General features: G+C 70.7%; 205 protein-coding genes, 4 tRNA genes and 6 pseudogenes (2 of these 215 only partly in view). 140 read left to right on the plus strand and 75 right to left on the minus strand.

Annotation, left to right across the window (positions count from 1 at the left end):
- Positions 1 to 168, plus strand: partial view of a 4-hydroxy-3-methylbut-2-enyl diphosphate reductase gene (locus CK206_RS00505; RefSeq protein ID WP_069390312.1) — the end only. The gene continues 813 nt to the left of window position 1, outside the view; only the last 168 of its 981 coding nucleotides appear in the window; its start codon lies beyond the left edge, outside the window; the stop codon is at positions 166 to 168.
- A 71-nt stretch (positions 169 to 239) separates the two neighbouring features.
- On the opposite strand, the gene CK206_RS00510 is transcribed toward CK206_RS00505, so the two are convergent.
- On the minus strand, positions 240 to 737 hold the full coding sequence (locus tag CK206_RS00510; protein WP_216824109.1) for a DUF6542 domain-containing protein: 498 nt from the start codon (positions 735 to 737) through the stop codon (positions 240 to 242).
- An 11-nt stretch (positions 738 to 748) separates the two neighbouring features.
- Positions 749 to 2,251 carry an AI-2E family transporter gene (locus CK206_RS00515; RefSeq protein WP_096905194.1) on the minus strand — a complete coding sequence of 501 codons (1,503 nt, stop codon included), beginning with the start codon at positions 2,249 to 2,251 and terminating at the stop codon, positions 749 to 751.
- A 99-nt stretch (positions 2,252 to 2,350) separates the two neighbouring features.
- On the opposite strand from CK206_RS00515, the gene ychF reads away from it, so the two are divergent.
- Positions 2,351 to 3,430, plus strand: coding sequence for a redox-regulated ATPase YchF (gene ychF / locus CK206_RS00520; RefSeq protein ID WP_067715705.1), 1,080 nt, complete (start codon positions 2,351 to 2,353; stop codon positions 3,428 to 3,430).
- A gap of 9 nt (positions 3,431 to 3,439) precedes the next feature.
- Here the strand turns inward: ychF and CK206_RS19440 are convergent, their stop codons facing one another.
- Positions 3,440 to 3,589 (minus strand): VOC family protein, encoded by a 150-nt coding sequence (locus CK206_RS19440; RefSeq protein WP_156523563.1) that lies wholly within the window; start codon positions 3,587 to 3,589, stop codon positions 3,440 to 3,442.
- A gap of 245 nt (positions 3,590 to 3,834) precedes the next feature.
- Between CK206_RS19440 and CK206_RS00525 the strand changes: the two genes are divergently transcribed.
- Complete coding sequence (locus tag CK206_RS00525; RefSeq protein ID WP_096905195.1) at positions 3,835 to 4,371, plus strand: dihydrofolate reductase family protein; 537 nt, start codon at positions 3,835 to 3,837, stop codon at positions 4,369 to 4,371.
- A gap of 86 nt (positions 4,372 to 4,457) precedes the next feature.
- Here CK206_RS00525 and CK206_RS00530 read toward each other — a convergent pair whose 3' ends face one another.
- Together CK206_RS00530 and CK206_RS00535 are read right to left on the minus strand one after the other, a co-directional pair.
- On the minus strand, positions 4,458 to 5,510 hold the full coding sequence (locus CK206_RS00530; RefSeq protein WP_067715552.1) for a methionine synthase: 1,053 nt from the start codon (positions 5,508 to 5,510) through the stop codon (positions 4,458 to 4,460).
- Between the two features lie 20 nt (positions 5,511 to 5,530).
- Positions 5,531 to 6,523 (minus strand): putative oxygenase MesX, encoded by a 993-nt coding sequence (locus CK206_RS00535; RefSeq protein WP_096905196.1) that lies wholly within the window; start codon positions 6,521 to 6,523, stop codon positions 5,531 to 5,533.
- 125 nt (positions 6,524 to 6,648) lie between these two features.
- On the opposite strand from CK206_RS00535, the gene CK206_RS00540 reads away from it, so the two are divergent.
- On the plus strand, positions 6,649 to 7,644 hold the full coding sequence (locus tag CK206_RS00540; RefSeq protein WP_096905197.1) for a LysR family transcriptional regulator: 996 nt from the start codon (positions 6,649 to 6,651) through the stop codon (positions 7,642 to 7,644).
- Here CK206_RS00540 and arfB read toward each other — a convergent pair.
- The 4 genes and pseudogenes from arfB to CK206_RS00560 form a co-directional block, all read right to left on the minus strand.
- Positions 7,610 to 8,049 (minus strand): annotated as a pseudogene (gene arfB, locus CK206_RS00545) (alternative ribosome rescue aminoacyl-tRNA hydrolase ArfB). The gene CK206_RS00540 and the pseudogene arfB overlap by 35 nt on opposite strands.
- A gap of 45 nt (positions 8,050 to 8,094) precedes the next feature.
- Positions 8,095 to 8,637: a hypothetical protein gene (locus tag CK206_RS00550; RefSeq protein ID WP_216824110.1), complete on the minus strand. Its 543-nt coding sequence runs from the start codon at positions 8,635 to 8,637 to the stop codon at positions 8,095 to 8,097.
- Between the two features lie 453 nt (positions 8,638 to 9,090).
- Positions 9,091 to 9,711, minus strand: coding sequence for a hypothetical protein (locus CK206_RS00555; protein WP_143337676.1), 621 nt, complete (start codon positions 9,709 to 9,711; stop codon positions 9,091 to 9,093).
- 262 nt (positions 9,712 to 9,973) lie between these two features.
- Positions 9,974 to 10,369, minus strand: a complete 396-nt coding sequence (locus CK206_RS00560) for a helix-turn-helix domain-containing protein (protein WP_096905199.1) — start codon at positions 10,367 to 10,369, stop codon at positions 9,974 to 9,976.
- A 109-nt stretch (positions 10,370 to 10,478) separates the two neighbouring features.
- Here CK206_RS00560 and CK206_RS00565 point away from each other — a divergent pair, with 109 nt between their 5' ends.
- The 4 genes from CK206_RS00565 to CK206_RS00580 all read left to right on the plus strand — a co-directional run bounded on the left by CK206_RS00565 (position 10,479) and on the right by CK206_RS00580 (position 13,276).
- The gene (locus tag CK206_RS00565; RefSeq protein ID WP_067719211.1) at positions 10,479 to 11,330 is read left to right on the plus strand and encodes an SDR family oxidoreductase; all 852 of its coding nucleotides are present in this window, start codon (positions 10,479 to 10,481) and stop codon (positions 11,328 to 11,330) included.
- A gap of 249 nt (positions 11,331 to 11,579) precedes the next feature.
- Positions 11,580 to 11,876, plus strand: a complete 297-nt coding sequence (locus CK206_RS00570) for an SMI1/KNR4 family protein (protein ID WP_067719213.1) — start codon at positions 11,580 to 11,582, stop codon at positions 11,874 to 11,876.
- Between the two features lie 220 nt (positions 11,877 to 12,096).
- Entirely contained in the window at positions 12,097 to 12,537 is a 441-nt protein-coding gene (locus tag CK206_RS00575) for a YtoQ family protein (protein ID WP_096905200.1), read from the plus strand.
- Between the two features lie 94 nt (positions 12,538 to 12,631).
- Positions 12,632 to 13,276, plus strand: coding sequence for a mismatch-specific DNA-glycosylase (locus tag CK206_RS00580; protein ID WP_096905201.1), 645 nt, complete (start codon positions 12,632 to 12,634; stop codon positions 13,274 to 13,276).
- A gap of 286 nt (positions 13,277 to 13,562) precedes the next feature.
- On the opposite strand, the gene CK206_RS00590 is transcribed toward CK206_RS00580, so the two are convergent.
- Positions 13,563 to 14,279, minus strand: a complete 717-nt coding sequence (locus CK206_RS00590; protein ID WP_143337677.1) for a hypothetical protein — start codon at positions 14,277 to 14,279, stop codon at positions 13,563 to 13,565.
- A 453-nt stretch (positions 14,280 to 14,732) separates the two neighbouring features.
- Here CK206_RS00590 and CK206_RS00595 point away from each other — a divergent pair, with 453 nt between their 5' ends.
- Positions 14,733 to 15,104, plus strand: coding sequence for a carboxymuconolactone decarboxylase family protein (locus CK206_RS00595; RefSeq protein ID WP_067718544.1), 372 nt, complete (start codon positions 14,733 to 14,735; stop codon positions 15,102 to 15,104).
- Positions 15,105 to 15,207: 103 nt separating this feature from the next.
- On the opposite strand, the pseudogene CK206_RS00600 reads toward CK206_RS00595, so the two are convergent.
- From CK206_RS00600 to CK206_RS00625, 6 genes and pseudogenes are all read right to left on the minus strand, one after another.
- Positions 15,208 to 17,055: pseudogene (locus tag CK206_RS00600) on the minus strand (NADP-dependent isocitrate dehydrogenase); the annotation flags it as partial.
- 95 nt (positions 17,056 to 17,150) lie between these two features.
- Positions 17,151 to 17,996: pseudogene (locus CK206_RS00605) on the minus strand (NADP-dependent isocitrate dehydrogenase); the annotation flags it as partial.
- A gap of 232 nt (positions 17,997 to 18,228) precedes the next feature.
- Entirely contained in the window at positions 18,229 to 20,052 is a 1,824-nt protein-coding gene (locus CK206_RS00610) for an ABC transporter ATP-binding protein (RefSeq protein WP_096905203.1), read from the minus strand.
- Positions 20,049 to 21,641 carry an ABC transporter ATP-binding protein gene (locus CK206_RS00615; RefSeq protein WP_096905204.1) on the minus strand — a complete coding sequence of 531 codons (1,593 nt, stop codon included), beginning with the start codon at positions 21,639 to 21,641 and terminating at the stop codon, positions 20,049 to 20,051. Before CK206_RS00615 ends, CK206_RS00610 begins: the two co-directional genes overlap by 4 nt.
- Positions 21,642 to 21,728: 87 nt before the next feature.
- Complete coding sequence (locus tag CK206_RS00620; protein WP_096905205.1) at positions 21,729 to 22,157, minus strand: hypothetical protein; 429 nt, start codon at positions 22,155 to 22,157, stop codon at positions 21,729 to 21,731.
- 121 nt (positions 22,158 to 22,278) lie between these two features.
- Positions 22,279 to 22,485, minus strand: coding sequence for a dodecin (locus tag CK206_RS00625; protein ID WP_007629964.1), 207 nt, complete (start codon positions 22,483 to 22,485; stop codon positions 22,279 to 22,281).
- A 118-nt stretch (positions 22,486 to 22,603) separates the two neighbouring features.
- On the opposite strand from CK206_RS00625, the gene CK206_RS00630 reads away from it, so the two are divergent.
- Positions 22,604 to 23,380, plus strand: coding sequence for an isocitrate lyase/phosphoenolpyruvate mutase family protein (locus CK206_RS00630; protein WP_096905206.1), 777 nt, complete (start codon positions 22,604 to 22,606; stop codon positions 23,378 to 23,380).
- Positions 23,381 to 23,438: 58 nt separating this feature from the next.
- Positions 23,439 to 23,966, plus strand: coding sequence for a DinB family protein (locus CK206_RS00635; RefSeq protein WP_096905207.1), 528 nt, complete (start codon positions 23,439 to 23,441; stop codon positions 23,964 to 23,966).
- Positions 23,967 to 24,057: 91 nt separating this feature from the next.
- Here the strand turns inward: CK206_RS00635 and CK206_RS00640 are convergent.
- Positions 24,058 to 24,928, minus strand: a pseudogene (locus CK206_RS00640) (pseudouridine synthase).
- A complete protein-coding gene (locus CK206_RS19835; RefSeq protein ID WP_159981054.1) occupies positions 24,925 to 25,062 on the minus strand; it encodes a hypothetical protein in 138 nt (45 codons plus the stop codon). Before CK206_RS19835 ends, CK206_RS00640 begins: the two are co-directional and overlap by 4 nt.
- Before the next feature lie 244 nt (positions 25,063 to 25,306).
- Here CK206_RS19835 and CK206_RS20695 point away from each other — a divergent pair, with 244 nt between their 5' ends.
- The 4 genes from CK206_RS20695 to ilvD (CK206_RS00660) all read left to right on the plus strand — a co-directional run bounded on the left by CK206_RS20695 (position 25,307) and on the right by ilvD (CK206_RS00660) (position 30,698).
- Positions 25,307 to 26,227, plus strand: coding sequence for an endonuclease/exonuclease/phosphatase family protein (locus CK206_RS20695; RefSeq protein ID WP_371607050.1), 921 nt, complete (start codon positions 25,307 to 25,309; stop codon positions 26,225 to 26,227).
- The gene (locus CK206_RS00650) at positions 26,148 to 26,771 is read left to right on the plus strand and encodes a hypothetical protein (RefSeq protein WP_216824111.1); all 624 of its coding nucleotides are present in this window, start codon (positions 26,148 to 26,150) and stop codon (positions 26,769 to 26,771) included. Before CK206_RS20695 ends, CK206_RS00650 begins: the two co-directional genes overlap by 80 nt.
- Positions 26,772 to 27,487: 716 nt before the next feature.
- Entirely contained in the window at positions 27,488 to 28,849 is a 1,362-nt protein-coding gene (locus CK206_RS00655) for a deoxyribodipyrimidine photo-lyase (RefSeq protein ID WP_216824155.1), read from the plus strand.
- Between the two features lie 109 nt (positions 28,850 to 28,958).
- Positions 28,959 to 30,698: a dihydroxy-acid dehydratase gene (gene ilvD / locus CK206_RS00660; protein WP_096905209.1), complete on the plus strand. Its 1,740-nt coding sequence runs from the start codon at positions 28,959 to 28,961 to the stop codon at positions 30,696 to 30,698.
- Positions 30,699 to 30,786: 88 nt separating this feature from the next.
- Here the strand turns inward: ilvD (CK206_RS00660) and CK206_RS00665 are convergent.
- Together CK206_RS00665 and CK206_RS00670 are read right to left on the minus strand one after the other, a co-directional pair.
- Positions 30,787 to 31,143 (minus strand): annotated as a pseudogene (locus CK206_RS00665) (VOC family protein); the annotation flags it as partial.
- Between the two features lie 63 nt (positions 31,144 to 31,206).
- Entirely contained in the window at positions 31,207 to 31,893 is a 687-nt protein-coding gene (locus CK206_RS00670; RefSeq protein WP_096905210.1) for a PhoU domain-containing protein, read from the minus strand.
- A gap of 124 nt (positions 31,894 to 32,017) precedes the next feature.
- Here CK206_RS00670 and CK206_RS00675 point away from each other — a divergent pair.
- Positions 32,018 to 32,290 (plus strand): annotated as a pseudogene (locus CK206_RS00675) (ABC transporter permease); the annotation flags it as partial.
- 88 nt (positions 32,291 to 32,378) lie between these two features.
- Here the strand turns inward: CK206_RS00675 and CK206_RS00680 are convergent.
- The 5 genes from CK206_RS00680 to CK206_RS00700 all read right to left on the minus strand — a co-directional run bounded on the left by CK206_RS00680 (position 32,379) and on the right by CK206_RS00700 (position 37,144).
- Positions 32,379 to 32,861 (minus strand): FABP family protein, encoded by a 483-nt coding sequence (locus CK206_RS00680; RefSeq protein WP_096905211.1) that lies wholly within the window; start codon positions 32,859 to 32,861, stop codon positions 32,379 to 32,381.
- A gap of 40 nt (positions 32,862 to 32,901) precedes the next feature.
- Positions 32,902 to 33,429 (minus strand): DUF488 family protein, encoded by a 528-nt coding sequence (locus CK206_RS00685; RefSeq protein ID WP_067718508.1) that lies wholly within the window; start codon positions 33,427 to 33,429, stop codon positions 32,902 to 32,904.
- Positions 33,429 to 34,469, minus strand: coding sequence for a DUF808 domain-containing protein (locus CK206_RS00690; RefSeq protein WP_067718505.1), 1,041 nt, complete (start codon positions 34,467 to 34,469; stop codon positions 33,429 to 33,431). The genes CK206_RS00685 and CK206_RS00690 overlap by 1 nt, the downstream gene beginning before the upstream one ends.
- 88 nt (positions 34,470 to 34,557) lie before the next feature.
- Positions 34,558 to 35,388, minus strand: a complete 831-nt coding sequence (locus CK206_RS00695) for an oxygenase MpaB family protein (protein ID WP_096905212.1) — start codon at positions 35,386 to 35,388, stop codon at positions 34,558 to 34,560.
- Positions 35,389 to 35,554: 166 nt separating this feature from the next.
- Positions 35,555 to 37,144 carry an IS1182 family transposase gene (locus tag CK206_RS00700; protein WP_096905213.1) on the minus strand — a complete coding sequence of 530 codons (1,590 nt, stop codon included), beginning with the start codon at positions 37,142 to 37,144 and terminating at the stop codon, positions 35,555 to 35,557.
- Between the two features lie 211 nt (positions 37,145 to 37,355).
- Here CK206_RS00700 and CK206_RS00705 point away from each other — a divergent pair, with 211 nt between their 5' ends.
- Positions 37,356 to 38,093 (plus strand): CPBP family intramembrane glutamic endopeptidase, encoded by a 738-nt coding sequence (locus tag CK206_RS00705; RefSeq protein ID WP_067718502.1) that lies wholly within the window; start codon positions 37,356 to 37,358, stop codon positions 38,091 to 38,093.
- On the opposite strand, the gene CK206_RS00710 is transcribed toward CK206_RS00705, so the two are convergent.
- The 3 genes from CK206_RS00710 to CK206_RS00720 all read right to left on the minus strand — a co-directional run bounded on the left by CK206_RS00710 (position 38,068) and on the right by CK206_RS00720 (position 41,484).
- The gene (locus CK206_RS00710; protein WP_235027729.1) at positions 38,068 to 39,258 is read right to left on the minus strand and encodes a multidrug effflux MFS transporter; all 1,191 of its coding nucleotides are present in this window, start codon (positions 39,256 to 39,258) and stop codon (positions 38,068 to 38,070) included. The two genes, CK206_RS00705 and CK206_RS00710, sit on opposite strands and share 26 nt — an antisense overlap.
- Before the next feature lie 107 nt (positions 39,259 to 39,365).
- On the minus strand, positions 39,366 to 40,949 hold the full coding sequence (locus CK206_RS00715) for a cation:proton antiporter family protein (RefSeq protein ID WP_069389724.1): 1,584 nt from the start codon (positions 40,947 to 40,949) through the stop codon (positions 39,366 to 39,368).
- 28 nt (positions 40,950 to 40,977) lie between these two features.
- Positions 40,978 to 41,484, minus strand: coding sequence for an LGFP repeat-containing protein (locus CK206_RS00720; protein ID WP_096905215.1), 507 nt, complete (start codon positions 41,482 to 41,484; stop codon positions 40,978 to 40,980).
- A gap of 166 nt (positions 41,485 to 41,650) precedes the next feature.
- On the opposite strand from CK206_RS00720, the gene CK206_RS00725 reads away from it, so the two are divergent.
- Positions 41,651 to 42,127: a VOC family protein gene (locus CK206_RS00725; RefSeq protein WP_083249745.1), complete on the plus strand. Its 477-nt coding sequence runs from the start codon at positions 41,651 to 41,653 to the stop codon at positions 42,125 to 42,127.
- A 124-nt stretch (positions 42,128 to 42,251) separates the two neighbouring features.
- Here the strand turns inward: CK206_RS00725 and CK206_RS00730 are convergent, their stop codons facing one another.
- From CK206_RS00730 to CK206_RS00740, 3 genes are all read right to left on the minus strand, one after another.
- Complete coding sequence (locus CK206_RS00730) at positions 42,252 to 43,949, minus strand: fumarate hydratase (RefSeq protein WP_067718491.1); 1,698 nt, start codon at positions 43,947 to 43,949, stop codon at positions 42,252 to 42,254.
- Between the two features lie 62 nt (positions 43,950 to 44,011).
- Positions 44,012 to 44,578, minus strand: a complete 567-nt coding sequence (locus CK206_RS00735; RefSeq protein ID WP_254050432.1) for a protein-L-isoaspartate O-methyltransferase — start codon at positions 44,576 to 44,578, stop codon at positions 44,012 to 44,014.
- 56 nt (positions 44,579 to 44,634) lie between these two features.
- Entirely contained in the window at positions 44,635 to 44,934 is a 300-nt protein-coding gene (locus CK206_RS00740) for a hypothetical protein (protein ID WP_096905216.1), read from the minus strand.
- 196 nt (positions 44,935 to 45,130) lie between these two features.
- On the opposite strand from CK206_RS00740, the gene CK206_RS00745 reads away from it, so the two are divergent.
- From CK206_RS00745 to CK206_RS00780, 8 genes are all read left to right on the plus strand, one after another.
- A complete protein-coding gene (locus CK206_RS00745) occupies positions 45,131 to 46,042 on the plus strand; it encodes a siderophore ABC transporter substrate-binding protein (protein WP_096905217.1) in 912 nt (303 codons plus the stop codon).
- A 19-nt stretch (positions 46,043 to 46,061) separates the two neighbouring features.
- Entirely contained in the window at positions 46,062 to 47,084 is a 1,023-nt protein-coding gene (locus CK206_RS00750) for an ABC transporter permease (RefSeq protein WP_067718483.1), read from the plus strand.
- Positions 47,077 to 48,126 (plus strand): iron chelate uptake ABC transporter family permease subunit, encoded by a 1,050-nt coding sequence (locus tag CK206_RS00755; RefSeq protein ID WP_096905218.1) that lies wholly within the window; start codon positions 47,077 to 47,079, stop codon positions 48,124 to 48,126. The genes CK206_RS00750 and CK206_RS00755 overlap by 8 nt, the downstream gene beginning before the upstream one ends.
- A 14-nt stretch (positions 48,127 to 48,140) precedes the next feature.
- On the plus strand, positions 48,141 to 49,010 hold the full coding sequence (locus CK206_RS00760; RefSeq protein ID WP_096905219.1) for an ABC transporter ATP-binding protein: 870 nt from the start codon (positions 48,141 to 48,143) through the stop codon (positions 49,008 to 49,010).
- 149 nt (positions 49,011 to 49,159) lie between these two features.
- The gene (locus tag CK206_RS00765; RefSeq protein WP_096905220.1) at positions 49,160 to 50,398 is read left to right on the plus strand and encodes a glucose-1-phosphate adenylyltransferase family protein; all 1,239 of its coding nucleotides are present in this window, start codon (positions 49,160 to 49,162) and stop codon (positions 50,396 to 50,398) included.
- A 79-nt stretch (positions 50,399 to 50,477) separates the two neighbouring features.
- The gene (locus CK206_RS00770) at positions 50,478 to 51,464 is read left to right on the plus strand and encodes a TIGR03560 family F420-dependent LLM class oxidoreductase (protein WP_096905221.1); all 987 of its coding nucleotides are present in this window, start codon (positions 50,478 to 50,480) and stop codon (positions 51,462 to 51,464) included.
- A gap of 122 nt (positions 51,465 to 51,586) precedes the next feature.
- The gene (locus CK206_RS00775; RefSeq protein WP_083249746.1) at positions 51,587 to 52,816 is read left to right on the plus strand and encodes an acetyl-CoA hydrolase/transferase family protein; all 1,230 of its coding nucleotides are present in this window, start codon (positions 51,587 to 51,589) and stop codon (positions 52,814 to 52,816) included.
- A gap of 126 nt (positions 52,817 to 52,942) precedes the next feature.
- Entirely contained in the window at positions 52,943 to 53,737 is a 795-nt protein-coding gene (locus tag CK206_RS00780) for a hypothetical protein (RefSeq protein ID WP_069389729.1), read from the plus strand.
- 99 nt (positions 53,738 to 53,836) lie between these two features.
- Here CK206_RS00780 and aqpZ read toward each other — a convergent pair whose 3' ends face one another.
- From aqpZ to CK206_RS00795, 3 genes are all read right to left on the minus strand, one after another.
- Complete coding sequence (gene aqpZ / locus CK206_RS00785) at positions 53,837 to 54,625, minus strand: aquaporin Z (protein ID WP_069389730.1); 789 nt, start codon at positions 54,623 to 54,625, stop codon at positions 53,837 to 53,839.
- Positions 54,626 to 54,775: 150 nt separating this feature from the next.
- Complete coding sequence (locus CK206_RS00790; RefSeq protein WP_069389731.1) at positions 54,776 to 55,549, minus strand: NAD-dependent deacylase; 774 nt, start codon at positions 55,547 to 55,549, stop codon at positions 54,776 to 54,778.
- A complete protein-coding gene (locus tag CK206_RS00795) occupies positions 55,546 to 56,226 on the minus strand; it encodes a hypothetical protein (RefSeq protein ID WP_082924021.1) in 681 nt (226 codons plus the stop codon). Before CK206_RS00795 ends, CK206_RS00790 begins: the two co-directional genes overlap by 4 nt.
- A 358-nt stretch (positions 56,227 to 56,584) precedes the next feature.
- Here CK206_RS00795 and typA point away from each other — a divergent pair, with 358 nt between their 5' ends.
- The 4 genes from typA to CK206_RS00815 all read left to right on the plus strand — a co-directional run bounded on the left by typA (position 56,585) and on the right by CK206_RS00815 (position 61,671).
- Positions 56,585 to 58,507 carry a translational GTPase TypA gene (gene typA, locus CK206_RS00800; RefSeq protein WP_096905222.1) on the plus strand — a complete coding sequence of 641 codons (1,923 nt, stop codon included), beginning with the start codon at positions 56,585 to 56,587 and terminating at the stop codon, positions 58,505 to 58,507.
- Positions 58,508 to 58,518: 11 nt separating this feature from the next.
- Positions 58,519 to 60,291, plus strand: a complete 1,773-nt coding sequence (locus tag CK206_RS00805; protein WP_254050433.1) for an ABC transporter family substrate-binding protein — start codon at positions 58,519 to 58,521, stop codon at positions 60,289 to 60,291.
- Between the two features lie 85 nt (positions 60,292 to 60,376).
- Positions 60,377 to 61,273 carry an N-acetyl-1-D-myo-inositol-2-amino-2-deoxy-alpha-D-glucopyranoside deacetylase gene (gene mshB / locus CK206_RS00810; RefSeq protein ID WP_096905223.1) on the plus strand — a complete coding sequence of 299 codons (897 nt, stop codon included), beginning with the start codon at positions 60,377 to 60,379 and terminating at the stop codon, positions 61,271 to 61,273.
- Complete coding sequence (locus tag CK206_RS00815) at positions 61,270 to 61,671, plus strand: hypothetical protein (RefSeq protein ID WP_096905224.1); 402 nt, start codon at positions 61,270 to 61,272, stop codon at positions 61,669 to 61,671. The genes mshB and CK206_RS00815 overlap by 4 nt, the downstream gene beginning before the upstream one ends.
- Here CK206_RS00815 and CK206_RS00820 read toward each other — a convergent pair.
- Positions 61,642 to 63,345 (minus strand): PH domain-containing protein, encoded by a 1,704-nt coding sequence (locus tag CK206_RS00820; protein WP_096905225.1) that lies wholly within the window; start codon positions 63,343 to 63,345, stop codon positions 61,642 to 61,644. The genes CK206_RS00815 and CK206_RS00820 overlap by 30 nt on opposite strands.
- On the minus strand, positions 63,342 to 63,998 hold the full coding sequence (locus CK206_RS00825) for a PH domain-containing protein (protein WP_096905226.1): 657 nt from the start codon (positions 63,996 to 63,998) through the stop codon (positions 63,342 to 63,344). Before CK206_RS00825 ends, CK206_RS00820 begins: the two co-directional genes overlap by 4 nt.
- Positions 63,999 to 64,097: 99 nt before the next feature.
- Here CK206_RS00825 and CK206_RS00830 point away from each other — a divergent pair, with 99 nt between their 5' ends.
- From CK206_RS00830 to dapC, 3 genes are all read left to right on the plus strand, one after another.
- Positions 64,098 to 66,677 (plus strand): bifunctional FO biosynthesis protein CofGH, encoded by a 2,580-nt coding sequence (locus tag CK206_RS00830; protein ID WP_096907200.1) that lies wholly within the window; start codon positions 64,098 to 64,100, stop codon positions 66,675 to 66,677.
- Between the two features lie 86 nt (positions 66,678 to 66,763).
- Positions 66,764 to 67,087 (plus strand): ferredoxin, encoded by a 324-nt coding sequence (gene fdxA / locus CK206_RS00835; protein ID WP_067718452.1) that lies wholly within the window; start codon positions 66,764 to 66,766, stop codon positions 67,085 to 67,087.
- Positions 67,088 to 67,092: 5 nt separating this feature from the next.
- The gene (gene dapC / locus CK206_RS00840; RefSeq protein ID WP_173674745.1) at positions 67,093 to 68,205 is read left to right on the plus strand and encodes a succinyldiaminopimelate transaminase; all 1,113 of its coding nucleotides are present in this window, start codon (positions 67,093 to 67,095) and stop codon (positions 68,203 to 68,205) included.
- A 153-nt stretch (positions 68,206 to 68,358) separates the two neighbouring features.
- Here dapC and dapD read toward each other — a convergent pair whose 3' ends face one another.
- Entirely contained in the window at positions 68,359 to 69,327 is a 969-nt protein-coding gene (gene dapD, locus CK206_RS00845; protein WP_067718447.1) for a 2,3,4,5-tetrahydropyridine-2,6-dicarboxylate N-succinyltransferase, read from the minus strand.
- Between the two features lie 101 nt (positions 69,328 to 69,428).
- Between dapD and CK206_RS00850 the strand changes: the two genes are divergently transcribed.
- The 9 genes from CK206_RS00850 to CK206_RS00890 all read left to right on the plus strand — a co-directional run bounded on the left by CK206_RS00850 (position 69,429) and on the right by CK206_RS00890 (position 77,313).
- A complete protein-coding gene (locus CK206_RS00850; RefSeq protein WP_081470573.1) occupies positions 69,429 to 70,526 on the plus strand; it encodes an IS630 family transposase in 1,098 nt (365 codons plus the stop codon).
- Entirely contained in the window at positions 70,513 to 71,700 is a 1,188-nt protein-coding gene (gene dapE / locus CK206_RS00855) for a succinyl-diaminopimelate desuccinylase (RefSeq protein WP_096905228.1), read from the plus strand. Before CK206_RS00850 ends, dapE begins: the two co-directional genes overlap by 14 nt.
- Positions 71,701 to 71,785: 85 nt before the next feature.
- Positions 71,786 to 72,586 carry a TIGR00730 family Rossman fold protein gene (locus CK206_RS00860; RefSeq protein ID WP_067718445.1) on the plus strand — a complete coding sequence of 267 codons (801 nt, stop codon included), beginning with the start codon at positions 71,786 to 71,788 and terminating at the stop codon, positions 72,584 to 72,586.
- Complete coding sequence (locus tag CK206_RS00865) at positions 72,583 to 73,140, plus strand: TIGR00730 family Rossman fold protein (protein WP_067718442.1); 558 nt, start codon at positions 72,583 to 72,585, stop codon at positions 73,138 to 73,140. The genes CK206_RS00860 and CK206_RS00865 overlap by 4 nt, the downstream gene beginning before the upstream one ends.
- Positions 73,137 to 74,033, plus strand: coding sequence for a dihydropteroate synthase (gene folP / locus CK206_RS00870; protein WP_096905229.1), 897 nt, complete (start codon positions 73,137 to 73,139; stop codon positions 74,031 to 74,033). The genes CK206_RS00865 and folP overlap by 4 nt, the downstream gene beginning before the upstream one ends.
- 75 nt (positions 74,034 to 74,108) lie before the next feature.
- Entirely contained in the window at positions 74,109 to 74,477 is a 369-nt protein-coding gene (locus tag CK206_RS00875) for a DivIVA domain-containing protein (protein WP_096905230.1), read from the plus strand.
- 92 nt (positions 74,478 to 74,569) lie between these two features.
- On the plus strand, positions 74,570 to 74,737 hold the full coding sequence (locus CK206_RS00880; protein ID WP_067718434.1) for a DUF3117 domain-containing protein: 168 nt from the start codon (positions 74,570 to 74,572) through the stop codon (positions 74,735 to 74,737).
- A gap of 78 nt (positions 74,738 to 74,815) precedes the next feature.
- Complete coding sequence (locus tag CK206_RS00885) at positions 74,816 to 76,291, plus strand: M17 family metallopeptidase (protein ID WP_096905231.1); 1,476 nt, start codon at positions 74,816 to 74,818, stop codon at positions 76,289 to 76,291.
- 53 nt (positions 76,292 to 76,344) lie between these two features.
- Positions 76,345 to 77,313: a putative RNA methyltransferase gene (locus tag CK206_RS00890; RefSeq protein WP_371607052.1), complete on the plus strand. Its 969-nt coding sequence runs from the start codon at positions 76,345 to 76,347 to the stop codon at positions 77,311 to 77,313.
- On the opposite strand, the gene glgA is transcribed toward CK206_RS00890, so the two are convergent.
- A complete protein-coding gene (gene glgA, locus CK206_RS00895) occupies positions 77,302 to 78,468 on the minus strand; it encodes a glycogen synthase (RefSeq protein WP_216824112.1) in 1,167 nt (388 codons plus the stop codon). The genes CK206_RS00890 and glgA overlap by 12 nt on opposite strands.
- Before the next feature lie 143 nt (positions 78,469 to 78,611).
- On the opposite strand from glgA, the gene glgC reads away from it, so the two are divergent.
- Together glgC and CK206_RS00905 are read left to right on the plus strand one after the other, a co-directional pair.
- Complete coding sequence (gene glgC, locus CK206_RS00900) at positions 78,612 to 79,838, plus strand: glucose-1-phosphate adenylyltransferase (protein WP_067718424.1); 1,227 nt, start codon at positions 78,612 to 78,614, stop codon at positions 79,836 to 79,838.
- Between the two features lie 236 nt (positions 79,839 to 80,074).
- On the plus strand, positions 80,075 to 81,166 hold the full coding sequence (locus CK206_RS00905) for an IS110 family transposase (RefSeq protein WP_216824158.1): 1,092 nt from the start codon (positions 80,075 to 80,077) through the stop codon (positions 81,164 to 81,166).
- 57 nt (positions 81,167 to 81,223) lie between these two features.
- Here the strand turns inward: CK206_RS00905 and CK206_RS00910 are convergent, their stop codons facing one another.
- Positions 81,224 to 81,832 carry a hypothetical protein gene (locus tag CK206_RS00910; RefSeq protein ID WP_096905235.1) on the minus strand — a complete coding sequence of 203 codons (609 nt, stop codon included), beginning with the start codon at positions 81,830 to 81,832 and terminating at the stop codon, positions 81,224 to 81,226.
- Between the two features lie 202 nt (positions 81,833 to 82,034).
- Between CK206_RS00910 and sigE the strand changes: the two genes are divergently transcribed.
- From sigE to tatB, 5 genes are all read left to right on the plus strand, one after another.
- The gene (gene sigE / locus CK206_RS00915) at positions 82,035 to 82,655 is read left to right on the plus strand and encodes an RNA polymerase sigma factor SigE (RefSeq protein ID WP_069388940.1); all 621 of its coding nucleotides are present in this window, start codon (positions 82,035 to 82,037) and stop codon (positions 82,653 to 82,655) included.
- Positions 82,656 to 82,794: 139 nt separating this feature from the next.
- The gene (locus CK206_RS00920; protein ID WP_067718415.1) at positions 82,795 to 83,226 is read left to right on the plus strand and encodes an anti-sigma factor; all 432 of its coding nucleotides are present in this window, start codon (positions 82,795 to 82,797) and stop codon (positions 83,224 to 83,226) included.
- Between the two features lie 10 nt (positions 83,227 to 83,236).
- A complete protein-coding gene (locus tag CK206_RS00925) occupies positions 83,237 to 84,754 on the plus strand; it encodes a S1C family serine protease (protein WP_096907202.1) in 1,518 nt (505 codons plus the stop codon).
- A gap of 236 nt (positions 84,755 to 84,990) precedes the next feature.
- Complete coding sequence (locus CK206_RS00930) at positions 84,991 to 86,082, plus strand: IS110 family transposase (protein ID WP_216824158.1); 1,092 nt, start codon at positions 84,991 to 84,993, stop codon at positions 86,080 to 86,082.
- 75 nt (positions 86,083 to 86,157) lie between these two features.
- On the plus strand, positions 86,158 to 86,628 hold the full coding sequence (tatB, locus tag CK206_RS00935) for a Sec-independent protein translocase protein TatB (protein ID WP_096905236.1): 471 nt from the start codon (positions 86,158 to 86,160) through the stop codon (positions 86,626 to 86,628).
- 97 nt (positions 86,629 to 86,725) lie between these two features.
- Here tatB and CK206_RS00940 read toward each other — a convergent pair whose 3' ends face one another.
- From CK206_RS00940 to CK206_RS00955, 4 genes are all read right to left on the minus strand, one after another.
- The gene (locus CK206_RS00940) at positions 86,726 to 87,865 is read right to left on the minus strand and encodes an Mrp/NBP35 family ATP-binding protein (RefSeq protein ID WP_067718407.1); all 1,140 of its coding nucleotides are present in this window, start codon (positions 87,863 to 87,865) and stop codon (positions 86,726 to 86,728) included.
- Between the two features lie 39 nt (positions 87,866 to 87,904).
- The gene (locus tag CK206_RS00945; protein WP_254050434.1) at positions 87,905 to 88,960 is read right to left on the minus strand and encodes a lytic transglycosylase domain-containing protein; all 1,056 of its coding nucleotides are present in this window, start codon (positions 88,958 to 88,960) and stop codon (positions 87,905 to 87,907) included.
- A 168-nt stretch (positions 88,961 to 89,128) separates the two neighbouring features.
- Positions 89,129 to 89,680 carry a DUF1003 domain-containing protein gene (locus tag CK206_RS00950; RefSeq protein WP_067718401.1) on the minus strand — a complete coding sequence of 184 codons (552 nt, stop codon included), beginning with the start codon at positions 89,678 to 89,680 and terminating at the stop codon, positions 89,129 to 89,131.
- Positions 89,677 to 90,990 (minus strand): magnesium transporter MgtE N-terminal domain-containing protein, encoded by a 1,314-nt coding sequence (locus tag CK206_RS00955; protein WP_067718399.1) that lies wholly within the window; start codon positions 90,988 to 90,990, stop codon positions 89,677 to 89,679. The genes CK206_RS00950 and CK206_RS00955 overlap by 4 nt, the downstream gene beginning before the upstream one ends.
- A gap of 69 nt (positions 90,991 to 91,059) precedes the next feature.
- Between CK206_RS00955 and CK206_RS00960 the strand changes: the two genes are divergently transcribed.
- From CK206_RS00960 to CK206_RS00970, 3 genes are read left to right on the plus strand one after another with little or no spacing between them, the layout of a single operon-like run.
- Entirely contained in the window at positions 91,060 to 92,094 is a 1,035-nt protein-coding gene (locus CK206_RS00960; RefSeq protein ID WP_096907203.1) for a CoA ester lyase, read from the plus strand.
- A complete protein-coding gene (locus CK206_RS00965; protein ID WP_173674746.1) occupies positions 92,091 to 92,597 on the plus strand; it encodes a general stress protein in 507 nt (168 codons plus the stop codon). The genes CK206_RS00960 and CK206_RS00965 overlap by 4 nt, the downstream gene beginning before the upstream one ends.
- 32 nt (positions 92,598 to 92,629) lie before the next feature.
- The gene (locus CK206_RS00970; RefSeq protein ID WP_096907204.1) at positions 92,630 to 93,202 is read left to right on the plus strand and encodes a suppressor of fused domain protein; all 573 of its coding nucleotides are present in this window, start codon (positions 92,630 to 92,632) and stop codon (positions 93,200 to 93,202) included.
- On the opposite strand, the gene CK206_RS00975 is transcribed toward CK206_RS00970, so the two are convergent.
- Positions 93,203 to 94,276, minus strand: a complete 1,074-nt coding sequence (locus tag CK206_RS00975) for a magnesium and cobalt transport protein CorA (RefSeq protein ID WP_371606811.1) — start codon at positions 94,274 to 94,276, stop codon at positions 93,203 to 93,205.
- A gap of 69 nt (positions 94,277 to 94,345) precedes the next feature.
- Between CK206_RS00975 and CK206_RS00980 the strand changes: the two genes are divergently transcribed.
- Positions 94,346 to 95,332 carry a glycine betaine ABC transporter substrate-binding protein gene (locus tag CK206_RS00980; RefSeq protein ID WP_235027824.1) on the plus strand — a complete coding sequence of 329 codons (987 nt, stop codon included), beginning with the start codon at positions 94,346 to 94,348 and terminating at the stop codon, positions 95,330 to 95,332.
- Between the two features lie 98 nt (positions 95,333 to 95,430).
- On the opposite strand, the gene CK206_RS00985 is transcribed toward CK206_RS00980, so the two are convergent.
- The 3 genes from CK206_RS00985 to CK206_RS00995 all read right to left on the minus strand — a co-directional run bounded on the left by CK206_RS00985 (position 95,431) and on the right by CK206_RS00995 (position 101,498).
- Positions 95,431 to 99,255: a multifunctional oxoglutarate decarboxylase/oxoglutarate dehydrogenase thiamine pyrophosphate-binding subunit/dihydrolipoyllysine-residue succinyltransferase subunit gene (locus CK206_RS00985; RefSeq protein WP_173674747.1), complete on the minus strand. Its 3,825-nt coding sequence runs from the start codon at positions 99,253 to 99,255 to the stop codon at positions 95,431 to 95,433.
- A gap of 129 nt (positions 99,256 to 99,384) precedes the next feature.
- On the minus strand, positions 99,385 to 100,080 hold the full coding sequence (locus CK206_RS00990) for a hypothetical protein (protein WP_067718393.1): 696 nt from the start codon (positions 100,078 to 100,080) through the stop codon (positions 99,385 to 99,387).
- A gap of 83 nt (positions 100,081 to 100,163) precedes the next feature.
- Positions 100,164 to 101,498, minus strand: coding sequence for a D-arabinono-1,4-lactone oxidase (locus CK206_RS00995; RefSeq protein ID WP_096907208.1), 1,335 nt, complete (start codon positions 101,496 to 101,498; stop codon positions 100,164 to 100,166).
- A 142-nt stretch (positions 101,499 to 101,640) separates the two neighbouring features.
- Here CK206_RS00995 and CK206_RS01000 point away from each other — a divergent pair, with 142 nt between their 5' ends.
- The 5 genes from CK206_RS01000 to CK206_RS01020 are packed head-to-tail and all read left to right on the plus strand — an operon-like array spanning position 101,641 to position 108,129.
- On the plus strand, positions 101,641 to 102,279 hold the full coding sequence (locus CK206_RS01000; RefSeq protein ID WP_096905239.1) for a TetR/AcrR family transcriptional regulator: 639 nt from the start codon (positions 101,641 to 101,643) through the stop codon (positions 102,277 to 102,279).
- The gene (locus CK206_RS01005) at positions 102,272 to 103,468 is read left to right on the plus strand and encodes an alanine racemase (RefSeq protein ID WP_096905240.1); all 1,197 of its coding nucleotides are present in this window, start codon (positions 102,272 to 102,274) and stop codon (positions 103,466 to 103,468) included. The genes CK206_RS01000 and CK206_RS01005 overlap by 8 nt, the downstream gene beginning before the upstream one ends.
- On the plus strand, positions 103,465 to 104,799 hold the full coding sequence (locus tag CK206_RS01010) for a M20/M25/M40 family metallo-hydrolase (RefSeq protein ID WP_096905241.1): 1,335 nt from the start codon (positions 103,465 to 103,467) through the stop codon (positions 104,797 to 104,799). Before CK206_RS01005 ends, CK206_RS01010 begins: the two co-directional genes overlap by 4 nt.
- On the plus strand, positions 104,796 to 106,031 hold the full coding sequence (locus CK206_RS01015; RefSeq protein ID WP_067718383.1) for an MFS transporter: 1,236 nt from the start codon (positions 104,796 to 104,798) through the stop codon (positions 106,029 to 106,031). The genes CK206_RS01010 and CK206_RS01015 overlap by 4 nt, the downstream gene beginning before the upstream one ends.
- Positions 106,032 to 106,086: 55 nt before the next feature.
- The gene (locus tag CK206_RS01020) at positions 106,087 to 108,129 is read left to right on the plus strand and encodes a DEAD/DEAH box helicase (protein ID WP_096905242.1); all 2,043 of its coding nucleotides are present in this window, start codon (positions 106,087 to 106,089) and stop codon (positions 108,127 to 108,129) included.
- Between the two features lie 9 nt (positions 108,130 to 108,138).
- Here the strand turns inward: CK206_RS01020 and CK206_RS01025 are convergent, their stop codons facing one another.
- Positions 108,139 to 108,894, minus strand: a complete 756-nt coding sequence (locus tag CK206_RS01025; protein ID WP_173674748.1) for an HNH endonuclease family protein — start codon at positions 108,892 to 108,894, stop codon at positions 108,139 to 108,141.
- 158 nt (positions 108,895 to 109,052) lie between these two features.
- On the opposite strand from CK206_RS01025, the gene CK206_RS01030 reads away from it, so the two are divergent.
- The 5 genes from CK206_RS01030 to CK206_RS01050 all read left to right on the plus strand — a co-directional run bounded on the left by CK206_RS01030 (position 109,053) and on the right by CK206_RS01050 (position 117,120).
- The gene (locus CK206_RS01030; RefSeq protein WP_254050436.1) at positions 109,053 to 111,941 is read left to right on the plus strand and encodes a DEAD/DEAH box helicase; all 2,889 of its coding nucleotides are present in this window, start codon (positions 109,053 to 109,055) and stop codon (positions 111,939 to 111,941) included.
- Positions 111,938 to 112,693 carry a hypothetical protein gene (locus tag CK206_RS01035; protein ID WP_096905244.1) on the plus strand — a complete coding sequence of 252 codons (756 nt, stop codon included), beginning with the start codon at positions 111,938 to 111,940 and terminating at the stop codon, positions 112,691 to 112,693. Before CK206_RS01030 ends, CK206_RS01035 begins: the two co-directional genes overlap by 4 nt.
- Positions 112,694 to 112,743: 50 nt before the next feature.
- Positions 112,744 to 113,931 carry a metallophosphoesterase gene (locus CK206_RS01040; protein WP_096905245.1) on the plus strand — a complete coding sequence of 396 codons (1,188 nt, stop codon included), beginning with the start codon at positions 112,744 to 112,746 and terminating at the stop codon, positions 113,929 to 113,931.
- A complete protein-coding gene (locus CK206_RS01045; protein WP_096905246.1) occupies positions 113,928 to 116,564 on the plus strand; it encodes an AAA family ATPase in 2,637 nt (878 codons plus the stop codon). The genes CK206_RS01040 and CK206_RS01045 overlap by 4 nt, the downstream gene beginning before the upstream one ends.
- Positions 116,565 to 116,640: 76 nt before the next feature.
- Complete coding sequence (locus CK206_RS01050) at positions 116,641 to 117,120, plus strand: MarR family winged helix-turn-helix transcriptional regulator (RefSeq protein ID WP_254050437.1); 480 nt, start codon at positions 116,641 to 116,643, stop codon at positions 117,118 to 117,120.
- A gap of 61 nt (positions 117,121 to 117,181) precedes the next feature.
- Here CK206_RS01050 and CK206_RS01055 read toward each other — a convergent pair.
- Positions 117,182 to 117,254: transfer RNA gene (locus tag CK206_RS01055), tRNA-Arg, on the minus strand.
- A 193-nt stretch (positions 117,255 to 117,447) separates the two neighbouring features.
- Between CK206_RS01055 and argS the strand changes: the two genes are divergently transcribed.
- From argS to thrB, 5 genes are read left to right on the plus strand one after another with little or no spacing between them, the layout of a single operon-like run.
- Entirely contained in the window at positions 117,448 to 119,100 is a 1,653-nt protein-coding gene (gene argS, locus CK206_RS01060) for an arginine--tRNA ligase (protein WP_096905247.1), read from the plus strand.
- Entirely contained in the window at positions 119,097 to 120,515 is a 1,419-nt protein-coding gene (gene lysA, locus CK206_RS01065) for a diaminopimelate decarboxylase (protein ID WP_096905248.1), read from the plus strand. The genes argS and lysA overlap by 4 nt, the downstream gene beginning before the upstream one ends.
- Positions 120,512 to 121,864 (plus strand): homoserine dehydrogenase, encoded by a 1,353-nt coding sequence (locus CK206_RS01070; protein WP_067718363.1) that lies wholly within the window; start codon positions 120,512 to 120,514, stop codon positions 121,862 to 121,864. Before lysA ends, CK206_RS01070 begins: the two co-directional genes overlap by 4 nt.
- A complete protein-coding gene (gene thrC, locus CK206_RS01075) occupies positions 121,861 to 122,943 on the plus strand; it encodes a threonine synthase (RefSeq protein WP_069389615.1) in 1,083 nt (360 codons plus the stop codon). Before CK206_RS01070 ends, thrC begins: the two co-directional genes overlap by 4 nt.
- Complete coding sequence (thrB, locus tag CK206_RS01080) at positions 122,940 to 123,902, plus strand: homoserine kinase (RefSeq protein ID WP_096905249.1); 963 nt, start codon at positions 122,940 to 122,942, stop codon at positions 123,900 to 123,902. The genes thrC and thrB overlap by 4 nt, the downstream gene beginning before the upstream one ends.
- A gap of 64 nt (positions 123,903 to 123,966) precedes the next feature.
- Here thrB and CK206_RS01085 read toward each other — a convergent pair whose 3' ends face one another.
- Positions 123,967 to 125,628 carry a long-chain-fatty-acid--CoA ligase gene (locus CK206_RS01085; RefSeq protein WP_254050438.1) on the minus strand — a complete coding sequence of 554 codons (1,662 nt, stop codon included), beginning with the start codon at positions 125,626 to 125,628 and terminating at the stop codon, positions 123,967 to 123,969.
- A 433-nt stretch (positions 125,629 to 126,061) separates the two neighbouring features.
- Here CK206_RS01085 and rho point away from each other — a divergent pair, with 433 nt between their 5' ends.
- From rho to CK206_RS20220, 17 genes are all read left to right on the plus strand, one after another.
- Entirely contained in the window at positions 126,062 to 128,014 is a 1,953-nt protein-coding gene (rho, locus tag CK206_RS01090) for a transcription termination factor Rho (RefSeq protein ID WP_096905250.1), read from the plus strand.
- Positions 128,011 to 129,096, plus strand: a complete 1,086-nt coding sequence (prfA, locus tag CK206_RS01095) for a peptide chain release factor 1 (RefSeq protein ID WP_096905251.1) — start codon at positions 128,011 to 128,013, stop codon at positions 129,094 to 129,096. The genes rho and prfA overlap by 4 nt, the downstream gene beginning before the upstream one ends.
- Positions 129,097 to 129,099: 3 nt before the next feature.
- Positions 129,100 to 130,065, plus strand: coding sequence for a peptide chain release factor N(5)-glutamine methyltransferase (gene prmC / locus CK206_RS01100; protein WP_096905252.1), 966 nt, complete (start codon positions 129,100 to 129,102; stop codon positions 130,063 to 130,065).
- Positions 130,062 to 130,715 (plus strand): L-threonylcarbamoyladenylate synthase, encoded by a 654-nt coding sequence (locus tag CK206_RS01105; protein WP_096905253.1) that lies wholly within the window; start codon positions 130,062 to 130,064, stop codon positions 130,713 to 130,715. The genes prmC and CK206_RS01105 overlap by 4 nt, the downstream gene beginning before the upstream one ends.
- A gap of 3 nt (positions 130,716 to 130,718) precedes the next feature.
- Positions 130,719 to 131,885, plus strand: coding sequence for a glycosyltransferase family 4 protein (locus tag CK206_RS01110; protein ID WP_067718345.1), 1,167 nt, complete (start codon positions 130,719 to 130,721; stop codon positions 131,883 to 131,885).
- A 10-nt stretch (positions 131,886 to 131,895) separates the two neighbouring features.
- Complete coding sequence (locus tag CK206_RS01115) at positions 131,896 to 132,339, plus strand: hypothetical protein (RefSeq protein ID WP_096905254.1); 444 nt, start codon at positions 131,896 to 131,898, stop codon at positions 132,337 to 132,339.
- A gap of 267 nt (positions 132,340 to 132,606) precedes the next feature.
- The gene (gene atpB / locus CK206_RS01120) at positions 132,607 to 133,386 is read left to right on the plus strand and encodes a F0F1 ATP synthase subunit A (protein ID WP_096905255.1); all 780 of its coding nucleotides are present in this window, start codon (positions 132,607 to 132,609) and stop codon (positions 133,384 to 133,386) included.
- A 98-nt stretch (positions 133,387 to 133,484) separates the two neighbouring features.
- On the plus strand, positions 133,485 to 133,724 hold the full coding sequence (locus CK206_RS01125) for an ATP synthase F0 subunit C (protein WP_067718337.1): 240 nt from the start codon (positions 133,485 to 133,487) through the stop codon (positions 133,722 to 133,724).
- A 25-nt stretch (positions 133,725 to 133,749) separates the two neighbouring features.
- A complete protein-coding gene (locus tag CK206_RS01130) occupies positions 133,750 to 134,322 on the plus strand; it encodes a F0F1 ATP synthase subunit B (protein ID WP_096905256.1) in 573 nt (190 codons plus the stop codon).
- 14 nt (positions 134,323 to 134,336) lie between these two features.
- Entirely contained in the window at positions 134,337 to 135,155 is an 819-nt protein-coding gene (locus tag CK206_RS01135; protein WP_067718333.1) for a F0F1 ATP synthase subunit delta, read from the plus strand.
- A 90-nt stretch (positions 135,156 to 135,245) separates the two neighbouring features.
- A complete protein-coding gene (gene atpA / locus CK206_RS01140; RefSeq protein ID WP_096905257.1) occupies positions 135,246 to 136,883 on the plus strand; it encodes a F0F1 ATP synthase subunit alpha in 1,638 nt (545 codons plus the stop codon).
- A 54-nt stretch (positions 136,884 to 136,937) separates the two neighbouring features.
- Positions 136,938 to 137,930 (plus strand): F0F1 ATP synthase subunit gamma, encoded by a 993-nt coding sequence (locus CK206_RS01145; RefSeq protein WP_096905258.1) that lies wholly within the window; start codon positions 136,938 to 136,940, stop codon positions 137,928 to 137,930.
- Between the two features lie 3 nt (positions 137,931 to 137,933).
- Positions 137,934 to 139,382 (plus strand): F0F1 ATP synthase subunit beta, encoded by a 1,449-nt coding sequence (gene atpD / locus CK206_RS01150; protein WP_067718325.1) that lies wholly within the window; start codon positions 137,934 to 137,936, stop codon positions 139,380 to 139,382.
- Between the two features lie 9 nt (positions 139,383 to 139,391).
- Positions 139,392 to 139,763: a F0F1 ATP synthase subunit epsilon gene (locus CK206_RS01155; protein WP_067718322.1), complete on the plus strand. Its 372-nt coding sequence runs from the start codon at positions 139,392 to 139,394 to the stop codon at positions 139,761 to 139,763.
- 46 nt (positions 139,764 to 139,809) lie between these two features.
- Positions 139,810 to 140,268 (plus strand): DUF2550 family protein, encoded by a 459-nt coding sequence (locus CK206_RS01160; protein ID WP_254050440.1) that lies wholly within the window; start codon positions 139,810 to 139,812, stop codon positions 140,266 to 140,268.
- Positions 140,269 to 140,318: 50 nt separating this feature from the next.
- Positions 140,319 to 140,999: an endonuclease NucS gene (gene nucS, locus CK206_RS01165; protein WP_096905260.1), complete on the plus strand. Its 681-nt coding sequence runs from the start codon at positions 140,319 to 140,321 to the stop codon at positions 140,997 to 140,999.
- Between the two features lie 15 nt (positions 141,000 to 141,014).
- Positions 141,015 to 141,317: an ATP/GTP-binding protein gene (locus tag CK206_RS20220; RefSeq protein WP_096905261.1), complete on the plus strand. Its 303-nt coding sequence runs from the start codon at positions 141,015 to 141,017 to the stop codon at positions 141,315 to 141,317.
- On the opposite strand, the gene CK206_RS01175 is transcribed toward CK206_RS20220, so the two are convergent.
- Positions 141,298 to 142,176 carry a hypothetical protein gene (locus tag CK206_RS01175; RefSeq protein WP_254050441.1) on the minus strand — a complete coding sequence of 293 codons (879 nt, stop codon included), beginning with the start codon at positions 142,174 to 142,176 and terminating at the stop codon, positions 141,298 to 141,300. The genes CK206_RS20220 and CK206_RS01175 overlap by 20 nt on opposite strands.
- A 34-nt stretch (positions 142,177 to 142,210) precedes the next feature.
- Positions 142,211 to 142,681 (minus strand): methylmalonyl-CoA epimerase, encoded by a 471-nt coding sequence (mce, locus tag CK206_RS01180; protein ID WP_096907211.1) that lies wholly within the window; start codon positions 142,679 to 142,681, stop codon positions 142,211 to 142,213.
- 76 nt (positions 142,682 to 142,757) lie between these two features.
- Between mce and CK206_RS01185 the strand changes: the two genes are divergently transcribed.
- Positions 142,758 to 143,957, plus strand: a complete 1,200-nt coding sequence (locus CK206_RS01185; protein WP_096905263.1) for an acetyl-CoA C-acetyltransferase — start codon at positions 142,758 to 142,760, stop codon at positions 143,955 to 143,957.
- A gap of 35 nt (positions 143,958 to 143,992) precedes the next feature.
- Complete coding sequence (locus CK206_RS01190; RefSeq protein WP_096905264.1) at positions 143,993 to 144,937, plus strand: tetratricopeptide repeat protein; 945 nt, start codon at positions 143,993 to 143,995, stop codon at positions 144,935 to 144,937.
- 18 nt (positions 144,938 to 144,955) lie between these two features.
- Here CK206_RS01190 and glgB read toward each other — a convergent pair whose 3' ends face one another.
- Together glgB and CK206_RS01200 are read right to left on the minus strand one after the other, a co-directional pair.
- Entirely contained in the window at positions 144,956 to 147,337 is a 2,382-nt protein-coding gene (gene glgB / locus CK206_RS01195; protein ID WP_254050442.1) for a 1,4-alpha-glucan branching protein GlgB, read from the minus strand.
- 11 nt (positions 147,338 to 147,348) lie between these two features.
- Positions 147,349 to 149,367, minus strand: coding sequence for a maltotransferase domain-containing protein (locus CK206_RS01200; RefSeq protein ID WP_096905265.1), 2,019 nt, complete (start codon positions 149,365 to 149,367; stop codon positions 147,349 to 147,351).
- Positions 149,368 to 149,518: 151 nt separating this feature from the next.
- Here CK206_RS01200 and CK206_RS01205 point away from each other — a divergent pair, with 151 nt between their 5' ends.
- From CK206_RS01205 to CK206_RS01215, 3 genes are read left to right on the plus strand one after another with little or no spacing between them, the layout of a single operon-like run.
- Positions 149,519 to 150,370, plus strand: coding sequence for an ABC transporter ATP-binding protein (locus tag CK206_RS01205; protein ID WP_096905266.1), 852 nt, complete (start codon positions 149,519 to 149,521; stop codon positions 150,368 to 150,370).
- Positions 150,367 to 151,113: an NUDIX hydrolase gene (locus tag CK206_RS01210; RefSeq protein ID WP_096905267.1), complete on the plus strand. Its 747-nt coding sequence runs from the start codon at positions 150,367 to 150,369 to the stop codon at positions 151,111 to 151,113. The genes CK206_RS01205 and CK206_RS01210 overlap by 4 nt, the downstream gene beginning before the upstream one ends.
- A gap of 10 nt (positions 151,114 to 151,123) precedes the next feature.
- Positions 151,124 to 152,341 carry an SAM-dependent methyltransferase gene (locus tag CK206_RS01215; RefSeq protein ID WP_096905268.1) on the plus strand — a complete coding sequence of 406 codons (1,218 nt, stop codon included), beginning with the start codon at positions 151,124 to 151,126 and terminating at the stop codon, positions 152,339 to 152,341.
- Here CK206_RS01215 and CK206_RS01220 read toward each other — a convergent pair.
- A complete protein-coding gene (locus CK206_RS01220) occupies positions 152,326 to 153,696 on the minus strand; it encodes a PQQ-binding-like beta-propeller repeat protein (protein ID WP_254050443.1) in 1,371 nt (456 codons plus the stop codon). The genes CK206_RS01215 and CK206_RS01220 overlap by 16 nt on opposite strands.
- 198 nt (positions 153,697 to 153,894) lie before the next feature.
- On the opposite strand from CK206_RS01220, the gene CK206_RS01225 reads away from it, so the two are divergent.
- From CK206_RS01225 to CK206_RS01250, 6 genes are all read left to right on the plus strand, one after another.
- A complete protein-coding gene (locus tag CK206_RS01225; protein WP_096905269.1) occupies positions 153,895 to 155,526 on the plus strand; it encodes an AMP-binding protein in 1,632 nt (543 codons plus the stop codon).
- Positions 155,527 to 155,701: 175 nt separating this feature from the next.
- Positions 155,702 to 156,487 carry an electron transfer flavoprotein subunit beta/FixA family protein gene (locus CK206_RS01230; RefSeq protein ID WP_067718293.1) on the plus strand — a complete coding sequence of 262 codons (786 nt, stop codon included), beginning with the start codon at positions 155,702 to 155,704 and terminating at the stop codon, positions 156,485 to 156,487.
- A 52-nt stretch (positions 156,488 to 156,539) separates the two neighbouring features.
- Complete coding sequence (locus CK206_RS01235; RefSeq protein ID WP_096905270.1) at positions 156,540 to 157,490, plus strand: electron transfer flavoprotein subunit alpha/FixB family protein; 951 nt, start codon at positions 156,540 to 156,542, stop codon at positions 157,488 to 157,490.
- A gap of 92 nt (positions 157,491 to 157,582) precedes the next feature.
- Complete coding sequence (locus tag CK206_RS01240) at positions 157,583 to 158,794, plus strand: cysteine desulfurase family protein (protein ID WP_096905271.1); 1,212 nt, start codon at positions 157,583 to 157,585, stop codon at positions 158,792 to 158,794.
- A complete protein-coding gene (gene mnmA, locus CK206_RS01245) occupies positions 158,791 to 159,921 on the plus strand; it encodes a tRNA 2-thiouridine(34) synthase MnmA (protein ID WP_096905272.1) in 1,131 nt (376 codons plus the stop codon). Before CK206_RS01240 ends, mnmA begins: the two co-directional genes overlap by 4 nt.
- A 5-nt stretch (positions 159,922 to 159,926) precedes the next feature.
- A complete protein-coding gene (locus CK206_RS01250) occupies positions 159,927 to 161,000 on the plus strand; it encodes a cobalamin-independent methionine synthase (protein ID WP_240341310.1) in 1,074 nt (357 codons plus the stop codon).
- Between the two features lie 31 nt (positions 161,001 to 161,031).
- On the opposite strand, the gene CK206_RS01255 is transcribed toward CK206_RS01250, so the two are convergent.
- Positions 161,032 to 161,727 carry an exonuclease domain-containing protein gene (locus CK206_RS01255; RefSeq protein WP_096905274.1) on the minus strand — a complete coding sequence of 232 codons (696 nt, stop codon included), beginning with the start codon at positions 161,725 to 161,727 and terminating at the stop codon, positions 161,032 to 161,034.
- Between the two features lie 59 nt (positions 161,728 to 161,786).
- Here CK206_RS01255 and ligA point away from each other — a divergent pair, with 59 nt between their 5' ends.
- Both ligA and CK206_RS01265 read left to right on the plus strand, forming a co-directional pair.
- Positions 161,787 to 163,985 (plus strand): NAD-dependent DNA ligase LigA, encoded by a 2,199-nt coding sequence (gene ligA / locus CK206_RS01260; protein ID WP_096905275.1) that lies wholly within the window; start codon positions 161,787 to 161,789, stop codon positions 163,983 to 163,985.
- Positions 163,982 to 164,356, plus strand: a complete 375-nt coding sequence (locus CK206_RS01265) for a hypothetical protein (protein ID WP_096905276.1) — start codon at positions 163,982 to 163,984, stop codon at positions 164,354 to 164,356. The genes ligA and CK206_RS01265 overlap by 4 nt, the downstream gene beginning before the upstream one ends.
- Before the next feature lie 48 nt (positions 164,357 to 164,404).
- Here the strand turns inward: CK206_RS01265 and CK206_RS01270 are convergent, their stop codons facing one another.
- Positions 164,405 to 165,061: an amino acid-binding protein gene (locus tag CK206_RS01270; protein ID WP_096907214.1), complete on the minus strand. Its 657-nt coding sequence runs from the start codon at positions 165,059 to 165,061 to the stop codon at positions 164,405 to 164,407.
- A 77-nt stretch (positions 165,062 to 165,138) separates the two neighbouring features.
- On the opposite strand from CK206_RS01270, the gene gatC reads away from it, so the two are divergent.
- Genes gatC through gatB form a run of 5 tightly spaced genes read left to right on the plus strand, consistent with a single transcriptional unit; the run spans position 165,139 to position 170,855 of the window.
- Positions 165,139 to 165,438, plus strand: coding sequence for an Asp-tRNA(Asn)/Glu-tRNA(Gln) amidotransferase subunit GatC (gatC, locus tag CK206_RS01275; RefSeq protein WP_067718272.1), 300 nt, complete (start codon positions 165,139 to 165,141; stop codon positions 165,436 to 165,438).
- Positions 165,435 to 166,889 carry an Asp-tRNA(Asn)/Glu-tRNA(Gln) amidotransferase subunit GatA gene (gene gatA, locus CK206_RS01280; protein ID WP_096905277.1) on the plus strand — a complete coding sequence of 485 codons (1,455 nt, stop codon included), beginning with the start codon at positions 165,435 to 165,437 and terminating at the stop codon, positions 166,887 to 166,889. The genes gatC and gatA overlap by 4 nt, the downstream gene beginning before the upstream one ends.
- On the plus strand, positions 166,886 to 168,271 hold the full coding sequence (locus CK206_RS01285) for a DHA2 family efflux MFS transporter permease subunit (RefSeq protein ID WP_096905278.1): 1,386 nt from the start codon (positions 166,886 to 166,888) through the stop codon (positions 168,269 to 168,271). The genes gatA and CK206_RS01285 overlap by 4 nt, the downstream gene beginning before the upstream one ends.
- Before the next feature lie 57 nt (positions 168,272 to 168,328).
- A complete protein-coding gene (locus CK206_RS01290) occupies positions 168,329 to 169,363 on the plus strand; it encodes an ATP-dependent 6-phosphofructokinase (RefSeq protein ID WP_096905279.1) in 1,035 nt (344 codons plus the stop codon).
- Positions 169,364 to 169,373: 10 nt separating this feature from the next.
- Positions 169,374 to 170,855, plus strand: coding sequence for an Asp-tRNA(Asn)/Glu-tRNA(Gln) amidotransferase subunit GatB (gene gatB, locus CK206_RS01295; RefSeq protein WP_096907215.1), 1,482 nt, complete (start codon positions 169,374 to 169,376; stop codon positions 170,853 to 170,855).
- 96 nt (positions 170,856 to 170,951) lie between these two features.
- On the opposite strand, the gene CK206_RS01300 is transcribed toward gatB, so the two are convergent.
- Positions 170,952 to 171,974, minus strand: coding sequence for an oxidoreductase (locus CK206_RS01300; protein ID WP_096905280.1), 1,023 nt, complete (start codon positions 171,972 to 171,974; stop codon positions 170,952 to 170,954).
- A gap of 67 nt (positions 171,975 to 172,041) precedes the next feature.
- Here CK206_RS01300 and CK206_RS01305 point away from each other — a divergent pair, with 67 nt between their 5' ends.
- Entirely contained in the window at positions 172,042 to 172,860 is an 819-nt protein-coding gene (locus tag CK206_RS01305; protein WP_069388420.1) for a DoxX family protein, read from the plus strand.
- A 39-nt stretch (positions 172,861 to 172,899) separates the two neighbouring features.
- Here the strand turns inward: CK206_RS01305 and ilvD (CK206_RS01310) are convergent, their stop codons facing one another.
- Complete coding sequence (ilvD, locus tag CK206_RS01310; protein WP_096905281.1) at positions 172,900 to 174,738, minus strand: dihydroxy-acid dehydratase; 1,839 nt, start codon at positions 174,736 to 174,738, stop codon at positions 172,900 to 172,902.
- A 189-nt stretch (positions 174,739 to 174,927) separates the two neighbouring features.
- Here ilvD (CK206_RS01310) and CK206_RS01315 point away from each other — a divergent pair, with 189 nt between their 5' ends.
- Complete coding sequence (locus CK206_RS01315; RefSeq protein ID WP_227022020.1) at positions 174,928 to 176,403, plus strand: YhgE/Pip domain-containing protein; 1,476 nt, start codon at positions 174,928 to 174,930, stop codon at positions 176,401 to 176,403.
- Here the strand turns inward: CK206_RS01315 and CK206_RS01320 are convergent.
- Positions 176,296 to 176,730 carry a PH domain-containing protein gene (locus CK206_RS01320; protein WP_083249449.1) on the minus strand — a complete coding sequence of 145 codons (435 nt, stop codon included), beginning with the start codon at positions 176,728 to 176,730 and terminating at the stop codon, positions 176,296 to 176,298. The genes CK206_RS01315 and CK206_RS01320 overlap by 108 nt on opposite strands.
- A 287-nt stretch (positions 176,731 to 177,017) precedes the next feature.
- Here CK206_RS01320 and CK206_RS01325 point away from each other — a divergent pair, with 287 nt between their 5' ends.
- From CK206_RS01325 to CK206_RS01340, 4 genes are all read left to right on the plus strand, one after another.
- Positions 177,018 to 178,913, plus strand: coding sequence for an acetolactate synthase large subunit (locus tag CK206_RS01325; protein ID WP_096905282.1), 1,896 nt, complete (start codon positions 177,018 to 177,020; stop codon positions 178,911 to 178,913).
- On the plus strand, positions 178,910 to 179,416 hold the full coding sequence (gene ilvN, locus CK206_RS01330) for an acetolactate synthase small subunit (protein ID WP_067718247.1): 507 nt from the start codon (positions 178,910 to 178,912) through the stop codon (positions 179,414 to 179,416). The genes CK206_RS01325 and ilvN overlap by 4 nt, the downstream gene beginning before the upstream one ends.
- Before the next feature lie 54 nt (positions 179,417 to 179,470).
- Positions 179,471 to 180,484: a ketol-acid reductoisomerase gene (gene ilvC / locus CK206_RS01335; protein WP_096905283.1), complete on the plus strand. Its 1,014-nt coding sequence runs from the start codon at positions 179,471 to 179,473 to the stop codon at positions 180,482 to 180,484.
- A 77-nt stretch (positions 180,485 to 180,561) separates the two neighbouring features.
- Positions 180,562 to 182,178, plus strand: a complete 1,617-nt coding sequence (locus CK206_RS01340) for a hypothetical protein (protein ID WP_096905284.1) — start codon at positions 180,562 to 180,564, stop codon at positions 182,176 to 182,178.
- 8 nt (positions 182,179 to 182,186) lie between these two features.
- Here the strand turns inward: CK206_RS01340 and CK206_RS01345 are convergent, their stop codons facing one another.
- Both CK206_RS01345 and CK206_RS01350 read right to left on the minus strand, forming a co-directional pair.
- Entirely contained in the window at positions 182,187 to 183,686 is a 1,500-nt protein-coding gene (locus CK206_RS01345; protein WP_096905285.1) for an NAD(P)/FAD-dependent oxidoreductase, read from the minus strand.
- The gene (locus CK206_RS01350; RefSeq protein ID WP_096905286.1) at positions 183,683 to 184,348 is read right to left on the minus strand and encodes a hypothetical protein; all 666 of its coding nucleotides are present in this window, start codon (positions 184,346 to 184,348) and stop codon (positions 183,683 to 183,685) included. Before CK206_RS01350 ends, CK206_RS01345 begins: the two co-directional genes overlap by 4 nt.
- Positions 184,349 to 184,497: 149 nt before the next feature.
- Here CK206_RS01350 and serA point away from each other — a divergent pair, with 149 nt between their 5' ends.
- The 5 genes from serA to CK206_RS01375 all read left to right on the plus strand — a co-directional run bounded on the left by serA (position 184,498) and on the right by CK206_RS01375 (position 190,611).
- Complete coding sequence (gene serA / locus CK206_RS01355) at positions 184,498 to 186,090, plus strand: phosphoglycerate dehydrogenase (protein ID WP_067718235.1); 1,593 nt, start codon at positions 184,498 to 184,500, stop codon at positions 186,088 to 186,090.
- A gap of 17 nt (positions 186,091 to 186,107) precedes the next feature.
- Positions 186,108 to 187,127, plus strand: coding sequence for a 3-isopropylmalate dehydrogenase (locus tag CK206_RS01360; RefSeq protein ID WP_096905287.1), 1,020 nt, complete (start codon positions 186,108 to 186,110; stop codon positions 187,125 to 187,127).
- A gap of 97 nt (positions 187,128 to 187,224) precedes the next feature.
- On the plus strand, positions 187,225 to 189,087 hold the full coding sequence (locus CK206_RS01365) for a putative nucleotidyltransferase substrate binding domain-containing protein (protein ID WP_096905288.1): 1,863 nt from the start codon (positions 187,225 to 187,227) through the stop codon (positions 189,085 to 189,087).
- Complete coding sequence (locus CK206_RS01370) at positions 189,087 to 189,806, plus strand: exonuclease domain-containing protein (protein ID WP_096905289.1); 720 nt, start codon at positions 189,087 to 189,089, stop codon at positions 189,804 to 189,806. Before CK206_RS01365 ends, CK206_RS01370 begins: the two co-directional genes overlap by 1 nt.
- Positions 189,807 to 189,816: 10 nt before the next feature.
- Entirely contained in the window at positions 189,817 to 190,611 is a 795-nt protein-coding gene (locus CK206_RS01375; RefSeq protein WP_067718227.1) for a fumarylacetoacetate hydrolase family protein, read from the plus strand.
- A 28-nt stretch (positions 190,612 to 190,639) separates the two neighbouring features.
- Here the strand turns inward: CK206_RS01375 and CK206_RS01380 are convergent, their stop codons facing one another.
- A complete protein-coding gene (locus tag CK206_RS01380; protein WP_096905290.1) occupies positions 190,640 to 191,770 on the minus strand; it encodes an isochorismate synthase MenF in 1,131 nt (376 codons plus the stop codon).
- Positions 191,771 to 191,898: 128 nt separating this feature from the next.
- Between CK206_RS01380 and gltX the strand changes: the two genes are divergently transcribed.
- From gltX to CK206_RS01395, 3 genes are all read left to right on the plus strand, one after another.
- Positions 191,899 to 193,383 (plus strand): glutamate--tRNA ligase, encoded by a 1,485-nt coding sequence (gltX, locus tag CK206_RS01385; protein ID WP_096905291.1) that lies wholly within the window; start codon positions 191,899 to 191,901, stop codon positions 193,381 to 193,383.
- A 106-nt stretch (positions 193,384 to 193,489) separates the two neighbouring features.
- Positions 193,490 to 193,561: transfer RNA gene (locus CK206_RS01390), tRNA-Gln, on the plus strand.
- Positions 193,562 to 193,614: 53 nt separating this feature from the next.
- Positions 193,615 to 193,687: transfer RNA gene (locus CK206_RS01395), tRNA-Glu, on the plus strand.
- A gap of 111 nt (positions 193,688 to 193,798) precedes the next feature.
- On the opposite strand, the gene CK206_RS01400 is transcribed toward CK206_RS01395, so the two are convergent.
- The 3 genes from CK206_RS01400 to CK206_RS01410 form a co-directional block, all read right to left on the minus strand.
- Entirely contained in the window at positions 193,799 to 194,749 is a 951-nt protein-coding gene (locus CK206_RS01400; RefSeq protein WP_069390252.1) for an acyl-CoA thioesterase, read from the minus strand.
- Positions 194,750 to 194,869: 120 nt separating this feature from the next.
- Positions 194,870 to 196,474, minus strand: a complete 1,605-nt coding sequence (locus CK206_RS01405) for an MDR family MFS transporter (RefSeq protein WP_096905292.1) — start codon at positions 196,472 to 196,474, stop codon at positions 194,870 to 194,872.
- Positions 196,471 to 197,208, minus strand: coding sequence for a TetR family transcriptional regulator (locus tag CK206_RS01410; protein WP_096905293.1), 738 nt, complete (start codon positions 197,206 to 197,208; stop codon positions 196,471 to 196,473). Before CK206_RS01410 ends, CK206_RS01405 begins: the two co-directional genes overlap by 4 nt.
- Before the next feature lie 112 nt (positions 197,209 to 197,320).
- Here CK206_RS01410 and CK206_RS01415 point away from each other — a divergent pair.
- Together CK206_RS01415 and CK206_RS01420 are read left to right on the plus strand one after the other, a co-directional pair.
- Positions 197,321 to 197,393 (plus strand) — tRNA-Glu (locus CK206_RS01415).
- Between the two features lie 76 nt (positions 197,394 to 197,469).
- On the plus strand, positions 197,470 to 198,327 hold the full coding sequence (locus CK206_RS01420) for an ABC transporter substrate-binding protein (RefSeq protein ID WP_096905294.1): 858 nt from the start codon (positions 197,470 to 197,472) through the stop codon (positions 198,325 to 198,327).
- A gap of 26 nt (positions 198,328 to 198,353) precedes the next feature.
- Here the strand turns inward: CK206_RS01420 and CK206_RS01425 are convergent, their stop codons facing one another.
- Complete coding sequence (locus tag CK206_RS01425) at positions 198,354 to 199,055, minus strand: IclR family transcriptional regulator (protein WP_067717512.1); 702 nt, start codon at positions 199,053 to 199,055, stop codon at positions 198,354 to 198,356.
- 68 nt (positions 199,056 to 199,123) lie between these two features.
- Here CK206_RS01425 and leuC point away from each other — a divergent pair, with 68 nt between their 5' ends.
- The 3 genes from leuC (at position 199,124) to CK206_RS01440 (ending at position 201,708) form a co-directional block, all read left to right on the plus strand.
- The gene (gene leuC / locus CK206_RS01430; RefSeq protein ID WP_067717515.1) at positions 199,124 to 200,590 is read left to right on the plus strand and encodes a 3-isopropylmalate dehydratase large subunit; all 1,467 of its coding nucleotides are present in this window, start codon (positions 199,124 to 199,126) and stop codon (positions 200,588 to 200,590) included.
- A 6-nt stretch (positions 200,591 to 200,596) separates the two neighbouring features.
- Complete coding sequence (gene leuD, locus CK206_RS01435) at positions 200,597 to 201,193, plus strand: 3-isopropylmalate dehydratase small subunit (RefSeq protein ID WP_096905295.1); 597 nt, start codon at positions 200,597 to 200,599, stop codon at positions 201,191 to 201,193.
- Positions 201,194 to 201,327: 134 nt separating this feature from the next.
- Complete coding sequence (locus CK206_RS01440) at positions 201,328 to 201,708, plus strand: HU family DNA-binding protein (protein ID WP_067717527.1); 381 nt, start codon at positions 201,328 to 201,330, stop codon at positions 201,706 to 201,708.
- A 22-nt stretch (positions 201,709 to 201,730) separates the two neighbouring features.
- Here the strand turns inward: CK206_RS01440 and CK206_RS01445 are convergent, their stop codons facing one another.
- Genes CK206_RS01445 through cofC form a run of 3 tightly spaced genes read right to left on the minus strand, consistent with a single transcriptional unit; the run spans position 201,731 to position 205,445 of the window.
- The gene (locus CK206_RS01445; RefSeq protein ID WP_096905296.1) at positions 201,731 to 202,636 is read right to left on the minus strand and encodes an NUDIX hydrolase; all 906 of its coding nucleotides are present in this window, start codon (positions 202,634 to 202,636) and stop codon (positions 201,731 to 201,733) included.
- Positions 202,633 to 204,729: an RNA degradosome polyphosphate kinase gene (locus tag CK206_RS01450; protein WP_096905297.1), complete on the minus strand. Its 2,097-nt coding sequence runs from the start codon at positions 204,727 to 204,729 to the stop codon at positions 202,633 to 202,635. The genes CK206_RS01445 and CK206_RS01450 overlap by 4 nt, the downstream gene beginning before the upstream one ends.
- Positions 204,726 to 205,445: a 2-phospho-L-lactate guanylyltransferase gene (gene cofC, locus CK206_RS01455; protein ID WP_096905298.1), complete on the minus strand. Its 720-nt coding sequence runs from the start codon at positions 205,443 to 205,445 to the stop codon at positions 204,726 to 204,728. Before cofC ends, CK206_RS01450 begins: the two co-directional genes overlap by 4 nt.
- 111 nt (positions 205,446 to 205,556) lie before the next feature.
- Between cofC and CK206_RS01460 the strand changes: the two genes are divergently transcribed.
- Positions 205,557 to 206,555: an NAD(P)H-dependent glycerol-3-phosphate dehydrogenase gene (locus CK206_RS01460; RefSeq protein WP_096907217.1), complete on the plus strand. Its 999-nt coding sequence runs from the start codon at positions 205,557 to 205,559 to the stop codon at positions 206,553 to 206,555.
- A gap of 10 nt (positions 206,556 to 206,565) precedes the next feature.
- Positions 206,566 to 207,672 carry a D-alanine--D-alanine ligase family protein gene (locus CK206_RS01465; protein ID WP_096905299.1) on the plus strand — a complete coding sequence of 369 codons (1,107 nt, stop codon included), beginning with the start codon at positions 206,566 to 206,568 and terminating at the stop codon, positions 207,670 to 207,672.
- Positions 207,673 to 207,702: 30 nt separating this feature from the next.
- Here the strand turns inward: CK206_RS01465 and CK206_RS01470 are convergent, their stop codons facing one another.
- Positions 207,703 to 208,323, minus strand: a complete 621-nt coding sequence (locus tag CK206_RS01470; RefSeq protein ID WP_096905300.1) for a DUF3515 domain-containing protein — start codon at positions 208,321 to 208,323, stop codon at positions 207,703 to 207,705.
- 124 nt (positions 208,324 to 208,447) lie between these two features.
- On the opposite strand from CK206_RS01470, the gene thiL reads away from it, so the two are divergent.
- The 3 genes from thiL to CK206_RS01485 are packed head-to-tail and all read left to right on the plus strand — an operon-like array spanning position 208,448 to position 210,671.
- Positions 208,448 to 209,425, plus strand: a complete 978-nt coding sequence (gene thiL, locus CK206_RS01475; RefSeq protein ID WP_254050444.1) for a thiamine-phosphate kinase — start codon at positions 208,448 to 208,450, stop codon at positions 209,423 to 209,425.
- A gap of 10 nt (positions 209,426 to 209,435) precedes the next feature.
- A complete protein-coding gene (locus tag CK206_RS01480) occupies positions 209,436 to 209,957 on the plus strand; it encodes a gamma carbonic anhydrase family protein (RefSeq protein ID WP_096907218.1) in 522 nt (173 codons plus the stop codon).
- 3 nt (positions 209,958 to 209,960) lie between these two features.
- Positions 209,961 to 210,671, plus strand: coding sequence for a uracil-DNA glycosylase (locus CK206_RS01485; RefSeq protein ID WP_096905302.1), 711 nt, complete (start codon positions 209,961 to 209,963; stop codon positions 210,669 to 210,671).
- 35 nt (positions 210,672 to 210,706) lie between these two features.
- Here the strand turns inward: CK206_RS01485 and CK206_RS01490 are convergent, their stop codons facing one another.
- Positions 210,707 to 211,501, minus strand: a complete 795-nt coding sequence (locus CK206_RS01490; protein WP_096905303.1) for an enoyl-CoA hydratase/isomerase family protein — start codon at positions 211,499 to 211,501, stop codon at positions 210,707 to 210,709.
- A gap of 127 nt (positions 211,502 to 211,628) precedes the next feature.
- Here CK206_RS01490 and CK206_RS01495 point away from each other — a divergent pair, with 127 nt between their 5' ends.
- The 11 genes from CK206_RS01495 (at position 211,629) to smc (ending at position 224,271) form a co-directional block, all read left to right on the plus strand.
- On the plus strand, positions 211,629 to 213,347 hold the full coding sequence (locus tag CK206_RS01495) for a DAK2 domain-containing protein (RefSeq protein WP_096905304.1): 1,719 nt from the start codon (positions 211,629 to 211,631) through the stop codon (positions 213,345 to 213,347).
- Positions 213,344 to 215,617: an ATP-dependent DNA helicase RecG gene (gene recG / locus CK206_RS01500; protein ID WP_096905305.1), complete on the plus strand. Its 2,274-nt coding sequence runs from the start codon at positions 213,344 to 213,346 to the stop codon at positions 215,615 to 215,617. Before CK206_RS01495 ends, recG begins: the two co-directional genes overlap by 4 nt.
- A gap of 20 nt (positions 215,618 to 215,637) precedes the next feature.
- Entirely contained in the window at positions 215,638 to 216,252 is a 615-nt protein-coding gene (rsmD, locus tag CK206_RS01505) for a 16S rRNA (guanine(966)-N(2))-methyltransferase RsmD (RefSeq protein WP_096905306.1), read from the plus strand.
- Positions 216,249 to 216,722, plus strand: coding sequence for a pantetheine-phosphate adenylyltransferase (gene coaD / locus CK206_RS01510; RefSeq protein ID WP_096905307.1), 474 nt, complete (start codon positions 216,249 to 216,251; stop codon positions 216,720 to 216,722). Before rsmD ends, coaD begins: the two co-directional genes overlap by 4 nt.
- A gap of 129 nt (positions 216,723 to 216,851) precedes the next feature.
- Positions 216,852 to 217,643, plus strand: a complete 792-nt coding sequence (locus tag CK206_RS01515) for a DivIVA domain-containing protein (protein ID WP_096905308.1) — start codon at positions 216,852 to 216,854, stop codon at positions 217,641 to 217,643.
- Positions 217,644 to 217,666: 23 nt separating this feature from the next.
- On the plus strand, positions 217,667 to 218,266 hold the full coding sequence (locus CK206_RS01520) for a DUF177 domain-containing protein (protein ID WP_067717567.1): 600 nt from the start codon (positions 217,667 to 217,669) through the stop codon (positions 218,264 to 218,266).
- Positions 218,263 to 218,961 carry a ribonuclease III gene (gene rnc / locus CK206_RS01525; RefSeq protein ID WP_096905309.1) on the plus strand — a complete coding sequence of 233 codons (699 nt, stop codon included), beginning with the start codon at positions 218,263 to 218,265 and terminating at the stop codon, positions 218,959 to 218,961. Before CK206_RS01520 ends, rnc begins: the two co-directional genes overlap by 4 nt.
- A gap of 1 nt (position 218,962) precedes the next feature.
- Positions 218,963 to 219,880, plus strand: a complete 918-nt coding sequence (mutM, locus tag CK206_RS01530) for a bifunctional DNA-formamidopyrimidine glycosylase/DNA-(apurinic or apyrimidinic site) lyase (RefSeq protein WP_096905310.1) — start codon at positions 218,963 to 218,965, stop codon at positions 219,878 to 219,880.
- Positions 219,881 to 219,912: 32 nt separating this feature from the next.
- The gene (locus tag CK206_RS01535) at positions 219,913 to 220,401 is read left to right on the plus strand and encodes an OsmC family protein (protein ID WP_096905311.1); all 489 of its coding nucleotides are present in this window, start codon (positions 219,913 to 219,915) and stop codon (positions 220,399 to 220,401) included.
- Positions 220,398 to 220,688, plus strand: coding sequence for an acylphosphatase (locus tag CK206_RS01540; protein WP_096905312.1), 291 nt, complete (start codon positions 220,398 to 220,400; stop codon positions 220,686 to 220,688). Before CK206_RS01535 ends, CK206_RS01540 begins: the two co-directional genes overlap by 4 nt.
- 16 nt (positions 220,689 to 220,704) lie before the next feature.
- Positions 220,705 to 224,271: a chromosome segregation protein SMC gene (gene smc / locus CK206_RS01545; protein WP_096905313.1), complete on the plus strand. Its 3,567-nt coding sequence runs from the start codon at positions 220,705 to 220,707 to the stop codon at positions 224,269 to 224,271.
- A gap of 3 nt (positions 224,272 to 224,274) precedes the next feature.
- On the opposite strand, the gene CK206_RS01550 is transcribed toward smc, so the two are convergent.
- The 3 genes from CK206_RS01550 to CK206_RS01560 are packed head-to-tail and all read right to left on the minus strand — an operon-like array spanning position 224,275 to position 227,623.
- Positions 224,275 to 225,018 (minus strand): succinate dehydrogenase/fumarate reductase iron-sulfur subunit, encoded by a 744-nt coding sequence (locus CK206_RS01550; RefSeq protein WP_096905314.1) that lies wholly within the window; start codon positions 225,016 to 225,018, stop codon positions 224,275 to 224,277.
- Positions 225,015 to 226,991 carry a fumarate reductase/succinate dehydrogenase flavoprotein subunit gene (locus CK206_RS01555; protein ID WP_096905315.1) on the minus strand — a complete coding sequence of 659 codons (1,977 nt, stop codon included), beginning with the start codon at positions 226,989 to 226,991 and terminating at the stop codon, positions 225,015 to 225,017. The genes CK206_RS01550 and CK206_RS01555 overlap by 4 nt, the downstream gene beginning before the upstream one ends.
- Entirely contained in the window at positions 226,988 to 227,623 is a 636-nt protein-coding gene (locus tag CK206_RS01560) for a succinate dehydrogenase cytochrome b subunit (RefSeq protein WP_096907219.1), read from the minus strand. Before CK206_RS01560 ends, CK206_RS01555 begins: the two co-directional genes overlap by 4 nt.
- 194 nt (positions 227,624 to 227,817) lie before the next feature.
- Between CK206_RS01560 and ftsY the strand changes: the two genes are divergently transcribed.
- Both ftsY and CK206_RS01570 read left to right on the plus strand, forming a co-directional pair.
- Positions 227,818 to 229,299, plus strand: a complete 1,482-nt coding sequence (ftsY, locus tag CK206_RS01565; RefSeq protein ID WP_096907220.1) for a signal recognition particle-docking protein FtsY — start codon at positions 227,818 to 227,820, stop codon at positions 229,297 to 229,299.
- A 256-nt stretch (positions 229,300 to 229,555) separates the two neighbouring features.
- Positions 229,556 to 230,686, plus strand: the 5' portion of a protein-coding gene (locus CK206_RS01570; RefSeq protein ID WP_067717988.1) for an ammonium transporter. The gene runs 165 nt beyond the window's last position; 1,131 of the gene's 1,296 nt are visible here — the first part of the coding sequence; its start codon is at positions 229,556 to 229,558; the stop codon falls past the right edge of the window.

Below are 230,686 nucleotides of genomic sequence, written 5' to 3' on the forward strand. Positions count from 1 at the left end.
ACCACCGTCGGCGTGACCTCGGGCGCGTCCGTGCCGGAGATCCTCGTCCGCGGGGTGGTGGACCTGCTCGCCGACCACGGCTTCGGCGACGTCTCCACCGTCCGGACGGCGCAGGAGACCATCACGTTCTCGCTGCCCCGCGAACTGCGGGTCCCCAAGAAGGTCTGATACGCGCCCCCGCCCGCCGGTAGGTGGCGGGGGAGGACGCGGTAGCCGTCAGCGCCCCGGCGCACCCCGCCTCAACGGCGGGCGTGTGCCGGGGCGCTGCGCTGGACGGGCGACGCCGAGGGGCGGGCGACCCGCGGCCGCGGCTCCAGCACCAGGGCACGGATCAGGGCGATCGCCACCACCACGACGGTCGTGGTGATCATCAGCGGGAAGCGGGTCGCCAGCGGCAGGATGATCGCCACGAGCTGGGACCGCGAGAAGACGTCCGCGCCCGAACCGACCCCGGAGACGACGTAGACCAGCGGGACCAGCAGGGCCATGATGATCGGTGGCTGCACCCCCGCGACGAACACCGAGCGCCGCGCGACCGCGAGCACGGACACCACGCAGCCGAGGAAGAACGCCACGGTGAAGCCCGCGCCGAGGTCCCCGGAGACCGAGTCGATGGCCACGCCGGTCAGCGAGATCGCCACCGCCAGGAGGACCGCGGTCCAGGCCGGCAGCCCCCGCGTCGAGGACAGCACGGACCGCTCGTCCGCGGGTACCCGCCCACTCCTGCGTCTAGTCACGGGAGAAGACTCTAACCTCCCAGTCGGCGGGCGAGGAAACGGCCGAACCGCCGTAGCGGGTTGGGCTTCTCCGCCTCCTGCTCCTGCGGGGACGGGCGGTAGCCGTCGACCGCCTTCGGATCGACGGGGCCCGCCGCTGGCGGGGGTTCATCCGACAACCCCGGTGCGGCGGTGGTGGAGCCGCCGCCCACCTCGTCGTCGACCTCCACGGTGACCCCTGCACCCGCACGGGTGGGGACCGGGCGCCGGGGCCCGGCGATGTCGGGGCGCTCGTCGATCATCCCGGCCATGATCGCGTTGCTGCTCTTGCGCAGAGGTGCGAAGCGCGAGCTCGACAGCTCGGCGAGCCACGCTGTCAGACGTCCCTCGTCTGTCGCTGACGCCAGATCCGACGCGGTCACATCACCGGTACGCAGATCGATCTGCTCGTTGATGTAGCGCAGCGCGACCGCCAGTACCGCGAGGAGCGGGACGGCCAGGAACGCGCCGATGATGCCGAACAGCGTGCTCCCCGCGGCCACGCCGAGCAGGATGACCCCCGGGTGCAGGTTCATCGCGCGCGACTGGACGATCGGCTGGAGAACGTTGCCCTCGAGTTGCTGCACCAGAATGATCACGACGAGGACGATGATCGCGGTCGTGAAGCCGTTGGCGACCAGGGCGATGAGGACCGCGAGCGCACCCGCGGTGAAGGCGCCGACGATGGGGATGAACCCGGCGATGAACGTGATGACGGCCAACGCCCACGCCAGCGGCACGCCCAGGATCACCAGAGCCAGACCGATGAGCACCGCGTCGACGAACGACACGATCGCCTGGGCGCGGATGTAGCCGCCGAGGGTGTTCCAGGCGCGGGTCAGGACCTCGGTCAGGTGACGGCCGGCGGTGCGCCCGGAGATGCGGCGGACGAACGGGAGGAACCTCGGCCCGTCCTTGATGAAGAAGAACGTCAGGACCAGAACCAGTACGAGGGTGATCACGAAGGACCCCACCGCGCTGACACCGCTGAACACACCCGAGGCGATCTGGTCACCGCGGTCCTGCAGGGTGGAGCTGAGCTGCTCGAGGACCCCGTCGAGCTGCTCGTCCCGGATGTTCAGCGGCGGTCCGCGCAACCAGTCCTGGACCTGGGTGATCGCCTCCGAGGTCTGGTCGGCGAGCTGCACGCTCTGCTCGACGATCGACGGGGCGATGAGGGCGACCACGCCCGAGACGAGGCCGAGTGACGCGATGATGGACAACAGCGAGGCCAGCGTCTTGGGGACCCTGTGCCGCACCATCCACCCCGTCGGCGGCCACAGCACCGTGGAGACGATGAGCGCCAACAGGATCGGGAGGATGCCGACCCACAGGGCGCCACCGATCCTCGATACCAACCAGCCCGCGACGAGAAGGATGGCCAGTCGCAGGGCCCAGTCGGTGACCCAGCGCCCGCCCAGTCCGATGAGGACGGAACGGTCGACGTGCTGCTCCTGGTCCTCGACGGGGGGACGCGGTTTCGGCTCGTCGGTCATGGGTCACATGATGTCAGAGGTCACGGTGGTGTGCTCCCTGACGAGGCGCCCGACGGCCGCGGGGGAGGAGCCGGGGTGCTGTCCGTAGACTGTGCCCTCGTGAGCCTCACCCTCGGAATCGTCGGACTGCCCAACGTCGGTAAGTCGACCCTGTTCAACGCCCTGACGAACAACGACGTCCTCGCGGCGAACTACCCGTTCGCCACCATCGAGCCCAACGTCGGCGTGGTCGATCTGCCGGACCCACGCCTGAACCGACTCGCGGAGATCTTCGGCTCCGAGCGGATCCTGCCCGCCGTCGTGTCGTTCGTCGACATCGCGGGCATCGTCAAGGGCGCCAGCACCGGTGAAGGGATGGGCAACAAGTTCCTCGCCAACATCCGTGAGGCCGACGCGATCTGCCAGGTCGTGCGCGTCTTCGACGACCCGGACGTCATCCACGTCGACGGCAAGGTCGATCCGATGGCCGACATCGAGGTGATCGCCACCGAGCTGATCCTGGCCGACCTGGAGACCATCGAGAAGGCGATCCCGCGGCTCGAGAAGGACTCGCGCAAGGACAAGTCCCTCGTGGCGTTGTTGGACGAGGTCCGCAAGGCGCAGGCCGTGCTCGAGGACGGGCGCACACTGTTCAAGGCCCAGGACGAGATCGACCGCGGCCTCCTGCGCGACCTGCACCTCATGACCGCCAAGCCCTTCCTCTACGTCTTCAACGCCGACGAGTCGGTGCTCACGAGCGACGAGCGCAAGGCTGAGCTGAGCGCCGCCGTGGCGCCGGCCGACGCCGTGTTCCTCGACGCCAAGGTGGAGGCCGAGCTGCAGGAACTCGACGAGGAGGACGCCATGGAGCTGCTCGAGTCGATCGGCCAGACCGAACCGGGCCTCAACGCACTGGCCCGCGCGGGCTTCCACACCCTCGGGCTGCAGACCTACCTCACCGCCGGCCCCAAGGAGTCGCGCGCCTGGACGATCCGCAAGGGCGACACCGCCCCCAAGGCCGCCGGCGTCATCCACACCGACTTCGAGAATGGCTTCATCAAGGCCGAGATCGTCTCCTTTGACGACCTCGACGCCGCCGGCTCGATGGCCGCCGCCAAGGCCGCCGGCAAGGTGCGCATGGAGGGCAAGGACTATGTCATGGCCGACGGCGACGTGGTGGAGTTCCGGTTCAACGTGTGAGTCGGCCGGTCACCGAGCATGCATGCCGACGTTGACCACATTGCCTGATGCGTCGCGGTAGAAGAACCGGACGACGCCCCACTTCTCTGATCTGAGCCGGTGCACGATCTGGAGACCTGCCGCCACGGTGCGGTCGTACGCGGTCTGAACGTCGTCCACGAAGATTGAGACGTCTGGGTTCTCCGGGGCTTGTGTCATCGGCGGTGATCAGACTCAGACCGTCAGATCGGGAACGATGCGTTCGATGTTCATGACAGCACCATCGCCCTCCGCGATTCGCCGCACAAGAGAACGGTGTGTGCCGGGGCTCGGTGGGATGCGGGTTTACCATGCGGAAACCGGGACATCGCACACCTCGGTCCGGATCCGATCACGCGGAACCGCCGCGCCTCAGGAGGGCTTCCATGACCCGCTACCGCTACTTCGCAGCCTCGACCCTCGATGGGTTCCTGGCCGACGATGAGCACTCCCTGGCCTGGCTTTTCAAGCACGATATCGACGAGAACGGGCCGGGCAGCACCGCGGCGTTCCTCGTCGATGTGGGAGCCCAGGTCATGGGCTCGTCCACGTATATGTGGGTGCTCGAGCACGACCGTGAGTGGCTGCCGGAGATCCCCACCTTCGTGTTCACCCACCGCAGTCTGGAGGCGGCGAACGAACATGTCTCCTTCGTCGCCGGGGACCCTGTGGATCATCGCGGAGCTCTTGAATCCGCGGCCGGCGGCCGCGATGTGTGGGTGATGGGGGGTGGTGGCATCGCGGCAGAATTCGCGGGGGCCGGGATGCTCGACGAGGTGGTGGTCTCGATCGCGCCCGTGACCCTCGGTTCAGGAAAGCCGCTGTTCGGCGGTGCCTTCGATCTCCAACTCACGGGGTGCGAGCGGAACCGTGACTTCGTGGTGGCCCGGTACGACGTCCAGGGGCCACTGACAAGCCCTTGAAATTGCGCGCGGTTCAGCCCAGCTGACGTGATGAACGCGCGAGCTGTGCCACGGGGTCGCCCGGGATCCGGATGACTGAACCCTGGCTACCTCACTGCCTCGGTGAGGGACGCGGCAGAAATCTCCTCGCGAACGATGCGAGCGCCCGCGCTGAGCGCGCTCAACTTCGCGAGCGCGATGTCCCGTGGGAAGGGCGCCATCCCGCAGTTCGTACTCGGCAGGAGTTTGTCCGCGTCGACGAACCCGAGTGCCCGCCGGAGAGTGGCGGCGACCTCGTGCGGGGTCTCGACGCGCTCGTCTGCCACGTCGATCGCCCCGAGCATGACCTTCTTGCCCCGGACTAGCTCGACGAGGTCAATCGGGACACGAGAGTTGTGGCACTCCAGCGAGATGATGTCGATGCTGGACTGCTGCAGTAGTGGAAACGACTCCTCGTACTGTCGCCATTCCGACCCGAGGGAGGCCTTCCAGTCGGTGTTGGCCTTGATCCCGTAGCCGTAGCAGATGTGTACCGCGGTCTCCGCGCGGAGTCCCTCGGCTGCTCGTTCCAGTGCCGCCACGCCCCAGTCCTTCATCTCGTCGAAGTAGACGTTGAACGCGGGCTCGTCGAACTGGATGATGTCGACCCCCGCGGCCTCGAGATCTCGGGCCTCCTGGTTGAGGATCGTCGCGAACTCCCACGCCAACTTCTCACGGCTCTTGTAGTGGCCGTCGTAGAGCGTGTCGATCATCGTCATGGGGCCGGGGAGCGCCCACTTGATCGGCTGATCGGTCTGCTGCCGGAGGAACCTCGCGTCGTCGACGAACACGGGCTTTGAGCGGCTCACGTCGCCGATTACTGTGGGCACGCTCGCGTCGTAGCGGTTGCGGATCCGGACGGTCTCGCGCCGATCGAAGTCGACGCCGTCGAGATGCTCGATGAAGGTCGTGACGAAGTGCTGACGGGTCTGCTCGCCGTCGCTGACGATGTCGATGCCGCGGTTGCTCTGTTCGTGGGCTGCGATACGCAGCGCGTCCTGTTTGCCCTCGCTCAGCTCGTCGCCCTGCAACCGCCAGGGCGACCAGAGGACTTCAGGCTGGGCGAGCCACGAGGGCTTGGGCAGGCTGCCGACGGTGGACGTGGGCAGGATCCGGTTCATGGTCGACTTTCCTCCGGTGGTCATCCGACGAGAACGGCGTGGCGGGCGGCCCACTGCTCGAGGAGTTCTCGGTGCGGCTTGATGAAGTGTTCTTCCGTGTACGCGCCCTGCTTCTTCGCGAGCTGACTGCGCTCGTCACGGTCGTAGACAATCGGGGTGCGCGAGTAGTCCTGTTGATCCAAGGACGGCCGGTAGACGTCAGTTGCGGCCGAGTGCGCGTTGTAGATCTCCGGCCGATAGATCTTCTGGAACGTCTCCATGACGCTGATCGTGCCGATGAGCTGCAGGTCCGAGTAGTCGTTGAGCAGTTCGCCGCGGAAATAGAACGCGAGCGGGGCGACCCCGCCGGGTGGCATGAAGTACCTGACCTGGAGCCCCATCTTGTGAAAGTACTCGTCGGTCAACGAGTAGTCGTTCTGCTGGTACTCGGCGCCGAGGACCGGGTGCTGGTAGCCGGTCCGGTGGTAGGTCCTGCTCGTCGACACGCTGATGCAGATCACGGGATCCACCTCGAATCGTTCCCCGTACGCCGCGGAGTCGAGAAAGTGCTGAAACAGCTTTCCGTGCAGGACACCGAAGTCGCTGGGCACGGTGAACTCGGAGCTTCCTTCATTGACCGACGGCAGCCGAACGCTGAAGTCGTAGTCGCGGACGTAGGACGAGAAATTGTTGCCCACGATGCCCGGCAGGCGGTGCCCGGTCTGGTGATCGACGATCTGGATATCCAGTACCTCGATCAGGGGGAACCCGTGATCGGCATCGTCCGTATGGAACTGCAGGTCCGCGGAGACGATCTCGAGTTCGACCGAATAGCGGTCCCCGGTCGGGTTATCCCGGCGTGCGAGGTCGTTGAATCGGTGGTTGATCATCGACAGGGTTCGGCGGAGATTCTGCTGCCGATGCTCGCCGCGAGCCAGGTTCGCGAAGTTCGTGGTGGTCCGAGAGCTCTCCGACGGAGAGTAGTTCTCGTCGAAGCGGGTGGTGGTGATGCTGAACGTGAGTTCGTTCGACATGTACGTCCAATTCAGGGCTTGGTCGGCCGGGCTCGGCGCTGCGGAAATTCTGTATCCCCATCCTGCAGTCCCAGTTCAGGTATCGGGTAACTAACGTTTGCTATGGATCTCTATAGGCTGTAGCTATGCGCCGGGAATCCAGAGGTATCACACTCCAGCAGCTGCACTACTTCATCGAGGTCGCCGCGGAGGGCTCGATCACCGGCGCTGCGGAGTTGCTCTACGTCGCCCAGCCGACCATGTCCGCCGCGATGAAGGACCTCGAATCCAGGGTGGGGCGCACCCTGCTTGCCCGGTCCGCCCGGGGAGTGACGCTGACCGACGAGGGCGCGGAATTCCTCGGCTACGCCCGACAGGTCGTCGAACAGATGTCGCTGCTGGAGCAGCGCTACCTCGGCCAGCCACCCTCACGGCGGTTGCTCGGGGTATCCGCACAGCACTACTCGTTCGTCGTGGAGGCGTTCATCCGGATGGTCAGGTCCGGCGACGCGGAGCAGTACGAGTTCTCGCTCCGGGAGACCCGCACGTGGGACATCATCGAGGACGTCCGGACACTCCGCAGTGAGGTGGGAGTCCTCTACCGGAATGACTTCAACCGCAAGGTCATCGACAAGCTGTTGCGGGACTCCGGGCTGGTGTTCCACCCGCTGTTCACGGCGACCCCGCACGTGTTCATCTCCCGGCAGAACCCCCTGGCCACCAGGGACCACGTCACGCTCGAGGATCTCGCAGACCTTCCGCGGCTGACGTTCGACCAGGGCGCGAACAACTCGTTCTACTTCGCCGAGGAGATCCTCTCCACACTCTCCAGTGCCCGGGAGATCCGGGTGTCCGACCGTGCGACCATCTTCAACCTCATGATCGGGCTGGACGGCTACACGATCTCGACCGGCATCATCAGTGACGACCTGGATCCCGAGATCGTCGCCATCCCCCTCGAAGTGGACCAGAGCATCGAGATCGGATGGATCAGCCACTCCGGAATCCCGCTCACCGAACAGGCGCAGCGCTACCTGGCCGAGATGCGGGCCGTCGTGGCCGACTACGGAATCGACCTGCTCGACGCCCGTGAACGCCCGGGCGGGCCTAGTCGGAGTCGGGACGTCGGCGGTTCTCCTTGATGGCACCGCGCCGGCTCTTGGCTTCCAGTCGGCGGCGCTGCGAACCCCGGGTCGGGCGCGTCGGTCGACGGGGAACCGCCGGGGCAACGGCCTCACGAAGAAGCCCGGCGAGACGGACGCGGGCCGCGGCCCGGTTCCGCCGCTGGGAACGCTCCTCGGAGGCCGCGATCGTCAGTACCGTGCCGTCGAGCTGAGAGGCGAGATTGCGCAGCACCCGGGCCCGCTGCGCCTCTTCGAGTGCAGTGGTGGTGGCGAGATCGAGGCTGAGCTGGACCCGCGAATCTGTGGTGTTGACGCCCTGGCCGCCGGGGCCGGAGGAGCGGGAGAACTGCTCGACGAGCTCGACCGCCGGGATCCGGAGGCCGTGTGGTGCCCCGGGCCCGGCGCGATGAGCAGATCGTCCATGGTGTCATTGTCCCCGCTCGTCCTCAGGCGCCTTTCGCCGCAGAGTCAGTCGACCTCCAGCTCGTACGCGCCAGAGGTGTCAGTGAACAGTGCGGTGTCACCGGGGCGGGCAACGGCAAGGAAATCGGCGCCCCACCGGAACCGGTCGGTGAACGAGCACACGTCCCAGATCTCGTGGTTGGCCGCGTCGTCCATGTACTCCTCGGATTCCAGTCCGGTCACCGATTCGATGCTGTCCCCGACGAACGTCACCCACCGCGGCGGGTGCTGGGCGTGCAGCTTCGACAGGAACACGGGCAATCCGCTCGCTCCGCCGGATGCCACGGTGCTCTCCCGGGTCACGTCGAGGAGGGCATCGACGGATCCGGCGGTGTCGACCAGCGCATCCCAGCCGTTGGTCGCCGCGAACCCGGCTTCGGCATCGGTGAGCAGGCGAAGGGTGCGCATGTGTCCGACGACTGTGCCGCCCTCGGTACGGACCTCGTCAAATGTCGAGCCCCCGCGCGATCCCGTCGCCGTGATCGCGGAGATCCCGGTGCCGTTGAGAAACGGGCCGTCGTTGCGCCACGGCGCCTCGACGGGTGGCACGCGCCGGTGGGCGGCGTTGTCGTCACAGACGATCTACAGGGCGACCTGCGCAGCCCCCTGCTGACGCCGCCCCCTGCTGACCGTCGAGAACCTCGACGGCGAGTTCGACCCGCTCACCCGAGTCGGTCGGGAGTCTAACACGCCGGCGGTCATCACGGTGATCGGTCCGTTCGCAGGACGCTTCTAGATGACCCGGACAGCGCCCCCGATCAGCTCGGGATACATGGAGGGATCCACCCCGACCGCATCGAAGACGTGCATCGGGAAAGCCTCGTCGGCGGTCATGGGCACAGTCTGGCAAGCGTCCTGAAGTCCTGGTGTCGAGACCGGTGCGCCGAGCCGGGACGCGTGAAAAGGGGTCCCGGCAGCTGCAGCCGTTCGGGTCGACGTGGCCGCCGGTGATGTCGTCGTCGTCAAAAACATCGCGGCCACGGATTCCGGGTCCGGCGACAGCTACCCCTGATGCTCGAGACGGGACCTGCGTCGAAGGGACTTGGGGGTCCTGCGGAGCAACACCGCGTCGGACTCATCGGAGGTCTCGGCCGTCCGCGGATCCGCCAGCGCCCATCCCAGGTACAGGTGCGGCATGATCGACGGCTTTCGCCACACCCACACGCCGCGCATCGGCTCACCGAAGATCTCCACGCCACTGATCACATCGCGCTCGGCGAAGCTGTCGCCGAGGCGGATGGCCCTGTCGCGCTGCGAGGCCTCCAGAACCTCGTCGATCCACGCCGTCACCGCGGCGCGCTGGCGGCGCAACACCTCGGTCGGCACGCGCATATCGAAGACGAACACCATGTCGTCCGGCGTGGTGTCACCGGATGCCTTGTCGCCCAGGCGGATCCGATTGACGAACAGTCCCCAGACCGGAACCCGGAGGGTGGTGAGCACCCCGTGGATGCGCTCCGTCACCACGTCACGGGCCCGGAACCAACGGACCTCGGTGGCCACCCACAAGGTGGTCGCCCAGACCAGGAAGCCGAGCGCCAACACCAGCGCCGCGATCGCCGCCGCCCGCCGGACAGGCCCGTCCTCACCGGGGACGAACTCGGTCAAGGCCACGATCGTCATGAACAGCGCCACATACACAAGCACCGGCCGCAGCCACCACGCCGGAAGGGGAGAGTAGTTCCTGCGGACCTCGGCTGCGGTCCCTGACGGAGGGAGATCGGCCAGCGGTGGCACCCACAGATCGGCCAGATCGGGCCGGCGGCCGAGACGGTCGAATATGCCTCGCGGATCGCACGGCCAGGAAGACTTTACAACCGTCGAAACCGCCTCTCCGCAAGGTGAGAAGCATTGTAGGGCCTTCGAATTGGTTCGGCCCGGCGGCTCAGTGGGATTCGTCGTAGAGGGCCCGGGCTTCGAGGACGCTGGGGAGCTCAGACTCGATGATCGCCGTCAGTTGCTGGAGCGGATCGGCGACCCGGAGGCCGAGCGGGGCGAGTGCATAGGTGACGTGCGGCGGGATAGTGCTGTGCACCGTGCGGACGACCATGCCATCCCGTTCGAGGTCGCCCAGAGTCTGGGAGAGCATCCGGTCGCTGATGCCGTCGACGCGGCGCCGGACCTCACTGAAGCGCATGGGCTCGTCGGCCAGCCGTAGCGCCACGATCGTGAGCGCGCCCCACCGGCCGGTGAGGTGCTGCAGGGCTCCCCGAGATGAGCAGCCCCGGGCGAACACGTCGGCCGGGAGGGGCTCGTGGGGCGCGTGGTCAGGGGAGGTCATACCCGCCATCATGGCATACGTAATTGCTAACAAATGAGTTGCGCTAATAGAAAGTTAGTGGCAAAGTTGGTGACGAATCACCAACCAAATATCCTAAGGAGTTCTTCCCATGCGTATCGCAGTCACTGGAGCAACCGGCCATCTCGGCGGTCTGGTCATCGACTCTCTGCTCGCCCGCGGCGTCGAAGCGTCCGACATCGTCGCCGTGGTCCGTGACGAAGCAAAGGCGGAACCCCTCGCCGCGAAGGGCCTGAAGCTCGGCGTCGCGTCCTATGAGGACGAGGCGGCACTTACCGAGGCGCTCGAGGGCGTCGATCGACTCGTCCTGGTATCGGGTAGTGAGGTGGGCCAGCGCCTCGCGCAGCACACCAACATCATCAATGCCGCCAAGGCCGCCGGGGTCTCGCTGATCGCCTACACCAGCCTGCTCAACCTCGACACCTCCGAGCTGGGCCTGGCCCCCGAGCATCGTGGCACCGAGAAGCTGCTCGCCGACAGTGGAATCGACCACGTCCTGCTCCGCAACGGCTGGTACTGGGAGAACTACGCGTCCGCGCTCGACTCGGGACGAGCGGTCGGAAAATTCTTCGGCGCTGCCGGCGATGCGAAGGTCTCAGGCGCGGCCCGTCGCGACTACGCGGAGGCCGCTGCGGTGGTGGTGACCACCGACGGGCACGTCGGCAAGGTGTATGAGCTCGCCGGAGCGCCGGCTGTGACCTACCCGGAGATCGCTGCCGCGGTGGGCACCGTGATCGGAGCCGATGTCCAGTACGTCAACCAGGCGGTCGGGGAGTACGGGGAGACCCTCAAGGGCTTCGGTCTGCCCGCCGAGGTCGCGGAGATGTTCGCCGGGATGGACCCGGTGATCGCCGGTGGCGCCCTCTACTCGGACAGCACCGACCTGCAGGACCTCATCGGGCGCCCGTCGACCTCCGTGGCGGAGGCTCTCTCGCAGGGATGACGTCCTCGACGTAGCGCCGCGATGGGTCGGTGGCCCGCGTGGTTCCCCGCTCCACTGATGCTGACGAACGATGACGGCCCCGCTTCCTCCATGGGAAGCGGGGCTGTTCTGCTGGTAGTTGCCGCAGGCGAGGTGGCGTGCGGGGAAGTCGCGCGGCCCACCGTGCAGCGCAATCGTCCTCTGTAACGTGCTGGGGGAGCAGCAGTCGGTTCGCGGCGACACCGGCGTGACAGAGATCGGCGGAAGCAGATGGCGTCCCAGCATCAGTGGAGTTCAGCGTTCGAATGGAACCCGCCGGCGACCCCCGCTGAGATCGCGCTGGCGGAAGACGAGCACGGAAGGCCACTACCCGCGGCCTACGTCGCACTGGTGACAGTGCACAACGGTGGATTCACCCCGAGCAGCCTGAGCATCCTCGAGGTGGAGGAGATCGTCCAGCGAAACGCGGACTATGAAGTGTCGGAGTACATGCCCGGATACCTCATGATCGGCGACGACGGAGGCGGTACGGCAATCCTGCTCAACGAGGGGGACGGGCGCATCTAAGAAGTCGACATGGGGGTCATGGACGAGAGTGAGGCGACGCTGAGTGCGCACTCGCTCGACGAACTCCTGGAGTTCGGCACGGGTCTTGCCGATCGGGGTCCCCGGGCCAGCTGACCTACCGGGATTCGGCTGGGTGCGGGTCAACGACTAGCGTCCAGGGAAGGTGGCGTCCAGAGCTGGTGACGAGAACCGGCGCCACCGCACACAGGAGGACTGAGTCATGAGTTTTTCCGTCTACCTCGCCGGTGAGATCCACACCGACTGGCGCGAGGAGATCAGGCGCGGTGCCGAAGCCGCTGGTCTGGATGTGGTGTTCACCGCCCCCGTCACCGACCATCCGGCCAGCGACGCCGCCGGGGACCATCTGGGGGAGACCGGGAACCAGTTCTGGCGCGACAACCAGTCGGCCAAGGTGAACTCCATCCGCACACGAACCCTGATCGAGCAGGCGGACATGGTGGTGGTCCGTTTCGGGGACAAGTACAAGCAGTGGAACGCCGCCTTTGACGCGGGCCACTGCGCGGCGCTCGGCAAGCCTTACGTGACTCTCCACGATGCCGACATCATCCACCCGCTCAAGGAGGTCGACGCCGAGGCACAGGCGTGGTGTACGACCACCGATCAGGTGGTGGAGACGCTGCAGTACATCCTCAAGCCCTGACCGGGCGGTGCTCCCCGTGCAGCCCGGCCGCGAAGACGGTGCAGTCGTGACGGGTCCTCCGGCGCCTGCCGGGAGCCCGCGACGTCCTTCCCCTATGGGCGGCGCTCGCCCGCGGCGCGAGGATCTGGCCCGGTTCGCCACCGATGACCCGGACGCGATGGACGATGTGCTGCCCGTCGCGCCGGCGCGTCTCCGACTGCTCATCGTGGGAATCAACCCCGGATTGTGGACCGCTGCGGTCAACGCGCCGTTCGCCCGCCCGGGGAACCGCTTCTGGCCCTCACTCCACCGTGCAGGTCTGACCGATGAGCTCGTGGACGCCTCCGCAGGACTCTCGGCCCCGGACGAACGTCAGCTCACCTCGCGAGGGATCGGGGTGACCAACCTCGTCGGTCGTGCCACCGCCAGGGCCGATGAACTCTCTCGCGATGAGCTCCGCGCCGGAGGGGAACGATTGATCTCGCGGGTCCGCGACCTGAGGCCCGGTCTCGTGGCGATCGTGGGGATCACCGCCTACCGGGCGGCCTTCGTGCAGCCGCGGGCGACCACGGGCCCACAGGATGCGTCTGCGATTCGAGGCTGGCCGGCCGGTGTGGCGCTCTGGGTGGTGCCCCAGCCGAGCGGATTGAACGCGCACGAGACCGTCGATTCGCTGGCCGGGTACTGGCAAGAGGTCTGGCGTGTCGTTGAGGGCACGGGTGGTGATCACGGCGCCGAAGCCCGAGGCATGACGCTGTGAGTCGGGGGTGGCCGGATATCTGTTCACCGGCCGTAAGCACCAGATCCGCGTGCATCTCCAGCACGCCGGGCACCCGATCGCCGGTGACGACCGATACGGGGATCCCCGCTTCAACACTGTCGTGGCCTCTCGCGGCCGCACGCGGCCTCCATCTGCACGCCGCGACGATGCTGATCCCGCTGCCGGACGGGACGGACCTGATCGTGTCTGCTCTGATGCCGGGTACCTGGGATCGGCTGCTCACCCGCGGTCTCTAGCGTTCGGGGTCTCGGGGAGGTCCCGAGGATCAGCAGGGGTCGATGTGTTCCGCCGTGATGGTGAGCAGCCGCGCATTGCCTCCGCGGGCCGCCTTGTCGCGGCACACGGCCACGGTGTCGTGTCCGTGGTCGGTGAAGATGGGATAGACACGGGCGCCGTCCAGGCTGCCGCGCAGCGAGGGGCACCGGCCCGGCATGGCGAACTCGGCACCCGGGTGACGGTCCAGGAGCGCGGCGATGCCCTCCTGGGGACCGGATGACTCCACGTACGAGTCGAGGATGAGGATCCCCCTGCCGTCACACGGCGGAACGGAGGCGGTGACCAGAGCGCCCGAGGCCGTGCGGACCCCGCTGACCATACCGCTGGCACCCATGTAGCCCGATGGATGTCCGCTGGCAGCGGTCGTGGAGGACGACGATGTGGTGCCGGATCCGGAGTCGGGATGATTGGAGTAGTCCCGCTCCGCGAGCACCGTGCCCGCCGTAGTGATGGCCCGGCCCGGGCCGCTGATGGTGAACGAGTTGCCGCCGGAACTGCACTCCAGGGTGGCGGCGTCCGGCTTGGCGCACCGCAGGTCGCCGAACTCCACGGACTGACCGGTCTCGAGCCGGGCGGACACCGGCGGCACTCCCTCGACAAACGTATAGCGCAGTCCTGCCGGGCCGAGTTCCATAGCGCCGGGACGGCCCGGGAAATACTCGGTGAGATCCGGAGCCTCCGCCCCCGGCACACCGGTGCAGGTCACCGCCCCGCCCCCCGGACACGCACAGGCCCTCGTACTGACCGCCGGTGGAGCATTTCCACACATACGTTCCCGCATGGTGCTGCGAGGCGAGAGAGGAGGGATCGATACTGGTCAGCGCGTCGGGGACGGCGGCGGGGGAGGACGCCGTGACCGTGATGGTCTCCGTGGCGGAGGAGGATGACCCCTCGGCCTGTTCCGACGCGTCCTGTCCGACCTGCCCGGACGAACACCCCGCCACTAGCAGGAGCGCGCCCGACACCACCAAGGCTCTCGAATTCCGACACACCTTTCACACAGCTGACCGGGGAGCCGCTCCGCACCTCGGGAGGCAGGACCGAACTGCACTATCGCACAGCCCTGCGACACTCCGGCCCGGCTCCCGACCCTCCCGACGACAAGGGCAGCGACTGTTAGCCTGACCAGGCACTTTCCGAATCGTCGAGGAGGACACCCGTGGAACTGAGCATGGACAAGGGCGACCAGTTCGTCGAGCAGACGCAGTCACCGGAGGGAGCGGCCGCCTGGAAGCAGCAGTTGGACGAGTTCGCGCCGGGTGCCTCCGACTGGGTGGTGGGCGCGGTGTTCGGCGGCACCTACCAGCGGCCGGGGATCGAGTTGCGCGACCGTCAGATGCTCACCATGGCGGCCCTCGCGGCGATGGGCGGCACCGAGCCCCAGTTGACCGGGCACATCCGGACCGCGGTCGAGGTGGCCGGCATGACCAAGGAAGAGGTCGCCGAGTGTTTCGTGCACCTCATGCCGTACATCGGCGTGCCCAAGACCCTGGCTGCGATGCGGTGTCTGAGCTCGGCGTTCGGCGAGTGACATGAGCTGAGTCGTCGTCGTAGTCCTCGTCCCACGACACACCGCGCCCCCGTCGGATCACTCCGGCGGGGGCGCGGTGGGGTGGTGCGGGTTCAGCGGGAGATCAGGCGAAGGCGCTGTCGAGGTGGTCGTTGAGCGTCTTGCTCGGACGCATCGCAACCTTCAGCTTCTCGGTGTCGGGCTGGTAGTAGCCGCCGAGATCGACCGAGTGGCCCTGGACAACCGTCAGCTCCTCGAGGATCCTGTCCTTGTCGGCGTCCAGCTTCTCGGCGAGCGGGGCGAACCGCGCTGCGAGCTCGGCGTCCTCGGTCTGCGCCGCCAGCTCCTGCGCCCAGTACAACGCCAGCCAGAACTGGCTGCCCCGGTTGTCGAGCTCGCCGGTCACGCGCGAGGGCGACTTGCCGTTCTCCAGCAGCTTGCCGGTCGCGGTGTCCAGCGCTTGGGCGAGGATGGTGGCCTTCGGGTTGTCGTACTTGCGACCGAGGTCGTCGAGGCTCGCACCGATCGCGAGGAACTCCCCGAGCGAATCCCAGCGCAAGTGGTTCTCCTCCACCAGCTGCTGGACGTGCTTCGGCGCGGAACCGCCGGCACCCGTCTCGTAGAGCCCACCGCCGGCCATGAGCGGCACGATCGAGAGCATCTTGGCACTGGTGCCCAGCTCGAGGATCGGGAACAGATCCGTGAGGTAGTCGCGCAGGATATTGCCGGTCACCGAGATGGTGTCCAGGCCGCGCCACGCGCGCTCGAGGGTGTAGCGCATGGCGCGCACCTGCGACATGATCTGGATGTCCAGGCCCTCGGTGTCGTGATCCTGGAGGTACTTGTTGACCAGCGTGATCAGGTTGTTCTCGTGCGGCCGGTACGGGTCGAGCCAGAAGACGGCGGGCATGCCGGAGGCGCGGGCACGGTCCACGGCGAGCTTGACCCAGTCACGGATCGGCGCGTCGTTGACAGTGCACATGCGCCAGATGTCGCCGGCCTCGACCTCCTGAGAGACCAGGACCTCACCGGTCGCGGCGTCGACGATGTTGGCCACGCCGCCGGTCTCGACCTCGAAGGTCTTGTCGTGGCTGCCGTACTCCTCGGCCTTCTGCGCCATGAGTCCGACGTTCGGCACGGTGCCCATGGTGGTGGGGTCGAACGCGCCGTTGGTCTTGCAGAAGTTGATGATCTCCTGGTAGATCCGCGCGAAGGTGGATTCCGGGATGACCGCCTTGGTGTCCTTCTTGCGGCCGTCGGCGCCGTACATCTTGCCGCCGATGCGGATCATCGCGGGCATGGAAGCGTCGACGATCACATCCGAGGGGGAGTGGAAGTTGGAGATGCCGCGGGCCGAGTCGACCATCGCGAGCTCCGGCCGCTGCTCGTGGCAGCGGTGCAGCTCCTCGATGATCTCTTCCTTCTTGGCCGAGGGCAGGGTGTCGATCTTTGCGTACAGGTCGCCCATGCCGTTGTTGACGTTGATGCCGAGCTCATCGAACAGCTCGCCGTACTTTTCGAAGGCGTCCTTGTAGAACACGCGGACGGCGTGCCCGAACACGATCGGGTGGCTCACCTTCATCATGGTGGCCTTGACGTGCAGCGAGAACATGACGCCGGTCTCCTTGGCGTCATTGAGTTGTTCCTCGTAGAACTCCAGCAGAGCCTTCTTGCTCATGAACATGGAGTCCACGACGGTGCCCTTCTGCAGCGGCACGGTCTTGAGGACCTCGGTCTTCCCGTCGGGCGTCACGACCTCCATGCGGGCATCGCAGTCACGGTCGAGGATGATCGACTTCTCGCCGGCGTAGAAGTCGCCGTGGGTCATGTGCGCGACGTGGGTCTGCGAGGCCATGGACCACTTGCCCATGGAGTGCGGGTTGGCCTTGGCGTACTCCTTGACGGCCTTCGGGGCACGACGGTCGGAGTTGCCCTGGCGTAGGACCGGGTTGACCGCACTTCCGAGGAGCGGAGTACCGCGGCGGCCCTTCTCCTCGCGGTCTGCGGGTCCCCGGGAGTCGGGTGTCGAACTGCGACTGCAGCCTGTGACGTTGGTGAGCTGCGGGACTTTTCGAAGGCGTCCTTGTAGAACACGCGGACGGCGTGCCCGAACACGATCGGGTGGCTCACCTTCATCATGGTGGCCTTGACGTGCAGCGAGAACATGACGCCGGTCTCCTTGGCGTCATTGAGTTGTTCCTCGTAGAACTCCAGCAGAGCCTTCTTGCTCATGAACATGGAGTCCACGACGGTGCCCTTCTGCAGCGGCACGGTCTTGAGGACCTCGGTCTTCCCGTCGGGCGTCACGACCTCCATGCGGGCATCGCAGTCACGGTCGAGGATGATCGACTTCTCGCCGGCGTAGAAGTCGCCGTGGGTCATGTGCGCGACGTGGGTCTGCGAGGCCATGGACCACTTGCCCATGGAGTGCGGGTTGGCCTTGGCGTACTCCTTGACGGCCTTCGGGGCACGACGGTCGGAGTTGCCCTGGCGTAGGACCGGGTTGACCGCACTTCCGAGGATGCCGGAGTACCGCTTGGCGGTCTCCTTCTCCTCGTCGGTCTGCGGGTCCCACGGGAAGTCGGGAATGTCGTAACCCTGCGACTGCAGCTCTGTGATCGCCTTGGTGAGCTGCGGGACGGAGGCGCTGATGTTGGGCAGCTTGATGATGTTGGTGTCCGGGTCCTGAGTCAGACGACCGAGCTCGGCAAGGTTGTCCTGCACCTTCTGCTCGTCGGTGAGTCGCTCGGGGAACGCTCCGAGGATGCGCGCGGCCACCGAGATGTCACTGGTCTCGACGGCGATACCGGCGGGCTCGGCAAAAGTGCGGAGGACCGGGAGGAACGCCTCGGTCGCGAGTCGCGGGGCCTCATCGGTGAGGGTGTAAATGATCTTCTGGGGACCTTGGGTCATGGATGTCGACTCTTCTCGTTTCGGGCTGATCGTGTTCTTGTGGAACTGCGCCATCTGGCCGCCCACCATCATCCCCCAGGTCGGACCGACGGTGTCGGAGCCCGGGCGGGCCGATGGGCGCCCCGTTCCGCGCGTACGGACCGGGAGTCGGGGACGGCCTCCCCTGCAGTGTGGTCCAACTCGCGCTCGCTCGCCGGGTTTCCCGACGTCGCTCACCCCTGTCGGGCCCGTTCTAGGCCGGGCCCGGAGTGCTGTCCACGGCCGTCGCCCGCCGGCCGGCGGACCATGCGGCCCACAGTCGGTGGTAGATCCCGCCGTGAGCGACCAGGTCGTCGTGGGTGCCGCGCTCGACGATCCGTCCGGAGTCCATCACGAGGATGATGTCCGCGCGAGAGGCCTGATCGAGCCGGTGGGCGATCACGAGGGAGGACCTGTCGCGGATGACCTCGTCGGCTGCGCGCTCCAACGCCTCCGCGCCCGCCGAGCCGGCCTCGGCCGTGGCCTCGTCCATGACGATGACGGCCGGATCGAGCAGGAGGACGCGGGCCAGGGCCAGCTGCTGCGCGGCGACCGGATCCAGCTGGAGCCCGCGCGCCCCGACGATCGTGTCGAGCCCCTCCGGCAGGCGCTCGAACCACGCGGAGGCGTTGACCCGGCGCAGCGCGTCGAGCAGCTCGTCGTCGGTGGCCTTGGGCCGGGCCAGGGTGAGGTCGTGGCGCAGGGTCCCCGAGAACACGTGGACCTCCTGGCTGACGGTGGCCAGACGAGCGATGCGCTCCCGATCGGACAGCGATGACACCGGGTAACCGTCGACGAGCACCTCGCCGGCATCCGGCACCAGGAGGCCCGCCAGCAGAGCGGCGACCGTAGTCTTGCCGGCGCCCGACGCACCGACGATCGCGACGGTCCGACCCGGTTCGATGGAGAAGCTGATGTCGCGCACCGCCCACGAGTCGCCGTAGCTGAAGCTCACATCGCGCAGGTCGACCCGGCCCTGCGGCGGCTCGACACCGCTGTCGGGCACCGGTACGGGCGGGTCCACGACCACGCCGACGATCCGGGACAGCGACGCGTAGCCCGACTGGACCACGTCCAGGATGCGCATGAAGGTCATGAGCGGACCCCGCAGGCGGATGATCATGAGCACCGCCCCGGTCACCGCGCCCACGGTGAGGGAGCCGGTGGCGACGAGGTGGTAGCCCACCGTGAGAGCGATCGCGAGCATGAGGAACTCGCCCACCAGCATCCAGACGTTGAGCACGAGCATCGTCGTGCGCGCTCGGATGCCCTTGCGCACCACGTCCCAGGAGGCGTTGCCGATCCGGGTGTGCATCCGGTCTTCGAGCGAGAAGGCGCGTACGGTCGCCCGGCCACGGATGGCCTCGAGGACCCGTCGCGCCCGCTCGGCCATTGCCGCGCGCTCCGCGGCGTAGCGGTCCGGGGCCTTGGCGAGGTAACGACGCGCGGCGAGGTAGTAGACGGGCGCGACGACGAGGGGGACGACGAGGAACTGCCAGTCCAGGGCGAACAGCGCGATCACTGTCGCCACGACCGTCAGGGCCGAGGTGGACAGCGTCGGGACGGTCTCGGTGACCGCCGAGGACAGTTCGGCCACGTCATCGGTGGACCGGCTGACGAGGTCGCCGGAGCCCGCGTCCTCCACCCGGTGGGTGGGCAGTCCGAGTGCGGTGCCGACCATGTCCTGCCGCAGGTTGGCGATCACCCGCTCGGACAGCCGGGCCACCAGGTAGAAGCCGGATGCGCTGAGCGCCGCGCCGCCGACCGCCGCCGCCAACAGCAGTCCGCCGATCTGCCACAGCGACCCCCCGCGTTCACCGGTGACCAGGTCCACGATCCGACCCATCAGCTGGGGGATGAGCACACCCGCGGTCGCCCCGAGGCTCAGCAGGATCAACGCCAGCGCCAGCCACCGCCCGGCGTGGCGGACCCGGGAGAGCTGCCTGGCCACCTCGCGACGGACCTGGCCCGCGGAGGCGACCGGAAACCTCAGGGCGGTGTCGGTCTTCAGGGGTGGTGTCGAACTCGTCGTCGTCATCCCTCGGCCCCCACGAGCAGACCCTCCGCGGTCTCGCGCAGTCGCCGTGCGGTCAGCCGCGCGTCCGCGACGGCGTTCCACGCCGGGGCCGGGCTGAAGACGATCGTGGTCTTCCCGATCCGCTCACGGGCGATGTTGTCCGCGAGGTTCTGTTCGGTCACCGAGTCCACAGCGGTGGTGGGGTCCTGCAGTACGAGTACCTCCGGGGCGAGCGCGACGGCACGCGCGAGGGCGACGCGCTGCCGCTGACCGCCCGAGAGCATCCGCCCGCTCTCACCGACCCGCTTGTCGGGGCCGTCGGGGATGTCGTCGCAGCAGGCGACCCGCAGGGCGTGTTCCGCCGCCGCGCGATCGGGGTGGACGTTGTCCGCCACGCTGCCGTCGAACAGGTCGGCGGCGTGGGGCACGACCGCCACCCGCGTGCGGGGCAGTGACTCGAGGAGGCGGATCAGCTCGGCGTCGGTGCCGTCGACGACCGTCAGGCCTGACGGAAGGGCGCGGATGAACCGCTCCGTGGTGGCGGCGTCGGCCTCCGAGATACGCTCGAAATCCGCGCCGAGCACCTCGCGTATCCGTCGGCCGGACGCCTCCGCCGACGCCCAGCGGGAGGCGATGTTGCGGCCGAACATGGTCATGGGGACCACGAGGAACTGGGTGAGGCCGACCACCGTGATCAGCTCGCCGATGGTGACGTGCCCGGCGAGCGCCAACGCGCCCGCCGCGATCCCGAGCGTGGACACGAAGACGGCTCCGGTCGCCTCGGTGGCGCCGTTGAGCCGTGCCTCGGCGGCGTCGGCGTGAACGGTCTTGCGGTAGGCGTCGTCCGACACCTCGTCGTAGCGCCTCCGGACGGTGACGATGGCGCCCAGGCCCTTGAGGATCCGCAGCCCCTGCACCACGTCGGTCGCGGTGGCCGCGGCCTGGGCGATCGCCTGCTGACGCGCCACCGACCGGCGCTGCAGCGGCCGCGCCACCCGAAGCGCCACGATGACCAACACCGGGCCGCCGACCAGGGTGGCCAGGCTCAACCACGGGTTGATCGTGAACATCATCGCCGCGCCGTATGTGATGGCCGCCGCCTCGGCGACGGGCATCACGGTCATCATGACGATGTCCCCGACGCGCGTGGTGTCCGACGAGGCGATGGACAGCAGGCCGCCCGCGGTGCGTTCCCGGCCCGCGAACCCGCGCGGGTCCTGGATGCGGTCGGTGACCGCGGTGCGCAGGTCGTGGCTGACGAGTTGCTGACTGCGGACCAACATGAAGCGTGCGGTCCAGTTGGCGACCATCGCCACCAGGAACACGCAGGCGAGCACGCCGATCCATAACCAGAGCCGGTTCAGACGGCCGGTGGCGATCGCGTCGTCGACTGCACGGCCCACGACGACGGGGGTGAGCCCGTTGCAGAGAAATCCCACGGCCATGCCGCCGGAGGCGATGAAGCTCCACGGACGCTGGGACAACGCCACTTTGAGGGTCCACCGCGGTGAGTCGACGGCGGGCAGCTTCGACCGGCGGCCCCCGGGCCCGGGAAGCGCCGAGTAGTCGACGATGCTGCCCGTTCCCGGGGTCTGCGAGTTGTCGGGCACGAGGGTCGATGGTAGCGGCGGGACGCCGGGTTCCTGTCATCCGCGAGCGGTGGTCAGAGGCGGCTCACCGGGCCGCGTGCCGCCCACTCACGCGCGGCTGCCGTTGCGCGCGGCGCGGCCGCCGACGATCTCCACGGTGTCCACGTCCGCCACCCCCAGCGCCAGGAGCGCCTGCCCCGTGGCATCCAGCTCGTCCTCTATCGTTCGCAGCCAGCCCCGCACCACTTCGTCGGGGAGGCGGCGCCTGGCGGACAGTCCGACGACGAATCCGGGCGACGCGATGGCTGGCAGGACGGCCATCGCGTCGCGGCGCTCGTGCGATGTGCACAGCCAGTCCACGTCGCTGATGAGGATGGGGGCGGCAAGGCCGACGTCGTGTTCGTCGCACGGGAGGATGAGCATCGTGTTCCGGCCGCGGTCGTGGTGACCGATGACGAGGTCGATCACGCCGGCGGCGAGCGGGGCGTCGTCGAGCGGGAGCGTGTTCCAGTTGTCGGGGAGGTCCTCGAATCTCATGCCCCGAGTCTCGGCGCTCCCGAGCGCCGGCGACAGCCCCGCGACGCGATCTGTAGAGCCGCCGAAACGCCCTGTGGACAGCGGGATCCGCGGGAACCCGGAGGCGGCCGGAGGCGTCTGGTCAGGACTCGTGCCGGAATCCCACCTTGATGGTCACCTGCCAGTGGGCGACCGCGCCGCCGTCGAGCTTGCCGCGGACGGACTGGACCTCGAACCACTCGAGGTTCCGGAGGGTCTTGGACGCCTCCGCGACCGCGTTGGCGATGGCCTGGTCCGTTCCGTCCGGCGAGGAGCCGACGATCTCGGTGACGCTGTAGACGTGGTTCATGGTGACCTCCGGAGTGCGCGTGGCGACTTGTGATACAGGTCACTCTACGGTGGTCCGCGGACCGGGCCACCGGCGTAGGGTCGGGAGACGAAAGCCCGCGCTCCCGAGGAGGATCGAGATGCCCGACGTACGTGCACGAGCAACCACACTGGCCGAGCTCCACGAATCGGGTGAGCTGGCCGTCCTGCCGACCGTGTGGGACACCTGGAGCGCCCGGGTCGCCGCCGACGCCGGCTTCCAGGGCCTGACGGTGGGTAGCCACCCCGTCGCCGACGCGATCGGCAGCGCGGACGGGGAGAAGATGGACTTCTCCGAGTACCTGCGCGTGGTCAAGCGGATTACGGACGCGGTCTCCGTCCCTGTCAGCGCGGACGTCGAGTCGGGCTACGGTCTCGACCCGGCCGAGTTGATCACCCGCCTGTTCGAGGCCGGAGCCGTCGGCGCGAACATCGAGGACGTCGTGCACCGCGAGGGTAAGCGCGTCCGCGATCGCCAGGAGCACGCCGACTACATCGCCGCCGCCCGCCGCGCGGCCGATGACGCCGGAGTCCCGTTCGTCATCAACGGACGCACCGATGCCGTCAAGCTGGGAACGGACGTCTTCTCGGACCCGCTGGCGGAGGCCGAGACCCGCATCACGCTCATGGAGGACGCCGGAGCGCGATCGGTGTACCCGGTGGGCGTGACGACCGCCGATCAGCTGACGCGTCTCGTGCAGGCGGTGACGATCCCCGTCAACGCGACCGCCCATCCGGTGAAGGGACACGGCGCCGGCGACCTGGCGGCCCTCAAAAAGCTCGGCGTGCGCCGGGTGTCCTTCGGCCCGCTCTGGCAGATGTGGCTCTCCGAGGTCTCCGCCGACCGGTTCGCCGACTGGCTCCCCGCGAACGGCTGACGTCGCCGACCGGGCCCATCCGGCCGCGGGCCCGCCGGGACGGTGAGACGGTGGAGGTATGCACACGCCTCCCGAACCCTCGCTGCCGGATACCAAGGACTGGACGACCGTACTCGAGTCGGGCTGCGACGAGTGCGGCTACCGGCCTCACGACCCGGCCACCACGAGCGACCGTCTGGCCTCCGCCCGCGACCGGTGGCTCGCCGTCCTGCGACGCCCCGGGGTCGAGCATCGGCCGGCCCCGCGGGTGTGGTCGCCGCTGGAGTACGCGGGCCACTGCCGTGACCTCATCGAGGTCCTGGGGGACCGCATAGCGGCGATGCTCGACCGAGCCGAGCCGACCTACGACGATTTCGACGGCGAGGCGGCGGTCGTCGAGCACGGGTACTGGCGCAGCGACCCGGACGATCTCGCCCGCCGACTCGACGCCACCACCGCTCGGACGCTCAAGGTTCTCGACCGCGTCGGCCCCGCGGACCGGGACAGGACCGGTCGACGCAGCGACGGCTACGTCTTCACCATCGCCTCTCTGTGCCAGTACATCGTGCACGACGTCGAACACCATCTGGGTGACGTCGACGGGTGAGAACCCGCGGTTCCTGTTTTCCGCCCCGGGGCCTCGCGGGCGGGCTCGCCGACCGGCCCGTGGTCGGCGCCCACGCCGTCGCCCAGCGGCGTCACGCACCTGACGTTCCAGCGGCGTCGCTGACGGGGGCGTGTGTGAGGGTCCGGCGCGTGGCGAACCGTCGGGGCTCGCCGGTGACGGGGTCGGTGAACTCGAGTTCGCGGGCGAGGAGCTGTAGCGGCAGGTCGGGGTCGTCGGGGGCCTCGGGCAGCAGGTCGGGGTAGCGCCGGTCGCCGAGGATGCCGATCCCGAGCGCGGCGAGGTGGACGCGCAGTTGGTGGAGCCGCCCCGTGCGGGGCCGTAGGAGAGTCTGGACGACGAGCCGCCCTGAGGCGCTGTGTCCGGTCCGGAGCACGTCGACGAGGGTCTCGGAATTGGGCGGTAGCTCGGGGTGGAGGGTGACGCGCAGCTCGCCGCGCCGCGACCGGATGTGCTCGCGGTGGGTCGCGGGTGTCGGCGCGGGCGGAGAACATGACCACCCCGGCGGTCTCGCGGTCGAGGCGGTGGATCGGCGTGATGTCGTCGTTGCCCAGGCGGGTGCGTAGCCGGACCAGTGCGGTCTCGCGCAGGAAGTGGCCGGACGGGGTGGTGGGGAGGAAGTGCGGTTTGTCGACGACGACGAGGTGGTCGTCCCGGTACAGGATCTCCTCCCGGTAGGGCAGGACGGTCTCGTCGGGCAGGTCGCGGTGGTACCAGACGAACTCGTGGGTGCCCAGCGGAGTGTGGTGGTCGATCGCCCGGCCGTCGGCGCCGACGATCTCCCCGGCGGGGATCCGGCGCCGCAGCTCGCCCGGGTCGAGGTGGTCGAACCTCGTCTCGATGTAGTCGGCGATGCCCGCCCACGGGCCGGCGGCGGGGACTCGCAGGCGGGTGGGGCTGACGCCGTCCCGGACCGGTAGAGGCGGCGGTGCGGGCACGGTCACACGTCCTGTCCGGTGACCGCCCGCGCCGGCAGGAAGTCGTTGTCGAGACGGCTCGGGACGTACATGGTGTGCTCGGACCCGACCCCGGCGCGGCGGACGACCGCGGAGAAAACACCCGCGCGGCCGGCAGACACTCCACGCACTGCTGTCCGACCGGCGTGTGTTGATCCACGGGAGGATCGTGTCACGGTTGCGACCGGTCCGCAGCGGGCCGCGCGCCGAATAGGGTGGAGGTCGCCCGGCAGGAGCGATGCAGAGGCGAGAACGGTGTGGGGTGGGGAGATGGCGCAGCGCGAGGCCGGGTCGGACCCCGCCGCCGAGCCGTCGGCGGGGGACCCGCCGCTGGTCGGCCCGGTGCCCGCGCCCGGCCTGCACGTCATGACGTGGAACATCCGGCGGCCGGTGCCCGCTGCGCTCACCCGGCCGGCGGACCCCGGTGGCATCACCGGGCGCCGCGCGTGCGGGCGCTTCTCACATCCGAGCGACCGACCGTTCTGTGCGCGCAGGAGGTGGCCGCCCGACAATTCGCCACCGTGCTCGAGGCCCTCGGCCCGGGCTACGACCACGTCGGTCGTGGCCGCTCGGCGGACGGCGGGGAGAGGCGTGTCCGATCTTCTTCGACGCGACCCGTCTCGAGCTGCTGGGCTGGGAACAGTCCGCCCTGTCGGACACGCCTCACCGTGCCGGGTCCGGGTCGGTGTCCTGGGGCAACCTGATCCCCCGGGTGATGGTCGAGGTGCACCTTCGCGACCGGGTCACCGGTCACGACCTGCTGGTGGTCAACACACACCTCGACCCGCTGTCCGGCCGGTCCCGGCTGCGCGCTCCCGTGCCCTCCTGGAGGTGGTGGCCGCACGGGGCCTGCCGGCCGTCGTGACGGGCGACTTCAACGCGGGCCCGTCGAGCCCGGCCGTGCGCGCACTCCTCTCGGACGGGGTACTGGTGGACAGTTGGCGGGTCGCCCGCGCCGGCACAGCGAGCAGTGGGGCACCTACGCCGACTACCGGCGCCCGCGACGGGACGGCGCCCGGATCGACTGGATCCTCACCACTGCCGATCTCTCGGTCACCGACGCCGCGATCAATCCGCTCCGCCACGAGGGCGGGTGGCCCTCGGACCATCTGCCGGTGCACGCTGTGGTGCACCCGGCCGGCCCGGGCGATGAGGAGCACGATGGGCGGCGAGACGAGACGCGAGGACAGTGAGGAGCCCGACGGACGTGATCGACAACTTCCTGCGCCCCGCCGGGAGCGCATTCCAGACGGTGGCGGACGCCCTGCGCCTGCTCGGCGTCCTTAGCGTGGTCTCGGCCCTGCTGTTCCACGGGGTGACGGACGCCGCCATCGTGGCCTTCGCCCTACCCGGACTCATGCTGCCCCGGTTCCTCGGCATGCGCGCGTGGGCGGACGTCACCGTGTCGGCCACGCTGCTCGTGGCGGCGTGGAGCAACGTCGTGGACCTCTACCGAACCGTCTGGTGGTGGGACATCCCGATCCACTTCTTCCTGGCCGGCGCCCTGTCTGTGGTGGCGTACGTGTTCTGTGCGCACGCGGGGATCGTGCGGGCGCCGGGTGCCCGCGGGTTCACCGTCACCGGCGCGGTCGTGCTCACCACGGCGTTCGGGCTCGCGCTGGGCGCGATGTGGGAGATGGTCGAGTGGTTTCGGCTACGCCTACCTCGCAGACGAGATCTACGTGACCTACGAGGACACCGTCGGGGACTTGGCGGCGGGCGGACTCGGCGCGCTGCTCGCCGGCGTGCTCATGGCCCGTGGCCCAGAGCTGCTGCTCCCCGCGCGGCCACGCCGCCCGCCCGGCCGGCGCCCGCCTACCGGCACAGGTAGATCTCGGCCCGCCCGTCCCCGGAGCGAGCTGCGCCGTTCGCGACGAGAGCCGGCCTCGTCGTCGTCGCCGTACCCGCGCAGGCTCGAGGCGCGGCCCACAACCACCATCGCGATCCGGAAGAGGGAGACGAGTTCGGTCGAGGAGGGCTCCGCGGCCGGGCCGGCAGGCGGTGTCGCCCGGCGTGGCGGCACACGGGTGACCGTGGGCGTTCGGCCCGCCGTGCCGCCCGTGCCAAGGTGGAAGCCATGACCTCCTCGCCGTGCACCGCTCCGACGGTGACCCCCGCGCCCTGCCGGGGTTCCGGCGCACCTACGCGCCCGGCCGACTCACGGTCGGCCTCGGGTTCCCGGGGAGCCGGACGACGCGACGACGTGGGACGACCGGCGGCCCAGGTGCGCCTCGCACGGGCCGCCGAAGCGGCGGTTTCCCGCCTCCGTCCGTGACATCCCGCTGCGCGAGCCGTCCTTCGGCGACGTCGGTCGGTCTCGACTGGTCGACCACCTGGAGGACCTGCGGATCGGTGTCACCGCGGGCTGGGGGCCTGCCGCGACCGGTCCTCGAGGTGATCGCCGAGTTGGCCGAGTACGTCGTGCCCCGTTTCCCCGCGCTCGACTGAACGGGATCCCCGGCCCGGGTCTGCCACACTCGGGAGATCACTGCGCCGCCCGCCGCCCCGGGGGCGGTCGTGCCCGTCGACGAGGGAGGCCCTGTGGGGATCTCGATCCTGTGGTTCCGACGTGATCTGCGGCTGACCGATCACCCCGCCCTCCTCGAGGCCGTCGCCTCCGGGGACGAGGTCCTGCCGGTCTTCGTCCGGGACCCCGCGCTGCTGCGGCGGGCCGGTGTACGGGCGGGGCGGTTGGCGGCCTCCCTCGCCGCGCTCTCGGGGGACACGGGCGGTGCACTGGTCGTGCGGACCGGAGACCCCGCCGAGGTGATCGCGGGGCTCGCCCGCGAGGTCGGCGCCGGCCGCGTCCACATCAGCCGGGAATCCACCCCCTACGGACGATGTCGCGACGACCGCGTACGCGCCGCACTCGACGCCGACGGTCGCGAACTGGTGACCACCGGGTCTCCCTACGCCGTCGGTCCGGGCCGGGTCCTGAGCGGCAGCGGGGAGCCGTACAAGGTCTTCACACCGTTCTCCCGCGCCTGGCACGAGCACGGGTGGCCCCCGCCCGGCGAGCGGCCCGACCACATCCCGTGGACCACCGCGTCCGGGGAGGGCCCACCTGAGGTCCCGGCACGAGCGGGCGGGACCGCCGCAGCGGGGGAGGCCGCGGCTCTCACCCGGTGGCGGGAGTTCCTCCACGACGATCTCCAGGCATACGACGAGCAGCGGGACCGACCGGACCTCGACACCACCAGTCGGTTGTCCGCGTACCTGAAGTACGGGGAGATCCACCCACGCACGATCCTGGCCGAACTCGCCGACCACCCGGCCGCGGGCGGGGAGGGAGCCCGCCGCTTCGTCACCGAACTCGCCTGGCGGGAGTTCTACGCCGACGTCCTGTGGCACCGGCCACGATCCGCGTGGCGCGACCTGCGCGACCCGCTCGCGGGCATGCCCTACGACAGCGGACCCGGGGTGGAGGACCTCGTCGAGGCGTGGCGGCAGGGCCGGACCGGGTACCCGTTCGTCGACGCCGGGATGCGGCAACTACTCGCCGAGGGGTGGATGCACAACCGGGTGCGGATGGTCACGGCCAGTTTCCTCGTCAAGGACCTGCACGTGTGGTGGCCGGTCGGGGCGCGGCACTTCCTCGACCACCTCGTCGACGGCGATCTCGCCTCCAACAATCACGGGTGGCAGTGGGTGGCCGGCACGGGAACGGACGCCTCCCCGTACTTCCGGGTGTTCAACCCGGTGACTCAGGGGCGGAGATTCGACCCCGACGGGGAGTACGTCCGGCGATGGGTGCCCGAACTCGCTCACCTGTCCGGGGCCGCCGCCCACGAGCCGTGGCGCGCCCCGGGCGGCTACGACGGTGGCTACCCGTCGCCGATCGTCGACCACGCCGAGGAACGCCGCGAGGCCCTACGTCGGTACGACCTGGCCAGGGACGCCGATCGCTGACCGGGCCGTGGGGCCGCCGGCCGTCACGCCCGATCCGGGCCCCGCTCGATCGTCGGCCCCCCGGGAGGGTCCGAGGGCGCCGACCGCGGGGAGTGCCTAGGCTGGCCCCATGACCTCCGGCACCGACACCCCCCGCTCCGATAACACGACCACCGGCCGTGAGGCCGACATCAAGCCCCGAAGCCGCGATGTGACCGACGGCCTGGAGAAGACGGCCGCGCGCGGGATGCTGCGCGCCGTGGGAATGGGCGACGACGACTGGGTCAAGCCGCAGATCGGTGTGGCCTCCTCGTGGAACGAGATCACCCCGTGCAACCTCTCGCTCGACCGGCTGGCCAAGGCCGTCAAGGAGGGGACTCACGCCGGAGGCGGTTACCCGCTGGAGTTCGGCACCATCTCGGTGTCCGACGGCATCTCGATGGGCCACGAGGGGATGCACTTCTCGCTGGTCTCGCGTGAGGTGATCGCCGACAGCGTCGAGACCGTCATGAGCGCCGAGCGGCTCGACGGCTCTGTGCTGCTCGCCGGCTGCGACAAGTCCCTGCCCGGCATGCTCATGGCCGCTGCGCGGCTGGATCTGGCGAGCGTGTTTCTCTATGCCGGGTCCACCCTTCCCGGCTTCGCCAAGCTCTCCGACGGAACGGAGAAGCAGGTCACGATCATCGACGCCTTCGAGGCCGTCGGGGCCTGCTCGCGCGGTCTCATGAGCCGGGAGGACGTCGACACGATCGAGCGGTCCATCTGCCCGGGCGAGGGCGCGTGCGGCGGTATGTACACCGCCAACACGATGGCGAGCGCCGCCGAGGCGCTGGGTATGTCCCTGCCGGGCAGCGCGTCGCCGCCGGCCCCGGACCGCCGGCGCGACGACTACGCCAAGGCGAGCGGCGAGGCCGTGGTCGAACTGCTGCGGCAGGGCATCACCGCGCGCGACATCATGACCAAGGAGGCGTTCGAGAACGCGATCGCCGTCGTCATGGCCTTCGGTGGGTCCACCAACGCGGTCCTACACCTGCTCGCGATCGCCAGCGAGGCCGAGGTCGAACTGACCCTCGACGACTTCGCTCGCATCGGCGCCACGGTGCCGCATCTGGCCGACGTCAAGCCGTTCGGTGCCCACGTTATGACCGACGTGGACAAGATCGGTGGCGTCCCGGTGGTCATGCGGGCCCTGCTCGACGCCGGTCTGCTCCACGGCGACTGCCTCACCGTCACCGGCCGCACCGTCGCCGAGAACCTCGCCGACATCGCTCCGCCGGACCCGGACGGCAAGGTGCTCCGAGCGATGTCCGAGCCGATCCACCCGACCGGCGGGATCACGATCCTGCGCGGGTCGCTCGCCCCCGAGGGTGCGGTTGTCAAGTCCGCCGGTTTCGACTCCGACGTCTTCGAGGGCACCGCGCGCGTCTTCGAGCGCGAGCGCGCTGCCATGGATGCTCTCGAGGACGGGACCATCACGGCGGGCGATGTCGTCGTGATCCGCTACGAGGGTCCCAAGGGCGGGCCCGGTATGCGTGAGATGCTCGCCATCACCGGTGCGATCAAGGGCGCGGGCCTGGGCAAGGACGTCCTGCTCATGACCGACGGGCGCTTCTCTGGTGGCACGACCGGGCTGTGCGTCGGCCACATCGCCCCGGAGGCCGTTGACGGGGGACCGATCGCGTTCGTGAGGGACGGCGACCGGATCCGACTGGACGTCTCGCAGGGGGCCCTCGAGCTGCTGGTGGACGAGTCCGAACTGCGGTCCCGGCGCGAGGGGTGGGAGCCCCTGCCGCCGCGATACACCCGCGGCGTCCTCGCCAAGTACTCGAAGTTGGTGCAGTCGGCGTCCACCGGGGCGATCTGCCGCTGACCCCGGATGGCACGACGACACCCGGCCGCGGTTTTCTCGCGACCGGGTGTCTACCGGCCTCCGGGTCAGGCTGGTGTAACCCGAACACATTGCCCTCGGTGTCGAGGAAGTAGCCCTGCCAGGCCATTCCCGGGAGCGCGTGCGTGTCCAGCGCCACGGTGCCCCCGGCCGACAGGATCATCCGGGCGGTGGCATCGAAGTCCTCGCACCCCACGGTGAGCACGGCGCCCCGGACCGGCGCCCCGGCCGCGGGCGGATCGCCGGTCCGCTGCTTGATCGCGCCGTTGATGCCGGGGGCGTCCTCGGGTCCGGTGGTCACCCCGAAGTAGGGGCTCCCGGCGTACTCGCTCCAGTCCTCGAACGTCCAGCCCAGCGCGTCACCGTAGAACGTGCAGGCCCGGGCCGGGTCGGAGGCGTGGATCTCGAAATGGACCGGTCGGGACATGGCGGTCTCCTCATCGGGTCGCGGAAACCCAGGATATCGCCGCGCGGAATCGTCCGGCAGTACTCAGTCCAGAACCGTGCCGTCATCGAGATGGGACAGCGACCCGCCCTCGGGGCGCTCGCCGGTCGCCAGGTACACGACCCGGTTGGCGATGCTCACGGTGTGGTCGCCGAAACGCTCGTAGTAACGGGCGAGTAGGGCCAGGTCCACGGCCGCCACCGAACCGTGCGGCCAGTCCTCGGCGGAGATCTGCTTCATGAGGTCCGCGTGGAGGCGGTCGACGGCGTCGTCCTCGGCGTCCAGGGTGCGGGCCCTGTCCGCATCCTTCTCGACGAGCAGGGCGGTGAGCTCGCGGGCCATCCGACCGTCGTGCTGCGACAGTTCCCGGATGAGCGGGACGAGCGGGGCGGGCACCACGGGGAGCGGGTGGCGTCGGCGGGCGACCCGCGCGATGTGGCCGGCCAGCGCGGCCATGCGGGTGAAGTGCTCGACGATGTAGATCCCCGAGACCACCTGACGTAGGTCGCCGGCCACCGGGGACTCGAGCAGGAGAAGCTCGAACGCGTGCTGCTCACTGGCCTCACGGAGATCCTCCAGTTCCGCGGCGCCGTCGATCACCTCGATGGCGGCGAGTTCGTCGCCGTCGAGCAGTGCCGCGGTGGCTCGGTCGAGCAGGCGGATGTTGGTCTCGCAGAAGCGAACCAGCTGGTCCGAGAATTCATCGAGCTTGGAATGGAAGACAGTGCGCATGACACGACTGTAGTGCCGGTGCGGTAACGGACGGCTTCCGTTCTCCCACTGTTCACCGCGCCGCCCTCCGGAAAGGGGGACCCGGCCCGGGAATGAATAGACAGAACGGTCCCCGACCAGGGTCGCCAGCGGCTGGGAGCGCCTGACCCGGGTCGTCATCCCCGCGGTCCGGCCGGCGATCCTGGGCGGCATCCGCCTCGCGCTCGGGACGGCCTGGATCGTGTTGGTGCCCGCGGAGATGCTCGGCGTGCGGTCCGGCCTGGGTTATCAGATCCTCAACGCCCGCGACCAGTTGGCCTACGACCAGGTCATGGCGGTGATCCTCGTGATCGGCATCCTCGGATTCGCGCTGGATGGGCTGTCACGGCTGGTTCTGCGCGACCGCGCCGCGCGCTGACGCTCGCGGCTGGCCCCGGCGGTCGGTGGTCGCGCAGCGCCCGGATCAGTTCGTCGTTCCTCGTGACCGACCGGCCCTGTGCTGCGGTCTAGGCCCTGCGCAGCTCGGAACGCAGGTGGTGGGTGAGGGGCTGGCCGACCGCTGCCATGGCGAACGTGGTGGTGATCCGGTCGTCGACGGTCTCGTAGCGGCGGTGCGTGGTGTCGACCTGCTTGGCGCTCGCACTGTTGTGCACGCGTGAGTGGAACTCCAGCACCAGGGCGTCCGCCTCGGCGACGAGCGTTCCCTCGCAGAGTTCGGTCTGCCCGGTGGGTTGGGACAGGACGAACTCGGCCGTACCGTCACCCGGGACCCGGAGGTATCCGGTCTCGGTGTGCATGGGGGATCCGGTGGGGCTCCACGTGCGCTGCACGTAGTGCAGGAAGGGCTTGCCCACGTCGGTGAACGTGATCTCCTCGGTGTAGGTGAAGTCGTCGATCGTCGGGTACGAACCGGCCCCCTCGCCTCGCCAGGTGCCCAGCAGGGCGGCGACGGGGGTCAGGTTGGCGGCGGGCGTCGAGGCGGGATACATGGCGCGAGACTAGGCCATCGGTGACGCCGGCCGCGCGGGGTCAGCCATCCCAGACCGGTTCGCCGTGCTCGTCGAGCCGCAGGCCCTCGCTCGGACTGTGCTCGGTGATCTTTCCGGTGTGCATCAGGTGCCCCACGGGCAGACCGTGGACCGTGGCGACGACGTCGGCGACGATCCGACGATGGCAGCGCCACCACACCGACTCCGAGCACATGACCGCGACCTGTCGCGATCGGGCGTCGGCCACGACCCGATCCAGGGCGGCGCGGAATGCAGGGTCCCGGGTCCAGGCGCTGTAGGCGCGGAACGCCTCGACCCGCCACCAGGTGTCGGGGGAGGCCCGGCGCCTGTCGGCGGTGAGGCTGCGGCGGCCGCCGAGGTCCTCTTCCCAGCGGTAGTCGATCCCCGCCTCGCCGACGATCTCGGGCACCGCGCCCTTGGCAGCGGCGGAGTTCGCGCGGCTCCCGGGAAAGCGCCGGATGTCCACGAGGAGTTCGACGCCGGCGCCGGTGAGCAACCGTGCCAGCTCGTCGCGATCCAACCTGCCGTGCCCCACCGTGAACAGCATCAGTGGCCGGTGTCCTCTCCCGTCCTCGTTCGGGTCGCCCCGCCGTGGTCACCGCGCGCGCCCCCGGCGTCGGTGCCGGACCCGGCGTCGGAGTCGGCGTCCGCCCCGGCGTGCGACCCGGAGCTCCGTCGCGGGATCAGGTGCATGATCGCCACGACCACCGCGCCCACCGCGAGGCCGAAGACCAGTGCGCACGCCGTGTCGACGAGCCAGGCGAGTACCGCGCCGACGCCCGCGACGCCCGCCGCGGGCTCGGTCAGGACGTGTACGAGGTGGTACGGCCCCGTCACGCCGAGTTCGTCGAGCCCCACGAGGAGGATGTGGCCACCGACCCACAGCATGGCCAGCATGCCGACGAAGGAGATCACCTCGAGCACCGTCGGCATGGCCTTGACCAGGCCGTGGCCGAACCGCTGCACACCCGGGGACTCCCTCCCCGCCAGGTGGAGGCCGACGTCGTCCATCTTCACGATCACCGCGACGACGCCGTAGACGAGCGCGGTGATGCCCAGCCCCACGACGACCAGGATGATCGCCCGGGACCAGAAGGACTCCGACGCGACCTCGTTGAGGGAGATCACCATGATCTCGGCGCTGAGGATGAAGTCGGTGGTCACGGCGCCGCGGACCATCTTCGCCTCGGCGTCCGGGCCCCGGTCCACGACGGGGGCGGCCTCCTCGTGGTGTCCGGAGACCCGCTCCCAAACCTTCTCCGCCCCCTCGAAGCAGAGGTAGAGCCCGCCCAGCATGAGGATCGGGGTGAGGATCCACGGCACGAACTGGCTGAGCAGGAGTGCGAAGACGATGATGATCGCCTTGTTGCCCAGTGACCCGATGGCGATCTTGCGGATCATGGGCAGTTCGCGGGACGGGTCGACGTCGCGGACGTACTGGGGGGTCACGGCGGTGTCGTCGACCACCACGCCGGCGGCCTTCACGCCGGCGCGGCCTGCGGCGGCGGCGACGTCGTCGGTACTGGCCGCTGCCATGCGCGCGAGCACCGCGACGTCATCGAGCAGGGCGGCGAGTCCACCGGCCATCACAGACCTCACTTCTCAACGGGCGGGGGGAACCCGCGGACGACAGGGCCGACCCCGGAGGGTCGGATCGTCACAGGGTAGCGCCGCGTCACTCGATCGCGTCGAGGACCCAGCGCAGTGAGGAGACACCGGCGCGTCCCAATGCCCGTCCGAGTCCGCTGGATCCGAGCGGCCCGTCGGGGAGTTCGAGCTTCGTCCGGGCCCACCCCGGCAGCGCCGCGACGGCTCCCTCCCGCAGCAGCGCGTAGGCGGGCCTGTCGGTCAGTCCCATCGGTGGTCCGTCGAGCAGGAAGTGGCGCGCGTCGAGCGCGGCGGGCGAGGCCTCGAGCTCCGGCCGGTACTCCTCCAACGCCGCGTCGAGGTCGCGCACGGTGAGGGGCACCTCCCCGGCGCCCATCATGAGCCCGGTTCTCGAGGCCTGTCGTACGTAGTCGTCTCGTTCGGCCGGCGTCAGCGGCTCGCGCCCGTAGAGGCGGTGGCATTCGAGGAAGCTCCAGATCTCGGCGACGTGGACCCAGCGCAGGAGGTGGGGGTCGCGGGCATCGTAGGGGCGCCCCCGGTAGTCGGTGCCCAATACCGCGCGGTGCGCACCGTTGATCTCCCGGATGAGCCGGGAGGCGTCGGTGATCGTGCCGAAGGTCGTGGTGGCGATGAACTGCGAGGTGCGCTGGAGGCGCCCCCACGGGTCGCCGCGGTAATCGCTGTGGTCGGCCACCCCGGCCATGGCCAGCGGGTGCAGGGACTGTAGGAGGAGTGCGGTGAGTCCGCCGGCGAACATGGAGGCGTCTCCGTTGACGCGGCAGATGGCGTCGTCGGGGGAGTTCCAGCGTTCGCCCTCGGAGTGCCAGATCTGCTGGCGTCTCGCGTCGGCGTCGTCACCCGCCACCCGGGAACGGACCACTAGGAGACTGCTGAACAAGCTGCGATCCTGGCACGGCCGGTGTGCGTGAGGGCCGGTTGGCCGTCGCGCGAGGTGCGGTGTTGGAGATTTCTGGGTTCGGCGAGAAGGGCGAGAGGTTCGCGGCGCCCACCGCGGGTTGTTCGAGCCTGTGCTGGGGCGGGAATGCCTGGCCCCGGCCCGCTGATCAGGCCAGGGCCCAGGTTCCGTTCTGGCTCGTTAGTCCCATCGCGACTAGCCGGCGCAGGTTCAGGGCGGCAACGCGGTGGTGGAGCCAGTCGTTGTTCTTCTCGACCCCGCGGTACGGCACGCGGCGGGCACCTCGGGTCAGCCAGGCGATCGAGCGTTCCACCATCGGTCGGTTCTGGCGGTAGACGGTCTTGAAGTCCTCATCGCCGGCCCGCTGGCGGTGCTGGCGTTGCAGCAGGTGATGCTCGCCGAGCACGACTTTGCGCCCCGTGGCTGAGGTGGTGCACCGCTGACGCAGCGGGCAGCCACGACACGCCGCCCCGAAGGTGGCATTGCCCTTGGCAGACAGGCCACGGGTGATGTTGGCGGGGCAGGTCAGGGTGCCCGCCACGGCGTCGAAGGTGAAGTCATCCAGGGTGAACCCGCCCTCGACTGCGGGCCGTAGCGGCCACGGCTTGACCAGGGGCAGCCACTGCTTGCCGGCCAGGGTGTGCAGCATGTCGCCGCTGGCATAGGCGGAATCGCCGAGCACTTCGACCGGCTCGCCGGCGTCGATGGTGGGATCGGCGGTGACCAGCTGCGCGCCGACCGCGGCATCGGAGTTGGTCGGCCCGTTGGGCTTGGTCAGGGAGCACATGGTGGTCAGGCCGGTGTCGGGCTCGACCACGATGTGGGCCTTGAACCCGTCTTGGCGGCGCTGGCGGGTCTTGTGGGCGTGGCGGGCATCGGGGTCCACGGTGGAGATCACCCGATCCGGGGCGGTGCGGCGGGCGATGCGCCACCGCCCGTCGGTACCGTCTGAATCCTCGGCCGGTTCGACATCCTGCCCTGCTACCAGCGCCAACAGGGCGACCGCTTCGGCCGGCTTGCCGCCGGCGGCGGTGATCGCCTGAACATCGAGTGCCGCCAACAGCGCCAGAGCATCGGCCACCAGGGCGGAGACCAACTCATCACGGGCGGCCTGGTCATCCCAGGCGATGCGCGGCTTACCGGCCTCGGTGTAGTCCTGCCCGCACACCGCCGCCAGCCGGGTGCACTCGGTGGCGATCAGCTCCTTCGCCCCGGGCACCTCGCGGCCGACCCGGCGGATCTGGGCGATGAGCTGGGTGATCGTGTCTTGACGGGCCACTGCGTCGTCCAAGACCGTTGAATCCAGCGCCCGGCGGGTCTTGGCCTTGACCGCACCGGTCTCGGCGATGACCTGGCGCACCACCTCGAAGATCCGCTGCGGTCGGTCACTGGCCGCCAGGCGGCGTCGCCAATAGGTCAACGTCGACGAGTTGAAACCCTTCGCATCGACCGGATACCCGCAGGCGGCCTTCCACCGCAGGTCGAACGTCAGCGCGTCGACCGCTTCCCGGTCTGAGTGACCGAACAGTGCCTGGAGCACGATGACCGAGGCGATCACCTCACCGGGAATCGACGGCCGGCCCCGGCCCGAGGGAAACAGGTCGGCGAACAACTCGTCCGGGAACAGCCGGTCCCGGTGCTCGGCGAGCAACGCGAACACGCTGCCCTCCTCGAGCAGATGCCCCGCCACCGACTCCACATCCAGCAACTCGCGCTGCCGATCCGACTCACCCTGCATGACCCACATCATTTCAGGGCCACCCCAACCCCGCAGGCCGGACACGCACTTTGTTCAGCAGTCTCCTAGGCCCACCCTGCGGCGGGCGCCGGTCAGGGCGCGGGACGCGGTCGTCGTCACCGTTGCCATGGTGGACACCCCGTCACGTGACGTGGTCGTCCGTGTCACCATACCCCTGGTACGGACGGGCCGCGCGGTATCGTCGCGACTGATGACCACGACGTCGACGTCCCTGTCCGGCCGCTCCCGTGTGCGCGGGGTGGCGGGCGTCGCCGCGGTCCTGGCCACGCTGGTCGCCATCAATCTCACCGCCAACCTGGCGGGTCTGCCCTTCCGCGAGTGGATCGTGCCGCTGGCCGTTCTCGTGCTGGTCGTGGTCGCCAAGGCGCGGTGGATGCGGTGGTCGGACCTGGGGCTGGCGGCGCGGCACATGCCCCGCGGGCTGGCGTACGGTCTCGCGGCGACGGTGCTGGTGGCGGCCGTGGTCACGGCCGGGTGCCTGATCCCGGCGACGAGCCCGTTCTTCCTGTCCGAGCGCTACTCGGACCTGCGCATGGCGGTGTTCTCGGCGCTCGTGCTGATCCCCCTGATGACGGTCCTGCCCGAGGAGCTCGCGTTCCGCGGGGTCCTGCAGGGGGCGCTCGAGCGGACCTTCGGCACCACGGGCGTGTTCGTGATCGGGTCATCGGCGTTCGGACTGTGGCACGTCACGTCGTCTCTCGGGCTCACGGCCGGCAACGCCGGCCTCGCACAGGTCTTCGGTACCGGTCTGGCGGGTCAGCTCGCGGGGATCGGCCTGGCGGTGACCGCGACCTCGGTGGCCGGGGCCGGGTTCATCTGGATCCGTCGCCGCAGCAGCAGCCTCCTGGCCCCGATCGGGTTGCACTGGGCGTTCAACGCCGTCGGGGCGCTCGCCGCAGCGCTCACGTGGCGCGCACTGGCCGGCTGATCACCGCCCACGTCGCCGCGACGACCAGGACGGCGCACGCCCCCATCACGACGAGCAGCGGGATCACCGAGTGCGGTCCGGCGAGTCCGGTGAGCGGGGAGACCACGGCGGCGAGTCCGAACTGGGCGGCGCCGAGGAGCGCCGATCCGGAGCCCGAGCGGCCCCGGGTGGCCTGCATGGACAGTGCCGCGGCGTTGGGCAGGACCAACCCGACGGACAGGGTGAGCAGGACGAACCCCACGGTGACCGGTGCCAACCCCAGGGTGCCGGCGGGGGAGAGGGCGACGACGACGACGAGGTGGACGATCGCCGTCACCATGCCCACCACGCCGGTGCGCATGATCTTCTCCGGGGCGAACCGGCCGATCAGCCGGGCGCCCGCGAGGTTCGAGACCAGGATCCCCAGCGCGTTGACGGTGAACGCCACCGAGTACGCGGTGGGGGACAGGCCCACCATGTCCTGGTAGATGAACGGGCTGGCGGAGATGTAGGCGAACAGGACGCCGAAGGTGAACACGAACACCGACACGCGCGCGATGAACGGGCCATGGGTGGCGACGCCCCGCATGTCCGACACGGTGGACAGCACGCTCCCGGTACGGCGGGACGCGGCCGGGAGCGACTCCGGCACGGCGACGAGGACCCCGACGACCGTGATGGCGGACAGGCCGGCCAGTAGCCAGAACACGCTCCGCCAGCCGCCGAACGGCACGACCGCGCCGCCGATGAGCGGTGCGATGACCGGGGCGACGGACTGGATCGCCATGAGGGTGGCGAACGCCTTGGCCACGCCCGCACCGCGCCCGACGTCCACCACGACGGCCTTGCTCAGGACGATCCCGGCCGCACCGGCGAAGCCCTGCGCGACGCGTCCGAGCACCAGGATCCAGATGGACGGGGCCAGCGCGCACACCACTGCCGCGAGTGCGGTGCCCACCGAGCCCAGGACGAGCAGCGTCCGCCGCCCCACCCGGTCGGAGAGGGGCCCGATCACGAGCTGCCCCGCCGCCAGCGAGACCATGAACGCCGTGAGGGTGAGCTGGGCGGTGGAGGCCGTGATCCGGAACTCCTCGACGATCAGCGGCAGCGCGGGCAAATAGGTGTCGGTCGCGAACGGCCCGATCGCCCCGGTGAGCGCGAGTGCGAGGAGCATCGTGGCGGGCACCGACGCGGTGGGTGTGGGTGTGGGGATCGGCGGTGCGGTGGGTGGTGCGGTGGGTGGGCGGGTGGGTGGTGTGGGGGGCGCGGCGGAGGGTCGTCGGCCGGCAGACCTCATTCACGCACCCCCGCGGCCTCGGCGGCACTGTCCGCCAGGCCGACCCCGGTGCCCTCGAAGATGTGGAAGGCCACGTCGGCTCCCCGAGCGATGAGTTCGTCCCTCTCGTCGTCGTACTGGGCGACCACCGCGACGGTGCCCTCGAAATCCCGCGTGTCCACCTGCTCGAGGGCGATGAGGTTCGAGCCGTGGAACGGCATGGCCAGCACGATGATGTCCACCTTCTCGTCGTTCACACAGCGGTCCCAGAAGTCGTCGTCGGTCGCGTCGGCCTCGATCACGTGCACATCCTGCTCGCGGAGCCTGGCGACCTTCACGGGGTCGTTCTCCACCCCGACGACCGTCAGACCGTACTCCTCGGTCAGACGGTCCCGCACCGCGCGGCCCACCCGGCCCACCCCCAGGACCAGCACCCGGGCGTGACCGATGTCGAGCGGGGCGTCCTCCGGGTGGGTGCGCTCGTCCCGCAGGGTGGGTACGAGCGAGGACAACCGCGCCACGAGCCGCGTCCCGCGGTGGTTGACCAGTGTCGAGATCACGAAGCTCGCGGCGACCGCGACCGACACCACCACGAGCCAGTCCTGCTCGACGAGACCCGCATCGACCCCGGTCGCGGTGACGATGAGCCCGAACTCCGAGAAGTTGGCCAGCGCGAGGCCCGCCAGGATCGAGGTCCGTTTGCGCAGCCCGAACGCTGCCAGCACGAGGGTGAACACGGCGGCCTCCAGGGGGAGCAACACCACGAGCAGGAGGCCCAGCAACAGGGTCTCCGGGGTGGGCGTGACGTGGAGGCCGATCGAGACGAAGAAGCCCACGAGCAGGAGCTCGCGGAGGCCGAAGAGGGTCCGGGACAGCTCGGCGGCGCGCGGGTGCGAGGCGAGGAGGACCCCCACCACCATCGCCCCGAAGTCGCCCTTGATGCCGACGCTCTCGAACAACCAGTACCCCGGCACCAGCGCCATGGTGATTCCGAACAACGCCTGCAGTTCGCCGTGACCCAGCCTGCTCCAGGCCCGGCGGACGAGCCACACCGCGGGGAGCAACAGTGGCAACGCCAACGCCCACGGGCTCGGCGGGGCGCCCGTCATCGCGGTGAGAAACGCGACCGCCACCACGTCCTGCAGGACGAGGATGCCGATCGCGACCCGGCCGTAGAGGGTGTGGGCGTCGGACCGCACGTCGAGCACCTGGACGACGAAGACGGTGCTGGAGAACGACAGCGCGAAGCCCAGCAGGGCCACCACCTGCCAGTCCGCGCCGGCCAGCAACCGCACCCCGATGATGGACAGCATCCCCAGGAAGCCGGCGGTCAGTCCCGCGACAGCCAGGAGGTTGGCGGCCGTCGTGGCGAGGACCTCACGCCGCAGGAGCATCCGCACGTCGAGTTTGAGCCCGATGGTGAAGAGCAGGATCGTCACGCCGAGGTCGGCGAGCGAGTCCACCACGGGCAGGGCCTCGATGCCGGGCGCGTGGAGGATGAACCCCGAGGCCAGATAACCGATGAGGGTGGGCAGGCGCATCATCCGGGCGACGAACCCGCACCCGAACACCACGACGAGGTAGATCGCGACGGTCTCCACGGGTGCTACTCGCCCGGCGCGGTGGTCGTCACCGCACCTCGACGACCGGCCGACCGTCCAGGAACGCGATCGTGCCGTTCTCGAACGCCGAGATCCACCCGCCGTCGGTCGTCGTCTCGTCCGAGACGGGGAAGCCCAGCTCACCGGCGGGGCCGCCCGCCTCGCGGTAGGCGGCGAGGATCTCGCCTTGGACCACGAACGCGTTCCCGGACGGCGTGAGCACGATCGCCCCCCGCTCGAAGTCGGTGACCGAGCCGCCCTCCACAGCCGTCGGCGGCCCCGTCACCCGGCCGAGATCGCCCTGCTCGCCGCCGAGCTCGTTCCAGCGGTCCGCAACGGCCACCGGGATGTCGACGCCCGAGTCCGCGGGCCCCGGGACGGGGGTCGACCTCGTCGTCGTCGCCGTCTCCGTCGAGGACACCGGGGCGGCGGACTCACCGGCGCCGCCACCGTCGTCGGCGGAGCAGGCGACCAGGCCGGTACCGAGGGCGACGGCGAGAGCGAGGGGGGCGAGGACACGCGTGATCCTGTCCATGCCGGAGATCCTAGCCGCCCGCCCACCGGGCCCACCCCGCCCACCGCCGCCGCCGATGCCGAACCGTGATGCCCGAGTCCTTTCCGGGGGGCGCCGGGCCGTGGAGACTGGGAGCGGGCGACCCGCCCGACCGGGCGAGCCCCGGGAGGAGGCCGCGATTGCCGTGATGACCACGTGTCTGTGGTTCGCCACCCAGGCGGAGGAGGCCGCCGAGTTCTACTGCTCGGTCTTCCCCGACTCGCGCGTGGTCGCCGTGGACACCAGCCCCGTCGACACCCCGGGACCGAAGGCGGGGGACGTGCTCACCGTGGAGTTCGAGCTCGACGGGCGGCCCTTCATCGCGCTCAACGGAGGCTCGGACCCCGAGTACACCGACGCGATCTCCCTGGAGATCCGGTGCGCCGACCAGGCGGAGATCGACCACTACTGGAACGGTCTGCTCGCGGGAGGGGGCCGTGAGGTGCAGTGCGGGTGGCTGATCGACCGCTTCGGAGTGCGGTGGCAGGTCGCGCCGCAGTCCCTCTACGATCTGTGGCGCGGCGAGGACCGGGAGGCGGCGGCGCGCGCGTTCGCGGTGATGATGGACATGGTGAAGCTGGACGTGGCGGCCATCGACGCGGCGGCTGCGGGCGCCGACGCCTGACTCGGACTCCTACCCGTCGGCCCTACGGAATCCGCTATTCGCATTCCGGATCCGCTACTCGATATGGAGTAGCAGATCCGGAAAACGAGTAGCGGATCTGCGGGAACGCGGGAACGAGGGCGGGTCAGAGGCCGGGGCGCTTGCCGATCGTCAGCGTGACCTCGCCGGTGTGGGCGAAGAAGTCCTCGCCCTTGTCGTCCACCACGATGAAGGCGGGGAAGTCCTCGACGTCGATCTTCCACACCGCCTCCATGCCGAGCTCCTCGTACTCGAGGATCTCCACGTGCTTGATGCAGTCCTGCGCCAGACGCGCGGCCGGACCACCGATCGAGCCCAGGTAGAACCCGCCGTGGGCCGCGCACGCGTCGGTGACCTGCTTGGAGCGGTTGCCCTTGGCGAGCATCACCATGGATCCGCCCGCCGCCTGGAACTGCTCGACGTAGGAGTCCATGCGGCCGGCGGTGGTGGGCCCGAACGATCCCGACGGCATGCCCTCCGGCGTCTTGGCCGGGCCGGCGTAGTAGACGGGGTGGTCCTTGAGGTACTGCGGCATCTCCTCGCCGGCGTCGAGCCGCTCCTTGATCTTGGAGTGCGCGATGTCGCGGGCCACGACCAGCGGGCCGGTCAGGGACAGGCGGGTCTTGACCGGATGCCTGCTCAGCTCGGCGAGGATCTCCGGCATCGGTTTGTTGAGGTCGATCCGCACCGCGGCGCCCTTGCCGGTGCCGGAGATGCCGTCGGTTGCGGCGTCGAGCTCCGCGTCCGTGGTGGCGGGCAGGAACCGGCCCGGCTCGAACTCGAGCTGCTCGAGGAACACGCCCTCCGGGGTGATCTTGGCCCTGGCCTGACGGTCCGCCGAGCAGGACACCGCGATCGCGACGGGCAGCGAGGCGCCGTGGCGGGGCAGGCGGACGACGCGGACGTCGTGGCAGAAGTACTTGCCGCCGAACTGCGCGCCGATCCCGATCTGCTGGGTGAGCTCGAAGACCTTCTCCTCCAGCTCCACGTCGCGGAAGCCACGCCCGGTCATCGCGCCCTCGCGGGGGAGCTCGTCCAGGTAGTGCGCCGAGGCGAGCTTGGCGGTCTTCAGCGCGAACTCCGCCGAGGTACCGCCCACGACGATCGCCAGGTGGTACGGCGGGCAGGCGGCCGTCCCGAGCGAGCGGATCTTTTCCTCGATGAACTGCATCATCCGGTCGGGGTTCAGGATCGCCTTGGTCTCCTGGTATAGGAACGACTTGTTGGCCGACCCGCCACCCTTCGCCATGAAGAGGAACTTGTAGGCGTTCTCGCCGCCCGGGGTGGTGTTGGCGCCGATCTCGATCTGCGCGGGCAGGTTGGACCCGGTGTTCTTCTCGTCCCACATGGTGAGGGGGGCGTTCTGCGAGTAGCGCAGGTTGAGCCGGGTGAAGGCGTCGTACACGCCGCGGGCGACGGCCTGCTCGTCCGGACCGGGCGTGAGCACGTGCTGGCCGCGCTCGCCCTTGACGATGGCCGTACCGGTGTCCTGGCACATCGGGAGCACGCCGCCCGCGGCGATGTTGGCGTTCTTGAGCAGGTCCAGGGCGACGAACTTGTCGTTGTCGCTGGCCTCGGGGTCGTCGAGGATCTTGGCGACCTGGGCCAGGTGGTCACTACGGAGGTAGTGGGAGATGTCGTGCATCGCCGTCTCGGTGAGCAGACGGATGGCCTCGGGGTCCACCCGCAGGAACGTCATCCCGTCGGGGCCCTCGACCGTCGACACGCCCTCGGTGGTGAGGAGGCGGTATTCGGTGGTGTCCTCCCCGACGGGAAGAAGGTCCTCGTAGAGGAAGTCGGCCATCAGGGGCTCCTGGTTCTGGAGGTGGACAAACTTCCCCCAGGATAGTGGCCGGGGTCACGGGGTCAGAATCGGGTGTGGAGCAGGGGGACGAACCGGTACCCGCCGTGCTCGGTCACGTCGATGCCGTCATCGGTCCGGCGTACGCGGTGCATCGCCCCGGCCCAGGGCGCCACCATGACGCCGTCCACGGTGAGCTGCTCGACGAGCTCCGAGGGGAGGTCGTCGGCCATCGCGGAGACGAGGATGCGGTCGAACGGGGCGAGGGAGGGAAGTCCCAGTGTCCCGGGCTCGGCGGGGTGGACTCGCACCCACGGTTGACGTATCGCCGCCCGGGAGCGTTCGACCAGCTCGGGGACGAGTTCGACGGCGGACACGGAGGAATCCGGCCCCCCGAGTTCGCCGAGGATCGCCGAGGTCCACCCGCTGCCCGAGCCCACGTCGAGCACCCGCATCCCGGGGAACGGCTCGAGGAGCGAGAGCATCGCCGCGACCGTCGACGGCTGGGAGTTGGTCTGCCCGAACCCGATCGGTAGCGGGGCGTCGAGTTCGTGGTCGGCCACGACCTCCGGCGGGAGGAATCGGCGGCGATCCTGCGCGCGCATCGCCTCCGGGATGCTCGGGGTGCTCACCGCGAGACCTCCTCCCGCCGGGGCATGGCGGCGGGGCTGATCGCCCCGCCCTGGCTCTACGCCTCGCCGAGGACGCGCGTCTCGCCCTCGGGGTCGAGGTCGTCGATCTGGTCGTGGGGCTCCTCGGCGACGCCCTTGTCCTCGCGCTCCGCGGCGTCGACGTCGGGGCGCTCGGCTGACAGCTTCTCGTCGAGGGTGTCGTTCTCCTCGACGGGCTTCCACGACTCCGGCGCGTCGACGGTGAGGTCCTCACCGTCGGTCGAGATGGTGTCGGCGTCGAGACCCTCGCTGCCGTCGAGCGTGTTCTCGTCGTAGTCGCCGTCGGTGTCCTGGTCGTACTCGCGTTCGGTGCTCATACCGTCGATTGTGCGTCGTCCGCCGGCCCGTCGCATCCGGTCGCCCCGCACCCCGGGGGAGTCGGAGGGCCCCGGATTGTCCGGGCCGTGAGGCTGGCAATACTCTCGAAGTGAGGTAAGCCATACTTAAGACTTGCCCAGGAGCCGCGAGGGTGTTTAAGGTGAGCCTAACCTTCCGAACCAACCTTGGAGTGACATGAAGCGATTCCCCAAGATCGTCGCAGCGACGGCCGCCATCGCGCTGACCGGTGGCGCACTGACCGCCTGCGGGAGCTCGAATGCACAGTCCGCCGGAAACGAGGGTGAGGGGCCGACCCGCGTCGTGCTCACCAGCCACGCCGCTGCCGACACGCTGGATGAGCTCGATCTCGAGGATCGCGTCGTCGGCCTGGTCAAGACCGGGGTCTTCCCGGAGGCGCTGGACGCCTACGTGGGCGACGAGTACACGGACATCGGCAGCCTCAAGGAGCCGAAGATGGATGTGATCGCGGAACTGGGGCCCGACCTCATCCTGTTCGGCAACCGCACCCGCGCGATGGAGCCCGAGTTCGCCAAGATCTCCGACCAGGTGATCGCCGGTGATCCGGACACCGCCGAGACGATCGCCTCCAACCGCGCCAAGGTGGAGGAGATCGCCGCGCTGTTCGGGGCCGAGGACAAGGCCGCGGACGAGCTCGCCGAGATCGACGAGATGGTCACCGAGACCCGCGCCAAGGCCGAGGGCGCGGGTACGGCGCTGGTGCTCATGACCTCCGGTGGCAAGGTCACGGGGTACGGACCGGGTTCACGCTTCGACCTCATCTTCAACGAGCTCGGCATGACGCCCGCCGGTGAGCTCGAGTCCGAGGGCAGCCACGGCGCGCCGCTGAGCTGGGAGCAGATCGCCGAGCTGAACCCCGACCACGTTTTCGTCATCGACCGCGACGCCGCGATCGGTGCGGAGGGCGAGGCGGCCACCGCCCTGCTCGACAACCCGCTGTTCAACCGGACCAACGCCGCGACCAACGACAACGTCCACTTCCTGGACGGCCAGAACTGGTACCTCGTCGGGGGCGGCATCGGCGTCCTCGAGTCGATGATCGACGAGATCGACTCCGCCGTCTCCTGACGGTGGGAGTCCACTTCTCATGACGACCACCCTGGTCGAGCGCCGACCGCAGCGTCACTCGCTGTGGCCGGCGCTCGGCGTCGTCGCGCTCGTGCTCTCGCTCGTCGCGAGCGTGTTCGTGGGCGCGGCCGACATCACCGTGTGGGACGCGCTCACCGGAGGGCTCACCGAGGCGCACCGTGTCTACCTCGTGGAGGCCCGTCTGCCCCGCACCGCCGCCGCCGCCCTCGCGGGGGCGTCCCTGGCGATCGCCGGTCTGCTCATGCAGTTGCTCACCCGCAACCGCTTCGTCGAACCGTCGACCGCGGGGACCGTCGAATCGGCGGGGCTGGGACTCGTGGTGGTGGCGATCATCGCGCCGGGCGCCCCGATCGTGGCCAAGATGCTCGTGGCCATGGTGTTCGCGCTCGCCGGGACCGCCCTGTTCCTCGCCTGCATCCGTCGCGTCCCCGTGTCGGACTCGTTCGTGGTGCCCCTCATCGGCATCATGCTCGGCTCCGTGATCGGGGCGGTCGCAGCCTTTCTGGCCCTGTCGCGTGACCTTCTCCAGATGCTCAACTCGTGGATGCTCGCCGACTTCTCGGCGGTCCTGGCCGGGCGGTACGAGCTGCTGTGGCTGGTGGCGGTCCTCGGTGTCCTCGCCTACATCGCCGCCGACCGCTTCACCGTGGCGGGCCTGGGTGAGGACGTCTCGACCGGTCTCGGGCTCGACCACAAGACCGTCGTCGCCGCCGGGATGGCGATCGTGGCGGCGGTCGCCGCCGTCGTCGTCGTCACCGTCGGTGCCCTCCCGCTCCTCGGGCTCGTCGTTCCCAACGTCGTCTCACGCCTGGTGGGAGACGACGCCCGCCGGGGCTTGCCTCTCGTGGCACTGCTCGGGGCGGTCACCGTCCTGATCTGCGACATGGTGGGCCGGTCGCTGCCCGGGCTGTTCGCCGGCGGCGCCCCCGGTGCCGGCGAGATCCCCGTCGGGACGATCGTCGGGATCCTCGGCGGCGCCGTGTTCCTGGCCATGATGCTGAGAGGGGTGCGCAATGCCTGAGACCGCCATCCTCGTCGCACCGCCGGAGAGCCTCACCCGGGGACGGACGAGAGCGGAGGCCGACCACCGGCGACGGTGGATCGTGACCCTCGTGTGTGCTGTCGCGGCCGTTGCGGCACTGGCCGCTCTCGTCCTCTCCGGGCTGCCGGACACCGTCGGTTCCAGGGCGTGGTCCTACTCCCTCGACCGACTGTCGCGTCACGCGGTGGCGATCGTCCTGGTCTCGGTCGCGGTCGGGGTCTCGACGGTGATCTTCCAGACCGTCACCGGCAACCGGATCCTCACGCCGGCGCTGATGGGTTTCGACTCGCTGTACCTGCTCATCCAGACCCTGCTCGTGTTCTTCATGATCCCGCGCGATGCCGCCGTCATCGGGGGCCTGACGAGCGGCGGTCTCTCCGGGTTCCTCGGTCAGACGGCGATCATGGTGGTCGCGTCGACCTCGCTCTACCTGTGGCTGCTCGGGGGTCGGAGAACCGATATCCACCTGCTGCTGCTGGTGGGTGTGGTGTTCGGCGTGTTCTTCCGCTCCGCCTCCTCGTTCTTCCAGCGCCTGCTGGACCCGGCGGCCTACCTGCAGGTCCAGGACGCCATGTTCGCGAGTTTCCGAGGGGTCCAACTCGACGTCCTGGTGGCGTGCGGGGTCATCGTCGTGGGTGGACTCGTCGCCGTGGCGATCCTCGGTCGTCGACTCGACGTGATGCTGCTGGGGCGCGATCCCGCCGTCGCGCTCGGTGTCAACCACCGTCGGGTCACCATCGTGGTCCTGGTGGTGGTCTCCTTCCTGGTGTCCGCCTCCACGGCCCTGATCGGGCCGGTGATGTTCTTCGGCCTCATCGTCGCCAACGCGGCGTACGCCCTGCTCGGCACCACCCTGCACCGGTTCACCCTGCCGGTGGCCTCGCTGCTGGGCGTGATCGCCCTGGCGGGGGGCGAGATGGTCCTCGGCGCCCTCGGTGTCGAGTCCGCCCTGAGCATCGTCATCGAGTTCGCCGGTGGCCTGCTGTTCCTGTTCCTGCTCCTGACCAACCGCGCACGCTGAAAGAGAGGCACATCATGTCCCTTCTCCCGTTCCGACGCCGCGACGACCGATCCGGTGAGAACCGGTGGTCGGCCGGTTGCGGCATCGAGGCGCGGTCGGTGTGTTCGTCCTACGGCGACACCCGGGTCCTGCACGACGTGACGGCGTGCTTCGCGCACGGTGGCGTGACGTCTCTCATCGGGCCCAACGGCGCAGGAAAGTCGACACTGCTGGGGGTCATGAGCCGACTCCAGGCTGCGGATTCCGGAACGGTGCTCGTCGACGGCGTCGACGTGTCGGTCAACGGTGGGCGTGAGCTGGCCCGCCGTCTCGCGGTGCTCCGCCAGGAGAACGCCGTCTCCATCCGGCTCACCGTGCGGGAGCTCGTCGGATTCGGCAGGTTCCCGCACAACGGTGGCCGGCCCGGACCGGACGACGCCGAGCACGTCGACTACGCCCTGGGGGCGATGGAACTCGAGGACCTCGCCGACCGGTATCTCGACGAGTTGTCCGGTGGCCAGCGCCAGCGGGCGCACATCGCGATGGTCTTGGCGCAGGACACGGACTATGTCCTGCTGGACGAGCCTCTGAACAACCTTGACCTCCGGCACGCCACCTCGATCATGCGGTTGCTGCGTCGCACCGCCGCGGAGCGGGGCAAGACCATCGTGCTCGTCATCCACGACATCAACATCGCCGCCGCGTACTCGGACCGGATCATCGCCATGAAGGACGGGCGGATCGTCTCCGACGGCACCCCGGCCGAGATCATGCGCACCGATGTCCTCAAGGATGTCTACGACATGGAGATGCAGGTCGCCGAGGTCGCCGGGCGGTACGTGGCCCTGTACTTCGACGGGGAGGACGAGTTGGAGGAGTGTGGCGCGGCGTTGTCCACCGCCTGAGCCCACCGCCTGATCCACCGCCTGATCCGCCGCGGCCTGATCCGGCCACACGGTGCCGGGCGACCGGTGGGATGACGCCGCAGTCCGGTTAGAGTGTCGTACTCGCATGGGGTGGGTAGTCCCACGCCTGACCGGAGAGGAGACCTCGCATGGCGCCGCTGTCGGTCGTCACCATAGTCCTCGCAGGTGGAGCCGGTTCCCGGCTCCGTGCGCTCACCCGGGACCGGGCCAAGCCGGCCGTTCCCTACGGGGCCGGGTACCAGCTGGTGGACTTCTCCCTGAGCAACGCCGCCAACTCGGGCCTGAGGGATGTCTGGGTGGTGCAGCAGTTCCATCCGGTGTCCCTGGGGTCCCATCTGCGGAGCGGCCGCCCGTGGGATCTCGACCGACTCGACGGCGGTCTGCTGGTGCTGCACCCGTCGCAGGGCACGGGCCGGGACGGTTTCCACTCGGGGACCGCGGACGCACTGTGGAAGCAGATCGAGCCCCTGCGCGAGGCGGCCCCGGACGTCACGGTCGTGGTCAGTGCGGACGCGGTGTACCGCCTCGACTACGACGAACTGGTCCGCGATCACCTGGACTCGTTCGCCGAGCTCACGATGGTCACCACTCGCGTGGCCCCCGAGGACGCCTCCCGCTACGGCGTGGTCCGGGTGGGCGAGGACGGGGCCGTCACCGAGTACCGCTACAAGCCGGACGATCCGGACGGCGACCTGATCTGCGCGGAGATCTTCGTCTTCAACACGACCGCCCTCATTAGCTACCTCGAGCGGGCCCACGAGGACGTCGTCACCGCCGGCGGCGCGGGGGACCTGGGCGACATCGGGGACAACATCCTGCCCGCCATGGTCGGGGCGGGGCACGCCCGGGAGTGGCGGCACGAGGGGTACTGGCGGGACGTGGGGACCGTCGAGTCCTACTGGGCCGGCCACATGGACCTCCTCGGCGAGTCCCCGGTCCACGAGCTGGATGTCCCGGGGTGGTCCCTGCGGACCGCGTCGGCCTTCAGCGGTCCCGCCCGGACCGGGGAGGCGGCGCAGGTCGTCGGGTCACTGCTCGGGCACGGCGCGGTGGTCCACGGGACGGTCGAGCATTCCGTCGTGGGGCCCGGGGCGGTCATCGAGGCGGGTGCGAGGGTCCGGGACAGTGTCATCCTGCCGGGTGCCGTGGTCCGGTCCGGTGCGCACGTGGAGACCGCGGTCGTCGATGCCGACGTGGAGGTCCCTGTCGACGCGAGGATCGGCGAACGGCAGCCCGGTGCGACCGAGTCGACGGTGCGCGTCGCGCTGTTGGGCAGCGCCCCGGACGGACCCCGTCCGGCCGGGTTCGTGCTCGCCGCCGGCACGCTGGACCCACCCGATGACGACGACGAGGACCGCAGCGTCTGATCTGGTAGCGCTGGCCCACCCGTCGGAACCGGTCGTGGGTCGGCCACCCGGGCCGGGTTCCGGGGCTAGGCTCGGCGCCATGCGATTCGGACTGTTCCTGCCCCAGGGTTGGCGCCTCGACCTGGTCGACGTGCCGGCCGCCCGTCACTGGCCGGTCATCTCCGACCTGGCCGCCCGCGCGGACGCCGGGCCGTGGGAGTCGGTGTGGGTGTACGACCACATGCACACCGCGCCCCTCACCTCGACCGAGGCGACGCACGAGGCATGGAGCCTGATGTCGGCGCTCGGTGCGACCACCTCCCGGGTCCGGCTGGGGCAGATGTGCACGTGCCTCGGATACCGCAACCCGGCATTGCTGGCGAAGATCGCCGCGACGGTCGACCACATCTCCGGCGGCCGGGTGGAGATGGGGATCGGCGCGGGCTGGTACGAGCACGAATGGCGAGCGTACGGCTACGGATTCCCTTCCGCGGGTGAGCGGTTGGCCATGCTCGACGAGGGTGTGCGCATCCTGTCCGAGGCGTGGTCCGACGGTGTGGTCTCACTCGACGGCGAGCACTACCGGGTCGACGGGGCGATCGTGCAGCCGACGCCTCTGCAGGAGAGCGGCATACCCCTGTGGATCGCGGGCGGGGGCGAGCGCAAGACCCTCCGCACCGCCGCGAGGTACGCGGATTACACCAATTTCGACGGCACCGCCGAGGGCTTCGACCATAAGTCGAAGGTGCTGTTCGGACACTGTCGGGACATCGGTCGTGACCCGGTGGAGATCACCCGGACCGCGAACTACAACGTGGCGATCGGGGAGACCGAGAAGGACGTCGCGGATCGGCTGGCGTACCTGAAGGACCGGATGGCGACGCACGTCGGTGAGGACGAGGCAGAGCTCCAGCTCGGCGCGTACCGCGGGCTCCCGGCGGTGGGGACGCCGGAGCAGATCGTCGAGAAGCTGACCGAGCTCGAGGCGCTGGGAATGGAGTACGGCATTTTCTACTTCCCCGAGATCGCCACCGACACCTCCGGACTCGAGTTGTTCGAGCGCGAGGTCATCCCGGCCCTGTCCTGAAACCGCCGGGGTGTGTCACCGCACCGCGACGTCCGGAACTACGAGAGCAGGGGTCAGTGACGAGGAACGTCGAGTACGAGGAGCGTCCGGCCGAGGCGGTCCTCGACCACATCACGCCGGGGATGCACGTCATCGTGCCAATCCAGAACGCCGCTCCGCCCGCCCTGCTGCGGGCGCTGGACGCCGGGGCCGCCGGACTGGACGACGTGACGGTCCACCACATGGACCCCTGGGAGTCGCTGCCGTTCATGGAGGGGGCCTACCCGGGCAGGCTCCGGCATGTCGACTACTTCCTGGGTCGCGGGTCGCGGGAGAACTTCCACCGGGGCCACTGCGACCTCATCCCCGTCGATTTCGCGCAGGTGCCGGCCACGCTGCGCGAGTTCTCTCCTCCCGGTCTGGCGATCGCCACGGTGTCGGAGATCGACGAGCACGGTTTCTTCTCGATGGGCACGAACGCCGACTACGTGGCCTCGTTCATCGGCCAGGTGCCGTTCTTCGTCGAGGTCAACTCCCACATGCCCCGCACCTTCGGGCGCAACCACATCCACATCTCCCAGGTGGTGGGCGTAACCCGTAACGACACCCCGATGATCACCATGGAGGCGCCGCCACCGGGGGAGACGGACAACGCGATCGCGGACGTCATCGCCGACCGTGTCCCCGACGGGGCCTGTCTCCAACTCGGGGTCGGCAGGCTACCCAACGCGTTCCTGTCCCGACTGACGGATCACCGTCATCTGGGGATCCACACCGAGGCGTTGTCCGACGGGGTGATGGACCTCGTCGAGGCAGGGGTGATCGACGGGTCGCGCAAGACGGGGCGGCCGTTCAAGCACGTCACCACCTTCGCACTCGGGTCGCAGCGACTCATGGACTGGCTCCACAACAACCCGTCGGTGGCGATGCTCCCCGTGGACATCGTCAACGACCCGAGGGTGATCGGCCAGGAGCACAATCTCTATTCGATCAACGCGACCAGCGAGGTGGACCTGTTCGGGCAGGCGGCCTCGGAGACCATCGGCGGCCGGTACTGGTCGGGTGCCGGGGGACAGGCGGATTTCGCCCGGGGCTGCACCTTCTCCCCGGGAGGCCACGGGTTCATCGTCACCCCGTCGCAGACCTCCGGGGGCGTCAGCAGGATCTCCCTGTCGCTCACGCCCGGCAGTCCGGTCACCACCCACAAGAACATCATCGAGAACGTCGTCACCGAGTTCGGTATCGCGGAGCTGAGGGGCAAATCGGTGGCCGGGCGGGCGGCGGCGCTGATCGCTGTGGCGCACCCGGATCACCGGGAGCGGCTCAGCCGGGAGGCGCGGGAGGCGGGACTGCTCCCGAGGGCTCACCACTAGCGGCCACCGCGCGCCGGGCCGGTGCCGCGTGTGCCGAGCCGGTTCCGCGACGGGGGCGACCGGTGGCACCCGTCTGGGGGCGGGGTTACGTTCCAGACGCAACCCGACCCTGAAAGGGAGGCAGCTGTGGACCCCATCATCTGGATCATCATCGGGGTGATCGCGCTGATCATCGTGATCGCGCTCATCGCGATGGCCGTCAAGAGCAGCAACCGGAAGAAGCTCACCGAGGCCGCGGAACTGCGGCGTAGCGCACGAGAACGCGAGCAGCAGCTCGAGCAGCAGGACGCGGTCGTCCGCGAGCAGGAGCACCGGGCGGGAGCAGCCGAACAGGAGGCCCGTGCGAAGGCCGCCGAGGCCGACAAGCTCCGGGTGGAGGCCGAGCGGCAGCGCGGCACCGTCGACGAGCAAAAGCACGATGTCCGGCGGATGGAACAGACCGCCGAGAAGCTCGATCCCAAGGGCCGTGCTGATGACCTCGACCGCGGTCGCGACCACGGCGGCGACCGGGGTCTCACCCACGATCGCGACCATGGCGGCGACCGAGGTCTCACCCACGATCGCGAGCACGGCGACGACCTGAGCCATGATCGCGACCGCGGTCACGATCACGGAGGGATGGCCACCGGGACCGGTATGGGCTCGTCCGCCACTTCCGGGTCCGGTAACGACTCCGGTGACCGGGGCCGCCACGGAGCGGGTGCCGCGGCCGCGGGAGCATCCGGAGTCGGCGCGGGTGACGCCGGCGGGCGCCACGCCCGGACCGACGATGTCCCCGGTGGTTCTGATCCGCAGGCGAGGTCGGGGCACCGGACCGGGACGCCCGGCGACACCGTCGATCCGGACCGTCATCCTGACGACAAGCCGGGCATCGTGGACAAGATGCTGGGCCGGACCCGCGGGGATGAACCCCGCCACTGACCGGAGGAGGCCTCGCGCCTCGCAGCGGCCGCATCGATGAGGGGCCCGTGGGAGGAAGTTCTCCCTCGGGCCCTTAGTGTTGACCCCGTCGGCGGTGCGTCAGGCCGAGACGGCCACGGATCGACCGTTGAGCCCGCGAGCGCCGAACAACGGGCCGTACAGGATTCCGGCGATCAGGGCACCGACGACCGGTGCCACCCAGAACAGCCACAGCTGGCCCGGTGCGCCGCCCCCGTTGAAGAACGCCACGGCCGTCGACCGTGCCGGGTTCACCGATGTGTTGGTGATCGGGATGGAGATGAGGTGGATGAGCGTCAGTGTGAGGCCGATGGCCGCGGGCGCGAAGCCGGCGGGGGCCCGGTGATCGGTGGCGCCGAGGATGACCCACACGAAGAGTGCCGTGAGGACGATCTCGATGAGTAGCGCCGAGAGCAGGCCGTAGCCGTCGGGCGAGTTGGCCCCGTAGCCGTTGGCGGCTATGCTGCCGGTGGCCTCGAATCCGTCTTTTCCGCTTGCCACGACGAGGATCAGCGCGCCCGCGACCAGACCCCCGACGACCTGACTGAGGATGTAGACGGGAGATTTGGACCAGGGGAGGCGTCCGGCGACCGCGGCGCCGATGGTCACCGCGGGGTTGAAGTGACCGCCCGAGATGTGCCCGAACGCGTAGGCGCCGGTGAGGACCGTGAGCCCGAACGCGATCGCAACCCCGAGGTATCCCACGCCGACGGGGACGTCGCCGGTATCGGCGGTGGCGATCTGGACGGCCGCGAACACGGCGGTGCCGCAACCGCCGAGGACGAGCCAGAAGGTGCCGATCAGCTCGGCGGCGATGACCGCGGTGGTGGCCGGGGCGGTAGACGGGGTTGCCGGGGACGAATCAGACATGAGGTGACCTCCGGTCCTGGCCTCCGTGCGAACGGAGGAGCGGGAACTCCGGGCGTGGGTCCCTGCGCGCTACGCTAGCGCGCTCTATCGGCCCCAGAGAGGTTTCCGCCAGCCGGTGTGTGGCAGGGCCGTAAGGGCGGCCCGAGGGGATCAGGGTGCCAAGAGTTGAGGAAGCGCCTGCCCTGCGGTGGCCCGGACGTGAACCGACACCTCGGAGCCGAGTCCCGAGGGGCCCGGGTTCACCTCGACCACCGGGATCCGGGCGTCGGCGGCGAGTCCGGGTAGTGACGCCGCGGGGTGGACCAGGCCGGAGGTGCCGACGACGAGCACCGCCGCGGCCGAGGTGACCGCGTCGACTGCCGCGTCCCAGGGCCGGCCCGGAAGCATCTCGCCGAACCACACGACGCCCGGTCGGGCGCGCCCGCCACACCGGTCGCAGCTCGGCGGGGTGAGGCGGTCGACGGGCTCGGCAGGAGGAGGGCCGACCTCCATCGGCGCGTCGCAGGTGTCGCAGCGGTGGGCGAACAGACTCCCGTGGACGTGGTGCACCCGGCTCGATCCGGCGCGCTCATGGAGGTCGTCGACGTTCTGCGTGACCACCACGACGTCACGGTGGGCCTGGGCGCGGGCCACCGCGACGTGCCCGGCGTTCGGCTCCGCGCCGGAGACCAGGCGCTCGCGCCAGCGGTACCAGGCCCAGACGGTGTCCCGGTCGCGTGCCCAGGCCTCCGGCGTGGCCAGTGCGGACGGGTCGTACCGCTCCCACAGGCCGGTCTGGGCGTCGCGGAAGGTGGGCACACCACTCTCGGCGCTCATCCCGGCGCCACTGAGAACGACCAGAGGCCCGTCGCCGGCGAGGGCGAGACGGGCCTCGGTCAGGTCCTGGTCGGCGTCGGGGTGGGGCCCGCTACCGTCGCCGGTCACCGGACGAACGCGGTCCCCACGGTGGGGAAGGCGACGCAGTTGGCGGTCCCGCCCTCCTCCAGGTTCGTGGTGACGCCACCCTGCAGGAGCATGAGGACCTGGCCCGGGCCCGTGTCGGCGACACCGTTGACGGTGGCGGGGCCACCCTCGTTGAGGCCGTTGTACCCGAGGACGGTGGTACCGCGACGGCCGTTGTTGACGTTGATCCAGTCGACGGTCATGGGCTGGGCCTGCTGGGCCGCGACACCCTCGGTGCCCAGGGCGGTGAAGATGAAGCCGAGATGGCCGGGGGCGATGCCGGGCAGCGGCAGATCGGCCGGGCCGGGCACGGCGGTCGCGGCACCGACGGCGGTCTGCTCACCGCCGATGCACTGCTGCATGATCGTGGGGTAGGCGAACTGCGCGATGACCGGGCCGTTCTCGGGAATCGGGGTGCCGGGTTCGCCGGTGCCGCGGAAGAACCCGACGGCGCGGGCGATGGTGCCCCGGGTCTCCTCGGGGATCCACTGCTGCTCGGCGAGGTTCTCGATCGCCTGGAGCACGGGCTCGGTCGGGCGTCCCAGTTCGTCGAGCGACTGCGCGCTGGCGGTGGCGGGTGCGGCGAGACCGACCGCGACGGCGGCGACGGCCCCGAGACCGATGGTCCGGAACGAGGTCCTGAGCGAGTGGCGGATCACTGGCGAGTCCATTCTTCGGATGGGGCGGGCGGACCGGCGGACGGGCCGACCGGTCGACCGCTAGATATTCTCATAAGTGTCCCGAGTCACGGGCACCGGGAGTCGGGCAGACGCGCGTTCTGGTGCTGATGTTACAGAAGTTATACGTGATGTAAATAACACACAGGGCGTCCGCACTGTCGGGGTGGTCTCAGGATGGGGGAATCGTCCGGATCAGCGGGTAAAGTGGATCCGCACGCGCGCTCGACCGGACGCGCCTGTGGATCGCGGCTGACTAGCGCCGTCGATTCCCACCACCAGCCCGGCGGCCCACGAGCCGCCCCGGGCGCCCGTAAGCCTCCGAGGGAGAACCCAGCGTATGGCCTTGACCGAGTTCCGCAACGTCGCAATCGTTGCCCACGTCGACCACGGGAAGACGACACTCGTCGACGCGATGCTGCGCCAGTCCGGCGCGTTCGACGAACGCGCGGAGCTCGTGGACCGGGTCATGGACTCGGGCGACCTCGAGCGTGAGAAGGGCATCACGATCCTCGCCAAGAACACCTCCGTGCGACGACACGGCGCGGGTGCGGGTGGCGCCGACCTCGTCTTCAACATCATCGACACCCCGGGCCACGCGGACTTCGGCGGCGAGGTCGAGCGTGGCCTGAACATGGTGGACGGCGTCGTCCTGCTCATCGACTCCTCCGAGGGGCCGCTGCCGCAGACCCGCTTCGTGTTGCGCAAGGCGCTCGCCGCCTCCCTGCCGGTCATCATCGTCGTCAACAAGACCGACCGGCCGGACGCCCGGATCGACGAGGTCGTCGAGGAGGCCCAGGACCTGCTCCTCGATCTCGCGGCCGATCTGGAGGACCCCGCCGCCCAGGCCGCCGCCGAGCACGCGCTCGAGCTGCCCGTGGTCTTCGCCTCCGGCCGCGCCGGCAAGGCGTCCACCACCCAGCCGGCCAACGGCCAGGAGCCGGAGGGGGAGAACCTCGACGAGCTGTTCGCGCTCCTCTACGACGTGATCCCCGCCCCCCGCGGGGACGCCGGCGCCCCGCTTCAGGCCCACGTCACCAACCTGGACGCCTCCAACTTCCTCGGCCGTATCGGTCTGGTGCGCATCCACAACGGCCGGCTGCGCAAGGGGCAGCAGGTCGCGTGGATCCACAACCTGCCGGGCGGCGAGCAGGAGACCAAGTCCGTCAAGATCTCGGAGCTGCTCAAGACCGACGGTGTCGAGCGGGTGCCCACCGAGGAGGCCGTCGCCGGCGACATCGTCGCGGTCGCCGGTATCAGCGACATCATGATCGGTGACACGCTGGCGGATCCGGAGAACCCGGTCGCCCTCCCGGCCATCACGGTCGACGAGCCCGCCATCTCCATGACCATCGGCGTCAACACCTCGCCCCTGGCCGGCCGGAACGGCGGCAAGAAGCTCACCGCGCGCATGGTCAAGGCGCGCCTCGACCAGGAACTCGTGGGCAACGTCTCACTCAAGGTGCTCGACACCGAGCGGCCCGACGACTGGGAGGTGCAGGGTCGTGGCGAGATGGCGCTGTCCATCCTCGTCGAGACCATGCGCCGCGAGGGGTTCGAGCTCACCGTCGGCAAGCCGCAGGTGGTCACCAAGACGATCGACGGCAAGCTCCACGAGCCGTTCGAGCACATGACCATCGACGTCCCCGAGGAGCACCTCGGCGCGGTCACCCAGCTCATGGCCGCCCGCAAGGGCCGCATGGAGCAGATGAGCAATCACGGCTCCGGCTGGGTGCGCATGGAGTTCACCGTCCCCGCGCGCGGCCTCATCGGTTTCCGGACCACCTTCATGACCGATACCCGGGGTGCGGGGATCGCCAACTCGTACTCCGCCGGGTACGAGCCGTGGGCCGGGGAGATCCGGGCCCGGCACACCGGTTCGCTGGTCGCGGACCGTGCGGGCAAGGCGACCACGTTCGCGCTGCTCGGGTTGGCCGACCGCGGTGACTTCTTCATCGAGCCCGGCTCCGAGGTCTACGAGGGTGTCGTCGTGGGGGAGAACCCGCGCTCGGAGGACATGGACGTCAACATCACCAAGGAGAAGAAGCTCACGAACATGCGTGCGGCCTCCTCCGACGCCACCGAGACGCTGTCCAAGCACAAGAACCTCTCCCTCGAGGAGGCCATGGAGTTCTGTGCCGTCGACGAGTGTGTCGAGGTGGCCCCCGAGGTGGTCCGTGTGCGCAAGGTCCTGCTCACCGCCAACGAGCGGGCCAAGGCCCGCAGCCGGTCCAAGTCGCGCGACCAGCAGACGGTCGGCTAGACCGGAAACAGATGACGACGAGGGGGGCGTCGGTGCGCCGGCGGGGTGCCGCCGCGGTGTGCGCCGCGCTGGCCCTCGTCGTCGTCACCGGGTGCGTCGCCGACCCGCCCCCACCGGCGGTGGTGGGCGAGGAGCGCACCGACGGCGCGTCGGTCACCCTCACGGAGGACGGTCTCCTGCTCGCGCTGAACCGGGTGGACCCGGGGTTCAACCCGCACCTCCTGGCCGACCAGGGCGTGGACACCGACCTCGTGGCCTCGCTGCTGCTGCCCAGCGCGTTCGTCCCGGGCCCCGGTGGCGAACAGACGCTCAACCGGGATCTCCTGGTCTCCGCCGCGCGGGTCCCCGGGGCCCCCTCGACCATCCGGTACACGATCGATCAGCAGGCTCAATGGTCTGACGGTGTCCCCGTCGCGGCGGAGGACTTCGAGTACCTCTGGCGGCAGATGACCACCCAGCCCGGCGTGGTCGATCCGGCCGGGTACGAGAGGATCGTGGAGGTCCGTTCCGGTGCGGGCGGCAAGGTCGTCGACGTGGAGTTCGACGTCGTGCCGGAGCACTGGCGGGGCCTGTTCACCCACCTCCTCCCCGCGCACATCCTCAAGGGTGCGCCCGACGGGTTCCAGGGCTCGATGCAGTTCCTGCCCGTGACGAGCGCGGGTCCGTTCATGATCCGCACGGCCGACATCGGCCGGGGGCAGATCGAATTCGTGCGCAACGACCGGTACTGGGCCCGCGCGCCCGAGGTCGACCAGATCGTCGTGCGACGCGCCACCGGAGCCGGCCAGCTCGGCGAGGCGCTGAGGGGCGGTCCCGGGGTGATGGCGATCGTCTCGGCGAACCCGGTGGCGGCAGACGTGGCCGCCACGGTCCCGGGAGTGACCACCGCGCCCCTGGAGAGCGCGGCCCAGCTCGAACTCGGGCTGAACACGGTCGCGCCGGCGGTGGCCGATCCGGCGGTCCGTCGCGCGGTGGCGGCGGCGATCGACCCCGAGGTGGTGGGGCGCATCGTCACGCGGGAGGCCGATCCGTCCGTGTCATCCTTCCCGTTCCCGGCGGGATCGGCCGACACCGTCACCGCTGACGCGGACGCCGTCGAGCGCGCGCTGGGCGACGCCGGCTTCACCCGCACGGGCACGCGGTGGCGACGTGACGGGGCCCCGCTCGCCGTGACCCTGGGGGTCGAGGGTGCGGACGAGCGGGCCGTGACCGCTGCCTACACCGTCGCCGACCAACTGCGCGCTGCGGGGATCGGCGCCCGGGTGTGGGAGCTGGACGCGACCGCCCTGTACGCGGACGCCCTCCCGCACGGGCTCGTCGACGGGGTCGTGGGCTGGCAGCGGACCGACGGACGGCCCGAGGTCGCCGCGGTGTCGCGCTTCGCCTGCGCGACCCCCCCGGCCGCCACCGGGACGACGACCGCGGCCCCGTCCCGCACGCCGACGACCGTGTCGAGCCTCATCCCGCCCGACCCGGACACGGGGGAGACCCCCGATCGACGGACGAGTGCCACCTCCACCGTCACCACGACGCCCACCACCCCCTCGCGCACACTCGGCCGCGGCGCGGCCGCGCGGGCCGGTGACGTCACCGGAGTCTGCGACCCCGAGCTCAACCGGGCGCTCGGCGTGGCGGAGCCGGGGGGTCGTCCGGTCAGGGCGCCCCGCCCGCCCCGGGTGCCGTGGTCGATCTCGCCGCCGCGGGCGACAGGGTCGCCGAACTGGCCCTGCGGGTGCCGCTCGTGCGGCCGGCCCTGCTGCTGGCGGCCGACGGGGTCGACGTGAGCGGGACGGAGCCTGCCCGCGACGACCCGGACCAGAGGCCGGCCACCGACGTGTTCGACACCGCACCCGCCTGGAGGAGGACCGGATGACACCGACCACCGCGACCCCGCCCGCCGACGGCGTGCGCGCCCTGTTCGTCCACGCCCATCCCGACGACGAGGCGATCACCACCGGCGGCACGATCGCCGCGCTGGTCGCCGCCGGTGCCGACGTCCGGGTCGTCACCTGCACGCTCGGGGAGGAGGGCGAGGTACTCGGCGAGGAGTTCGCCGGCCTCGTCGCGGACCGCGCCGACCAACTCGGCGGATACCGGATCGGCGAGCTGGCGGGCGCCCTGCGCGCCCTCGGGGTCGACCGAACCCGCTTCCTCGGCGGCGCCGGCCGGTGGCGCGACTCCGGGATGGCGGGGACCGCCTCGGCCGACCACCCGCGTGCGTTCGTGCGGTCGGGCAGGGAGGCGGTGGACGAGGTGGTGGCCGTCCTCGACGACTTCAGGCCCCATCTCGTGGTGACCTACGACCCGCGGGGCGGCTACGGCCACCCCGACCACATCCGGGCCCACGAGGTGGTGCACGCCGCCATCGAGGACGCCGCCCACCGGCCGGAGCGCGTGGCCTGGACGGTCACCGCGCGGTCGGAGACCACCCGGACCCACCCTGCGCCGCCCGCGCACCTGCGGCACCCGGAGTCCGGCGAACTGCCGTCCGTCCCGGACTCGAGGCTGACCCAGCGCGTCCCGCTGGACGACGCCGACTACGCCGCCAAACTGGCCGCCCTGACCGGACACGCCACCCAGCTCGAGCTGGTGCCCGGCCCCGAGGGGGAGCCCTGGTTCCTCGCCCTGACCAACGGGGTCCTGCAGTCCGTCCCCCAGGTGGAGTGGTACATCGCCCGTGACCGCGCCGAGGACGACGGCCCGTACGTCAAGTGCCCGGCCGGGTCCGCGCATCTGCTCGACGGGCTGGGCGGGGAGCGACCGTGACGGCCGCGGCCCCGCGCGGGCGGGCGACCTCCGTGGTCGAGTTGGCGACCGCGCTGGTGTTCCTCGCGATCGGGTCGGTCGCCGGCTGCGTCCTCGCCTCGGCGTGGCTGACGATGTACGTCGGGCTCGTGCCGGTCCCGATCAGCGTCCTCGCCGCCGGGGCGTGGTCGCTGTTCCTGGTGCGGGTCGGGTCGATGTGGTCGCAGCGGAAGATCGTGGCGGCGTTCCCCGCCCTCGTCTGGATCCTCACGTTGGTCGCGATCAACCTGGGCCCCGGGGGAGACATGCCCGTGCCGATCGGACTGCGCGGGCTCGCGCTCCTGGTGTTCGGGGGTCTTGTCCCGCTGTGGGTGGCCACCCTGTGGCCGTCACCCGCGTCGGACGCCCATCGACGGTGAGACACGGCCCCCGGGCTCTCCGGTGTGGTGCCACACGTCGGTGATCCCCGGCGTCAGCGCCTCGGCGAGCGCCCACGCCTCGTCGGCGTCGATGTCGACCACCGAGTAGACGCCGTTCCCGGCCGGTGTGGCCGCGGAGACCGTCGCGACGCGCGCCGTGCGCTGGAACACCGACTGGGTGACGGTCCAGCCGATGATCCCGTCCGCCTCGAGAACGGACCGCTTGGCGGTCCACGACCCGTTCGAGGTCACCAACATCTCCGGCAGCAGCGCGTGTCCGAGCATGCGGATACGGTCCACCGACAGCACCACGAAGAACACCAGGGCGGCGGGGATGCCCCAATGCACCCAGATGTCCGCCGACGGGCCCGAGTCGACCCGCACCAGCACGATGATCCCGGCGACGATCCAGAATGGGAGCAGGCCCCGGGTGATCCGCCGACGGGAGGCCTTCCACGGGTGCCGCCGCAGCGGGACGGTCACCGGCGTCTCGTCTCCGAGGATGCGGATCGCCACCCGACGCACGTCCGCGATCGGCGCCTGCGGCAGCAGGGTCGACGCGGTGGCGCCCTTCTTGGTGCCGGTCATGATGGGTTCCAGCCGGCCGCCGCCGAGCATCCGCAGGTAGACCGGCAGCCGCATCTCCACGCCGCGCAACCGGGCCTTGTCGAGGGCGATGTGCTTGCGCCGCAGGATGCCGTTCTGGACGTAGAGCAGCTGGCCCCGGTCGGTCAGCGCGTACTTGCCGTACCGGATGGCGTAGGTGATGATCGCCAGCACCCCGGCGACCAGCCAGATCGCGACCCCCTTGCCGACGAACGCCCAGGGTTGCCCCAGTGAATCCAGCCAGTCGATGGTCCCCTCGACCACCGCCAGGTCCATGATGCGGTCGTGCATGTCGCCCATCTGCCAGGTGATGAGCCACAGGGAGAACAGCACGCCGAACCCGATGAAGGAGAACGGCGCGAACCGCGACCAGGTGACCTTCCACCGGGCGATGTCCTCCCCGTATTTCGACCCCCACTGTTCCTCGTCCTCCACGTCGAGCGAGGGGTCCATGGCGCGTCGGTGTTTGAGGAGCTCGTCCCGCAGCGGGTCCACGAGTGTGGTGTCGATGGCGTCGAGGCGGAACCGCTCGGCGTCCGACTTCCCGGAGTCGGCCCGCCCGGTCCCCACCTCCACGATCGAGACCTTGAGGACCCGGTGGAACAGGTCGGACTCGGTGTCGACGCTCCGGATGCGCTGACGGGCGACAGTGACCACCTGTCGACTGAAGAAGCCCTTCTTCAGGATGATGTGGGTGCGGCCGACCTGATAGCTGGTCGACAGCCACCGCAGGACACCGCTGAGGATCACCAGCGAGACCACGATAATCTCGAACCAGTAGTTGCTCCGGTTGGAGCCCAACCACAGGGAGATGAGGAACAACGGGAGCAGACGGGTCAGCATGCCCAGCGGGTACACGAGCAGCATGCGCCAGGACAGGCGCTCCCAGGGAGCCTCCGGGTCGATCTTCTCCCCGATCGCGGGTTCGTCGGCCGAGAGGACCTCTTCCGCCGGTTCGGCTTCCGGAGCCGGGGCGGTGCCAGCGGAGGTGACGCCCTCGTCGTCGTCGTCGTACCGGCCGTCGTCCGACCCCGCCGTCACCCCGGCCGCCGTCTCGGGCCCGGTCACGTCCCGTCCTCCGAGTCCAGGTTGGCGATCGCGATGAGGTGCTGGGCCAGCGCCTCGGCGTCGGCCAGGTTGAGCCCGCGGATCTCCACCGTGCCCTGGGCGGACGCGGTGGAGGCGTTGACGGTCGCCAGGCCGAACCACCGCTCGAACAGCGTGCGCGTCGTGTACACGGTCTGCAAACGGGCCAGCGGCGCGATGCGGAATTGGGTGGTCCACCACCCCTTGCGTGAGCACACCGCCGTGTCCGAGACGTCCCACCGGGCCACGATGTAACGCCACCACGGCGCCACGACGATGCCCATGAACGCGAACGGCACCGTCACCGCCAGCGCCACCCAGTTCCAGAACGCCATGACGTTGTCGCCCCAGAAGTACCAGCCGACCTGCAGGCCCGCGAGGACCGCCCAGGACCAGATCCCCTCGATCACGAAGAGCAGCGGCGTGCGCTTCTCGATCCGGTGCCGCGGCGCGGTGACCAGCACCCGGTTGTTCGTCAGCAGTGCATCGCCGGTGTCCGGCAGTTCGCCGCCGGCGTCCCGCTCGTCGAGCGTCGGGCGCGGCGCGCGGAGTGCGTGTGCACCCCCGTCGGCTGCGGCCGGGCTGGACACCAGGGGGTCCCCGTTCGTGCGGAGGGGGACTGCGTGATCGGGCATGACGGTAAGACTAGTGGGCGGGAGCACGTGTCAGGCCCCTGACCACCCGTGGAGCACCGGCCGCTCGCCACGCACCCGAGGTGGGGCATCATCACGGGCATGGATCACGCACCGAACCCCGCCGATCCCCGGCCCGCGGCGTCGGCCATGCGGCGCGCCCTGCGCCGGGCCTCCGACGGGCTCACCCTGGACGTCACCGAGGCTGCCGTGCTGCTCGCCGCGCGGGGCGAGGACCTGGCGCGGCTGACCTCCCTCGCCGCCGGCCGCCGGGACGCCCGCCTCGTCGACGAGGGGCGCCCCGGGGTGGTGACCTACTCCCGCAAGGTGTTCGTCCCGCTGACCCGCCTGTGCCGGGACCGCTGCCATTACTGCACGTTCGTCACCGTCCCCGGCAAGCTCCGGGCGGCGGGCGAGGGCATGTTCCTCGACCCCGACGAGGTCATCGACCTGTGCCGCCGCGGCGCGGAGGCCGGGTGCAAGGAGGCCCTGTTCACGCTCGGCGACCGTCCGGAGGACCGGTGGCCCCAGGCCCGGGAATGGCTCGAGTCCCGCGGCTTCTCCTCGACGCTGGACTACGTGCGCGCGATGGCGATCCGGGTGCTCGAGGAGACCGGGCTGCTGCCGCACCTCAACCCGGGTGTGATGAGCTGGTCCGAACTGTCCACCCTCAAGCCGGTCGCCCCGTCGATGGGCATGATGCTCGAGACCACCGCGACCCGGTTGTTCACCACCCCGGGCGAGTGCCACCACGGCAGCCCGGACAAGGACCCGGCCGTCCGCCTGCGCACCCTCACCGACGCGGGCCGCCTCGCCGTGCCGTTCACCACCGGGATCCTCGTGGGGATCGGCGAGAACCGCACCGAGCGCGCCGAGAGCCTGCTCGCGCTGGCCGGGCTCGCCCGCGAGTTCGGTCACCTGCAGGAGGTGATCGTCCAGAACTTCCGCGCCAAGCCGGACACCGCGATGCGCGCCGCGGACGACGCGGACACCGACGAGTTCCTCGCCGCGATCGCCGTCGCCCGACTGGTGCTCGACCCGCGCGTGGCGGTGCAGGCCCCGCCCAACCTCGTCGACCGCGACGACGTACTGGCCCTGATCGACGCCGGTGTGGACGATCTGGGCGGCATCTCTCCGCTCACCCCGGACCACGTCAACCCCGAGCGGCCGTGGCCGCACCTCGACGAGCTCACCGCCGACCTCGCCGCGCGCGGGTGGACGCTCACCGAACGACTCACCGCGCATCCCCGCTACGTCGGTGCGGGAGACGCGTGGATCGACCCGCGGGTGGCGGGCCACGTCCGTGCGCTGGCGGACCCGTCGAGCGGGCTCGCCGTGGTGGGGGACGACGACGAGGTGGTGCAGCCGCAGGGACGGCCCTGGCAGGAGCCCGACGACGACTGGGACTCGAGCGGACGGACCGATCTGCACACGGCGATCGACTCCGAGGGCCGCAATACGGACACCCGGTCGGACATCGGCGAGGCCTTCGGCAACTGGGACGTCATCCGGGCCCGCGCGGCGGAGCTCGGGGCCGCGGCGCTGGTCCCCGAGCGGGCCGACGCCGAGGTCGTGGCCGCGCTGCGCGCCGCCGAGGCGGACCCCGCCGGCCTCACCGATGAGCATTACCTCGCGCTGGCGACAGCCACCGGGGACGGCCTGGCCGCCCTCGCGGGGCTCGCCGACCGGATCCGCGCGGACGTGGTGGGGGACACCGTCACCTACGTGGTCAACCGGAACATCAACTTCTCCAACATCTGTTACACCGGCTGCCGTTTCTGCGCATTCGCCCAGCGCAAGGGTGATGCCGACGCGTTCTCGTTGTCCGCCGCCGAGGTCGCCGACCGGGCGTACGAGGCGTACGTCTCCGGCGCATCCGAGGTGTGCATGCAGGGCGGCATCGACCCGGACCTGCCGGTGTCCGGGTACGCCGACCTGGTCCGCGCGGTCAAGGAGCGGGTGCCGTCCATGCACGTGCACGCGTTCAGCCCCATGGAGATCTCCAACGGCGCCTCTCGGTCGGGCGTGGGGGTCCGGGAGTGGCTCACCGAGCTCCGTGCGGCGGGGCTGGACACCATCCCCGGTACCGCGGCGGAGATCCTCGACGACGAGGTGCGCTGGGTGCTCACCAAGGGCAAACTCCCCGCCTCCGAGTGGATCGACATCGTCACCACCGCCCACGAGGTGGGGCTGCGGTCGAGTTCGACGATGATGTACGGCCACGTGGACACCCCGCGCCACTGGGTGGCCCACCTGCGGACCCTCCGCGGGATCCAGGAACGCACGGGCGGCTTCACCGAGTTCGTCCCGCTGCCCTTCGTGCACCGCAGCGCGCCGCTGTACCTCGCCGGCGCCTCACGGCCCGGTCCGACCCGGGAGGAGAACGTCGCGGTCCACGCCCTGGCCCGCATCATGCTGCACGGGGCGATCGACCACGTGCAGACGAGCTGGGTCAAGCTCGGGGTAGCGGGGACGCGGACCATGCTGCGATCCGGCGCCGACGACCTGGGCGGGACCCTGATGGAGGAGACCATCTCGCGGATGGCCGGCGCAGAGAACGGCTCGGCCAAGACCCCGGAGGAGATCGAGGAGATCGCCACCGGGATCGGACGCCCGGTCCGCCGTCGTGACACCGTCTACGGACCCGCCCACCGACCCGTCGGGGTGACCGTCGTCACATAGGTCGATCGGCTCGCGGGGCGGCTTCCGTATCCGCGTGGCCTGTGACATACGATTCAGGTCATACCGCTACGAGGAAGGTGGCTGACGTGACCTACACGATCGCAGAGCCGTGCGTCGACGTGATGGACAAGTCCTGCGTCGAGGAGTGTCCTGTCGACTGCATCTACGAGGGTGGACGGATGTTGTACATCCACCCCGACGAGTGCGTCGACTGCGGGGCGTGTGAGCCGGTCTGCCCCGTGGAGGCCATCTTCTACGAGGACGACGTCCCGGACGAGTGGACCGAGTACAACGCCGCGAACGCGGACTTCTTCGTCGAGCTCGGATCGCCGGGCGGCGCGGCCAAGGTCGGCAAGGTCGACTACGACCACCCGATGGTCAAGGCGCTCCCGCCCATGAACCAGGAGTGACCCCGGTGGTGTCGCGCCCGGAGCGTCGACCGCCCGGGCGCGCGCTCCCGGTGTTCCCCTGGGACACCCTCTCGGACGCCCGCTCGCGCGCCTCCGCCCACCCGGACGGTCTGGTCGACCTCACCGTCGGTACGCCCGTGGATCCGGTCGCCCCGGTGATCCGCGAGGCGCTCGCCGCAGGCTCGGACCGGCCCGGGTACCCCACGACCGTCGGCACCCCCGCTCTGCGGCGGGCCGCGGTCGACGCGCTGGAGCGCCGGTACGGCATCACGGGGCTCACTCCCGACGCCGTGCTACCGGCGATCGGCACAAAAGAACTCATCGCGGGCCTGCCCGCCCAGCTCGGACTGGGGCCGGGCCACTCGGTCGTCGTGCCCGAGGTCGCCTACCCGACCTATGAGGTCGGCGCACTGCTGGCGGGGGCCACGGTGGTTCGCGCCGACTCGCTCATGCAGCTCGGCCCGTCCTCGCCCACGTTGCTGTACCTCAACTCGCCGTCGAACCCCAGTGGCAAGGTGCTCGGCGTGGACCACCTGCGCAAGGTGGTCGGCTGGGCCCGCGACCGCGGCGTGATCGTGGCCTCCGACGAGTGTTACCTCGGACTGGTGTGGGAGGGCGAGGCGCCCTCGATCCTCGATCCACGTGTCTGCGACGGCGACCACACCGGTCTCCTCGCACTGCACTCGCTGTCCAAGACCTCGAACCTCGCGTCCTACCGCGCCGGGTTCGTCGCCGGTGATCCCGGCCTGGTCGCCGAGCTGCTCGAGGTGCGCAAGCACGCCGGGATGATGATGCCGCTGCCCGTCCAGTCGGCCATGACGGCCGCCCTGGGCGATGACGCCCACGAGGCCGAGCAGCGTGAGCGGTATCGGGCCCGCAGGGAACGCCTGCTGCCCGCGGTCGAGGCGGCCGGATTCCGGATCGATCACTCAGAGGCCGGCCTGTACCTGTGGGCCAGCCGCGACGAGCCCTGCCGCGACACCGTGGACTGGTTCGCCGAGCGCGGCGTGCTGGTCGCGCCGGGCGAGTTCTACGGACCCGCCGGGGCGCGACACGTCCGCATCGCGCTCACCGCCACCGACGCCACGGTGGACGAGGCCGTGCGCCGACTGGGCTGAGCAGGCCGCCCGCGTCGCCCGGCCGCCCGCGTCGCCCACCGCCCGGCCGCCCGCATCGCCCCATCGAGAAGGACGTTCCGCGCACCGCCTCTCGGGCGATGTGTGCGGAACGTCCTTGTCGACGGAGGGTGACGCCGCCGATGAGCGTCGGCGTCAGTCGTTGGCGTGCAGATCCGCGTTGAGCTCGACGCCCTCGCGCTTCCACGGCACCGCCTCGACGGAACCGGTCAGTGAGTTGCGCCGGAAGAGCAGGTTGTCCATGCCCGAGAGCTGGCCGGCCTTCACGGGCTCCCGCTCGGCCCAGGCGCCCGCCCGGACATCCACCTTCGTGCCGGCGGTGACGTACAGCCCGGCCTCGACCACGCAGTCGTCGCCCAGCGAGATACCGACACCCGAGTTGGCCCCGAGCAGGCAGCGTTCACCGATCGAGATGGTCTCCTTGCCGCCGCCGGAGAGCGTGCCCATGATGGAGGCCCCGCCGCCGACATCGGAATCGGCGCCGACCACGACGCCCGCGGAGATGCGACCCTCGACCATCGACGCGCCCAGCGTGCCGGCGTTGAAGTTGACGAACCCCTCGTGCATGACCGTGGTGCCCTCGGCCAGGTGGGCGCCCAGGCGGACGCGGTCGGCGTCGGCGATGCGAACGCCCGACGGGACCACGTAGTCCACCATGCGCGGGAACTTGTCCACGCCGTACACCGTGACCGGGCCGCGGGCCCGCAGCTTGGCGCGCACCAGCTCGAAGCCCGGGACCGCGCACGGTCCGAAGTTGGTCCACACGACGTTGCTGAGCTTGCCGAACAAGCCGTCCATGTTCGCGAAATGCGGCTTGATGAGGCGGTGGCTGATGAGGTGGAGCCGGAGGTAGGCGTCGTAGGCGTCGGCCGGGGGCTGGGTCAGGTCCTCGATCTCCACCCGCACGGCCACCGTCTCGACCCCCCGGTCGGCGTCGGCGCCGGTCAGCGGCGACAGTTCGGCGGGTACCTCGTCTCCGGACAGCACCCGGTGACCGCCGGCGGACGCGGCGCCCAGCTCCGGCTCGGGGTACCACACGTCGAGAACGGTGTGGTCGGACGTCAGGGTGGCGATTCCGGTAGCCACGGCTCCATGTGCACTCATGGCCCCGATGCTAGCGGTCTGCCCCGACGGGCACGGGTCACGGGCAACTAGTGTCGTGCGTGTGAAGTAGTTTTACAGTTGGGTTTGTGAAATCATGGGGCATGGCGAATCGACCTGCCCCGGCATTGATGTTGCGTCCCGGCGATCGCGAGAAGCTTGAGAGAATGACGCGCTCGCAGTCGATGTCGGCAGGCATGGTGCAGCGAGCTCGCATCGTGCTGCTGGCTTCGGAGGGCCGGCGTAATGCGGAGATCGCCGAGTTGGCCGGGGCGTCGCGGCCGAAGGTGAACCTCTGGCGGTCCAGGTACGAGGACAAGGGCATCGGGGGCCTGGCTGATGAGAAGCGTTCTGGTCGGCCGCGCACGATCGATCACGCGGAGATCGTGACGGCGACCTTGATGCCGCCGCCGAAGTCTCTGGGCGTGACCCACTGGTCGTCGCGGCTGCTGGCGTCCCGGTTGAAGGTCTCGGCCTCGACGGTGGTCACGGCGTGGCGTGCCTACGGGATCAAGCCGTGGCGCTCGGAGTCGTTCCGGTTCTCCACCGATCCTGAGCTGGTCGGCAAAGTCACCGACATCTGCGGCCTGTACCTGGCGCCGCCGGAGAACGCGATCGTGTTGTGCGTGGATGAGAAGTCCCAGATCCAGGCACTGGATCGTACTCAGCCGATCTTGCCGATGCAGCCCGGCCTGATCGAGCGGCGCAGCCACGACTACGTCCGGCACGGCACCAGCACCCTGTTCGCGGCGCTGGACATCGCCACCGGTCAGGTCACCGCCGCACTCAAACCGCGTCACCGGAACCAGGAGTTCCTGGCGTTTTTGAAGCAGATCGAGCGGGCGTACCGTCATGTCGTCGATGCCGACGGTCAGCCAGTTGAGCTGCACCTGGTGATGGACAACTACGCCGCCCACAAGCACGCAAACGTCAAGGCCTGGCTGGCCGAAAATCCCCGGTTCAAGGTCCACTTCACACCCACCCACGCGTCGTGGATGAACCTGGTCGAGGTGTGGTTCGGCATCGTCGAACGCCAGGCCATCCGCCGTGGGATCTTTACATCCGTCAAGGACCTCAACGCGAAGATCCGCGCCTTCATCGACGGCTGGAACCACCGATCCCACCCCTTCGTCTGGACGAAAACCGCCGACGAAGTCCTCAAGAAAGCCAACCGTAAGAAGACTTCAAATGCGGACCACTAGGGTGGGGGCCGTGACCGCCGCCCTCGATCTGACCGCCGACCCGGTCGACCTCACCCGCGCCCTCGTCGACATCCCCAGTCCCTCACGGGAGGAGGATGCGATCGCCGCCGCGGTCCACGACGCTCTCGTCGCGACCGTCGCCGGGTTCACCGGGCCCGCCGCCGACCGGACGGAGGTGGTCCGCGACGGCAACCGGGTCCTCGCCCGTACCTCCCGGGGCCTCCCGACCCGGGTCGTGCTCGCCGGACACCTCGACACGGTCCCCCTGGCCGACAACGTCCCGTGCCGGGTCACCGGCGAAGGGACGGACACGGTCCTGCACGGGTGCGGGACAGTGGACATGAAGTCCGGGGACGCGGTGTTCCTGCACCTCTTCGCCGCGCTGGCGGACTCCGACGAGCTGGCGCACGATCTCACCCTGGTGCTCTACGACTGCGAGGAGATCGAAGCCACGGCCAACGGTCTGGGGGTCCTCGAGCGCACGCACCGCGACTGGTTGACGGGCGATGTGGCGATCCTCGGTGAGCCGACCGGCGGGCTCGTCGAGGCCGGCTGCCAGGGGACCCTGCGGATCCGGGTCCACGCCCGCGGCGTGCGGGCCCATTCGGCGCGGAGCTGGCTGGGCGACAACGCCGTGCATCAGCTCGCGCCGGTGCTGGGGGCACTCGCGGCCTACGAGGCCCGGTCGGTGGACATCGACGGGTGCGTCTACCGCGAGGGGCTGCAGGCCGTGCGCATGTCGGCGGGGGTCGCCGGCAACACGGTCCCGGACGAGGCCTGGCTCGACGTGAACTTCCGATCGGCCCCGGACCGGGACACCGATGCCGCCCTCGCGCACGCCCTCGACGCCCTGGGGCTGACCGGTCTCCGACGGGTGGCGGAAGGGGAGACCCCGCCCGCCGAGCCCGGTCTGTACTGGGAACTCACCGACCTCTCGCCGGGCGCGTTGCCCGGTCTGGGGGCCCCGGCCGCGGCGGAACTCGTCCGTGCGGCCGGCGGGCGGGTCCGTGCGAAGTACGGGTGGACCGACGTGTCCCGTTTCGCGGCCCTGGGGATCCCGGCGGTCAACCTCGGCCCCGGCGACCCCGGCATGGCCCACAAGCGTGAGGAGTACTGTCCGGCGGCACAGATCACCGAGGTCGGCAGGGTGCTGCGCACCTACCTCACCGGCTAGGGCGCGGGAGCCCCGGGATCGCCCATGTCCCGGGTACCGCCACTCTCGGCCCCACCCCCAGATCATCGAAGGAGACCCCCGGCCCATGGCCCCCAACGACCCCGTGCACATGCGAGGCCCCGTCCTCGTCCGTCGTGAGAAGGGTGGCGAACACACCACCACCGACCAGCGGCTGCTGGACAAGAACCAGGACACCGACTGGCTGCACACCGACCCGTGGCGGGTGCTGCGCATCCAGAGCGAGTTCGTCAACGGCTTCGGCGCGCTGGCCGAACTGTCGGACGCCGTCAGTGTGTTCGGTTCGGCCCGCACCCGGCCCGGGGACCCGGCGTACGAGCAGGCCGTGGAGTTGGGCCGTGCGCTGGTGGAGGCCGGCTACGCGGTGGTCACCGGTGGTGGCCCCGGGCAGATGGAGGCGGCGAACAAGGGGGCGTGGGAGGCGGATGGCGAGTCTGTCGGGCTCGGGATCGAGTTGCCCCACGAGCAGGGCCTGAACCGGTGGGTGGACCTGGGACTGCACTTCCGCTACTTCTTCATCCGCAAGACGATGTTCGTCAAGTACACGCAGGCCTTCGTGTGCACGCCGGGCGGGTTCGGCACCCTCGACGAGTTCTTCGAGGCCATCACCCTCGTCCAGACCGACAAGATCACCAGGTTCCCGATCGTGCTGCTCGGCGTGGACTTCTGGGCCCCGCTGACCGACTGGATCCGCGGCACGCTGGCGGAGGAGGGGATGATCTCCGCGTCCGACCCCGACCTGTTCCTGGTGACGGACTCCGTGGCGGAGACCGTGGAGTACATCCGCGAGGCCCACCACAGGGCGGCGCTGACGTCCGAGGAGCGGGAGGACCTGTACGGCGAGGAGCACCGCGGGGTCGAGCGGTGACGGCGCCGGTCGCCGGTCGCCGTGTCTGCGTCTACTGCGCCTCCTCCACGTACGACCCGGAGATGCTGGCCATCGCGACGCAGGTGGGGGAGGGCATCGCCAGACGCGGGTGGTCGCTCGTCTCGGGCGGCGGCAACGTCTCGATGATGGGTGCGCTCGCCGAGTCGGCCCGCGCGGGTGGCGCACGCACCGTCGGTGTGATCCCCGAGGGGCTGCGGGTCCGCGAGGTCGCCGACACCGCGGCCGACGAACTCGTCGTCGTCACGACCATGCGGGAACGCAAGCGGGAGATGGAGGAACGATCCGACGCGTTCCTCACCCTGCCCGGCGGGATCGGGACGATGGAGGAGATGTTCGAGATGTGGACCTCGGCGTCCCTGGGCTTCCACCACAAGCCGGTGGTGCTCTACGACCCGATCGGGTTCTACCGCCCCTTGCTGGACTGGGTCGGAGGGTTGGTGGAGGCCGGATTGGTCAAGGACGAGGCGATGGCGAGCCTGGTCGTGTGTGACGATCTCGAGGCCGCGCTCGACGCCTGTGGAGGTCGGGGATGACCGGTGCCGGTGCCGCTCCGGCGCCGGCGCCGGCGCCCACCCTGTGTGGCCGCCCGGTCCCGGTCGATCGCCCGCTGGTGATGGCGATCGTCAACCGTACGCCGGACTCCTTCTACGACCGTGGGGCCACGTTCACCGACACGGCGGCGATGGCGCGGGTCGACGAGGTGGTGGCGGCCGGCGCAGACATCCTCGACATCGGCGGCGTCAAGGCCGGGGCCGGTGACCTCGTCGACGCCGCGGAGGAGACCCGCAGGGTCGTGCCGTTCGTACAGGCCGTGCGTGACCGTCACCCGGACGTGGTGATCTCGATCGACACCTGGCGGGGCGAGGTCGCCCGGCGCGCGTTGGCGGCCGGGGCGGACCTGGTCAACGACACGTGGGCGGGGCACGATCCCGGCGTCCTGACCGCGGCGGGGGAGGCGCGCGCCGGGTTCGTCTGTTCGCACACGGGCGGCGCGGTGCCCCGGACGCGGCCGTTCCGCGTGGGGTATGCCGACGTCGTCCGCGACGTGGTCGACGAACTCTCGGCAGCTGCCGACCGCGCGCTGGCGGCCGGTGTCCCGCCGGACGGCATCCTCATCGACCCCACGCACGACTTCGGCAAGAACACCTTCCACGGCCTCGAGTTGTTGCGACGGATGGACGAGATCGTGGCGGTCGGGCACCCGGTCCTCATGGCGCTGAGCAACAAGGACTTCATCGGCGAGACCCTGGACGCGGGCGTGGACGACCGCGCGGAGGGCACCCTCGCGGCGACCTCGGTCGCGGCCTACCTCGGGGCGCGGGTCTTCCGCACCCACGACGTCCCGGGCACACTGCGCGCCCTCGAGATGGTGTCGTCGATCGTGGGGACGCGCCGACCTGCGCGAACCGTACGCGGCCTGGCGTGACTTGCCACACCGCCAGGGGCGGGCCGTGTGCCAGACTGGTCGCGGCGCTAGTCACTACAGGAGGGGAGCACGGGAATGCTCACCATCGTCGTCTACGTGGTCGTCACCCTGGTCGTCGCGGCGGGGCTGTTCGGGCTGTCGCTCGTGGTGTTCGGCCGTTCCGAGGTGTTGCCGCCCGTGGCCCGGGACCACACGGTCACCCACCTGCCGGACGGGGCCCTGGCCGGTGATGATCTCCGGTCGGTGCGATTCGGCATGTCGGCCCGTGGATACACCATGGCAGAGGTCGACTGGGCACTCGAGCAGGCGGCGGTGGAGATCGACCGGCTCCGGGCCCGGTCGGGCGAGGACGTCACCGTGGCCGGGGACGCCGCGGCGAACGGGGCGCAGAACGGGGTGGACGGTCGTCCCGCTACGGCGTCCGGACGCGGCCGGACGCGCTAGAATCGACATCATCCACTCAGCAGTACCGATCGTGGGCACGGGCGCTCGTACAGTGCGCCGCCCCGCGGACAAGGACGAAGGGAAACGACTCGATGGCGGCTATGAAGCCCAGGACCGGTGACGGACCGATGGAGGCGGCTAAGGAAGGCCGTGGGATCGTCATGCGCGTCCCTCTGGAGGGTGGCGGGCGTCTCGTCGTCGAGCTGACCCCCGATGAGGCCAAGTCGCTCAGCGAGGAGCTGTCGCAGGCCATCTCCTGATCTCGTCGCCCCACCGATGCCGGCGCATCCGACCCTCGTGGCGGGTGCGCCGACTCGTATCCCGGAAGGTCCTCGTCGATGTCCGCCGTCCCCGGCCGTCCCCTGCCCTCGGTCCGTGTCGTCTCCGGTCCCGCCCCCGATGCCGCGCTGGCGGTCGTCACCCGCGCTCCCGAGCCCGGTCGCGTGCCGCTGGGGCGCGCCGACGAGGCGCGGGTCTCCGTCCACGACGGGCGACCGGTGGTCGAGGTCGAGTTGGCCGACTCCGCGCCCCGTCCGGGCTGGTCGGGGGCGGCGGATCACGGTCTGGGGCACCGGCGGGTGGGCGCCGCGTTGGCCCGCCACCTACGGGACTCGCGGGCGGAGGGGCCGGTGACCGTGGCCGTGCCCGGGGCCCTACCGGCGGACCGGGTAGGCGATCTGGTCATCGGGTACCTCCTGGGTGCGCGGGGCCAGGACGTCTTCGCCGCGGACCCCGCACCGGTCGTTCCCGATCTGGTCGTGGAGGTGGCGGCCGGTCCGGGCAGTGGCGACGACGACGAGGTGATCGTCGCCCGCGCGGTGGCGGCGGCCGAGGAGGAAGCCCGGGCCACGGCGATGGCGCGCGATCTCGCCGGGGCCCCCTCCGATCTGAAGACACCCGAGTGGCTGGTGGCCCGGATGGCCGAGGCACTAGGTGAGGCGGGCATGCGGACCGAGGTCATCGAGGGAGAGGGGCTCGTCTCCGGCGGGTTCGGCGGCGTGCTCGCGGTGGGCGGGGGCTCGGCGGCCGGCCCGCGCGTCCTGGTGGCCCGCCGCCCCGGCCCGGGCCCGCGGGTGCTGCTGGTGGGCAAGGGCATCACCTTCGACACCGGGGGTATCTCGGTCAAGCCCGCCGACGGAATGCACCTCATGCGCACGGACATGGCGGGCTCGGCCGCGGTCGTGGCGGCGGCCGCGGCGTTCTGTTCGGACGGGTCGCCCGGGTACGCCGATGTCGACCTGACCGTGGTGGTGCCCTCCGCCGAGAACATGCTGTCCGGTTCCGCCTACCGCCCCGGTGACGTCGTCACGCACGTGGGCGGAACGACGTCCGAGGTCACGAACACGGACGCGGAGGGCCGGATGGTCCTCGCCGACGCGCTCGCCCACGGCATCGCCGAGTGCGACCCGGAGGTCGTCGTGGACGTGGCCACCCTCACGGGTGCGATGAAGGTCGCGCTGGGGATGCGTACAGGTGCGGTGATGGCGAACGACGACGACCTCGCGGACCGGGTCGCCGCGGCGGGGGCCGCGGCGGGGGAGCGATGGTGGCGGCTGCCGCTCCCCGACGATCTGCGCCCGGCGGTCCGCTCCGACATCGCCGACCGTCGGCAGGCACCCACGGGGCCGGGTGCCATCACCGCGGCGTTGTTCCTCGAGGGCTTCGTGGACGGTCGGCCGTGGGCGCACCTCGACATCGCCGGGCCGGCCCGCTCGTCCGAGGAGATCGACGAGGTCGGGCCGGTGGCCACGGGGTTCGCGACTCGCACCCTGCTGGTGTTGCTCCGTGACCTCGCGGACCGGCCCCGCCTGTGAGTTCCTCCCCGTCAGCACCTGCGGGCTCGGGGCGGGCCGCCCTCGACCGCGTCGTGCCGCTGTTGCGCTGTCCGGTCTGCGGACAGGGTATGGAGGCAGCGGACCGGGCGGTGGTGTGCGCTGCCGGGCATTCGTTCGACAGGGCCCGGCAGGGGCACCTCAGCCTCTTCGGTCCCCGCGGCCGGCGCTTCCCCGGCGACGGTGCGGATCAGGTCGCGGCGCGCGACCGGGTCCTCGGCTCGGGACTGTTCGACCCCCTCGTGGCGATCCTCGCCGGAGTCGCCCGCGAGGTGTTCGCGCCCGGGACCGGCGGCGTCCACGCGGGACCGGCCCGGCCGGTGGTGCTCGAGCCCGGCGCCGGGACCGGCTTCTACCTCGCCGGTGTCGTCGACGCGCTGGCCGCGGCCGGACGTCCGACGGGCGAGCTCGGGACGGATGAGGGCGGGCCGGACGAGTCCGGACCGGGCGGGCCCGGACCGGCCGTGCTGGGGGTCGGCACGGAGATCTCCACCGCGGCGGCGCGCCGACTCGCCAGGGTCCACGATGACGTCGCGGCCCTGGTCGCGGACACCTGGGACGGACTCCCGCTCGCGGACGACTGCGTCGACCTGGTGCAGGTGGTCTTCGCCCCGAGGAACCCGGCGGAGTTCGCCCGGGTGCTCCGGCCGGGTGGCACGTTGGTCGTCGCCGTTCCCGGGCCGGGCCATCTCGAGCCGCTGCGTTCGGCCGGCGGCATGCTGGAGCCGGCCCCGGACAAGTCGGACCGCCTGGACGCGGACCTCGCCGACCACTTCCGCCCCGGCGAGGTGCGTACCGTCGACGTGCTCACCGAGGTCCCCGCCCCGGTGGCCGTGGACCTGGCGCTCATGGGGCCGAGCGGCGTCCACCTCGACAGGTCCGGGCTCGAGGCCCGGTTGGGCCCGCAGGACCGCCCGGTCCGGATACACGTCGAGGTGCACACCTACCGGGCGCTGCCGGCCGGGAGGCCGCCTCCACGGCCAGGGGAGCCTCTACAGCAGTGAGGCGTACATCCGATGGGTCTGCTCCGCGATCGCCTGCCACGAGAACCGGGTACTGGCCCGCTCCTTGCCCGCCCGACCCATCCGGGCGGCCTTGCCTGGGTCCGCCACCAGGTCGTTGACGGCAGCCGCGAGCCCGGCCTCGAATGCGTCGGTCGCGGAGTCGTCGTAGTGGACGAGGGTGCCCGTCTCGCCGTCGACGACCACCTCGGGGATCCCACCGACATCGGACGCCACGACCGCCGTGTCGCACGCCATCGCCTCCAGGTTGACGATGCCCAGTGGCTCGTAGACCGACGGACAGGCGAAGACCGTCGCGGAGGAGAGGATCTCGATGACCTCCTCGCGGGGCAGCATGTCACGCAGCCAGAACACACCGTCGCGGGTGGACTGCAGCTCCGCCACCAGCGACTCCATCTCGGCAGCGATCTCGGGGGTGTCCGGGGCGCCGGCACACAGCACCAGCTGGGCGTCAGGGTGGAAGTCCCGGGCGGCGCGCACCAGGTGCGGCACGCCCTTCTGCCGGGTGATCCGGCCGACGAACGCCACGATCGGCCGGTCCGGGTCCACCCCGTTCCGACGCAGGACCGAACCCTCGCCGGCGAAGGTCTCGACGGGTGACCACACGGAGGTGTCGATGCCGTTGAGGATCACGTGGATGCGGTCCGGGTCGATCTCGGGGTAGACGCGCAGGATCTCGTCCTTCATCCGGGCGCTCACCGCGACCACCGCGTCGGCGCCCGCGAAGGCGGTGCGCTCCGACCACGACGAGACCCGGTATCCGCCGCCGAGCTGCTCGGCCTTCCACGGCCGGCTGGGCTCCAGCGAGTGCGCGGACACAACGTGCGGGATGCCGTAGAGCTGCCCCGCGAGGTGCCCGGCGAGCCCCGTGTACCAGGTGTGGGAGTGGACGAGGTCCGCGCTCTCGGCCGCGACGCTCATGCGCAACCCGGCGGAGAGAGTCTGGATCGCGGGGTTGGCGTCCGCGCCCAACTCGGGATCCGGTCGGAAAGCGCGGGCGGTGTCGCGGTCGGCCCCCATGCACAGCACGTCCACCTCGCACAGCGGCCGTAGGTTGGCCACCAGTTCGGTCACGTGCACTCCGGCACCGCCGTAGACCTCAGGCGGGTACTCCCTCGTCATCATCGCTACTCGCACACCGGCCAAGGTAGTCGCTCGGGCCCCCGCCCGAGGCGTGCCCGGCGAACACCGCCCGACCGCGGGGTTACGGTTCGGTACTGGGCGGGGGCAAACCCCACGATGACCGGTCCGGGTGAGGGCGGAGTCGATACGGTGGGGGCGTGAGGAATCAGCCGCACGTCCTAGCAATCGTCCTCGCCGGTGGCGAGGGCAAGCGACTCTTCCCGCTGACGGCGGACCGGGCCAAACCCGCGGTGCCGTTCGGGGGGTCCTACCGTCTCATCGACTTCGTGCTCAGCAACCTCGTCAACGCGGGGTTCATGCAGATCTGCGTCCTCACCCAGTACAAGTCCCACTCGCTGGACCGCCACATCGCCCAGGTGTGGCATATGCGCGGGATGGGCGGCGAGTACGTCGCACCGGTCCCCGCCCAGCAACGTCTGGGCCCCCGCTGGTACACCGGGTCGGCCGACGCGATCCTGCAGTCGCTCAACCTGGTCTACGACGAGAAGCCGGACCACATCGTCGTGTTCGGCGCGGACCACGTGTACCGGATGGACCCCAGGCAGATGCTGGACCACCACATCTCCACCGGCGCCGCCGTGACCGTCGCGGGGATCCGTGTCCCGCGCAGCGAGGCGTTCGCGTTCGGCTGCATCGACGCCGGCGACGACGACCTGATCCGCGGCTGGGTCGAGAAGCCCTCCGACCCCCCGGGCACGCCGGATGATCCGGACGCGACCTTCGCCTCCATGGGCAACTACATCTTCACCACCGACGCCCTCATCGAGGCGCTCAAGGCGGACGCGGAGAAGCCCGACTCCACCCACGACATGGGCGGCGACATCATCCCGGCCCTCGTCGAGCAGGAGCGGGCCTACGTCTACGACTTCGCCCTGAACAACGTCCCCGGCGAGACCGAGCGTGATGCCGGGTACTGGCGCGACGTGGGCACCATCGACGCGTTCTACGACGCGCACATGGACCTGGTGTCGGTGCACCCCGTGTTCAACCTCTACAACTCCCTGTGGCCCATCCGGACCCAGCAGGACAACCTGCCGCCGGCGAAGTTCGTCAACGGCGGCATGTCCCAGGAGTCCATGGTCGGCTCGGGGACGATCGTCTCCGCCGCCACCGTGCGCAACTCGGTGTTGTCGAACAACGTCATCGTCGAGGACGGGGCGGTCGTCGAGGGCAGTGTCCTCATGCCGGGCGTCCGCATCGGTCGCGGGGCCGTGGTCCGCAAGGCGATCGTCGACAAGAACTGCCACATCGGCGACGGGGACCTGATCGGTGTGGATCACGAACGCGATCGCAGCCGGTTCCCGGTCAGCGCGGGCGGCGTGGTGAGCGTCGCCAAGAACACCACCACCTCACTGCAGGGCTGACAGTGATGATGTGTGTAGTGGTTCTTCGGGCGGGTCTGACTCACGGGCTGACCGTCGCGGTGGCTGACTAGAAGCGGATTTGTCGGCCCGCTCGGGGGATCGCTACGCACGCGACCGGACGGGCGTTTGTGACCTCATAGGAGCTTGGTTCAGAAGCCCCGCCACTGTCTTGTCCGCCCGCCTGGCCGGCGCGTGCTGCCCCACCGGGATCAACGAGAAAGGCAGCAGTGACCATGATGTCCGATCAGCACGTGCATGTCATCGCCGGAGTGGATACGCATGGCCAGACCCATCACGCGGCGGTGATCGACTCCCTCGGGCGGCATCTGGCCGACCGAGAGTTCCCGGCCACGGGTTCCGGGTACCGGCAGCTACTTTCATGGCTCGGCGGCCACGGCACCGTGCAGGCCGTTGGGGTCGAGGGCACCGGAGCCTACGGCGCCGAGCTGTCTCGGGTGCTGGCCCGGGCCGGACTACCGGTGGTCGAAGTCGACCGACCCGACCGCAAGACCCGGCGGATGAAGGGCAAGTCCGACCCGATAGACGCCTATGCCGCTGCTACCGCGGTCGCCTCCGGGCGTGCCACTGGCGTGCCGAAGACCCGCGACGGGATCGTGGAGGCCGTCCGGGCCTTGCGTGTGCCTCGGCGCTCCGCGGTCAAGGCCCGCACCCAAGCGATCAACCAGGCCAGGCAGCTGGTGATCACCGCTCCGGAGGAATTGCGAGCCCAGTTGCGTGGCCTGCCCGCCCGCGAGCTGGCCGTAGTCTGCGCCCGGTTCCGTCCCAGCGACCTCGCTAGTCCCCTCGGCGCGACCAAGGCGGCACTACGCATTCTGAGCCGCCGGATCCTGGCACTGAGTGAGGAGATCGCCGACCTCGACGTCGAGCTAAAAGCCCTGACCGCGCAGACGGCTCCGACCCTGATGAACCGCATGGGCGTGGGACCTGACGTCGCCGGGCAGCTTCTGGCCACCGCGGGCGACAACCCAGACAGGCTGCGCTCCGAAGCGGCGTTCGCGCACCTGTGCGGCGTGGCCCCGATCCCTGCCTCTTCAGGACGACGAGACCGACACCGACTCAACCGCGGTGGCGACCGGGCCGCGAACCACGCCCTGCATACCATCGCACTGAGCCGCATGCGATGGGACGAACGCACCCGCTCATACGTTGACCGACGAACCGCGCAAGGCCTGTCCAAGAAAGACATCATGCGCTGCCTCAAACGCCACATCGCGCGCGAGATCTACCATGCCCTGATCAACGACCTACAGGCTCGCGACCCCGCCACCAAAGCACCGACCACCGCCGACCTCGCCAAAGCCGCTTGACATCCATAGGAGCATCCTCGCGCCCCGGGGGGCGAACCCTCGGGAGGGGAGGACCGCTCAGAGGGTGACCACGGTCAGGCCGGTCCCCACGGGGAGCACCGTGACGTGCGCGCGCTCGGGGAGCTCCGCGTCCTCGGGCAGCGGGGCGTGCTCGCCCATCAGGACCAGCGCGCCGCCGGCGCGCAACAGCTGGTGGGATCGGGAGATCACGCGCGGCACCGAATGTGCCGGGACGTCCGCGACCACGAGGTCGTAGGCGCCGTCCGCGAGTTTGTCGGCCACCTCGAGCGGCCGGGCGGCGATGTAGCGGGCGGAGGAGGCGGGATGGCCCGCGCCGCGGACGGCCGATCGCGCCGCCTCGAGGTGATGCGGGTCGTCGGTGATGCAGGTGACCACGGTTCCGGAGCCGGGCGCGGCCGCCGCGAGGATCGCCAGAGCGGGGACTCCCGGCGCGGGGGTGATGCACACGGCGGCGCGGGTGCCGTTCAAGCGGGCCACCAGGCGGATCGCGTCCGCGGTCAGGGCGTCCGGCGAGGCGGCCCCGAGTTCCTCGGCCTCGGCCCGTGCGGAGGCGTAGAGCGAGTCGTCGACGAGGGCGGCGCTGCGTTGCGCCATCCCGTCGAGACCGGAACGATCGGTGGCGGGGACATCAGAGGAATCGGACACCTGAGCAGCGTATCCCCGACCGGGGAGGCAGCGGTGACCAACGCGCGGTGATCGGATCGGTATCAGACTCTCAGGGCTGTCTCAGTACGTGTATACCGTGAGGACAGCCCCGTAGGGGAGGGTGGGCACACGTCGCGCCACGAGGGCGCGGCCACCACCGCGCGGGCTCCCACAGGCCCGGGCCGGAAGGCGGCGGCAGCGCATGTACTCACGAACCGTGCACGGGACGGCGATCGCACCGGTCGCCCTCGACGAGGCGGCCGGGACCGCTCGTTTCGACGCCACCGGCGAGGCTACGGACATGCCGTCCTGGTCCGAGCTCGTCGCGCAGCACGGTGACCGTGTCTACCGCCTGGCGTACCGCCTCTGCGGGAACGCCCACGACGCCGAGGACATCACCCAGGAGGCGTTCATCAGGGTGTTCCGCTCGCTGGACCGCTACAAGCCGGGGACCTTCGAGGGCTGGATGCACCGCATCGTCACCAACCTGTTCCTCGATTCGGCACGCCGGCGCGGGCGCATCCGCTTCGAGGCGCTGCCCGAGGACGCCGAAAGGGTGCCCGGTCGAGAACGCAGCCCGGAGCAGGTGATCTCGGAGGAGACGTTCGACCCCGTCCTGCAGACCGCGCTGGCCAACCTGTCTCCGGAGTTCCGCGCCGCCGTGGTCCTCAGTGACATCGAGGACCTCAGCTACGAGGAGGTCGGACGCATCCTGGGCGTGAAGATGGGCACCGTCAGGAGCCGGATCCACCGCGGACGGGCCGCGTTGCGTGCGGAACTCGAGGCGGCCGGGGTCACCGGCGCCCACCAGCGCATCGACTGATCCCTCCGGCGATCGGCACAACCCGCGTCCGTACCGGGAACAGCAGGTGGCGGCGCGGGAACCCTGCGGGTACGCCGGACGTTGACCCCTCGACGGGGACTCGGACGAGCCCACGAGATGACCGGAGAAGGGGAGGGGCGTGGACAGACACCTCCACGAACGCGGACCCGGCCCCGAGTTCACGCTGTCGTTCGACTCGGCGCGGAAAGTGGTCGACAGGACCGGCCCGCCCCGCGCCAGGGAGAGCTTCCTGTCCACCGACCACCTCTCCACGGAAGCCGCGGCAGCCTATGTCGACGGTCGGCTACCGCCCTCGGGGCAGTCCCGGGCCGACGCCCACCTGGCCCGGTGTCCGCACTGTCGTCGGGAGGTCGAGGTCCAGCGTGAGGCACGCCGCGCACTGCGCGGATCCGGCCCCATCCAGATGCCCCGCGAACTCCTCGAACGGCTGCGGTCACTCGAGGACGCACCCGATCCGGCCACGCGGACGGGCCCCGATCCGGTGGCCGGGTCCGAGGAGACCCACGGTTGGTCGAGACTGCTTCGCCGGCTGTGGCGACGCGGCAACTAGGGTGGGCCGGGTGGAGGACGACACAGGCGCGGCCGGGCCCGCGGCGCGGGACGGGGAACCGGACCGCCCGCTTCGTGAACCCGCCCCGATCGATCGGCCGGCCGTGGGCGAGGACGATGTCGCACGGTTCGCCCGACCAGACGGGGTCACCGGTGGATTCGACCCGTCCCGAGTCGGTGCCGCCGCGCACCCCGGCCCGCTCCTCGGCAGCGACGCCGATCCGGTCCTCGAGCAGGCCTTCGCCCCGGCCCCGGGAGCCGCTCGGGGTATAGAGCGGCATCCGGCGTGGCAGGACGAGTCCGAGGTTCCACCGCCGCCCGCTCCGGACCCGTGGCGCGACCCCGACGCTCCGGTCGGGTACGGCGCACCCGCGGTGCCCGCCACTGCCGACCATGAGCCGGTCGACCTGTCGGGCGCGGCCGCGGCCCCCGCTGCCAGGCTCTCGCTGTCCGAGGCACTGTTCGAACGTCGGCTGAGCAGTCAGGCCGTGGCCGGCGCGACCGCGGCCGTCGCCGTCGTCGCCCTCGTCGCGGGCGCCATCGGCGCCGTCGTGGCGGACTCCGCGCGCGTCCTCACCACGTCCACCGTCCGGATCGCCGACGCCCCGGAGAACGTCGTCCGATCCGACAACCCGGTCGGTGAGGTCGCTCAGCGCGTCCAACCCGCCGTAGTCAACATCTCGGTGTCCACGGCGTCGGCCCAGGGGGAGGGCTCCGGCATCGTCATCGACCCACAGGGCTACATCGTGACGAACAACCACGTCGTCACCATGGACGGCGCCGCCGACCGCGCGGACATCGACGTCATCTTCCCCGACGGCTCCAGGGCCTCGGCCGAGATGGTGGGGCGCGACCCCGCCACCGACCTCGCGGTCCTCAAGGTCGACGACGTCCAGAACCTCACCGTCGCCACCCTGGGCGATTCGGACGACGTCCAGGTGGGGGAGCAGGTCATCGCCATCGGCTCGCCCCTCGGACTCGCCCGGACCGTCACCGAGGGCATCGTCTCGGCGACCCGGCGCCCGATCGCCCTCGGGGAGGCCACCTCGGACGGCGACGTGGTGATCGACGCGATCCAGACGGACGCCGCCATCAACCCCGGTAACTCCGGGGGACCGCTCATCGACGGGACCGGAGCGGTCATCGGTATCAACACCTCCATCTTCACCCAGTCCGGGGGTTCCATCGGTCTCGGCTTCGCCATCCCGGTCAACGACGTCCGCGAGATTGCGACGTCGCTCATGACCGACGGGGCGGTCCGCCACGCCACGATCGGCGTCAACGCCCGCAAGGCGGACAACGGGTCGGTGGAGGGCGCCGAGATCGTCAACGTGCGTGAGGGCTCGCCCGCCGAGGAGGGCGGACTCCGGGAAGGGGACGTCGTGACCAGGGTCGGTGACCGGCAGGTGCGTTCCTCCGATGAACTGGTGGTGGCCGTCCGTCGCGCCGGGGCGGACGTCGACGTCCCGGTCCAGGTCATCCGCGGTGGAACGCGGGTCGAACTGACCGTGCGCCCCGCGCTGGGCTGACAGTGATGATGTGTGTAGTGGTTCTTCGGGCGGGTCTGACTCACGGGCTGACCGTCGCGGTGGCTGACTAGAAGCGGATTTGTCGGCCCGCTCGGGGGATCGCTACGCACGCGACCGGACGGGCGTTTGTGACCTCATAGGAGCTTGGTTCAGAAGCCCCGCCACTGTCTTGTCCGCCCGCCTGGCCGGCGCGTGCTGCCCCACCGGGATCAACGAGAAAGGCAGCAGTGACCATGATGTCCGATCAGCACGTGCATGTCATCGCCGGAGTGGATACGCATGGCCAGACCCATCACGCGGCGGTGATCGACTCCCTCGGGCGGCATCTGGCCGACCGAGAGTTCCCGGCCACGGGTTCCGGGTACCGGCAGCTACTTTCATGGCTCGGCGGCCACGGCACCGTGCAGGCCGTTGGGGTCGAGGGCACCGGAGCCTACGGCGCCGAGCTGTCTCGGGTGCTGGCCCGGGCCGGACTACCGGTGGTCGAAGTCGACCGACCCGACCGCAAGACCCGGCGGATGAAGGGCAAGTCCGACCCGATAGACGCCTATGCCGCTGCTACCGCGGTCGCCTCCGGGCGTGCCACTGGCGTGCCGAAGACCCGCGACGGGATCGTGGAGGCCGTCCGGGCCTTGCGTGTGCCTCGGCGCTCCGCGGTCAAGGCCCGCACCCAAGCGATCAACCAGGCCAGGCAGCTGGTGATCACCGCTCCGGAGGAATTGCGAGCCCAGTTGCGTGGCCTGCCCGCCCGCGAGCTGGCCGTAGTCTGCGCCCGGTTCCGTCCCAGCGACCTCGCTAGTCCCCTCGGCGCGACCAAGGCGGCACTACGCATTCTGAGCCGCCGGATCCTGGCACTGAGTGAGGAGATCGCCGACCTCGACGTCGAGCTAAAAGCCCTGACCGCGCAGACGGCTCCGACCCTGATGAACCGCATGGGCGTGGGACCTGACGTCGCCGGGCAGCTTCTGGCCACCGCGGGCGACAACCCAGACAGGCTGCGCTCCGAAGCGGCGTTCGCGCACCTGTGCGGCGTGGCCCCGATCCCTGCCTCTTCAGGACGACGAGACCGACACCGACTCAACCGCGGTGGCGACCGGGCCGCGAACCACGCCCTGCATACCATCGCACTGAGCCGCATGCGATGGGACGAACGCACCCGCTCATACGTTGACCGACGAACCGCGCAAGGCCTGTCCAAGAAAGACATCATGCGCTGCCTCAAACGCCACATCGCGCGCGAGATCTACCATGCCCTGATCAACGACCTACAGGCTCGCGACCCCGCCACCAAAGCACCGACCACCGCCGACCTCGCCAAAGCCGCTTGACATCCATAGGAGCATCCGGGGGCACCGGACAACTCGGGTTCCCACCGGTGAGCCCGGCGACGTATCCTGGCTGCGATGTTCACAAACGTGGGGTGGTCCGAGCTCCTGGTGCTCGGCGTGGTGGCGTTGGTGGTCCTGGGGCCCGAGCGCCTACCCGAGGCCGCCCGTTGGCTGGCCTCGGCGATCCGCAAGGTCCGTGAGTTCGCCAGCAACGCCCAGCAGCAGCTCCGGGATGACTACGGGACCGAGTTCGAGGAGTTCCGGGAGCCCCTCAAGCAGCTCAACGACCTGCGTGGGCTGAGTCCGCGCGCGATGGTCACCAAGCATCTCCTTGACGGTGACGACTCTCTGTTCTCCGGGGACTTCGGAGCCGCTGCGCCGGCGGGCGCTCCCGCGGTCGCCGGCGGGGCGGGTTCCGCGGGAACGGCCTCCGCCGACCCCCGCCGGTCGACGGCGCCGCGGACCGCCGGCACCGCACCCGTCCAGGACACCCCGGCGCCGCCGCCCCCGTCATCGGGACCCGTGTGGGACAGCGACGCCACCTGACCTGCCCTCACGACCGGTCCGGCGCGCGTCCGGCCCGACCCGCGGCGGACAGACGGCACGAACGGCCGGGGGCTGAGCCCCCGGCCGTCGCCGTCCGTCAGAGGTGCCGGGTGGTGTCGATCCCGAGGTTCATCCCCGCCAGGCCCCGGGGGCGCACGGCCAGACCGTCCGCGATCTCGCGGTATGCGCGCCCGGACGGCGAATCCGGCTCGGCGAGGACGATGGGCGTGCCCTCGTCCCCGTGCTCGCGCACGGCCTGCTCCAGGGGGACCTGACCGAGCAACGTGACGGGTGCACCGACCGAGCGGGACAGATTGGCCGCCACCTCGGCACCGCCGCCGGTGCCGAAGACATCCATCCTGGTGCCGTCGGGCAGCTCGAGCCATGACATGTTCTCGATGACACCCGCGATGCGCTGACGGGTCTGCAGCGCGATCGATCCGGCCCGCTCGGCCACCTCTGCGGCAGCCTGCTGGGGCGTGGTGACCACGAGGATCTCCGCGGAGGGGATGAGCTGCGCGATCGAGATCGCCACATCGCCCGTGCCGGGGGGCAGGTCCATCAGCAGGACGTCGAGATCACCCCAGTAGACGTCCGCGAGGAACTGCTGCAACGCCCGGTGGAGCATGGGCCCGCGCCACACAACCGGGGTGTTGCCCTTCGTGAACTGTGCGATCGAGATGACCTTCACGTCGTGCGCGACGGGCGGCAGGATCATCTGCTCCACCTGGGTCGGTCGCGCGTCGGTCCCCAGCATCCGAGGGATCGAGTGGCCGTAGATGTCGGCGTCCAGTACACCCACGGAGAGCCCCCGCGAGGCGAGGGCCGTGGCGAGGTTGACCGTCGCGGTGGACTTGCCGACCCCTCCCTTGCCCGAGGCGACCGCGTAGACGCGGGTCAGGTTGCCGGGCTGGGCGAACGGGATGACGGGCTCCGCGGCATCCCCGCGCAGGTGCTTGCGCAGTTCGGTGCGCTGCTCGTCGCTCATCACGTCGAGCTCGACAGCGATCTCGCCGACGCCCGGGACGTCGGCCACCGCCGTGCGGACACGGTCGGTGATGGTGTCCCGCATCGGACAGGTGGCGACGGTCAGGTAGATGCCGATGTCGACCCGGCCCGTGGCGGGGTCCACCTCGACACCCTTGACCATGCCGAGCTCCGTGAGCGGCTTCCGGATCTCCGGGTCGTCGACCTTCGCCAGGGCGGCCCGGATCAGTTCTTCGCTGGGTGCACTCATGATGCCCCGAGTCTAGGCGTCACGGCACCGGGTGACGATTCAGGCAGGCGGCGACGGCACGCAGAACGGAGGTATGCAGGGCAACTCGATCACGGGCAAACCCGGTAGCGCCGGAGCCGGGGGCGCCACCGCCGGAGGCGCCGGGCGTTCGGGCGACGGCGTCGGAGTCGGCGTCGCCGACGGCGAAGGAGAGGCGCTGGGCGCGGGCGGGGCCGGAGTCGTCGGGGGCTCGACCTCCGTGCAACCGGGCACCGGGGCCTCGGGCTCACCCGGAGCAACGGGCTCGGGTGCCTCGGTGGGCTCGCCCTCCCACCCCTCGGGGCATCGCTCGGGCGGCTCCGGGGGTTCGATGGTGGGTTCGGGCTGGTGGATCTCCGGCAGGTCCGACGGCAGCGGGACGGCGTTGACCGCATAGCCGTGGGCCCAGGCGTTCACGTTGGCGACATAGGCCAGCGAGTTGTTGTAGGCCAGGACCGCCCGGGTGCGGGCGGCGGGATCGGCCATCGATCCCCCCTGCCCACACAGCAGGGACGCCGCCGACAGCGCGCCGTCGTAGATGTTGTTCGGATCGGCCACCCCGTCGTCGTTGGCGTCGCGACCGAGACCGGCCCAGGTCGAGGGGATGAACTGCACGGGGCCCACCGCGCGGTCGAACTCCGCATCGCCGTCGAACCGGCCCCCGTCCGTGTCGGTGATGACGGCGGTTCCCGGAAGGCTCCCATCGAGGCGGGGGCCCAGGATGCGGCCGATGGTGTTGCCGTGGACGTCGAACCGACCACGTCCCTGGTTGGACTCGACCTGGCCGATACCGGCCAGGAGAGTCCAGTCCATCTCGCAGGCGGGCTTCTCCGCATCGAGGCGGTCCGCGGCGCGGTGATAGGCGTCGAGGGCGATGCCGGGGATGCCCAGCGGCCCGTCCGGGATGGTCGCCGGCTCGATGTGGGCGGCGCCGGGGTCCTCCGGTGCGGCCGGTTCCTCCTCCGGGGACGGCTCTGTGGTGCGGGAGGTGGCGGGAGCCTCGGTCACCGTCGGCGTGCTGGGCGCGTACTCGGCCAGCGGAGTGATGTCCGGCGGCGCGGGGCGACTGGTGTCCATGTTCAGTCCCACGGCCGACAGCACAGCGATCGCGCTGGCGGTAACGGCGGCACTGGTCAGAACCCGGCGATCGGCGTTGTGCGCAAAACGGCGCAAGACTTCCCCCTACGACTTCCCGGTCGGCCCAGCGAACGTGCTGCGCCCCACGACGTTCCGTCCCGGCCGAGGCTACCCCCGGCCCTTGACGTCTGAATCGGTTTTGTTGTGATCGGCGTTACACGTCCCGGGTTCGAGGCCGGAGAGGAGGGTCTCGATCCGCTCGACGGAATCACGGAGGTCGTCGAGCTCCCGCCGGAGGTAGTCGCGGGTGACCGTCTCACCGACGGAGAGCCGGACCGAGGCGAGTTCCCGGGCGAGGAACTCGGTGTCCGCCTTGGTCTGCGTGGCGCGGAGGCGATCCTCCCTGACGGACTCCTTGTCGCGGTCCTCCTGCCGGTTCTGTGCGAGCAGGATCAGCGGAGCGGCGTAGGCGGCCTGCGTCGAGAACGCGAGGTTGAGCAGGATGAAGGGATACGGGTCGAAGCGCAGGGCGACCACCGCGACGTTGATGATGATCCAGACGATCACGATGATCGTCTGGATCAGCAGATATGTGCCGGTCCCGAAGAACCGCGCGACGGACTCGCTGTAGCGGCCGACCGCGTCTGCGTCGAAGCTGATCCTCGGTCTGCGCGAGGTCACCGGCATCGAGAGCGAGGACCGCACGGTGGGCTCGCTCATCGGGTCGCCTCCCTGTCGTCGTGCAGGTCCATGTCCCGCCAGTCGTCCGGGAGGACATGGTCTAGCAGATCGTCGACCGCCACCGCGCCGAGCAGGTGTCCCTCGTCGTCGACCACCGGCCCGCACACGAGATTGTAGGTGGCGAAGAACCTGGTCACGGCGTCCGTCGAGTCGGACGGGCGCAGCGTGGACAGGCTGGTGTCGACGGTCTCGGCCACCATCATCGACGGCAGCTCCCGCAACAGCGCCTGGATGTGGACGCATCCGAGGTACTTGCCCGTCGGTGTCGCGGTGGGGGGCCTCACGACGAAGACGAGGCTGGCCAGGGCCGGGCTGAGGTCGGGGTTGCGGCAGTGGGCGAGGGCCTCGGCCACCGTCGTCTGCGGAGACAGGATGATCGGCTCGGGGGTCATGAGCCCGCCCGCGGTGTCCGCGTCGAACGTGAGCAGACGCCGGACGGGAGCCGAGTCCTCGGGGTTCATGCGTTCCAAGAATGACTCGGCGTCCTGCTCCGGCAACTCGCCGAGCAGATCGGCCACGTCGTCGGGGTCCATCGCCTCGAGCACGTCCGCCGCGCGCTCCAGCTCGAGCCGGGTGACGATCTCGGTCTGCTCGTCGTGGGGCAGCTCCTGCAGGATGTCGGCCAATCGCTCGTCGTCCAGTGTCCGGGCGACCTCCAGCCGACGGACCTCCGGCAGTTCCCGCAGGGCGTTCGCGACGTCGGCCGGGCGCATGTCGGCATAGTGCTCGACCAGGCTCTCGGCACTGTGTTCCGGGGTGCCGATCGCGTCGTCGTCGAGTCCCCGGATCCGGCTCCACGGATGGATCGACACCTCGCCGCGGCGGCCGAGCGAGGCGCGCCCGCGTCGTGCGCGTACGGCGAGTCGGGAGACGAGCCAGTCCCTCGAGCGCTGACGCTCGATCTCCACGTCGACCACCTGGTAACGGATGTCCTTCTGGTCACCGCCCGACTTCTCCGAACCGACCTGGTCCCGCTCGACTCCGATCACGGAGTCCACCAACGCCCCGAGCACCAGGTTCTCCCCGGGTCGGGACTGGAACCGGTGCAGATTGATGGTGCCCGAGACCAGGGAGACGGACCGGGGGTCGATCGAGGCGACCCTGAGCATCGGCACGAAGATCCTGCGACGCGTGGGTAGTTCGACCACGAGTCCGATCACCCGGGGGGGCTTGTGCCGAGACCGCATCGTCACCACGACGTCCCGGATCCGTCCGATGTCGTCCCCGTCAGGGCCGATCACCGGTAGTCCGGCTAGCCTGGCGACGAAGGCCTTGTTGAGGTTCGCCATGTCGACCAGGCTAGTCACCCACGGGCGGCGCCCGCCCGCCATACCGGACGTAAGGGAGTGCCACTCACGATGACCGCAGCCCCCCACGCGACACCCGCGCCATCGGAGGACGCCGCCACGGCGCTCGCCGAACTCCGTGCCCGTCCCCGGCGCACGGTACTGGCCGTGCCCGGCAGCAGTGTCAAGATGATCGACAAGGCCAGGGGACTGCCGGTGGACGAGGTCTTCCTGGATCTCGAGGACGCGGTGGCGGGTCCCGCCAAGGAGGAGGCCCGCCAGAACGTGGTGGCCGCCCTGAACGGCGGGGACTTCGCCGCACCCACGGTGGTGGTGCGCGTCAACGCGTGGGACACCGAGTACACGGTGCGGGACGTCACCGAGATAGTCGGTCGCGCGGGTGCCCGCGTCGACGCACTGTTGCTGCCGAAGGCGCGCTCCGCGGCGGAGGTCGTGGCCCTCGACCTGGTGCTGACCCAGGTCGAGAAGGCGGCGGGCCTACCGGTCGGGCACATCGGCATCGAACCCCAGATCGAGGACGCCCTGGGGCTGACCAACATCGATCAGATCGCGACGGCCAGTCCGCGTGTCCTGACGCTGGTGTTCGGTCCGGCCGATTTCATGGCCTCCGTCGGGATGCGCACCCTCACGGTCGGGGAGCAACCCCAGGGTTACGCCCCGGGTGACGCCTACCACCACGTACTCATGACCATCCTCGTCGCCGCCCGCGCCCACGGCCTCCAGGCGATCGACGGGCCCTTCCTCAAGGTGCGGGACGTGGAGGGGTTCCGCCGTGCGGCCGCCCGCACCGCAGCACTCGGCTTCGACGGCAAGTGGGTGTTGCACCCGGCCCAGGTCGACGCGGGCAACGAGGTGTTCAGCCCCCGCCAGGAGGAGTTCGACCAGGCCGAGGCCATCCTCGCCGCCTACGCGCGGTCGACGTCCGTCGAGGGAGGTGCTCGCGGTGCGGTGATGTTCGGCGACGAGATGCTCGACGAGGCCAGTCGTAAGATGGCGCTGGTCGTGTCCGCGCGGGGTCGTGCGGGCGGGATGACCGTGACGGATCAGGCCGACGTAGGAACGGACCCGGAAGGACGGACATCATGAGCTCTCCCGTGAATCCGGCAGGCGGTAGGACCCGGGCTGGTCAGACCCCGGGCCTGCCCACGCCGCCGACCGGTTGGGTGGTCGGGTCGTACCCCACCTACGCGCAGGCCCAGGCCGCGGTCGATCATCTCGCGGACGAGGAGTTCCCCGTCCACGAGGTCACGATCGTGGGAGTGGACCTGATGCAGGTCGAGCGGGTGACCGGCCGGCTCACATGGCCCAAGGTCCTGCTCGGTGGCCTGGCCACCGGCGCCTGGCTCGGGCTGTTCATCGGCCTGTTGCTCGGCATCTTCACGCAGCCCATGTGGGGAGTCGTCCTGACGGGCCTGGTGGGCGGGTCGGTGTTCGGGGTCGTCTCGGCCTCGCTGTCCTACGCGGCCACCCGCGGCAAGCGTGACTTCGCGTCCACCTCGCAGCTCGTCGCGGGACGGTACGACGTCCTGTGCGAGCCCGCCAACGCGGAACGGGTGCGCGACGAGCTCGCCCGCCTCGGGCTGAAGTAGTGCTGCCCGGCGGTCCGACGAGCTCCTCGGACGTGCTCTCCGCGGTGCGGGCGCATCTGATCGAGCACCACGGCCCGGAGCCCCAGGAGGCGTCGGTGACATTCCTCGGCGCGTCACCGATCAGGATCCTGCGGTTCGTGGACATCGAGTCCGGCGTGGTGCGGTATGTCTCGCTGGGGTGCTCAGCCGAACCGATGGGGGACCCCTCGGCCCTCGTTCCCGACCCCACCGCGCCGCGGGCGGAGCTGAGTCTGATCCTGCGTGGCGGGGTGGACGGTCTGGTCCGCGCGCTGGCGGTGCTCGCGGCCGCACCCGCGGTGGAGGGCCTCGTCCTGTCGGAGGGAGCACTGATCGACCTGGGCGAGCCGCTCTGGCCGGGCGCGTCGTTCACGGGGGTCGTCCTGCGGGCTCCGGAGATCCCGGACGTGCCGTTGCCCGGTGACGCCGCGCCGGTCACCGTGTTCCGGGCCGTTCCGGTCACCCACACGGAGGCGGCGTGGGTACGGATGAAGGGCGCGGCGGAACTGGAGGAGGCGTGGGCGGAGGCCGGCATCGATGTCACCGATCCCGGGCGCTCGGCGGTCAACCCCGGGCTGAACCGCTGATCACAACCAGCGGTTCCGGCGAAACAGCAGGAAGAGCCCGGCGCACATCGCCACCATGATCCCCAGCACCACGAAGTACCCGTATCGCGCCTCGAGCTCCGGCATGTGGCGGAAATTCATGCCGTAGACGCCCGCGATCATCGTCGGTACGGCCGCGATGGCGACCCAGGCGGAGATCTTGCGCATGTCGGTGTTCTGTTGGACCCCGACTATCGCCGCCGCCGCGCTGACGAGCGAGGTGCTCTGCTCGTCCAGGGTCGCGACCACCGCTGCCGCCTGTGCGTGGTGGTCCTGGACGTCGCGGAAGTAGTGGCGGGCCTCGGCAGGGACGAGGTCGAGATGATCGACCGACAGGCGTCGCAGGGGCGTGGTCAACGGCCCGATGACGTGTTTGAGTTCGAGTAGCTCCCGCTTGAGGACGTAGATCTGTTCGATGTCCACCCGGGTGCGCGGTGTGAAGAGCGCCGACTCGAGTTCGTCGATGTCCGCGGCCATCCCCTCGGCGGCCTCGATGTAGCTGTCGACGACACGGTCCGCCACGGCGTGCATCACCGCCGCCGGCCCGATCGCGAACCGTTCCGGCGAGTACCCGGGCGCGCCGACGAGGTCGGTGGGGGTGATCTGGTCCCCGTGACGGACGGTCACCACGAAGTCCCGGCCCAGGACCACCATCAGCTCGCCGGTGGACACGATGTCGCTGACCTGCGTGACCGTCTCGTGGGCCAGGTACCGCACGGTCGACATGTTGAGCACGAGAGCGTCGTCGTAGGCCTCCAACTTGGGACGCTGCCGGCCACTGGTCGCGTCCTCGGTGATGAGCTCGTGCAGCCCCAGGTCCCGGGACAGCGCTTCCATCTGGTCGTGCCCCGGGGCGTCGAGGCTGACCCAGACGAAGCCTCGACCGCTGTCGCGCACGCGGCGGATCGCCTCCCGGTGCGGGACCCGGCCGCGTTCACCGACACCGTTGATGTAGACGACGCAGTCCACGGTCGCGTGGTGCGCCGACCCGGCCGGGCCTCGTGGCGTGGCATCTGCTCGGGTTGTCGACGGCCGTCGTGGTGGGATCGCGGGCACCCGGTCCCCTTTCCTCGTCTCGCCTGACAATATCCGCCGTGCGGGCCCTCGGAGTGACGACCGGCTGGCGTGGCTGGGAGACTGTCCCTCGAGGTGATCCGCGCCGACCGGCGCGGCCGGGGTGAGGAAGGGCGTGGTCGGATGCTGCGGACGGGGGATCGGGCGGGGCGGTGCGCGATGGTGCTCGCGGGGGTCGGCGCGATGGCACTGTCCGGCTGCCAGGCGCAGTCCTCGATCGTTCCCGCGCACCGGGACGATCCGGTGGTGGTCGTCGAGACCGCATCCTTCGGCGAGGTCGAGATCGTCGGTCATATCTACGGCAACGCCCTGGTGCGGTCGGGGTCGCGGGTGACCGCCCGCCCGCAGGCCGGGACCCAGGACGAGGTCGTGGAGTCCGTGGTGACCGGGGAGGCGACGTTCACGATCGGGTTCACCGGTGAGTTGCTCCGGACCTTCGACGAGAACTCCACCGAGGTCGAGGCCGATGAGGTGTACACCGCCATGATGGCCGCCCTCCCGGAGGGCGTGACCGCGGCGGATCCTGCGCCCGCCGAGGACGCCCCCGTGTACGCGGTCACCCGGCACACCTCGGAATCGCGAGACCTGCGGACGATGTCCGACCTGGCCGGGAGGTGCGGTGACTTCACCCTCGGCGCACGCGAGGAGGCGCTCGCGGACCGGGAGCTCGCCACATCCGTCGGTACCACCTACGACTGCGGTTTCGGCCGTCGCGTGGCGTTGGGGCCCAACCCCCGCGCGGTGTTCGACGCCCTGCGGGAAGGGGAGATCGGGGTGGGTCTGGTCCAGTCGGCCGACCCCGTCCTCCATCCGGAGGACATCGTCGCGTTGGACGACGACGAGGACGCCGTCCTCGCCCAGCACCTCGTGCCCGTGTTCCGCAAGGGCTCGCTCTCGGAGGATCAGCTCGCCCTGGTGAACCGGATCAGCGGGGAGCTGACCACCGAGGACGTCCGCGAGCTCCTGCTGGGGGTCGAATTCGGTTCCGCGACCCCCGTCGCGTTGGCGAACTACTGGTTGGACGAGCACGGTTACTGACCTCCGCGAGGGGTGGAACACGAGGAAGGGCCCGACCTGGTGGTCGGGCCCTTCCTCCTACGCGGTCACTCGAGGTCCGCGGTCCTCCGATTCGGCGGTTACTCGAACGCCTGGTCCACCAGCGCCTTCTGCTCGACGGCGTGGACCTTGCTCAGACCCGTCGAGGTCGCGGCCATCGGGCGACGCGAGACCCGCTTGAGCGGCGGGAAGTCCTCGATGCGCTCGGGCAGCTCCAGGGCGAGGAAGCTCCACGCTCCCTGGTTCGCCGGCTCCTCCTGAACCCACCGGACCTCGGTGAGGTTCGGGTAGTGGTCCAGCGCCTCGCGCAGCCGGCGGTGCGGCACCGGGTGGATCTGTTCGACCCGGACGATCGCGATGTCGTCGCGGCCCTCCTTCTCCTGGCGGGCGGCGAGCTCGTAGTAGAGCTTCCCGGACACCAGCAGCATGGTCTTGACCTTGCCCGGGTCCTTCGAACCGTCGGCGAACGTCGGGTCGTCGAGAACCGAACGGAACTTGCCGTTGGTGAAGTCCGAGATCGCGCTGACGGCCTTCTTGTTCCGCAGCATCGACTTCGGCGTGAAGACCACCTGCGGCCGCTTGATGCCGTCGGTGGCATGACGACGCATGAGGTGGAAGTAGTTCGCCGGGGTCGACGGCTGCGCGACGGTCATCGAGCCCTCGGCACACAGCTGGAGGAACCGCTCGATGCGGCCGGACGTGTGGTCCGGGCCCATCCCCTCGTGCCCGTGCGGCAGGAGAAGGGTGACGGAGGACTTCTGACCCCACTTGGCCTCACCGGAGGAGATGTACTCGTCGATGATGGTCTGCGCGCCGTTGACGAAGTCACCGAACTGCGCCTCCCACAGCACCAGTGCCTCCGGGTCCCCGACCGAGTAGCCGTACTCGAATCCGACGCCCGCGTACTCGGTGAGTGCGGAGTTCCACACCTCGAAGCGGCCCTCGGCGTCCTCGAGGTTCTGCAGGGGCGAGTAGGGCTCCGACGTGGTCTTGTCGACCACCACGGCGTGGCGTTGCGTGAAGGTTCCGCGTTGCGAGTCCTGACCTGCGAGACGCACGGTCCGGCCCTCCAGGACGAGGGAACCGATCGCCAGCAGCTCGGCGAACGCCCAGTCGATGTTGCCGTTGTAGGCCATCTTCTGGCGCGCCTCGTAGACCGGCTTCACCCGCGAGTGGATGTGGAAGTCCGCGGGCAGGTTGCCGAAGGCGTCGCCGATGGCGTGGACGACCGACTCGTCCACCGCCGTCACCAGGCGCTTGGGCAGCGGCTGGTTGGGCAGGATCGACTCGGATGCCTTCACCGGGTGCTTCTCGAGCTCGCGGACCTCGTTGAAGACCCGCTCGAGCTGACCCTGGAAGTCGCGGAGAGCGTTCTCGGCCTCCTTCTCGGTGATGTCGCCGCGACCGACCAGATCCTCGGTGTAGGACTGACGGACGCTCTTCTTGTCGTCGATGACCTCGTACATCCGCGGCTGCGTCATCGACGGGTCGTCGGCCTCGTTGTGACCGCGGCGGCGGTAGCAGACGAGGTCGATCACGACGTCCTTCTTGAACTGCTGGCGGAAGTCCATCGCCAGCCGGGCGACCCGCACGCATGCCTCGGGATCGTCACCGTTCACGTGGAAGATCGGCGAGCCGATCATCTTGGCGACGTCCGTGGAGTACTGGCTGGAGCGCCCGGCCTCGGGCGCCGTGGTGAACCCGATCTGGTTGTTGACGACGATGTGGATCGTGCCGCCGGTGCGGTAACCGTCGATCTGAGAGAGGTTCAGGGTCTCCGCGACCACTCCCTGTCCGGCGAATGCCGCGTCACCGTGCAGCATGAGCGGCACGACCGGGTACTCGGAGCGCCATTCCGGATCCTCGATGAGGTCCTGCTTGGCGCGGACGATTCCCTCCAGGACCGGATCGACGGCCTCGAGGTGCGACGGGTTGGCGGTGAGCGACACCTTGATCTCGTTCTCGCCGAACATCTGGTACTGGATGCCCTCGGCCCCGAGGTGGTACTTGACGTCACCCGACCCGTGCGCGGCGGAGGGGTCCATGTTGCCCTCGAACTCGGTGAAGATCTGCCGGTAGGGCTTGCCCACGATGTTGGCGAGCACGTTGAGCCGCCCGCGGTGGGGCATGCCGATCACGACCTCGTCGAGGCCGAACTCGGCGGCCTCGTCGATCACCGCGTCCATCATCGGGATGACGGACTCGGCGCCCTCGAGGGAGAAGCGCTTCTGGCCGACATACTTGGTCTGCAGGAACGTCTCGAAGGCCTCCGCGGCGTTCACCTTGGACAGGATGTACTTCTGCTCGGCGACGGTCGGCTTGTCGTCGACCCCCTCGAGGCGCTCCTGGATCCACTGGCGCTGCTCGTTCTCGAGGATGTGGGTGTACTCGATACCGATCTTGCGGCAGTAGGCCGCACGCAACGCGGACAGTACGTCCCGCAACCGCATCTTGTCCTTGCCGACGAACCCGCCGACGGAGAACTTGCGGTCGAGGTCCCACAGGGTGAGCTCGTGGGAGTTGACGTCGAGGTCCGGGTGGAACGTGCGACGCCGCTTGGCGTGCTTCCCGTCGAGCGGGTCGATGTCGGCCATGAGGTGGCCGCGGTCGCGGTAGGCGGCGATCAGCTCGAGGACGCGTGCGTCCTTGTCCACCCGCGGGTCGGTGATGTCCTGACGCCACCGGACCGGCTCGTAGGGGATGCCGAGTACGTCGAAGATCTCGTCATAGAACTCGTCCGCGATCAGCAGGCGGTGGATCTCACGCAGGAACTCGCCGGATTCGGCGCCCTGGATGATCCGGTGATCATACGTGGAGGTGAGAGTGGTGATCTTGCCGATGGCGTTGTTGGCCAACTGCTCGTCACTCGCGCCCTGGAACTCGGCGGGGTACTCCATCGCGCCCACGCCGAGAATGGCGCCCTGGCCCACGGTGAGGCGCGGGACCGAGTGCACCGTGCCGATTCCGCCGGGGTTCGTCAGCGAGATCGTGACGCCGGAGAAGTCGTCCATCGTCAGCTTGCCCTCGCGGGCGCGGGCGACGATGTCCTCATAGGCGTCGAGGAATCCGCGGAAGTCGAGCTTCTCGCAGTTGCGGATCGCGGCCACGACCAAGGACCGGCCGGCCTTGGTCTTCATGTCGATCGCCAGACCGAGGTTGATCCCGTTCGGGGTGACGACGTTCGGCTTGCCGTCGACCTCCTCGTAGTGGTTGTTCAGGTTCGGGTAGGCCTTGACGGCCTGGACCATGGCGTACCCGATGAGGTGGGTGAAGGAGATCTTCCCGCCGTGGGTGCGCTTGAGGTGGTTGTTGATGACCACCCGGTTGTCGACCATCAGTTTCGCCGGGACCGCGCGGACCGAGGTCGCGGTGGGGAGGGACAGCGACGCGTTCATGTTCTTGACGATCGCGTTGGCCGCGCCCCGGATGACCTTGCTCTCCTGCTCCGCGGGGGGCTCGTACTCGGGGCGTGACGGCTTCTTCGTCGCCGCGGTGTCGGACTTCTTCCGCGCCTCCGACTTGTGCTCCGGGGCGGGCACCCCCTCCCCGCGGGCCTTGCGCTTGGGCGAGGCGTCGGCAGCGGGCTTCGCCGCGATGTCCTTAACGGACGCCTCGGGGGTGGAATCGTCGACGGTGATCTCGGACGGCTTCTTGTCTGATGTGACCGATTCCCCACTGCTCCCACCTCCCGATCGGGGCCGACTGCTCTTGCCGGATTTCCCGCCCGAGCTGCCGGGGGAGGTGCCGTTGGTCGAGTCACCACCGGAGGAGGAGGCGGCCTCCGGGTTGGCGTCGAAGAACTCGTGCCAGGACTTGTCCACGGAGGACGGGTCCTTGGCGAACCGCTCGTACATCTCGTCTACGAGCCACTGGTTCTGTCCGAACTGTGAGACGTTGTTGCTCACGATCTCTTGGTGCCTCTCTGGTTCTGTGGTGGGTTTCACACGTCAATGGATCCAGGCTAGACCTTCTGCCCGAGCCGGGCTCTCCGATCTCACCTGACAGGGGGATGCCCCCGGCCCGTCACGGCAGGGTCACGTGGCGGGCCACGAGTCCGGTGGCGTGCCGAACGCGGCATCAGCGGTCTCCACGACCGTCCGCCCCAGCTTCCGGTTGCCCCATCCACCCACGGCGGCGCCGAGCCCCGCGGGTGCCAGTTTGCCCACGGCGAGCCCTGCCCGCTTCACGGCGAACTTCCTGACGAAGCGGGTCATCATCCGACGGTTGATCTCCTTCAGCCCGGGTACCCGGAGTGCACGGCCGGCCAACGAGCCGCCCGTGGCCGCCCCTCCCGACGAGCTGACCGCGTTGGCCAGGATGGCGGTGCCGGACGCTCCCAACATGACTGTCATGACCAGCAGTTCCTCGTGCTCGTCGTGGCGGACGTCCACGCCGTGGACCTCGGCCACAGCGAGCGTGTAGAACGCGGCGGCCTCGAGGAACACCAGCGACTCCGCGCCGATCGCGCCGAAGGCGACGATGGTTCCGAGACCCGGCACCGCGGCCGTGGCGCCCACGGCCGCACCGGACGCGGTGACGGTGTTCAGGAACCGCGCGTCGAGACGCTCGCGGATCCGGGCCGGGCTCTCGTCGGGGTGATGGGCCCGGAGTGTGCGTACGTAGGCACGGGCGGCACCGGTCTGGCTCCGGATCGCCCGGCGCAGGGCGGCAGTGATCACCCCCGCGGCCGGGCCGGAGACGTCGGATTCAGCGGGCACTCGATCGGGCACTGGGCACTCCTGGAGGTCAAGGCGGCGCGGGGGGCGGGCCGGGCTCGAACCTCCACCGTACGTAAGGCGCGCGGGGTGGTGGCTCAGGGCAGCACACGCTCGGTGTAGTCGTTGCCAAAGACACGCTCCGGGTCGAGACGGTCACGGACGGAGACGAAGTCGTCGAAGCGGTCCACCATGGCGGACAGGTCCTCCGCGGTGCGGGTGTGCATCTTTCCCCAGTGCGGTCGCCCGCCGGCGGCGAGGAAGATCCCTTCCGCGAGACGGAACAGTTCGGTGTGATCCATCAGGTGGTACTGGTGCACGGCGATGTAGCAGACCTCGCGCCCGTACGCCGTGGACATCCACACGTCGTCGGCGGCGGCGAACCGCACCTCCACGGGGAACGGGGTGACGATGCCGGAGCGGTCGATGGTGTCGCGGAGGTCGCGCAACACCCCGGCCGCCGCCGCGACGGGCACGGCGTACTCCATCTCCCGGAAGCGGACCCGCCGCGGGGAGGCGAAGACCCGGTAGCTCCGGTCGGTGAAGTCCCGTGCGGACAGAGCCCGTGAGGCGACCCGGTTGAGCCGGGGGGTCAGCGCCGGACGTCGGGTCGCGGCTCGGCACACCACGTCGAAGACCTCGTTGGAGAGGAGTTCGTCGCCGATCAGACCCCGGATGCGTCCCACCGGGTGCAGCTCGGCGTCCCCGGGCAACCGGGTGTTGCGTTTGACGTTGATCGCGTCGGTGTGGGGGAACCAGAAGAACTCGGCGTGGTCGGCGGAACGTGCGAAACCCTCCAGGTCCGCCAGTGCGGCGGTCAGGGTCCACGGACGCTCCTCGGCCTGCAGTGCGAAGGCCGGGACGCATCGGATCGTCATCTTGGTGATGATCCCCAGTGCGCCGATCCCGAGGCGGGCCGCCTCGAACACCTCGGGGTCGGACTCGCGGGAACAGGTGAGGACGGCGCCGTCGGCGGTGACGAGCTGGAGGCCGACGACCGTGGCGGGTAGGCCCGGTGCCGCACATCCGGTGCCGTGGGTCCCGGTCGACACCGCCCCGGCGAGGGACTGTTCGGCGAAGTCCCCGAGGTTCGGCTGTGCCAGACCGAGCTCCCACAGCAGCGGTCCCAGTCGGTGCAGCCGGGTACCCGCCCAGACGGTCACGTCCGCGCCGTCGACGCGACCGTCAGCGCCGCGGGTCGGCACGATCGATTCCACGCCGGCCAGGTCGTCCAGGGACACGAGCACGCCGTCCGTCGCGGCCGCCGGCGTGAAGGAATGGCCCGCGCCGACACACTTGACCCTGGTTCCGCGCTCGGCCGCCCGCGTGACCACGTCGCTCACCTCGGCAACGGTCGTCGGGAGCGACCGGCCCGAGGGAGAGGCCAGGACATTGCCGGCCCAGTTCTGCCAGGGGGCCACCGAGGTCGTCATGGCAGGAGAGGGTACCCGCGCGAGGCGGGGCGGGAGGCGGTCCTGGACCATCGACCCGGAGTGGGGGCGGACGCCCGGCACGCCGGGGGAGCGGGTGCGGTGAACGGTGTGCACGTCCACCTCGTCGTCGTACCATGGACGGGTGACCAGACGACTTCCTGCCGATCAGCGCCGGGCGCAGCTCCTCGAGGCCGCCCTCGAGATCGCCGAACACGACGGACTGGGTGCGGTGACCGTCCGCGGCGTGGCCGAACGGGCGGGCGTGTCGCTGGGGGTCGTCCACTACTGCTACACGGATAAGGAAGAGCTTCTCCGCGAGGTCATCGGCGCCGTCAACTCGGAGGTCCACCAGGCCGCCCGGGCCTTCGTGAGTGTTGACTTCGATTCCGGGATCCGGGGCACCGAGGGCCTGCGGCGACGGCTGTACGAGGCGATCGACCTGATCTGGGCGGTGATCTCCGCATCGCCCGACCGGCAGCTCCTCACCTACGAGATCGTGTCGTACTCGCTGAGGACCCACGGGCTGCCCGAAGTCGGCCTGGCCCGCGACCAGCAGGAATCCAACGAGGCCATCGTGCGTTCGGTGCTCGAGCGCACGGCGCAGTCCGCCGACGTGCAGTGGGCGATGGGCCTCGACGACATGGTGCGCGTCGTCCTGTCGATCATCACCGGCATCAGCCTGCGGTGGCAGATCTACCGGAACGACGACGAGGCCAACGACCTCCTCCACCGGGCGGTCGACCTCGTCGTACGGGACGCGCGACCGGTCGACGGTGCCTAGCAGGGAGGCGGACGGCCTCCCCGTGGTCGTCGACGCGCTCCGGGTCGCGACCGCGGGCCTCGACGCGCCCCTCGCCGCTCTGCACCTGCCGAGTCTGCGGGCGAACGTGGACGACCTACGCCGTCGGGCAGGGGGCACCAGGATCCGGGTGGCGAGCAAGTCAGTGAGATCCCGAGGCGTGCTGCGGGAGGTGCTCGGCGACCGGCTGCGCGGCGACGACTCCGTCCGCGGGATCATGGCCTACTCGCTGGACGAGGCGTTGTGGTTGGTGGAATCGGGGTGCGACGACGTCCTGATGGGGTACCCCACCGTCGACCGCTCGGCCCTGGGACGCCTCGGAGCAGATCCGCAGGCGCCGGACTGCGTGACACTCATGATCGACCATCCGCGCCAGCTGGAGATCGCACGGGAGGCGGGGGCGTCCGGGGCGCGGGTGTGCATCGACGTCGACTGCTCCCTCCGGCTGGGGCCCGTCCACCTGGGCGTGCGCCGCTCCCCGCTACGCGGACCGGACGACGTCGAGCCGCTGGTACGGCGGGCCGTCGCCACCGGCTTCCGCGTGGTGGGCGCGATGTTCTACGAGGCGCAGGTGGCCGGGGTGCCCGATGACGTACCGGGGATCGGCGTCGTCAAACGGCTCTCGATGCGGCGGCTGCGGGATGTGCGACCGGCGGTGGCGTCCACGATCGAGTCGATCACCGGGACACCGCCGGAGATCATCAACTCCGGGGGATCCGGGTCCGTCGCCGAGAGCGCCGGAGCGCCCGCCGTCACCGAGGTCACCGCGGGATCGGGACTGTACGTGCCGGGGCTGTTCGACGCCTATCGGACCTTCACCCCGCGGCCGGCGCTGCTGTTCGCACTGCCCGCCGTGCGGACGCCGGCCCGTGGTCTCACCACGTTCCTGTACGGGGGATACGTCGCGTCCGGCGTCCCGGGGCGCGACCGGCTCCCGGTGCCCGCCGCCCCGGCGGGGTTGCGATACCTCGGTCGGGAGGGGGCCGGAGAGGTCCAGACGCCCGTGCGGGGGCAGGTGGCCATCGGCGAGAGCGCATGGTGGCGTCACGCGAAGGCGGGGGAACTGTGCGAGCGGTTCGACACTCTCCACGTGGTGGACGAGACTGCTGACGGGCCCGTCGTGGTGGATCGCTGGCCCACCTACCGTGGTGAAGGGAAGTGTTTCGGATGACCGACGCCCAGCAGATGTCCGGGCAGGCGCGGGAGCGGATGCATGCCGAGGCCGTCGCGATCACGGCGAACCTCGTGTCGATCGACTCGACCAACACCGGTGACCCCGCGACGATCGGCGACGGCGAGACGAGGGTGTGCCGCCGGATCGCCGAGTACCTCGACGAGGTCGGCATCTCCAGCGAACTCGTGGAGTCTGTTCCCGGACGAGGGAGCCTGTTCGCCCGGGTCGAGGGAGCCGACCCGGACGCGGGCGGACTGGTCGTGCACGGACACGTCGACGTCGTCCCCGCGGTCGCCGAGGACTGGACCGTCCCGCCGTTCGCCGGTGAGATCCGCGACGGCTGGCTCTACGGACGAGGCACCGTCGACATGAAGAACATGATCGGCATGATGCTCGCGGTGGTCCGCCACTACCGCCGGGAGGGGATCGTGCCCCGGCGGCCGCTGCTGCTCGCGTTCTTCGCGGATGAGGAGGCCGCGGGGATCATGGGTGCCAAGTGGGTGGTCCGGGAGCGGCCCGAGATCTTCGACGGCATGACCCAGGCGCTCAGCGAGGTCGGGGGCTGGTCGGTACCGGTCGACGGCCGCCGCCTCTACCCGATCGCCGTCGCCGAGAAGGGCGTCGCCTGGGCCACGGTGACCGCACACGGGACCGCCGCACACGCGTCCCGCCCGACCGGGGACAACGCCGTCGCCGCGATCGCCGGGGCGGTTCATCGCGTGGCCGATCTCGACTTTCCGGTGCAGCCGACCGAGGCAAACACCGCGCTGGCCGCGGCGGTCGGTCGGCTGGCCGGAGGAAGCGGCGAGGTCGCCGAACTGCCGGATCGGCTCGAGGTCCTCGGGCACTTCGGGCCCCTCGTCTCCGCCTCGCTGTCCCACACCGCCTCACCGACGGTCCTGTCCGCCGGGTACAAGACCAACGTCATCCCCACCGAGGCACGCGCGGAGATCGACTGCAGAGTACTCCCCGGAGGTGAGGACACGTTCCGTGCCGAGATCGAGCAGGAGCTCGGCCCCGACGTGACGGTCGAGTGGATCTGGGAACCACCGATCGCCGCACCGGCCGACGCCCCGTTCGTGGAGGTGATCCGCGAGGCCGTCAGGCAATCCGACCCCGATGCCATGGTCGTGCCGTACCTGTTGCCCGCCAGCACGGACAACAAGCATCTGGCCCCGCTCGGGATCGACGGCTACGGGTTCGTCCCACTGCGCGTGCCCGACGAGTTCGACGTCTTCGGCCATTTCCACGCCGTGGACGAGCGGGTACCGGTGGACGCACTGCATTTCGGTGCCGACGTGCTCGCCCGAGTGCTCCGATCCGCGTGAGGGGCGCGCTCACCGGACATCCGACGCCGTCTGCGCGGACCCGCCTGCCCGCGGACGTCTGGGTCCTCGTCGCGGCCGCGTTCGCCGTGGCGATCGGCTACGGTCTGGTCGCCCCGGTGCTGCCGCAGTTCGCCCGCAGCTTCGACGTGTCGGTCACGGCGGCGTCGGTCATCGTCAGCGCATTCGCGTTCTTCAGGTTGGTGTTCGCGCCGGCCGGTGGGTTCCTCGTCGACAAACTCGGCGAGCGGTGGGTCTACATGTCCGGTCTCCTCATCGTGGTGGTCTCCACGTTGGCGACCGGGCTGGCGCAGAACTACTGGCAGCTCCTGGTCTTCCGCGGTCTCGGCGGTCTCGGGTCGACGATGTTCACGATCTCCGCGATGGCCCTGCTCACCAGATTGTCCCCGCCCGGCGCCCGGGGACGGATCGCCGGCCTGTACGCGACCGCGTTCCTCATCGGCAATATCGGCGGTCCGGTTCTGGGCGGATTGTTGGCGGGCTTCGGCATGCGCATCCCGTTCTTCGTCTACGCCGGCACGCTGCTGGTGGCGACCGGCGTGGTGGCGGTCTTCCTCCGCGGGGGCCGACGGCCCTCACCCGACGACGGGTCCCCCGAGCAGGAACCCCTCCCGGTCGCCGAGGCGCTACGGCACAGCGGGTACCGTGCCGCGCTGATCTCCAGCTTCGTCAACGGGTGGACCTCGTTCGGTGTGCGGGTCGCCATCGTCCCGCTGTTCGCCGCGGCCAACTTCGATGCCGGCGCCGGTATCGCCGGCACCGCGCTGGCGTCGTTCGCGGTGGGGACCGCCTCGGTGGTCTCCGCGGCCGGGTGGTTGTCCGACAGGTACGGGCGACGTCCGATGGTGATCCTTGGTCTGGTGATCTCCGGTGTCACCACCCTCGTCCTGGGCTGGTGTGACACCGTGCCGTTGCTCGTGGCGGCCTCGGTCATCGCCGGGATGGGCGCCGGGATCCTCAACCCGTCGCAACAGGCCGCTGTCGCGGACGTGATCGGCGCGGACCGGGCAGGCGGCAAGGTCCTCGCCACCTTCCAGATGGCCAGCGACTCCGGAGCGATCCTGGGACCGGTCGTGGTGGGGCTGGTGGTGGACCTGCTGGGCTACAAGGCGGGGTTCGCGGTGTCCGGTGTGCTCCTATTGGGGGCCGCGATCCCGTGGATCATCGCCGAGGAGACCCGTGAGGCCACGAACCCGGTGACCACGGGGGAGTGACCTGCGGCAGCCGTGTCGCTCAACAGCCCCCGGACGCCGTAGAATGTAAAACCTCATGGAGAACAACGACGAGGACCGTACCGCCACCGCCGGCGACGAGGTCGACACCGACGCCAGCAATCCCGAACCAGCCTCCGCCGCGGACAACGGCGCCGCGAACAATGGCGCCGCGGACAACGGCGCTGCGGACACGGCCGCGCCCGCGCGCACCGGCGCCGCCGCCCCTGCAGCCGGCGGTGAGGACGAGCCCGAGGTGACGTTCGCCGACATGGGGCTGGCCCCCGCGGTCGCGCAGGCGGTCAGGGACGTGGGTTACGAAGTCCCCTCCGCCATCCAGGCCGCGACGATCCCGCTGGTCCTCGAGGGGCGTGACGTGGTCGGCCTGGCACAGACCGGCACCGGTAAGACCGCCGCGTTCGCGCTGCCCATCCTGTCGCTGATCGACCCGGCGGTGAAGAGCCCCCAGGCCCTCATCCTGGCGCCGACCCGAGAGCTCGCCCTCCAGGTCGCCGAGGCCTGTGTCACGTACTCGGCGAACATGCCGCAGGTGAACGTCTTGCCCATCTACGGCGGGCAGGCCTACGGCATCCAGCTCTCGGGGCTGCGGCGCGGTGCGCAGATCATCGTCGGCACCCCGGGGCGTGTGATCGACCACCTGAAGAAGGGCACGTTGGACCTGTCGGGTCTGCGGCACCTCGTCCTGGACGAGGCCGACGAGATGCTCGCGATGGGGTTCCAGGAGGACGTCGAGCGGATCCTGTCGGACACCCCGGAGACGACCCAGGTGGCCCTGTTCTCGGCGACCATGCCCGCCGCCATCCGGCGGATCTCGCAGAAGTACCTCACCAATCCGACCGAGGTGAAGGTGGCGTCGAAGACGTCGACCGCGCCGAACATCACGCAGCGCTACGTCCTGGTCAACCACCGGGACAAGCTCGACGCTCTGACGAGGATCTTCGAGGTCGAGGACTTCGACGCGATGATCCTGTTCGTCCGGACGAAGTCCGCCACCGAGGAGCTGGCAGAGCGACTCCGTGCACGGGGGTTCTCCGCCGCGCCCATCAACGGCGACATCCCGCAGAACCTGCGTGAGCGCACGATCGAGGCGCTGAAGGACGGTCGCACGGACATCCTCGTCGCCACCGACGTGGCCGCCCGGGGTCTCGACGTCCCCCGGATCAGCCATGTCGTCAACTACGACATCCCGCACGACACCGAGTCCTACATCCACCGGATCGGCCGGACCGGTCGCGCCGGTAGGAGCGGTGAGGCGCTGCTCTTCGTCACCCCGCGCGAGCGCCGGCTCCTCTCCCAGATCGAGCGGGCCACCCGCCAACCGTTGACCGAGATCCAGCTCCCGAGCGTGGACGACGTCAACGAGATGCGGATGGCCAAGTTCGCACAGTCGATCACCGAGAGCCTCGAGGACCCGAGCATCGCGCTCTTCCGCCGACTGGTGGAGGAGTACGCCTCCGAGCACTCGGTCTCGATGTCCGACATCGCCGCCGCTCTGGCGACCCAGTCGCGGAACTCGGACGACTTCCTCATGCGGGAGCCCGAGCGCCCGCCGCGCCGGGACGACCGTCGCGAGCGGCCGGCACGCGACTTCTCGGACGGGCCGCGTCCGTCGCGGTCGGGGAAGAACATGGGGCAGTACCGGATCGCCGTGGGTAAGCGGAACAACGTCAAGCCCGGCTCGATCATGGGCGCCCTGGCCAACGAGGCCGGGCTCCGGGGCGGTGACATCGGACGCATCTCGATCCGGTTCGACCACTCGATCGTCGAGCTGCCGGCGGATCTCCCCGCGGACCAGCTCAACTCGATGAAGGGAATCCGGGTCGGGGGTTCCGAGATCGACATCCGCCCCGACTCCGGCGCTCCGACGGGTCGTCCGTCGTCGTTCCGGGACGACAGGGGCGGCAAGCCGCGTGGCGGCGGACCCCGTCGCGATGACCGTGGCGACCGAGGTGACCGTGGTGACCGGCGCGGCGGCCGTGACGAGAAGCGCGACGACCGTGGGGGCTTCCGCCGCGGTGACGACGACCGCCGCGGTGGCGGGTTCCGCGGGCGTTCCGGCGGGGGCCCGGACCGCCACTGACGCCGGGCCCTACGGGCCGGTCGGGCACCGCCGGACCGCACCGGCGAGAGCGTCATGGTCGGCCCTCGTCACCGGCAGGCCGTAGGCGACGGCCGCGGTGAGGTACCGGGAGGCGTAGAAGCAGTGTCGACCGGGATCCGGGGGTAGCCAGTCCGCCGGGGTCGAGTCGCTCTTGCCGGTGTTGACCGACGCTGTGACGGCGAGCAGGTTCCGGTCGATGTCGTTGGCGAACGCGGCACGGCGCCCGGCCGGCCACGACCACGCCCCCAGGTCCCACGCCGCCGAGAGCGGGTAGACGTGGTCGACGTGGATGCCGCGCACCCCCGTGGTGCCCGCGTCGACGAGCCTGCCGGTGTACGGATCGGTCAGGACTCCGCCAGACACCTCGCACCGTGCCCCGGGTGTCCTGGTGCCGCCGACGAGGTCGCGGGCCAGGACATCGTGACGGGTGGAGCACCCGTTTCCGGCACCCGGCGCCCCGGTCGTGTCACTCCAGGCCGGGCCGAACACGCACCCTGACGCGCCCGAGCAGTCCCGCTCGTACCCGGGAGCGGGGTTCCGCGACTCCACCACCTCGACCGCGTCGAGCAGTGCCTCCACCGCGTCCCGCGGTGGGCTGCCCGGGACGGAGCGGGGCGGTTGGCCGGACCACCACACGGCGGCCAGCACGCCGAGCACGACGAGGGCCAGGGCGAGCGCCCGGGGTGCGGGCGGCGGCACGACTCGGCCAGCAAGGTGCCTCCGGGTACGGGGATCATGGCTCACGCATCGAGTCTGACGCGGGGGGTCGCCGGCTCCCGCCCGCCGAGGGGGGCGGCAGGGCGGGACTGTGGACAGGTGGGCGCCTGTGGACGGCGGCCTCGCCCGTACCTCTCAGGGGAGCACGCCGGCCCGCTGTCGGACCCACGTGCTTACATGTGCACGTGACCCCGACCGCCGCACCCCGACTACACGCCGTGTGGCAGTCCGGGGTCGTCGGCTTGTGGTGCGAGACGGGATTGCGTAGGCCGGTATCGATCGCCCCCGCCGCCGAGGTCACGGCTGTGGGCCGGGCCGGAGCCCCGCCTGAGGTGATCCGGTTCCTGGAGCGCTACTCGCTGACGCACCGGATCGGGGTTCGTGCCCCGGTCGAGGGCCGGGTCCGGACCGCGACGGTGCCGGGGATCCGGGTCTCGGTCGGCGCGGCGGTGGATCTGTGCGGGATGGTCGACGCCACCGACCACTGGGTCGGATCCGGGCTGCGGGCCCTCGCGGCGCTCTCGTCGGGCGTGGCCGCCTTCGTGAGTGCGGGGCACGTCGTCCCCGTCCTCGGCCGTTCGGAGGGCGCATGGGACGCGTCATGGACTCTCGCCGCCTCACCCGTGGTGTCGGCGTGGGCAGCGGAGAGCCTGTCCCGGTGCCACGGGCTGGTGGCGAACCGCGAGGACCTCGACCGACTACTCGCCGCCCTGGCGGACCAGCACGCGCGGATGGCCCTGGCGCCCCTGGCGGGCGATCGCCGGAGCGACCTGGGCACGGCCTTGATCACGGGCGGGGGCGTGACGTCCGGGGGCCAGGCGTTGGCGGAAGCGATCGGCGAGTTCGGACGGGCGGCGGCGGCGCGGGACGTCGAGGTGGTGTTCCGGATCGTCGAGCCGACCGGCGGTGACGACGAGGGCCCGGGCGATTCCGACGGCGGGGCCGGGCACGCCGCGCCCGGGGAGATCCTGTGGCGGCTGGAGACGCTGGTGCGCACGGGCAACGATTCCCTTCGGCCCTTCACCGAGCTGCCCGATACGTCGGCCGTGGGTGACGCGGTGCGCGACGTCGTCGACCGGGCGGTCCGGTCGTGGCCACCGCTGGGGCGTGCCACCCACACCGCCGGCAGTCCGGACCTGATGATGCCCACCGACCTGGTGGTGCAGTTGGTCGACGAGGGGGTGGAGGCACTACGGGGGAGAGGTGTCGAGATCCTCCTGCCGCGAGCCTGGACCAGGGTGCGGACCGCCGTCCGGGTCTCGGTCACGGAGCCGGGCACCGAGAACGTCGACTCGGGTCGCCGGCTCGGGCTCGATCAGCTGGCGGACGTGAACTGGGAGATGGTCGTCGACGACGTCCCCCTCGACCCCGCCGAGGCCCAGATGCTCCTCGACGCCGCGTCCGATCTGGTCAAGCTCCGCGGCCAATGGGTCCGGGCGGACCCCGGTGCACTGCGTCGGGCGGCCCGCTTCCTCGCCGCGCGGCGCGGGGGGCGGGTCACGGCACCCGCACTGGTCGCCGCCCTGATGTCCGAGGAAGGCGAGGGCGTCGAGGTGGAGGCGCCCACGACCATCGACTGGATCCCCTCGTCGTCGTCGATCCCGGTCGACCTCCCACCCTGGTTCCGCGCCACGCTCCGTCCGTACCAACTGGAGGGGGTGCGGTGGTTGACCGCGCTGTCCAGCGCCGATGTCGGCGCCGTGCTGGCCGATGACATGGGGCTCGGAAAGACCATGCAGGTGCTCGCGCTCACCGCGTCCGAGCACGCGGCGGGCCGGACCGGCCCCACTCTCGTCGTGGCGCCGCTCACCCTGGTGGCCACCTGGGCCCGGGAGTCGGCGACGTTCGCCCCGGAGCTGCGGATCCACGTCCATCACGGACCGGCCCGCGAACGGGGTGACGACGCGGCCACACTACTCGGAGCCGCCGACCTCGTGCTGACCTCCTACGGGACGGCGTCCCGGGACGCGGAACTCCTCGCCCGGGTGGCCTGGCGGCGGCTGGTCGCCGACGAGGCCCAGACCATCAAGAACCCCTCCACCTCGGTCGCGCGCGCCGTCGTCTCGATCCCGGCGGAGCACCGGATCGCGCTGACCGGGACACCGGTGGAGAACCGGTTGGACGAGCTCCGCGCCGTCCTGGACTTCGCCAATCCGGGGATGTTGGGTTCGGCCAGCACCTTCCGTGCCCGGTTCGCGATCCCCATCGAGTCCCACCGCGACGAGGCCGCGGCATCGAGGCTCCGGGCACTCGCCGCACCGTTCGTGCTGCGCCGCCTCAAATCCGACCCCCGCGTGGTCGCCGATCTCCCGGACAAGCAACACATCAGGGTCGATTCGCCGCTGACCCGTGAGCAGGCGACCCTGTACCGGGCGGTCGTCAAGGACATGATGGAACAGGTCAAGGAGTCCGAGGGGGCCGCCCGCAAGGGCGCCATCCTCTCGGGGCTCACAGCCCTGAAGCAGGTGTGCAACCACCCCGCCCACTACCTCGGGGACGGGTCCGCACTCCTGCGCGGCGGCCGCCACCGTTCGGGCAAACTCGCCGCACTCGACGAGGTCCTCACCGAGATCCTCGACGCGGGGGAGAAGGTGCTGCTGTTCACCCAGTACCGGGCGTTCGGCGATCTGATCCTGCCCCTACTCGAGCGTCGGGCCGCCACCGCCGTGCCATTCCTGCACGGCGGGGTCACCGCGGCCGGACGGGCTCAGATGGTCGAGGAGTTCCAGGCATCGCACGGCCCACCGGTGATGCTCGCGTCGCTACGCGCGGGAGGGACCGGACTGACCCTCACCGAGGCCAACCACGTCGTACACCTGGATCGCTGGTGGAACCCGGCGGTGGAGAACCAGGCCACCGACCGGGTCCACCGCATCGGCCAGACCCGGGTGGTCCAGGTGCGCACGCTCGTCGCACCGGGCACGGTCGAGGACCGTATCGACGAACTCCTCGAAGCCAAGCGGGACCTCGCGGAGTTGACGCTGGGACCGTTGGCAGGCGCGCTGACCGAGCTCGCGGACGCGGACCTGGCGGCACTCGTCGAGTTCACCGACGTGGGGCGGGACGAACCGTGAGCGGCGAAGCGGGCATCCGGGCGAGGTCCCGGGCCGGGCAGTTCGGCGCACACATGTGGAGCAGACGCTGGGCGAGTGACATCGAATCCGGGGTCTCCCGGGGTGACGCCCACATGGCCCGACAGGACGCCCGCAAGGACAAGGTCCTCTCCCTGCACCACTCGGGCCGGTCGGTCCGGATCGACGTCGACGGGAGCAGACCGGAACCCTTCACAGTGGAGTTCACGTTCGCCCCGCTTGACGACACCGACTCCGACGCCCTGCGCACCGCCCTCAGGCGGGAGGAACGGGGCGTGCTCGGCGCCCTGGCCGGGGACTTCTCCGACACCGTCGGGTTCCTCCTCCTGCCCGCGGTGCACGGGGCAACCGCGTTCACCTGCCACTGTCCGGTGCAACCCGGCCCCTGCCGACACGTGCTGGCGGCCGCCTACATCATGGTCGAGTGGTGGGACTCCCGGCCGGAGGTGTTGTTCGAGCTCAGGGGTCTGCGACCCGAGCAACTCGGCGCCGTCCTCCGGGGCGGAGGGGACGACGACGAGGTGTCCTTCGACGTGGAGGAGGCGCTGTGGGGTGGTGAGCCGATCCTGCCGGCGTCGCCGTCACCCGGACCGGCCGGTCTCGAGGACCTGCTGGACGCGCCCGTCACCCGCAGGCTCGCCGCGGCGGCGACCAACGACGCGCTCGAGCAACTCCGGGTGGTGGCGGACCTCGAGGACTTCCTCGACGCGTTCGGCCGGTACCGACCGCGGTGAGGCGGGCCGCCGATGCGTAGCCTGTCGGACCCGCGTCCTACGATGCGGCCATGACCAACCCACGGGACGGCGACGCCATCCGATTCCTCCACTCAGCCGATTGGCAGCTCGGTATGACCCGGCGGTTCCTCGGAGACGAGTCCCAGGCCGTCTTCACGGCGGACAGGCTCGCGGCCGTGGAGGCACTCGGTGGGTTGGCGGAGCGACACGGGGCACAGTTCGTGGTGGTCGCGGGCGACGTGTTCGAGGACAACGCGGTACCCCGGTCGGTGGTACTCCGCGCGGTCGAGGCCCTGTCCGCATTCCCGGTGCCGGTGCTGGTGCTGCCGGGCAATCACGATCCACTGGACGTGTCCTCGGTGTTCCGGTGCAGGGACTTCTCCCCGGCGCTCGAGGGCGGGGCCGTCGTGGTCCTCGACGGTTCGGGCCCGGTCGAGATCGTCCCCGGCGTCGAGGTGGTCGGCGTCCCGTGGACGTCCAAGCGCCCGGACCCCTCGCGGTTACCGGCGCTTCTGGCGTCTCTCGAACCCACTGACTCCGTGCGGGTCCTCGTGGCGCACGGGGGTACCGACGAGATCTACGGCGGGCACTCCCCGTCGGTGGAGGCGATCGCCGTGGCTTCGCTGGAGGAGGCGATCGAGTCCCGCCGCCTGGACTACGTGGCGCTCGGGGACAGGCACTCGGTCACCCGCGTGGGCTCCGGCGGGCGCATCTGGTTCTCGGGGAGTCCGGAGACCACGGACTTCGACGACGTGGAGAAGGACTCCGGCAACGTCCTGCTGGTCGAGCTCGGTGGGAGAGGTCCGTCGGGGGAGAGGCGAGCGTGCGAGGTCACCCCGCTGGCGACGGGCCGGTGGTCCTTCCTGGCGGTGGACGCGGAGATCGATACGGACGGGGACCTCGACTCCCTCGCCGAGCGGATCGAGGCGGTGCAGGACAAGCCGCGCACCGTGCTGAAACTGGGGCTGACCGGCACCGTCGGGGTGGCCCTGCGCGCGCGGATCGATGCGCTCCTGGAGACCTGGGACGCGGTGTTCGCCTCCGCGTACCTGCGCCAGTCACGCACCCACCTCGTGGTCCGCGCGGAGGACTCGGACTTCACGGATCTCGTGGACGGGTACGCGGGTCGAGCGGTCGCGGACCTCGTCGACATGGCGGCCACCGGGGGGGTGGACGCCGAGGATGCCGGGCACGCCCTGAGCTTGCTGTACCGGCTCGTGGACGGGGGAACGCGATGATCCTGCACCGGTTGACGATCGAGGACTTCCGCGGGGTGATGCGCGAAGAGGTCGACCTGCCCCCACGTGGGGTGCTGGTGATCGAGGGCCCCAACGAGTCGGGGAAGACCAGCCTCATGGACGCCCTCGAGATGCTGCTCGAGCACAAGGCCTCGTCCGGGCGTGCCGAGATCAAGGCCGCCAGCCCTGTCGGCAGGGACGTCCCCGTGGTGGTGGAGGCCGAGTTCTCCGTCGACGGCGAACGGATGCGCTACCGCAAGGAGTTCGTCCGCGGCAAGCGCACCTCCCTCGAGTTCCCGGGTTCGGCACGCACGGCGATGGCGGGAGACGACGCCCACGACTTCGTCCGCGACCTGTTGGACCGTCAGGTCGACAGGTCACTGTGGCGCGCCCTGCGCATAGCCCAGGACGAACCTCTGGGCCAGGTCGACGCGGCCAAGGGTATGGACTCTCTCCGCCGCGCGTTGGACGCCGCGGCGGGCGGTGAGGACCCGACCGGTGACGACTCGCTGGTCGAGCGCGTCGCGGAGGAACGCAATCGCTATCTCACTGCGCGGCGGGGCGAGCCGACCGGTGACCTGGCGCGGTCGGAGTCCCGGCTCACCGAGGCGCGGGCCGCGCTGTCCGAGGCACGCGCCCGGCACGCGGAACTCGACGCGGCGGTCGCGGACCACGAAGCCCGGTCCGCAGTCCATCGCGCGCGACTCGACTCGCTCGCCACGCTCGAGAAGGAAGTCGGGCGTCTCGAGGCCGCGGGCCGGGCAGTCGCGGACCTCAGAGGGGTCAGCGCATCCGCCGACGCCGAGGTCGACCGGGCGGTGGCCGCGCATGACGCCGCGCTGCGCGAGCAACGAGAGCGTCGGGAACTCATCGACAGGGCGATGACCGAACAGCGGAGGGAGACCGATCTGCGGGCGGCTGCCGCCACCGCGGCCGAGAGGCTGGAACCCGCCCAGCAGCGGGCCCGTCGGGCGCGGGCCGAACTGGAGGCGGCGGAGAAGCGAGTGATCCGGGCCCGCACCCGCCTCGATGCCGCACGCGCGGTCGAGGAGGGCGACCGCAGGCGTGCGGACCTCGAGCACCTGGAACGACTGCTCGGGACCCTGACAGAGGTGGGGGACGAGCTGCGCCGCAAGGAGGCGGAGCTCGCCGCGGTCGACGTCGCCGATGACTCGGTCGACGCCATCCGCCGCGCGGACGAGACGCTGCGGGAGGCCGTCATCCGGTCCGCAGCCAGTGCTCCCCGGGTGGAGATCACCGGGGAGGGCGAGTTCCGGGTCGGAGGGGAGGGCCTCGATGCGTCTGCGGGGTGGACGCACGAGATCGTGGAGGACACCGTCTTCGAGGTCGGGGCGGTCTCGCTGACTGTCGTCCCCGCGGGTGACACGGACTCCGTCCGACGGGACGAGCAGTCCGCTCGCCTCCGGCTGGACCACCTTCTCGCGGAGCTCGGCGTGGAGAACCCCACGGAGGCGGAGGAACGCTCCCGGCGGACGGGCGCGCTGCGTGCCGAGATCGAGGCACTGCGTCGACGGCGATCGGACCTCCTCGGCGGCGAGACGGCGGATGATCTCACCGCGAGGCGGGACGACCTGCGCTCACGGGTCCCGGCCGGGACCGTGCCGTCCGGCCAGGTCGCGGAGGGGCGGGAAGGCGGAGCCGTCGCGGAGGGGGAGGACGATCCGGAGACCGAGTACGCCGCCGCGGAGGAATCGGTCGTCCGCTGCAGGGCGGAGGATCGCGCCGCATCCGCCGAGGCCGAAACACTCCGCACCGAGTACGCGACCCGTATCGCACTGGCAGACGAGGCAGCCGGCCGGCACGGTGAGTGCGGGGAGGCGCTGTCGGCCGCGCGTGACGCCACCCCGGATCTCAGCCTCGACGAGAGGGCGGGGGAGGCGCGCCTCCGCGCAGAGACCGCCCGTGAGAAGGCACGGGAGGCGAAGGCGGAATTGGACGAGGCGCTCGCCGACGCGCCGCCCGGTCTGCTGGACAACGCCCGGGCCTCACTGTCCTCACTGGCCGCCGAGGAACGCGAATCGGCTGCTGCCGTCGCCACGTCGATGGGCCGGGTCAACGCGATCGGCGACCAGGGCCGGCTCGAGGGGGTCGCTTCCGCCGAGCGCGAACTCGAGGCGGCGGAGAGGGAGAACGCAGCGCTGTGGCGCCGAGCCCGTGCGGCGGACCTGCTCCACCGCACACTCGCGGCGCGTCGATCGGAGGCTCTGCTCGCGTACCAGGCCCCGTTCCACAGGGCGGTCGTCGAACTCGGTTCCCTCGTGTACGGGCGTGACTTCGACGTGAGGCTCGGCGAGGATCTGACCATCCTGTCCAGGCGGGTCGGGGATGTGACCGTCGACTACGAATCGCTGTCCGGGGGCGCCAGGGAGCAGTTGGCGGTGATCGTCCGGATCGCCTGTGCGCGACTCGTCGGTGACGACGGCGTCCCCGTTTTCCTCGACGACACCATGGGCTATACGGATCCCTCTCGCCGACTCACCATGGGAGCGGTCATCGCCGCGGCTGCGGCGACGTCACAGGTCATCGTGCTCACGTGCGACCGCGCCCGGTTCGCGGGCATCGGGGGCGCACACACCCACGTCATGCAGAGGTCTGGCGCCGATCGCGAGTGAACGCCGTTGACGGCGGCGGGCGCCCCGGAGCGGTGGTGGAGGAATGCCGAGTGGGTCGTCGTGCTGTAATAGCCCCATGACGGAGACACGCTGGTTGAGCGATGAAGAGCAGCGCATGTGGCGCCGGTACCGCGATGTGAACCAACTGCTGGAACTCGCCATGGAGCGCCAACTCCAGCGGGACGCCTCGATGTCTCAATCCGATTACTCGGTTCTCGTGAGCCTCAGTGAGGCCGACAACCGGGGACTCCGGGCGAGGGAACTCGGCGCCGCGCTCGGCTGGGACCGCAGCCGGGTCTCTCACCAGGTCCGGCGTATGGAGGGGCGCGGCCTGGTGGCCAAGGGAGAATGCGCGGAGGACGGTCGCGGGACCGTCGTCACCCTCACCGAGGCGGGCGCCCAGGCGATCGCGTCAGTGGCCCCCAAGCACGTCGAGAAGGTCCGGGAGCTGTTCATCGACGTGCTCTCCGAGCACGAGGTACTCGCACTCACCGACATCTACGAGCGAATCGTCGACCGCATCGGTGAGGTGGACGGAATCACCCGGCCCACCTGACGCGGAGCGGGAGAGACGAGAAGGGCCCGGGCAATCGCCCGGGCCCTTCTCGTTTTGCTTGTGCCCCCGAAGGGAATCGAACCCCTGACCTTTGGTACCGGAAACCAACGCTCTATCCCCTGAGCTACGAGGGCGGGATACCGACCCTTACGGGCCGGAGGCCGCTCCAGCGGACGCCCCGCACTGGCGGGGATCGCTCGAACAGCGAGACTGATCGTAGCACCGGCGGTCGGGCAGGGCCGCATCGGGCCCGTCGGGGCTCGGACGGGTCGCCCGGACAGACGTCCGATTCCCCCCGCGACGTGCCGACACCTAGGATAGGAAGACGTGACTCCCGCCGATCTCGCCGCCGTCATCCGCGCCGCCCTCATCTCCGTTCTCGCCGACCGCGGGGCCGACACGTCGGTCGTTCCGGAGTCGGTGACGGTGGAGCGGCCGCGCAACCCCGAGCACGGGGACTACGCGACGAACATCGCTCTCCAACTGGCCAAGAAGGTGGGGTCGGCCCCTCGCGAGTTGGCGCAGGATCTCGCGACCGCGCTGGTGGCCGACCCGGGCGTGGCCTCGGCCGAGATCGCCGGACCGGGGTTCCTCAACATCTGTCTCGATTCCGGGGCCCAGGGCTCGCTCGTCGCCACAGTGCTCTCCGCGGGCGAGGAGTACGGCAACGGGGACGCGATGGCCGGCCGCCGGGTGAACCTGGAGTTCGTCTCCGCGAACCCCACCGGGCCCATCCACCTGGGCGGTACACGCTGGGCGGCGGTCGGTGACGCCCTCGGTCGTGTGATCGAGGCCTCCGGCGCAGCGGTCACGCGTGAGTACTACTTCAACGACCACGGGGCGCAGATCGACCGCTTCAGCCGTTCGCTGGCCGCGGCTGCCCGCGGCGAGGCGACCCCCGAGGACGGCTACGCGGGGGCGTACATCCAGGACATCGCGTCGAACGTGGTCGCCGAGCACCCGGACGTGCTGGAGCAGCCGGAGTCCGAGGCCCTCGAGACGTTCCGAGCGGTCGGCGTGGACCTGATGTTCAGCCACATCAAGAACTCGCTGGCCGAGTTCGGAACCGTCTTCGACGTCTACACCCACGAGAACTCGATGTTCACCTCCGGTGCGGTGGACCGCGCGATCGAGACGCTCAAGGGCAACGGGAACCTCTACGAATCCGAGGGAGCCTGGTGGCTCCGGTCCACCGCGTTCGGTGACGACAAGGACCGCGTGGTTCTCAAGTCCGACGGCGACGCCGCCTACATCGCCGGTGACATCGCCTACTTCCTGGACAAGCGCGAACGCGGCTTCGACCTGTGCATCTACATGTTGGGAGCCGACCACCACGGGTACATCGCCCGGCTCAAGGCCGCCGCAGCGGCCCTGGGCGATGACCCGGCGACGATCGAGGTGCTCATCGGTCAGATGGTCAACCTCGTCAGGGACGGCGCCCCGGTCAAGATGAGCAAGCGGGCGGGAACCGTCATCACGCTCGACGACCTCGTCGACGCCATCGGCGTCGATGCCGCGCGGTACGCGCTGATCCGGTCCTCGGTCGACCAGACGATGGACATCGACCTGGCGCTGTGGACGTCGGCGACGAACGACAACCCCGTCTTCTACGTGCAGTACGCGCACGCCCGTCTCTGCTCCCTGGCGCGCAACGCCGCCGATCTGGGGGTCACCCCCGAGGGCGCGGACCTGGCGCTGCTCACCGAGGACCGGGAGGGTGCGCTCATCCGCACCATCGGTGAATTCCCCCGGGTCGTCGCCAGCGCCGCGGACCTGCGCGAGCCCCACCGTATCGCGCGCTACCTCGAGGAGTTGGCCGCCGCGTATCACCGCTTCTACGACACCTGTCGTGTGCTGCCGATGGGGGACGAGGAGCCGGGCCCGCTGCACGCCGCCCGGTTCGCGTTGAGTACGGCCACCCGGCAGACCCTCGCGAACGGCCTCCGCCTGATCGGCGTCAGCGCACCGGAGAAGATGTGAGCGCCCACCCCGCCGGGGCCCGGCACGAGGTCCCGCACGCGCCGGGGATCGGTGAGCGGCCCGCCGACGCGAACGACGTCATGGCACTGGCGCCCTCCGTGTGGCCACGCGGTGCCGACCGGCGCGACGACGGAGTGGTGGAGTTCGCGGGTGTCACCGCGAGCGAGCTCGCCGCGGAGTTCGGTACGCCACTGTTCGTGATCGACGAGGACGATTTCCGCTCCCGGTGCCGCGAGATGGCGGAAGCGTTCGGCGGGGCGGACCGCGTGCACTACGCATCCAAGGCGTTCCTGACCACGGAGACTGCTCGCTGGGTCGCCGAGGAGGGGCTGGGGCTGGACGTCGCCTCGGGCGGCGAGCTCGCGATCGCGCTGAGGGCCGGGTTCCCGCCCGAACGGATCACCGTCCACGGAAACAACAAGTCAGCGGACGAGCTGCGCCTGGCCGTCCGCAGTGGCGTCGCCCACGTCGTGATCGACGCGATGTCGGAGATCGAGATGCTCGACCGGATCGCCGGTGAGGAGGGCGTCGTCCAGGACGTGTTCATCCGGGTCACGGTCGGCGTCGAGGCCCACACCCACGAATTCATCGCGACCGCCCACGAGGACCAGAAGTTCGGCTTCTCGCTCGCGGGCGGTGCGGCGATGCAGGCCGTCCGCGCGGTGTTCGACGCGCCGAACATCCGGCTGACCGGGCTGCACAGTCACATCGGGTCCCAGATCTTCGATATCGACGGGTTCGAACTCGCGGCGCGACGGGTGATCGGACTGCTGCGCGAGATCGTCGACGAGTTCGGCGCCGAGCGGACAGCTCAGCTCGACCACCTCGATCTCGGCGGCGGTCTCGGCATCAGCTACGTCTCGTCGGACGATCCGCCGCCGGTGGCCCAGTTGGCGGCGTCCCTGCGGGAGATCGTCGAGGGTTTCGCCCGGGATGCCGGCCTCGTCCCTCCGACGCTGGTCGTCGAGCCCGGTCGTGCCATCGCCGGCCCGGGCACGGTCACGCTGTACGAGGTGGGCGTGGTCAAGGACGTCGAGCTCGCGGGCGGGGAGAACCGGCGCTACATCAGTGTCGACGGCGGGATGAGTGACAACATCCGCACGGCCCTGTACGACGCCGTCTACGACGCCCGGCTGGTGGGACGCTCGTCAGACGCCGAGCCAGTGGTGTCCAGGCTGGTCGGCAAACACTGCGAAAGCGGCGACGTGGTGGTGCGCGACCTGTGGATGCCGGAGGACGTGGGTGGCGGTGACCTGGTGGCCGTCGCGGCCACGGGCGCATACTGCTACTCCATGTCGAGCCGATACAACATGATCGGGCGACCCGCCGTGGTGGCGGTGCGCGACGGGCGGGCACGATTGGTGCTGCGCCGTGAGACCCTGGACGATCTGACGAGCCTGGAGGTGGGACAGTGAGCGACGCAAGCGCGTCAGGCGTGCGACCCGTGGGGGTGGCGGTGCTCGGGATGGGCACCGTCGGATCCGAGGTCATCCGCTACATGACCGAGAACGCCGACGCACTAGCGGCCCGCATCGGCGCGCCCCTGGCCCTCCGCGGCGTGGCGGTGCGCGATCTCACAAAGGATCGCGGGCTCGATCCGGACCTGCTCACCGCGGACCCGTCGTCGTTGGTCGCGCGCGACGACGTCGACGTCGTCGTCGAGCTCATGGGCGGCATCGACGTGCCGCGTCCGCTCCTCCTCGAGGCGCTGCGCCACGGCAAGGCCGTGGTGACGGCCAACAAGGCGCTGCTCGCGGAGTACACGGACGAACTGGCGGCGGTGGCCGACTCCACGCACACCGATCTGTACTTCGAGGCGGCCGTGGCCGGTGCTATCCCGGTGATCGGCCCGCTGCGTCGATCGATGGCCGGCGACCAGGTGGAGCGCGTGCTGGGGATCGTCAACGGCACCACCAACTACATCCTGTCGGAGATGGGTTCGACCGGGGCCGACTACTCGGAGACCCTCGCGGAGGCCTCCCGTCTCGGGTACGCCGAGGCCGACCCCACGGCCGATGTCGAGGGGTATGACGCGGCCGCCAAGGCCGCCATCCTCGCGTCGATCGCGTTCCACAGCCGCGTCACCGCCGGGGATGTCTACCGCGAGGGCATCTCGCGGATCTCGCCGGACGACTTCGAGTCGGCCCGCGACATGGACTGCACCATCAAGCTGCTCGCCATCTGCGAGAAGCTCACCCAGTCGGACGGGTCCGAGGCCGTGTCGGCGCGCGTGTACCCGGCGCTGCTGCCCAACACCCACCCGCTCGCGACGGTGAACGGGGCGTTCAACGCCGTCGTCGTCGAGGCGGAGGCCGCCGGTCGACTCATGTTCTACGGACAGGGTGCGGGAGGTTCCCCGACCGCGTCCGCGGTCCTGGGCGACATGGTCGCCGCCGCCCGCAACAAGGTCGGTGCGGGTCGCGCCCCGGGGGAGTCGACGTACGCCGCTCTTCCGGTCGCCTCCATGGACGAGATCTCGACGCGCTATCACGTGCGCATGCGGGTCGCCGACAAGCCGGGCGTACTCGCCCTCGTCGCCGCCGAGTTCTCGCGGCACGGCGTCTCCATCGCACAGGTGCGACAGACCGAGGTCGAACTGCCGGAGACCGAGCTCGACGATGTCGAGCCCTCCGCGGAGCTCACCGTCCTGACCCACCGGGCGTCGGAGCGCGCGCTCTCCGACACCGTGGCAGCACTGTCGGATCAGGACGCCGTCACGGCCATCACCAGCGTCATCCGTCTCGAGGGAGTGGACACCGAATGAGCAACACCCACCAGCCCGTGCACAGCCGGTGGCCCGGCCTCATCGAGGCCTACCGCGACCGACTCCCGATCGGGGACGACTGGGAGCCGGTGACGCTCTACGAGGGCGGGACCCCGCTCATTCGCGCGACCCACCTGTCCGCCGTGACGGGTTGCGAGGTGTACCTCAAGGTCGAGGGCCTCAACCCGACCGGATCCTTCAAGGACCGGGGCATGACGATGGCGGTGACGGATGCCAAGGCTCGCGGCCAGAAGGCCGTCCTCTGCGCGTCGACGGGCAACACGTCCGCATCGGCGGCCGCCTATGCCACTCGCGCCGGGATGGAGTGCGCCGTGCTCATCCCGCAGGGCAAGATCGCCGCCGGCAAGCTCGCCCAGGCCGTGATGCACGGGGCCACCATCATCCAGGTCGACGGCAACTTCGACGACTGTCTGGAGTTGGCGCGCAAGACCACCGCCACCTACGCCGAGATCGGGTTGGTCAACTCGGTCAACCCGGTCCGGATCGAGGGACAGAAGACGGCGGCGTTCGAGATCGTCGATGTTCTCGGGCGCGCCCCCGACCTGCACTTCCTGCCCGTCGGCAACGCGGGCAACATCACCGCGTACTGGAAGGGTTACACCGAGTACCACGCCGATGGGATCATCTCGTCCCGCCCGCGGATGATGGGTGTGCAGGCCGCCGGCGCCGCACCGCTGGTCGACGGCGCCCCGGTCAAGAACCCCGAGACCATCGCCACCGCCATCCGGATCGGCTCCCCGGCGTCGTGGGACGGCGCGGTGACCGCCCGCGACGAGTCCGGGGGGACGTTCCGCAAGCGCACCGACGAGCAGATCCTCGAGGCGTACCGCATGGTCGCCGGCAAGGATGCCGTCTATGTCGAGCCCGCCTCCGCGGCCTCGGTGGCGGGGTTGCTCGACGCGCACGCGGGCGGTGAGCTGGAGGCGGGACAGACCATCGTGTGCACCGTGACCGGCAACGGACTCAAGGACCCGGACACCGCTCTGCTGGGGATGCCCGAGGTCGAGGCCATCCCGGTGGATCCGTCGGCCGTCGCCGGCGCCCTCGGCCTGCAGTGAGCGAGGTGAGCGGTCCCGGCCCGGAGGTCTTCGGCAGCTCGGGTGGGCACATCCTGCCGGTCGGGCGCACGGTCACGATCGAGGTACCGGCGTCCAGCGCGAACCTCGGGCCGGGTTTCGACGCTCTCGGGGTGGCCCTGGGGCTGTACGACACGATCACGGTGACCACGATCGACTCCGGCCTCGAGTTGGAGGTGTCGGGGGAGGGCGCCGGTCAGGTTCCCGAGGACGCCTCGCACCTGGTGGCCAAGGCCGTCGAGGCCGGGCTGCGTGCCGGTGGCGTGGGTGTGCCGGGCGTACGGATCTCCTGCCGGAACGCGATCCCGCACTCCCGCGGTCTCGGGTCGTCGGCGTCCGCCGCGGTCGGCGGACTGGTCGCGGCGAACGGTCTGATGGGCGGGGTGCTGACGAACGACCACCTGGTCCAGCTCTCGAGCGAGTTCGAGGGCCACCCGGACAACGCGGCGGCCAGTGTCCTCGGCGGGGTCGTGGTGTCGTGGACGGAGCGCTCGGCGACCGGCGTGCACTACCGTGCGGTCCGCATGGAGGTGGATCCCTCGATCGTCGCCACCGTTCTGGTGCCGTCCGAGACGTCGTCGACCGCGCAGACCCGCGGCCTGCTCCCGGCCACCGTCCCGCACGAGGACGCGGCCTTCAACGCGAGCCGCGCCGCGCTGATGTCGGTCGCGCTCGCGGCCCATCCGGAGTTCCTGCTGGCCGCGACCGAGGATCGGCTCCACCAGTCCTACCGGGCCCCGGCCCTGGTCGGCACCACCGAGTGGGTCACCAGACTGCGTGAGCGGGGTCTCGCGGCGACGGTCTCCGGCGCCGGCCCGACCGTGCTGGTGTTGGGCACCGACGGGTTGCCGACCGACCTGCGCGCCGATGCCGAGGCGCAGGGATGGACGGTGCTGGACCTGCAGATCGCGGACGGTGCCCGGGTCGTGGCCGGAGACTGACACCCGGTCGGGCGACGCCCCGTCCGATCGGTAGAGCGTCCCTTCGAGACCCCGTCGGAGGGATTCAGTCGGACGCCTCCGGGGCGATCGTCGTGATCTCGTAGTCGCCCGCGGCGTGGCGCGCCCGGATCCTGATCTTGTCGAACTTTCCGACCGTGGTCTGCGGGATGTGGTCGACGAAAGCCCAGTGATCCGGGCGCTTCCAGTTCTCCACGACGCCCTCGAGACCCTCCCAGAGGGCGCGGGCGGACGCGGTCGCCCCGGTCTTGAGCTGGACCAGGACGAGCGGCCGGTTGCCCCAGCGTTCGTCCGGGACACCGACCACGGCCACCTCTGCGACCCGGTCGTCGAGCAGGACCGCGTGTTCGAGTTCGACCGTCGAGATCAGTTCACCGCCGGAGGCGATGATGTCGTCGACCCGGTCCACCACGTCGAGGTAGCCCTTGGGGGAGATGCTGGCCACGTCCCCGGTGCGTAGCCATCCGTCGACGAAGCGATCGGAGGCCTCGTCGCCGAGGTAGCGGGCCGTCACCCACGGGCCGCGGATCTGGAGTTCGCCGACGGACCACCCGTCGTTGTGCTGGACCCGGCCGCCGTCCACGATGCGTGCCTTCACTCCGGCGGGGAACCGTCCCTGACCGAGCATCTGTGCGCGTCGCCGGGTCGCGGAGGAGTGGGGGTCCGGTCGCGCGAACGTCGCGATGGGGCTGGACTCGGTGAGTCCGTAGGCCTGCATGATCGTGACCCCGTGACGCTCGACGAACGCGTCGAACAGGGCCTCGGGGACGGGTGATCCGCCGACGAGGACCTCGCTGAGATGCGCGATCGATTGCGGATGGTTCTCCAGCCGCCGGAGTAGCCGTTGGAGGGTGGCCGGTGTGGTGGCCATCTTGTTCGGCCTGTATGTGCGCAGCAGGTCGGCCATGTCGTGGCCGGTGGTGAGCACCCGGCCGGGCCGTGGTCGCGCGGTGATGAGGCCGGCGCCGGTCATGAAGGCGGCGTACGGCAGCCCCCAGGACATGACGTGGTATATCGGCACGGTGGTCAGGACGGTGTCGCCGCTGCGCAGGGCCGCGCTCTCGGCCATGGACATCTGCATGGAGTGCAGCCAGATGGACCGGTGGGTGTAGGCGACGCCCTTGGACGCGCCGGTGGTGCCGGAGGTGTAGGCGATCGCCGCGGCGGAGCGTTCATCGAGGTCGGGCCACGGGTAGGTGGTGGGTTGGCCGTCGAGGAGGGTCTCGAGGGCGTGGACGTCGGCATCGAGCTCGCCGAGGTCTGGGGGTACCCGACCGTCGACGACGACGAGGTGGCGCAGCGAATCGAGCTGCGCGGCCACCGGGAGTGCCGAGGAGAGCAGCTCCGGGTCGACGAGTACGACCGACACCCGGTTGTCGCTCAGGACGGAGAGCATGAACTCCCGCGAGCGGAGGACGTTCACCGGGAGGGCGACCGCGCCCATCGCGGGGAGGGCGAACATCGCCTCGACGACCTCGGTGCGGCTGCCGGACAGGATGCCCACCACATCGCCGGGTCGTACCCCGAGCCCGGCGAGGGCGTGCGCGGTGGCGGCCGCGCGGGAGGCCAGCACGTCGTATCGCACCGGACGGGGTTCCAGGTCGCCGACGAATCCGGTGACAGTGGACCCACCGTGTCGTTCCGCCGCGTGCTCGAGGATCCGGGACACGAGCAGTGGCGTGTCCAGCATCGTTCCGAGCACGGTCACCTCCGAGGTCGTGTGGCCCTTGTCGTGTGCTGTACGTTACCGCCCGCATCCGACGCGGTGACCGCCAGTCGCGACTCGCGGAAGGGGGACCTGCGCGCGATCGGCCACAGAGTAGTATGCTTGCACCCAGCCACGGGCGCCCGGTCGTCCCAGCATTCCGAGTCAATCCTCGCAGCACCCTCCGCACCAGGTCGGTGTGGTGTGGATCGGACTCGGTGGGACAGGCCGATCGGCGAGTGGCGTACAGGGATCCCCACTATCGAGCGGTTCTCCCCTCACGAGGATCCCCCTCAGACGAAAGATCCGTGTCCGGCCACGTTGCCGCCACGGAAGGCCCCAGCGGCCACCCCGGGACGCCGAGTCCGCTTCCCGGACACCTGCTCGATGCGAGGCGGCGTACACCGCCCCGGCCCCGGGCCCAGAAAGGATCCCCGTGACCTCGACGGACACCACTTCCACGCCAGCACAGGGTGCCTCGCTGTCGGCGATGCGCCTGAACGACCTCAAGTCGCTGGCCCAGCAGATGGGCCTCAAAGGCCTGTCGGGTAAGCGCAAGGGCGACCTCGTCGCGATGATCGAGGGCGCCCGGGGTGGCAGGCCCGCGCCGGCCCGTGAGCCCGCCCCGAAGACCGCGCCCGCCCCGAAAACCGAACCCGCGGTGGCCGACGAGCCTGCGGCGAAGGCCGAGTCGGCTCCGGAGAAGACGCCGGACCGCGATGAGGCGTCTGCACGAGACGAGGCGTCTGCACGGAGCGGGGCGCCCGCCCCGCCGACCGAGTCCGGCCGACGGGATCGTGGCGACAGGGCCGGGGGCGGTGCGGAGAACCCCCGGGGCGGGTCGGATGACTCCGACTCCGGTCGCCAGGGGGACCGCTCCAGTCGCGAGGACGGCAACCGCGGTGGCGGGCAGCGTCAGGGGCGCAACCAGCAGAACCGGGATCAGCAGGGCGGCCGCAACCGCGATCAGCAGGGCGGCCGCAACGACCAGGGCAACCAGGGCGGCAACCGCGATCAGCAGGGCGGGCGCAACGACCAGACCGACCAGGGCGGCGGCGACAACGGCCCCCGCGGTGACGGTCAGAACCGGGATGACGACGGAGGAGGCCGCGGCCGTCGCAGCCGCCGGCGCCGCGAGCGCAATCGCGGCGGGGGGCGCCCGGCCGAGGGTGAGACGGAGGTGCGGGACGACGACGTCCTGCAGCCGGTCGCGGGCATCCTCGACGTGCTGGACAACTACGCGTTCGTCCGCACGTCCGGTTACCTCGCGGGACCCAACGACGTCTACGTCTCCATGAACATGATCCGTCGTCACGGCCTGCGTCGCGGTGACGCGATCACCGGCGCGGTGAAGATGCCCCGCGACGGCCAGAACGACGGCCAGGGCGGCGGCCAAGGCGGCGGCGGGGGCCAGGGTGGCGGCAAGAACCGTCAGAAGTTCAACCCGCTGGTCCGCATCGACACCGTCAACGGTGGCCCGGTGGACCAGGTTCGCAACCGCCCGGATTTCGCGAAGCTCACCCCGCTGTACCCCAACCAGCGACTGCGCCTCGAGACCGAGAAGAACATCATCTCGACCCGCGTGATCGACCTGATCATGCCGATCGGCAAGGGGCAGCGCGCGCTGATCGTCTCCCCGCCCAAGGCCGGTAAGACCACGATCCTGCAGAACATCGCCAACTCGATCGCGGTCAACAACCCGGAGTGCCACCTCATGGTCGTCCTCGTCGACGAGCGGCCGGAGGAGGTCACCGACATGCAGCGTTCGGTGAAGGGCGAGGTCATCGCCTCGACTTTCGACCGTCCGCCGTCGGACCACACGCAGGTCGCGGAGCTCGCGATCGAGCGGGCCAAGCGTCTGGTGGAGATGGGGCAGGACGTCGTCGTCCTCCTCGACTCCATCACGCGACTCGGCCGCGCCTACAACAACTCCTCGCCCGCCTCGGGTCGCATCCTGTCCGGCGGCGTCGACTCCACGGCCCTGTACCCGCCCAAGCGGTTCCTCGGCGCGGCGCGCAACATCGAGAACGGTGGATCGCTGACGATCATCTCCACCGCGATGGTGGAGACCGGCTCGGCCGGCGATACGGTGATCTTCGAGGAGTTCAAGGGCACCGGCAACGCCGAGCTCAAACTGGACCGTCGCATCGCCGAGCGGCGGGTGTTCCCCGCGGTCGACGTGGGACCCTCGGGGACGCGCAAGGAAGAGCTGCTCATGACCCCCGAGGAAGCCGGGATCATGCACAAGTTGCGCCGCGTGCTTTCGGGGCTGGACTCCCACCAGGCCATCGACCTGCTCATGTCGCAGTTGCGCAAGACCAACAACAACTACGAATTCCTGCTGCAGGTGGCCAAGACGACGCCCACCCTGCCGCAGGACGAGGAGTGAGCGGGAACGAGGGACGGTCGCCGTCCTCGATCGACGACGTCCTGGCCGAGTACGGGGGCCTCGAGACGCAGTTGTCCGACCCCGCTCTGCATGAGGACGCCACCGCCGCCCGCCGGGTGGGCAAACGCTTCGCCGAACTCACCCCGATCGTGCAGTGTCACCGTGCCCTGGTGTCCACGCGCGAGGACGCCGCCGCGGCGCGGGAGCTCGCCGGCGACGATTCCTCGTTCGCCGGGGAGGCCGAGGAGCTGGAGGCTGAGGCGGCCGAGCTCGAGACCCGCCTGGCCGACCTGCTGGCGCCCCGCGACCCACACGATGCGGACGACGTGGTCATGGAGATCAAGTCGGGGGAGGGCGGCGAGGAGTCCGCACTGTTCGCCGCCGACCTCGCCCGCATGTACACGCGGTACGCCGAGAAACACGGATGGGTGATCGAGGTCCTCGGCCTCACGGAGTCTGACCTCGGCGGGTACAAGGACGCGACCTTCTCCATCCGGGCTCGCCAGCCGTCTCGCGACGGGGTGTGGTCCCGACTCAAGTTCGAGGGCGGGGTGCACCGGGTCCAGCGGGTGCCGGTCACCGAGTCCCAGGGCCGGGTCCACACCTCGGCCGCGGGCGTGTTCGTCTACCCGGAGCCCGAGGACGTGGGTCCGGTCGAGATCGACGAGTCCGACCTGCGCATCGACGTCTACCGCTCATCCGGCAAGGGCGGGCAGGGCGTCAACACCACCGACTCCGCGGTGCGGATCACCCACCTGCCCACCGGCACGGTCGTCACGTGTCAGAACGAACGCAGTCAGCTGCAGAACAAGCAACGCGCGTTGCAGGTGCTCGCGGCGCGACTCCAGGCCGCCGCCGAGGAGGCCGCCAACGCCGAGGCGTCTGAGGGCCGGGCCACCCAGGTCCGCACCGTCGACCGGTCGGAGCGCATCCGCACCTACAACTTCCCGGAGAACCGCATCGCCGACCACCGCGTGGGGTTCAAGGCGCACAATCTCGACGCCGTGCTGGACGGTGACCTCGACGCGGTGCTCGACGCCCTCGCCACCGAGGAGCGGCGGCGACGAATGGAAGAGGCCTAGGCCGTGAACGCGCGCCCGGCCGGGGTGACCGGGGTCGTGCGTTCGGCCGCGCAGACGCTCGGCGCGGCGGGCGTCGACTCCGCGCACGTCGAGGCCCAGCTCATCTGTGCGCACGTGCTCGGCATCGACCGCACCCGGCTCATGCTCGCCGACGACCTCGACGCGGCCGCGGTGAGTGAGGTCGAGCGGATCGTCGCCGCCCGCGCCCGCGACCGGACCCCCCTGCAGTACCTGCTCGGCCGCGCGGTCTCCGGACGGCTCGAGTTGGCCGTCGGGCCGGGGGTGTTCATCCCGCGACCGGAGACCGAGTTGCTCGTCGAGTCGACGCTCGCGGCCCTGCCAGCACCGGGCCCCGGTCCCGGCCCGGTCGTGGTGGACCTCTGCGCCGGCAGCGGCACCCTCGCGTTGGAGATCGCCCACGCCCGGCCCGACGCCCGCGTCCACGCCGTAGAACTGCACGAGGCCGCGCTGGAGTGGCTGCGCCGCAACGCCGCCGAGCGCGCCGCCGTAGGGGACACCCCGATCGAGGTCCACCACGCCGACGCCACCGACGCCGACGCTCTCGGCCACCTGCGGGGCCGCGCCGCCGCGGTGGTGTCCAACCCCCCGTACATCCCGGTCACCGACGACCTCCCCGCCGACGTCCTCGCGCACGAGCCGGCGACGGCGCTGTTCGGGGGACGGGACGGCCTCGTCGTCGTCACCCCCCTCGTCGGCGTGGCCGCCGCCCTCCTCGTCCCGGGAGGGCACCTCGCCGTGGAGCACGACGACACCACCGGCGCCGCGGTCGCCGCGGTCGTGGCCGCGCAGGGGGGCTTCGGTACCGTGGAGCAGCACACCGACCTCGCCGGCCGACCGCGATTCGTCACCGCGACGCGACTAGACGCGGGCCACGACGACACACACGACGACGACCACGACGACGACGACAAGGTCGACACGACAGTCCGGAAGGGGACCACCCGGTGACCATCACCTACGACTGCACCGAGGACACCGGCCGCGAGGTCGGTCTCAGTTCCGCTGCCGGCGCCCTGCGCTCGGGCCGGCTGGTCGTGACCCCCACCGACACGCTCTACGGCATCGCCGCCGATGCCTTCGACCCGGACGCGGTGGTCTCGCTGCTGTCCGCCAAGCGCCGTGGCCCGGACATGCCGGTGCCGGTCCTGGTCGGCTCGTGGGAGACCATCGACGGCCTCGTCGTGAGCACCCCGGCCGCCGCCCGCGACCTCATCCGCGCCTTCTGGCCGGGGGGCTTGAGTCTCATCGTGCACCAGGCACCGTCCCTGGGCTGGGACCTCGGCCAGACCCGCGGCACGGTCATGCTCCGGATGCCGCTGCACCCCGTCGCCATCGAACTCCTGCGCGAGGTCGGCCCGCTCGCGGTGTCCAGTGCCAACGTCTCCGGTCAACCGCCGGCCACCACCGTGGCCCAGGCCCGGGAGCAGCTCGGCGACTCGGTGGCCGTGTACCTCGACGGCGGCCCGTGTGCGATCGGCCAGCCCTCGACGATCGTCGACCTCACCGGGCCCGGTCCGCGCATCGTCCGCGAGGGCGCGGTGACCGCCGAGCGCGTGGGAGAGGTCCTCGCCGTCGACCCCGCGGTCCTGCGCGGCTGAACCATGGGTGCCGGGGTCCCGTTCCGGGAGCTGCTGCTCATCGCGGTCACCGCCGGACTGGTCACCTTCGTCGTCACCGGTCTGGTCAGGGGAGTGGCACCCGCGATCGGCGGGCTCGCCTACCCGCGGGAGCGGGACGTGCACCAGGTCCCCACCCCCCGGCTCGGCGGGGTGGGCATCTTCACCGGGATGCTCATCGCCGTCTACCTCGCCGCGCAGCTGCCGGCCCTGAACCGGGCCTTCCCGCCCTTCGCCCCCGACGTGGAGGCCACCATCGTCGCCGGCGGGGTGATCGTGCTGGTGGGGATCGTGGACGACATCCTCGGGCTCGGGGCCGTCACCAAACTCGCGGGCCAGGCCGCCGCGGCCGGGGTCCTGGTCGCGATGGGCGTGTCGTGGACGCTGCTGTACATCCCCTTCGGGGACGGCAACATCCTCGTCCTCGACCAGCTCCAGGCCGGACTGCTCACGGTCGTGTTCACACTGACGATCGTCAACGCGATGAACTTCGTGGACGGACTCGACGGGCTCGCCGCCGGACTCGGGGCCATCGCGGCCACGGCGATCTGCGTGTTCTCCGTGGGCATCATGCTGGACCAGGGCGGGACCGTCGGGGCCTACCCGCCGGCACTGGTCACCGCGGTCCTGGCCGGGGCGCTCATCGGGTTCCTGCCCCACAATTTCCAACCCGCCCGGATCTTCATGGGCGACTCCGGGTCCATGCTGATCGGACTGGTCCTCGCCGCGGCCTCGACGAGCGCCTCCGGGAAGATCTCACAGAGCCTGTACGGGCCCCAGGACATGATCGTCCTGCTCTCGCCGGTGATCGTGGTCGCGGCCGCGATGTTCGTGCCGATGCTCGACCTGGTCATGGCGGTGGTGCGGCGGGTCGGGGCCGGCCGTAGCCCCTTCGCGCCCGACAAGATGCACCTGCACCACCGGCTGCTCGCGCTGGGGCACTCCCACCGGAGGGTCGCGCTGGTCATCTACGCGTGGGTCTCCCTCATCGCGTTCGGGGCCGTCGGGGCGACGATGCTGCCCACCGAGGTGATCGTCCCCGCGATCGCGGCCGGTCTCCTCTCCGTCCTGGCGGCGACCCTCGTCCCTCGCCTCCGCAGTTCGCGCGGGAAGCACCGGACGGCCGACGGACCCCGATCCCCGGGCGACTAGGCTGCGGGGTATGGACGACACCCCCGGACACGACGCCCCCGGACACCAGGTCGAGAGCGCCCACACCATCGGACTACGCAGGGCGGTGACCCTCGGCGCCGCCGCGCTCGCCGTGCTCATGGTGATCAGCGCAGGGCTGTGGTGGGCGGTGGATGGTCGCTCCGGCCTGTGGGGCGCCCTGCTCGGGGCCGCGATCGGTGGCGTGTTCGTCCTCCTCACCGCGGTGGTGGTGATCGCCACGGCCCGAACCTCACCCCAGGTGACCGGAGCCGTCCTGTTGGGAACGTGGCTCCTCAAGCTCATCGTGGCGATCGGGGTCGTCGCGGCTCTCGAGCCGCTCGACTTCTACTCCAAGCCCGCGTTCGCCACGACCATCGTCGTGGCCATGGTCGTGGTCCTCGCGTCGGAGACGGTGGCCATTCTGCGCACGCGCGCCCCGTACGTGGAGCCCTGAGCTGGGATTTTCCGGCACTCCCGATCGGTCACGGACTGGTTTCGGGGAGATGTGGAGCTGATAACGGCGTGAGGTGCCCCCAGGGGTCCGCAGGGGATGGCCTTTGCTACGATGCTCTGCGGAGGGAAACCGGAAAAGGGCGCGGCGGTACACGCCGCGAGAATCCCCGGGCCCTCCCGGGTTCCGCAGGTCGGAACGAAACACTGGACATGACCACCGTCTCTGCAGGCGGCCCGAACAGGGGAGAGAGCGCTGAGCACGTCACTGCTGGCATTCAAGGGCGAGTTCCATCCGCCGTCACTAAATGACTTCTTCCCGCCGGCCGTGCTCTTCGAGGGGACTCCGTTCGCTCTGGACCGGCTGATGATCATCCGGCTGATCGCGGCGGCCGTCGTCGCGGTGTCGTTCTACCTGGCGATGCGCCGGTCGGCCGTCGTGCCGCGCGGACTGCAGAACGTCGGCGAGATCGCGCTGGACTTCGTCAAGAACAACATCTCGGACGAGATCATCGGGAAGAAGGACGGTGACCGGTTCCTCCCGGTCATCGCGACGATCTTCTTCCTCACGCTGTTCATGAACCTGCCCGCCGTGATCCCGGGCTTCAACATCTCGCCCAACGCGCGGATCGGCATGCCGCTGGTCATGGCCGCGGTCGCGTATGTGGTCTTCATCTATGCGGGAGCCAAGAAGTACGGCTTCTTCTCCTTCGTGGGCAAGTCGGTCGTCGTGCCGAACCTTCCCCCGGCGCTGCACCTGCTGGTCGTGCCGATCGAGTTCGTGTCGACCTTCATCCTGCGGCCGGCCACGCTGACCATCCGTCTGATGGCCAACATGCTGGCCGGGCACATCATGATCGTGCTGCTGTTCTCCGCCACGAACTTCTTCTTCTGGCAGTTCAACGGGTGGACCGCGGTCAGCCTCGTGACCATCATCGTGTCGGTGGCGTTCACGTTCTTCGAGCTGCTGGTGATCTTCCTGCAGGCGTACATCTTCGCGCTGCTCACCGCGGTGTACATCGACCTGTCGTTGCACGCCGACAGTCACTAAAAGACTTCCGGCGCCGCGAGCGCCGGGACACCCAGACCACACCGACGACCGAGTGCGGACATCCCGCACCGGCCATCTGAAAGGGAACGGAAACCCACATGGATATCGTCACTCTCGCCCAGGCAACCGAGACGACCGCCCGCGGTTACGGCGCCATCGGCTACGGCCTCGCCGCGATCGGCCCCGGCATCGGCATCGGCATCGTCGTCGGCAAGGCGATCGAGGGCATGGCCCGCCAGCCCGAGATGGCCGGCCAGCTGCGCACCACGATGTTCCTGGGCATCGCCTTCACCGAGGCCCTGGCGCTCATCGGTATCGTCACCGGCTTCATTTTCTGATCGCCGGCTGGCGAAGGTCAACGACATGAATCCGATCCACATTCTCGCCGCGAGCGAGACCGAGGGGCTCCCGCTGGAGGAGACGCCCAACGTCCTCTCGCCGGCGCTGTACGACATCGTCTGGTCGCTGATCCCGTTCGCTGTCGTCCTGTTCGTGTTCTGGAAGTTCGTCCTCCCGATGTTCAAGCGGGTCCTGGACGAGCGCACCCAGCGCATCGAGGGCGGCATCGAGAAGGCGGAGGCCGCACAGGCCGAGGCGAAGGCGGCCCTGAACAAGTACAACGCCCAGCTCGCCGAGGCGCGTGGCGAAGCCGCGAAGATCCGCGACGACGCGCGTGCGCAGGGGCAGCAGATCCTCGCCGACATGAAGGCGGAGGCCCAGGCCGAGAGCGACCGCATCGTCGCCGCCGGGCAGCAGCAGCTCGCCGCGCAGCGTCAGCAGATCGTCACGGAGCTCCGTGGCGACCTCGGACGCCAGTCGGTCGAGCTCGCCGAGCGGCTCATGGGTGAGCAGCTGTCCGATCCGGTCCGCCGTTCGGGCACCATCGACCGTTTCCTCGCCGACCTGGACAAGGTCGCCGGGGCGGGCCAGAAGTAAGGAAGAAGCAGACTATGCACGCAGCAAGCCGCGACGCCCTCGAGCAGTCCCGGTCGGTCCTGCAGTCCACGCTCTCCGCGAACCCGGCCGGGGGCGCCACGGGCGCCAAGGTCGGTGCCGAGCTCTTCCGGGTCGTCGACGTCCTGGAGGGTGACCGCTCCCTGCGTGTCGCCGTCGCGGACTCGTCCGCACCGGTCGAGGCCCGCGAGGACCTCGCCCGTTCGGTGTTCGGCTGGAAGATCGACGAGTCGACCCTCGCGGTCGTGCTTGCTGCGGTCGCACTGTCCTGGTCCACCCCGCGGGATCTCCGTGAGGGCCTCGTCACCCTCGGCCGGGAAGCGCTCCTGCTCTCGGCCCGGGAGCAGGGTCAGCTCGGGACGGTCGAGGACGAACTGTTCAGATTGGGCCGCATCGTCGCGGGCGACGCGGAGTTCGAGCAGGCTCTGTCCGACCGCACGACCACCACGGAGTCCAAGCGCGCACTCCTCGGTCAGGTCCTCTACGGCAAGGTGACCGCGGTCACCGAGGCGCTCGCCGGGCAGGCGATCGCCCGGCCGGACGCCATGCCCGCCGACGATCTGGACGCGCTGTCCAGGCAGGCGGCCGAACTCCAGGGACAGTCGGTGGCCGTGGTCACCAGTGCCACGGAACTCACCACCGAGCAGCGGGCCGCACTCGAGGGCAAGCTCGCCGAGATCTACGGACGGGAGATGGCGGTCCACGTCCAGGTCGACCAGGCGGTCCTCGGCGGCATGGTGATCCGCGTCGGTGACGAGATCATCGACGGTTCCGTCGCCGGGCGGCTCTCGGCCGTACGACGGGCGCTTCCCTAGGCTTCGACACCCGACGAGCAACGGTCGCACTCGGTCGATGCTCACCTGACAAGACACATCCAGACCACACTTAGTGAGAGCAGGAATGACATGGCGGAGCTGACTATCTCCTCCGACGAGATCCGCAGTGCGATTGCGAATTACACCTCGACGGTCTCCAACGAGGCGTCGCGCGAGGAGGTCGGAATCGTCACCGACACGGGCGACGGTATCGCCCACATCAGCGGACTGCCGTCCGCGATGGCCAACGAGCTGCTGGAGTTCCCGGGCGGCATCCTCGGCGTCGCACTGAACCTCGAGGACCGCGAGATCGGTGCGGTCGTCCTCGGTAACTTCGACGAGATCGCCCAGGGCCAGGAGGTGCGTCGCACCGGGGAGGTCCTCTCCGTTCCGGTCGGCGACGGCTTCCTCGGTCGCGTCGTCAACCCGCTCGGGCAGCCCATCGACGGCCTCGGCGACATCGAGTCGGAGGGCACCCGCGCCCTCGAGCTGCAGGCGCCGTCCGTTCTGGAGCGCCAGCCGGTCGAGGAGCCGATGCAGACCGGTATCAAGGCCATCGACGCCATGACGCCGATCGGCCGCGGACAGCGTCAGCTCATCATCGGTGACCGCAAGACGGGCAAGACCGCGGTCTGCATCGACGCGATCCTCAACCAGAAGGCCAACTGGGAGTCGGGCGACAAGACCAAGCAGCTGCGGTGCATCTACGTCGCGATTGGCCAGAAGGGCTCCACCATCGCGGGCGTCAAGGCGACGCTCGAGGAGAACGGCGCGATGGAGTACACCACCATCGTCGCTGCCCCCGCCTCTGACTCGGCCGGCTTCAAGTGGCTCGCGCCGTTCACCGGTTCGGCCATCGGGCAGCACTGGATGTACGACGGTGCGCACGTCCTCGTCGTGTTCGACGACCTGTCCAAGCAGGCGGATGCCTACCGTGCGATCTCGCTGCTGCTCCGTCGTCCGCCGGGTCGTGAGGCGTACCCCGGTGACGTCTTCTACCTGCACTCCCGCCTGCTCGAGCGGTGCGCCAAGCTCTCGGATGAGATGGGCGGTGGGTCGCTGACGGGTCTCCCGATCATCGAGACCAAGGCCAATGACGTCTCGGCGTTCATCCCGACCAACGTCATCTCGATCACCGACGGTCAGGTCTTCCTCGAGTCCGACCTGTTCAACCGCGGTGTGCGTCCGGCCGTCAACGTCGGTATCTCCGTCTCCCGAGTCGGCGGTGCCGCGCAGACCAAGGGCATGAAGAAGGTCTCCGGCTCGCTGCGTCTGGACCTGGCCGCGTACCGCGACCTCGAGTCGTTCGCGACGTTCGCGTCCGACCTCGACGCCGCCTCGAAGGCGCAGCTCGAGCGTGGCCAGCGTCTGGTCGAGATCCTCAAGCAGGACCAGAACTCGCCGGTCGCCGTGGAGGACCAGATCGTCTCGATCTACCTCGCCGGTGAGGGTTTCTACGACTCCGTCCCGGTCGAGGACGTCCGTCGCTTCGAGGGCGAGCTGCTCGAGACCCTGCGGCACTCCGCCTCCGACGTCTACAGCCAGATCGAGGGGGGAGCCGCGCTCTCCGACGAGTCCAAGTCGACCCTCGAGGCCAAGACCAACGAGTTCAAGGAGGGCTTCGTCGCCACCGACGGTTCCCGTGTGGTCAACGAGCCCGAGGCCGAGGCGCTGTCCGAGGACGAGATCGATCGTGAGAAGCTCACGGTCACCAAGAAGAAGGCCTGAGGCCTGCGATGACAGCCATCCGATTCAAGGTCGAGAGGAGAGTGATCCACGCCCATGGCCAACATGCGTGAACTACGCGACCGGATCAAGTCGGTCAACTCGACCAAGAAGATCACCAAGGCCCAGGAGCTGATCGCGACCTCGCAGATCTCCAAGGCCCAGGCCCGGGTCGCGGAGGCCAAGCCCTTCGCGGACCAGATCACCGCGATCCTCACCGATCTCGCGAGTGCCTCGTCGCTCAAGCACCCGATGCTCAACGAGCCGGAGAACCCGAAGCGGTCCGCCGTGCTGGTGGTGACCTCCGACCGGGGCATGTGTGGTGGTTACAACCACAACGTGCTCAAGGAGGCCGCCGAGCTCATCGCCTACCTCGAGAGCGAGGGGCGTGAGGTCGACATCTACGTGATGGGCAACAAGGGGATCGTGTACTACACGTTCCGCGAGGTCGAGCTCGCCGGTGCCTGGCACGGGCATTCGCAGAAGCCGGACTACCAGGAAGCGCGTCCGGCGTTTCAGCTCCTGTCGGCGGCTTTCAAGGCCGGCGGCGAGTCGACGTTCGACGCCTCCGAGTTCCTCGAGGGGGACGGCACGGACACCACCCGCAAGGGCGTCGACGAGGTCCACATCGTCTACACCCAGTTCAAGTCGATGCTCACGCAGACCCCGCGGGCGCGTCGACTGGCCCCGATCGAGACCGAGGTCGAGATCGAGGAGCTGGACCTGGGCGACGGCATGATGGACGACAGCCCCAGGTCGGAGTCCGAATTCAAGCCGGAGGTCTCCTTCGAGCCGGATGCGGACACCCTCCTGGACAACATCCTCCCGAGGTACATGTCGACCCGTGCCTTCGCCTCGCTCCTCGAGGCGGCGGCGTCGGAGTCGGCGGCACGACGGACCGCCATGAAGTCGGCGACCGACAACGCCACCGAGCTGGTGGAGGGCCTGAGCCGCGAGGCGAACCAGGCACGCCAGGCACAGATCACCCAGGAAATCAGCGAGATTGTCGGTGGCGCTGGTGCGCTCGCCGCTAGCGCAGGAAGTGACTAAGCAATGACCACAGCTGTTACCGATCAGAGCACGACGGGCACGGCCGGTCTCACCGGTCGGGTCGCCCGCGTCCTGGGTGCGGTCGTCGACGTGGAGTTCCCGCGCGGCGCCCTCCCGGCCCTCTTCAACGCCCTCACCGCCGAGATCACCCTCGCGGCGGTCGCCAAGACCGTGACGTTCGAGGTCGCCCAGCACCTGGGCGACAACATGGTGCGCTGCATCTCGATGCAGTCCACCGACGGACTCGTCCGCGGTGCCGAGGTGGTCGACTCCGGTCAGCCGATCTCGGTTCCGGTCGGCGACGTCGTCAAGGGCCACGTCTTCAACGCCCTGGGCGACTGCCTCGACGCGCCCGGCACCGGCCGGGACGGCGAGCAGTGGGGTATTCACCGCGAGCCGCCGGCCTTCGACCAGCTCGAGGGCAAGACCGAGATCCTCGAGACCGGCGTCAAGGTGATCGACCTGCTGACCCCGTACGTCAAGGGCGGCAAGATCGGTCTGTTCGGTGGTGCCGGTGTCGGCAAGACGGTGCTCATCCAGGAGATGATCACCCGTATCGCGCGTGAGTTCTCCGGTACGTCGGTGTTCGCCGGCGTCGGTGAGCGCACCCGTGAGGGCACCGACCTCTTCCTCGAGATGGAGGAGATGGGCGTCCTCCAGGACACCGCCCTGGTGTTCGGTCAGATGGACGAGCCGCCGGGGACGCGTATGCGCGTCGCCCTCTCGGCCCTCACCATGGCCGAGTACTTCCGCGACGTGCAGGGCCAGGACGTCCTCCTGTTCATCGACAACATCTTCCGCTTCACGCAGGCCGGTTCCGAGGTCTCGACGCTGCTCGGCCGCATGCCGTCCGCCGTCGGTTACCAGCCGACCCTCGCGGACGAGATGGGTCAGCTGCAGGAGCGAATCACCTCGACGCGTGGTCGCTCGATCACGTCGCTGCAGGCGATCTACGTCCCCGCCGACGACTACACCGACCCGGCGCCGGCCACGACGTTCGCCCACCTCGACGCCACCACGGAGCTCTCCCGCTCCATCGCGTCGAAGGGCATCTACCCGGCCGTCGACCCGCTCACCTCGACCTCTCGGATCCTCGAGCCGGGCATCGTGGGCGAGGAGCACTACCGCGTCGCCCAGGAGGTCATCCAGATCCTCCAGAAGTACAAGGAACTCCAAGACATCATCGCCATCCTCGGTATGGACGAGCTGTCCGAGGAGGACAAGGTCACGGTTCAGCGTGCCCGTCGCCTCGAGCGCTTCCTCGGCCAGAACTTCCTGGTCGCCGAGAAGTTCACCGGTCAGGTCGGTTCGGTCGTCCCGCTGTCGGACACCATCGAGGCGTTCGACAAGCTCTGCAAGGGCGAGCTGGACCACCTTCCGGAGCAGGCGTTCAACGGCATCGGCGGTCTCGACGATGTCGAGGCCAACGCCAAGAAGCTCTCCGGGAAGTGACGGTCGTCCATGGCTGAGATCGAAGTCGAGTTCGTCACCGTCGAGCGCAGGTTCTGGTCCGGGACCGCATCCATGGTGGTCGCCAAGACCAGCGAGGGTGAGATCGGTATCCAGGCCGGTCACGAGCCTCTGCTCGGTGAGCTGGATGCCGCCGGTACCGTCACGGTGTACACGGACGAGGGGCGCAAGGTCGCTGCCGTCCAGGGCGGCTTCCTGTCGGTGACCGCGAACAAGGTCAGCATCCTCGGGGAGTCCGCAGAGTGGTCGGACGCGATCGATCGCGCCGCCGCGGAGCGGCAGCTGTCCGAGGCCGGCGATGACGCCTCCGCCGCGGCCACCGCCCGGGGCCGACTCCTCGCCATCGAGAAGGCCGGCGCCTAGTACGCACGGTCCGCCCGTCACACACGGCCGCGACCGCCGGAAGGGGATGAGCAGAGTGACGGCTCCCATCGAGATCATTCTCGGGCTCGTCATCCTGCTCGTGCTCGTCCCGGTGGTCGCGGCCGTCGTGTATCGACTGGTCGTCGTGCGTCGTAATTCCACGTCGGTCCTCGTTCGCAGGGCCGGGGAGGATGCGTGGGGATACGGCGCCGTCCGGTACTCGGATACCGAGGTCGCGTTATATCGTCTGCGGAGCGTGAAGTTCGGTGCCGACGTGCGGTTGGACCGGCGGACCCTCGTGCTGGGCCCGCGTCGACAGCCCACCGGTCCGGAGCTCGACGTGGCAGAGGAGGGCGAGGTGATCGTTCCGTTCTCCGGACACGACCGCCGCGACCGTCCGGTCGAAGGTGAACTCTGCGTGGCCCTCGCAAAACTGACCGGGATGCTCGCGTGGGTCGAGGCCTGCTCCACCGAGCAGGTCCGCCCCCGGCGTCCCCACCGCTGACACCATCCGCGCCGCGTGCCGGGGGCGGTGCCCGTACCCAGGAGGAACCGTTGCGTCTCGTCGTAGCCACGTGCCAGGTCGACTACGTCGGTCGCCTCACGGCTCATCTTCCGATGGCCCCGCGGTTGTTGCTGGTCAAGGCCGACGGGTCGGTGAGCGTCCACGCGGACGACCGTGCCTACAAGCCGCTCAACTGGATGACCCCACCCTGTTCCCTCGTGGAGGGAGATCACCCGGAGAACCCGGAGCAGCAGCTGTGGGTGGTGGAGAACAAGGCGGGGGAGCAGCTACGGATCACCGTCGCCGAGGTGCACCACGACTCCCGACACGAACTGGGCGTGGACCCGGGACTGGTGAAGGACGGCGTCGAGGCACACCTGCAGGAACTGCTCGCCGAGCACATCGAGACGCTCGGGCAGGGGTACAGCCTGGTCCGCCGGGAGTACATGACGGCGATCGGCCCCGTCGACATCCTCGGCCGCGACGGTACGGGGACGACGGTCGCCGTCGAGATCAAACGCCGCGGTGAGATCGACGGCGTGGAGCAGCTGACCCGCTATCTGGAACTGCTCAACCGCGACCCGTTGCTCGCGCCGGTCAGTGGGATCTTCGCCGCCCAGATCATCAAGCCCCAGGCGCGCACGCTTGCCGAGGTCCGCGGGATCCGATGCGTGACCCTGGACTACGACTCGCTGCGGGGGATCGAGTCCACCGATCTCCGACTCTTCTGACCGCAGGCCATCGGGATGCCCAGGCGACACCGACGCGGCGACGCCGACCGGCCGCTACCGCCGCGGCACGGACTCGGGGGCTCGGCGCTCGAACCCGGGCCGGCCGGTGACCCCGATTCGTACCACGTACGGCGGATCCCCGGGGCCAGAGCGGGCAAGGACTACCGGTGCCCCGGTTGCGATCACGTGGTGATGTCCGGGACCGCGCACATCGTGGCGTGGCCGGACCGTCCCGGTGGAGACGAGGAACGTCGCCACTGGCACACGGGGTGCTGGTCCGGTCGTGGCCGGAGGGGGCTCACCCGTCGCTGGAGTTGAGGTTCGGTTCCTCCGGCAGGTCGTACTCCCCGTCGTCGCGCGCCCCGGGGATGGGTTCGAGTGTCGCCCGGATGGCGCCGAGCTCGTCCAGCACACGCTCGCGGAGCACGCGCAGGTCGTCCACATGCCGTCGTGCACGGGAGACCAGACGCTCCGCCCGGCGGCGGGCGTCGTCGACGAGCCGACGGGCCTCCTCCTCGGCCTCGCGACGCGTGGACTCCGCGGCCGCCAGCGAGGCGTCATGGCGTTGCGTTGCCGCGCGCAGCTCCTCGCTCCGGCGCAGATCCGAGGCCAGTCGGTGGTCCTCATCGATCTCGTGCCGCCGGCGCGCCGCCTCGTCGTCCAGTCGCCGGGCCTCTCGTTCCGCGGCGAGGATGATCTCCCGGGCGCGGGCGCGTGCCGCATCGAGGACGGACGAGTGCTCGGTGCGGACCGCCTCGGCACTCCTGCGGACCGCGGCCAATTCGGCGCCCGCGGTCTCCCGTAGCCGCCACGCGTCCTCCTCGGCCTCCGCGCGAATCCGGTCGGCCGTGGCGTGCGCGGAGTCACGGATGGACTCCGCTTCGGCGGTGGCCAGCGAGAGCATCGTCGACAACCTGTCCGACATCTGACCGCTGGTCACGGGAGCCCGACCGAGTTCGGCGACCCTGGCCTCGAGGTGTGCCACCCGTGCTCGTTCCCGGTCTGCGTCCGCCGCGGCCCGCTCGGCCCGGGCGACGGCGGCATCCCGGTCAGCGCGCAGGACCCCCGTCTCGGACTCGAGTCGGGTGAGGGCGCCCATCACCTGCTCACGGTCAAATCCCCTGCGCACCACCGCGAAGGACTCCGCGGTGGTGGGTGACGTGTGCATGCTCGACATGTCCCCACCCTAGCGGCGGGAGCCGGGCGAGCGACTAGTGCTGCCCGTCGGCCGGCTCGACGAGCTCAAGGAGCACGCCGCCCGCGTCCTTGGGGTGGACGAAGTTGATCCGCGAGTCCGCGGTGCCCCTCTTGGGTGCCGGGTAGAGGACCCTGACGCCCCGGCCCGTGAGATGGGCGGTGATCGCGTCGATGTCGGTCACGCGGACGGCCATCTGCTGGATGCCGGGGCCGTTGCGGTCGATGAACTTGGCGATGGTGGAGGACTCGTCCAGCGGTGCGAGGATCTGCAGCAGGGCGCCGCCTTCCGGGCGACCGGGGGAGCCGAGCATGGCCTCGCGCACGCCCTGCTCCTCGTTCACCTCCTCATGGAGGTTCTCCATCCCCAGGTTCTCGCGATACCAGTCGACGGCGGCGTCGAAATCGGGCACGGCGACCCCGACGTGGTCGATCGCCACGACGAGTTCGGAGGGCAGGAGGGGTTGGCCGGCTGGGGTAGTCGTCATGCCCATCACGTTAGTCGGTCGGTGCTCGCGGTAGTTTGGTGACCACAGTCTCATCCCCTCCATCGGAAGGTGTCTCATGACCGCCGACCCCACCCGTACCGTCATCGTCTCCGGCGCCCGCACCCCGTTCGGCCGCCTGCAGGGCGGCCTGTCCTCGCTGTCCGCCCCGGAGCTCGGCGGCATCGCGATCAGTGCGGCCCTCGAGCGGGGCGGCGTCTCCCCGGAGGCCGTCGATCAGGTGATCATGGGACAGGTGCTCTCGGCCGGCAACGGCCAGATGCCCGCGCGTCAGGCCTCGCTCGCCGCCGGGCTGCCCAAGCGCGTCGACGCGCTGAGCATCAACAAGATGTGCCTGTCCGGTATGACCGCGATCGCGCTGGCGGACCAGGCGATCCGGTCCGGGTACTCCGAGGTCATCGTTGCCGGCGGCCAGGAGTCGATGTCCCAGGCTCCGCACCTGCTGCCCAAGAGCCGCGCCGGGTATAAGTACGGGTCGATCGAGGTCCTCGATCACATGGCGTACGACGGCCTGCACGACGTTCCGACCGACCAGCCCATGGGTGCGCTCACCGAGGCGCGCAACGTCGAGCTGGAGATTACCCGTGAGCACCAGGACGAGTTCGCGGCGACCTCCCACCAGCGCGCGGCCGCGGCGGCGAAGGAGGGGCGGTTCGCCGACGAGATCGTGCCGGTGACGGTCAAGGGCCGCAAGGGCGACACCGTCGTGGACACCGACGAGGGCGTGCGCGCCGACTCGACCCCCGAGTCGATGAGCAAGCTCCGTCCGGCCTTCTCGAAGGACGGGACCATCACCGCCGGTTCGTCGTCGCAGATCTCGGACGGCGCCTCGGCGACCATCATCACGTCCGCGGCCCGTGCCGAGGCCGAGGGCTGGCCCGTGCTCGCCGAGATCGTCGGCTACGGCACCGTCGCGGGCCCCGACTCGACCCTCCAGCACCAGCCCGCCGACGCGGTGCTGAACGCGTGCGAGCGGGCGGGAGTCGACGTCTCCGACATCGACCTGTTCGAGTTCAACGAGGCCTTCGCCTCCGTCGGACTGCACTCGACCCGCATGCTCGACCTGACCCCCGACAAGGTGAACGTGAACGGCGGCGCCATCTCGATCGGTCACCCGATCGGGGTGTCCGGCAACCGCGTGGTGCTGACCCTGGCCCTCGAGCTCGCACGCCGCGGCGGCGGGCTCGGAGCGGCTGCCCTGTGCGGCGGCGGCGGCCAGGGTGACGCCCTGATCATCCGGGTGCCCGCGGCCGGCTGACACCCCCGCGCGCCCGTCGTGGCAGGATCGGAGCCGTGACGAGACCAGGTAACCGACCCCCGTCCGCCGCCGAACAGAAGCTCGCGGCGTCGCTCGCAGGCGCCGTCGACCTGTCCGGTCTGAAGAAGCGGGCCGAGACCCGCCGGGGCGCGACCGAGACCGGTCGCGCCCCGGGGCAGGGCGGCCCGCCGCCGGGCTCCGGTCCGGCGGTCCTGGTGGAGGTGGACGAGGCCTCCTTCGAGCAGGAGGTCCTGGCCCGGTCCGCCCAGGTTCCCGTGATCCTCGAGCTGGTGTCCCAGCGGGCGCCGACCGCGCTGACCAGCCTGCTGGACGCACTGGCGATGGAGGCCGGCGGTCAGTGGGTCCATGCGACCGTCGACGTCGACGTCTCCCCGGGCATCGCGCAGGCGCTGCAGGCCCGGGCGGTGCCGACCGTGTACGCGGTGGCGGCGGGCCGCCCGCTCGCCGACTTCGAGGGTGAGCAGCCGGAGGAGGCCCTACGTCAGTGGCTCGCGGCCGTGCTCCGGGCGACCGAGGGCAAGTTGGGTGGGCCCGCACCGGACACCGACGACGTGGAGCCGGAGGAGCCCACCGACCCCGAGCGGGATGCCGCCGAGGACGCGCTCGCCGAGGGCGACCTGGCGGCCGCGGAGGAGCGCTTCACGGCGCTCGTGGACTCCCGCCCGGGAGAGCACTCCCTGGTGGAGGCGCTGCGCTACGTCCAGGCCTCTCGCCGCTCGGTGGAGGCGGCCGACACGGGCGAGGGGGCCGTCCCCGACGCCCTGCGGGCCGCCGACGCCGCCCTGGTGGGCGGCGAGTACGAGGCCGCGTTCGCGACGCTGGTGAACGCGATCCGTGTCCACGGTGGTGACGAGCGGGCCACGTTGCGTGCGCGCCTGCTCGAGCTCCTCGAGGCGCTGCCGGTGGACGATGCACGCGTGCTGGCCGCGCGCCGGGACCTCGCGAGCGCGCTCTACTGACGCTCGGCTCCCGGCCGGTCAGGCTCCCGCGATCTCCGTCGTCGTCGGTGCCGTGTGTCGGAACCACACGGTGGCGCGGGGGCCGACCGTGATCGCCGCGGAATAGGGCCGTCCGTGGTGGGGTGCCGGCTCGGCGTGGACACCGCCGAGGTTGCCCGCGCCCGAGCCCTCGTAGGCCGAGGCGTCGGTGTTGAGGATCTCCTCCCAGTACCCGTCCTCGGGGAGCCCGATGCGGTAATCGCCGAGTGCGGCGCCGGAGAAGTTGACCACGCACGCGACGGTGTTGCCGGCGTGGTCGGTCCGCAGGAAGGACAGCGTGTTGTGGGCGGCGTCGTTGGCGTCGATCCACGAGAAGCCGGAGGGGTCGTCGTCGAGCGACCACAGGCCGGGATTGTCGGCGTAGCGGGCGTTGAGGTCCCGCACGCAGGCGAGGATGCCACGGTGATACTCGCCCTCCCAGCCCTCGAGATTCTCCCAGGCGACACCCTTGTCGGCGTCCCACTCGGTGGTCTGCCCGAACTCGAGGCCCTGGAAGAGCAGCTTCTTGCCGGGGTGCGCCCACATGTAGGCGTACAGGCTGCGGATGCTGGCCGCACGGTCCCACGAGGTGCCGGGCATACGCTCCCACATCGATCCCTTGCCGTGGACCACCTCGTCGTGGCTCAGGGGGAGGACGAACCGCTCGCTCCAGGCGTACATCATCGAGAATGTGATCTCGCCGTGGTGGAAGCCACGGTAGATCGGGTCGAGCCCCACGTAGCGCAGGGTGTCGTTCATCCAGCCCATGTTCCACTTCATGGAGAACCCGAGGCCGCCCGTGTAGGTGGGCGAGGTGACGCCGCCCCAGGACGTGGATTCCTCGGCCACGGTGAGGAAACCGGGGTGCTCCCGGGCCAGGGTGGCGTTGACCTCCTGGAGGAACGAGATGGCCTCGAGGTTCTCCCGTCCACCGTGGATGTTGGGGGTCCACTCGCCGGCCTCGCGGGAGTAGTCGAGGTAGAGCATCGAGGCCACGGCGTCCACCCGCAGTCCGTCGATGTGGAACTCCTCGGCCCAGTACAGGGCGTTGGCGACGAGGAAGTTGCGCACCTCGTGGCGGCCGAAGTCGAAGACGTAGGTGCCCCAGTCGGGCTGTTCGCCGCGTCGGGGGTCGGCGTGCTCGTAGAGCGGGGTGCCGTCGAACCGGCCGAGCGACCACTCGTCCTTGGGGAAGTGGGCGGGTACCCAGTCCACCAGGACTCCAATACCGCGGGAGTGGAGGTGATCGATGACGTAGCGCAGGTCGTCCGGGGTGCCGAACCGGCTGGTCGGGGCGAAGTACGACGAGACCTGGTAGCCCCACGAGCCGCCGAAGGGGTGCTCGGCGACCGGCATCAACTCCACGTGGGTGAACCCGGTCTCGATGATGTGGTCGGCGAGTTCGTGCGCGAACTCGCGGTAGTCGAGGCCGGGCCGCCAGGAGCCGACGTGGACCTCGAGGACGGTCATCGGGGAGTGCGAGTGGTCGCGGGTCGCGCGGGCGGCGATCCACTCGTCGTCGTTCCACTCGTAGCCGGAGGTGAACACCTTCGACCCGGTCGAGGGCGGCACCTCGGTGGCCACCGCCATGGGGTCGGCGTGGTCGATGGTCCGGCCGTCGGCCCCGCGGACGCAGTACTTGTAGACGGCGCCGTCGGCGACGTCGGGGACGAACAACTCCCACACCCCGGAGGACCCGATCGAGCGCATGGGCAGCGCGGTGGGATTCCATCCGCAGAAGTCGCCGACGACGCTCATCCCGCGGGCGTTGGGCGCCCACACGGCGAATGACGTGCCGGTGACCGGTCCGCCCGCGGTCTCGTAGGTGCGCACGTGGGCGCCGAGGACATCCCACAGTCGTTCGTGGCGCCCTTCGCCGATGAGGTGCAGGTCGACCTCGCCCAGCGTCGGGAGGAAGCGGTAGCCGTCCGCGACGGTGCGCGTGTGGCCGTCGGGGTAGCGGACCCGGAAACGGTAGTCGGGCACCTCCGTCTCGGGCACCGCCGCGTGGAACAGTCCGTCGCCGACCGGGGTCATGGGGACGGTGCGGTCGTCGAACACGATCTCCACCTCCACCGCGCCCGGCTGGACGGTGCGGACGACCGAGCCGTCGCCGTCGCGGTGCGCGCCGTAGACGGAGTGCGGGTCGTGGTGGGTACCGGACCGGAGCCGGCCGAGGACGTCGTGCGGGATCGGCGTCGGTTCCGTGGGAGTGACGGGCCCGGGGGACGCGACGGGCGCCGTGGCCGGCGCGGGCGGTGTCGGTGACGGCGGTGACGGCGGTGATGAAGACGGCGGCGACGACGACGAGGGCGACGACGACGAGGTCTGCTCCGGCTGGAGCCGGTCGGTGGAGCGGTCCTTCTTCTTGTGCTGTGCCATGGCCGTTCGCCTCAATCCACGGTGTGCGTGCGGTAGGACAGTTCGACCCTACGTGCTTCGTCGCAGGGCGGGATCGCGATGATGTGTGCGACGGCGGTCCACGGCTCGAGCCGGACGTAGTTGCTCGACCCCCAGTGGAACTCGGAGCCCGTCACCTCGTCGCGGACGCTGAACCGGGCGTCGGCGTCGTACCCCAGGGCCGCCATGTCGAGGTGGAGGGTGCCCTCCTGGACGCCGAGGGAGTCCAGGGAGACCACCGTGAGAACGCAGTCTCCGGTGGCCGGGTCGACCTTGGAGTAGGCGATGATCTGGTCGTTGTCCACGTCGTGGAACGTCAGGGTGCGCAGCTGCTGCAGGGCGGGGTGCTCGCGGCGGACCCGGTTGAGGGTGCGCAGCCACGGGGCGAGCGACTGCCCGGCGGCCTCCGCGGCGGCGAAGTCACGGGGCCGCAGCTCGTACTTCTCCGAGTCGAGGTACTCCTCGCTGCCGTCGGCGACGGGCTGCCATTCGTAGAGCTCGTAGCCGGAGTACACGCCCCACGCGGGCGAGAGCGTCGCGGCGAGCACCGCCCGGATCGCGAACATCGCCGGGCCGCCACGTTGGAGCGACTCGTGGAGGATGTCCGGGGTGTTGGTGAACATGTTGGGGCGGGCTTCGTCGACGTGGGCCAGCAGCTGCTCGCAGAACTCCACCAACTCGGCCTTCGTGGTCTTCCACGTGAAGTAGGTGTAGGACTGCGAGAACCCGCGCTTGGCCAGTCCGAACAGCCGGGCCGGCCGGGTGAAGGCCTCCGCCAGGAACAGCACGTCCGGCTCGGTCCGCTTCACCTCGCTGATGAGGCGGTTCCAGAAGTCGGCCGGCTTGGTGTGCGGGTTGTCCACCCGGAAGATCCGTACCCCGAGGGACGTCCACAGCCGGACGACACGCAGCACCTCGGCGTAGATGCCCTCGGGGTCGGTGTCGAAGTTGACCGGGTAGATGTCCTGGTACTTCTTGGGCGGGTTCTCGGCGTAGGCGATGTGCCCGTCGGGCAGCACTGTGAACCACTCGGGGTGTTCGGCGGCCCACGGGTGGTCGGGCGCGCACTGCAGGGCCAGGTCCAGTGCGACCTCGACGCCGCGCTCCCCGGCGTAGGTCACCAGGTCCCGGAAGTCGTCGACGGTGCCGAGGTCGGGGTGGACCGCGTCGTGTCCGCCCTCGGCGGAGCCGATGGCCCACGGTGACCCGACGTCGTCGGGCCCGGGGGTCAGGGTGTTGTTGCGGCCCTTGCGGTTGATTTCGCCGATGGGGTGGATCGGCGGCAGGTACACGACGTCGAACCCGAGGTCGGCCGCGTGATCGACGTAGGAGCGCGAGGTGGTGAACGTCCCGTGGACGGGACGGCCCTCGTCGTCCCACCCGCCGGTGGAGCGGGGGAAGAACTCGTACCAGGAGCTGAACTGCGCCTCGCGACGGTCCACCCACACGCGGTGGGTCTGACCGACGGTCACCAGTTCGCGCACGGGATCGTCGGCCAGCGCGGCCGCGACCTCGTCCGACAGCGCCGGGGCGGTCCGGGTGGCCGCGTCGCCCGGGCCGCGCAGCGCGGCGGCGGCCCCGGTCAGCAGGTCGACCCGGGCGGCGGCGCCGGCGACCGTCGCCCGGGCGATCGCGGTGTCGAGCACGCGGGCGCCCACCTCGAACTCGTTGCCCAGCTCGCCCGAGTCCAGGCCCGCGGCCATCTTCTTGACGATGCCGCTGCGCCACGTGGCGAACGGGTCGGACCACGCCTCCACCCGGAACGACCACATCCCCGCCACATCCGTGGGCAGCAGCGCGTGGACGGTGTCCGGCTCGGTGCCGGGCACCATCGTGGTGCGGGAGGACGCGCCGCCGGGTCGGCGGACGACCAGGCTGGCGGACAGGGCGTCGTGGCCCTCGCGCCAGACGATCGCGGAGACGGGCAGGATCTCCCCGACCACGGACTTGGACGGGAACCTCCCGCAGGAGACGAGGGGGCGGACCTCATCGATGGCCAGACGGTCGTTCACGTCGGTGCTCCTCTCGGCGGGTGGGCGCCGCGGTGGGCGGCGTCACCTCCACGACGCTAGCGAAGTCGGGCCGATCCTTCAGGGGTGCCCGAGTCGGCGTTCACCTGCACGGCCGTGTTCTTCGCCACCCGTCCTCCCGATTACCGGTTAGATGGGCGTCGTGAGCACCCTGATCGACATCGACCCCGACCTCGTCCTCGACCTCCGCGACGTCTCGCTCCGGCGGGACGGCACGTCCCTCGTGGGGCCCCTGTCCTGGCAGGTGGAACTGGACGAGAGGTGGGTGGTGCTCGGCCCCAACGGCGCGGGCAAGACCTCGTTGCTGCGGATCGCCTCGGCCCTGGAGTACCCGAGCACGGGGACGGCCGTCATCCTCGGGGAGCAGCTGGGCCGGACGGAGGTGACCGAGCTGCGCAGCCGTGTCGGCCTGTCGTCGGTCGCGGTGGCCGGTCGCATCCCCGGCGACGAGGTGGTGCAGGATCTGGTCATCTCCGCCGGATACGCCGTGCTGGGCCGCTGGCGGGAGAAGTACGACCCGGAGGATTTCGAGCGCGCCGCGGACACCCTCGAGTCGATCGGGGCGGAGCACCTGGCCGAGCGAACCTGGGGCACCCTCTCCGAGGGGGAGCGCAAGCGCGTGCTCATCGCCCGCGCCATGATGACCGATCCCGAACTGCTGCTCCTCGACGAGCCGGGGGCGGGGCTGGACCTGGGCGGCCGGGAGGACCTGGTCGCCCGCCTCGGGGACATGGCGATGGATCCGGACGCCCCCGCCACGGTCCTGGTCACCCACCACGTGGAGGAGATCCCCCCGGGGTTCACCCACGCCATGCTCCTGGCGGAGGGCGAGGTCACCGCGATGGGGCTGATCGACGAGGTGATCACCTCCGACAATCTCAGCAGGGCCTTCTCCCAGTCGATCGTCGTGGACGCGATCGACGGACGCTACTTCGCGCGCCGGGCGCGCCGCTCGGGCCGGCACCGGCGGACACCACGGGCATGACGGCACGTGAGGCTCCCGCGGCGTTCGCGCCGGAGTCCGTGCCGGTCCGCGAGGCCGCTACGGTCGCCCTGGTCCGCGACGCGCGGGTCGGCGGGGGAGTGGAGGTCTTCCTGCAGCACCGGGTGGCGACCATGCAGTTCGCCGCCGGGATGTCGGTGTTCCCCGGCGGAGGCGTCGAACCGCGGGACTACCACGGCACCCGCCCCTGGCGCGGGCCCGAGCCGGAGTGGTGGGCCGGGCGGTTCGGGATCGAGGCGGACCGCGCCGCCGCGGCCGTCCGCGGGGTGGCGCGGGAACTGTTCGAGGAGACCGGGGTGCTGCTCGCCGAGCCGGCGACCGGGCCGGGAGCCGCCGCACCGGCCGACCCGCCGGGCCCCGACGAGCGGCGCGCACTCGACGCGGGGGAGGGCGACCTGGATTCGCTGCTCGCCGCGCACGGGCTGGTGCTGTCCGCGCACCTGCTGCGCCCGTGGGACCGGTGGACCACCCCGGTCGGACCCCCGCGCCGGTACGACACCTTGTTCTTCGTGGCGGCCCTGCCCCACGGCGTCGAGCCGGACGGCGGCACGACCGAGGCGCGCGCGACCGAGTGGATCCGCGCCGACGACGCCGCGCAGGCGGGGACCCTCGGCCGGCTCGGCATGCTGCGCCCGACCCTCGACGTGCTGTCCGATCTGGCCGCCGCCGCCGATGTCGACGAGGTCCTGGCCACCCCGCGGGCCATCGCTCCGGGCGGGAACTAACGTTGCGTCGGTGACCCCCGAGGACCTGGAGTTCCTGCGCACCGCCGCCGGACGCGACCTGCTCGACCTCGTCGCCGGCCTGGCGTGGTCCCGCGCGGACCTCGTGGCCTCGACAGCGGCCGTCCGGCGCGCGGATCCCGTGCATGCGGCGGCGGCGATCGACGTCGTCACCGCCCGGGCGCGCGCGAGGGGTCGAATCCGGGGTGCCGGGGCGATGCTGCTCACCGACGAGGCCGTCCAGCAGGCCACCGCGTGGCCCGTCGCGGCCCTGCGGGCCGGGCGCCTGGCAGGACGGGACGTCCACGACGTCACCTGTTCCGTCGGCGCCGAGCTCACCGAACTCGTCCGGACGGCCGACCGGGTGATCGGCTCGGATCTGGATCCGGTCCGCGCGCGGATGGCGGCCCACAACGTCCCCGGAGCACTCGTGTGCGTGGCCGACGCGCTCGCCCCGCCCAGCCGCGACGCCGTCCTGGTGGCGGACCCCGCCCGCCGGTCCAGGGGCCGTCGGGTCCACGACCCGGCGCGGCTCAGCCCGCCGCTGCCCGACCTGCTCGCCGTCGCCGCCGACCGCGATCACGTCATCAAGTGCGCCCCGGGCCTCGACACCTCGGTGCTCGACCACTGCGGGGAGGTCGAACTGGTGTCCCTCGACGGCTCGGTGCGGGAGGCGTGCCTGTGGTCGCCGGGCCTGTCCGCGGGTGTGCGCCGCCGTGCGACCGTGGTCCGCACCACCGCCGCCGACGCGGCCGGACCGTGGGGACCACCGCGCCTCGTCGCGGACGGGGTCGCGGTCCACGTGGAGGAGGTGACCGACGGCGACGACGACGAGGTGGACGCCCACGAGGAGGCCGAGCGGTTCATCGTGGACCCCGACGGGGCGGTCGTCCGCGCCGGACTCGTACGGCACTGGGCCCGCCGCCACGGGCTCCGCCAGCTCGACCCGAGGATCGCCCATCTGACCGGGCCACGGGTCCCGGACGGCTACACCGGGTTCGAGGTGCTCGAGAAGTGCAGGCTCGACCGCAAGCAGCTGCGCCGCGTGCTGCGCCGGCGAGAGTGCGGGTCGTTGGAGATCCTCGTCCGCGGCGTCGACACCGACCCGGACGTGCTGCGACGCTCGCTCTCGCTCAGCGGGTCACGGCCACTCGCGCTGGTGGTGACCCGGATCGGCAGCTCCGCCGTGGTGTTCGTGTGCGGGCCGCGCACCGCTCACTCGAACACGTAGAGGGCGCCCACCGCGGTCGTCAGCGCGATCCGGCCGTCCGCGTCGACGCTGAGTCCCGAGACCGGGCCCGTCGCGGCGGGCACCTCGATCCGGTGGAGGGTGGCGCCGTCGGCGCCGTCGAGCAGGTGGACCGCGATGCCGGGCTCGTCGTCGGATCCGCCCGAGCGCACGGCCACCAGCACCCGCCCGTCCGGCGTCGCGGCGGGGTTGGTGAGCTGGCGCAGGTCGTCCCGGCGCCAGACCACCCGGCCGGTTCCGTCCTGCCCGCGAACGGCCACCACCGGCGCCGGGCCCGCGTCGTCGTCGTGGTCGTCGTCGGGTCCCCTCCACACGGTCGTCGTGCGACCGCCGCTGACCACGGTGCCGTCGGGCAACAGGGCGGGCGGCGTGTCCGGCCGGTACCCGACGGGGGCGGTCCACAGTGCCGTGCCGTCGGACGTCGAGTACGCGGCGAGATCGCCGTCGGCCGCGTGGACGTAGACCTCGTCCCGGTCGTTCGACAGCACCACCGGCGTCCCCAGGCGCCCGTCGGGCAGGGGTGCACGCCACAGCACGTCGAGGGCAGTGACTTCACCGGCGACCAGTCGCACCGCCACCAACTCCGGATCGTCGGCGCCCGGCGTCCACGCGGTGAGGTAGGCGGTGGCCGTGTCCGTGTCCACGGCCGCGGGGGCGGGGACCGGGCAACCCCGCGCGCCGGTCGCGCACCACGGGAGCCCGTACGCCGGGTCGTCCGTGGAGATGTCGCCGGCGATCCGCAGTTCGGGCGTGACGTCCAGACCGGTGTGGGCGTTGATCACCCGTGCCGCCCCCAGGTGCGACACGAGCAGCAGGTGGCGTCCGTCCAGCAACGTCACGGTCGTGGGCACGCCCCGGGTCGCGGCGGTCCATCGGTTCTCGCCCTCGGCCGTCAGGGCGCCGACCCCGCCGTAGAGGGGCACGAACAGCGAACCGCGCCCGTCGACTGTCGCGGTGATCCGCGGCCCGTCGGTCGGCAGGCGCAGACACCACCGCTTGCGGCCGTCGTCGGCGGTCAGTGCGAAGAGGTTGCACCCGCGCTCGGAGATCGTGGCCTGGAACGACGTGCCGATGCCGTCCGAGGAGGCCACGCCGACCGCGGGCGCACCGAGGGCGCGTGACCACAGCAGTCCGGGGGCGTCCGAGACCCCGGAGTGTGCGCGACCGGAGTTCGGCGGGCCACCCGCGAGCGAGGACCAGCTCGCGGCCTGGCCCAGGCGGGCGCCGCCGCTCTCCGTATCCGAGGCGCAGCCGGCGGCCACCCCCGCCGCCAGCGCGACGGCGACCAAGGCCCGCGCGGTGCGCGGTGTCAGTGCCGGTGTCGGTGCCGGTGCCACAGGTCCCCCCCGTCGAGTCGAGACAGTCACACGAGAGAGTAGTCCGCCGCCCGCCGCCCACCCGACCGGCGCTCCGACGTGGCGGACGCGGGGACCGACGGGCAGGGGTGCGGGGCGGGGGAATCACGGATCTCGGAGTGCACTCCGCGGCTACCGTGACGGGCATCACCCGTGCCCACGGAAGGCGGCCACACCCCGATGACAGCGAACTCCGGACTCGACACCGCGATCACCCCGCTGAGCTTCCTCGAGAAGGCCGCGCGCGTCTCACCCGACGCCACCGCGGTCGTCGACGGCCCGCGCCGTCAGACCTACGCCGAGTTCGCCGACCGGGCCACCCGGCTGGCCTCCCTGCTGAAGATGCGCGGCGTGGCGCGCGGTGACCGGGTGGGCGTCCTGGCGCCGAACTCGGCCGAGGCGCTGCTCGCGCAGTTCGGCGTCCCCCTCGCGGGCGGCGCCGTGGTCGCCCTCAACACCCGCCTCGCCCCGGCCGAGATCGCCTACATCGTGGAGCACGCCGGGATCGCCGTCCTCATCGCCGACGCGGAACTCCTCGCGGGGCTGGGCGACGAGGTCCCCGACGCGCTGCGTCTCGTCCTGGTCGCCCCGGACGCCGACGGCACGCAACCCGACCCGGCCCGCTTCGGCCCGCGCGCCGAGGCCATGGAGGACGCCCTCGCGTCCGCCTCCCCGCAGCCGGTCTCGTGGACGGTCGCCGACGAGGACTCCGTCATCGCGGTCAACTACACCTCCGGCACCACCGGCCGACCCAAGGGCGTCATGTACACGCACCGGGGCGCCTACCTCAACTCCCTCGGCGAGATCGTCACCCAGGGCCTGGACGCCGACTCGAAGTACCTCTGGACGCTGCCCATGTTCCACTGCAACGGGTGGTGCACGACCTGGGCGCTGACCGGTGCGAGGGGGACCCACGTGTGTCTGCGCGCCGTCCGCGGGGACGAGATCTGGAGACTGTTCGACGACGAGGGGGTCAACCGCCTGGCCGGTGCACCAGCCGTGTTGTCCACCATCGCCGACGACCCGGCCGCCCGGCCGATCGACGGGATCCGCATGGTCACCGCCGGGGCGCCGCCCTCGCCGACCATCCTGCGCCGCTTCGAGGACCTCGGCATCGACGTCACCCAGGTGTACGGACTGACCGAGACCTACGGCCCGTTCACGGTGTGCACCCCGCAGCCCGGATGGGCCGACCTGGATCCGGACGAGCGGGCCGGGCTCAAGTCGCGCCAGGGCGTCGCCATGATCCACGCCGACACCGTGCGTGTGGTCGAGCGCACCTCACCGGGGGAGAGCCGGCTGGTCGACGTCCCCGCCGACGGCGTGACCATGGGCGAGGTCGTCATGACCGGCAACGGGGTCATGAAGGGGTACTTCGGCGACCCCGAGGCCACGGCCACCGCGTTCGCCGGCGGGTGGTTCCACTCCGGCGACCTGGGCGTCATGCACCCGGACGGATACGTGCAACTGCTGGACCGCGCCAAGGACGTCGTGGTCTCCGGCGGCGAGAACATCTCCACCATCGAGGTCGAGCAGGCGGTCGTGTCCCACCCCGACGTGGTCGACTGCGCGGTCGTGTCCATGCCCGACGAGAAGTGGGGCGAGCGTCCCAAGGCCTACGTCGTGGTCCGGCCGGGCTCCACGCTCGACGAGGCCGCCGTGATCGAGCACTGCCGGACCAGGATCGCGCGCTACAAGGTGCCCGGTGCGGTGGAGTTGACCGAGGCCCTGCCCCGGACGTCGACCGGAAAGGTCCGCAAGAACGAACTGCGCGACGCCGCCTGGTCCGGCTGGGACAAGCGCATCAACTGAACCACCCGCCCCACCCGGTGGCCGCCGACCGGGCGCCGTGCCCCGCCACCGACCGCCCCGGCACCGTCACCGCGGCCACGGCCGCGTTATTGTGTCTGGCAGGACCACAATCCGGTGCGCCCGGTCTAGACGGGGGCGCACCCCGCCCCGACTCGCAGGAGGTCGACGCAGGCCCATGACGAACATCGTCGTACTGATCAAGCAGGTTCCCGACACCTATTCCGAGCGCAAGCTCACGGACGGGGACTACACCCTGGACCGCGAGGCCGCGGACGCGGTCCTGGACGAGATCAACGAGAAGGCCGTCGAGCAGGCGCTCCAGATCAAGGAGGCCCACGGCGGCGAGGTGACCGTCCTGTGCGCCGGTCCGGACCGCGCCACCGAGGCCATCCGCAAGGCCCTATCCATGGGCGCCGACAAGGCCGTCCACCTCAACGACGAGGCCCTGCACGGTTCCGACGTCGTCCAGACCTCGTGGGCGCTGGCCAACGTGCTGGGCACCATCGAGGGCACCGAGCTGGTCATCGCCGGCAACGAGGCCACCGACGGCCGCATGGGTGCCGTCCCGGCCATCCTCGCCGAGTACCTCGGCCTCCCGCAGCTGACGCACATGCGCACCCTGGAGATCGCCGACGGCGTCGCCAAGGGCGAGCGTGAGACCGACGAGGGCATCTTCGAGGTCGAGGCCACCCTGCCGTGCGTCGTCTCCGTCGGCGAGAAGATCAACGAGCCGCGGTTCCCGTCCTTCAAGGGCATCATGGCCGCCAAGAAGAAGCCGGTCGAGTCCCTCACGCTGGCCGACGCCGGCGTCGAGGCCGCCCAGGTGGGCAAGGACAACGCCGCGTCCAGCGTCACCTCCGCGAGCCCCAAGCCGCCGCGCGCCGCCGGCGAGAAGGTCACCGACGAGGGCGAAGGCGGCAACGACGTCGCCAAGTACCTCGTGTCGCAGAAGCTCATCTGACGCGAACTCACCCCGACCGACTCATCCCAGTCTTTTTCAAGGAGAATCCACCATGGCTGAAGTCCTCGTCGCGGTCGAGCACGTCGACGGCGAACTCAAGAAGGTGTCCCTCGAGCTGCTGACCGCCGCTCGTGCCCTCGGAGAGCCCTCCGCGGTCGTCTTCGGTGAGACCGGCACCGCCGCCGCGCTCACCGATGCCCTCAAGGAGGCCGGCGCGGAGAAGATCTACGTCGCCGAGGGTGACGCGGTCCAAAACTACCTCGTCACCCCCAAGGTCGACGTCCTGGCCGGCCTCGCCGAGCAGGGTGCGGCCGCGATCGTCCTGGCCGCCACGTTCGAGGGCAAGGAGGTCGCGGGTCGTCTCGCGGCCCGCACCGGCTCCGGCACCCTGTGTGACGTCGTGGAGATCAAGTCCGACGGTTCGGCCGTCCACTCGATCTTCGGTGGCGCCTTCACCGTCGAGGCGACCGTCTCCGGCGAGACCCCGATCTACACGCTGCGTCCGGGCTCCGTCGAGGCCGCCCCGGCCGCCGGCGCCGGCGAGGTCGTCGAGGTGCAGGTCCCCGAGCCCGAGAACGCCGCCAAGGTCATCTCGCGCAACCCGATCGTGGGCGGCGACCGCCCCGAGCTCACCGAGGCGACCGTCGTCGTCTCAGGTGGTCGTGGCGTCGGCTCCGCGGACAACTTCGAGAAGGTCGTCGAGCCGCTCGCCGACTCGCTCAAGGCCGCCGTCGGCGCGTCGCGCGCCGCTGTGGACTCGGGCTACTACCCGGGCCAGTTCCAGGTCGGCCAGACCGGCAAGACCGTGTCGCCGCAGCTGTACATCGCCCTCGGTATCTCGGGCGCCATCCAGCACCGCGCCGGCATGCAGACGTCGAAGACCATCGTCGCCGTCAACAAGGACGAGGAGGCCCCGATCTTCGAGATCGCGGACTACGGCATCGTCGGCGACCTGTTCAACGTCGCCCCGCAGCTCACCGAGGCCATCAACGCTCGTAAGTGAGCAGGACGCACCGCGTCCACCAGCGTCGCCCGGACCCCGGCACCCCTGCGGTGCCGGGGTCCGGCGCGTTCGTGCGTATCCTTGCCAGCGATATGCCCACCACCCGCTCTGTGCACTATCTCGACCACGCCGCGACCACCCCGATGCGCGCGGCGGCCGTCGACGCCTACGCCGAGGCGTCCTCCTCGGTCGGCAACGCGTCCTCGCTCCACGGCTCCGGACGCCGCGCCCGCCGCCGCGTCGAGGAGGCCCGCGAGTCCCTCGCGCACCACCTCGGCTGTCGACCGTCCGAGGTGGTGTTCACCTCAGGCGGGACGGAGTCCGACAATCTCGCCGTTCTCGGGCAGGTGGGTGCCTCGGCGGGCGACGTGGTGGCCGTGGGGGCGACCGAGCACCACTCCGTCCTCGACGCCGCCGCCCACCTGGCGACCGACCGTGGCGGTCGGAAGGCCGTCCGGGTGTTGCCCGTGGACCCCCGCGGCGCCGTCACCCCGGCAACGGTCCGCGACCTCGCCGACGAGCTCGGCCCGCGACTGGCCCTCGTCGCGGTGATGCTCGGCAACAACGAGATCGGCACCCTCACGGATGTCGCGGCGGCGGCCGGCCCGGCCCGCGCGGTGGGCGCGGCCGTCCACACCGATGCCGTCCAGGCCGTCGGGCACGTCCCGGTCGACTTCTCCGCCCTGGGCGTGACCTCTCTCAGTCTCTCCGCGCACAAGTTCGGTGGACCGCTCGGCGTCGGTGCGTTGCTCCTCGACCGCGGTGCCGACTGCGTGCCGATCGGGTACGGGGGTGGCCAGGAGCGGGACCTGCGGTCCGGATCCGTGGACGTGCCGGGGGTCGTCGCGATGGCCGCCGCGCTCGAGGAAGCGGTCCGCGAGATGGAGTCCGAGTCCCGGCGTCTGAGCCGGTTGCGCGATCGGCTCGTCGCAGGTGTGCTCGCCGAGGTCCCCGGCGCGATCGCCAACGGGGGCGGGGAGCGCCTGCCGGGCATCGCCAACCTCACCTTCCCGGGTTGTTCCGGCGAGTCACTCATCCTGCTGCTCGACGCCGCGGGGATCGAATGCTCCACGGGCTCGGCCTGTACGGCCGGTGTGGCAGAGCCGAGTCACGTCCTGCTGGCCCTCGGTGCCGACGAGGCCGCTGCCCGCAGCAGTCTGCGCCTGAGCCTGGGGCACACCACCACAGAGGACGACGTCGACGCCGCCGTCGCGGCCATCGGGCCCGCGGCCGAACGCGCCCGCGTCGCCGGCCTCGGGCTCGCCCGTACCGGGATGGCCCGCACCGGGGTGGCCGCGTCATGAGGGTCCTCGCCGCCATGAGCGGGGGAGTGGACTCCGCCGTTGCCGCTGCCCGAGCCGTCGCCGCCGGACACGACGTCGTGGGCGTCCACCTCGCACTCAGCGCGGATCCGGCGACCCTGCGAACGGGTTCGCGCGGGTGCTGTTCGCGGGAGGACGCGGGGGACGCCCGCCGGGTCGCCGATCTGCTGGGCATCCCGTTCTACGTGTGGGATTTCGCCGAGCGCTTCCGTGCCGACGTGATCGACGACTTCGTCGCGTCCTACGCCCGAGGCGAGACCCCCAACCCGTGCCTCCGGTGCAACGAGCGGATCAAGTTCGAGGCCCTCCTCGACCGGGGCATGGCGCTCGGCTTCGACGCCGTCGCCACCGGCCACTACGCGCGGTTGTCGTCCGAGGAACTGCCCGACGGCACCCGACGGCCGGTCCTACGACGCGCCGTGGACGACGCCAAGGACCAGTCGTACGTCCTCGGCGTGCTCACCCCGGAGCAGCTCGCGCACTCGATGTTCCCCCTTGGGGGTTCACTCAAGTCGCAGGTCCGCGCCGAGGCCGAGGCCGCCGGGCTGCCCGTCGCCTCCAAGCCCGACAGCCATGACATCTGCTTCATCCCCTCGGGCGACACCCGCGCCTTTCTCGGGGCGCGCATCGGCATGCGTCCCGGAGCGGTCGTCGACGCCGACACCGGCGACGAGCTCGGCCGCCACGAGGGCATCCACGGGTTCACCATCGGCCAGCGCAAGGGCCTCGGGGTCAGCGGACCCGCGGCGGACGGCCGCCCCCGCTACGTCACCGCGATCGACGCCGACAGTGGCACCGTCACCGTCGGTGGCGCGGACCATCTGCTCTCGTCCGGCATGACCGCGTCCTCGCCCTACTGGCTCGTCGACGACGACATCCACGAGACCGACTGCCTGGTGCAGATCCGCGCCCACGGCGAAGCGACCCCGGGCCACGTCCGCCGCCTCGGCGACGGACCGGATGCCCGGCTCGAGATCACGCTCGAGAAGCCGATCCGCGGCGTCGCCCCCGGGCAGGCCGCCGTGCTGTACCGGCCCGAACCGGACGGCGACCGCGTTCTGGGCAGCGGCACCATCTCCGCGTCCCGTCCGGCCGCGGGAACCGAGTGACGCCGGTGGGACCGTCCAGCACCGGGGCCGGCCCCATGCCCGGCACCGACCCGCGGGAATCGGCGCGGGTGATCATGGGGGAATGCCACGCGCTGCCGTTCCTGCCCGAGCTTCCGGATCGCGGCCCCGGGGCCGACCAGGTCGGCCGCACGCTGGCGATGCTCGCCGACCTGCCGGTCGACGTCTCGCCACGCGGATGGCGACTCGCCGACGCCCCGGGCCGCCTCGCCCGTCGTGCCGCCGACTTCCTCGACCGGGACGCCGACGCCCTCGAGGAGGCCGACGAGCGGGCCCGTGATCCCGAGGGGGACCCCGCCATCGACTCCCGCCGCCTGCAGGTCCGTGTGGTGGGCCCGTGGTCTCTCGCGGCCGGGGTGGAACTGCCCGGCGGATTCCCCGTGCTCAGCGATCGCGGCGCCCGGCGAGACCTGGCCGCCTCCCTGGCGGAGGGCGCGAGTGCGCGAGCCGTGCGGCTGGCGGGCCGGATAGGGGCAGGCGCACGGATCCTGGTGGACGAGCCCCTGCTCTGGCATGTCGCCGCCGGGACGGTCCGCTCGCCCAGCCGTCTCGACCCGATCGCGGCCGTCCCGCCCGATCGACTCGCCCTGTCGCTCTGCCGGTTCGCCGCTGCGCTCCGCGACGCCGGGGCCGCAGAGGTCCTGATCCGGCTCCCGGTCACCTCCGACCCTGGGGCACCTCCGGTCTGGGAGGTCGTCAGCGACCCCCCGCGGGGTGAGACGCCTCTCGACGGGGTGTGCCTGGCGACCGCGCCGCTGCACACAGCCCGGTCGCATGCCGCGCTGGATGCAGCCGGGACGGTCCTCGGTAACGGCGGGATCCTCCACCTGGAGGGTCTACCCGGCGGCGGCCCGCCGCCACGCACCGTGGCGGAGGCCGAGGACACCGCAGTGGGACTGCTGGCTCTGCTCGACCGACTGAGCGCGCCCAGGTACTCCACCCTGGACCGCGTCATCCTCACGCCCACCGCCGAGGAGACCTCGACCGGTGAGGGCCGAGCCGCGGCCGCCCTCCGGGGCGCCCGTCTGGTGGCCGAGACCACCCCGCGGGTGGCGGAGTAACAGACGACGCGGAGTAACAGACAACGCGGCGCTACAGCACTGCCATCGGCCAGAGGGTGTTGACGTCGGACGAGTCCTTGCCGGACCGCTCGAGGTACGCGACGAAGTCCCGCTGGCGCGTCTCGTGCCAGCTCGCCTGGCGCGCATTGACCTCCCGCCAGTCCGGACCCGACAACTCCGGCTGTCCGCCGAGCATCTTCCACGCCAGCCGGGCGGCGGCGAGCGCATCCGCCGCGGCCTCGTGGGCGCTGTCCAGTCGTACCCCGTGTAGACCGCACAGGGCCTCGAGCGTCCGCTTGCCTTTCCGGTAGGGATCCACCGCGCGGTCCACGACGTACGGGTCGATCACGGGTCCCAGAATCTCGAACGACGGGTCCCACCGGCGCAGGATCGTCAGGTCGTAGCAAGCGTTGAACACCACCAGCGTGCGTCCCTCGCCCCATCCGCGGCGGATGGCCGCCACCGTCTCGGCGATGACCTCGGCGTGGGGGCGGCCGTTCTCGCGGGCATGGGCCGTGGTGATGCCGTGGACCGCCGTCGCCCCCTCGGGAATCTCTATGCCCGGGTCGGCGAGCCAGTTCCGTTCCTTCTTGTGCTGCCCGTCTATCGCGATGAGGGCGGAGGAGACGACGTGGGCGGTCCGGGGGTCCGGGCCCGTGGTCTCGAGGTCGAACGCGAGCAGTCGGTTCCGGTCGATGGCGAGGGGTGGCTGTGTGTGGGTTGTCATGGGCTCACCGTAGGGCAGCGCTCCGACATCGAGGCCCTGCCCGGCATTACCCTGTCCTCGTGAGCCTTCCCGATGACAACAGTCAGCCCGTCGGCACGGGGGACATCCCGCCCGAGGTGCGGCAGGAGTGGACCGAGCTCGCGGAGACGGTCCGCGATCACCAGTTCCGCTACTACGTCAAGGACGCGCCCATCGTCTCCGACGCCGAGTTCGACCGGCTCTTCGAGGAGTTGCAGGCGCTCGAGGTGACGCACCCGGGGCTGCGGACCGCCGATTCGCCGACCCAACTGGTCGGCGGTGGCTTCTCGACGGATTTCGCCCCGGTCGAGCACCTCGAGCGGATGACCAGCCTGGACAACGTGTTCTCCGAGGAGGAGCTGCGCGACTGGGTCGCCTCCGCCGTCGAGCAGGCGGGAGTATCGGAGGACCGGCTGCCGTTCCTGTGCGAGGTCAAGATCGACGGGGTGGCCCTGGACCTGGTCTACCGCGACGGGAGGTTGGTCAGCGCCGCCACCCGCGGTGACGGGCGTACGGGGGAGGACGTGACCCTCAACGCGCGGACCATCGACGACATCCCGGTCACGCTCACCCCGTCGGACGACCGCCCGCTGCCTTCGCTCATCGAGGTGCGGGGCGAGGTGTTCTTCCGGCTCGAGGACTTCGCCGAGCTCAACGCTCGTCTCGTGGCCGAGGGCAAGGCACCGTTCGCCAACCCGCGCAACAGTGCGGCCGGGTCACTGCGCCAGAAGAACCCCGCCATCACCGCCCAACGTCGACTCGGCATGTACTGCCACGGTCTCGGCGCGGTCGAGGGCGCGACCTTCGAGAGCCTCCACGACGTCTACCTCGCCCTCGCCGAGTGGGGCCTGCCCGTCTCACCGCACACCGCGCCCGCCACCGGGGTGGAGGAGGTGGTCGAGCGGATGAGGTTCTGGGGTGAGCACCGCAGCGACCCCGAACACGAGATCGACGGTCTCGTCGTGAAGATCGACGACCGCGCGGTCCAACGGCGACTCGGTCAGACCTCCCGCGCGCCGCGGTGGGCGATCGCCTACAAGTACCCACCGGAGGAGGTCATGACGGAACTCCTGGACATCCGGGTCTCCGTCGGGCGCACCGGGCGGGTCACCCCCTTCGCCCACATGCAGCCGGTCACGGTCGCCGGTTCGACGGTCTCGTTGGCCACCCTCCACAACCAGACCGAGGTGATCCGCAAGGGCGTGTTGATCGGCGACACCGTGGTGATCCGCAAGGCCGGTGACGTGATCCCCGAGGTCCTCGGCCCGGTGGTCGAGCGGCGCGACGGCACCGAGCGCGAGTTCGTCTTCCCCGAACGTTGTCCGGAGTGCGATACGGTCCTGGCCCCGGCGAAGGAGGGCGACGCCGACTGGCGCTGCCCCAACCAGCGTTCGTGTCCCGCCCAGCTGCGGGAGCGGCTGTTCTATCTGGCCTCGCGCAACGCCCTGGACATCGAGGCGCTCGGGTACGAGGGCGCCTCGGATCTGCTGACCAGCGGGGTGCTGGTCAACGAGGCCGGACTGTTCGATCTCACCGAAGCCGACCTGCTCAGGACAGACCTCTACACCCGCGTCGACAAGGCCACCCGCAAGCAGATCGAGGCGGGGGCCGAACCCGAACGCACCGTGCTCACCGAGAACGGTCGCAAGCTGCTGGCCAACCTCGCCACCGCCCGGGACCGACCGCTCTGGCGGGTACTGGTCGCGCTGTCGATCCGACACGTGGGCCCCACGGCCGCGCGCGCCCTGGCGACCCGGTTCGGGACCATGGAGGCCATCCGCGCCGCGTCCGAGGAGGAACTGGCGGAGACGGACGGGGTCGGGTCGACCATCGCGGCCTCGGTGGTCGAGTGGTTCGACGTCGACTGGCACCGCGAGATCGTCGACCGCTGGACCGCCGCAGGTGTCTCGATGGCCGACGAGCGTGACGAATCGATCCCGCGGACGCTGGAGGGACTGACGATCGTGGCGACCGGCTCACTCGAGGGCTTCACGCGCGACGGCATCAAGGAGGCGATCATCGCTCGCGGCGGCAAGGCCTCCGGGTCGGTCTCCAAGAAGACCGACTACGTCGTGGTGGGCGACAACCCGGGGTCCAAAGCGGCCAAGGCCGAGGAGTTGGGCCTGACGATCCTGGACGAGGCCGGCTTCGTCGACCTGATGGACAACGGTCCGGCCGGGGCGGGGGAAGGGGACCTGGACCCGGAGGTGGACGCGGAACCGGAGCAGACCGACCCGTGACCCCGATGACGCCCCTCGTCCAGTTCCCCTGGCCGTTGTTCCTCGGAGCGGGCGTCGGTCTCGCGCTCGCGGTCGGTGTCTCCCTCCGTGGTCTGCGGAGCGAGCGTCGCCGGCGCATCCTCGCGGTGTCGGCCTCCGCCGTGGCGGGGGCATCGACCGGAGCGTTCGCCGGACTGGTGTGGCTCTGGGTCGGCCCGATGTCGAACCCGGTCTCCTGCCTCTACTCCTGTAACGAAGTCGCGCAGTTCCTGTCGAACGAACAGTTCCGTCAGATCGTCCTCATGACGGACCTGGCATGGGTCCTGCCGGTCACGGCGTTCCTCTTCGCGGCGGTCGCGGTGTGGCCGTGGCGACGCGGACCCCGCCGCTGACCGACATCCGTGCCGGACCGGCGTCGAGGGAGCGGCGGGCCCGCCCGGTCAGCCGGCGTCGAGGGACCGCAGGATCCCCGTGAGGTACCCCAGCCGAGCGACCTCGGACGGCCTGAACGAGGGACCGCCCGGTCGGCCCACCACGAGGATGTGTCCCGAGTTCAACGGCGCGGCCGCGAGCGAGGTGTCCATGGCCGTCCACTCCGCCGGCACGCCGTCGTCGTCGTCGTCCAGTGCGGTCACCCGCTCCAGGCCGCACAGCACGGAGACCTCGCCGCCCTCCCACATCGGTGCGGACTCGCCCCGCGCGATCAGACGGCACCGCGCGTCCGCGGTCACCTCCACGACCAGCGCCCAGCCGACGCGCAGCGCGGCCGGGAGCTCGTCGGCGAGCAGTTGGGAAGCCCCGGCACCCGCCCCGGCGACGGCGTCGATGAGTTCGAGTTCCCGATGCGCGTCGAGGATCCCGCCGAACGGCCGGAGGGAGTCCACCATCACGCCGTCCAGGCGCTCGGCGGCGGTGATGAGGGCGTCCGGGAAGGTGCCGTGCGGGACCTCCACGACGATGTCGTCGACGGCGACCCCGTCGAACCGGTCCACCACGTCGAGGCTGATGATGTCCGCGTCCACGGTCCCCAGCGCCACCGCGAGGGAGCCGAGACTGCCCGGTCGGTCGGGCAGCATGACACGGAGCAGATAAGACATGACGCCCATTGTGCCGCACGCATTCGGGCTGACTAGGCTGGGCCGGTACCGACCACGTCACGGAAAGGGGCAGGCACGTGACCTCGATCTCACGCGGGGACGTCGCGCATCTGGCCAGGCTCTCCCGCCTGGAACTGAGCGACTCCGAGCTGGACTCGTTCGCACAGCAGCTCACCGACATCCTCGACCACGTGCAGGCGGTGTCCGAGGTCGCCGCGGAGGACGTGCCCGCGATGAGCCACCCCACCGCGATCACCAACGTCTACCGCGACGACGTGGTCACGCCCGGCCTCACCCCGGAGCAGGCACTCGACCAGGCCCCGGCAGCCGACGAACAGCGCTTCGAGGTTCCGCAGATCCTGGGGGAGGACGCATGACCGAGCTCACCACCGCCACCGCCGCCGAGCTGGCCGGGCGGATCGCCGCGCGGGAGGTGTCCTCGGAGGAGGTCACCCGGGCGCACCTGGACCGTATCGACGAGGTCGACGGCGAGATCAACGCGTTCCTCCACGTGGGCGCGGACGAGGCTCTCCGGGCGGCCCAAGACGTCGACACCCGACTGGCGGCCGGCGAGGAGCTCGGACCCCTGGCGGGCGTGCCCATCGCCCTCAAGGACGTGTTCACCACCACCGACGCCCCCACCACCTGTGGCTCACGGATCCTCGAGGGTTACCGTTCGCCGTACGACGCCACGGTCACCGCGCGACTGCGCGAGGCGGGGATCCCGATCCTCGGCAAGACCAACATGGACGAGTTCGCCATGGGGTCGTCGACCGAGAACTCGGCCTACGGCCCCACCCGCAACCCGTGGGATCCGAGCCGCACCCCCGGTGGTTCCGGCGGTGGTTCGGCCGCGGCGCTGGCCTCGCACCAGGCCCCGATCGCCATCGGTACCGACACCGGCGGGTCGATCCGCCAGCCCGCCGCGCTCACCGCGACGGTCGGTGTCAAGCCCACCTACGGGACGGTCTCGCGCTACGGGCTCGTCGCCTGCGCGTCGTCGCTCGACCAGGGCGGGCCCTGCGGCCGCACGGTCGAGGACACCGCGCTGCTGCACCAGGTCATCGCGGGGCACGACCCGCGCGACTCGACGAGCCTCGACGTGGCGTTCCCGGACGTCGTCGCCGCCGCGCGTGAGGGCGGGAAGGGTGACCTGACGGGCCTGCGGGTGGGCGTGGTCACGGAGTTCTCCGGCGAGGGCTACCAGCCCGGCGTCGAGGAGTCGTTCCGCGGCGCGGTGGACACCCTGCGCGACCTGGGTGCCGAGATCGTCGAGGTCTCGTGCCCCAACTTCCGCTACGCGCTGCCCGCCTACTACCTCATCCTCCCGTCCGAGGTCTCCAGCAACCTGGCACGCTTCGACGCCATGCGCTACGGCCTGCGGACCGGTGACGGGTCGGCCGACCAGGTCATGGCCGCCAGCCGCGAGGCGGGCTTCGGCCCCGAGGTCAAGCGCCGCATCATGCTCGGCACCTACGCGCTGTCGGCCGGCTACTACGACGCGTTCTACGGTCAGGCCCAGAAGGTACGCACGCTGATCGCGCGCGACTTCGATGCCGCCTACGAAAAGGTCGACGTCCTGATCTCGCCGACCACGCCGACGACCGCGTTCCCGCTCGGGGACAAGGTGGAGGACCCGGTCGCGATGTACCAGTTCGACCTGTGCACCCTGCCGCTGAACCTGGCCGGTCACTGCGGGATGTCCGTGCCGTCCGGTCTGGTGGAGGGCCTGCCCGCCGGTCTGCAGATCATGGCACCGGCACTCGCCGACGACCGTCTCTACCGGGTCGGGGCCGCCTACGAGGCCGCGAGAGGCGCGATAGCGTGACGACCGTCCCCGAGAGGGACGCATGGAAGGCGCTCGCGGCACTCGTCATCGGGTTCTTCATGATCCTGGTGGACCAGACGATCGTGGCGGTGGCCACCGACGCGTTCGTCACCCAGCTCGGCGCCACGACCAACCAGGTCATCTGGGTGACCAGCGCGTATCTGCTCGCCTACGTGGTGCCGTTGCTGTTCACCGGTCGGCTGGGGGACCAGATCGGGCCGCGACGGGTGTCGATCTCGGGCCTGGTGCTGTTCACCGGCGCCTCCCTGTGGTGCGGGTTGGCGCCCGACATCGAGACCCTCATCGTGGCGCGGGTGTTCCAGGGATTCGGCGCGGCACTGCTCACCCCTCAGTCGCTCAGCGTCATCACGCGCGTGTTCGCACCCGCGCGCCGCGGCGCGGCCATGGGTGCGTGGGGTGCGGTCGCGGGTATCGCCTCCGTGGTGGGTCCGGTCTTCGGCGGGGTGCTCATCGACGCGTTCGACTGGCGGTGGATCTTCTTCGTCAACATCCCGTTCGGTGTCCTCGCGGTGGTGTTGGTATGGCTCTGGGTCCCTGTACTGGAGACGAGGTCGCGCTCGTATGACGTAGCCGGGATCGTCCTGTCGGCCGTGGGCATGTTCCTGCTGGTGTTCGGGATCCAGCAGGGCGAGGAACACGGATGGGGCGGGACCACCGCCGGGTTCATCGCGGCGGGCGTGGTGGGTCTCGCCGTGTTCGTGTGGTGGCAGTCCCGCGTCCGCACCGAGCCGCTCGTTCCTCTACGACTGTTCCGGGATCGCAACTTCTCGATCGGGACGTTCGGCGTCTCGACGATCGGCTTCGTCACCGCCGGAACGATGGTGCCGCTCATGTTCTACCTCCAGGGGGTCAAGGAACTCAGCCCGACCCGCGCGGGGATGATGTTGCTGCCCATGGCCCTGATCGCGGGTGTGCTGGCGCCGTTGGTCGGACGCTGGGCGGATCGTCTCGATCCGCGGATCTTCACGGGCATCGGGTACTTCTCGTATGCGGTCTCCCTGTTCTGGCTCGCGCTGGTGATGGATGCCCAGACCTCGATCCCCGTCCTGCTCGGTCCGATCGCCCTCATGGGGGTGGCCAACGGGTGTGTGTGGGCGCCGACGTCATCGACCGCGATGCGGCGCCTCGAATTGGCGTCGGCGGGCGCGGGCTCCGGTGTCTACAACACCACCCGCCAGGTCGGGGCGGTGCTGGGGTCCGCCGCGATCGGCGCGGTGGTCCAGGCCCGGTTCGTCGCCCACGGTGACATCGGTCAGGCGGTGGCCGACGCGATGTTCCTCCCCGCCGTGGTCGTCCTGCTGGGAGGGCTGGCCACCATGGCGTTCCGTACCGGTGAACAGTCGGTGAGCCCGGGGCGGTGACCGCCGCGATGCGGGGCGGGCGGACCTAGACTGCGGGGTAACCGAGAGGAGCTCGACGTGCGTATAGGTGTACTGACCGCCGGCGGCGACTGTCCGGGACTCAACGCGGTCATCCGCGCCCTGGTCCGCACCGCCAACTCGGAGTACGACTCCCCGGTCCTGGGGTTCCAGGACGGGTGGGCCGGGCTGGTGAACGACCGTGCCGTACCGCTGTTCGACGACGAGGGCATCGATCGCATCCTGCTCCGCGGTGGCACGATCCTCGGAACCGGCCGCCTGAACCCCGACGTCCTGACGGCGAGTCTGCCGGTGATCCGCCAGACCCTCGAGCGCCACGCGATCGACGCGCTCGTCGCGATCGGTGGCGACGGCACGCTCAAGGCGGCCCGCTGGTTGACCGAGAACTGCATCCCCGTGGTGGGTGTGCCCAAGACCATCGACAACGACGTCGGAGGCACCGACTACACCTTCGGATTCGACACCGCCGTCTCGATCGCCTCCGATGCCATCGACCGGCTGCACACGACGGCGGAGTCGCACGAGCGGGTCATGCTCGTCGAGGTGATGGGCAGGCACGCCGGGTGGATCGCACTGCACGCGGGCCTGGCGTCCGGTGCGCACATGATCGTGATCCCCGAGGTCCCGTTCGATATCGACTACGTATGCAAGGTGATGAAGCGCCGGTTCCAGATGGGGGAGGCGTACGGGATCTGCGTGGTGGCCGAGGGCGCGACGCCGGTCGAGGGTTCCGGCATGACGCTGCGCCGGGGCGGCACCGACCAGTTCGGCCACGAGGTGTTCACCGGGGTGGCCGACCAGATGGCGTCCGCGATCGCCGAGCGCATGAACCGCGACGTCCGGACGACCGTGTTGGGCCACATCCAGCGCGGCGGTACGCCGACCGCGTACGACCGCGTGCTCGCGACCCGTTTCGGGGTACACGCGGCGCACGCCGCGCACCGGGGGGATTTCGGACAGATCGTCGCGCTCCGTGGGGAGTCGATCGAGATGGTGCCGGTAGAGGACGCGGTCGCGGTGCTCAAGACCGTCCCGGAGGACCGCTACCGCGAGGCCGCCTGCCTCTTCGGCTAGATTGTTCCGCATGGAGTTCACCGAGGTCGTGTCACGTTTCGATCCCGTCATGGGCATGGAGGTGCACGTAGAGCTGCACACCAACACCAAGATGTTCTGCGGGTGTCCCACCGCGTTCGGGGCGGATCCCAACACCCAGGTGTGTCCGGTGTGCATCGGCCTGCCGGGCGCGTTGCCGGTGGCCAACCGCCAGGCGGTGGAGTGGGCCATCAAGATCGGTCTGGCGCTGAATTGCTCTATCGCGCCGTACAGTCGGTTCGCCCGGAAGAACTATTTCTACCCGGACCAGCCGAAGAACTACCAGATCTCGCAGTACGACGAGCCGATCGCCCATGACGGCTTCCTCGACGTGCAGCTCGAGGACGGCAGCACGTGGCGCGTGGAGGTCGAGCGCGCGCACATGGAGGAGGACACCGGCAAGTCCACCCACGTCGGGTCCGCCACCGGTCGCATCCACGGCGCCACCCACTCGCTGCTCGACTTCAACCGCGCGGGCGTGCCGCTCATCGAGATCGTCTCCAAGCCGATCGTCGGTGCGGGGGAGCGGGCACCCGAGATCGCGCGCGCCTACGTCACGACGCTGCGTGATCTGCTCCGGAGCCTCGACGTGTCCGACGTCCGGATGGACCAGGGCTCGATGCGCTGCGATGCGAACGTCTCGTTGATGCCGAAGGGCGCCACCGAGTTCGGCACCCGCACCGAGACCAAGAATGTCAACTCCCTCCGCAGCGTCGAGATCGCGGTCCGCCACGAGATGTGCCGCCAGGCGGACGTGCTCACCGCGGGTGACGAGGTCGTGCTCGAGACCCGGCACTTCCACGAGTCGGACGGCACCACCACCTCCGGCCGGCCGAAGGAGTCGGCGGAGGACTACCGCTACTTTCCCGAGCCGGATCTCGCGCCCGTCGAGCCGACCGAGGAGCTCATCGAGGAGATCCGCGCGACGCTGCCGGAGCTGCCGTGGGTTCGCCGCGCCCGGGTCCAGGCGGACTGGGGGGTCTCGGACGAGGAGATGCGGGACCTCGTCAACGCCGGGGCCCTCGACCTGATCCTCGCCACGGTCGACGCGGGCGCTCCGGCCGCCGAGGCCCGCTCGTGGTGGGTGTCGTACCTGACGCAGCAGTCCAACAAGCGCGGCGTCGCGCTCACCGAACTCGAGATCTCGCCGGTGCAGCTGGCGCGCGTGATCGAGTTGGTCGCCGACGGCAAGCTCACCAACAAGCTCGGCCGCCAGGTCGTCGACGCCGTCCTCGACGGCGAGGGCGAGCCGGACCAGATCGTCGCCGACAAGGGCCTCGAGGTGGTGCGCGACGACTCGGCGCTGCAGAAGGCCGTCGACGACGCCCTGGCCGCGCAGCCCGACATCGCGGAGAAGATCCGTTCGGGCAAGGTCCAGGCCGCCGGCGCGATCGTCGGTGCCGTCATGAAGGCGACGCGCGGTCAGGCCGACCCGGCCCGGGTGAAGGAACTGGTGATCGCCGCCTGCAACTAGGCGATGCGCTGTCCGCGCGGTGAGCTGTGCGTGGCTCGACCACGGGGACCGACCGTACGCCACACGCGCGCGCTCGCGCGTGGCGTCGAACCGCGGCTACGTACGGGCGTCGCCGCCACCACCGGACTGGGGGAGGATCACGGCCCGGTCATCGGTGGGCACCGGTGATGCACCATCCTTGTTGGTGGTGCCCGCCAGCAGGACGCCCTCGCCGACGACGGACAACCCGGTCAGTCGCCCGTACCGGCCCTCGGCCAGCGCCTCGGGTTGACCGCGAGCCGCGCCGCCGGCGGTCTGGAGGGTGTCGACCCGCTCGGCGTCCGGGAGGGCGATGGCGAGCGTGCCCTCGGATGCGGCGCACCCACCGGCGGAACGCTGGTCCGGCCACGTCCACACCGTGCGATCGGGTGTCCGGATCGCCGCACCGCGGTCGGTGACCGTGGAGAGGAAGAGATCCTCGCCGAGAGGACACAACGCCTGGATGCGCCCGAGGTCGCGTCCGATCACCTGGGGGTCCTCCGCGCGACCGATCCCGGTGAACGTCGGGAACCGGACGACCTCGGAGCCGGCGCCGACGGTCAGGATGTCGTCGACGAACGCGAGGCCACCGCTGTCCGCGGGTGCGAGCTCCGCGATCGTGCGGGGGGCGTCGCCGCGCGCCAGTCGTTCGACCCGGGTGGGTCCGTCGCCGACGACGAGGAGATACACCAACCGGTCCTGGGCGAAATCCGGGGACGGCGCGACCGCGGCCACCCGGCCGGACCGGGGATCCACCCTGCCGAACTGCTCGGGGTCGGCATCGGCGGAGACGATCTTCACCCCGCCCGTGGACTCGGCGACCAGCGCTCGCTCACCGAGCCCGGCCACCGCGACGGCCGGCTCGAGGCAGGTCGCGATGACGGCGGGGTCGGGATCGACGCAGGGGCCCGTCTCGGCCGGGGGCTCCGGCTCCCCGCGGCGCGACGTCGGGGGCGGGGTCGGTGCGCCGGGAGGGCTCGGCGGAGCGGCACCCATTCCCGGCCCGGCCGCGGGCGTGAACGGGTCCTCGAGGCGGTCGTCGAACCTCGCGCAACCGGACACGGCGACGGCCAGTGCCAGCAGCAGCGGGAGCGATCTCATGCCGACCAGACTACGGCGCGCCGTGTCCTTCAGCGTCCGGGCACCGGAATCGGCCTACAGTCGATCCGTGACTTCCTCAAAGCGCGGAGACGACGACGCCCGTACCGAGATCATCCACGACGTCGATTACCCGCTCGACGTCCCCAACGCCCAGGGCGCGGGCGCCGGTTCGCGGGGCGGCTCGGGGGACGGCGCGACCACCGCGTTCCCCGCGGCCGGGCGCACCGACTACTCGCAGTTCGCCGAGTCCGGGGGGTACGACGTGTCCTCGCCCCTGCCCTTCGGTGACCAGCCCACCACCATCGCGCCCGCGTCGCGGGACACGATCGGCCGCCGGGGAACGGCCGATTTCGGGCTGTTCGTCCTGAGACTGGCCGTGGGCGTCCTCCTCGCGATGCGGGGACTGCAGAAGCTCTTCGGACTGTTCGGCGGGCCCGGGATCGACGGGTTCACGCAGACCCTCACCGACTCCGGATTCGACCAGGCCCGCATCCTGGCGATCGCCGGCGGCGCCGTCGAACTGGTGGCGGGCGTCATGCTCGTGGTGGGACTCGCGACCCCGGTGGCGGCGGCGGGTCTGCTGGGGCTCATCGGACTGGGGATAGCGATCCGACTGACCGGGACCGACCCCATCCCCGTGCTGAGTGACACCACCCGCGGACTCGAGGTGTCGATCCTCTACGCCGCGGCGCTGGTGACCCTCCTCTTCTCCGGACCGGGGCGATGGTCCGCCGACCGCAAGTGGGCATGGTCCCACCGTCCCCGCTTCAGCGGCGTCGTGTGGGTGATCGTCGTGGCGGTCATCGCCGGTCTGGTGTGGTACTTCCTCAACGGCACCAACCCGCTGACCTCCTCAGCCGACAGCGCCCCGGTCACCGCGGGCTGAGAGCTCGGGAGCCGGGGCGCGCGGCCCTGACCAGGCGCGTCAGTCGGGCAGGATGCGCACGGCACCCTTGTCCGCCGAGGACGCCATCGAGGCGTACGCGCGGAGAGCGGTGGACACTTTCCGATCACGCTTGACCGGCCGCCACGGGAGAGGGCCCCTCTCGGCGCGGCGGCGGGACAGCTCGTCGTCGTCGACATCCACCGAGATGGACCGCGTGGCGACATCGATGGTCACGATGTCACCGTCACGCACCAGGCCGATCGGGCCGCCCGAGGCGGCCTCCGGGGCGATGTGACCGATGGACAGCCCGGACGACCCGCCCGAGAAGCGGCCGTCGGTGATGAGCGCGCATTTCGTCCCGAGGCCGGCGCCCTTGATGAACGCCGTGGGGTGCAGCATCTCCTGCATCCCCGGACCGCCGGCCGGGCCCTCGAAGAGCACCACCAGCACCTCGCCGGCCTGCAGCGTCTTGTCCAGGATGACCGAGACGGCCTCCTCCTGGGACTCGACCACCCTGGCCGGACCGGAGAAGTGGAAATTGTCCTCGGACACGCCGGCGGTCTTGAAGACGGACCCGTCCGGCGCGATGTTCCCGCGCAGGACCGCGAGCCCGCCCTCCGCGGTCGCCGGGTGCTCGACCGAGTGGATGCAGCCGTTCTCGGCGTCCGTGTCGAGCGACTCCCAGCGGTTGTCGGTCGAGAACGGCTCGATCGTCCGCACCCCGCCCGGGGCCGCGTGGAACAACTCGATCGCCTTCTCGGTCGCGGTGCCGCTGCGGATATCCCAGTCCGCGACGTACTGCTCGAGCGACGGGGAGTGGACCGAGTGGACGTCCGTCCTTAGCAGGCCCCCGCGGTACAGCTCGCCCAGGATCGCGGGGATGCCGCCGGCCCGGTGGACGTGCTCCATGTAGTAGTCCGAGTTGGGCGCGACCTTGGCCAGGCAGGGGATCCGGCGGGAGATCTGCTCGATGTCGCCCAGGTCGAAGTCGACCTCGCCCTCCTGCGCGGCGGCGAGGATGTGGAGCACGGTGTTGGTGGAGCCGCCCATCGCGACGTCCAGCGCCATGGCGTTGGTGAACGCCGACCTGGTGGCGACCGAACGGGGGAGCACCGAGGAGTCCTCGTCCCGGTAGTAGCGGGTGCACAGGTCGACGATGACCCGGCCGGCCTCGGCGAACAGTTCACGCCGCGCACTGTGGGTGGCCAGGGTCGAGCCGTTGCCGGGCAGCGACAGCCCCAGGGCCTCGGTGAGGCAGTTCATGGAGTTGGCGGTGAACATCCCGGAGCAGGACCCGCACGTCGGGCAGGCCGAGCGCTCGATGGCGTCGAGGCCCTCGTCGTCCACGGCCGAGTTGGCGGACGCGGAGATCGCCGTGATGAGGTCCGAGCCCGCCTTGACCACGCCGTCGACGACGACGGAGAACCCCGACTCCATCGGCCCGCCGGAGACGAACACGGTGGGGATGTTCAACCGCATCGCGGCGTTGAGCATGCCCGGGGTGATCTTGTCGCAGTTCGAGATGCACACCAGGGCGTCCGCCGTGTGGGCGTTGACCATGTACTCCACCGAGTCCGCGATGATCTCCCGGCTGGGCAGCGAGTAGAGCATGCCCGCGTGGCCCATCGCGATCCCGTCGTCCACCGCGATGGTGTGGAACTCCCGGGCCACGCCGCCCGACGTCGCGATCTGCTCGGCGACGATCTCACCGACGTTCTTCAGGTGGACGTGGCCCGGCACGAACTGGGTGTACGAGTTCGCGATCGCGATGATCGGCTTACCGAAGTCCGAGTCCGTCATGCCGGTCGCGCGCCAGAGGGCACGCGCCCCCGCGGCGTTGCGTCCGGCGGTACTGGTTCGTGACCTCAGGGGCGGCATGGGACCTCGCTCCGACTCGATGGGGAGGGCGCATTCCGGGAGTCGTGCCGTACGGGGCCGCGGTGTGCGCGCGCCCCGCGGCGACACCCGATCGCGCCGTGACCACCACACAATACGCCCCGATGTGGGTCTACTCTTCTCACGGTCGGCCATCCGGCCGGCCTCGACGTGACGCGAATGGGGATGGACATGACCGACTCCGGTCACACGGGTGGGCTACGTGAGTTCCTCTCGCACTCGGCGGGGGCGGTGGCCCTGGTCTGTGGACTGTTCTTCCTCCTGTCGTTCATGTACCTGGGGGGCACCGCGGATCCGCAGTCCCACGCGAGGTACATCCCCGTGGCGGTGGTGGACGAGGACGTCGCCGCGACCCTGGAGACCCCGATCGGTCCGCGTGGTCTCGACATGGGGTCGCGTATCACCGCGGGGCTGCTCCAGAACAACGACTGGGGGAGGGTCCGGCTGCACGTGGTGGATCCGGAGGCCGCCGAGGAGGGCCTCCGGGACGGCACGTACTTCGGTGCGGTCCGTATCCCACCCGAACTGAGCGGGCGGGTGGCCGGGCTCGTCGAGGCCGCGGCGACGGAGGCGGGCGACGCGGCGGGGCCACCCGAACGCGCCCGCATCTCACTCGAGTACTCGCCACGCGTGTCCATCGTCTCCGGTCAGGTCATGAACACCATGGCGGACGCGATGCAGGAATCGTTCCACGACCGGATGGGGACCGAACTGCTGTCGCAGTCCCGGCTGCTGGCCGAGGCCGAGGGCAGGACCGTCGGCGCCGCGGCCGCGGTCGCGCTCTCCGATCCGGTGGCGATCGACGTCGTCGCGTGGAACCCGCTGCCGGACGGGGTGTCGAACGCGTCGCTCCCGATGTTCTACGCGCTGGTCGTGATCCTGGCGGGATTCACCGGGGCGATGATCATCTCCGCCCTCCTCGACGCCCGTCTCGGCTTCATCCCGCTGGAGATCGGGCCGGTGGCGCTCCATGTCCACGTGGCGCCGTTCGGGCGGCTCCAGACACTGGCCCGCAAGTGGGTGGTCACGCTGATCACGGCGCCGCTCGTCTCGGGGCTCGTCCTGTGGGTGGCGGACATCATCGGTGTCACCGGGTACGACCCGTGGGACATGTTCTGGTTCTCGAACCTGGTCATCGTCGCGGTCGGGGTGTGTGCGCACACGATCATCGCTGCTGTCGGCAACGCCGGTCTGCTCGTGAACCTCGTGGTGTTCGTGGTGCTGGGCATCCCCACCTCGGGCGGCGCCACCCCGACCGAGATGCTCCCGCGGGTGTTCGTCGCCATCGGGACACTGCAGCCGATGCACCAGGCCTACCTCGGGCTGCGGTCGATCATGTTCTTCGACTCCGGGTGGGAGGCGGGTCTCGGACACGCGGTCCGGGTCCTCGGCGGCTGGGCGGTCGCAGGACTCGTCGTGGGTGTGGCGGTCACCGTCGTCTACGAGCGGATGGGTATGCGACGCCAGGCCGTGGCCGACCGGGTCCCCGCCGGCCGCGGGGTGACCGGCGGAGCGGGAGGGTCAGGCGGAGCGCAAGGGTCAGGCGGACTCGGGTCCGCTCGCGGCGTACGGGTCGCGGATACGGCCACGGCTGGCGCCGGACAGCCGCGGGAGGTCGTGGAACGAGACCCCGCCCATCGGGAGTGACGTGTCAGAGGTGGTCACGAGCCGGGCGAACCCACGCTTGGGGAACATCACACCCCTGACCTCGTCCCACGGCACGGACCGTCGGGAGCGCCAGGACGACAGGTGGACACCGTCCTCGTCCAGTCGGGTCCAGGTCCGGGCCACCCACCAACCGAAGGCGACGGGGAGCAGCACCAGCCAGCCCAGGGCGACGGGGTAGGACGTGACGGGCCAGAGAATCGCCAGCACGAAAATGGCGATGACGACGTACGACATCGGGTTGACCCGGAAGAGGGCGTGATCGCGGGGGCTCGACTCCGGGACGGGAGCTCTGAAAGGGGCACTCATGATGCCTCCAGTCTGGCATGGCCCACATAGTGGGATCGATGTTCCACGAGTTGACGCTGCCGTCGGCCGCGGCCTAGTCTGGGCCTCGTGAACACCTGGAACGGTCTCGTACTCGGCCGGCGCGTCGGCGCCTGAGCCCTACCTGGCTTTCCGTCGACGCGCACCCTCGCCGGCCTTTCGTGGCCGACGGGGGTTTTTTGTTGCCGGGTCAGACCGCGGTCAGAGAAATCCACGATCACGCCCGACCACGAACCACGGCTCCACGACCAGCATGAAGGACAGTTGAAGTGAGCGCACCAACGGCACAGCCCGGACCCCGTCCGGGTGCAGAGCAGAAGGCCCGGTCCGCGGCCCCAGAGCGGATGACGGGGGCCCAGGCCGTCGTCCGGTCCCTCGAGGAGATCGGCACCGAGGTCGTCTTCGGCATCCCCGGCGGGGCCATCCTGCCGGTCTACGACCCGCTCTACGACTCGGCCAAGGTCCGGCACGTCCTGGTCCGGCACGAGCAGGGCGCCGGTCACGCAGCGACCGGCTACGCCCAGGCGACCGGAAGGGTCGGCGTCTGCATGGCGACCTCGGGCCCCGGCGCCACCAACCTGGTGACCCCGCTCGCGGACGCGCAGATGGACTCGGTCCCGATCGTGGCGATCACGGGTCAGGTCGGGACCGCACTCATCGGCACGGACGGTTTCCAGGAAGCCGACATCTCGGGCATCACCATGCCGATCACCAAGCACAACTTCCTCGTGTCCCACGGCGAGGACATCCCGCGGATGATCGCCGAGGCGTTCCACATCGCGCAGACCGGTCGCCCCGGCGCTGTGCTCGTGGACATCCCCAAGGACGTCCTGCAGGCCGAGATGACGTTCTCGTGGCCGCCGGAGATGAAGCTGCCCGGCTACCGGCCCGTCACCAAGCCGCACGGCAAGCAGATCCGTGAGGCCGCCCGGATGATCGGCAAGGCCAGGCGCCCGGTGCTGTATGTCGGCGGCGGCGTCATCAAGGCCGACGCCTCCGCGGAGCTCATGGCGCTCGCCGAGCTGACCGGCATCCCGGTCGTGACCACGCTCATGGCGCGCGGGGCGTTCCCGGATTCCCACCGGCTGCACTACGGCATGCCGGGGATGCACGGAACCGTCGCCGCCGTCGCGGCGCTGCAGCGGTCCGACCTGCTGGTCACCCTGGGCGCCCGGTTCGACGACCGGGTCACCGGTCGTCTCGACACCTTCGCCCCGGACGCCAAGGTCATCCACGCCGACATCGACCCGGCCGAGATCGGCAAGAACCGAGCCGTCGACGTGCCGATCGTCGGCGACATCAAGGAGGTCCTCGTCGAGCTCGTCGAGACGCTGCGCGGCGCGCGCGAATCCGGCACGCTGGGCGAGCCCGCCGTGTGGGTCGGTGAGCTGGACGAGATCCGCAGTGAGTTCCCGCTTGGCTACGGCCCGCAGTCGGACGGCTCCCTGTCTCCCGAGTACGTCATCGAGCGGCTGAGCGCCGCCGCCGGCCCGGACGCCGTGTACTGCGCGGGCGTCGGCCAGCACCAGATGTGGGCGGCCCAGTTCGTCCAGTACGAGAAGCCGCGCACGTGGCTGAACTCGGGCGGCCTGGGGACCATGGGGTACGCGGTCCCCGCGGCGATGGGTGCCAAGTTCGGCCGTCAGGACGCCGAGGTCTGGGCCATCGACGGCGACGGCTGCTTCCAGATGACGAACCAGGAGCTGGCCACCTGCGCCATCGAGGGCGCACCCATCAAGGTGGCGCTGATCAACAACGGCAACCTCGGCATGGTCCGTCAGTGGCAGACACTGTTCTACGAGGAGCGGTACTCGCAGACCGACCTGTCGACCCACTCCATGCACATCCCGGACTTCGTCAAGCTCGGCGAGGCCCTGGGCTGCGTGGCGCTGCGGTGTGAGCGCGCCGAGGACGTCGACGACGTGATCGCACAGGCCCGCGCGATCAACGACCGCCCGGTCCTCATCGACTTCATCGTGGGCAAGGACGCCCAGGTGTGGCCGATGGTCGCGGCGGGCACGTCCAACGACGAGATCATGGCGGCCCGGGACATCCGGCCGCTGTTCGACGACACCGACTCCGTGGCGGACGACGCCGCGGACATCCACGAGGCGACCGAGCGGATCGACGCCGCGGTGATCGCCGCCGAGGAGGAGGACCAGTGAGCGCTCGCTCCCACACCCTGAGCGTGCTGGTGGAGGACAAGCCTGGCGTGCTCGCGCGCGTCTCGTCGCTGTTCTCCCGGCGCGGGTTCAACATCGAGTCGCTGGCCGTGGGCCCGACCGAGACCGAAGGCCTGTCGCGCATGACCATCGTCGTGAACGTCGAGGACTTCCCGCTCGAGCAGGTGACCAAACAGCTCAACAAGCTCGTCAACGTCATCAAGATCGTCGAGCAGGATCCGGCCGGCTCGGTGGCCCGCGAGCTCACTCTCGTCAAGGTCCGCGCCGACGCCACCAACCGCGGTCAGATCGTGGAGATCGCGAGTCTATTCCGCGCACACATCGTGGACGTCTCACCCGAGTCGCTCACTCTCGAGGCCACGGGTACCCCCGACAAGCTCGACGCGCTGCTGCGGATGCTCGACGGCTACGGGATCCGCGAGATCGTGCAGTCCGGCATGGTCGCGCTCGGACGCGGCCCCAAGTCCATCAACACCACTCGATAGTCTCGACTCCTACACAAGTCTCGACTTCACGAAACAACACGAAGGGAATCCACCATGGCAGTGGAGATGTTCTACGACGACTCGGCGGATCTGTCGCTGATCCAGGGCCGCAAGGTCGCCGTCATCGGGTACGGCTCGCAGGGGCACGCGCACTCGCTCAGCCTGCGCGACTCCGGAGTCGAGGTCGCGATCGGCCTGCGTGAGGGCTCCAAGTCCCGCGCGAAGGCCGAAGAGGCCGGCCTCAAGGTCATGACCGCCGCCGAGGCCACCAAGTGGGCCGACGTCATCATGCTGCTCGCCCCCGACACCTCGCAGGCGCAGATCTTCACCGAGGACATCGAGCCCAACCTGAGCGACGGCGACGCGCTGTTCTTCGGTCACGGCCTCAACATCCACTTCGGCCTCATCAAGCCGGCGGAGAACATCACCATCGCGATGGTCGCCCCCAAGGGCCCCGGTCACCTCGTGCGTCGTCAGTTCGTCGACGGCAAGGGCGTCCCGGCGCTCATCGCCGTCGAGCAGGACCCGAAGGGCGAGGGCGAGGCGCTCGCGCTGTCCTACGCAAAGGCCATCGGCGGCACCCGCGCCGGCGTGATCAAGACCACCTTCAAGGACGAGACCGAGACCGACCTGTTCGGTGAGCAGGCCGTGCTGTGCGGCGGCACCGAGGAGCTCGTCAAGACGGGCTTCGAGGTCATGGTCGAGGCCGGCTACGAGCCGGAGCTCGCCTACTTCGAGGTGCTCCACGAGCTCAAGCTCATCGTCGATCTCATGTACGAGGGCGGCATCGCGCGCATGAACTACTCGGTGTCCGACACCGCGGAGTTCGGCGGCTACCTCTCCGGCCCGCGGGTCATCGACGCCGGCACCAAGGAGCGCATGAAGGAGATCCTGTCCGACATCCAGGACGGCACCTTCACCAAGCGCCTCGTGGCCAACGTCGAGGGCGGCAATAAGGAGCTTGAGCAGCTCCGCAAGGAGAACGCCGAGCACCCGATCGAGGTCACCGGCCAGAAGCTGCGCGACCTCATGAGCTGGGTCGACCGGCCGATCACGGAGACTGCCTGAGGGTCCGCGGGTCCGACCCGGTGAAGCCCCTGTAGGGTCCACCGGGATCGATTCCCGACTTCAGCAGGAGGACCGCCGTGCGCCACTTCAACCGAGGAGTGGGTGCGGCGGTCCTCGCCGTTTCCCTGGTGGGGACGACCGTGGCGTGTACGTCCGACCCCGGTGACGGCGGACCGAGAACCGAAGCCGCCCCGGTGGAGGGCACGCGGGTCGCCGCCGACGCCGACGGGTCCGGCGTGGAGACCACGAGACTGCTCATCGAGTCCGCCCCGGTGGTCGTGGTGGCAGCCCCGGACGCCGCCGCGCAGGCGCGCGCCGCCTCCGTCGCGGTCGGGTTGCACGCACCGATGCTCACCGCCGTCGAGGGCGGGGACGCGGCATTGGCCGACGAGGTGTCGCGACTCGGCGCCGAGCGGGTGTTGCGGGTCGGGCAGGTGGCCTTCACACCCGACGACGGCGAGGTGGTCGACGCCCCGGGAGGTCGGCCGGAGCTCGAGGAGCTGACCGGGATCACGTTCGACTCCGAGGTCGAGGTCCCGCCGGGGCGGATCGACGACGTCACCGTCCACCAGGTGCCGGGTACGCCTGCGCTGATGACGGCCGGGGAGATCACCGCTGCCGACGGCGCGGGCGCGGCCCCCGATCCGTTCGACAGCGGCGAACCCGCATGGGACGGCGAGGGCGCACCCAGCGTGCTCGTGTACGACGAGACGCCGGTCGCGGCGGTCGCGACGGCAGTGGCCGTCGGGGCGGCGGTGTCCCACCTCCGTACCCCGGACCCGCGGGTCGACGGCGGGTCCGTGGAGGCGGTGCGGGACGCCGAGGCGGTCTACGCGCTCGGGCCCGGGTGGGGCACCGAGGACGAACTCGAGGACCGGGTGGAGACGGCGCGGACGGTTCCCGAACTGCCGGGCGGCGGACAGCTGCTGTTCCCGGGCCGGCGGTTCGTGGCCGCCTACGGGTCGCCGATCACCCCTGCCCTGGGGATCCTCGGCGAGCAGGGACCAGAGGAGAGCGTGGCGCGGGTTCAGCAGTTGGTCGGGGAGTACCAGCCGCACTCCCCGGAACCGGTCATCCCGGCGTTCGAGATCATCGCGACGGTCGCCTCGACGTCCGCCGGACCCGACGGCAACTACACCAACGAGTGGGACCCGCAGGAGTTCGTCCCGCTGATCGACGCCATCACCGACGCCGGCGGGTACGCGGTGATCGACCTCCAGCCCGGCATGGCCGACCTCCTCGATCAGGCGAGGATCTTCGAGGAGTTGCTCACCCGCCCGAACGTCGGACTCGCGCTCGACCCCGAGTGGAAGCTCGAGCCGGGACAACAGCCGGGCGCGCAGATCGGGTCGGTGGACGCCGAGGAGATCAACCGGGTCACCGACTGGCTGGCGGACCTGACCCGGGACAGCGGAGGGCCACAGAAGCTCCTCATCCTCCACCAGTTCAGCATGGCCATGATCGACGACCGCGACCAGATCGACACCTCCAGGCCGGAGGTGTCAATCGTCCTGCACGCCGACGGTCACGGCACCCCGGACCTGAAGATGGAGACGTGGGACGTCCTGCGCAGCGGGCTGCCGTCCGGCATCCGGATGGCGTGGAAGAACTTCTATGACGAGGACACCCCCACGTTCACGCCCGAGCAGACCATGGCGGTCGAGCCCCGGCCGTGGTTCGTGTCCTACCAGTGATTCGCTTCCTACCAGCGAGTCGGTAACCCGCCGAGGATGCGCTCCGCCACGTGCTGCCCGGCCATGCCGTGCACGCCCGGGCCGGGAGGGGTCGAGCCGGAGGCGTGCCACACCCCGGGAATGCCGGTCGCGAACGGGTCGGCCCGCGGCACCGGGCGGGCGATGAGCCCCCGCAGGTCCACGCGTCCCGCCGCGATGTCCCCACCGGCGTTATTGGCATTGTGCTCGGCCATCCGGTCCGCGGGCGTGCAGTGGGCGGCCACGACCACGTCCCGCACCCCCGGCGCGACCGCCTCGAGCGCGGCGAGCACCTGCTCGGTCTGGTCACGGTCGGAGAACGCGGGCACGTGCGCGTAGGTCCACAGTGGACGTCGACCGTCCGGGGCGATTCGTCCCGGGTCGGTCACCCACGGCTGGGAGACGAGGATCATGGGCCGATCGGCGTGCCGACCGGCGGCGACCTCGCGCTCGGCGGCCGCGATGGCATGGGAATCCCCACCCAGGTGGACAGTGCCGGCGTCGGCGAGCCGGCCGTCGCGCCACGGAACCGGGCCAGACAGGACCAGGTCGACCTTCGCCGCGGCCCCGCCGACCGGCGCCTCCAGGAGTCTGCGTGCGCGGCGGGCCACGGCCGGAGAGGGCGAGGATGCCATGAGGATCTCGCCGAGGATCCGGGAGGACGTGTTGAAGACGACGTCCCGGGCGTCGAGCCGTGCCAGCGAATCCACGCCGACCCCGGTGCGGATCTCCCCCCCGGCATCCCGGATCGCCTCGGCCAGTGCGGCGGTGATGGCCCCGCTGCCGCCGACCGGCAGCGTCCAGCCGAGCGGCGAGTGGAGCAACGAGCCCAGGACGAGGCCGACCCCCGTCGCGGCGGGGGAGGACAGCGGGGTGATCGCGTGGGCCGAGATCCCGGACAGCAGCGTCCGTCCGTCCGGACCGAGGGGATCGCCGACCACACCGCGGGGGTGGGCGCGGACGAACGCCGCGCCGAGCGCCGCGGTCGCCCCCAGGTGCGGGACCGAGCGCTGATCGGACAGGGCCGTGGCGACGACGTCCTCCGCCCTGCGACCCAGGGGGCCCATGAGGCTCCACCACCGGTCGGCCTCCGCGCGCGACCCCAGGCCCTCTGCGAGGGCGGCGGGGGATGGGGACGCGGGAACGACGATCGCGTCGCGGGCCGGCAGTGCGTGAGCCAGTTGAACGGGGGGAGTGAGCATCTCGACCCCGTGGGCCGGCAGGTCGAACCCACGGAAGAACGGGGATGCCCCCGCCATGGGGTGCACGGCCGAGCACGGATCCACCAGCAACCCGTTCACGACGTCCTCCGGGATGCCGGTCGCGATATCGCCCATCGGCAGGGTTCGGCACCCGCCACCGATGGTCTCCTGGGCTTCCAGCACCACCACCCGCCGCCCGGCCCGCGCACACAACAGCGCGGCAGCCAGGCCGTTGGGGCCGGAGCCCACCACGACGACGTCCGCACGCACGGTCCCCGCCGCGCTCATTCGAAGACCGCCAGACCGTAGGCGCGTCGCAGTTGCTCCAGCAGGTCCTCCTGTGACCGGGCCTGTTCGGCCAGTCCCAGCAGCAGCCGGCCGGTGTCGGGACCGCCGGGGTCGTCGTCGTCGCCGCTGTCTTCGTCGTCGCTGCTGTCATCGTCGTCGCAGTTGTCGTCGTTGCTGGCGTCGGGTTCCGCTCCGGACCTCCCGGCAGCGGACGCCGGGCCGTCCGCGACCCACGACGCGGCGAGCAACTCCCACATCGAGCGCTTCGCAACCACGAGGGTGCGCAGCGCCTCCAGGACCGCGAGCCGGGCCAGAGGATCGCGCACCACCGTGCCCACCGGCAGTGCGGTGAGGCTGACCGCGGCGGACCACCGCACCAGCCGACGGCCCGGGGCCCCCAGAGGTGAGAGCACCGCCAACAGGCGGGCGGCGGTGTCGATCTCCTCCTCGAACTCTCGGCGCAGCGGAACCAACCGCACCCGGTCCTCCGGATCGACCGCACTGATGCAGCGGTCCAGGACGCTGCGCCCCACCGCGGCGCCGTACAGGTGGGCCCGCAGATACATCGCCACCGCCGTCGGGCCGCGTGCCGGGGCCAGCACGGGCAACCAGGGGTCGGGGAAGCGGACCGGCGGCTGGGCCGACCGGGGAGTGCGGGGCATCGGTGCTCCGTTCGTCGCGCGGCGGTGGTCACGTCGGGTCGCCGACCCTCGTCACGGTAGGCGTCCGGGCGCGTACCGGCCACTGCTCGGCGCCGGTGACAGGTGCCCTAGACTGGCCGTGCCCGAAAAGACACCGAGGAGAACCCACTGTGACAGCATCCGGACGGCCCGTCGTCCTCATCGCCGACAAGCTCGCCCAGTCGACCGTCGACGCGCTCGGCGACGCCGTGGAGGTCCGCTGGGTGGACGGCCCGGATCGCCCCAAGCTGCTCGAGGCGGTCGCCGACGCCGACGCACTGCTCGTGCGCTCGGCCACCACCGTCGACGCCGAGGTGCTCGCCGCCGCGCCGAACCTCAAGATCATCGGGCGCGCGGGCGTCGGCCTGGACAACGTCGAGATCCCCGCCGCCACCGAGCGCGGCGTCATGGTGGTCAACGCGCCCACCTCCAACATCCACTCGGCCGCCGAGCACGCGGTCGCGCTGCTCATGTCCGCCTGCCGCCAGATCCCAGCCGCGGACCGCACCCTGCGCGAGCACACCTGGAAGCGCAGTTCCTTCAACGGCGTCGAACTGCTCGGCAAGACCGTCGGCGTCGTGGGCCTGGGCCGCATCGGCCAGCTCGTGGCGCAGCGACTCGCCGCCTTCGAGACCAACCTCATCGCCTACGACCCCTACCTGCCCGCCGCCCGCGCGGCGCAGCTGGGTATCGAGCTGGTCGACATCGACGAGCTGGTCTCCCGCGCCGACATCATCACGATGCACCTGCCCAAGACCAAGGAGACCGCCGGTCTCTTCGACGCCGAGCGGCTGGCCCGTGCCAAGGACGGCGTCGTGATCGTCAACGCCGCCCGCGGCGGTCTGATCGTCGAGGACGCGCTCGTCGACGCCCTGAAGTCCGGCAAGGTCCGCTCCGCGGCGCTCGACGTGTTCGACACCGAGCCGTGCACCGACTCGCCGCTCTTCGAGCTCGAGAACACCGTCGTCACGCCGCACCTCGGCGCCTCCACCAGCGAGGCGCAGGACCGCGCCGGCACCGACGTCGCCCGCAGTGTGCTGCTCGCCCTGCGCGGGGAGTTCGTCCCCGACGCCGTCAACGTCACCGGTGGTCCCGTCGGCGACGAGGTCGCACCCTGGCTCGACCTCGTCCGCAAGCTCGGACTGGTCGCCGGCCACCTGTGCCCGGGTATCCCGACGACCGTCCGGATCGACGTCGCCGGCGAGCTCGCATCCGAGCAGGTCGACGTTCTCGGGCTGGCCGCCCTGCGCGGCATGTTCTCCGCGATCACCGACGAGCCCGCGACCTTCGTCAACGTCGGCCAGATGGCCGAGCAGCGGGGGGTCACCCACTCGGTGGAGACCCACAGCGAGTCCAAGTCCTACCGCAGCACCGTCACCGTCACGGCCGTGGCCGCGGATGGCGCGTCGGCCGATGTCACCGGCACGCTGGCCGGCCTGGACCAGGTGCAGAAGATCGTCCGGATCAACGAGCGCGGGTTCGACCTGCGCGCCGAGGGCCAGAACCTGTTCGTCCACTACTCCGACCGCCCGGGCGTGCTCGGCAAGGTGGGCTCCATCCTCGGCGGGGAGGGCATCGACATCCAGGCCGCCGCACTGAGCCAGGACGCCTCCGGCGAGGGCGCGTCGCTGATCCTGCGGGTCGACCGCACGGTCGCCGAGCCGACCGTCGACCGGATCGTCTCCGAGCTCGACGCCACCGCGACCCAGATCAACCTGGTCTGAGCGGGGACGACGACATCATGAAGCTCGCAGTCATCCCCGGCGACGGTATCGGCGTCGAGGTCACGGCCGAGGCACTGAAGGTGCTCGACGCGCTGGTCCCCGGTGTCGAGAAGACCGACTACGACCTCGGCGCGCGCCGGTACCTCCGCAACGGCGAGACCCTGACGGACGCGGACGTGGAGAGCCTCCGAGGCCACGACGCGATCCTGCTGGGTGCCATCGGTGATCCCCGCTCCGTGCCGGCCGGCGTGCTCGAGCGGGGCATGCTGCTCCCGCTGCGGTTCGCACTCGACCACCACGTCAACCTGCGGCCCTCCCGGCTCTTCCCAGGGTCGGCCACCCCGCTGAAGGACCCGGGCGAGATCGACTTCGTCGTCGTCCGCGAGGGCACCGAGGGGCTCTACACCGGTAACGGCGGTGCGATCCGTGTGGGGACACCGCACGAGATCGGTACCGAGACCTCGGTCAACACCCGGTACGGCGTGGAGCGCGTGGTCCGCGACGCGTTCTCCCGTGCGCAGTCGCGTCGCAACAAGCTCACCCTGGTCCACAAGACCAACGTGCTCGTCAACGCCGGTGGGCTGTGGCAGCGCACCATCGACGAGGTGGCTCCGGAGTTCCCCGGGGTCGAGGTGGACTACTGCCACATCGACGCCGCCACCATCTACATGGTCACCGATCCGTCCCGGTTCGACGTGATCGTCACCGACAACCTCTTCGGCGACATCATCACCGACCTCGCGGCCGCGGTCACCGGAGGCATCGGCACCGCGGCGTCGGGCAACATCGACGCCTCCGGGACCAACCCGTCCATGTTCGAGCCCGTCCACGGTTCGGCCCCGGACATCGCCGGACAGGGCAAGGCCGACCCCACCGCCGCCATCCTGTCCGTGGCACTGCTGCTGCGCCACCTCGGTCACACGGCCGAGGCCGATCGAGTGGAGGCGGCCGTCGAGGCGGACCTCGGCTCGCGCGGCGACGCCCCGATCGTCACCTCCGAGGTGGGCGACCGGATCGTCGCGGCCGTCAGCGGGTAGACCACCGCCCCGCTGACCCCACGTCCGGACCCCGGCCCGCGGGTGTGAATCGCGAGAAGTGATCACACCGCGGGCCGTCGGCGTCCACAGTGGTGGAATGGACGTCGAACTCGCCGAGGTGCGGGACTTCCTCGCGCGCTGCGCTCCTTTCGACGAGCTGCCCGGAGAGGTGCTCGACCGCCTGCCCGCGCGGCTCAGTCAGCGCTACCACCGGCGGGGGACCGTCATTCTGGAGGCGGGGGACGCGAACGACACCCTCCACATCATCCGCACGGGCGCCGTCGAGGTGTGCGACCCGGGCGGTGCCCTGCTCGACGCGCGCGACGAGGGTGACTGCTTCGGCTACTCGACGCTGACCGGTTCCGGCCCGTCGCGGTACCGCATGGAGGCGGTCGCGGACACCCTGCTGCTCGAGATGCCGCGCGAGGTGTTCGACGAGCTCGCGGCCGCCCACCCCGGTATCCGCGACTTTTTCGGTGCGCGGAGCGATCGGATCCGCCAGGACCTCGCCTCCGCCCGGGTCGCCGCGGCCGGGGGAGACCCGCTGAGCACACCGGTGGGCGATCTCCTCACCCGCGACGCGGTCACCACGGGGCCCGGGACCACCATCCTCGAGGCGGCGCAGATCATGTCGCGGGAACGCGTCTCCGCGCTGCTCGTGGTGGAGGACGGACGCGTGGTCGGCATCTTCACCGATCGCGACCTGCGCTCGAAGGTGGTCGCGGTCGGCGGTGACACCGCGGCGCCGGTGTCGACGATCATGACCCACGACCCGGTCTCGGTGGACGCCCGGACCCGCGCGTTCGACGCGACCCTGCTCCAGATCGAACGCGGCGTCCATCACCTGCCGGTGTGCGAGGAGGGCGCCCCCGCGGGCATGGTCACGAGCGGGGACCTGCTCCGTCTGGCGCAGGCGGACCCCGTCTATCTGGCCGCGCGGATCTCGCGGGCCCCCGACACCGAGACGGTGGCGGAACTGTCCGCCCGGTTGCTGCCGCTGGTCGGCGAGTTCATCCGGCGGGGCACCACGCCGCGGGATATCGGCCGGGTCGTCACCGCCACCGCCGACGCGGCGACGCGGCGCCTGATAGCGCTGGCGGAGGCCGAACTCGGACGGCCTCCCGTGCCGTACTGCTGGGTGGGACTCGGTTCCCAGGCCCGGGGTGAGCTCGGGGTGTCCAGCGACCAGGACAACGCGCTGATCCTCGACGACAGGGCAGGCGGGGTCCCCGGCTCCGACGAGTACTTCGCGGAACTCGCCGACCGCGTCTGCACGGGACTCGACCGGGCGGGCTTCCCGCTCTGCCCCGGTGGGGTGATGGCGACCAACCCCCGGTGGCGCCGGACCTGCGCGGAGTGGGAGGGGACGGTACGGGACTGGGTCGGGGCCCCCGAAGCCGACGCGGTGCTGCACAGTCAGGTGTTCTTCGACCTCCGTCCCGTCCACGGTGAAAGCGGACTCGCCGCCCGCGTCCAGCGCGAGATGCTCGTCCGCTCGAAGGGCAGCCCGCGCTTCCAGGCGCATCTGGCCCGGATCGCGTGTGAGTGGCAGCCGCCACTCGGTTTCCTGCGCGGACTCGTCGTCGCGAGCCGGGGCGAGTACCGCAACACCCTGGACCTCAAGGCCGGGGGGATCGCGCCCGTCGTCCAGATCGCGCGTCTGTACGCCCTGTCCGCGGGACTGGACGAGGTGTCGACCCTCGGCCGGCTCGACGCGGCGGCCACCGCCGGGGTGATCGCCCGCTCGGATGCCGAGAACCTCATCGAGGCGTTCCGGTTCCTGCGCGGGCTGGCCTTGCGCCACCACGCACGTCAGATCCAGGAGCACTCGGACCTCGACAACAACGTGGACCCGTCGACCCTCGGCACCAAGGACCGCCATCGGCTCCGGGCGGCGTTCCGGATCATCGCGGGAGCGCAGAGCGCGCTGCAGATCCGATACCGGGTCGGACAGATGTGATGGTCCTGCCACGGCTGACCGCGGCCGGCCGCCGGAGGAGTGCCGCCCGCCGGGCCCCCGACGGGCCACTGCGGCGATTTCTGGAGACACCGCCGCCGGATCCGACCACTCCGCTCGAGGACCTGTCCCTCCTCGCGGTGGACGTCGAGACCACCGGGCTCGATCCCCGGCACGACCGGGTCCTGGCGGTCGGGTTCGTCCCCGTCGACGGGGACCGGATCGTCCTGGGCGGAGCGGGATCGGTGCTGCTGCGTCCCGATCACGGTCCGGACGACGACGACGGGGTGGGGCAGAGTGCCACCGTGCACGGACTCATGGACGACACGATGGCCACCGGGGAGGATGTCGAGGACGTCCTGGACCGGGTGTTCACGGCTCTGACCGGGCGGGTGTTGGTCGCGCACTACTGCCCGATAGAGGTCGACTTCCTGCGAGCGTTGTGTCGGCGCACGTTCGGCATCCGGCCACCACTGGAGTCCGTCGACACCCTGGAACTGCACCGGCGGGTCCTGGGCGGGGGCGTCGACATGGGCTTCACCGCCGACCCGTCGCCCGAGAGGCTGCGGCTCTGGGGTGCTCGCGAGAGGTACGGGTTGCCGCAGTACCGCGCACACGACCCGCTGGTCGACGCCCTCGCCTGCGCCGAGCTGTACCTCGCACAGGTCACCGAGCTCCGCGACCGTGGGGCGCGAACGCTGCGGGACCTGCGGACCGCCTAGGATCGCGGGTATGCGTCTCGCCCGTATCGCCCACCCGCAGGGATTCGCCTTCGTCGAGGTCCGCGGAGACATGTCCGACCCGTCCTCGCTGACCTGTGCCGAGATCTCCGAGCACCCCTTCGGTACCCCCGAGTTCACCGGCCGCGAATGGCCGCTGGCCGACGTGCGTCTGCTCGCCCCGATCCTGGCCTCCAAGATCGTGTGCGTCGGTAAGAACTACGCCGACCACGCCGAGGAGATGGGGTCGGAGGCCCCGGCCGAGCCCCTGATCTTCCTCAAGCCCAACACGTCGGTCGTCGGCCCCGAGGCGTCGATCGCCTACCCGCCGAGTTCGGAGCGGGTCGACCACGAGGGCGAGCTGGCCGTGGTGATCGGGCAGCCGTGCCGGGACGTCGCCGCCGCGCGGGCCCACGAGGTCATCCTCGGCTACACCTGCGCCAACGACGTCACCGCCCGCGACCAGCAGCTCTCGGACGGTCAGTGGACGCGGGGCAAGGGGTACGACACCTTCTGCCCGCTGGGTCCGTGGATCGTCACCGACCTGGACCCCAACGGGCTCGACGTCCGGGTCACCCTCACCCACCCCGACGGCACGTCCGAGGTGCGGCAGGACGGCAACACCTCCCAGTTCATGCACACCGTCGGCGAGATCGTCGAGTACGTCAGCCGGGTCATGACCCTCCTTCCCGGCGATGTGATCCTCACGGGTACCCCGGCAGGGGTCGGCCCGATGCTGCCCGGCGACCGTGTGACAGTCGAGATCGAGGGCATCGGCTCGCTGACGAACCCCGTCGTCGACCGGTAGGTCCGGGCGACCGGCGCCGACCATCGCTCTAGGACGCTCCGAACGCCCTCAGGATGGTGCGGAGTTTGGCGCCGGTCTCGGCGACCTCGTCGTCGGGTTGCGAGTCCGCGACCAGGCCGCCGCCGGCCCAGGCGATCGCTCCCGACCGGTCCGCGTCGATCTCGGCGCACCGGATGGTGACCATCCAGTCGCCGTCTCCGCCGGCGTCCGACCACCCGACGGCCCCGGCGTAGAATCCCCGTTCCCCTTCTATCGCGGCGATGAGCCTCCGGGCCTCGTCCGTCGGTGTCCCGCACACCGCCGGCGTGGGGTGCACGGCGAGGGCGAGGTCCAGCGAGGTGGTGCGGGGGTCGGCGACACGGCCCCGGATACGGGTCCCGAGGTGCCACATCTCGCGGGTGGACGTGAGAGTGGGGCGGTCGGGGATCTCCAGATCCGTGCACAGTGGTTGCAGGGCCCGTGCCAGCGACTCCACCACGAAGGCATGCTCCGAGGCGTCCTTGCCCGACGCCCGCAGGGCGCGGCCCGCGGCCTGGTCCGCGACAGGGTCGGTGGAGCGGGGCGCGGAGCCGGCCAGCGGGTGGCATTCCACCAGATCGCCGCGGCGGCGCACGAGGAGTTCGGGGCTCGACCCCACCAGGACGCGCCCGGCGTGGAGCCCGCCGGCGGGGGAGAGGTCGACGAGGTACCCGTCCGCCGCCGGGCTGGAGTCGATGAGTGCTGCGCACACGGCGTGGGGGTCGATGGGCTGATCGGCCGACAGCCGGACCGCCCTGGCCAGCACCACCTTGTCGATCTCGCCGGAGCGCACCCCCGCGATCGCGGTCGACACCCTGGCGCGGTGCTCCGAGGACGAGGGGATCTCCCGGGTGACGTGGGTGCGGGTGCGCATCCGGCGGAAGTAGGCGGGGGGCTCCAGTGGGCCGTCGACGCGCACCACCACGTCGGGTTCGACGAGGGCCGCGGGCGCGTCGGGCTCGAAACCGATCGCGCCCACGATCAGACCACTGGCGCCGGACCGCAGGGCCAGGGCCGCGTCCGCCGGATCCGTGAACGAGTTCAGGGCACCCTGGGTGCGCAGCGAGCCCGTCGGACGGGACAGCAGGAAGTCCGGGGCGGTCACCGGGCGCGCGACGTCGGGTTGGTGCCCAGACGCCACGGCACGCCTCCCTCGATTCGGACTCCTGCGTGGATCGCGCCTCCTCGGACGGCGGCCACGGGTACCCGCCGATCCTAGGCCGGTCCTCGCCGGGGGTGCGAGCCGGGACCGTCACTAGGATGGGCTCCATGACCGCCTCGAACGTCCGCGTCCGCTTCTGTCCGTCCCCCACCGGCACACCCCATGTGGGTCTCGTCCGTACGGCCCTGTTCAACTGGGTCCACGCCCGGCACACGGGCGGCACGTTCGTCTTCCGCATCGAGGACACCGACGCCGCCCGGGATTCGGAGGAGTCGTACCAGTCGCTCCTCGACGCCCTGCGGTGGCTCGGCCTGGACTGGGACGAGGGTCCCGAGGTGGGTGGCCCGTACGCGCCGTACCGCCAGTCCGAGCGGCGCGATCTGCACCTGGACGTGGTGCGCAGGCTGGTCGAGGCGGGGGAGGCGTACGAGTCGTTCTCCACCCCCGAGGAGGTCGAGGCCCGCCACCGGGCCGCCGGGCGGGACCCCAAACTCGGGTACGACGGGTTCGATCGCGACCTCACGGAGGACCAGAAGCAGGCGTTCCATGACGAGGGGCGCGGCGCGGTGATCCGGTTGCGGATGCCGGACGAGGATCTCGCCTGGGACGACCTGGTCCGCGGGGAGACCGTGTTCAGGGCGGGCACCGTGCCGGACTTCGCGCTCACGCGGGCCAACGGGATCCCGCTCTACACGTTGGTCAATCCGGTCGACGACGCACTGATGAAGATCACCCACGTCCTCCGGGGCGAGGATCTGCTCAGCTCCACCCCCCGACAGATCGCCCTCTACCGTGCCCTGATGCGGATCGGGGTGGCGGATGACGTCCCCGCGTTCGGGCACCTGCCGTTCGTCATGGGCGACGGCAACAAGAAGCTGTCCAAGCGTGACCCCGAGTCGGACCTGTTCCTCCACCGCGACCGCGGGATGTTGCCGGAGGGGTTGCTCAACTACCTGGCCCTGCTCGGGTGGGGGCTGTCGGATGACCGCGACGTGTTCTCCCTGCAGGAGATGATCGAGGCGTTCGACGTGCGCCAGGTGAACGCCAACCCGGCCCGCTTCGACCAGAAGAAGGCCGACGCGATCAATGCCGAGCACATCCGGCAGCTGCCGGCCGAGGAGTTCGCCCGCCGCCTGCGCGAGTACCTCGTCGCGCACCCCGACGAGGACGGGGTGACCCTGCCGGAGAGTTTCGACGCCCAGCGGTGGGCGATCGTGGCAGATCTCCTCCAGACCCGCATCGTCGTCCTGTCGGATGCGTGGAAGCTCATCCGGTTCCTCCTCGTGGACGAGGCCGGGTTCACCGTCGACGCCCAGTCTGCGGCAAAGAACCTCAAAGCGGAGTCCCGAGAGGTCGTGGACGTGGCGATCGCGGCGCTGGAAGCAGTCGAGGAGTGGACGACCCCGGCCATCGAGGCCGCACTGTCCGGCGCGCTGGTGGAGGACCTGGGCATCAAGCCGCGCAAGGCCTACGGGCCCGTGCGGGTGGCGGTCACGGGATCGCACATCTCGCCGCCGCTGTTCGAGTCGTTGGAGCTGCTCGGTCGGGAGGCCACACTGTCGCGGCTGCGGTCCGCGCCCGTCGCCGACTAGCTCGGGGTCCGGAAACAGACGGATTGACCGGGCGATTTGCTATTCACCCTCGGTGGTTTGATAGTCTCTTCGAGGCGCCCCGCGAGGGGCGGAAAAGTGAATGCAGTGGCCTATGGTGTAATTGGCAACACAGCGGTTTCTGGTACCGTCGTTCTAGGTTCGAGTCCTGGTAGGCCAGCTGAGCGCGTCGCAGCGCTCGCTACAGCGGATCCCACGCGGATCCGTGTCCTAGCCCCCGTCGTCTAGCGGCCTAGGACGCCGCCCTCTCACGGCGGTAGCGTGGGTTCGAATCCCATCGGGGGTACAGCAGAAGGCGCCCGGAGCACAACGCTCCGGGCGCCTTCCTCGTTGCGGGGGACGGGGGCGGATTCCAGGGATCGCGGTCGGCCGTCGGCCCCCGCATTCGCGTCGCCGTTCAGGCCGGGGCCCGGACCGGCCCGGTAACCCTGCCCCGCCCCCGGAGGCGGATGAGATGGCGGGCGTGCTCGTCCAGTGCGTGGTCCTCGGCGGACACCGGGGCCCACCGGGGCACCGGGGTGGGTCTCCCGTCCGGCCCGAGTGCCGCACAGACGGTCAGGCAGTGGGTGGTGAGCGTCCTCTCCGGAGAGGTGGCCTCTCCGGAGCTCACATGGACCGAGACGTGCATGGTCTCGTGACCCGTGTGCAGCAGACGGGCCTCCACCTCCACGACGTGGCCGATCTTCACCGGGTGGTAGAACCGGACACCGCCGGCGTACACCGAGGTGCAGGGGGTACCCGACCACCGGGTGGCGCAGAGGTTCGCCGCGTCGTCGATCCAGGACATGATGCGCCCGCCGTGCGCGTTGCCGCCCCAGTTGACGTCCCCGGGTGCCGCGAGGAACCGCAGGGTCGAACGAGGCGCTGTGCCCGCGGCGGAATAGGTCTGCTCCGCCATCGCCCGTTCGATGTCCTTGCGCAGCCCGATGCGCATGACAGCCTCGTCGGACTCGTGGACCTCCAGGCGGGACGCGGGCGTCCAGGGAGGTACGGGGGTGGGTGCGCCGTCGCGGACGGCGATGAAGACCACGAGGCACTCGGCGCAGTGCCGGTAGTCGAGCGTCACGGGATCGCAGGCCCGGACGTCGCACTGGATGTGCATCGACGTCGAACCCGTGTGGACGAGTCGGGCCGAGACCTCGATGAGTTCGCCGGAGACGACCGGGCGGGAGAAGCGGATGTTCCCGACATAGGCGGTGACGGCGTATCCGCCGGACCACCCCGCCGCCAGGGCGTAGGCGGCCTTGTCGATCCACTCGAGGATGCGGCCGGTGTGCACCTGCGTGCCCGTGCCGACATCGGTGGGCGCGGCGAGGAACCGCAGGACGGTCTGACGAGGTGTGGTCACGCTCCGCACGCTAGTGACGGCGCGTGACGGGACGGTTGCCGCGCGTACGGATTCCGTGACGGACTCCTCACCCCCGCGCCGACGGACGGTGAGCCGGGACGCGGGGGCGTGGGAGGAGAATCAGTCCACCGTCTCTTTGAGGGTGTCCTCGCGCACGAACAGCAGCAGCACCGTGGCGACCAGGATGAGCGGCACCACGACGTGGTAGATCGGCACCAACGCGTCGTTGTAGGAGCTGACGATCGCGTCGTGCAGGGGCCCGGGCAACGCGGCCAGGATCTCCGGGCTCATGGAGTTGGCCGCACCCGAACCGTTCGAGAAGGTCTCGGCCACCGCGGCGCCCTCGGGACCGAGTTCCGCGGCCGCGGCGGGGACCCGCTCGCCCATGAGATCGGCGAGCCGGCTGACGAACAGCGAACCCACGATCGCCGAACCCATGGTGCCGCCGATCTGGCGGAAGAAGTTGTTGGACGCCGTGGCGGTGCCGACCATCGTGATCGGGAAGGTGTTCTGCACGATCAGCACGAGCAGTTGCATGCACAATCCGAGACCGAAGCCGAACACGAACAGCACCACGCCCAGGTGCACCAGGGTGTCTCCGGCCTCCAGCGAACCGATGAGCCACAGGCCCGCGGCCATGATCACGGTGCCGACCACCGGGTACCACTTGTAACGGCCGGTCCGGCTGACGATGTTGCCCACGATGATGGACGTGCCCATCATGCCGGCCATCATCGGCGTCATCATCAGTCCGGCGGCGGTGGGGCCGAGCCCGTGGACCATCTGGATGTAGGTGGGCAGGTACGCCATGCAGCCGAACATCGCGACACCGACCAGGAGCCCGGCGCCGGTCGAGAGCGAGAAGTTCCGCTCGGCGAACAGCGTCATGGGGATCAGCGGGTGTTCCGAGCGCAACTCGACCAGGACGAACGCGACCGCGCACACGACGAACAGGGCGCCCATGCCGAGGATCATCGGGTCCGTCCAGTCGTACCGGTTACCGCCCCAGGAGGAGATGAGGATCAGAGCGGTGGTGCCGGTGGCCATGAGGACCGTGCCGGGCCAGTCGGTTCGTCGACCGGCGCCACGATTCGGCAGGCGGAGCCAGACCACGGCCACGACGAGGGCGACCAGGCACACGGGGAGGTTGAACCACAGGGCCCAGCGCCAGCCGGGGCCCTCGGTGAAGAACCCGCCGAGCAGGGGGCCCAGAACGGAGGACAGTCCGAAGACGGCGCCCAGCACGCCCATGTACCGGCCGCGCTGCCGGGCGGGGACGACGTCGGCGACGATCGCCTGGGAGAGCACCATGAGACCACCGCCACCGAGGCCCTGGATCGCGCGGGCCACGATGAGCAGGTCGATGTCCCACGCGACCGCCCCCAGAAGAGAGCCCGCCGAGAACAGGAGGATCGCGGTCACGAAGAGCGGCTTGCGGCCGATCTGGTCGCCGAGTTTGCCGTAGACCGGCAGGCCGATCGTCATGGTGAGCAGGTAGACGGTGATGACCCAGCTCATCCGGTCGACCCCACCGAGGTCGGCCACGATGGTCGGCAGTGCCGTGGCGAAGATCATCTGGCCCAGGGAGACGATGAGCATCCCGAGCAGCAGGGAGGTGAACACCAGCGGCACGTTGTGGGTCACCGGCGCCGGAGCCGCGGAGGTCGTGGTTCCCGGATCGGCGCCGGGGGAGGGCGCGGTAGTGCGGATATCGGTTTCGCTCATGCGGGACCCCCGGCGGGATGTGAGGCGGAGGGTGCGGTGGGCGCCGTGGCGGGGGGTGCGGTGGTGTCGGGTGCGGTGGTGTCGGGTGCTCCCGCGAGCAGGGCGAGTTGCCGCAACGCGGTGGCGCAGTCACCGTCGAGGTCCCCGAAGGTGGCGGAGTCGCGGGCGAGCCACGCGGACAGCCCGAGGTTCGCCGATGCCGCGACCAGGGCCACGTAGGCCCGGGCCTCGGCCTCGACCGCCACCCCGGCCAGCCGACGCAGCGACGGGTGCCGGTCGAGGTGCACGATGACCAGGTCGGTCAGTCGGAGTTGGAAGCGCGACGAGGCGGTCATCCGCGCGGCCGCCAGCTCGGGCTCGGCGCGGAAGATGGCCCGGCGGCGCTGGGCCAGCGTGGCGGTCTGGTCCCTGTCGGCGGTACGGGTCGCCGCGAAGGCGGCGAGGTAGAGACGGAGTAGCGCGTCGAGAACGCCCCCCTCGCCGCGGTCGAGGAAGGCGGCGCGGTCGGCCTCGGTGACGTCCTCGGGCGTGGCGCCGATGACGGCGGCCTCCTTGGAGGGCACGTAGTTGAAGAACGTCCGCTTGGAGATCTCGGCGGCGGCGCAGATCTGGTCGACCGTCACCGCGTCGAAGCCGTACTCGAGCACCAGGGAGGTCGCCGCGTTCTCGATGGACACCATGGTCGCGCGACGCTTCCGGTCGCGCAGTGAGTCGGGGTCGGGGGGAGAGGACATGCCGGTCACGATAGCCGCTTACTTCACCGAGTGCATCTTTACACCCGGTGCACGGGGTGATGTCGCGATTTGGTTCGTCGTCCACCATCCGGATATAGTGGTCGAGCGCCAAGCCCCCGTCGTCTAGCGGCCTAGGACGCCGCCCTCTCACGGCGGTAGCGTGGGTTCGAATCCCATCGGGGGTACAGGGGAGATGTCCCGGTTCGTCGGCAACGACGAGCCGGGACATCTCGCATTTGTGGCCGTGGCAGGATCACCGGGGTGATCTCTCGCCGTGACCTCCTCCGCCTGGCCGTCGGTGGCGGGTTGACCCTCGCGGGGCTCACCGCGTGCGGCCCGGGAGGGGGGTCGACGACGACGACGACACCGGCTCCGACGGCGAGCGACCCGCTGACTCCCCCCAGTCCGATCCGTACCCCCACACCGGACGCTCCGCCACGCCGCCTCATCGCGCTCTCCTCGGCCGACCTCGACGTCCTGCACGCCCTCGACCGTGAGCCCACCGCCGCGTGGGCCGTCGACGGGACGGGCCCGCGACCGTGGCGCGACCACCCGGCACCGCCGTCGCCGGAGTGGGACGGCCCCGGACTGCCGAGCCTGCGGTCGCTGCTGCCGTTCGGGGTGGACGCGTTCGTCCTGGTCGCGGCCGACGTCACCGGGCCCGAGCTCCGTGGGTACGAGCAGCTCGCCACGGTGATCGTCGACCCGCAGGGGAGACCCGGGTGGCGGGACCACCTCGATCTCGTGGCCGGGGCCGTCGACCGCGATCCCACCCCGGCAGCCGAGACGGCCAAGAAGGCGCTCGAGGAGTGGTCGGAGGGGCAGCGTCGCCTCGGGGTGGACGCCCTCGTCGTCGTCATCGGCACCGGCGCGCGGCCCGACACCCCCGTCGCCACCCTCGCGGCGACGTCGCCACTCGGCGCCGAGATCCGTGCGCTGGGCTTCGACGTGGACTCGCGCCCCGACCCCGTTCCGTACCGGGACCTCCGGCGGCCGGGCGTGCAGGTGGTGCGGGTGGACCCGCGCGACGACGATCTCGTGGCCGCGGCGCGCCAACCAAGCGTGGCCAGCCTGCCGTGGGCGCTCGAGCGGCTCACCCGCGGCCGGCGGCCCGCGTAGGGCCGGCGCGGCGGCGTCCCTGTCGACTAGAGCCGTTTGTGGATCGCATCGGCGGCGGCGAGCAGATCGGCCGCCCACTTCACGCCGGGGCGGCGACCGATGCGGTCGACCGGGCCCGACACGGAGATCGCGGCGACCACCGTGCCGGCGGCATCCCGGATCGGCGCGGAGATCGAGGCCACGCCCGCCTCCCGCTCGGCGACCGACTGCGCCCAGCCGCGCCGCCGGACGTCGGCGAGCTGGCGCTCGGTGTACGTGGCGTCGGCGAGCAGGGTGCGCTGGGTGGCGGGGTCGGCCCACGCCGCCAACACCTTCGCGCCCGAGCCCCGTGTCATGGGCAGGATCGCCCCGACGGGCACCGTGTCCCGCAGTCCCGTCGGTGGTTCCGCGGAGGCCACACAGATCCGGCGGTCACCGTCGCGCCGGTACACCTGCACGCTCTCCTCGGTCACCTCGCGCAGGCGGGGCAGCACGGAGGACGCGGCCTCGGCCAGGGAGTCCGACACGTGCGCGGCGAGCTTGGCCAGACCGGGCCCCAGGCTCCACACCCCGGCGTCGTCACGGGAGAGGAGTTGGTGGATCTCGAGCCCCACCGCGAGCCGGTGGGCGGTCGCGCGAGGCAGGCCCGTCCGCTCGCAGAGGTCGGCCAGGACGCACGGTTGCTCGGCCACGGCGTGGAGCACCGTCATCGCTTTGTCGAGGACCCCGATCCCGCTATACTGTCTCACAGTTCGACTATATCGTCCTACATGGTGAGAATCCATCGGATCCCATCAGGACGTGGAGTGGAGGCGTGATGAACGAGACCGTGTCCGGCGGCACGCGACCGCGGACCCTGGCCGAGAAGGTCTGGGACGACCACGTGGTGGTCGAGGGCGAGGGCGAGGGCGGGTCCCGGGGGCCCGACCTGCTGTTCATCGATCTCCACCTCGTCCACGAGGTCACCAGCCCTCAGGCCTTCGACGGTCTCCGCCTGGCCGGACGCCGGCTCCGCCGCCCGGACCTGACCCTGGCGACCGAGGACCACAACGTCCCGACCGACATCGTCGGCGGCGCGGTCAACCTCATCGCCGACCAGACCTCGCGGATCCAGATCGAGACGCTGCGTTCCAACTGCGAGGAGTTCGGTGTCCGGTTGTACCCGATGGGCGACCTCGAGCAGGGGATCGTCCACGTCGTGGGTCCGCAACTCGGCCTGACCCAGCCGGGCATGACCGTGGTATGCGGTGACTCGCACACCTCGACGCACGGGGCGTTCGGTTCCATCGCGATGGGCATCGGCACCTCCGAGGTCGAGCACGTCATGGCCACCCAGACGCTGGCCCTGCGCCCGTTCAAGACCATGGCCGTCACCGTCACCGGCGAGCTGCAGCCCGGCGTCACCGCCAAGGACCTCATCCTGGCCGTCATCGCCCAGATCGGCACCGGCGGCGGGCAGGGCTACATCATCGAGTACCGCGGCGAGGCCATCGAGAAGCTGTCGATGGAGGCGCGGATGACCATCTGCAACATGAGCATCGAGGCCGGTGCCAGGGCCGGCATGGTCGCCCCGGACCAGATCACCTACGACTACCTGCGCGGTCGCCCGCACGCGCCCGCGGGTGACGAGTGGGACGAGGCCGTGCGGTACTGGGACGGGCTCCGGACCGACGAGGACGCGGTGTTCGACACCGAGGTCGTCATCGACGGTGCCGCCCTCACCCCCTTCGTCACGTGGGGCACCAACCCCGGCCAGGGCGTGCCCCTGGGTGCGGCCGTCCCCGACCCCGAGTCGTTCACGGACGAGAGCGCGCGCATCGCCGCCGAGAGCGCACTGGAGTACATGGACCTCGAGGCCGGCACCCCGATGCGGGACGTGCCCGTCGACGTCGTGTTCGTCGGCTCGTGCACCAACGGTCGCATCGAGGACCTGCGCGCCGTCGCCGAGGTCGTCGACGGTCACACGGTGGCCGACGGGGTCCGGATGCTCATCGTGCCCGGCTCCATGCGCGTGCGCGAACAGGCCGAGGCGGAGGGGCTGGACAAGGTCTTCACCGCCTTCGGCGCCGAATGGCGCCAACCCGGCTGTTCGATGTGCCTGGGCATGAACCCGGACTCGTTGCTGCCGGGCCAGCGGTGCGCGTCCACATCGAACCGCAATTTCGAGGGCCGCCAGGGCAAGGGGGCCCGCACCCATCTGGTCAGTCCGTCGGTCGCCGCGGCCACCGCGGTGCTCGGACACTTCGCCTCACCCGTCGACCTCGAGCCCGCGAAGGGGGCCTGACACCTCATGGAGCCGATCACCACCCACACCGGCATCGGCGCCCCGCTGCGCCGCTCCAACGTGGACACCGACCAGATCATCCCGGCCGAGTACCTCAAGCGCGTCACGCGCACCGGCTTCGAGGACGGACTCTTCTCCTCCTGGCGGGGAGGCGAGCCCGACTTCGTCCTCAACCGGGCGCCCTACGACCGCGCCTCCGTCCTGGTCGCCGGACCGGACTTCGGAACCGGGTCCTCGCGCGAGCACGCAGTGTGGGCCCTGATGGATTTCGGGTTCCGTGTGGTCATCTCCTCGCGGTTCGCCGACATCTTCCGCGGTAACTCGGGGAAGTCCGGTCTCGTGGCCGCCCAGGTCGAGCAGGAGAACGTCGAACTCCTGTGGAAGGTCATGGACGAGCGACCGGGTATCGAGCTGACCGTCGACCTGGGGTCGCGCACCGTCACGGCCGGTGACGTCACGGTACCGTTCGACATCGACGACAACACCCGGTGGCGTCTCATGGAGGGGCTCGACGACATCGGCCTCACGCTGCGCGAAGCCCACCGGATCGAGGAGTTCGAGAGTCGGCGGCCCGCGTTCAAGCCGGTCACGACCCCGCGCTGATCGTGGGATAAGAAGTCGTTTCGGAGCAACCTCCGAAACACCCCCGTGTGGCGAAACCATGTGAGTATGCTTATGTCTAGTTCGGCGCGGACAGGTACCGCGCCCGCATACCTCACCCGAAGGGGGATCCCCACGTGAACAAAGCCGACCTGATCGCCGAACTGGCGGACCGGATGGGCGGAGATCACCAACTCGCCACCGAGGCCCTGGAGAACACTCTCGACATCATCGTCCGGACCGTCGCGTCCGGGGAATCCATCACCATCATGGGTTTCGGCATCTTCGAGAAGAAGTCCCGTGCGGCCCGGGTCGCCCGTAACCCCCATACCGGCGAGTCGATCCCGGTACCGCCGACCCACTCACCGGTGTTCCGGCCGGGCCAGTACTTCAAGTCCGTCATCCAGGGCACCGAGTCGCTCCCCGAGGACCGGCTCGCCGCGAAGCGCTCCAGCTCCCACCAGTCGTTCGGGGGCCTGCGCAAGAATGGTGTGAACCACCGCGAGAAGGTCAGCTGACCGACCGGCCCGCTACCGCAGCTCAGAACAGCGGTAGCGGGCTGGGGTAGTAGTCGGCGTAGGTCGGCCGCGTGCCGTCGAACCCCAGGGCCCACACGCCGGCCTTCTTGGTGGCGGCCTCGCCGACGTCGATGTCGGTCGAGCCCGCCAGGTCCCGGATCATCCCGGGGATGGCGGTTCCCTGCGAGGACACCACGGCGACGCCGTCGCCCGGGGCGATGGCGGCCAGCCGGGCCACGGCGGCTGCCGGGTCGTCGAGGTACGCCTCGTCGCTCAGCGCCGGTTCGATCGCGATCCCCACCCCGAGCTCGTCCGCCAGTGGCGCGAGTGTCTGTTCGCACCGGACCCTGGGCGCGCTGTACAACCGGGTCACGCCGAACGCCCGGAGCATCGGCACGAGCATCTCGGCCTGCGCCCGTCCGGACTTGTCGAGGGGACGCAGGTCGTCGTTCCCGCTCCACTGGCTCCTGCTGCCGGCCTTGGCGTGCCGGACGACGAGCAGGGTCTTTCCCTCGGGCGGGGCCGCGCAGAAGCGGGTGAGGATCTTACGGTCCAACGGGTAGGAGACCAGATCCTTGGCCTGCTCCACCGGGAGCCACCGGATCTCGTCGACCTCCGAGTTCGGCTCGAAGGTCCCCTCGCGGGCCATCGCCGACCAGTACGTGACCTCCTTGCGGGTGTTCTCCTTGAGGGGGTAGCCGGTGGTGCCGATGCGGGACTGCAGGACGGCGGTGAATCCCGTCTCCTCGGCGATCTCCCGGACAGCGGTGACCGGCAACGATTCGCCCGCGTCGACCTTGCCCTTGGGCAGGGACCAGTCGTCGTAGCGCGGGCGGTGGACCACCGCACACAGGCGCGAGTCGCCGTCCGTGAGGTACAGGACCGCACCCGCCGCCGGCACCACCCGGACCGTGGCCTTCTTGCTCATCGGTCCCGGAATCCCGCGTGCAGTGAGGCCGACCGCTCCTGATGGTCGACCGACTCGGCCCAGTCCTCCGGGGCGGGCATACGGGCCCAGCTGGCGTCGTGCCGGAGATGGAAGCTGCGCGTGGCCGGATCGAGGGCCGAGTCGAAGATGCGGTGGATCTGGGCCTTGAGCCGGGGATCGGTGACGGTGACCATCACCTCGACGCGGCGGTCCAGATTGCGGTGCATCATGTCCGCACTGCCGATGAGGGCCTCGTCGGCGCCCCGGAAGTGCAGGATCCGGGAGTGCTCGAGGAAGCGCCCGAGAATCGAGCGGACGTGGATGTTCTCGCTCAGGCCGGGGACGCCCGCCCGGAGGGAACAGATGCCACGGACCACGATGTCGACCGGAACCCCGGCCTGGGATGCGCGGTACAGGGCATCGATGACCTGCTCGTCGACCAGGGCGTTCGCCTTGAGCCGGATACCGGCCTCGCGTCCCTCGGCGGCCAGCTCGATCTCGCGGTCGATCCGCTCGACGATCCCCGACCGGATGCCCTCCGGCGCCACGAGGAGGCGGCGGTACTTGCTCACGTTGGAGAACCCGGTCAGGTGGTTGAACAGATCCGTCAGGTCCGACACGACGTCCTCGTCGGCGGTGAACAGGCCGACGTCCTCGTACAGGCGCGCCGTCTTGGGGTTGTAGTTGCCGGTACCGATGTGTGCGTAGCGCTGGAGCCGGTCGCCCTCCTTGCGCACCACGAGGCAGGTCTTGCAGTGGGTCTTCAGGCCCAGGAGGCCGTACACGACGTGGACTCCGGCCTGCTCGAGTTCGCGGGCCCACCGGATGTTGTTCTGCTCGTCGAAACGGGCCTTGATCTCCACCAGCGCGACGACCTGTTTGCCGGCCGCGGCGGCATCGACCAGCGCGTTGACGATGGGGGAGTCGCCGGAGGTCCGGTACAGGGTCTGTTTGATCGCCAGGACGTCGTCGTCGGCAGCGGCCTGTTCGATGAACCGCTGGACCGTGGTGGCGAACGACTCGTAGGGGTGCTCGACGAGGACGTCGCCCTCCTGGAGGGAGGCGAAGATGTTGCGGGCCGTCTCCCTCTCACCGAACGCCGGGGGAGTGGCCGGCACCATGGGCGGGTCCTTGAGATCCGGCAGGTCCAGCCCGTGGATCTGCCAGAGCCCCGTGAGGTCCAGCAGGCCCGAGAACCGGATGACGTCGGCCGAGTCCACGTCGAGCTCACGCTGCAGGATGCGGAGCATCCGCGGGGTGGTGTCCTCCGCTATCTCCAGCCGCACGGCCGATCCGAATCGCCGGCGGGCGAGTTCGCGCTCGAGTGCCTGCAGCAGGTCCTCGTCGCGGTCCTCCTCGACCTCCATGTCCGCGTTGCGGGTCACCCGGAACACGTGGTGCTCGACGACCTCCATGCCCTGGAACAGATCCTGGAGGTGCGCGGCGATGATGTCCTCGGCGGGGACGAACGCGTACTCGTCCGGGCCGCCGCGGTCGACCCGGACGAAGCGCGGGACGTTGTGCGGGATCTTCACCCGGGCGAAGTGCTCCTGGCCCGAGTCCAGGTCGCGGATGATCACCGCGAGGTTCAGGCTCAGCCCGGAGATGTACGGGAACGGGTGGGCGGGATCCACAGCGAGGGGCGTGAGGACGGGGAAGATCGAGTTCCGGAACAGCTCCGCGAGGGTGAAGCGTTCCTCGGCCGTGAGGTCGGCCCAGGGCAGGATCCGGATCCCGTGCTCCTCCAGTGCCGGGCGGATCTCGTCCTCGAACAGGCGGGTCTGTTCGTCGCACAGTTCCCGGGTCCGTCGGCTGATGCGGCCCAGCTGTTCGGCGGGGGTCTGGCCGTCCGCGGAGCGTACGGACAGTCCCGTCTTGTCGCGGCGCTGGAGACCGGCCACGCGGACCATGTAGAACTCGTCGAGGTTCGACGCGAAGATCGCGAGGAACTTGGCTCTCTCCAGCAGCGGGAGGTCCTTCTCCCCGGCGAGTGCGAGGACCCGGGCGTTGAAGTCGAGCCAGCTCAGTTCGCGGTTGAGGTAGCGGTCGCGGGGCCGGGGCAATCCCTGGAGGGCGGTCGGTTCGGCGGTCACGGGACCATTGTGGCCGATACCCCGGTCGCGTGGGCGAGGAGGCGGACGGAGGGGTCACGGAGGGCCCCGGCGGTGGCGGGACCGACGGACCGCCCCGGCAACCTCGCGAGATCCTCCGGGACGTCGACATCCCGGGAGGCGGCGGCCAGATCGCCCACCGCCGCGATCGGTACCGCGCCGCCCTCGTCGCGGTACCGAACGGCCGAATCGACACCGAACCGGCAGACACGGGGACCGGGCGCGCCGGTCCAGAACGCCATCGTGGTCCCGGCTCCGCGGTGGTCCGTGACCGTGGCGTGCGGGTGCCGGCCGGCGATGTCCAGGATCCGCGCGAGGTGCTCTGGTCGCAGTTCCGGGAGATCCGCCGCGACCACCCCGACCGGGCCCGGGACGTCGGCGAGTGCGTTGTCCAGGGCGAAATTGAGGGGGTCACCGTGGCGGGTGTCCGTACGGGCGGGTTCGTCGACGAACTCCGCCCCCGCCCCCGAGGCCAGTTCCTCCACACGGGGGTCGGCGGAGACGACGCGAACGCGGGCGACTCCCGGGGTCTCCCGGCAGGCGGCCAGGACGTCCACGGCCATCGCCACCACGAGAGCCCTCCTGCCGTCCGCGGTGAGTGCGGGCACCAACCGGCTCTTGGCGCGCTCGAGCGCCTTGACGGGGACGACGATCGTCCACCCGTCAGCCGTCGACCCGCCGTGCCCCGCTGTGCTCATCGCCCGCCATCCTGCCAGCCGGGCCTCACGAGCGTCCTCCGCCGGGTAGCGTTTGACCACGATCCGCCTGAGGGTGGCGGTCGGGAGCAGGTCGACGGTCGGGAGGCGATGATGGCGCGGATCGCGGTGATGGGTGCGGGGTCCTGGGGGACCGCGGTCGGCAAGGTTCTCGCCGACGCCGGATCCGAGGTCGTGATGTGGGCCCGTCGGGACGAGGTGGCAGCCGGGATCAACGACGCGCACTGCAACTCCAAATACCTCCCCGACATCGTGCTGCCGGCGACGGTCACCGCGTCGACCGACCCGGCGCGCGTCCTGGCCGGCGCCGAGGAGGTCGTGCTGGCGGTCCCGTCCCAGAGTCTGCGGGGCAACCTCGAGCACTGGGTCGACCACCTCGAGCCGGAGGCCGGGGTGATCTCGCTGGCCAAGGGCATCGAGACAGGGACCCTGATGCGCATCAGCGAGGTCGTCGCGGAGGTCACCGGGCTCGACGATCGCCGGATCGCCGCGCTGTCCGGCCCCAACCTCGCGAGGGAGATCGCGGAGGGGCAGCCCGCGGCGACCGTGATCGCCTGCACGGACGACGAGCGTGCGGCCCGGCTCCAGGACGCCTTCTCCACCCCCTACTTCCGCCCGTACACCAACACCGACGTCGTGGGCTGCGAGATCGGTGGCGCCACCAAGAACGTCATCGCCCTCGTGTGCGGCATCGCCACCGGGATGGGGCTGGGCGACAACACCATGGCCACCCTCGTCACCCGAGGGCTGGCCGAGACCACCAGGCTCGGCGTGGCGCTGGGCGCCAACCAGATGACGTTCGCGGGGCTGGCGGGCCTCGGGGACCTCGTGGCGACCTGCACCTCGCCCCTGTCCCGCAACCGGACCTTCGGCGAGCGTCTGGGCAGGGGAGAGACCCTGGAACAGGCCCAGCAGGCCACCAACGGCCAGGTCGCCGAGGGGGTCAAGTCGTGCACGTCGATCCGCGAACTGTCCCGCAGGGTCGGGGTGGAGATGCCGCTGACGGAGGCGATCCACGAGATCTGTCACGAGGGGGGCGACGCCGTCGAGGTGGCGGTGCGCCTCATGAGGCGGAGCACCAAGCCCGAGTAGCCTCGGCCCGGTGAATCGCATCACCGTTGCCGTCCTCTACGGCGGTCGCAGCTCCGAGCACTCCGTGAGCTGCGTCTCCGCCGGCGCCGTCATGTCGCACCTCGACCCCGCGATCTATGAGGTCATCCCCGTCGGGATCACCGAATCCGGGACGTGGACGCTCGGCCCGGAGGACGTGTCCGACCTGCGGATCGTCGATCGCAGCATGCCGGTCGTCGACCCGCACCGCCCCGGGGTCGCACTGGGGCTGTCCACCGACGACCGCGGGGTGCTGCGGTTCTCGGGCGGCGACCGGGCCGGGGAGGAACTCGCGCGGGTGGACGTCGTCTTCCCCGTCATGCACGGCACCCACGCGGAGGACGGGACCGTACAGGGGTTGCTCGAACTCTCGGGCATCCCCTATGTCGGCCCGGGCGTGTTCGCCAGTGCCGCCGGCATGGACAAGGAGTTCACCAAGGTCGTCCTCGGCGCAGCGGGCCTGCCGATCGGCCAGCAGGTCGTGCTCCGGCCGGGCACCGCGACGCTCCCGGCGCCGGACCTCGACCGCCTGGGGCTCCCCTTGTTCGTCAAGCCGGCCCGCGGCGGCTCGTCCATCGGCATCACCAAGGTGTCGCGGGCGGAGGAACTCGATGCGGCGATCACCGAGGCGCGACGCTTCGACCCGAAGGTGATCGTCGAGGCCGCGATCGTCGGACGCGAGGTCGAGTGCGGGGTCCTCGAGTACCCCGATGGCCGGGTGGAGGCGAGTCTGCCCGCCGAACTGCACATCCCCGGCGAGCCCACCGGCGGGGAGGGTGGGACCGAGGGGGACGCCTTCTACGATTTCGACACCAAGTACCTCGACGACGTGACCACCTTCGACCTGCCCGCCGATCTGTCGGACGAGGAGACCGGGCGACTGCGCGCACTGGCGGTGGAGGCGTTCCACGCGCTGGACGCCCGGGGGCTGAGTCGGGTGGACTTCTTCGTCACCGCCGACGGGCCGGTGATCAACGAGGTCAACACCATTCCCGGGTTCACCCCGATCTCCATGTACCCGCAGATGTGGGCGGCGACGGGCGTGGACTACCCGACCCTGCTCGACACCCTGGTGCGGACCGCGCTCGCCCGCGGCTGAGACGGTCGCACCCCGGCCCCGTCGGCCGGGTCAGCCGATCGGTGCGGGGTCCGGCTCGACGGCCTCGAGGCTCGCGGTGAGCGCGTCGGAGAGGTCCTGGATCGGGCCGGTTCCACTGCCGTCGGGCAGTGTCACCGCGACGAACTGCGGACGGTCGACGGCGACCCAGGTCGACGCGGTGACCGCCGGGTCCGGATCGGGCTCGTTGAACCACTGGACGCCGTTGACCTCCTGCAGGCCCACCCCCACCGTGAAGGTCGGCGGAGCCGGCAGTCCACAGCGGACGATCACCGGTTCGGCATCGGGCATCCGGTATGCCGCCGTCCCCTCCGGCGCCGGTTCGGCCAGAGCGACGCGGCCGGCCTCCCCGAGGGACTCCGGGAGCGACTCGATCAGTGCGGCGCACTCGTCAGACCCGGCTCCGGGCGAGGGGATGGGCACCGCGGCCACCGGCTCGCTCGCGGCCGCCTCCGTGGCCTCCTCACCCACCGAGCGGACCAGCACCAACACGACGGCGAGCATGACCAGCGGGACGACCACCGCGAGGACCACCACGATGGTCGACACGGGGACCGCCCGCGCACCCGGGGTACCGGTGTCCCGCGGGCCGGCGTCATACCGCCCGGCCGGGTCCGAATCCGTCGAAGCCACGTCGTGTCGTCCTTCCTCCCACGATCGGCCGCCGACTCGGGCGGCCGCTAACCTGACGGCAACGCTACAGACCCCCGCCGGTGTGCCCGGCGACGAGACACCACGGGAAGCAGAGGTGGCCGCCGTGTCCGACCGCGCCCTCACCGTCGCCGAGGCGGGCGAGGCCGCGGTGCTCGCCGTCCTGAGCGGCGCGGCCGGGCACGCCGGGGACGACCCGGTCGGCAACGGCGACGACGCCGCGGTCCTGGGACCCGCCGCCGCCACCGTGGTCACCACCGACATGCTCGTCGAGGGCACCCACTTCCGTCTCGACCTCACCGGCTGGGGCGACGTGGGCAGGCGCGCGGTGGCGCAGAACGTCTCCGACGTCCTGGCGATGGGGGCCGAGTGCACACGCGTGCTGGTCGCCCTCGCAGTACCGGCCGCGACGACGATGGGGCAGATCGCGGACCTTGCGGAGGGTGTTCACGGGGAGGCCGCACGATCCGGCGCCGTCGTGGTCGGCGGGGATCTCACCAGAGCGGACCTCGTCGTCGTCGGCGTGACGGCGATCGGCACCCTCCCGAACGGAGCCCGCCCCCTCCGGATCGACGGGGCGGAGCCCGGCGACACCGTCGCACTCACCGGCGCGCCCGGACGCTCGGCCGCCGGGCTGGCGCTGCTCCTGGCCGGGCACCCCGAAGGCCCGCTCCAGCGGTCGCACCGGGTACCCGTACCGCCGATCGGCTCCGGCACCGCCGCCCGACTGGCGGGCGCGCGGGCTCTCACCGACGTCAGCGACGGGCTGCTGCGCGACCTGTCGGGGCTCGCGCGGGCCTCGTGCGTCGCGGCCGACCTCGTCACCGATGCGCTGCCCGTCGACCCGGTCCTGGCCGAGGCCGCGGCAACCCTGGGCGTCGCGGACCCCGGGCGTCAGGTGCTGGACTGGGTCCTCGACGGTGGCGAGGACCACGGACTGCTCGGGACGTTCCCACCCGGGGCGGTGATCCCGCCCGGGTTCACGGCGATCGGCACCGTCCGGTCGGGAGAACCCGGCCTGGTCACCCTCGACGGTGAGCCCCGCACGCCGGGAGGCTGGGACTCCGCCCGCGGCGCGAACTAGGGTGATCCGCATGGCTGTCTACGCACTGGGAGACCTCGAACCCGACATCGCACCCGACGCCTGGGTGCACCCCGATGCGGTGGTCATCGGCCGGGTGACACTCGGCGCCGGCGCCTCGGTGTGGCCCACCGCCGTCCTGCGCGGCGACTACGGGCGCATCGAGATCGGCGCGATGAGCAATATCCAGGACGGCACGATCGTCCACTGCACGGCCACCGAACCGACGATCATCGGTGAACACTGCGTGGTGGGCCACAACGCGCACATCGAGGGGGCCACCATCGGGAACGGCGTCCTCATCTCGTCGGGCTCGATCGTGCTCAACGGTTCCGTGATCGGGGACGGGGCGGTCGTGGCCGCCGGCTGCCTGGTCCCGCCCCGGTTCGACCTCCCCGCCCGCCGCATGGCGATGGGGACGCCGGCGAAGATCCGCGAGGGCGTCGAGGTGGACCCCGCGATGCTCGAGGGCAACACACAGATGTACCACGACAACGCCCTGCGCTACCGCGCCGACCTGCGTCGGCTCGACTGACCGGTGGACGACCGACACACCCCGCCCGCACCGTTGTCCGACCTCCTCGACCCCGGCTGGGCACGCGCGCTCGCGCCGGTCGAGGAACGGATCCACCGGATGGGTGATTTCCTCCGCGCAGAGAACGCGGCGGGCCGGGGATACCTCCCCGCCGCCGACCGGGTGCTGCGCGCGTTCACCCAGCCGTTCGACGACGTGCGCGTGCTGATCGTGGGGCAGGACCCGTACCCGACGCCCGGCCACGCGGTCGGACTGAGCTTCGCGGTGAACGGCGACGTGCGTCCGCTCCCGCGAAGCCTGGTCAACATCTATCGCGAGTACACCGACGACCTGGGACTGGCGGCCCCCGGCCACGGCGACCTCGGGGCCTGGAGCCGGGCAGGGGTCCTGTTGCTCAACAGGGTGCTCACCGTCGCGCCCGGGGAGCCCGCCTCCCACCGCCGCAAGGGGTGGGAGGAGGTCACCGGGCGGGCGATCGAGGCCCTGGTCGAGCGGGATCGCCCGATGGTGGCGATCCTGTGGGGGCGCCATGCGCAGTCGCTGGCGCCGATGCTGGGGGACACCCCCGTGATCGCGTCCGCGCACCCCTCGCCGCTCTCGGCGTTGCGCGGGTTCTTCGGCTCACGGCCGTTCAGCCGCGCCGACGAGGAACTGAGGCGACTCGGTGCCGAGCCGATGGACTGGCGACTGCCAAAGGATCCGCTACAGATGTAGCGGACCCGGCCGGTCCACGACGTGGCGTTCCCGGCTCAGCCCCGTCCGAACTCCGGACGGCGTTTGGCGACGAACGCATCCACGCCCTCGATGCCGTCCGGCGAGACGGCGAGGCGGGCGATCGACTCGCGCTCGGCGTCGAGTTGATCCGACAGCGTGGCGTTCTCGGAGGCACGCAGGAGCGCCTTCGCGGCGGCGTGGGATTCGCGCGGTCCGGCCGCGAGACGCACTGCCAGAGACCGGGCGGCCTCCCGGACGTCGCCGTCGACGAAGGTCGTGAGCACGCCCAACTGGAAGGCGCGCTCACCGTCCATCGGCTCGTTGCCGAGGATGAACGCCCGCGCCGCGGGCTGACCGACCGCGCGCGGCAGGCGCCACGAGATCCCTCCGTCCGGCGACAGCCCGATGCCCGGGTAGGCCGCGAGCAGTCGGGTGTCGGGCCCGCCGACCGAGAAGTCCGCGGCCATGGCCAGCGAGGCGCCGGCGCCGGCCGCCCACCCCGCGACCGCGGCGACCACGGGCACGGTCACCTCGTCGAGCATCCGGACGACCCCGTGCAGCCGGTCCGCGAGCTCCCGCACGTGCTCCGAACGGTCCTCGGCCGCGGCGAAGCCCGGGACGTTGCCGCCGTTGCAGAAATTCTTGCCCAGGCCCACCAGCAGGACCGACCCGGCGTCGATCTCGCCGTCGAGGAGCGCACGGAGGGCGATGGCCGCCTGGTCGACCGCGTCGGAATCGAGTGAGTTGCCCTTGCCCTCCAGCGAGACCGGGAGCGTGAGTACCCCGTCGGTGAGAGTGACGAGGGGGGTGGCGGTGAGGTCTGCGGTCATCGTGGTGCTCCCGGGTCGTGTCGGCCGTCTCGGCTAGTCGGACGGCTGTCGCGTGCAGAGGGTACTAGGCTTGGCCGGGCCGACAGGGAAGATGGCCGCAGGGGTGGGCGTGCGGTGAGGAGGGGTGATGACGCAGGAGTCGACACGTGTCGAGGAACGTCCGTCGACCCTCGACGCGCACGGGCTGCTCACGTGGGCCCGGCGGTGCGTCGAGCAGCTCGCCGCCCGCCGCGAGGAGATCAACGCCCTCAACGTCTTCCCGGTCCCCGACGCCGACACCGGAACGAACCTGCTCTACACCATGCGGGCGGCCGTGGACCGGGCCGAGGGCGAGGACGCGTGGATCTCCGAGGGCGGGGGCACCGCCGGCGCCCGCGAGATCGCCGTCGCGCTGGGCCACGGGGCCGTGCACGGTGCGCGGGGGAACTCCGGCGTGATCCTGTCGCAGGTGTTGCGGGCGGTCGGCGAGGCGGCGACCTTCACCGTGGTCGACGCCTCCACCTACCGGCGCGCACTGCGGACCGCGGTGACCCTCGTGGACCACGCGTTGAGCGAGCCGGTCGAGGGGACCATCGTCACGGTCCTGCGGGAGGCCGCGACCGCGGCCGGGCGGTCCTCCGCCTCCTCGTTGGTCGAGGTGGCCCGCGTGGCCGCCGACGCCGGCGCCGAGGCGCTCGACAGGACCACGTCACAACTGCCCGCGCTGAGCAGGGCCGGCGTCGTCGACGCCGGCGGGCGTGGGCTGCTCGTCCTGCTGGACGCCATGGTCGAGATCCTGGCGGGTCAGACCCCCGAACGGCCGGACTACTTCATCCCGAAGGACGGCGCAGAGGCGTCGTCAACGCCCGGGCACGATACGGACGAACCGCACGAGGACGCCGGGACCCGCTACGAGGTGATGTACTCCCTCACCCACTCCGACGACGCGCGCGCCGACGAGCTGCGGACCGCACTCCGGATGGTGGGCGACAGCGTGGGTGTCGTCGGCGACGGTGGCTCCGGAGCCAACGCCAGGTGGGCGGTGCACGTCCACACCGACGACATCGGCGCCGCGATCGAGGCGGCCCTGTCGCTCGGGCGGGTCACCGAGATCCGGGTGACCGACATGCTCGACCCCGTGGGCGATCGACCCGGGCAGCACCGGGCCCACGACGCCGGGGACCCGCACGGTTCGGACCCGCGAACCGGCGACCCCGGGCTGCGCAAGGTCGTCGCCATCGTGCCGGAGGGGCCGCTGGCCGACCTGTTCTCCGAGGCCGGGGCGGAGACCGTCGACCCCGGGGACGACGGGGAGGGCGTGATCGACGCGGTGCTCGCCGTCGACGCCGACGAGCTCCTCGTCCTCCCCAACGGCGAACTGTCCCGCGACCAGATCGGCGCCATCGACGCCGCGCTGCGCGACGGCGAGGGTCACGCACTGATCCTGCCGACCGGATCCGTGGTCCAGGGCCTGGCCGCCCTGGCGGTGCACGACCCCACAACCACCCTGTCGCTGGACGGGTTCTCCATGGCCGACGCCGCGGCCGGGACCCGGCACGCCCACCTGATCCGGGCGGAGCAGGACGCGCTGACCCTGGTGGGTCGGTGCACTGCCGGCGACCTGCTCGGCGTGGTGGGGCACGACGTCGCACTGATCGAGTCCGACGCGGTCGACGCGGTGTGTGCGCTCGTCGACCGGGTGCTGTCCTCCGGAGGCGAACTCGTCACCGTACTGTTCGGTGACGCCTACGACGAGGCGGCGACCGAGTCGGCGCTGTCCCGCGTGCGGTCTTCCCACCCCGACATCGAGGTGGTCGGGTACGCCGCCGGCCCCGGGCGGGCCGTGGCCCAAGTCGGGGTCGAATGACCTCTCTGGCCACCACGGACACCCCGCTCGCCGAGGTTCTCGACCCCGGGCTGGCGGAGCGCATCACCGCCGCGTTCGGGCACCGCAGCGTCGGCGACCTGTTGCACACTCTGCCGCGCCGCTACCGGCAGCACGGGCAGCGCTACGACAAGCGGGAACTGGTCGACGGCGAGCGGGTCACGGTGATCGGCAAGGTCACCACCGCGCAGACCCGCACCTACCAGACCAAGCAGCGGCAGACGCGGGAGATGCTCACGCTGACGGTCGAGGACGGCGACACCACGTTCCGGGTCGTGTTCTTCGCCGGGCGCAAGATCAAGTTCATGCTCCCGGTGGGGACGCTGGCGATGTTCGACGGCACCGTTTCCCGCTTCCGCCGGTCACTGGACCTCAAGCATCCCGAGTTCCTCGTCCTGCGTCCGGTGACCGGCCCCGGCGGCCAGCTCAAGGGGTCCGGCGACCTCGCGGCGCTGGCCCGCCTGGCCGCGGAGATCGACGCCGAGGGCGGACCGAGCCTGTTCGACCGGCCACTGCTGCCCGTGTACGCGGCCAAGGAGGGGGTCACCTCCTGGGACCTGCTCGGCGCGGTGGTCACCACCCTGCGGGCGTTGGTGCCGGTGGTCGACCCGCTCGACGACACGGTCCGGTCGGTGGCGGGCCTCATGGACCTCGACGAGGCACTGCGTAAGGCCCACCTACCCGAGAACTCCCGGGACAAGGATCGGGCCGGGTACCGGCTGCGCTTCGACGAGGCACTCGCGCTGCAGTTGCTGCTCGGCGCCAGGCGCCGGTTCGTCGCGCGGGACCCGGCGCCGGCCAGCCCGGTGCGCGGGGACGGGCTCCGCGCGGCCATGGAGGCCCGGATGCCGTTCGAGCTCACCGGCGGACAGGCGTCGGTACTGGAGGAGATCTCGGCGGACCTGACCCGTGACGAGCCCATGAACCGGCTCCTGCAGGGCGAGGTCGGCTCGGGCAAGACCGTGGTGGCGTTGTTGGCGATGCTCCAGGTGGTCGACGCCGGGCGGCAGTGCGTGATGCTGGCCCCCACCGAGGTCCTGGCGGTCCAGCACCACCGTTCACTGACTGCGATGCTCGGCGATCTCGGTGAGCGCGGCAGGTTGGGAGCGGCCGAGCAGGCCACCCGCGTGGTGCTGCTCACCGGGTCGATGTCCACGGCCCAGCGGCGCGCGGCCCTGCTCGACATCGTCACCGGGGAGGCCGGGATCATCGTGGGGACCCACGCGTTGATCCAGGACACGGTGGACTTCTTCGACCTCGGCTTGGTGGTGGTCGACGAGCAGCACCGCTTCGGCGTTCGGCAACGCGACCGACTGCGCGCCAAGGGGCGCGAGGGACTGGTTCCCCACCTGTTGGTGATGACCGCGACCCCGATCCCGCGGACCATCGCCATGACCGTGTTCGGGGACCTGGAGGTGTCCGAGCTCCAGGAGCTCCCCGGGGGGCGTCGCCCCATCTCCACCTCCGTCGTCCCGGCGAGGGAGAAGCCGCGGTGGCTCCAGCGGACCTGGGAGCGGGTGCGCGAGGAGGTGGAGGCCGGCCACCGTGCGTACGTGGTGTGCGCGCGAATCGACGCCGACGACCCCGAGAAGGGCGGCGGCGCCGACAAGGGCGACGACGACAACGGCAGCGACCGACCGCCGTTGGCCGCTGCCGTGGACCTGCACGAGCACCTCTCCACCGGGCCCCTGGCGGGACTGAGGATCGGACTCATGCACGGCCGACTCCCGCCGGAGGAGAAGGACGCCACCATGGCGGCGTTCGCGGCCGGCGCTCTAGACGTCCTCGTCTCCACGACCGTGATCGAGGTCGGTGTGGACGTTCCCCAGGCCACCGTCATGGTGGTCATGGACGCCGAGCGCTTCGGCGTGAGTCAGCTGCACCAGCTGCGTGGCCGCGTCGGTCGGGGCGGACTGCCCGGCCTGTGCCTGCTGGTGACCAACTCCCGCACCGGGGGTCGCTCGATGGAGCGGCTCGATGCCGTGGCGGCCACGACGGACGGCTTCGTGCTGGCGCAGTTGGACCTGGTGCAGCGCCGCGAGGGCGATGTCCTCGGAGACGCCCAGTCCGGCGCCCTCTCGGCGTTGCGGTTGCTGTCGGTGGTGGACGACGGTGAGGTGATCGAGATCGCCCGGCGCCACGCCGAACAGATCCTGGAGTCCGACCCGGGGCTGCACGCCCACCCGGCGCTCGCGGAGCGGGTCCGCCGCCTGGCCGGTTCCGAGGAATCCGACTACCTGTTCAGATACTGACCCACGACCACAGGGAAGACATGACCCGCATCATCTCCGGCCGTCTGCGCGGGCTGACGATCACCGTGCCGCCGGCCGGCACCAGGCCCACCACGGACCGTGTCCGCGAGGCGCTCTACAGTGCCATCGGAAGTCGGATCGACCTGGACGGCGCCGCCGCTCTCGACCTGTTCGCGGGCTCCGGTGCGCTCGGACTCGAGGCGGTCTCCAGGGGAGCCGACGTGGCGTGGTTCGTCGAGGAGAACCAGCGCGCGGTGGCGTGCCTGAAGAAGAACACGGCGGGCGCGTCGTCGTCGTTGTCGTCGTCGTCGTCCTCATCGTCGTCGTCCCCGCTCCGCCTCACCGTGAAGCGCGCGGCGTTGCCCGCCGCGGTCCGTGGCCGGTGCCCCGTCGAGGGCGGATTCCACCTCGTCCTGGCCGACCCTCCGTACGAGCGGTCAGCGGAGCTGGACGAACCGGTGCTGGAGGCCCTGCTCGCCGGGGGGTGGCTCGCGGAGGACGCGCTCGTCGTGTGGGAGCGGTCGAAGCGGGACCCGGCCGTGCGGTGGCCGGGCGGGTACGAGGTCGTGTTCGAGCGCACCTACGGCGAGACCGCCGTGGAGATGGCCCGGCCTGTTGATACGGTCGCCCCATGACCACCGTCGTGTGCCCAGGCTCCTTCGATCCGGTGACCCTCGGGCACCTCGACATCATCCGGCGAGCCGCCGCGCTGTTCGACGACGTGATCGTGTGCGTGGTCGCCAACCCCAACAAGCAGGGCACCTTCTCGATCGACGAGCGCAAGGCGATGATCGACGAGGTCTGCGCCGACATCCCCGGGGTGCGGGTGGACAGCTTCTACGGACTGCTCGTGGACTACTGCCGCGATCAGGGTGCCACCGCGGTGATCAAGGGCCTGCGCGACTCCACCGACTACGACTACGAGTTGCCGATGGCCCACATGAACCGTTCGATCGCCGAGATCGACACCGTCTTCCTGCCCACCCGGGCCGACCTGGCGTTCGTCTCCTCCTCGCTGTGCCGCGAGGTCACCCGACTCGGCGGCGACGTGTCCCACCTGCTGCCGGAGCCGGTCGCCCGCGCCCTGACGGAGCGCCTGGGCTGACGGGGAGGGGCGGGGCAAGCGGCGTCGGCCCGCCGGACCTACCGGACACACCGCCCACGCACCGGCCCGGCGACCTGTGTTGCGGGCACACTGGTGGGGCAAGAGTGACGATCCGGTGAAGGGACGAGCGTGTACCGAGTGTTCCAGGCCCTCGACGAGCTGAACGCGATGATCGAGGACGCCCGCAGTCTGCCCATGACCGCGAACTGCGTGGTGCCCCGGCACGAGTCCCTGCTGTTGCTCGACGACATCCGTGACTCGTTCCCCGGCGAACTCGACGACGCCCAGGACGTGCTGGACCAGCGCGACAGGGTGCTCGCGGAGGCCGATGCCACCGCCCGCGAGACGGTCGCCGCCGCCGACGCCGAGGCGGACCGCACCCTGCGCGAGGCGCGCGAGGACGCGGACGCCATGCTCGCCGACGCCAAGGCCCGCGCCGACCGCATGGTCGCCGAGGCGACCACCCACGCCGACGGGCTGGTGGGCGACGCCCGCGCCGAGTCGGCGGAGCTCCTCGACCGCTCGCGTCGGGACGCCGAGTCCACCACGAGCCGCGCCCGCGCGGAGGCAGACCGGCTCGTCGAACAGGCCAACATCCTCTACGACCGCACGATCACCGAAGCCCGGCAGGAGCAGCAGCGGATGCTGTCCGAGTCCGAGGTCGTCCGCATCGCCGACGAGGAAGCCGCGCGGGTGCGAGACGCCGCGCACGCCGAGAGCGAGCGTCGGCGCGAGGAATGCGACGCCTACATCGACGAGAAGATGGCCCGGTTCGAGGAGTTCCTCGGCACCACCCTCCGCACCGTCAGCCGGGGTCGCGAGGAGCTGCACGGTGTCGCCCCGGTCGGGCGACGGGAGCCCACCGGCCGGCGGGGGGTCCGCGAGGACGAGCGCCCGGGCGACGGGTACGGGGACTACTGACCCCGGCGGGTAGTCTGCTGGGCGTGTCCACCACCTCCCGTACCCCCCGCCACGGCCGGCCCGCCGCCGATTCGCTCGTCCTCGACACCCGCGTCCTCGGACGCGCCCCCGGCTCGATGGTGCCGGTGCAGCGTGCCGCCGTCCTCCCCTCGGCCATCGGCGTGGAGTTCATCCGGATCCCCGAGGGCTCCGAGGTGGACCTCGACCTCATGCTGACCTACGTCGACGAGGGTGTGCTCGTCACCGGCTCGGTCACCGGTCGGGCCGAGGTCGAGTGCGCGCGCTGCCTGGGCGAGTTCTCCGCCCCGGTGGGCGTGGACCTGACCGACATGTACGCGGCCGAGGGCACCGCCGCGGCCGAGGCCGCCGAGCAGGACGAGGTCCGCCTGCTGGACGGCGACCTGCTCGACCTCGAGCCCGCGCTCGTCGACGCGTTCGGTCTGGAGTTCCCCATGTCGCCGACGTGCACCGACTACGGACACGACGAGTGCATCAACCCGGACACCCCCGCTCCCGACGGCGTCTCCGGCGACGCCGAGGGCCGGATCGACCCGCGCTGGGCCGGGTTGGCGGAGAAGTTCGGGTCCACCGGAGCCGGCGACGCCGGTGAGGACCGCGCGTGACGGAGCAGCCGTCGCCCCTGGACTCTGTCCTGGGGGTCGCCCTCCCCGCCGACCTCGCCACCCAGGCTCTGACCCACAGGTCGTACGCCTATGAGCACGGCGGTCTGCCCCACAACGAGAGGTTGGAGTTCCTCGGCGACGCGGTGCTCGAGTTGGTCGTGACGGAGTACCTCTACACGGCGTACCCGGACCGTCCCGAGGGGGACCTCGCCAAGATCCGCGCGAGCCTGGTCAACACCTACGTCCTGGCCGACATCGCGCGCGAGATCGGCCCCGGCGGCCTGGGAGATCACCTGCGGCTCGGCCGCGGTGAGGAACTGACGGGCGGTCGCGACAAGCACTCGATCCTCGCCGACACCCTCGAGGCGGTGTTCGGGTCGGTCTATCTGACCCACGGGCTCGAGACGGCCCGGGGTCTGATCGAACGGATCATCGGCGACCGACTGCAGGTGGTCCCGCATCTGGGGGCGGCCCTCGACTGGAAGACCAGCCTGCAGGAGAAGTGCGCGTCGACGGGCAGGCCCAGGGTGCGGTACGAGATCACCTCCACCGGGCCGGACCACGACAAGACCTTCTCCGCGGTGGTGTTCGTGGGCGACGAGTCCCTGGGCGAGGGGACCGGTCGCACCAAGAAAGAGGCCGAGCAGAAGGCCGCCGAGCAGGCGTGGGCCGTCCTGGACGGGACCACACGCTGACGTGCCCGAGCTACCCGAGGTCGAGGTCGTCCGCAGGGGCCTGGCCGATCACGTCGTCGGTCGTGTGATCACGTCCGTGGAGGTCACCGGCGCCCGCACCGCGCGCCGGCAGCCGGGCGGCGCCCCTGAGATCGTCGCGCGTCTGACCGGCCGCACCGTCAGCGGCGCCCGGCGTCGCGGCAAGTACCTGTGGCTCACCCTGGACTCCGACCACGCGGCGGGAGCGGACTGCCTGCTCGTACACCTGGGGATGAGCGGGCAGATGTTGGTCGCCGAGGGCGGTGCGCCGCCGGTACGCCACCTGCACGCGCGAGCCGAGCTCGACGACGGCAGGGAGCTGCGTTTCGTCGATCAGCGGACGTTCGGCGGGTGGACCGTCGTCCCACTGGCGGAGGCTCTCGACGGCACGGGGGAGCTCCTGCCCGCGCCGGCCGCCCACATCGCGGCGGACCCGTTCGAGCCCGGGTTCGACCCCCTCGTCGCCGCCCGGACGATCCGACGCCGGGACACCGAGATCAAGCGCCTCCTGCTGGATCAGACCGTGGTCTCGGGGATCGGCAACATCTACGCCGACGAGGCCTTGTGGCGCTCCGGTCTCCACGGCCGCCGGCGGTCCGGCGCCGTGACACTCCGCGCCGTGACCGGGGTCCTCGAGCACGCCCGCGAGGTGATGGCGGACGCGCTGGCGGCCGGCGGCACCTCATTCGACGCGCTGTACGTCAACGTCAACGGCGCCTCGGGGTACTTCGATCGCTCCCTCGACGTCTACGGACGGGCGGGCCTGCCGTGCGCGCGGTGTGGGACGGCCGTGGTGCGGGAGGACTTCATGAACCGCGGTTCGCACTTCTGCCCGGTCTGCCAGCCCGCGCCACGCCGGTCCCGCCCGCCACGTCGGTCCCGCGCGCCGCGGCGGGGCTGAGGTGGCCCGCGGACCGGTCGTACGATGACCGCATGACTGAGTCGACGCCCCCCACCCCCACGCAGACGCCCGCGCCGGCCGCCCCGCAGGCGGCGCACCCCGCTCGCGATCTCCGTGTCGAACGCACCGGGACCCGACGCTACGTGGGGACATCTTCCCGGGGAGCCCGTGTCGAGATCGGCTCGGCCGACGTCGAGGGGGTGTTCACCCCGGGGGAGTTGCTCAAGATCGCGCTCGGGGCCTGCACGGCCATGGCCTCCGACTTCACGATCTCCCGCCGGTTGGGTGACGACTACGCCGCGACCGTTCGCGTCGCCGGAGACGCCGACCGCGAGAACGAGCGGTACCCGCTGCTGGAGGAGAGCTACGAGCTCGACCTGTCCGGGCTCGACCCGGCGATGGCCGAGCGACTGGTGGCGATGATCCGGCGCTCGGTGGAGTCCGCGTGCACGGTTGGCCGGACGCTCACCGCGGGCACCGAGATCGAGCTGGGCTTCGAGACCGGGGGCGGCGAGGCATGAGCGCCCCGGGACCCGACCGGGTCCGGCTGGTCGCCTGGGTCCACGGCCGCGTCCAGGGCGTGGGCTTCCGCTGGTGGACCCGCAGCCGCGCACTCGAACTCGGCCTGAGCGGGTACGCGGCCAACAAGCCGGACGGTCGCGTCCACGTGGTGGCGGAGGGACCGGAGTCGGCGTGCCGTGCCCTGCTGGAACTCCTCCGCGGCGGCGGGCCCCCTGGCCATGTCGACCTCGTCGTCGACACCTGGGAGCCGGCCCGGGGCGGACTCCCGGGATTCGTCGAACGCTGACCTAGGATCGACAACCGTGTATCTCAAGTCGCTGACGCTCAAGGGCTTCAAGTCCTTCGCGGCGCCGACGACCCTGAGATTCGAGCCCGGCATCTGCTGCGTGGTGGGGCCCAACGGGTCGGGTAAGTCCAACGTCGTCGACGCACTGACCTGGGTGATGGGTGAGCACAGCGCCAAGTCGCTGCGCGGCGGCAAGATGCAGGACGTCATCTTCGCGGGGACCGCGGGGAAGCAGCCGCTCGGCCGCGCCGAGGTGACGCTCACCCTGGACAACTCCGACGGCGCCCTGCCGATCGACTACGCCGAGGTGTCGATCACCCGGCGGATGTTCCGCGACGGCGCTGCGGAGTACGAGATCAACGGCGACCGCGCCCGGCTCATGGACGTGCAGGAACTGTTGTCGGACTCAGGGATAGGCCGCGAGATGCACGTCATCGTCGGCCAGGGCAAGCTCGCCGAGATCCTCGAGTCCAAGCCGGAGGAACGCCGGGCGTTCATCGAGGAGGCCGCCGGGATCCTCAAACACCGGCGCCGCAAGGAGAAGGCCCAGCGCAAGCTCGCCGGTATGCAGGGCAACCTGGACCGGCTGAACGACCTCACCACCGAACTGCGGCGCCAGCTCAAGCCGCTGGGACGGCAGGCCGAGGTCGCGCGTCGGGCGCAGACCATCCAGGCCGACCTGCGCGACGCCACGTTCCGCCTCGCCGCCGACGACCTGGTCACCCGTCGACGCGAACTCGCGGACGCCGAGAGTGTCCGCGCCCGGTTGGCGGACCAGGTCGCGCAGGCGGTCGACCGCCGGGATGCGCTCACACGCTCCGTGGCCGACACCCAGGCCGAGCTCGATCGGTTGACCCCGGACGCCGACGCTGCGCAGCAGCGGTGGTTCGCCCTGTCGACGTTGGCCGAGCGGGCCCGCGCCACCGCCCGGATCGCCGCCGACCGCGCGCGGTCGCTGGCCGCCGAGGTCGCCGTGCACCACGGCACCGACCCGGACGAGCTCGACCGCCAGGCCGAGCGGGCCGCCGCGCACGAGGAGGAACTCGCCGCCCAGGTCGACGCCGCCGCCGAGAAGGCCCGTCTGGCGACCGAGGCGTTGGGACGGGCCGAGTCGACGCTCGCCGCGCTCGAGGCCGAGCACCTCAAGGCCGTCCGGGCGATCGCGGATCGCCGGGAGGGCGTGGCCAGGCTCGCGGGCAAGGTCGAGACCCTCGCCGCGAGAGTGGAGTCCACGCAGGCGGAGATCGCGCGCGTCGACGCCGAGGCGGAGGTGGCACGCACCGCCGTGGTCGACGCCGAGGCCGAGTTCGACGCCGTCCACGCCAGGGTGGGGGCGCACGAGCAGAGCGAACGGACCCTCGACGAACACCTGGGGCGGGCCGAGCGCGCCCACCTCGCGGCACGGGCCCGGCTCGCGGAGTTGCAGGGGATCGAGCGGGAGGCCGACCAGCGGATCGCGCGGCTGGCCGCCCGGATCGAGACGCTCGAGCAGAACAAGGGCGCCGGGGACGGCGCCGAGTGGGTCGTGCGGCATCTCGGGGCCGACGCCGTCGCCGGGACGGTGGGGGAGATGCTCGGCGTCCGCGACGGGTGGGAACGCGCCGTGGGGGTCGCCCTCGGGCCGGCCGTCGACGCGGTGGTCGTGGACACCTCCGTGAACCGCCGGCAGGTCCTGGCGGCCCTGCGGGAGGCCGACGCGGGCCGGGCCGGACTCGTGGGAGCCGGGACGCCGGGTGGCGACTACCGACTGGAGGTCGACCTGGTCGGCGGGGCACGCTGGGCGCTGGACGTGGTGGACGTCCCGGAGGACCTCGTGGCGGCGGTGACCGCCCTGTTGGTCGACGTGGTCGTGGTCGACGACCTCGCCGCCGCCCACGCCCAGGTCGAGGCGGACCGCCGCGTGCGCGCGGTCACCCGCGACGGGGAGCTGGCCGGTGCGGGGTGGACCGTGGGCGGGTCCGCGTCGGGGCGCACCGGGTTGGAGATCCAGTCGGCGATCGACGCCGCGGTCGTCGAGCGCGACGCCGTTCGGGCCGAGATCGAGACCACCCGCGCCGAGTTGGCCGGCGCGGCGGCCGAGGACACCGAGCGAGCGGACCGGTTCTCCGAGACTCTCGCCGCCATCAGCGAGTCCGACGCCGCGATCGAGGAGATCTACGCGGAGCTCGCCCGTATCGGCCAGCGGCGCCGTCGCGCCGAGGCCGAGGTGCGGCGCCTGGAGCAGACCCGCCGGATCTCGGTGGACAAGCTCGACGCCGCGCGCGCCGAACACGCCGAGCTGACCGACCGACTCGCCAGGGCCGGGGACGACGACGACGAGGTCCGGCCACCCGAGGACGACGGGCGCGGTGCCGCGCAGGCCGCGGTGGCCTCGGCCCGGGCCGCGGAACTCGAGGCCAGGCTCGCCCACCGGTCCGCCGAGGAACGGGCCGCCGGCGTCCGCGGCAAGTCGGCGTCCCTGCGGCGGGCCGCGCAGGCGGAGCGCGAGTCCCGGGCGCGGGCCGCCAGGGCGGCGGCGCAGCGGCGCCGCGGCGCGGAGGTCGCCGGCGTGGTCGACGAACTCAGCGGGCGGCTGCTCTCGCGGCTCGACGAACTCATCACCGCCGCCGGAACCGAGCGGGACCGGCTCTCGGCCGCGCGCGCCGAGGCCACCGCCGGTGTCGCCGCGCTGCGCGGTGATCTCGCGGCGGCCGAGTCCGAGGTCTCGAGGCTCGGCGACGCCGCTCACCGCGACGAGATCGTCCGGGCGCAGCTCGAGGTCAAGGTCTCGGAGCTCGAGGCGGCGGTGCTCGAGCGTCACGGTATCGAACCGCAGGCCCTCGTCGAGGAGTACGGCCCGGACGTGGACCTGCCGCCGTCGGCGTTGGAGATGCAGGAGTACGAGGCGGCTCGCGAGCGCGGTGAGGACGTGATCCCGCCGCCGCCGATGCCGTTCGAGCGCGCCGAACAGGAGCGTCGTCTCAGGTCGGCGCAGAAGGACCTGGCCACCCTGGGCAAGGTCAACCCGCTGGCGTTGGAGGAGTTCGCGGCGCTGGAGGAGCGCTACGCGTTCCTGTCCACCCAGCTCGACGACGTGAAGAAGGCCCGGTCCGACCTGGAGGGGGTGATCGACGACGTCGACGAGCGCATCGAGCAGATCTTCACCGAGGCGTGGGTCGACGTCGAGCGCGAGTTCCGGGGTGTCTTCTCCACGCTCTTCCCCGGAGGGGAGGGGCGACTGATCCTCACCGAGCCGGAGGACATGCTCACCACCGGCATCGAGGTGGAGGCGCGACCACCGGGAAAGAAGGTGAAGCGGTTGTCGCTGCTGTCCGGCGGCGAAAAGTCGCTCACCGCGGTCGCCATGCTGGTGGCGATCTTCAAGGCCCGCCCCAGCCCGTTCTACGTCATGGACGAGGTCGAGGCGGCGCTCGACGACACCAACCTGCGGCGGCTCATCGGGCTGTTCGAACAGCTCAGGGAGACCAGCCAGCTCATCGTCATCACCCACCAGAAGCCCACCATGGACGTGGCCGACGTGCTCTACGGCGTGTCGATGCAGGGCGACGGCATCTCCAAGGTCATCTCCCAACGCATGCGCTGAGGATCACGTGCGCCGGAAGACCGCCCGGAGCCGTTCACGGTTGACCACGCCGATCGCCCGCAGCGGGATCCCCGCCGGGCACACCCGCGAGCACTCCCCGTAGAGCGAGCAGGGACCGAACTCCTCGTCGGCGGCGCTGACCATCTCGCGGGCGCGGGCCGCGCGGTCGGCGCCCGCGACGGGCATGAGGGCGAGGTGCCCGAGTTTGGCCCCCACGAACAGGTTGGCCGAGCCGTTGGGGCAGGCCGCCACACACGCCCCGCACCCGATGCACGCCGCGAAGTCCAGTGCGGTCTCCGCCGTGTCGTGACCCTGGAGGGTCGAGTCCGCGGCCGGGGCGGCGCCGGCCGGGATTCCCACATGGGCCGCGGACTCGACGACCCCGTCCAGAGCGGACCGGTCCACCACCAGATCGCGGATGACGGGGAACACGGCGGCGCGAAGCGGTTCGATGCGCAGGGTGTCCCCGTCGGCGTAGGGGGTCAGCCGCTGGTGACACGACGGGGTGTTCTCCGCGGGACCGTGCGGGCGACCGTCGACGGTGACGCCGCAGGCCCCGCAGATGCCCTCGCGGCAGTCGGAGTCGAACGCCACCGGTTCGATGCCCGCGTCCACCAGGTCGCCGTTGAGGACGTCGAGCAGCTCCAGCACACTCATCTCCGGCCGTGCGTCGCGGACCTCGAACTCCTCGTACCGTCCGGCCTCGTGTGGCCCGGACTGCCGCCAGATGCGCAGGGTCAGTCTCATCGGTAATCCCTCGCGGTGGGGGCGACCGCCGAGAACTCCAGCGGTTCGGCGTGTCGGGTGAAGGACCGGGGCCCGCCACGGTCATCGCCCTCGGAGGCCCAGGCGGAGGTGAAGGCCCACCGACGGTCGTCCCGCCGGGCCTCGCCGTCGGGCGTCTGGTGCTCGTCGCGGAAGTGGGCGCCGCACGATTCGTCCCGGTCCAGCGCATCCACGCACATCAGTTCCGCCAGTTCGAGGAAGTCGGCGACCCGCCCGGCCAGTTCGAGCACCTGGTTGAGGTGACCGCCTGTGCCCGTGACCCGCAGGTCGGTCCAGAACCGGGTCCGCAGGTCACGGATGCGCTCGATCGCCCGGGTCAGGCCGTCGGCCGTCCGTGTGACGCCGCACCCCGAGTAGAGGATCTCGCCGAGCTCACGGTGGAAGTGCTCGGGCCCGGTCGAGCCGCCCACCGCGAGCAGGTTCCGCACCCGCGACCGGGCGCGGGCCACGGCGGCCACGACCACCTCGTCGTCGTCGCCCGGCAGGTCGTCCCCGAGGCGGGTGGCCAGGTGCGCCGGCACCGAGTACGGAAGGGTGAACCACCCGTCGACGCTCGCGCTGAGCAGGGAATTCGCACCGAGTCGGTTCGCGCCGTGATACGCCCAGCCGCATTCGCCGCCGACGAACAGGCCGGGGATCGACGTCTGCAGGTCGAAGTCGCTCCACAGCCCGCCCATCGTGAAGTGGCACGTCGGCGCGATGCGCATGGGTACGGCGTACGGGTCCTCGCCGGTGGCGTGGGCGTACATCTCGAACAGGTTGCCGTAGCGCTCGGTGATCGTCCGGCGCCCGTCGCGGGACAGGGCGTCACGGAAGTCCAGGTAGACGGAGTTGCGGCGTGGCCCCACCCCTCGCCCGGCACGGATCTCGGAGGTGATCGCCCGGGAGGCCACGTCGCGGGGCACGAGGTTGCCGAAGGCGGGATAGCGGCGCTCGAGAAAGAAGTCGCGGTCGGCGTCCGGGATCTCCCCGGGCGGCCGATCGTCGCCGTCATGGAGCGGGACCCAGACGCGGCCGTCGTTGCGCAACGATTCGCTCATGAGGATCGTCTTGGCCTGCCAGTCGTTGTCCTTGGGCAGCGCGGTGGGGTGGAACTGCACGAACGACGGTGAGGCGAACAGGGCCCCCCGCTGGTGCGCGCGCCACACCGCCGAGGCGTTGGAGTGGATCGCGAGCGTGGAGTCGTGGAAGACGGTCCCGTAGCCACCGGTCGCGAGGACGACCGCGTGCGCGGTCTCGGCCCGGATGTGGCCGGACACCAGGTCACGGACCACCACACCGTGGCACCCCGAATCGTCGACGACGAGGTCGAGCATCTCGTGGCGGGTGTGCAGCGTGACGGCGCCGGCACGGATCTGCCGCTGCAGGGCCGAGACGCCCGCGAGCTGGAGTTGTTGGCCGGTCTGACCGCGGGAGTAGTACGTGCGCGAGACCTGCACGCCGCCGAAGGACCGGGTCGACAGGACGCCGCCGTACTCGCGTGCGAAGGGGGTCCCGATGGCGGAGAAGTGATCGATCACCCGCGCGGATTCCTCGCCCAGCCGGAACGCCTCGGCCTCCCGCCCACGGAAGTCCCCGCCCGAGACGGTGTCGGCGACGAACCTGGCCACGGAGTCTCCGTCCACCCGGCGGCCGCGGGCGGCGTTGATCCCGCCCTGGGCGGCCACGGAATGCGCGCGCCGGGCGGCGTCGTGGTAGGTGAACGCGGTGACCCGGTAGCCGAGTTCGCCGAGGGCGGCCGCCGCGCCGGCCCCGGCCAGGCCCGTGCCGATCACCACCACGTGGAGGTGGCGGCGGTTGGCCGGCGCGACCAGGCGGTAGGCGTCGCGACGCCTCGCCCAAGCGGAGGCCGGGTCGCCCCCGGGTGTGCCGGAGCTCAGCACGTGTCCCTGTCGTCCGTCGGGCACGAGGACGGGGGGTGGGGTGAAGGTCACGTCAACCACCCGGCCTGGACCGCGATCGGGATAGCGGCGTTGCCCAGCAGCACGGCCACCGCGGCGATCCCGCCCACGGTCGTGATCACCGCCCGGCTCCGGGCGCCGGTCACCCCGAGGTCGCCGGCGGCGGTGTGGACCCCGTGGGCGACGTGCAGGGCCAGCAGCACCATGGTGATGCCGTAGAAGGCCGCGACCCAGGGCCGCGAGAAGCTGGCGACCAGATTGGCGTACGCCGTGCCGGGCTCGAACGCCTCCGACGCCGCGGGGGCGGTGCCCGTGGTCATGTCGAGTACGTGGAAGACGACGAAGAGCAGCAGCACCACGCCGGTGAGCAGCATCGAGCGGGCGCCGAACGAGCCGGCCGTCAGGCCTGTCCGCCGACGGTGCGGGCCCGCGGACGCGTGGGAGCGCCGCACCAGCACGACCGCGCACCAGACGTGCGCCACCAGACCCAGGACCAGCACGACGCGCAACGCCCACAGGACGCCCTCGTGGGGGACGAGGGGGTACAGCAACGTCCGCAGCCACGCGGCGTAGGCGTCGAAACCCGTGGCCCCGCCGAACACTTTGAGATTGCCGACCATGTGCACCACCACGAAGGCGGTGAAGAGCAACCCCGTCACCGCCATGATGGTCTTGGCGAGCCAGGTGGGCGGGGCCGGGGCCCGGCGGAGGGGGCGCCGGCGTACGGACGTACCCCCTGGCTGGGCGGCGAACTCGACCACGTGGGCTCCTCCCCGGACGACGACAGGCGCCAGTCTAGGTCCGCCACAGCCCCCCGGGACCGAGATGACGACGGGTGCGGTCGGCCATACTGGGCACCGTGACTACCACCACCTGGATCATCATCGCCGTCGCCGCGGTGCTGCTGCTGGCCATCATCGCCCTCGTCGTGGGTCTGCAGCTGCGCAAGAAGCGGCAGATCTCCCTCACCAGGGCCGCCGAGCGCAAGGAGCTCACCCGCGAGGAGCGCTCCGGCAACTATCAGGCCGGGACGGGGTTCTCGTTCGCCCAGGGAGGGGGCGGCGCCACGGCGGCCCCGCCCAGGGAGCCGGTGCGCCGTGACCCGACGCCGCGGGAGGACCTGCCGCCGGCGACACCGGCCCCACGGCCCCCCGCGCCGTCGTCTCCTGCGACGGGGGCGGCCCCCGCCGCCGAACCCGCCGCCGAACCCGCGACCGCGCCGGATACCGCGCCCGAGACTGCCGTCCCCGCGCCCGAGCCGGACGTCGATCCCGGCCCGACCGAGGCCACCGAGGTCGTCGAGCCCGCCCCGGTCGAACCCGTCGTGGTCCCCCCCGAGGTGCCCGACGAGGAGATCCCGGCGCCCCCGGAGACGGTCACCGGGACCCCGGAGCCGGTCGCCCCGGTCGAGCGCATCGACCCGGCCGCCGGCCGCCTCGACCGCCTGCGGGGCCGCCTCGCGCGGTCGCAGAACACCGTGGGCCAGGGGCTGCTGGGTCTCCTCGGCGCCGGCGATCTCGACGAGGACGCCTGGGAGGAGATCGAGGACACGCTGATCATGGCCGACCTCGGTTCGGCCACCACCGAGCTCGTCGTGGACCGCCTGCGGGCGGAGATCGCCACCCGACAGGTCCGCACCGAGGCCGAGGTGCGCGATCTGCTGCGGCAGACCCTCATCGACAACCTCCACCCCGAACTCGACCGCTCGCTGCGTGCGCTGCCGAACGACGGGACGCCGGCCGTCCTCCTCGTCGTCGGCGTCAACGGCACCGGCAAGACCACCACCACCGGCAAACTCGCCCGCGTCCTCGTCGCCGACGGTCGCGAGATCCTCCTCGGCGCCGCGGACACGTTCCGCGCCGCCGCCGCGGATCAGCTCCAGACCTGGGCCGAGCGGGTGGGCGCCGAGGTGGTCCGCGGCAAGGAGGGCGCGGATCCCGCCTCCGTCGCCTTCGACGCGGTCACCCGCGGGGTCGAGACCGGTGTGGACGCCGTGCTCGTGGACACCGCCGGTCGCCTCCACACCAAGACCGGGCTCATGGACGAGCTCGGCAAGGTCAAGAGGGTGGTGGAGAAGAAGACCCCCGTCGACGAGGTCCTGTTGGTGATCGACGCCACCACCGGGCAGAACGGGCTCATGCAGGCGCGCGTGTTCAAGGAGGTCGTCGACATCACCGGTGTCGTGCTCACCAAGCTCGACGGCACCGCCAAGGGCGGCATCGTGTTCCAGGTCCAGCACGAGTTGGGCGTGCCCGTGAAGCTCGTCGGACTGGGCGAGGGGGCCGACGACCTCGCGCCGTTCACCCCCGAGGCCTTCGTCGACGCGTTGCTCGGCACGTAGGTCCCGGGCGACGCGGCCGGGATACGCGCCCGGGCGGCCGGGACACACGACCGGAACAGGGGACCCGAGCGCGTTACAACCCCGAAACATCAGGGCACATCCGGTGCAACACGACCAAGGAAATCTTCATGTCGACGGGGAGCGAAGAGTCGCTCACCACGTACGAGACGAGGAGGACCGCACCGTGATAGGTGACAGTGTCGCGTTGCTCGCCCAGGAGGCGACGCCGGAGATCGATACGGGAGACACGGCCTGGATGCTCATCGCAGCATCCCTGGTACTGCTCATGACGCCCGCCCTGGCGCTCTTCTACGGCGGCATGTCCCGGCAGAAGTCCGTGCTGAACATGATGATGATGTCGTTCGGCGCGATGGGCGTGGTCGGCGTGATCTACCTGCTGTGGGGATGGTCGATGTCCTACGGCAGCGAGTCGGTCCTGGGGCTGTTCGCCAACCCCTTCGAAATGTTCGGGCTCTCCGGGGTGATCGGTGACGCGACCGAATGGGCAGTCTCCGGCTCCGGCGCCTACCCGCAGGTCGTCGACGTCGCCTTCCAGGTGACCTTCGCGATCATCACCGTCGCGCTCATCTCGGGCGCGATCGCCGAGCGCGCCCGGTTCGGCACCTGGCTGGCGTTCGTCGGCGTCTGGGTGACCCTGGCGTACTTCCCGCTCGCCCACATGGTGTGGGGCGGCGGACTGCTCTCCCACTCGGACAGCGGACTGGCGGCCATGATCTTCGGGACCGTCGACGACGGCGAGGGCGGGCTGACCGCCGCCGTCGCGCCCGTCGACTTCGCCGGCGGAACCGTCGTGCACATCAACGCCGGTATGGCCGCGCTCGTCCTGGTCCTGCTCATCGGCAAGCGGCTCGAGTTCGGCCGTACGGCCTACCGCCCGCACAACCTGCCGCTGGTCATGCTCGGCGCCGCCCTGCTGTGGTTCGGCTGGTTCGGGTTCAACGCCGGTTCCGCGTTCGGTGCCAACGGTGCGGCGGGCCTGGCGTGGGTCAACACCACCGCCGCCACCGCCGCCGCGATGCTCGGCTGGCTCCTCGCGGAGCGTATCCGTGACGGCCACGCCACCAGCCTCGGCGCCGCCTCCGGCGTGGTCGCCGGCCTCGTGGCCATCACCCCCGCCGCCGGTTCCGTCCACCCGCTCGGCGCGATCGCCCTCGGTGCGATCGCGGGCGTGCTGTCCGCGCTGGCCGTGGGCCTCAAGCACCGCTTCGGCTACGACGACGCCCTGGACGTGGTGGGCGTGCACCTGGTCGCAGGACTCTGGGGCACCATCGCCATCGGCCTGTTCGCCACCGGCACCTTCGGAACGGACGCGGGAATGTTCTACTCCGCGGATGGCTGGCGACTCCTGGTGGTCCAGATCGTGATC

Source organism: Dietzia sp. WMMA184, assembly GCF_002441635.1.
GTDB classification, from domain to species: Bacteria; Actinomycetota; Actinomycetes; order Mycobacteriales; family Mycobacteriaceae; genus Dietzia; species Dietzia kunjamensis.

Excerpts from the sequence above, each read along its gene's own strand:
- CK206_RS00515 (WP_096905194.1), bottom strand. The coding sequence starts at position 2,251 with ATGACCGACGAGCCGAAACCGCGTCCCCCCGTCGAGGACCAGGAGCAG.
- CK206_RS00525 (WP_096905195.1), top strand. The coding sequence starts at position 3,835 with ATGACCCGCTACCGCTACTTCGCAGCCTCGACCCTCGATGGGTTCCTG.
- CK206_RS00530 (WP_067715552.1), bottom strand. The coding sequence starts at position 5,510 with ATGAACCGGATCCTGCCCACGTCCACCGTCGGCAGCCTGCCCAAGCCC.
- CK206_RS00535 (WP_096905196.1), bottom strand. The coding sequence starts at position 6,523 with ATGTCGAACGAACTCACGTTCAGCATCACCACCACCCGCTTCGACGAG.
- CK206_RS00540 (WP_096905197.1), top strand. The coding sequence starts at position 6,649 with ATGCGCCGGGAATCCAGAGGTATCACACTCCAGCAGCTGCACTACTTC.
- CK206_RS00555 (WP_143337676.1), bottom strand. The coding sequence starts at position 9,711 with ATGACGATCGTGGCCTTGACCGAGTTCGTCCCCGGTGAGGACGGGCCT.
- CK206_RS00560 (WP_096905199.1), bottom strand. The coding sequence starts at position 10,369 with ATGACCTCCCCTGACCACGCGCCCCACGAGCCCCTCCCGGCCGACGTG.
- CK206_RS00565 (WP_067719211.1), top strand. The coding sequence starts at position 10,479 with ATGCGTATCGCAGTCACTGGAGCAACCGGCCATCTCGGCGGTCTGGTC.
- CK206_RS00570 (WP_067719213.1), top strand. The coding sequence starts at position 11,580 with ATGGCGTCCCAGCATCAGTGGAGTTCAGCGTTCGAATGGAACCCGCCG.
- CK206_RS00575 (WP_096905200.1), top strand. The coding sequence starts at position 12,097 with ATGAGTTTTTCCGTCTACCTCGCCGGTGAGATCCACACCGACTGGCGC.
- CK206_RS00580 (WP_096905201.1), top strand. The coding sequence starts at position 12,632 with ATGGGCGGCGCTCGCCCGCGGCGCGAGGATCTGGCCCGGTTCGCCACC.
- CK206_RS00610 (WP_096905203.1), bottom strand. The coding sequence starts at position 20,052 with ATGACGACGACGAGTTCGACACCACCCCTGAAGACCGACACCGCCCTG.
- CK206_RS00620 (WP_096905205.1), bottom strand. The coding sequence starts at position 22,157 with ATGAGATTCGAGGACCTCCCCGACAACTGGAACACGCTCCCGCTCGAC.
- CK206_RS00625 (WP_007629964.1), bottom strand. The coding sequence starts at position 22,485 with ATGAACCACGTCTACAGCGTCACCGAGATCGTCGGCTCCTCGCCGGAC.
- CK206_RS00630 (WP_096905206.1), top strand. The coding sequence starts at position 22,604 with ATGCCCGACGTACGTGCACGAGCAACCACACTGGCCGAGCTCCACGAA.
- CK206_RS00635 (WP_096905207.1), top strand. The coding sequence starts at position 23,439 with ATGCACACGCCTCCCGAACCCTCGCTGCCGGATACCAAGGACTGGACG.
- CK206_RS20695 (WP_371607050.1), top strand. The coding sequence starts at position 25,307 with ATGACGTGGAACATCCGGCGGCCGGTGCCCGCTGCGCTCACCCGGCCG.
- ilvD (WP_096905209.1), top strand. The coding sequence starts at position 28,959 with ATGACCTCCGGCACCGACACCCCCCGCTCCGATAACACGACCACCGGC.
- CK206_RS00670 (WP_096905210.1), bottom strand. The coding sequence starts at position 31,893 with ATGCGCACTGTCTTCCATTCCAAGCTCGATGAATTCTCGGACCAGCTG.
- CK206_RS00680 (WP_096905211.1), bottom strand. The coding sequence starts at position 32,861 with ATGTATCCCGCCTCGACGCCCGCCGCCAACCTGACCCCCGTCGCCGCC.
- CK206_RS00685 (WP_067718508.1), bottom strand. The coding sequence starts at position 33,429 with ATGCTGTTCACGGTGGGGCACGGCAGGTTGGATCGCGACGAGCTGGCA.
- CK206_RS00690 (WP_067718505.1), bottom strand. The coding sequence starts at position 34,469 with ATGGCCGGTGGACTCGCCGCCCTGCTCGATGACGTCGCGGTGCTCGCG.
- CK206_RS00700 (WP_096905213.1), bottom strand. The coding sequence starts at position 37,144 with ATGCAGGGTGAGTCGGATCGGCAGCGCGAGTTGCTGGATGTGGAGTCG.
- CK206_RS00705 (WP_067718502.1), top strand. The coding sequence starts at position 37,356 with ATGACCACGACGTCGACGTCCCTGTCCGGCCGCTCCCGTGTGCGCGGG.
- CK206_RS00720 (WP_096905215.1), bottom strand. The coding sequence starts at position 41,484 with ATGGACAGGATCACGCGTGTCCTCGCCCCCCTCGCTCTCGCCGTCGCC.
- CK206_RS00725 (WP_083249745.1), top strand. The coding sequence starts at position 41,651 with ATGACCACGTGTCTGTGGTTCGCCACCCAGGCGGAGGAGGCCGCCGAG.
- CK206_RS00730 (WP_067718491.1), bottom strand. The coding sequence starts at position 43,949 with ATGGCCGACTTCCTCTACGAGGACCTTCTTCCCGTCGGGGAGGACACC.
- CK206_RS00740 (WP_096905216.1), bottom strand. The coding sequence starts at position 44,934 with ATGAGCACCGAACGCGAGTACGACCAGGACACCGACGGCGACTACGAC.
- CK206_RS00745 (WP_096905217.1), top strand. The coding sequence starts at position 45,131 with ATGAAGCGATTCCCCAAGATCGTCGCAGCGACGGCCGCCATCGCGCTG.
- CK206_RS00750 (WP_067718483.1), top strand. The coding sequence starts at position 46,062 with ATGACGACCACCCTGGTCGAGCGCCGACCGCAGCGTCACTCGCTGTGG.
- CK206_RS00755 (WP_096905218.1), top strand. The coding sequence starts at position 47,077 with ATGCCTGAGACCGCCATCCTCGTCGCACCGCCGGAGAGCCTCACCCGG.
- CK206_RS00760 (WP_096905219.1), top strand. The coding sequence starts at position 48,141 with ATGTCCCTTCTCCCGTTCCGACGCCGCGACGACCGATCCGGTGAGAAC.
- CK206_RS00765 (WP_096905220.1), top strand. The coding sequence starts at position 49,160 with ATGGCGCCGCTGTCGGTCGTCACCATAGTCCTCGCAGGTGGAGCCGGT.
- CK206_RS00770 (WP_096905221.1), top strand. The coding sequence starts at position 50,478 with ATGCGATTCGGACTGTTCCTGCCCCAGGGTTGGCGCCTCGACCTGGTC.
- CK206_RS00775 (WP_083249746.1), top strand. The coding sequence starts at position 51,587 with ATGCACGTCATCGTGCCAATCCAGAACGCCGCTCCGCCCGCCCTGCTG.
- aqpZ (WP_069389730.1), bottom strand. The coding sequence starts at position 54,625 with ATGTCTGATTCGTCCCCGGCAACCCCGTCTACCGCCCCGGCCACCACC.
- typA (WP_096905222.1), top strand. The coding sequence starts at position 56,585 with ATGGCCTTGACCGAGTTCCGCAACGTCGCAATCGTTGCCCACGTCGAC.
- CK206_RS00805 (WP_254050433.1), top strand. The coding sequence starts at position 58,519 with ATGACGACGAGGGGGGCGTCGGTGCGCCGGCGGGGTGCCGCCGCGGTG.
- mshB (WP_096905223.1), top strand. The coding sequence starts at position 60,377 with ATGACACCGACCACCGCGACCCCGCCCGCCGACGGCGTGCGCGCCCTG.
- CK206_RS00825 (WP_096905226.1), bottom strand. The coding sequence starts at position 63,998 with ATGCCCGATCACGCAGTCCCCCTCCGCACGAACGGGGACCCCCTGGTG.
- CK206_RS00830 (WP_096907200.1), top strand. The coding sequence starts at position 64,098 with ATGGATCACGCACCGAACCCCGCCGATCCCCGGCCCGCGGCGTCGGCC.
- dapD (WP_067718447.1), bottom strand. The coding sequence starts at position 69,327 with ATGAGTGCACATGGAGCCGTGGCTACCGGAATCGCCACCCTGACGTCC.
- CK206_RS00850 (WP_081470573.1), top strand. The coding sequence starts at position 69,429 with ATGGCGAATCGACCTGCCCCGGCATTGATGTTGCGTCCCGGCGATCGC.
- dapE (WP_096905228.1), top strand. The coding sequence starts at position 70,513 with ATGCGGACCACTAGGGTGGGGGCCGTGACCGCCGCCCTCGATCTGACC.
- CK206_RS00860 (WP_067718445.1), top strand. The coding sequence starts at position 71,786 with ATGGCCCCCAACGACCCCGTGCACATGCGAGGCCCCGTCCTCGTCCGT.
- folP (WP_096905229.1), top strand. The coding sequence starts at position 73,137 with ATGACCGGTGCCGGTGCCGCTCCGGCGCCGGCGCCGGCGCCCACCCTG.
- CK206_RS00875 (WP_096905230.1), top strand. The coding sequence starts at position 74,109 with ATGCTCACCATCGTCGTCTACGTGGTCGTCACCCTGGTCGTCGCGGCG.
- CK206_RS00880 (WP_067718434.1), top strand. The coding sequence starts at position 74,570 with ATGGCGGCTATGAAGCCCAGGACCGGTGACGGACCGATGGAGGCGGCT.
- CK206_RS00885 (WP_096905231.1), top strand. The coding sequence starts at position 74,816 with ATGTCCGCCGTCCCCGGCCGTCCCCTGCCCTCGGTCCGTGTCGTCTCC.
- CK206_RS00905 (WP_216824158.1), top strand. The coding sequence starts at position 80,075 with ATGTCCGATCAGCACGTGCATGTCATCGCCGGAGTGGATACGCATGGC.
- sigE (WP_069388940.1), top strand. The coding sequence starts at position 82,035 with ATGTACTCACGAACCGTGCACGGGACGGCGATCGCACCGGTCGCCCTC.
- CK206_RS00930 (WP_216824158.1), top strand. The coding sequence starts at position 84,991 with ATGTCCGATCAGCACGTGCATGTCATCGCCGGAGTGGATACGCATGGC.
- tatB (WP_096905236.1), top strand. The coding sequence starts at position 86,158 with ATGTTCACAAACGTGGGGTGGTCCGAGCTCCTGGTGCTCGGCGTGGTG.
- CK206_RS00940 (WP_067718407.1), bottom strand. The coding sequence starts at position 87,865 with ATGAGTGCACCCAGCGAAGAACTGATCCGGGCCGCCCTGGCGAAGGTC.
- CK206_RS00945 (WP_254050434.1), bottom strand. The coding sequence starts at position 88,960 with ATGGACACCAGTCGCCCCGCGCCGCCGGACATCACTCCGCTGGCCGAG.
- CK206_RS00950 (WP_067718401.1), bottom strand. The coding sequence starts at position 89,680 with ATGAGCGAGCCCACCGTGCGGTCCTCGCTCTCGATGCCGGTGACCTCG.
- CK206_RS00955 (WP_067718399.1), bottom strand. The coding sequence starts at position 90,990 with ATGGCGAACCTCAACAAGGCCTTCGTCGCCAGGCTAGCCGGACTACCG.
- CK206_RS00960 (WP_096907203.1), top strand. The coding sequence starts at position 91,060 with ATGACCGCAGCCCCCCACGCGACACCCGCGCCATCGGAGGACGCCGCC.
- CK206_RS00965 (WP_173674746.1), top strand. The coding sequence starts at position 92,091 with ATGAGCTCTCCCGTGAATCCGGCAGGCGGTAGGACCCGGGCTGGTCAG.
- CK206_RS00995 (WP_096907208.1), bottom strand. The coding sequence starts at position 101,498 with ATGACGACCTCGGTGGCCCCCTGGCAGAACTGGGCCGGCAATGTCCTG.
- CK206_RS01010 (WP_096905241.1), top strand. The coding sequence starts at position 103,465 with ATGACCGACGCCCAGCAGATGTCCGGGCAGGCGCGGGAGCGGATGCAT.
- CK206_RS01020 (WP_096905242.1), top strand. The coding sequence starts at position 106,087 with ATGGAGAACAACGACGAGGACCGTACCGCCACCGCCGGCGACGAGGTC.
- CK206_RS01040 (WP_096905245.1), top strand. The coding sequence starts at position 112,744 with ATGACCAACCCACGGGACGGCGACGCCATCCGATTCCTCCACTCAGCC.
- CK206_RS01045 (WP_096905246.1), top strand. The coding sequence starts at position 113,928 with ATGATCCTGCACCGGTTGACGATCGAGGACTTCCGCGGGGTGATGCGC.
- CK206_RS01050 (WP_254050437.1), top strand. The coding sequence starts at position 116,641 with ATGACGGAGACACGCTGGTTGAGCGATGAAGAGCAGCGCATGTGGCGC.
- thrC (WP_069389615.1), top strand. The coding sequence starts at position 121,861 with ATGAGCAACACCCACCAGCCCGTGCACAGCCGGTGGCCCGGCCTCATC.
- CK206_RS01110 (WP_067718345.1), top strand. The coding sequence starts at position 130,719 with ATGGGTGCCGGGGTCCCGTTCCGGGAGCTGCTGCTCATCGCGGTCACC.
- CK206_RS01115 (WP_096905254.1), top strand. The coding sequence starts at position 131,896 with ATGGACGACACCCCCGGACACGACGCCCCCGGACACCAGGTCGAGAGC.
- CK206_RS01125 (WP_067718337.1), top strand. The coding sequence starts at position 133,485 with ATGGATATCGTCACTCTCGCCCAGGCAACCGAGACGACCGCCCGCGGT.
- CK206_RS01130 (WP_096905256.1), top strand. The coding sequence starts at position 133,750 with ATGAATCCGATCCACATTCTCGCCGCGAGCGAGACCGAGGGGCTCCCG.
- CK206_RS01135 (WP_067718333.1), top strand. The coding sequence starts at position 134,337 with ATGCACGCAGCAAGCCGCGACGCCCTCGAGCAGTCCCGGTCGGTCCTG.
- atpA (WP_096905257.1), top strand. The coding sequence starts at position 135,246 with ATGGCGGAGCTGACTATCTCCTCCGACGAGATCCGCAGTGCGATTGCG.
- CK206_RS01145 (WP_096905258.1), top strand. The coding sequence starts at position 136,938 with ATGGCCAACATGCGTGAACTACGCGACCGGATCAAGTCGGTCAACTCG.
- atpD (WP_067718325.1), top strand. The coding sequence starts at position 137,934 with ATGACCACAGCTGTTACCGATCAGAGCACGACGGGCACGGCCGGTCTC.
- CK206_RS01155 (WP_067718322.1), top strand. The coding sequence starts at position 139,392 with ATGGCTGAGATCGAAGTCGAGTTCGTCACCGTCGAGCGCAGGTTCTGG.
- CK206_RS01160 (WP_254050440.1), top strand. The coding sequence starts at position 139,810 with ATGAGCAGAGTGACGGCTCCCATCGAGATCATTCTCGGGCTCGTCATC.
- CK206_RS20220 (WP_096905261.1), top strand. The coding sequence starts at position 141,015 with ATGCCCAGGCGACACCGACGCGGCGACGCCGACCGGCCGCTACCGCCG.
- CK206_RS01175 (WP_254050441.1), bottom strand. The coding sequence starts at position 142,176 with ATGTCGAGCATGCACACGTCACCCACCACCGCGGAGTCCTTCGCGGTG.
- mce (WP_096907211.1), bottom strand. The coding sequence starts at position 142,681 with ATGACGACTACCCCAGCCGGCCAACCCCTCCTGCCCTCCGAACTCGTC.
- CK206_RS01185 (WP_096905263.1), top strand. The coding sequence starts at position 142,758 with ATGACCGCCGACCCCACCCGTACCGTCATCGTCTCCGGCGCCCGCACC.
- glgB (WP_254050442.1), bottom strand. The coding sequence starts at position 147,337 with ATGGCACAGCACAAGAAGAAGGACCGCTCCACCGACCGGCTCCAGCCG.
- CK206_RS01205 (WP_096905266.1), top strand. The coding sequence starts at position 149,519 with ATGGGCGTCGTGAGCACCCTGATCGACATCGACCCCGACCTCGTCCTC.
- CK206_RS01210 (WP_096905267.1), top strand. The coding sequence starts at position 150,367 with ATGACGGCACGTGAGGCTCCCGCGGCGTTCGCGCCGGAGTCCGTGCCG.
- CK206_RS01225 (WP_096905269.1), top strand. The coding sequence starts at position 153,895 with ATGACAGCGAACTCCGGACTCGACACCGCGATCACCCCGCTGAGCTTC.
- CK206_RS01230 (WP_067718293.1), top strand. The coding sequence starts at position 155,702 with ATGACGAACATCGTCGTACTGATCAAGCAGGTTCCCGACACCTATTCC.
- CK206_RS01235 (WP_096905270.1), top strand. The coding sequence starts at position 156,540 with ATGGCTGAAGTCCTCGTCGCGGTCGAGCACGTCGACGGCGAACTCAAG.
- CK206_RS01240 (WP_096905271.1), top strand. The coding sequence starts at position 157,583 with ATGCCCACCACCCGCTCTGTGCACTATCTCGACCACGCCGCGACCACC.
- mnmA (WP_096905272.1), top strand. The coding sequence starts at position 158,791 with ATGAGGGTCCTCGCCGCCATGAGCGGGGGAGTGGACTCCGCCGTTGCC.
- CK206_RS01255 (WP_096905274.1), bottom strand. The coding sequence starts at position 161,727 with ATGACAACCCACACACAGCCACCCCTCGCCATCGACCGGAACCGACTG.
- CK206_RS01270 (WP_096907214.1), bottom strand. The coding sequence starts at position 165,061 with ATGTCTTATCTGCTCCGTGTCATGCTGCCCGACCGACCGGGCAGTCTC.
- gatA (WP_096905277.1), top strand. The coding sequence starts at position 165,435 with ATGACCGAGCTCACCACCGCCACCGCCGCCGAGCTGGCCGGGCGGATC.
- gatB (WP_096907215.1), top strand. The coding sequence starts at position 169,374 with ATGGAGTTCACCGAGGTCGTGTCACGTTTCGATCCCGTCATGGGCATG.
- CK206_RS01300 (WP_096905280.1), bottom strand. The coding sequence starts at position 171,974 with ATGAGATCGCTCCCGCTGCTGCTGGCACTGGCCGTCGCCGTGTCCGGT.
- ilvD (WP_096905281.1), bottom strand. The coding sequence starts at position 174,738 with ATGCCGCCCCTGAGGTCACGAACCAGTACCGCCGGACGCAACGCCGCG.
- CK206_RS01315 (WP_227022020.1), top strand. The coding sequence starts at position 174,928 with ATGACCGACTCCGGTCACACGGGTGGGCTACGTGAGTTCCTCTCGCAC.
- CK206_RS01320 (WP_083249449.1), bottom strand. The coding sequence starts at position 176,730 with ATGAGTGCCCCTTTCAGAGCTCCCGTCCCGGAGTCGAGCCCCCGCGAT.
- ilvC (WP_096905283.1), top strand. The coding sequence starts at position 179,471 with ATGGCAGTGGAGATGTTCTACGACGACTCGGCGGATCTGTCGCTGATC.
- CK206_RS01345 (WP_096905285.1), bottom strand. The coding sequence starts at position 183,686 with ATGAGCGCGGCGGGGACCGTGCGTGCGGACGTCGTCGTGGTGGGCTCC.
- CK206_RS01350 (WP_096905286.1), bottom strand. The coding sequence starts at position 184,348 with ATGCCCCGCACTCCCCGGTCGGCCCAGCCGCCGGTCCGCTTCCCCGAC.
- CK206_RS01360 (WP_096905287.1), top strand. The coding sequence starts at position 186,108 with ATGAAGCTCGCAGTCATCCCCGGCGACGGTATCGGCGTCGAGGTCACG.
- CK206_RS01365 (WP_096905288.1), top strand. The coding sequence starts at position 187,225 with ATGGACGTCGAACTCGCCGAGGTGCGGGACTTCCTCGCGCGCTGCGCT.
- CK206_RS01370 (WP_096905289.1), top strand. The coding sequence starts at position 189,087 with ATGGTCCTGCCACGGCTGACCGCGGCCGGCCGCCGGAGGAGTGCCGCC.
- CK206_RS01375 (WP_067718227.1), top strand. The coding sequence starts at position 189,817 with ATGCGTCTCGCCCGTATCGCCCACCCGCAGGGATTCGCCTTCGTCGAG.
- gltX (WP_096905291.1), top strand. The coding sequence starts at position 191,899 with ATGACCGCCTCGAACGTCCGCGTCCGCTTCTGTCCGTCCCCCACCGGC.
- CK206_RS01405 (WP_096905292.1), bottom strand. The coding sequence starts at position 196,474 with ATGAGCGAAACCGATATCCGCACTACCGCGCCCTCCCCCGGCGCCGAT.
- CK206_RS01410 (WP_096905293.1), bottom strand. The coding sequence starts at position 197,208 with ATGTCCTCTCCCCCCGACCCCGACTCACTGCGCGACCGGAAGCGTCGC.
- leuC (WP_067717515.1), top strand. The coding sequence starts at position 199,124 with ATGAACGAGACCGTGTCCGGCGGCACGCGACCGCGGACCCTGGCCGAG.
- leuD (WP_096905295.1), top strand. The coding sequence starts at position 200,597 with ATGGAGCCGATCACCACCCACACCGGCATCGGCGCCCCGCTGCGCCGC.
- CK206_RS01445 (WP_096905296.1), bottom strand. The coding sequence starts at position 202,636 with ATGAGCAAGAAGGCCACGGTCCGGGTGGTGCCGGCGGCGGGTGCGGTC.
- cofC (WP_096905298.1), bottom strand. The coding sequence starts at position 205,445 with ATGAGCACAGCGGGGCACGGCGGGTCGACGGCTGACGGGTGGACGATC.
- CK206_RS01460 (WP_096907217.1), top strand. The coding sequence starts at position 205,557 with ATGGCGCGGATCGCGGTGATGGGTGCGGGGTCCTGGGGGACCGCGGTC.
- CK206_RS01480 (WP_096907218.1), top strand. The coding sequence starts at position 209,436 with ATGGCTGTCTACGCACTGGGAGACCTCGAACCCGACATCGCACCCGAC.
- CK206_RS01490 (WP_096905303.1), bottom strand. The coding sequence starts at position 211,501 with ATGACCGCAGACCTCACCGCCACCCCCCTCGTCACTCTCACCGACGGG.
- CK206_RS01495 (WP_096905304.1), top strand. The coding sequence starts at position 211,629 with ATGACGCAGGAGTCGACACGTGTCGAGGAACGTCCGTCGACCCTCGAC.
- recG (WP_096905305.1), top strand. The coding sequence starts at position 213,344 with ATGACCTCTCTGGCCACCACGGACACCCCGCTCGCCGAGGTTCTCGAC.
- rsmD (WP_096905306.1), top strand. The coding sequence starts at position 215,638 with ATGACCCGCATCATCTCCGGCCGTCTGCGCGGGCTGACGATCACCGTG.
- coaD (WP_096905307.1), top strand. The coding sequence starts at position 216,249 with ATGACCACCGTCGTGTGCCCAGGCTCCTTCGATCCGGTGACCCTCGGG.
- CK206_RS01535 (WP_096905311.1), top strand. The coding sequence starts at position 219,913 with ATGACTGAGTCGACGCCCCCCACCCCCACGCAGACGCCCGCGCCGGCC.
- CK206_RS01540 (WP_096905312.1), top strand. The coding sequence starts at position 220,398 with ATGAGCGCCCCGGGACCCGACCGGGTCCGGCTGGTCGCCTGGGTCCAC.
- CK206_RS01550 (WP_096905314.1), bottom strand. The coding sequence starts at position 225,018 with ATGAGACTGACCCTGCGCATCTGGCGGCAGTCCGGGCCACACGAGGCC.
- CK206_RS01560 (WP_096907219.1), bottom strand. The coding sequence starts at position 227,623 with ATGGCGGTGACGGGGTTGCTCTTCACCGCCTTCGTGGTGGTGCACATG.